Genomic DNA, 230,686 nt, shown 5'->3' on the forward strand with positions numbered 1-230,686 from the left:
CACTCTTCCACCATTAACTTACTACGACCATATGGGTTCGTCGCGCTGGTAGGGAAATCTTCAGTAATTGGCACACTTGCAGGGTCACCATAAACAGTAGCGGAAGATGAAAAGACAATAGACTTGACGCCAACTTCACGCATAGCATCGACAAGTACCAACGTACCATTAACGTTGTTATCGTAATATTCGAGCGGCTTCTCTACTGACTCACCTACAGCTTTCAAACCAGCAAAATGGAGCACAGCGTCGATCTGATGCGCTTTCATTACCGCTACAAGCGCCTGCTTGTCACGAATATCCCCTTCGATGAAGGATGGCGCCACACCTGTGACTTGTTCTACTCTTTTGAGAACACTCTTTTTACTGTTGTATAGGTTGTCGAAAATTACAGATGTCATCCCTGCTTCGATCATTTGTATACATGTGTGGCTGCCTATGTAGCCCATACCGCCTGTAACCAGTACGTTCATATCCCTAACCTTCTGATAAGTTTGGTGCAAATACTAACGAATCTTCATGTTAAAACATAGCTTATTAATGAGAATCAAACCGCTAATTCCGCTCCTAGACGCCTTAAGCGAACCATAAGAACAAGATGCTTACAATAAAAGCAATAAATAGGCTTAGCGTTGGCAAAATAATGAAATAGATCATTGATTGTTTGTTATTTTTATAACATGTTGACTCAATAGATGAATGTTGGAATGGATTCAATGACAAAGCGTTCTATTACACTGAATTGCGATATGGGTGAAAGCTTTGGCTCTTGGCGTATGGGCAACGATGAAGCGGTCATGCCTTGGGTAGACATGGCAAACATTGCTTGCGGGTTTCACGCCTCCGATCCTCAGATTATGTCCAATACGATTAAACTGGCAATTGAGCATGACACTCAAATAGGTGCTCATCCGAGCTACCCAGATTTACAAGGCTTTGGTCGACGTTCCATTCCGATGGTTACAGAAGAAATCACCAACATGCTTATCTACCAGGTAGGCGCGCTTAAATCCTTAGCAGAAAGCCATAACGCGCAAATCGGCTACGTTAAGCCACATGGTGCTCTATACAACGACATGATGCGAGATATTTCAATATTTGATGCTGTTGCAGATGCTGTATCGTGTTTTGATGTACCGCTAATGATGCTGGCCATTAATGATAGCGAAAAACATTTGGATATTGCTGACAAGTATGAACTTCCTGTTCTATTCGAAGCATTTGCCGATCGCGCCTATCTATCAAATGGTTCATTGTCTCCGCGTTCAATGCCTGGTGCCGTATTGCATAAAGAAGAAGACATACTCGATCAAATCAAACAGATTGTGCACTACGGAAAGGTGAGAACCATTGACGGCTTTTTAATCCCTATTGAAGCTGACACGATTTGTGTTCATGGCGACAACGAGCACGCGATTAAAATGATTCAGAAAATACGAAACGTCCTTTAGCCTAAGGAGATCATGAGTGAATATCGAAACATCTGTAGATCCCGTTGCTGAATGTTCAATACTCATCCATTTTGAGGCAGAACCAAGCCACAAGCTATCTCTCTTAATTGGAGAGATAAGTCAGTATCTGAGTAATCAACTTGGGGCCATGATAATGAACGTGACCCCTTCGTTTGATTCAATCCTGATTGACTACCTGCCTCATCGAGTCTCAATATTTGAATTTGTGCCTTATTTGGAAAAACTGGTAACAGAAGCCATTAAAGCGCTTCCTGATGATTCTGACTCACAACACATCGAACTGCCCGTCTATTATCATGACGATGTCGGCCCAGATTTAGCTTATTACTACGATCAAGGGCTAAAGCTCGACGATGTGATTGACCTGCATTGCACTCAGGAATACACGGTAGGAGCCATTGGTTTTGCACCAGGCTTTGCGTTTTTAACTTCGGTAAATGAATCACTCCGCTTACCTAGAAAGTCTTCACCAAGAGTTAAGTTGCCAAAAGGCAGTGTCGGTATCGCCAATTCCAATACAGCTATCTACCCCGCAGAGTCTCCCGGTGGCTGGAATATTATTGGTAACTGTCCAGTAAATCTCTACACACCAGACAGCTCGCCAATATTGCCCTTCTCTATTGGCACCAAAGTTCGTTTTAAACCAATTTCCGGTGATGAGTTTCTTCGTTTAGGCGGGCGTATCGCCAAGGGGTGGCAGTGATGAATAGCAATGCAATTACTGTAATTAAACCCGGTCAGCAAACGCTCATCCAAGATTTTGGTCGATTCGGACTGGCTCACTTTGGTATTACGCAAGGTGGCCCTGTCGATGACTATGCTTACAGCTGGGCGAATCACCTATTGGGCAATACCACCAATTGTCCTTCTCTAGAGATTACTCTTGGTCAGGCCGAATTTCTCATTCATTCAAAATGCGAAATGGCCATCACTGGTGGAGACCTTAATGCCCGCCTTGACGGTGTAGCGATTGAAAACTGGTCTACGTTTGTTGCACGCCAGGGGCAAACTCTGACCTTTTCTTTGCCAAAGAACGGGTTAAGAAGTTATCTCGCCGTAAAAGGCGGTTTTAAGGTTCAAACTCAACTTGGTAGCTGCGCCACCGTCACTAGAGATCAACTCGGGGGCACTCAGTCAGGTCAACCAATACAAGCAGGTGAAATCATTGGTTTCGAGCCTCATGAGGTGAGGGAAAAGTCACTGCAAATGACTTTCCGTTATAAGCCAGACTACAACTTGCCGCTAGAGCTACGCGTTATTGAAGGCTATCAAGTGGGTGATTTTTCACAAGATGCAATAAACTCCCTCTACAAACAGGAATTTACTGTCAGTCAGTTGGTAGACCGGATGGGCTACCGACTATGTGATGCTAAAATCAGCCCGCCTAACAAAGAATACCTCAGCGAAGGCATTGCGCTTGGCGCAATTCAGATCCCACCTAATGGGGAACCCATCATTCTGCTTAATGACAGACAAACGATTGGTGGCTACCCCAAGATTGGTTGCGTTGCGCGCATTGACCTTCCCAGACTCGCTCAAGCCAAGCCAGGACAGAAAGTTCGCTTTGTCAGAGGTGATCTATTGGGGTTGCAAGATGTTTGGTGCCAATGGGCAAGATTCTTTGGCTACTAACCGATATTAGTGAAAAAGCTCCCAATTTCGGGAGCTTTTTCATTATTGACCATAAACTTTGGCAAGTTCTGGCGGATAATCTCGCATTTTTGCCAATTCCTCCGCTTTGGATTCAATCACTTTCGGATCCAATGCCATACTCACAGGATGCATAGACTCAATAGATGCCCCTTGGTAATCAAATAACGCCCATTCTTCAACTAGCTTGGTGGCGGCTTCTAGAGCGGAAGAACCCTTAACTACTTCGATCCTTGCATAGTGTTGTCCTTCGAAGGTGACATCTGCCGCTCGAAGGGTCTCATCTGATCCAGGAATCTGCTGAGCTCCAAACAAGGGAGTACCAAACTCATGAGCGGTCTTGTAGTCCGGTACGAAATTAGCCATGTGTTCAATAGCGCGTCTCGTGCGCTCCAATACAACAGGTTCATCCCAACCTTGTTGAATTTTTCTTCTTAACCTAAGAGGAAGCGTTGGCTGAGAAGATTGCTCACCGGAAGCAACCAAACCGTCATCAAATAAGGTGATGTCTTTCGTCATACCATGTAATTGGAATACACCATTAGGGTACGGCGTTAACTGCGCCATGCCCTTTGGCGTACCTCTCGGGCCATGGAAAATTACTTCTGGCCAGAGTTCGTTACATTCGTCCCAACGAGTGACATAAGCTGCTTTGAACTCGACCAATCGATTTCTCGGTTTTTGTGCTAAATCGTCAATGTTTCCTGTTTCGTATCCACAAGCATTGATCAAGTAGTCAACATCCAAAACAGATTGTTGCCCTTGTGCATTCATACACTCTACACGCCAGCCTGTCTCAGTATTGTCGAGACCGATAACCTGTGTTTCTGTTAACAGCTCGCAGTTGTTGATTGATTCAAGCGCTAACGTCGCGGATGCAGCAATACGAAATACGCTCCAACCATGTTCCTGAACAGCCACAACAGGAAACTTCAAAGATTCCAAGTCCGCTGATTTCGCGAAAGGGATCATCCAGTCATCGACATGTTTGGGGTGTTCAGGTTGAGTACGGCTGGCAAGCTCTTCCAATTCGTCTCTGCCATAGAACTTGTAATAGTCACAAGGTTTTCCCAAGACTTCATTCGATGGATCCGAATCTACCAACTCCTGATAGCATCGTTGTATCGTAATTAATCGTTCATACAACTCTTCAGGGCTACCACCATCACTGTAAGGGACAGCAATGACGGTAGGACGGCGATTAATGGTATGTGGATAAAGGCGAACAGATTCGATGGACTGTTTTAACAGCTCGATGCACTGAGAGGTCGAGATCTCTCTGTACAAATTTCCACCAGCATGTAAATGACAAATTGGTGGGCCACTGATTAAAGTTTTGCCTTTTTCAAGCAACACAACATTTATACCGATTTCTGCCAAGTGCAAGGCTGCGGTCGAACCCGCGATGCCTCCACCGATTACAGCGACAGTAGGCGTATCAACTTTAGTATTATCAGACTGCATTTATGTTGCTAATTTATTCATTCTCAGCACATTTTACTGAGTTTGTGCGCCCAAGAAAATCACATTTTTTGAAGGGGATAAATGTGACAATTTCAAGTAAAAAAAATGAAAAAAAACTCTTGACTCATATCTTGTGAAAAGAAGAAAAATTGCCGCTGTGAATAACAAAAATCCTCTAAACATTATGCTTATTGGCTTCGGAGGAAATAAGGAGTTATCTACAGGCTAAGTTATCCCAAACTTTATCCACTGTTTTTGTGGATAACTGGATAACTTAGCCACTGGTGAGTTAGTTAAACTCTTTATTTATAGGGACTAGCAGCCGTTTTATCAGACTGTTCACAACCAGCGCAAGTGTGCAAAAAGTCACCAAAGGAAGTGCAAACCAGAGTGAAAAATGAAGGTTGGGAGAAAGATCAAATCCAAATGACATAATGCCCCCTACAACAGCTTCTGCGCCAATTGTAGCTATCAACCCAGCCACAAGCGCCATTAATCCATATTCGGCCCAAATGGTTCTGGTTACTCTCTTTTTACTTGCGCCCAATGTGCGGTAGAGCTGAATTTCAGATTGTCGCTGGCCCAAACTCAGGCGTAACAAAGTGAATATCAACAACACACCGGCAATCACGCCTAATGCGGCAAGTACCGTAATCGACCAGACAATTTGCGTGAGCAGTTCCTGTATTTTTGCGCCCATACTGCGTATATCCATCAAACTAACCGTAGGATGACTTCTGGATAGTTCATTCAACACTCCATTGTGCTGGTCTTCTACCCTAAAGCTCACTAAGTATGTCGCAGGGATGCTTTCTAAAACATCAGGTGTGAAGATGAAATAAAAGTTCGGCTTCATATCACGCCATTCAACATGGCGAATGCTATTTACTTTCGCAGTAACAACCTGGCTGTTGATCACGAACTTAAGCTCATCTCCCAGCTTGAGATTAAAGTCTTCAGCGACATCCGATTCAACAGATACACCATTACTCTCAGACCATTCTCCTTGTAGAATAGTGTTATGTTCCGGGTTTTCTGTACCGAAGGTAAAGTTAATCTCTCGTCTCAATACGTCACTGCCCTCTTCTCCTTGGGCCTGTTCTTTCGCATCAATGCCATTAATTTCAGTCAAACGCCCACGAATAATTGGGTAGTCTCTTGAGCGCTCTATCTCATGCTCATCTAACACACTCAAATAAGCGTCTTTTTCATATGGAGCGATATTCAGAGCAAACGCGTTTGGCGCATTTTCAGGAATCGTTTTTTGCCAATCAGACAACAAGTCGGTGCGAACCAGCCACATAACGGCCAACAACATTAACGACAGCGCCAGCGCGCCGAATTGGATGCCTGTAGCAAGCGACGAGCGGTTAATTCGACTTAGTGCAAGTTTGAATGACGTCGACAACGGAAGACGACCCAACATTCTGGTGACAATTAAGCTCACGACTGCAAGCGCAGCAAATAAAGCAATCATGCCCCCTAGAACGATCCAAACCAGCGTGTTTTCTCGATAAACAAACAGCATTGGCACAATCGGCACTAATATCAGCCAGCTTGTTTTACGCCCCTTTTTGGTTGTCGCCTGGGGTTGCATAACATCTACTGCACTGACATTCAAAAGACTTAGCAGAGGAATACCCAATGCAGGGACAGCGATTAGAATACTGGTGATAATAGATAGAAATGCAGGTTGCAACCCATAACTCGGTAGAGGATTGGGTAGCAAATCCACAAGCGGTATGCGAAGCAGGTATTCTAACGCGATACCAATTATGACTCCGATAACAGATGCACTGGTTAGCAAGATCACTACCTGCATACCTAGCCAACGGCTGATCCATCGCTTACTTGCCCCTAGGCTTTTAAGCATTGAGATCGTTTTCCGACGTGTCGCCACATAATGCTGGCAGGTCAAAACTAAAGTAGTTGCTGCCATGATGACAACAATCGCCACCGTCAAGGAAAGGTATTGTTCAGTGCGCTGAAACACTTCGTTGGTTCGACTAGCGCTATTTTGATCACGCCATCGGTCACTAGGAGTCAGTTCAATTGACTGTTTGACCTGCTCAATGTCGGATTCTTCACCATTAATAAATAGGCTAAAACGGACTCGACTTCCTAACTGAACTGCACCGGTCTTGTCTAAATCAGAATTATGGATAAATGCTGAGGGCATCTGCTGGAAAGGATTAAAGCTTAAGCCGGGCTCTTCAATAATACGTCCAGTAACGGTAAAGTCAGCATCACCAACAGTGACACTGTCACCAATGGTAACATCCAATTGAGAGAAAAGTCGTTCATCAAGCCATAACTCTCCAGGCTTAACAGTGTTGAACTCTTGTTGGTCATCTGACAGCACCATCTCACCACGCAACGGATAAGCACTGTCGACGGATTTCACCGTAATCAGTTTCATACTCTGATCGCTAAACGCCATGGTTGCAAAGCGAGTTTGAGTTGAAGTTACGAGCCCTGCGTCATTGGTAGCTTTGTAGAGCGTATCGGGTATTGGATTAGCTGTCGCAAAAACAGTGTCAGCCGTCAATGCCTCCTTTCCCTGTTTAACGACAACCTGCTCCATTCGTTCTGCGAGGGCCGTTAGCGCAAAAATACAGGCGATGATCAAAGTCAAAGCAATAGAAACTGGCCAGAGCTGACCATGTCTAATTTCACTTAGACTCCAAAAAAAGAGTCGTCGATTTAGGGTTGGAGAATTGGTCGTTCCCATCACGATTCCTCCAGATGTCCCGACTGAATATGAACACGGCGATCACACAGTTCCGCGAGCTTCATATCATGGGTGACCAACACTAAAGTCGTCCCGTGCTGTTTATTTAGTTCGAAAAGCAGTTCTACCACTTTGGCTGCTGTTTGCTGATCTAAATTACCGGTTGGTTCGTCGGCGAACAGTACTTTAGGCTGAACCATAAATGCACGGGCAAGAGCCACGCGCTGCTGCTCACCACCAGACAATTGTGATGGCGAATGATGAATTCGATGTTCTAAACCAACCGATGCTAACAAGGCTTTAGCACGCTCAACATCTTCGTTTTCACCTTTCAATAAGCAAGGTAAGGTCACGTTTTCTAATGCACTGAGGCTTGGGATCAACAAAAAGCTCTGAAATACAAAACCAACGGATTCGCTTCGAATAGCTGCGCGCTCTTCATCACTCAATGTATTCAGCGTTTTACCCAGTAAATGCACTTCACCCGAACTTGGGGTATCGAGACCCGCTAACAAGGTCATTAACGTCGATTTACCCGCTCCGGAAGTACCCACAATGGCAATACTCTCGCCTTCCTTGATGTCAAGATTTACATTTTCCAGGATTGTTAATTGTTCCTGATTAGTAGAGACTACTTTGGATAGAGATTCAGCTTTAATTACGGATGCATGCATGTTTCGATTACTTTCCTTTGTATTTGTTCTTTTCTTCTTTAACCCAGCAAGTGCGACCAAGCTCTTGATTTTAGGTGATAGCCTAAGTGCAGGCTATCAGATGCCAATTGAAAAAGCATGGCCTACATTATTACCTGATGTAATGTCCAAGAAAGGTAAAAACCTGACTGTCATTAACGGTAGTATTTCGGGTGACACAACAGGTAACGGCTTAGCACGTTTACCTGAATTGTTAAAAAAGCATCAACCTGATTCGGTACTGATTGAGTTAGGTGCAAACGATGGTTTACGAGGTTTCCCACCCAACCTGATTCAGAGCAACCTGACTCAACTGATCAGTATGGTACGTGACGCTGGCTCAGAGCCATTATTGATGCAGATACACGTGCTACCTAACTACGGGAAACGCTACACTCAGGCGTTTTCTGCACTTTACCCAGAAACAGCAAAGCAGCTTAACGTCCCGTTACTGCCATTTTTCCTCGAAGGTGTCATTACCAAACCTGAGTGGATGATGGACGATGGCCTCCATCCAAAAGCAAGCGCTCAACCTTGGATAGCAGAATTCGTTGCCAGTGAGCTAATTAATCACCTCTAATTGGTCTAGCTCAATAAACTTTACCTAGCTTTACGTTAATGTTGCGAAACTCCGTATTGAAAAGGATGTTTCCATGATCATTGAACCAATCATCGACGGCGTGATTGCTCGCTCTGCCCACCCATTAGGATGCGAGCAATCTGTTCTCCAACAAATTGAATACGCAAGCCAGGCCAAGCCGATCAAAAACGGCCCTAAACGCGTACTCATAATCGGTGGTTCGTCGGGCCTCGGCCTCGCGTCACGTATTGCGTTGACGTTCGGAGGCGCAGAGGCAGATACCATTTCGGTTTCATTTGAACGCGAGCCATCTGAGAAGTCGGTGGGTTCTGCAGGCTATTTCAATAACGCCTTTTTCAAAAAGCACGCACAAAAAGAAGGTCGTTTAGCGATCAATATTCAAGGTGACGCTTTTTCACCACAAACAAAATCGGAAGTTGTAGAAGCCATTGAAACCTATTTTGAAGGCGAAGTGGATTTAGTTATTTATAGTGTTGCAAGCGGCATGAGGCTTAAACCCGATTGCCAAGATGTCTGGCGCTCGACAATTAAACCTATCGGTCAAAGCGTTTCAGGTGCGTCCATTTCCCTCGAACACGACCAATGGATTGAAGCAACACTTACATCTGCTACAGAAGAAGAAGCAGAGTCCACACGAAAAGTGATGGGAGGCGAAGACTGGGAGATGTGGATAGACACTCTCATTAACTCCGAATCGATCGCTCAAGGATGCAAAACCATTGCCTTCTCATATATAGGCCCAAAAGCAACCCACCCTATCTATCTTGATGGCACACTTGGACGAGCCAAAATAGACTTGCATCAGACGAGCCATTCTTTAAACCTCAAAATGGCAAACTTCAGTGGGGGTGCTTATGCGACAGTGTGTAAAGCGCTAGTCACCAAAGCGAGCGTCTTTATTCCGGGATTAACACCCTACATTCTCGCTTTATATCAAGTAATGAAACGAAAAGGCACCCATGAAGGCTGCGTCGAGCAAATGCACCGTTTGTTCAGTGACAAGCTCTACACTCATAATTCAGTACCTCTAGATAGTGAGCGTTTGATCCGAATGGATGACTGGGAGCTTAATCCTGATACCCAGCAACAAGTTATCGACATTCTTGAGCTTATGAATGCTGAAAACTTTAAAGAGTTAGGTGACTATTCAGGCTTTAAATCAGAGTTCTTAAAACTTAACGGATTCGGATTCAGCGAAATTGATTATACCAAACCCGTTGATTTGAGTGAGTTTTAACAACTAGCCGTATACTCTTAAAGAGAGTCTTAATTTTGAAACACTAGTACAACAAGCGCCCTGCCTTACTGACAGGGCGCTTTTTTAAACGTAGCATCTGCCTTTCTTAATAATAAGAACGAAGGTTGTCTCCCAAGCATGCCCCTTCTCCTGCTTCCGACTAAATAGCGACTATTATTAACATAAGGGCTAGGATTGCCCGGTTAGAAGGCGAAGCTGCCAGGGATAAAAAATGTATGTCAAAAATAAATACTTCGAATTTGGTCATTCCAGACGAAATGACCAGTGGTTGGCAAAATATTGTCGACCTGCTTGCTGAGATTGTGTCGGTGCCTGCTGCATTAGTTATGCGTATTTACCCTAAACATATCGAAGTGTACTCATCAAACAACAACGGGCAACACCCATATCGCGTCGGTGACTCAGAAACCTTGGGACAAGGCTTGTATTGTGAAACCGTGGTTAATGAACAGAGCCAACTCATTGTTCCGAACGCCGAAATTGACCCTCAATGGCAAGATAATCCAGATATTAAATTTGGTATGCTGGCTTATTGTGGCGTGCCGATCAACTGGCCGAATGGAGATACGTTCGGCACAATCTGTGTGCTTGATAACAAGGAAAACCATTTTTCCGAAACTTATCAACAGCTGATTGAGAGCTTTCGAGACTCCATAGAATCACAGCTAAAAACTCTATATCAAAATGAAAAGCTCAAACACCTCAATTTAGAGCTCAAATCCAGAGTCCACACTCGCACTCAGGATCTTGTCGATCTCAACTATTCTTTGAACCAAGAAATAGACAAACGGCGTGCCGCTGAACAAAAGATCCGTTATCAGCAGAGGCACGATTTGGGCACTGGATTTTTAAATCGTTCCGCCCTTGAACACGAAGCGGAACACTTCATTAAAGATGTAGGTGTCAGTCCTTCACTACAAGCCGCGGCCATTCATATCGGCTTTACAAATGGTCGAAGGATTCAGTCGAAATATGGCTACAGCTCGTGGGAGACAGTTTTAGTCCAATATAGTAAAAGGCTGGGCAATTTAAGTCAGTATCAACTTCTGACCGCTCGTCCCACTTCCACCGACCTAGTGCTGCTACTTGAATCGTCTCAACTCGAAAGCGACTTAAACTCGATCAGCCACCAATTGGTTGAGGTGAGTCAATCTGAGTTTGATATTGACGGCGACAAACTTCATCTCAATGCGTACATCGGTATCAGCACTACAAACGATACACTCTGCCCCAAAAGCTTACTTAAATACGCTTCTGAAGCGATGCAATCATGCAAAGACTCGGGGCATAAGTTTAGCTATTACTCGCAAGCCATCGCCGACATACAGAAACATATCAATCAGATGGAAAGCTATTTACTTCAAGCGGTTCGTAACGATGACTTGTTGCTCTATTTCCAACCTAAAGTGTCACCAACTACGCATAAATGGACAGGCGCTGAGGCACTCTTGCGTTGGCGCCACCCTATCCTCGGCGATATCTCTAATGAAACGCTCATTCATATGGCTGAACAGAATGGGCTCATTTTTGAAGTTGGTAGCTTTGTTTTACGTGCAGCCATTCAAAAAGCAGCCGAATGGGCCGAGTATGTTGACGATTTTAAAATCGCCGTCAACATATCGGCTATCCAGTTGAAAAACCCTCACTTTATCGAGCAGATTGAAGATTTGCTCAATGCGTATCAATTACCAGCTAAATTTCTGGAACTGGAAGTAACTGAAAGTGGTTTGATTGCTGATGAAGTCACGGCTCGTAATACTCTGATTGCATTAAACAACCTTGGAGTGACATTGTCACTTGATGACTTCGGAACTGGTTATTCTTCGTTCAATTATCTGAAAAAATTTCCCTTTGATGCTATCAAAGTGGACAAAAGCTTTGTCCAACAACTGGATGAAAGTGAAGAAGACAAAGAGATTGTGCGCTCAATCATTCACGTTGCTAAGAAACTAAATTTAATTGTAACTGTTGAAGGTATTGAAAGTGAAACACATGAAGACTTCATTATTAGTGAAGGCTGTGAATATGGTCAGGGCTACTTTTACGGTAAACCGATGCCATGCGATGAATTTGAAACCGGCCTGCTGAGACAAAACTACCCAGGGAATACAAACATTACCTATCAGTAGCTTAATCCTTTACTCTGTGGCGAGCGATTCTTATAATCCTCGCCTTTATTTTATCTCGCTTGTGAATGCCTTATGGATCAGTTAACCGCCACGCTCAAAAAAATCGAAAAACAAAACTATCGCGCTTATCAGCAGATAAAAGGTCAATATGACTTCGGCGATTACACCTTTTTCATCGACTATGTTCAGGCAGACCCTTATGCTTCAGCATCAAGAGTGAGAGCGGTTAGACCATGGTCACTAACCGGTTTACAGTGGCTACGCGAAACATCCGAAGCCTATCAAGTGGCTGCACGTGATTTCATTGCACGTAGTTTTGCTGAATTCGCCAAGCAAGAAAACAGCGTTAGTATTGCTCTCACTGGTCAGACGGTCATGGATAGCACGTCTGTCTTGTTCACAGACGAAGGTATCGAACTTCGATTCCGCGTTAATCTTCCAGCTGAAGGCCGCTCGGTATTAGGTAAAAAGACAAACAACATCCTGACCTTCCACTTACCTAAGTTTATCCGTCGTGCCACATTAGAGCGTGAACTGGATAAAGAAGCACTAGTGCACCACTGTCAAATCGTTGAAGACCAAGAATTCATTCGCAGTAAGTTAGATGAGTATAACTTGCTTGCGTTCGTTGGTAATGGTTCTGTTCTACCTCGAGTGGCTGGTAACTGTGATTTACCCATGAAAGACGCGGTCGCACTGACTGCACCAGAGTCTTTGCAGGTGACTATCGCAACACCAAACCAAGGCGAAATCACTGGTTTAGGCATCCGTAAAGGCATCACTTTGATTGTGGGTGGTGGATTCCACGGTAAGTCTACTCTTCTGAATGCCATAGAACGTTCCATTTACAACCATATTCCAGGTGATGGCCGCGAGCGCATTGTAACGAATCTAAATGCGATGAAGATTCGGGCAGAAGACGGCCGATGTGTACATAGCCTCAACCTTTCTAACTATATCAATCATCTTCCAATGCAACGTGATACCGAAGATTTCACAACGCAAGATGCATCAGGCTCCACCTCTCAGGCGGCTTGGCTACAGGAATCAATTGAGGCAGGCGTTCAAGGTATTCTGATTGACGAAGACACGTCCGCAACAAACTTCATGATCCGAGATGAGCGCATGCAAGCATTGGTTAGTAAGGGCGACGAGCCGATCACGCCTTTAGTTGACCGCATTGGCCAGCTGCGTAACGAACTTGAAGTATCAACGGTTATTGTCATGGGTGGTTCCGGCGACTATCTAGACGTGGCTGATACTGTGATTCAAATGCACGATTATCAAGCCGTCGATGTAACGGAAAAAGCACGACAAATTGTAAAACAACACCCAACAGAACGAAACAACGAGTGTGAAAGCGAGCTCAGCACATTCCGACCAAGATCTTTGAATCGAGCTGCTCTACAAAAAATTCTCGCCGACGGAAAATTCCGCGTTTCAGCGAAGGGCGTCGACTCTTTACGATTTGGTAAAGAATTTACCGACCTGTCTGCGCTGGAACAGCTGGAATCTAGCTCTGAAATTAACGCCATCGGTTGGCTGTGGTTTCAGCTAGCACAATTGCCAGGCTGGTCGAACAACCCAGCGAAGGAAATACAGCAAATGCTTGATGGTGATTGGTCTAAGAACATGCCAAATCAGGGTGACTTGGCCAAACCACGCACCATAGATGCGATGGCAGCATTGAACCGAATGAGAAAATCGCAGTTCAAATCAGCAAATTAACCAAAAAGCGCCTTATTCAATAAGGCGCTTTTTTCAATGTCTTAATACATGCCAAGCTTCACACAGTACGCGGAAGCGATCACTATTTCCGTTTTCTCTATCAGGGTGCCATTTCAGCGCCAGTTTACGCCAAGTCTTGCGGATTTCAGTTGGGCTTGCGTCGTGTGGAAGTTTAAACAGCGACAACGCTTTCGCTCGATCCATGTCACCGCCGTTAGTACTGCCAACAAATTCACGATAACGAGTCCAGAACTCATTCAGCAGCCTCTTAACTTCCCCCTCTTCTGCTTCGTAATTGTGCCAATCGAGATAATAATCACGCAAAGGATCTTCATGATCAACTTCATGTCCAAATACTCTAGATTGAGGCATCAGCACGATATCCATCGCTTGCACCTGTAGCCAGTTGTCTGGGTACAAGGTTTCTTGCAATTGGTACAATGCGTTCATAATAAGAAAATTACGCTTGAAGAGGTCTTTCTCGGGCGAACCGTCTAGCACTGGCAGTAGCTCTAGCTCGCTGAGATGGGAAGATAGTGTATGAACTTTCCATCCTGAAGGCTGTTTTCTGAGAACTTCCATAATAGGCCACAGCAAAGGATTCTCCATATACTGCTGGAACTGGGCCGCGACTTCCTGATGTTCGTTCATATCCACTCTACGACGGGTTTATTTTTAATGAAAATGCAAAATGGCCCATTTGTCGAGAGATTATCTCAGAATTGACGATCATCACCCAAAAAAAGAGCCAGCATTTGCTGGCTCTTTCTTGGAAATTCGTGGTTAGATAACACCTAGCTCACGTAGTCGCTCCATCAGGTAGCTGCCTGCTGTATGGCGCTCTGAAAGAACAACTTCTGGTTTCGGGTGCAGGAACAGTGGCAATGAAATGCGTGATGTTTCCTGACGTTCACCTGTAGGGTTGATAACACGGTGTGTTGTTGATGGGAAATAGCCACCAGATGCTTCTTGAAGCATGTCACCGATGTTGATGATCAAGTTACCAAAGTCACAAGGTACATCAATCCAGTTACCATCTTTACCTTTAACCTGAAGGCCTGGTTCGTTCGCTGCTGGAAGAACCGTTAGAAGGTTAATATCTTCATGAGCAGCTGCACGGATTGCACCTGGCTCCTCATCACCTGTCATTGGTGGGTAATGAAGAATACGAAGTAGCGTTTTGTCACTACCATTGATCATTTCAGATAGAGCAACAGAGAATTTCTCCTGCACATCTTTTGGTGCATAAGCTTCAACCCAGCCTAATAGTTCTTGAGCGAAATTGTTGGCACGATCATAGTAATCCATGATCTGTTCTTTAAGCTCTTCTGGCATTTGACCCCAAGGATATACATGGAAATATTCTTTAATATCCTTAACTGTATGTCCTTTTGCAACTTCAGAAACTGAAGGTGGGAAGTAACCGTCTTGAGTTTCAACATTATAAGTGAACTCGTTCTTGCGCTCAGTCATAAAGAACTGATACCAGTTCTCATAGATAGACTCTACAAGCTCTTTAGGAATAGGGTGGTTTTTCAATACACCGAATCCAGTCTCACGTAGTGAGGTAACAAATTGCTGAGCAGCATCTTCAGCTAGATAATCGACAGTTTCCAGTTTCATGGCTTTACTTTGAGTAGTTATTTAATAGTTGGAGCGGCAATTTTAAGTATGACATATAGGTAAATCAAACTTTGATGAAATGAAACAGACAGTTTGAGCGTTAAATGTGCGATGTTTACGCGTTTCAACATAAATAGTTAATTATTAGTTGACGAAAACGTTCAAATGAACAATTGAACACCGTTTTATTAAATGGCATGATATATAGAAATGTATTCAGGGAACCTTTCAATGAACTCAAACAACAGGTCTTCATTTTCGCTTTTAAGTGGTTTAACGGCTTCTTACGCTCTGGTCTTTTTGTTTTCCGCTTTCGAGCCTTCTTCACGCGCAGTATGGATAGCTGAAATCATTCCAGCGATTGGTATTCTGGTACTTATATGGCTTGTATCGCGTCAGTTTCAGTTTTCTAATACCGCATACTGCCTGATGTTTATCTGGCTTACATTGCACACCATCGGTGCCAAATACACATTTGCCGAAGTACCATTTGACTGGTTTAACAACTTAATCGGTTCAGAAAGAAACAACTTTGATCGTGTAGCGCACTTCTCTATCGGTTTGTACGCCTACCCTATAGCCGAATACTTGATCAAAAAACGGTTAATGAGCACAAAGCTAGCAATCGCTTTTGCTCTATTTGCGATCATGTCTCTGGCTGCAGGCTATGAAATTGTTGAGTGGTGGTACGCTGCCCTCGCGGGAGGAGACGAAGGCATCGCGTTTTTAGGGTCTCAAGGTGATATTTGGGATGCACAAAAAGACATGCTTATGGATACGCTGGGGGCACTTACTGCTCTGAGCTTGCTAGTGTCTCAGCAGCGGGTGTTTTCTTCAATCCAAGCAAGGTAAGGATTAAACCCTTCAGTAAACGGAACTTGAACAACTTGAGGTACTTCATAGTCATGATTGGAAACGATCACTTGTTCAAGTTCCGCATAGCAGGCTTTTTTGGTTTTGATGATCAACAGGGTTTCGTTGTCACAGCACACTTCACCTTCCCAGATATAATGGCTATTGACTGGCATGGTCTGAATGCAGGCCGCCAGTTCTTTCTTCAATACTGAGTTGATGATTTTCTGTGTGATTTCATCATTATTTGTTGTTGTTAGCGTAACGCAGAACTGGCCACTCATACTTAATCCAACTCCCTATTTCTTAACTATTACCGGATAATCTTGTTCAGTCAGCTCTTTGACAAAACTCGAGCCTGAACCTGTATAAGTTATCCAAACTTTTTTCTTCGCTCGCGTCAGAGCAACATAAAACAGTCGGCGTTCTTCAGCATAAGGGAACGTATCTTCAGACTGAGTCAAGGCTCCATCAATATGAAGCGCTTTAACCCGTGCAGGAAACTGCCCTTCATCCACAGACAGAACAATAACAAAATCCGTTTCTTTGCCTTTACTCGCATGACAGGTCATAAATTCAATCGACAACAAAGCGAACTGTTTCTGCCATTCAGAAAGAAGCTCCGGCTTGTGATAATGATTTCTCCCGAGAAGCAATACAGTTTGCGTACTTTTAGCTTTTCGGTTGAGTTCGTCCAATATTTTCTCAACAGTGTTACTCGGTGCCAGCGTTACAGCTTTCGCCTTCTGCTCTTTGTGGCTCTGCAACACTTTTTCGAGCTGTGCTGGGTTCTGCTGAACAAATTGGTTTGCCACTTCCCCAATCTGATTGTTGAAGCGGTAGGTCGTATCAAGATGATGGATCGTAGAATGTGGGAAGCGTTCGGCAAATCCAGTCGTCAAATCAACATCCGCGCCTGCAAATTCATAAATAGACTGCCAGTCGTCCCCCACTGCAAATAGTACACAGTTGCGCTCATCCTTCAGTTGACATAACGCTTCTACCAACGCCAACCGCTGAGGTGAGATGTCCTGATACTCATCTATCATGATGTACTTCCAAGGTGCCTTGAACTTACCTTTCATCACGTGCTGTGTCGCTTTAGTGATCATAATATTGAAATCAATATGGCCTTCCGACTTAAGCATATCCAGCCACGCTTGATAACAAGGCCACACCAACGCAAGCTCACTATTCAGGCGAGTATAATCGTTGTGATCCACCAGCCTTTGTTGAATTTCTTTTTTCGTACAGCCCATCGCCGATAGCTGATTCAATTGTTTATTTAGCCAAGCGATCAGCTTAGGGTTTTCAACGTGACTACCAAGCTCATCATCACCCGCTAAATAGGCTATTGGCCATTTTTGTAGATGTTTTTGCCAACGTTTGAAAGCGGTAGGTGTCATCCAATGCTTTTTAAGCCAATCTACGCACCATGCATTTTTTAGGTTGTCATCCAAGGCAATGGGAGAAATAGTGACTGGATCTTTTTCAACCTGATTTAAAATCTTAAGACCAAGTTGGTGGAATGTGTTTACTGTCACTTGTTCAGCGCTAAGCCCGATTTTGTTTTCGAGACGTTGTTTCATCTCTTCTGCTGCATCGCGGCCAAAAGCTAACATAAGAATGTCTTCAGCTTGCGCCAAGTGACTTTGCAACAAATAGGCGACACGTGCTGTTAAAACACTGGTTTTACCTGATCCTGCCCCTGCCAGTACCAAGTTGTTGTCATCGTTAAGCAAGACAGCTTGTTGTTGAGACAAATTCAATGGCGAAGACTCGATTTGTGAAAAGAGTACTTTCCAGTTTTCTAACTCAGTGACCATCCAACGTTGGTTTCGTGTAGCCATCACCTCATCGGTGTCATCAATCCAAGGTAAAATCTCAGACATACGATCCGGCATTCGCAAAAGCGCATCTTCAAGCGTCATTTCCATGGTTAAAAAGTCGCGATTCATCTTTTCAAGCCATGCATTGACCGTAGAATGGGTTAAAAACGCAGGCTGGCGTTCAAAACCACGCACTTCCATTTCCCATTCAGGTAAAAACTTATTGAGTTGAACACACTGATGGTGGTGCCACTTCTGATAGGAAGCCACCGCTAATCGCGCAAAGTCTCGGCAACGCTCCCATGGTAATCCCTGAATTAACCAGGACTGCTGTTTTCCCTCTTCTGGGTGCGCAAAGAATTGCAGCCCTCCCCAGAAAAGGCCACGCTTAAGTTTAACTTTGCCGTTCCAAACATTAAAAGGAATGCGTTCTTCGCTGCCCCGAGAGCTTAATACGAGAAAATCAGACTCTAGAGAAACCTGATGATATTCATTTTGAATAAGATATTGTGCAGTCTTGTTGGCGATTAGCTGCATTCTTGTTTTGTCCTTGAATTCAATTGCCGACATCATAACTCAACCGGATTGAAGAATGAAAAGATCCTGTCAATATCTACTGCTAAGCTCACGGTGTAGAAAAGGTAATCAAACAGACTTGTTTCTTTATCCGTATCAGAAGTTTACCATTGACTATTAGGTACAATAGTCAGTATCAAGCAACTCTAAGAATCGATAACGTGCAATTTTTCAGTCAGCTCCGCCTTTTTTGGGTAAACAAGACCATTAACTACAGCCTGCTCATTCTGGTGACTCTGTTGGGCGTCGTCATTCCTAGCTGGTACTACCCTATTGATGCCTACATCATCCCGCTTATTTTAGGCGTGATCGCTGCAGCACTTGCTGAAAGCGATGACAATTTCACAGGCCGACTCAAATCTATTGTGTTGACGCTGGCTTGTTTCGCTATTGCATCGTTTTCTATCGAGTTGCTGTTTGAAACTCCCATTCTATTCGCAGCCGGATTATTTGCGTCTACTTTTGGTTTTATCATGCTTGGAGCAATAGGCCCTAGATACGCCAGTATCGCGTTTGGGTCGCTGCTAATCGCCATTTACACGATGTTAGGCGCTCATGAAAGCACCAACATATGGCTACAGCCAATAATGCTACTTTCAGGCGCGGCGTGGTATTTCTTTATGTCGATAGTTTGGTCAGCGTTATGGCCTATGCAGCCCGTTCAACAAAGCCTAGCGACCGTTTTTCTTAAATTAGCTAACTACCTCGAATCTAGAAGCCAGTTATTCCACCCTGTTACCAATCTAGAGCCTCAGCCTTTCCGGATTAAAGAAGCAACACTCAACGCAGCCACGGTTACAGCATTAAACCTGTGTAAAGCCACATTGCTCAGCCGTTCAAAACGAGGTCATGTGGATGGCGCAAGCGACCGATTTCTCAATATTTACTTCCTCGCACAAGATATTCACGAACGAGTCAGTTCCAGCCATTACCGTTATCAGGAGTTGGCTGAGCACTTTGGGCGTTCGGACGTTTTATTCAGGTTTAAACATTTACTGGAAACCCAAGCTCAAGCGTGTCGAAACATTGCTCAGGCCATTCGGTTAGGAAAAGAGTATCAACACAGCGAGGACTCCGTCGTTGCATTAGATGAGTTAATGAGCTCGCTTACTCATCTACAGGAACAAAATAATCCCCAGTGGAAATCCCTTCTTAACCAACTCAATTACCTGTTCAATAACCTTGCGACGGTAGAAAAGCAACTCAGCAACATCAGTAACCCCGATGCAAGTGCGTTGGAAGAGGATGTGCTTGATGATACAGAGGCTCATACACTTAAAGCGATGTGGCTACGTATTACATCCAATCTAAACAAAGATTCGATGTTGTTTCGTCACGCAATCCGCATGTCTATCGCTCTGACCGCTGGCTATGGAATCATTCAGGCTTTCGGTATCGAAAGAGGCTATTGGATCCTACTGACGACCTTGTTCGTCTGTCAGCCTAACTACAGTGCCACACGACAGAAGCTAGTCGCTAGAGTATTAGGCACCATTGCGGGCTTATTGATTGGTGTACCGTTATTAACGTTTTTCCCTTCTCAAGAGAGCCAACTGGTCTTTATTGTCGTATCCGGTGTTGCCTTCTTTGCTTTCCGATTGGCAAATTACGGTTACGCTACAGGCTTTATCACTGTGTTGGTCTTATTCTGCTTCCACCAACTTGGAGAAGGCTATGCCGTCGTTCTACCACGCTTGGCCGATACGATTATTGGCTGCGCTTTGGCAGTAGTTGCCGTCGCTCTAATTTTGCCAGATTGGCAGTCAAAACGGCTCCACACTGTGATGGCAGATACGATTCAAGCAAATCGAAGCTACCTTGCACAGATCATTGGTCAATACCGGATAGGTAAGAAAGACAGCCTTACCTATCGAATCGCGCGGCGAAGTGCCCATAACCATGACGCTAATCTGACTAACGCGATCAGTTCCATGCTCGCTGAGCCAGGTCGGTATCGTTCTGCGGTAGATGAGAGCTTTCGTTTCTTAACCTTAAGCCACGCGCTACTCAGTTACATCTCTGCGTTGGGTGCTCATAGAACGAGAATTAACGACGAGGACACGCATAAGCTCGTACTCGATGCGCATCGGGTTATCCACCACCATTTGGACATTTTGTTTAATCAGTTGAACGACCATTGTGATACCTGCGATACCAGTGACATCGATGATCCAGCAATGGAGGCAAGGTTGGCTGAATGGCGTGAAGAAGATGACAATTCCGTTAAAATGGTCTTACAGCAGTTGTACCTTATATACAGAATGCTACCTGAATTACACTCATTGGCAAGCAAGTTCGCAGTGCGCGTAAATCAATTAGATACTATCGATAAAAAGCACTAATTATAAGGGGCCGCGTTGCGGTCTCCTTCACCTTTCTCTAACACTACCTGACATTATCCGGACAAAACTTCACCTCTATTCCATAAACTGGAGTCAGATAATTCTTACGGGAGTAAGAAGATGAAAGGAAACATCTCTTGCTTTTCGAACCAGAAAACTGGATTGATTCGGAGGCAGCCTAATATGAACCCTAAACAGTTTGAACTGTTCAAAGAACAGATAAAAAATTTAAGCCCTCAGCAATTGCGTGCACTAAAGGGCGAGATAACAGAAACACTAGAAGGCTCACGACCTATTTTGGTAACGGATGAAGAGCAGAAGCTCATCTCTAGCCTGTTTTCTTAGCACAACTTGCTGAAAACGCAAACACACCTTAAGCTTAAGTTATACAGGGGGTGTCCATGTCAGTTTCCTCAGTTCAGCCAGGTTATCAACTGATCGAACAGTCATCAAAAATGGCTGACGAAGCTGCGCGTGAGATCAATCAAGTCCACAAACCCAACCCTATTCAAAAAGACGAATCCTATGAGTTCAATAAAGTTGAATTCAAACAACCAGAACCCTCCGATATCGAGCCCATGATCAAACTGACTCAAGCCGAGCAATACAGCCGCATTGGGACAAATATGCTACAACGTGATCAAGAAATGATTGGTACGTTACTCGACGTACACGTGTAGCTGGAAATTTGTACCAATAGGTAAACAAGATATTGTCTTCCCGTTCAGAGTCGTTAGAATCCACTGATAATTTTAATGTCTGTTTTCGCTATGCCCAAACTAAACTTGTCTCACCATGACAATAATCCAGTCTTCAATCAAGGGCCACAATCCGAACAACTTGAACAACTAATGAGCCCCCATTTTCAGAGGCCCGCTTTGCGGTTAACACCAAGCCCTTATATCTCTGAGAAAAATTTGGCTAAACGTTGGGATAAGCTCAGTCCGTTGACTGATCGTGACGCGCTGCTCGACCCAGTAACCGAGCAACAAGCTGAGCTCTACAATAAGAACATCGAACACTTTATCGGTACAGTGAAACTACCCGTTGGTCTTGCTGGCCCTCTACGAGTCAATGGCTTGCATGCCAATGGCGATTACTTTATCCCACTCGCGACAACCGAAGCTGCTTTGGTCGCCTCCTATAATCGAGGCTCACAATTAATTACTGCAGCGGGAGGCGCTAGCGCAATGCTTTTAAACGAAGGAGTCACCCGAACTCCTGTGTTTGAGTTTCAAAACCTTGCAGACGCTGGTCAGTTCGTAGCGTGGGTTGTCACCCAATATGACCATTTCAAGCAAGTGGCAGAATCGACCACCTCGCATGGTCAGTTGCACGACATTAACATCAATATTGAAGGTAACCATGTCTATCTAATTTTTGAGTTTCATACTGGTGACGCATCTGGCCAGAACATGGTGACAATCGCAACCAATGAAGTCTTCAATTACATATTGGATCACTCCCCTATCTCGCCTCAAGATGCCTTCCTTGATGGCAACCTCTCTGGTGACAAGAAGCCAAATGCGCACACCCTACGTCATGTTCGTGGTAAAAAAGTGACCGCAGAAATTCAACTAACCAGAGAGCTGGTCGAAAAGTACTTGCATACCACACCCGAGCAAATGGTTAAGTTCGGTCAGATGACCACAACAGGCGCCGCTTTGAGTGGTTCTATTGGTGTAAATGCTCATTATGCGAATGCACTTGCTGCACTATATATTGCCTGTGGTCAGGATGCTGCGTGTGTATCTGAGTCGGCAATCGGCATTACTCGCATGGAGTTGAACAAACAAGGTGGGTTATATGCGTGTGTCACTCTTCCAAACTTGATGGTTGGAACCGTGGGTGGAGGAACACATTTGCCTAGCCAAAAAGCCTGTCTGGAGCTGATGGGGCTGTTAGGTACAGGAAAAGCAAAAGCCCTTGCGGAAGTCGCTGCAGTGCTATGTCTCGCAGGTGAACTTTCAATTGTTGGCGCATTTTGCGCCGGACACTTTTCACGAGCTCATCAAAAGCTTGCAAGATAGCACCTAGCTAGCTCTTTCGTTAATTAAGGCCCTCGATAAATCGAGGGCCTTTTTTTGTTCCTTAATTTTCTTTCAATCAAAAAAACACTCGATTAACTTTCGAAATGCACTCATTAGAATGATCAAGATCATATTTAGTGAGGTAAAATCTAACATCTGTGATTATAATGTGGTTATATTGCTCAAAATAAATGCTCGTTCGAACATTAGGAATCAAAAAGATGACCGTTAGTTACTTAAAAGAACAAAAAGAACAAGAATTGCTGGACTTAATAGTTGTCGGAGGTGGCATTAATGGTGCCGGTATCGCAGTGGACGCAGCAGGTCGAGGCTTAAAAGTCGGCCTATATGAAGCACAAGATTTTGCTGGCGCGACCTCTTCTGCTAGTTCAAAATTGATTCATGGTGGACTTCGATATTTAGAACATTATGAATTCCGCTTGGTAGGTGAAGCTTTAGCAGAACGTGAAGTTTTACTCGCTAAAGCACCACACATCGCTTTTCCCATGCGTTTTAGGTTGCCTCACCGACCATTTCTTCGCCCTGCTTGGATGATCAGAGCAGGTTTGTTCCTATATGATCATTTGGGAAAACGAACCTCTCTGCCTAGCAGTAAGAAGATTAAGCTAGATAATGAGAATGTTACCTTACCTGAACTGAACGTTGGCTTTGAATACTCAGATTGTTGGGTCGATGATGCGCGATTGGTTGTCCTTAACGTCATCCAAGCTCAAGAACTAGGTGCCGAGGTCAGTAACTATTGTAAAGTCACTAAGGCCCAGCGTATTGAAGGCATCTGGCACGTAGAGCTATACGATCAACGTACATGTAAAACGTTTTTCAGGAAAGCGAAAGCGCTCGTAAACGCAACGGGTCCATGGGTAAAAGAATTCCTGACCGAGAACACTAAACTGCCTTCCCCTTACGGTATTCGATTGATCAAAGGCTCGCATATCATCGTTCCAAAAATTCATGATGAAGAGCAGGCTTACATCATGCAAAATGAAGATAACCGTATTGTGTTTGTCATTCCTTACCTCGGTAAGTTCTCGATGATCGGAACTACAGATGTCGAATACAAAGGCGACCCTCGTAAAGTCGCGATTAGTGAAGAAGAGAAACAATATCTGATCGATGTGACGAATCAGCACTTCCGCAAACAAATCACGATCGATGATGTTGTTGCTGATTTTAGTGGCGTGAGACCACTTTGTGATGATGAGTCAGATTCACCACAGGCGATTACTCGAGATTACACACTCTCACTGGATCATAAAGATGGAGAAGCACCTTTACTTTCCATCTTTGGCGGTAAATTAACAACTTACAGAAAGCTATCTGAATCTGCGATGCAGCATCTTTCTCCATACTTCAACTTGAAAGAGTCTTGGACAAAGAACGCCCCACTTCCTGGTGGCGAAGACTTCACATGGGAAAAGATGGAAGCTCAATTGGCGAAGCAAGTTCCGTTTATAGATAATGAAACACGCTTACGCTTGCTAAGAGCTTACGGCAGCCGAGTTGAACAGCTTCTAGAAGGTGTGAGCACAGAGCAAGATCTTGGTATCAAGTTCTCTGCAGGAATCTATCAAAAAGAAATCGACTATCTAGTAAAGCATGAGCTTGGCACCAACGCTGAAGATGTCTTAAAGCGCCGAAGCAAACTTCACCTATTATGCGACCAAGAATGCTATCAAGCTATTGAGAGCTACCTTGATGGAACTGAATACAGTATCCACGAACAATGCGCCTAACAAACTGGGGGCTAAGCCCCCATTTTTAGTTTCAGAAGTTACACTTGTTCATGAAGGGAGTATATTTAAAAAGATATCGTTCAAATAATAATAAGATGTTTTGACCATGCCCTCTGTGAATGACGCTGCAACTGAACTTGTTAAATTACTTATTCCCGGAATGCGACTCTCTGCAACCATTGAGTTTGGCCCTGCCGATCAATACCCGTTTAACACCCACTATATTGGCTGTAAAACTAATCAGTTTCTCATCATTGATTTACCTCAGAAAGCAAAAGAATCGCTTGTCATGAGAAAAATAAACAATGCAGGAATTGTGATAAGGGGAATAACGAATACCAAACTCGGTCATATCGTTGCCTTTAAGACCTCTGTCATTTCTCAAATCAGTTCACCCGGACATCTGATTTTCCTTCGTATGCCTCAGCACTTCGCTTCTAAACCTATACGCGAGCATGAAAGGTATGCTTTGGACATTCCTATTGAAGTCAAATCAAACACCATCAGTTATAAAGCTGCTATGGTCGATTTTTCAGTTTCTGGATGCGCATTTTTTATTTCAGGTGAGTGTGAATTAACGAAAAGCAGCAATATAGAGTTGGACACACCGCTAAATGAGCTAATCCCAGAACGCCTTAAATATACTATTGTCGGGATTCAGAAAGAAAAGAAAGGCCATCGCTTTGGCATAAAGTTCAGTGAGGAAATTGAAATGTCTGATGAATTGAAGCAAGAGTTGCTAGAGCAATCTGCGCTATCAACACTCTTCTAGCTTGGTAAGAAATTCTTCTTTGTAATGAATGAATGCCTGATTTAGAGCTAGTTCTTTAATTGGTTTGACAATTACATAGTCGGCGCCAACGCTCAAAAATGCGCGTTTGGTGTCCTGCATTCCGTCAGCAGTACAGGCAAAGATAGGAATATCAAGTTTCAAATCTTCGCGGATGATTTTAGTCGTTTCAATACCACCTAAATTTGGCAGTTGATTATCCATCAAGATTAGATCAACGTTATCCGATTTCTTCAGATGATCGATAGCATTATGCCCATCCTGAACCCAAGCCACCTCCATTCCATATTTTTCACAGAACGCCTTCGCAATAAATGCATTGGTATGATTGTCTTCGACAAGTAAAACATTCAATGTTCTATCAAATAGGTTTTCAGGCTCAATCAGGAATGTACTGGTTTCAACCTGCTCAACGGACTCAGTCAGTTCAATCGGTACAGATAAACTGAATTTAGTCCCACAGCCTATAGAACTTTCAATCTCAATCTGTCCATTTAGCATCTCGACTAAACTGTGGACTATCGCTAAACCAAGTCCACTTCCGCCATATTCGCGTGTTGTCGTCGCTTCGGCTTGCACGAAAGGTTCGAAGATATGAGAAATACGCTCACGTTCAATGCCGATCCCCGTATCTCTAACGCTGATGTTCAAGCGCGATTCTGGACTTTCACCATCACAAAATAGTGACACCGTTACCTCACCTTCGTGAGTAAACTTAATTGCGTTACTGACCAAGTTAAACAAGATTTGATTCAACCTGACCTGATCACTATGAGCGAAAGTGTTATTGCTGACATTAGTTTCCACAACAAATCCAATGCCTTTTTCATCACACAATGGCGTATAGATTTTTTCAACGGCGCTGATCAATTCGACCAAGCGAAAATCGGCAGATTGAATATGGAACTTACCCTGTTCGATCTTAGAAAAATCAAGAATGTCATTCAATACCGCAAGCAGGTGTTCACCGCTGTTACACAGTACGTCTAAATGCTCTATATCGTCTGTATTAGATATTTTCCCTTTAAGCAACTGGGAAACGCCTAAAATTCCGTTAAGTGGCGTCCGCAATTCATGGCTCATCTTAGCTAAGAAATCCGCCCTTACTCTTGCGGACTCTTCAGCTTCTTTTCTTGCCGCTTGGCTTTGAATCTCAGCATCGACAAAGCTAGTCACATCCTGACCTTGCGCCATGATATTGTTTATACCCTTATCGACAAAGATGGGGGAAAGGTTCCAGCGATAAGTTTTCTCTCTAATGGCAATATTAATACCCGTTAGCGTAGCTCCTTTCGCACACATGCGAATATGTGGCCCAAGCTTCTCAACCAAAAGCTGATAATCATTTTGCTCATCACCCATTTCTACACGAAAACTGCGCTCTGCGGCTGGGTTGCTTCTAATCAATTTTCCTTCCACATCCCAAAGAGTAATGGGAGAAAGGGAGAAATTGAACAAATCAGCAAATTGCTTTTCTTGCTCGCTTAATCGTTGGAATGACAGTTCAAATGATTGACCAATTTGATTAAATTCTTCAATCGGAGAGCCAGGAAACTTACTGGCATCTTTAATTTCGACCGTACTTTCGGTATAGCGCATTAAGTTAGCGAGCTCTTTCGATACTCGTTTTCCAAGCCACAAGCGGCTATAAATCGCAATGACAACCAAAAGTAACCCTGCTACTGCCACCCATATGTAGTGGCTTCGCATAAGGATCACGATAGATTGATTATCCTGAATGGTGTAAATCGATAGAAAGGTTGCCACATTGCTAATGGTCAGGTCTGTCTTCGATACCATGTATTTACTGGCGGTGAAATCCAACGCAGACTCTTCAAGCCATTCGATGTGCCGGAAATCTTTGTCTTTGGTGCTCGACGCGATCACTTCTGAGCCAACAGAAAGCAGGATTTGATCTGCGTTACTACCTCTCAATAGAGCATTGATCAACGCAAAGTTATTGTTCATCACAACGCCAATGTGGAGATAACCCAATACTTCGCCAGAAGCCATGTTAATGATAGGCACCCGACGAACCATCAGATAACGCGTACCTAACAAGGAAGGAGTTTGTGACAAGTGCCAACTGCCACCTGTGGTCATATCATCACTTAGATGAGAAAGCTGATCGGGTGAGATACCATAGAACTGGTAATTAGAATCATCCCAGACGACTTCTGTTTCCGCTGTGATAAAACGAAAATCAGGCGCCAACTCTGGGGCAGCTTGGTCAATACCATTAAAAAAGCGATCCAGTCCATTTACATCAGATTCAGCAAAAGCCTCAACCAAAGATTCATTGCGACTGTAACTATCTTGCTGGATTTCGAGGGCTTTAAGTCGGAAATTGAAAATTTGCTGCACTAAGCTTTGCGTTTGCAGCTTTGAGCGAGCCACCTCTTGGGAGACGACCTGGCGATTTACTTGATAGTTCTGGAACACCATCACCAACGATAAAACACCGATAGTGAGGAATATAGAACGGGTAAGTAATGTGGCGAGACGACTTTTGCTGCCTCGCCTCGTTAACAATGCCATTATTGATCCGAGTACCTAAACGCTCTCTGCTTTAATTTCTCAACTTTTGAAGGGCTGTCCGCTTTGGTCACTATTTCAAAGTCACCAGAGTAGACGTGCGGCACATCTTTACCTTCAAGATCCCACTTAATAGCTTCTGCCATAGCAATACCAGTGTCATCATTCATTCTCATGGCTGTAACATCTAGATCGCCTTTAGAAATAGCCTCCAACTCGGCGCTACCACCACCCCAACCATTAATAAGAATATCCTCTCTCTTCATCGATTTGAGCGCTTCTACAGCTCCTAAGGCAACATCTGTAGAGCACGCATATATGAAGGAGATACTTGGATCTTTCTCTACCGCTTTAACGGCAGCATTAAACCCAGATTCTCGAGTTGCTGTGGTGTAATACGATGAAGATAGCTTGTACGAATCATGATGACTCATCTCTTCAATGAACGTGTCACCACGAGCATCACTCACGTAACCTTCAGAAAAGTAAAGCACAGAGTAACGGCTTTCTTTGGGGATGGTGTCTTTGTAGTACTGCTCAAGAATTCGAGCGCCTTTGATGTGATCGAACCCCACATACATGAAGGGTTGCTGATCGTCCCAAGCTCTAACAGGGGTCGTAATATTTTGCAGAATGAGCTTGGTATCGGTTGAACTCAAAACATGTTCAATAAATTTGCGGTGACGAGTCGTGTCAAGCGTGAATATCAAGTAGTCAGCTTTATTTTGAACCGCTTCAAGCAACGAAAGACTTTGTTGTCTGACATCGAGATTCGGCCGAGTAAAAACTTGGTTTATCTTGTAGCTGATTCCTAACTTTTCTAAACGAGTTTCAAAAGCTTTGATATTTCGAACCCAATAATCCGAAATCTGCTGCCCAGGATAAACCACAGCAATAGAAACTGGCTTATCTTGCTTCGCCGAAATCGGAGTTGGGTAATTTCTTACTGTTTCAGACAACGCATCCGTTAACTGCTTCTGTACGGGATGGGAATCGAGATATTCGTCGTATTGCCAGTAACCATTGAGGACTTGTGTAGTGTGTGCCTGACTTGTCGCTGATACAGCGACCGCCAATGATAACAGCGTTGCTTTAAACATTGTTTGCCCTCTTGGATACCTAGCTAACTTTAGTTTTTAATTTATTAAAGGTTACTATTTGATTCCCAACCATGTCGATTATGTGGTTACAAATTAACCTATTAAAAACATCAACTTACATTAATAGGCCAATTATGCATAATTGAGTCTAGAACGTAAAAGACAAATTACCTGAGATGCCATATTGGTTATCACCAGCATAACTTCCCGCCAAGTCTAGGCTAACCAAATCACCTGGGCTAATACCAATGCCTGCTGTAATTGAGTTGTCTAATGTATCTTCCAAATCAATTTCATAACCAGCTCTGAGTTGTGCCCACCCCATAGCATTACCTTCAATACCAAAACGTAAGAATTGGGTATCATCATTTTGGTCAGTAAATCGCTCCTGCTTAGTCAAATCCCAGTCAACCGTCGCGACAAAATAATCCAGCGCATAAGCACCTGACACTGTCACCTGAGTATCAAGCTTATAAGTACTCACGCCGCTTATATCAAGCGTTTGAAGCTCTTGTGAAAACAAGTCTTTAATTGCGATTCCAGCACGGAATTGTTCATAAAACCATACGGCACCAAGGTCCAAGTTAAACGCGTTTTCCTTGGTTTCGCTTTGGTCATAATCACTCAAATCAAAATCTTCCACCGTCAGCGCTTGTTTGTAAGTTCGCATCGTCTGGAATTTTGGTGATATGCCGAATGAAACATCTTGTCCTGCAAGAGTCATACGTTTTGCAACAGCAACACCAAACTCGCTGTATCCGAATGCAATCATGTCTACACGAGAGTTTTCATAGCGTGTTTGGGTATTGGAAGAGCTGGAAATATCTGTTTTTGCGATCACATCCGCATAGCCTCGCAAAAATAAATTTGTTGAAAAAGCGTTCAGAGGTAACGCAACCGAAGCAACAACACCACCATTCACACCAAGTGGCTTGTCGTCTGCGAGTTGGTCTAAGTAACCATTGATAGTGGCTTCAATTCCTGGTGTAGAAGGGTTGCTTTCAAACTGCTTTATTGCATCCTGAAGATCATCAACGGTTTCAAGGGTTTTGTCTGTATCTCGAATTCGAGCTCCAATACCAGGAAGCAGTATCCCAAACGTGTCCGAATCTCGATACACAGCCACCAAAGCGGGGTTGTAGAAAGGCGCTAACACATAATCAGCGGTGGTGACTCCAGTGTTCCCCATCCCATTCCCACGACCATCTGGGACTACTGTTGCTGCGTTAGCGGTTAAAGAAATTAAACCTGTCGCCACTGCTATTGACGTTTTTCTTAATAGTTTCATATCCATATCAACCTTTTTGACGTCTCATAATCAAGGTTAATACAAATTTCAGAAAACGACGGGAATTTAATTGAGTAGATCGATATCGAAAAAATCACTCAGAGTTGAGCTTCCAGAAATCAACCGCTCCTTTTGAGATTTCGTGAGCTTCTTGATGCGGTACTCTATTTGGGAAGCCGCTGAACGATTTTGACCCGCTTTAGCTGACCATTCCAGTGTCAATGGCCCTTTACCCTTTAACGCTTTCGCGCCGGTACCTAGTTGATGTTGAGAGTAGCGTCGCTCAACATCTGTAGTGATACCACAATACAAAGCATTCAAACGCGTCCGGATAAGATAAACGTACCAATCCGAACACGTTGCAGTTTGTTTCGGCTGAGACATTAAGCGGTTAGTTGCTCGACAAGTTGACGGAGTTCTGCCATTTCCGACTTTAGCATCGCCACTTCTTGTTCAAGCGCCTCGACACGATCACTGTTAGCAGCTGGCTGAACTGAAGAAACACTTGTCGCTGCCATAGCTTCTACATCCACCTCACCACTAAACAAGTGCATATAACGTGACTCACGCTTACCGGCTTCACGCGGCAGTTTCACGACCAATGCACCTTCTTCACGTGCAGCCAGCCGTTCCAATATTGCTTCTACTTCTTTAACATCTGAAAATTCGGCCAATCGATTCGTACGCGTTCTCAATTCACCCGGCGTCTGAGCGCCGCGCAGAAGCATGCAGCAAACAATACCTTTCTCTTGCTTGGTCAGTTTCAAATCACCAAATTCAGTGTTGCAAAAACGATGTTGAAACTTGCTGGCACGACTATTAAATCCACTTTCATCGCTAACCAGCCTGCGCCCTATAAGGCTATCGACTGCTTCTTGAACATCCAATTCACTTAAGGCCATAACAGGCTCGCGGTTGCTTTTCTGATTACATGCGCTGGTCAAGCTGTTTAAAGTTAACGGGTAGTAATCAGGTGTAGTGACTTCTTTTTCAATCAGGCAGCCAATAACACGGGCTTCAACAGGATTTAGTTCTATGCTCATTTTTATTTCCTTATTTGAATCTTCCCAAATCAATGTTCAGAAAGGATGGGAACTTTTTTCATGTTTCCGTTTTCATCGATCATCACGATTTTACTACGGTTTAATTCGACTTCCGTCACTTCCTGACGAGTACGCTCTTTTCTGTAAGCTTCGATGATTTTGCTCGAACGCTGGGGCACTTCAGCAGGCTCAACTTTAGGGATAATAATGTCAGAAGTTCGCATAGTGGTGCGGTGTTAGTTGATATCAATAACGAAATCATATCCTGAACTATAGCCCTTGCTCAATCACCTAATAAGTAGATTGGTGATAAAATCGTCAACGCCTTGTAATGATTGATCTTAAGACTGTTATCGGCAGGAATGTTGTGTTTTAATCGAAGACAGTTAAAGGTAAGTAAATATAGGAAAGAAACCTATGAGTGGTGTATTTGAAATTGTAGCTCAGGCCCGTCGTAAGAATAAGCTAAAACGTGAACTGCTTGATAATGAAAAAAAGGTTCGTGACAACCGTAAGCGCGTCGATCTTCTTGAGAACCTGATGGACTACATCAAGCCAGATATGACGCCTGATGAGATCGTCGGCATCATCAAAAACATGAAAGCTGATTATGAAGATCGCGTTGATGACCACATCATTAAGAGCGCAGAAATCTCGAAAGAACGTCGTGATATTAGTCGTCGCATCCGTGAGCTAACGGAAGAAGACAAACAAGTGCTTCAGGGTAAAAAGAAGTAGTTGATATCACTAGTAGCACACCAAGCCCACATTACTAAATGTGGGCTTTTTTAGTAATGACAGTTAGAGCAGCCAACATTTTTAGTTATTACAAATTAGTAAACTACATTAAACGTTTGCGTAATCGCTAACCTTCTACAAACCCAAAACTGGGGCTTTCATCACACATTTAGCCCTGTTATATTTTCTACAGATAATTATTCAGACCATTCGAGGCATGGAGCTTCCTCAGTTATCTCAAGGCGAGAAGAATTGGTACCGACACTGTTCGGCAAACTTTTAGAGGGTCAAATTATGGATATGAATATGGTTGAAATTCTAGGCTACGCTGCATCTATCATGGTAGCAATTTCTCTAACCATGAAAGACATTGTTAAGCTGCGCGTGCTGAACTTCATTGGTTGTGCGCTTTTTACTGCTTACGGTCTTATGATTGATGCTTGGCCAGTCGTTGTGACTAATGGCTTTATTGCATGCGTTAATGTTTACTTCCTTGCGAAGATGCAAAGCGAAAAAAAGAGCACTGAAGCAGAAAGTGCTGCATAGCAAATAATTAGCTGAATGAATCAAAACGCCCCGGCCATGTCCGGGGCGTTTTTGTATCACTCTTCGTCGTGCATGTCTGCCCAAGCCTGAGCACACTTCACGGCACGCTTCCAGCCTTTGTAGCGTCGGTTACGCTTTTCTTCATCGTGATGAGGAACAAATGTCTTGTCGATTTCCGCTTTATCCGCCACTTCATCTAAGCTATCCCAGAAACCAACTGCCAAGCCTGCAAGATAAGCAGCGCCCAACGCCGTAACTTCTGTGACCTTAGGACGAAGTACTTGTGTATCAAGAACATCCGACTGGAACTGCATCAAGAAGTTGTTCGCAACTGCACCGCCATCAACACGAAGTGCTTCAAGCTTAATTCCAGAGTCTGCTTGCATTGCATCAAGGACGTCGCGTGTTTGGTAAGCAATACCTTCTAGTGTCGCACGGATAATGTGGTTGGAGTTTACGCCGCGTGTCAGTCCAACAATGGTACCACGTGCATATGCATCCCAGTACGGAGCACCAAGACCAGTAAAGGCAGGTACTACATAAACGCCATTAGATGTGTCTACTTTAGTCGCAAAATATTCAGAATCTTTTGCGTCTGCTAAAAGCTTCATTTCATCACGCAACCATTGAATCGATGCTCCACCCATAAAGACCGCACCTTCCAATGCATAAGCTGGTTCACCCGCAGGTCCACAAGCAAGCGTAGTTAGAAGCCCATTCTTTGAGGTCACTTTTTCCTGACCGGTATTCATTAGAAGGAAACAACCCGTACCGTAGGTATTTTTCGCCTGACCTGCGTTGACGCACATCTGACCGTACAGTGCTGCTTGTTGGTCACCTGCAATACCAGCGATTGGGATACGCGTGCCCCCTTTACCACCAATGTTCGTTTGACCGTACACTTCTGATGATTTCTTCACCTCAGGCATCATAGACAACGGAATGTCCATTTCCTTAAGCAGTTTCTCATCCCATTGAAGTGTATTGATATTGAACAGCATCGTACGTGACGCGTTAGTGTAGTCTGTTACGTGAACACGACCTTGAGTCATCTTCCATACCAGCCAAGTATCAACCGTACCAAACAGTAGCTTACCAGCCGCAGCATCTTCACGTGCACCTTCAACGTTGTCCAAAATCCATTTGATTTTGGTACCGGAGAAGTAAGGGTCCAAGACTAGGCCCGTATTTTCTTGAATATACTCTTCTAAATTGCGCTGTTTGAGATCCTCACAGATTGCAGCAGTACGACGACATTGCCAAACAATCGCGTTATAAATCGGTTTGCCTGTTTCTTTGTTCCAAACAATGGTTGTTTCACGTTGGTTTGTAATACCAATACCGGCTACTTCGTCGCTACGAATACCTGATTTACCCAATGCTTCCACCAACACTGAGCTTTGTGTTGCATAGATTTCCATTGGATCATGCTCTACCCAACCCGCTTCTGGGTAAATTTGAGTGAACTCACGCTGAGAAACGCTAACAATATTTGCGTCGTGGTCTAGTACAACCGCTCTTGAACTTGTGGTGCCCTGATCTAGCGCGACTATGTATTTTTGCTCAGTCATGATCATTTCCTTTTCGTTTCTATATTTCTATTAGTAATTTTAGTATTAAACATGCGCTTCTTGATTCTCTTCAGTGTCTTCACACTGATTTGGAATCGTGCAACCTGTACCTGTATTCGGTAGGTATTGAGCGATAAATTTCGGGTAAGCCCAGGCGCCAAAACATGCGCCAGCAATCGGACCTAAAATAGGAACAATAAAGTATGGAATGTCTTTAGCACCTGAGAGCGCATAATCCCAACCTGCAAGGTATGCAAACAACTTAGGAGCAAAGTCACGTGCAGGGTTCATTGCGAAACCTGTTAGTGGACCAAGAGAACCACCAATCACAGCAATCAAAACACCGATAAGTAGAGGGTTCATTGCACCGCGTGCAGCACCGTTGTTTTCATCACCGAGTGCCAAAATAGCAAACATCAGAACTGCTGTGATAACAAACTCAACTGCTAGCGCTCCTGCAAATGACAACGACGCATGAGGGTATGTAGAAAAGATTCCTGCCGTGGCCAGTGCATCTTGGCTGCTGCGAGCAAAACCATGTGCAATTTCATAATCGACGAACAAATTGCTGTACAGACTGTATACGAGTGCAGCTGAACAAAAAGCGCCTAACATTTGAGCGATGATGTATGGAACAACCTTTGCTTTATCAAATCCATGAAAAGCAGCCAATGCAATCGTTACAGCCGGGTTAATGTGCGCTCCTGACACACCTGCCGTACAGTAGATAGCAATCGCAACCCCAAAGCCCCAGACAATACTGATTTCCCATTGCCCAAACTGAGCGCCCGCCAGTACTAAAGCGGCTACACAGCCAACGCCAAAGAATATCAACAGTCCAGTACCTATAAACTCAGCGATACATTCACCAAGTAAGGTTGGTTTTCTATTAGTCATAGTAAGAGTCCTTGTTTACATTAATATGTGCAATTTAGTTTTTTTATTGATTGCGCATTGTATTTTGCATACATGAGCGTGAGATTAAACTTTCACTCCCCATTAATGAGCGTTCGAGCACATTTTGTTATTTTTATGTTCTCTATTTTGTTAATTAAATCAATTTTTTGATCTTCACTTTCAGATTCACTATTAACACTATTCTCATATCATCCGAACGCTTACCCGCTAAGACTTATGCCCGCCAGGCCTTTAATAAAAACAGGTGTATTTACTCTAATCACGACCCCGACATATGTTGAGCTATTGTTACGTATACTTTTTGACAGTTTAAACAGTGTACGCCTGCCCGTATTTTGACTAATTGAAAACAAACCTGATTGTTTACTAGTAACACAATAACCATTAAATACTCGTTCGCTCATTTGTGAACAAGATACCGAAAACAAAATGAAATTAATGGCACATTATAATTATGGATATTTCACCAAAGGCCAACTTTACTATGGTTAAACGGTTCGAAACTGATGTAGTCATTATCGGTGGGGGCGCAACAGGTACAGGAATCATGCGAGACTGTGCATTACGGGGAATCAACTGCGTTCTGCTAGAACAAGATGACATTGCGTCAGGAACAACAGGACGTAATCATGGCTTACTTCACTCAGGCGCCCGTTACGCCGTCACAGACAAAGAGTCAGCAAAAGAGTGTATTCAAGAAAACCGCATACTAAAGTCAATCGCGAGTCATTGTGTAGAAGAGACAACAGGACTCTTTATTACTTTGCCTGAAGACGATATTAAATTTCAGGACACCTTTATAAGCGCATGCAGTGAAGCAGGGATCGAAACAAAGCGGTTAACAACAAAACAAACACTTGCTCTTGAGCCCAACACCAACCCTAACCTATTAGGCGCGGTCCAAGTCCCCGATGGCACGTTAGATCCATTTCGTTTATGCGCGTCTAATGTTTTAGATGCCAGTGAGCACGGAGCGCGTCTATTCAATAAAACCAGAGTCACCTCCTTAATACGTCATGAAGACACCGTCCTCGGCGTGAACTGCTACAACACTCTGCGGAACGAACCCTTTCAGATATTTGCCAAGCAAGTCATCAATGCCGCTGGTATATGGGGACAAAACATTTGCGAGTATGCCGATCTCAGCATCAAGATGTTCCCGGCAAAAGGCTCGTTACTCATACTCGATTATCGAATCAACAATCTCGTAATCAATCGCTGCCGAAAACCTTCAGACGCTGATATATTGGTTCCCGGTGACACAATTTCTCTCATTGGTACTACATCAGAGCATATCGATTACGATCAAATCGATGACCTGCATGTTACCGAGCGAGAAGTCGACGTGTTGCTGAGAGAAGGTGCGAAGCTCGCTCCTATTATGGCTAATACTCGAGTACTCCGCGCGTATGCAGGTGTACGACCATTAGTTTCAGTCGATGATGATGGCAGTGGACGCAACATCAGCCGAGGCATCGTATTACTGGATCACGAAAAGCGAGATGGCCTGAATGGCTTCACTACCATTACTGGCGGCAAACTCATGACCTACCGCTTAATGGCTGAATGGGCGACAGATCTGTTAGCCGAGAAGCTCTCAGTTAATGAGCCATGCACCACACACATCAAGCCTCTTCCCGGCTCAAACGAGCCAAAAAACAAGCCGAAGAAAACAGCCAGTATCGTAAAACCTGTCTACGAATCAGCGCATTACCGACATGGTGAACGTGTTACTGACTTTCTGGATGAAAGTGCAGAAAAACAAGCCGTTATTTGCGAATGTGAAATGGTCACAGCAGGAGAAATAGAATACGCGATTAAACAACTCAATGTGCACACTCTGGTCGATTTGCGTCGCCGCACACGTCTTGGAATGGGGCCTTGCCAGGGAGAACTTTGCAGTTATCGCGCTGCAAGTTTGTTTAACCAGTACGCCAACCATAGTGGTAGTCAATGCAGTCAGCTTCTCAATGAATTCTTAGAAGAAAGGTGGAAAGGTATTAAGCCTATCTTCTGGGGCGATGCGCTTAGAGAAGCCGAATTTAGCCATTGGATTTACGAAGGTTTGTTTGGTGCTGGTCAAATACTTCCTCACAACGAAACTAAGGAGGAACCCAGATGAAGTACGATGTTGCTATTATAGGAGGCGGAATAGCTGGTTACTGCTCAGCTTTAAAATGTTTGGAATCTGGGTTGAAAACGGTCTTGATTAATCAAGGCCACAGCTCCCTGCACTTCTCCTCGGGTTCAATTGATGTACTTGGACACCTACCAAATGGCTTGGAAGTGACAGACCCTTTTGAAAGTATTGATGCTCTCAAAAAGCTTTCACCTGAGCACCCTTATAGCAAGCTATCTGTTTCTGAGGTGAAACGTGCAATGTTATGGTTTCAGACTCTACTTAATCAGGCTGGGGTTTCGCTGTCATCAAGCAAAAATGGTCATAATCACCATCGAATAACACCTTTGGGGACACTCAAACCCACATGGTTGTCACAACCATTTGTGCATCAGCACATCCCCCATTCGTCATTCAAGAGGCTCGTTTTAGTCTCTATTGACGGGTTTCGTGATTTTCAACCTCAACTCGCTCTCGATAACTTGAACCAAATTGAAGAGTTCAACAAAGTCGAAAAGAAAATACTGTCGGTTCGTATTCCCGGCTTTGATTCTCTACGACAAAATCCGAATGAACTGCGTTCCATCGATATTGCTCGAATACTCAAACAGCCCAAAGCATTTTCGAGCCTTGTACATCAGTTAAGCGCAGGAGCGACGGTGGATGATCTTGTCATTCTCCCTGCTATCATGGGAAATGGCGACGGCCTTACGCTGATGGAAAGATTACAAAGCGAGACCCAACTTCGTTTCCATGAAGTGCCAACAATGCCACCTTCCTTGTTAGGAGTTAGGCTAGAAGAAGCATTACAAGGCATGTTCACCAAAATGGGTGGAGTGCAACTCAAAGGTGACAAAGTTATTTCCGCACACTGGCACGAGGATAAAAAGGCCATTCGCTCAATACAGACAGCCAACTTAGAAGAGTTTCCGCTCATCACCAAACACTACGTGCTCGCTTCAGGGAGTTACTTTAGCCATGGTCTGGTTGCTGAATCGAATCGGGTTGTCGAACCAATATTCGACTTAGATGTACATTATCATCAAGACAGACGCCAGTGGCGAGATAAAGATTTTTTCAGCCAATCTTCACACCCATTTATGCAATTTGGTGTGGTCACTGATGACCACTTTAACCCGACTCTAAATGGTCAAACGATTCGTAACTTACACTGCTGCGGCTCCGTATTGTCTCATTACGATCCTATACAACAAGGCTGTGGAGGCGGTGTTGCCATCGCAACCGCTTTCCATGTAGCAAGTAATATTGTCCATGCCATAACGTCAGAGGAGGCCTTAGTATGACCACCTATTTTGCTGATCACGCTCCTCAGGTTACCAGTTTTGATCATTGCATTAAGTGCACCGTTTGTACTGTTTACTGCCCAGTAGCCAAAGCAAACCCGCTCTACCCCGGCCCTAAGCAATCTGGGCCAGATGGAGAGCGACTGCGGATTAAAAACGCCGACTATTATGATGAAGCATTAAAGCTATGTACCAACTGCAAACGCTGCGAAACGGCTTGTCCTTCTGGCGTCAACATTGGTGACATTATTGCCGTGGCAAGAGGAAAATACGCGAAGAAAACTTTGAGCCCGAAACTCATTAGAGATTTTGTCCTCAGTCATACCGATCTTTTCGGGAATTTGGCTACCCCTGTTGCCCCCATAATCAATAGAGTAACGGACAACAAGCCTGTCAAAAAAATCATGCATAAAGCAGTGGGTATTCACGATCACAAATCGTTACCCAAATACTCACACGGAACATTTCGTCGCTGGTACAAAAAACAGGTGTCGGATCAAGCAGGCTATCCTCGTCAAATCAGCTACTTTCACGGCTGCTTTGTCAATTACAACCACCCTCAACTTGGAAAGGATCTGATCAAAGTTCTCAACGCACTAGGCATCGGCGTGCAACTATTGGAAAAGGAAAAGTGCTGTGGTGTCCCACTGATTGCGAACGGCTTTCATAGTAAAGCTCGTCGCAATGCAGAACTAAACATTAAAAATATAGAAGAGGCCGTTATTGAGCGGGATCATACAGTGCTTTCAACGTCTTCAACTTGCTCATTTACGCTCAAGCAGGAATACCCGCATGTTTTGGGCGTTGAAAATGATCATGTCAGCCATCGTATTGAATACATCACTAAGTTCCTTTTAAAGGAGTTTATGAATGGTAATACGTTGAATATGAAACCACTCAACAAACGGGTCGTATACCACACACCTTGCCACCTGGAACGAAGTGGTAATGTCATATTCACTTTGGAAGTGCTAAAACAAATACCTGGATTGGAATTGATCGTCCTTGATAGCGAATGCTGCGGACTGGCAGGAACTTACGGCTTTAAAGAAGAAAACTATGATGTTTCCATGAAAATTGGCCATCATCTATTTGAGTCGATCAAATCAGTCAAAGCAGACTTTGCTATTACTGATTGCGAAACCTGCAAATGGCAAATTGAAGAGAACACACAACTTGAGACTATCCATCCAGTCACATTACTGGCAATGGCCATAGCTCATTAGCTAGTCGCACTGAAGGTACGTCAATAATTGAGATGTGCGTTGAGGATAGATTGTAGATTGCCACTCTTTTTGATGACTTTCAGACCTTCATTGAAAGTCATCAAATTCTGTTCGCTTTCAGGATTTTGATTGGGCAGCAACAGGTGCAGTGTATTCACAAAAAGAGGCCTAGGGTGGTAAGCCAGACGCTCTCTTTCCAACTCTAGCCCTTCACTTTTAAGTACATAGTTGACGTGCGTAATGTAAAGTGGTGACACATCAATAGTTCCTGCGAGCAGTTTCTTGATGTTTTCAGCTTCATCATGCACTCGTTCAACGATCAATGTTCCACTTTGCTCCGCTTTTTCAAACGGTTCACCGTAGTAGCCACCAATCAAAGCGCTCACCTTCAAACCTTCTAGATCTTCCACACGATCCCAGTCGAATGTCTTGTCTACTTTGTAGAAGAAATGCGCGTTTATCTTATACACAACATCACTTATCAGAAATGACTCTTGGTACTCCTCATTCAGCTCCCATAGCGCTGTTGCATCAGCCTTCCCCTGCGCTGCGAAATCAAATGCCTCTTTCCAAGTTGGCAAGTGGACATACTTTACTTCTACATTTTGAGTTTTAAATGCAGCAGTAACAATTTGGGCGTTAATACCATAACCAGGCAATTGTTTAGAGTGGTATGGAGGATACTCACCACCAACGGCAATGGTAAGAGTCATCGCAGATACTGACATTGGAGAGACGATAAGAAGTAAGTGGGCAAAAAATACGCCAAGGGGCTTTGATAAAAACTCAGACTGATGGAGCATAAACTCTCCGCTTCACTAAATGGCTAAATACAACCCGATGAAACGACATCAGGTTGTATTTGAAGAGTCTAGCTTTGGCTTTTGAGTTACGCTAATTTTTGGTCAGTTATTAGAAACGATAAACAGGACTTCTACCCGTCTGTTACAGGCTTTACCTGCGCTTGTCATGTTAGAACACGCTGGAACATATTCACCGTAGCCGCGTGTGTAGATAGAGTTCATCGCCACATTATTGCTAACCAGTTGCTTTTTCACAGCTTTGGCGCGTTTCATTGAAAGTGAATCGTTAAAGGTCGGCGCTCCAGTACTGTCTGCGTGCCCATCAATCACAATATCAATGCCTGGCTGCGTTGCTAAGTATCGGCCCATCATGTCCAGCCAATACATGGAGTCCGGTTTCACCATTGACGAACCCGTATTGAATTTGATCGTATCAGTTAACTTAACCATGATGTGATTACCCGGTAGTACCTCGTAGTCCACACCATTTTTTAATAGGAAACTTTGCAAATCACTGTAGCTCGTGGTGCGCATCTGCCCCATTGGTCCTTTCACACCAGACGAAGCCAGTTGAGGCGCGTCACCCCAATTCGGGTATCGTACTTCGAAATCTGTTTTGGGCGCAGTCTCTAGCATGTCATCCGTTAGATAACTCATTTCTTTAGCTAGATTGCCACAACCAGTGAGGAGCAAGAGCAAAGGTAAGGCAAGATATTTCATTGATCCACCATTCGTTTCCGTTTCGATACATCATTTATATCGGCAACTTTGGGAATACTTTAATTATAATTTAACCCTTTGCTTATCGCCTGTTGACGACTTAACGTTCTGAAATGATTTAATAAGCATTTCGCGCGGTTTGCTATTTAGTTACTGGCCGTGAAAGAGTAAAATCCGCCTACCGTGATCTCGCTGAAAACACAGCGTGAACAGCGATAATAAAGAGAACACACTATGAAAAAGATAATGACCTTACTGACCATCGCATTTGCCGCTCTCTTGGCTGGTTGTGCAGATAGCGATGTCCCACAGGAAGGTAAGCACTTCCAAAAACTTCCTGTCAACTTATCGACCTTTCGCTTACCTCAAGTGACTGAAGTTTTCTCACTCAATTGTGGCCACTGTAAAAAGATGGAATCAGTTTTGCCTCAATTGGAAGAGCTCACCAAGCAAAACATTGGCAAGATCCACGTGACGTTTAACGAAAGTGCACAAGTTGGCGCCATGATCTATTACACCGCCGAAATGCAATTGGGCAAAAAGCCAGAACCATCAATGATGGATGAATTGTTTACCGCGGCTCAAATGGGCGACGGCGCAACAATGGCCGAGAAAAAGCAATCCATCGATGATGCCTTCCATTCTCGCGGACTAATTAGCCCTTACGAACTCAAAGAAGATCAGCAAAAACAGTTATTCAGAGCGATGCAAGTTGCTGAAGACATCACTGAAAAAGGTCAAATTAATTCAGTTCCAACCTTTATCGTAAACGGTAAATATATGGTGCTGACATCCGGTCACAAAGATGTTGAAGACATCGCCAAGACCATTAACTATTTAACTCAAAACAACCCTAAGTAAAAACGGAAAGGACTCATGTCTAAAATAATCATCCCAATCGTCGTTTTAGTGCTAGCTGGCTTTATGATTTATCGCACTATGGTTACCAGCAAAGCGGGCGAGCAAAACTTTGCAGCAGGCCAAGCATTTCTTCTTGAGAATGGCGAAAAAGAAGGTGTGGTAACAACGGAAAGCGGCCTGCAATACCTTGTGCTAAACAAAGGCACTGGCACAGTAAATCCAACCGCAAAGAGCAAAGTGAAGGTGCATTATCATGGTACGCTAATCGATGGCACTGTGTTTGATAGCTCTGTTGAGCGTGGTGAACCGATTTCATTCGCTCTCAACCAAGTGATCAAAGGTTGGCAAGAAGGCCTAACCTACATGGTTGAAGGTGACAAGTTCCGCTTGTTCATTCCTAGCCCTCTAGCCTATGGCAAAGGTGGAAGTGGCCCAATTCCACCAGCGTCAACGCTAATATTTGATGTCGAGTTGTTGGAAATCCAATAACCAAAAAGGCCAATCATTCGTGATTGGCCTTTTTTCTATGCAAGCTCTTTTAACTCTCTGCAAAGATGCTTGTTTAAATGTTGCTGAATAAAGTTAACATCAGCCTTATAAAAATCGTGCGTTGGAATCTCATCTGCTGTCATCCAATGGAAGGTTTGCTGCCTTTCTTCAGAATGAGCAACGGGTTGTGCAGATTCACCAGCATGAAGAACAACGTAGTAAATTCTTCCACCATACTCATTAATATCGCTATACGTGGCAACGTGAGATAGTCCACTCAAGTGAGTCTCTTCATACAGTTCTCTGATGGCGGCATCTGTACCAGACTCATTGCTGTCCACTTCACCGCCGGGAAATTCCATGATCATGCCTTGAGTATTTCGGTGGCGCTCCTGAATCAGAACTTTTCCATCTCTGATGACTACTGCCATCGATAAATGCTTCATTGGGGGCTCCTTGGATTAAGCTGAATTCATCGGCGTTTTAGCTCAGACGCTTATGTTTTTAGATTTGAAATGTCTGAAGCCGACTCAAGATTGTAAGAACCCGCGAAGGGTAACCGAATATGCATTTAAGTTCTTGCTCGCCTTCAAAAAACGAAATGTAAAACAATAAAAAACGGCACCTTGTTAAAGGTGCCGCTTTGCTCAATGATTTAATGGCTATTTATGCTTTTTCTGAACAAACTTCTTACTCACATCAACCACCGCGACATCTTTAAAGAAGCTGCGCCCGAGGAGTAATGGAAACTTCAAATGAGTGCGGTCTGCAAGCGTGAATTCTGTTTTCTCTTTCAGATCACCAATTTGAATCCATGATTCGACTACAGCACGACGCTCTGATTTTTCCGCACTGGACTGACGAATCTTAACCCAGCGCTCAACGGGAAGAGCGATCTCCTTACTCTTAACCCCATCATGTTCAATTTTGAACTTAACCCAATCTTTGCCATCACGTTCGAACTCGACCACGTCCGTGGCACTGATCGATGAGGTTGTCGCACCAGTATCAATACGCGCTTTGAAGTTCTCTTCAAGTCCAGGGACGTAAACCCATTCTTGCTCACCCAGGATCAGTTTTCCATCCGATGTTTTTGTCGGTTGCGGTTTTGGCTTAGGTTTTGGTTTTTCTTCTGGTTTCACTTCCGGTTTGGGCTCCGGCTTCGTCTCTTTCTCAACTTCTTTTTCGGGCTGTTCTACTTTAGGCTCTTCAATCTGTGGCTTCTGCTCTGGCTCTACTGGCTGCTGGCCTGTCGTTGAACATGCCATCAAACCACCACTTAGCATAACTGGAATTAGAACCTTCCATGTTTTGTTCATTCGATCACCTAACTCAATAACAAGATACGACCGCTTTAAAAAAGGCCCACATCAGTGTGAGCCTTAAAGCGAAACTTAAGACACTTTAACTATCGCATCGGCTACGTAAGGAATATCTTTTTCAGTCAGACCTGCGATGTTAATTCGACCATCCCCAACACCATAAATACCATATTCTTCACGGAGTTGCGTCATTTGGTCTTGAGTAAAGCCTAGCACAGTAAACATGCCTTTGTGGCTTTCAATGAAATCGAAATGTGAAGTGTTATGGGTATTTCTCAATTCATTACACAAAGTTTGACGAAGATTGAGCAAGCGCTGCTGCATTTCGCTCAGTTCCTGTTTCCAGACGCCTGTCAGCTCTTCGCTTTGCAGGATGGTTTTGACTAATGCCGCACCGTGATCTGGCGGCATTGTGTAAGTAGCACGTGCGAGCGTTAACAGCTTACCTTTTGCATTGCCAACATCCTGTAATGATTTGCCAACCACTATCGCAGCACCCGTACGCTCACGGTAAAGACCAAAGTTCTTTGAACAAGACGTGGTAATCAACATCTCTTCTACGTTATCAGCCATAAAGCGTAAGCCTTTGGCATCTTCTTCCAGTCCGTCGCCAAAACCTTGGTATGCAATATCGACAAATGGAGTAAACCCGTTTTTCTGTGATAACTCCGTCACCGCCTGCCAAGCAGAAAAGTCGATGTCAGCCCCAGTCGGGTTGTGACAACACCCGTGCAGAAGGACCACATCTTTTGGTCCCGCTTGAGACAATTCTTCTAACATTCGCGCTGTATCAACCTGTTTGGTTTCATGGCTAAAGTAGCTGTACAGCTTCACTTTAAGACCCGCAGCTTCCATAACAGGACGATGGTTAACGTAGCTCGGGTTTGAGATCCAAACCGTCGTTTCAGGCTGAGCGACTTTCATCAGGTCGCCTAGCATACGCAGTGCACCACTGGCACCCGGCGTTTGGATGGCTGCAACGCGATCCATGGCTGAAGTACCTGACAGCAGCAAATCAACCATGCTCTGGTTGAACTCTTCACAGCCGGCCAAGCCGACGTAAGATTTCGTTTTTTGCGTTTCAACCACAATATCCTGTGCTTGAGATATTGCTTTCATGACTGGTGTTTCACCAGTACTGTTTTTGTAGACGCCGATACCCAAGTCCACTTTGTCAGGACGAGGATCATTACGGTAAGCGACTGATAAAGAAAGGATAGGATCCAGTGTAGGTGTTGGTAAATGAGAGAACATGAAAGTCATAACCCTTTGAAATTCAAGTAACGGTGTTCAACTTATCACTTAATCCCCTAATTCAGAAATAAAATTTTAGTGCCTAAGAGCAAAACAGGATAAAAACCTTTTGCAGTTAACACATTTGCAACATTAAGAGGCCAGTCAGAATATGACACTAAGAGTTAGAGCTAAATCTTAAATCGGTGAATGATCTGATTGGAGCTACCACGCCACTCTAGGTTGAGATCCTTTTTCTCTTGCTCAAACTTACCGTCAATTAAAACATCAAGTAGTGCAACCACTTCTTGTTGCGCCACCGTCAATTCGGCCAGCGTATAGCCTGTCCACATCCAGATATCTTTATCTGGGCACTCTTTACGTACGCGTTTTACCAACCGAAGAACATCAGCAACATTGGCTGGATGGAGTGGATCACCACCGGACAACGAGAGTCCACGCCTTTTAATACGAGTATCTTTCAAGTCCTGCAGAATCTGGTCTTCCGCTTGTTGAGTAAACAATACCCCTGAGTCGAGTCGCTGTGTCGATTGGTTATAACACCCACGGCACTGATGTATGCAGCCAGAGACAAACAGAGTACAACGCGTACCCGGCCCGTTAACCACATCCACAGGATAGTACTGGTGGTAGTTCATGACGTTTTCCGATGTTGGATATTTGAGAAAATGCTTTCGCTCTGATGATAAAGGGCGAGTGACTCCCCGCCCCCCTTTTCGTCACTGAATCAATTCACGCATTGGCTTTATAGATGCTTAACCCGACGCTTTACTTCTTCTTGCTTACCAAAGTTGAACGGCCTCGCATCAGGACTGCCCAGATAACCACACACTCTACGGGTTACAGAGACTTTAGTAGAGTCGTGATTACCACAACTAGGGCAAGTAAACCCTTTACTCGTACAGTCGAACTCGCCGTTGTAACCACACTCATAACACTCATCGATTGGTGTATTGGTACCGTAGTAAGGAACTCGGCTGTAGCTATAGTCCCAAACGTTTTCCAACGCTTCCACATTGCGCTGCATGTTCGGAAATTCGCCGTAACAAATAAAACCACCACTCGAGACCTGCGGGTAAGGCATTTCAAAGTCAATTTTGTCGTATGGGTTGACCTTCTTCTCTACATCGAGATGGAAACTGTTCGTGTAGTAACCTTTCTCTGTGACACCTTCCAATACGCCGAACTCTTTTGTATCAATGCGGCAGAATCGACTACATAAGTTTTCACTTGGTGTGCCATACAAACTGTAACCATAACCCGATTCTTCGGCCCATTGGTTTACCTTATCTTTAAGGTGTTTGATGATATCGAGCGCTTTCTGACGAAGCTCTGAGTTGTCATAAACATGTGTCTGATTGCCATACAAAGCATTAATGGTTTCATGAACACCTATGTAACCCAAAGAAATAGACGCGCGGCCGTGTTTAAAAATGTTAGCAATAGGTTCATCAGCCTTTAGGCGAACGCCACATGCGCCTTCCATATAGAGAATTGGTGCAACACGTGCTTTCACATTCTCTAACCTAGCAATGCGTGTCTCTAAAGCGCGGCGTGCGAGTTCTAACTTCGTATTCAAAATCTCATAAAACTTACCCTCGTCACCTTTTGCTTCAATCGCAATTCGAGGAAGGTTTAGACTAACAACGCCTAGATTGTTGCGGCCTTCATGGATCAATTCACCATTTTCCTCGTAGGTTCCTAGGAAACTACGACATCCCATTGGCGTTTTGAATGAACCCGTTACCTCAACCACTTTTTCGTAGTTAAGAATGTCTGGATACATACGTTTAGACGCACACTCAAGTGCCAACTTCTTGATGTCATAGTTAGGGTCGCCAGCTTTATGATTCAGACCATCTTTGATCCCGAAGACAAGCTTAGGGAATACGGCCGTTTTACGGTTTTTGCCTAAACCAGCGATGCGATTTTTAAGAATCGACTGTTGGATCAGTCTAGAAGCCCAACTGGTACCAAGGCCAAAACCGAAGGTGACAAAAGGTGTCTGGCCATTGGCGGTATGCAGCGTATTCACTTCGTATTCCAAAGACTGAAAAGCGTCATAGCACTCTTTTTCAGTGCGAGCGCGTGCAAACGCTTCAGGTTCATGAATATCCCATTCCTGAGCAATGTTAAGGTGCTTTTCGTAGCTGGCCATCACATAAGGCTCAAGCACTTCATCAATACGGTTTATCGTCGTGCCGCCGTATATATGGCTCGCAACTTGAGCGATGATTTGTGCGGTAACAGCGGTCGCTGTAGAAATCGATCTTGGTGTATCTATCTCCGCATTGCCCATTTTGAAACCATGGGTCAGCATGCCTTTTAAATCGATTAACATGCAGTTAAACATCGGAAAGAACGGAGCGTAGTCCAAATCGTGATAATGAATATCGCCTTGCTCATGTGCCTGAACAATGTCGCGAGGAAGGATGTGCGTTTTGGCGTAATGTTTAGCAACAATCCCCGCTAATAAATCACGCTGAGTCGGGATAACCTTGCCATCTTTATTCGCGTTTTCGTTGATCAGATCGACATTGCTTTCTTCAATTAACCCTTCGATCTCACGAGTCAAAGTACTTTGCTTCTCTCGTGCAATGTCGCGATCATGGCGGTACTCGATGTACGAGCGTGCGAGTGACTTATAAGGCCCTTGCATTAACTCATTTTCCACCAACGTCTGAACTTCCGTTATATGAACTTCATCGTGATCTTTAAGCTGCAGCTCCACCGCTAGTGCGACATTCAGCGCGTATATAGCGATTTCTTTATCTACATGCTCTGCCGCTGCTTCAACAGCAGCCTGAATGCGATCCCTGCTAAACGGAGCTCTAGAGCCGTCACGCTTGATTACGATTGGTTTCACCTTCTCTCCTTACCCTTTACATATTCACAGACTTATCCACAAATACACTATATAGGGTTGTTTTTTATTCTACCGACACAATATGTTGTGGCGTATTTAACGAGATGAACCAAGCTCGTGTATTGATTTCGATCAATAAAATTAGGCCCTAGATTAAGATCAAATCGATCTTAGTGGCAGTGATCTCAGCTTGAAAGAAATGTATGAAAAAAGTGATTTTCATTGGATTTTAACTTGCTTTTTGTTGAGGACTTATAGAATAAAGGCTGTACCTGAAAACAGAGTTTATAGAGTATGACTAACACTAAATTCAAAGCGATTTTGGCTATCCTGTTGATAACGACGTCAACCGCTTCTTTTGCCTCCTCCTCCCTTACAGTCACAGCATGGAATCTGGAGTGGCTGACATCTCACCCTTCAGACAAATTTTCAGAATCTCAGCGAAGCAAACAAGATTTTCAAGCACTTGCTGGGCACTTTTCGACAATCGATAGTGATGTACTTGCTTTTCAAGAAGTGAACGACCAACAGGCCCTGCGTAAAGTGATTGGAGAGGGTTATCGCGTATATTTCTCAGACCGTGCATCAGACGCCTATATGGAGCAACAGTTTGACGAGATCAACCAATATACGGGATTTGCAGTCAAAGAAGATATTGAGGTGGCGGATAAGCCAGACATTCAACTAGATCAAAGAAAGAACAGTAAACTCCGATTTGGCACTTACATTGTACTCAACCCAAATGGCTCACAGCCCATACATGCCCTGTCCGTCCATCTAAAAGCTCGCTGTAGCGGCGCCTATAAAAACAGCCGGGACTGCAAAATACTCAAATCACAGGGAAAGGCGTTAAACCAGTGGATTAGTGAACGAGAGCGACAAGGAGAGAACTACGCCATACTGGGCGACTTTAACCACAACCTCAGTTACAACGGAGATTGGTTATGGGAAGTAATTTCTCTCTCTTCACAAGCCGTACTGGCGACAAAAGGCACGCCGGCACCATGTAAGGTGCGTTCGCGCAAGAACCCAAATAAGACGCACCAGTTTCGCTCCCTCATCGATCATATTATTGTGAGCCCTGGGTTGACCACCGCTCAAACCAATCAAGATGTTTTTCCGCCTTCATTGGTTCTCCAACAACATTTAAGTGACCACTGCCCTATCAGCACCCAATTAAACTAACAAGGCGCTCTTATGAGCGCCCTATTATCAGTGTTGCGAGATCATTTGGGTGCTCGGCGCAGTCACATACTTAGCCAGTAAGGACCCCGACACCATAGATGCTATGAAGATAAAGATATCAAGATTACCAAACGCTAAACTCGTAATGGCAGGGCCTGGGCATATACCTGCGAGTCCCCAGCCAACTCCAAACAAAGCTGCCCCATAGATGAGCTTACTGTCCAGCTGCACTTTCGTAGGCAGAGACAACACATCGCCGGACAGTGCTTTGGCTTGAGGTTTTATCAAAAAGTGATAGGCCGGAGCAAACACGAGTAACGCGCCCCCCATTACAAAAATTAAGCTTGGATTCCATGCTCCAGTAACATCTAAAAAACCAATCACATTCTCTGGATTTGTCATACCTGACAGCGCCATACCAATACCAAAAAGCAGACCACTTAATAATGCAGAGATTCGAAGAATAGCGTTACCCATAGCGTTTACCTTAGCGAATATAGACAGTCAGAGCCGCAACTACTATAAAAATGGCTGTCGCGACGATTGAACGAAGGGATAGTCGACCAACACCACATATGCCGTGCCCGCTGGTGCAACCGTTGCCTAGTCGAGTCCCAAATCCAACCAGCAAGCCTGCAATTATCAGAATAAGGGTGGGAATAGATTCTGTGCTTGGTATTTCTACGCCAATCACTATGACGCTTAGAGCCCCACCCGCAACCATGCCGATTAGAAACATCAGACGCCAGAAAAGATCATTACGTTTAGGAGATAGTACGCCGTTGATGATGCCACTGATTCCCGCCACTTTACCGTTAATCATCAACAGCATAGTTGCTGATAGCCCCAGAAACACGCCCCCGATCAATGATAGCCAAGGAAAAGACTCAAATGCCATGATTACCTCCGACAAAAGACCGAGTGGAAACACTGAATTAAAGCTTCGATGCGCGAGTCAGCCAGTGAGTAAAACACTTGTTGAGACACCTTACGGGCCTTAATCAAATTGCTTTTACGTAATACCGTCAGATGCTGAGAAAATGCAGACTGACTGAGGAGAGAATTGCTTTGCAGCTCCCCAACGCCAATTTCACCTTGAGTGAGTTGGCAAAGGATCATTAACCGAACCGGATGAGCCATGATCTTAAGAATATCCGATGCTTCCTCTGCACTTTCCCTCATCTCCATGATATCAATTGTGTTTGGATTCATATCGCCTTTACATTAGGTATTACTAAATTACCTCAAATTGTACGCAACTCATTATATTAGTCAACCCTAAATTAGATGGTTCACATTTAGACCATTTTAGTTTAGCATTGGCTAATATTTACTACGTCAAGACCCATTCTTATAGGTATTCACTATGACTAAGATTGTTATCGTAGGTGGCGTTGCCGGAGGAGCTTCAGCGGCCGCTAGGGCGCGCCGCTTAAGTGAAAGCGCAGAAATCATTATGTTTGAACGCGGCGAGTTTGTTTCATTTGCCAATTGCGGTTTGCCTTACCACATCGGTGGCGAGATACAGGATCGTAGCAAGCTTTTACTTCAGACACCCGAGAGCTTCCTTGCTCGTTTTAATGTTGATGTACGTGTCATGAGCGAAGTTATTTCTATCAATCGACAAACTAAAACCGTTAGCGTCAAGAACCTCATTGATAACAAGGATTACAACGAAAGTTATGATTTCTTGCTATTGAGTCCAGGAGCTGCGCCTATCGTCCCTCCAATTCCCGGTATTGAAAATCCACTCACCCACTCTCTTCGAAATATCCCCGACATGGATCGTATTATTCGAACTATCGAGATGAACAAACCTGAGCACGCAACAGTTGTAGGTGGTGGCTTTATCGGATTAGAAATGATGGAAGCCTTTCATCAGCGTGGAATTAAAACAACGCTCATCGAGCAAGCAAATCAAGTCATGACGACTGTGGACAAAGAAATGGCGGGATTTATCCACGAAGAGATTCGAAACCAAGGTATAGATCTGCGCTTAGGCGTTGCTTTGGAATCTGTTCAGCACATTCCAAATGATCACATTTCTACTCTCGAATCTGGAGAAGATGAAGCACACCAGCACTTAAGCGGTGAGCTAGACTTGACGCTCAACAATGGCGACACAATCAGAACTGGCATTTTAGTCATGGCCATTGGCGTGAGGCCAGAGATCAAGCTCGCTCAGCAAGCAGGGCTTCAAATTGGTCAACTCGGCGGTATCTACACCAATGAGATGATGCAGACGAGCGATCCTTCTATATATGCCGTTGGTGACGCAATCGAAGAGAATGACTTTGTCACGGGCACACAAACCTTAGTTCCTTTAGCCGGGCCAGCTAACCGCCAAGGTCGAATGGCGGCTGACAACATGCTAGGACGCAATGAAACTTACCAAGGAACACAGGGCACTGCTATTTGTAAGGTTTTTGACCTGGCCGTAGCGTCTACTGGTCAAAACGAAAAACAACTTCAGCGTGATGGTATGGACTATGAAAAAGTCTATGTACACACTGCAAGCCACGCAAGCTACTACCCTGGAGCCGAAACAGTATCGTTTAAAATGCTGTTTGACCCTAAATCTGGCAAAATTTTCGGCGCACAAGCCGTGGGTAAAGATGGTATCGATAAGCGTATTGACGTAATGGCAGTAGCACAGCGTGCTGGGATGACGGTAGAGCAGCTTCAGCATCTCGAACTGACTTATGCACCGCCTTTTGGCTCGGCAAAAGATGTCATCAACCAAGCTGCATTTGTAGCAAACAACATCATTAAAGGTGACGCAACAGCGATACATTTCGATGAAATTGACAGCCTATCCGAAGACCAAATACTGCTTGACGTACGCAACCCTGCAGAACTTGAGAACAATGGTTTGATCGAGGGAGCGCTTAATATTCCTGTTGACCAACTACGAGCACGCATGAGTGAATTACCGAAAGACAAAGAGATCGTTATTTACTGTCAGGTAGGTCTACGTGGCAACGTAGCTTATCGTCAGTTAGTGAATAATGGTTACAGAGCCAAAAACTTAATTGGTGGGTATCGAACTTACCTGTACTCGAAAAGGTAATTGAACCTACCAACAGCAGGGAGCATTTCGCTCCCTGCATAGTATTCTCATCATTATCGACAATTCACTCAACCGTTATACAACTTAAATATTTCTTTCACATTTCCTCCGTAGTATCAGCGCGTTATTTCACGGAGGAACAATTTTGTTTACTGCTCATAAATTGGCTACTTTGGCCGCTTGCACTGCTATCGCTCTATCGGGCTGCACTTCTCAGCAAAACACTCAACTAGCTCCGGAATGTAAGATCTCCGAAAAGCCAGAAATATTTGAATCTTCCATCACTGGGTTAACATTGTTAGGTACTTACGTTGCTGACAGCCAGTTTGATACTTCAGCAGCTGAAATCGTGGCTTATGATGAATGCAGCGATCAATTGTTTGTGGTTAATGCTCAAGCAAAACGTGTCGACGTGATGGCGTTAGATACACAAAATCACCCCACTAAAACCGCGCACATTGATTTATCCACTGCTGGTAAAATGGCTGGCATTGAGATTGGTGCGGCAAACAGTGTTTCCGTTCACAATGGCTTAGTTGCTGTCGCGATTGAAAATCAAGTGAAACAGAAAAATGGTCTAATTGCTTTGTATAAAGCAGAAACACTTGAGCTTGTTAAGACTTACCCTACAGGCGCACTGCCGGATATGGTGTCTTTCTCTAAAGATGGTCGATACATTGCAACTGCGAATGAAGGTGAACCTAATGCCGATTACACCGTTGACCCAGAAGGCAGTATTACTTTAGTCGATCTTGCTTCGGGTATTGAACAAGCGAAAGTTAACCAAATCTCCTTCAAAGCCTTCAATCAGGGAGAATCTCGACACCATGAGCTCACTGACTCGGTCAGAATATCAGCGCCTGGCGCAACCGTTGCACAAGATTTGGAACCGGAGTATCTCACTTTTTCTGATGACGGCTATTTGTACGTCGCTATGCAAGAAAACAACGCCCTCGCTAAAGTAGATATCGAATCAGCTTCAGTTGCATCTATCTATGGTTTGGGTGGAAAGAGCTGGGAAACTAACACTCTAGACGCCTCGAACAAAGATAAAAAACTCGGTCAGTTCCATTCCTACCCTCAGCTAGAAGGGTTGTACATGCCAGATTCTATCGCCAGTTTCCAAGTCGATGGTCATACGTACATCGCGACAGCCAACGAGGGCGATGGCCGCGAATATGGGTTCGAAACAACACAAAATGTCTGCGATGAACGTGGTTTCGAGTGGGATGAAGATGATTTCTCAGGCACAGAGAAATACTCCAGTGAACAAGGTTTCTGTATCGCCTACAGCGATGAACTGCGTGGTAAAGACCTCGAAGTTGCAGCCTCCCACCCACTTAATCAATCACTCAGTGATGAAAAACAACTGGGTCGCCTAAAAGTGGTCAAGCCAACAGGAGCACTAGAGCAAGAAGATACAGTGTATAGCTTCGGCAGCCGCTCTTTTTCACTATGGAATGAAAACGGTGAGCTGGTGTTTGATAGCGGAGATGAGTTTGCAGACATAGTACACACGTTAGACTCAGAACACCTAAATAGCAGCAATGACAGTAACAATACGGCTGATGATCGCAGCGATGATAAAGGTGTAGAACCGGAAGCGATAGAAGTCGCCTCCATCAATGGTCGCCAGTACGCATTTATCGGATTGGAACGACAAGGAGGGATTATGATTTACGACGTCAGCACTCCCACGGCTCCTATGTTCATTAACTACGTTAATAATCGTGACTTCTCAAAGCCAGTTTGTACTCAAGTGTCTGAAGATGAATGCGCTAACGGTACCTACAATTCTGAAGCTGGAGATTTAGGCCCAGAATCAATTCGCTATTTCACCCGCAGCGGCCAGCACCTACTCGCGGTGGGTAACGAGGTAAGCGGTACAACATCTATTTATCGCATTGAGCTTTAAAACTGAAAAGGCCACATCAAGTGGCCTTTCTCTTTCATGTTCATCTCGGCTTCATTTCAACATACGCTCAGCACTACCTTTAACTGAACACTCTCAAGCGGCTGCACAGAACCAATCTAAATTGCTTATAATTCCGTCACACTTACCCACTTCATTCAATATTTACAGCAATTTATAATGATTTAAGAATTTTCATAAACTACAAATCCAACAATGAGAAGTAGCAAAAACCTAAATAACAATAATAAACAGCATAAACAACCAATGAAAATCAAGTAAACCAACCATCCTGTAAGTTGTATGATTTTTCACACATTTTGTGACATTCCTCTTTTTTACAAGGGATGATAGCGTTCACTTCCTATTTATAAATGTAACAACACATAGGAAGTATCAATGGCAGAACAAACCTTGCAAAGTAAGAAGCCGAACGGCTTTGCAAGCGCAATAGAAAAAGCCGGAAAGAAGATCCCTGACCCTATCATCATTTTTATGTTTCTGTTTGGGTTCAGTCTGGTCGTCACTTGGATTCTGGATGGCACCACTTTTCAAACCGCAGGAAAAGCCGGGGGCTCAGTAGAATTCGCTATCAAAAACATGATGTCTGCGGAAAACTTCCGTTGGATGTTTGAAAACGCTCTACTTCAAAACTGGCTCGCATTTGGTCATGGTGTACTAGGCATTATTTTGATTGTCATGCTGGGTGTCGGTATCGCAGAAAACTCTGGGCTCCTCACCGCTGTCATCAAAAAAGTTGGCTTAAAAATCAGTGATCGCCTGCTTCCGTTATTAATTGTCTTTCTAGGCATTATGAGCTCGTTAGCCGCCGATGCGGGTTACTTAGTTTTGGTGCCGCTGGCTGGCCTGCTTTATGCCGGTTTAGGCAAAAACCCATTAATTGGTATGGCAGCTGCGTTTGCTGGCGTGTCTGCGGGCTTTAGCGCAAACTTGCTTCCTGCGACACCCGTTGACGTCGTCGTTGGTGTTAACGCGAAGATCTTTGCAGAATCGCAAAACATTCCTTTCATAGGTATGACGGGAGAAATGCTTAACCCAGCAACAATGCACTACTTCTTCGTTTTGGTCTCGACATTTGTATTGGCTGCTGTTGGTGCGGTTATTACACAAAAAGTTGTTACGCCTCGACTAGAGAAAATGTCTTACCAGCTTCCTGAAGAGATCAACTTTGACGAGTTCGAAGTGACTAAGGAAGAGCAGAAAGGTCTTCGTAGTGCGGGAATTGGCCTGATTGTTTCACTGCTTGCTATCTACGGCTTAGCGACTGGTCCTCTAGCGACGTACACAAACGAAGCAGGCAAAGAAGTTACACCTTACCTAGATAACATCATTCTGCTTATCTCTATGGTATTTGCGGTAACCGGTTTATGTTTTGGCTATGCCACGGGTAAATTCACCAAGCTACAAGACGTAGTAACAGCCATGGTGAAACAGATGAACACCATGGGCTATGTTCTGGTTCTCACGTTTTTCTGTTACAACTTCCTTGCCCTACTGAGCTATTCAGGCCTAGGTACTTATGTCACTTACCTTGGCGCTTCTACTCTGCAATCTATGGGTCTGCAAGAGTACCCTGCTCTTATGTTGATTGGTTTCATCATTACCACAGCGCTTATCAACTTGTTCGTTGGTGGCTTGACGTCAAAATGGATGCTATTAGGTCCAATTTTTGTTCCGATGCTGTATCAGGTAAACCCAAATATGACACCTGACTTAGTCTCTGCCGCGTACCGTATTGCTGACTCTTCTACCAACATCATCACTCCGATGATGAGCTATGCAGGCGTCGTACTTGCCTTCATGCGCAAGTACAAACCAGAGCTAAGCTTTGGCGATGTGATTGGAATGATGGTGCCTTATTCAGTGGCTTTCCTGACCATTTGGACTGGTGTACTGCTCATTTTCTTTGGTTTTAGCTTACCTCTTGGTTTCTAATATCTACGTTGAGCAGTAAAAAAGCGCCTTATGGCGCTTTTTTTGTATTGAAGCCATACGATAAAATAAATATTTATCCGTCATGCGTGAATTTTTCATTTATCAATGCCTCCAGCCTCATTAGTGATAATTTAATAAAATTAATTATTCACCCAAGATAACTATATAAATGACATTACAATCAATAACAAAAGGTAACCTTGTTTACATATTGTGTTGATACATGAATCCAGATCTTGCCGATCAAAAAATAGCCATTGCATTTAATAACACTTAGTTATATTTTGTTTCGAAACATTAATATTTTATAAAAATAAAATGAAACTTGTCAGTTGTCTGTTAACACTTCTGTCTTCTGCTGTTATTGCAAATCCACTTCCTAACGATGAGAAGCTTCTTGATTCTTTAATCGAACGAGGTGTTATTTGTGATAATCAAACCTTTGAAGAAAAACAGGAATCTTTACAGATTTATCTCGCTAACAGATTCGACAAAAATAAACCTAATAATAAAAACAATAATAAAAATACTCAAAGTAACCCGACTGAAACAAAATGCATCTCAGCAAATAAAAATAAATAAGCTGTAAATTCATTTATCAATCTTCCCTTTGATTAGGGATTTTGTTGTTCACGCAACGTTATACCCACTTTATTAAGTGGGATTTGGCAATCAGAATATAATAAGGAAATAATATGAGTCCTATGAGGAAAACACTGCTGGCGACAGCGGTGATGACCCTTTTTAGTGTCAGTGGTCACGCCAAAACACCTATAGATCTAGGTGTCATGAACGAAGAGAAAATAATCGAGATGCTGGTCCGAAAGGGCCTTCTTGATGAAAACTCTTCCGTTGACGAGCAAAAAACGGCACTTAACAAATACCTCAACGCGAAACTCAACAATGGCTTTAAAGGTGACGCGCAATTCGGTAAGAAAGCACTCGAACAACGCGCTAAGATCCTAAAATCAATAGAAGCAAAGAAAGGTCAACATAGAGCACACATGTTCGCTTTTGATTTATCTCAGAAGCGTACAGACAAGGTGTTAGCTGTGTTGGTTGATTTCCCAGACTTACCATGGAATGACAACCGATTAACGTCTGACCATACCGAAATGCTCTACGATAGCTACAAACCTGAACACTATCAGAATCTGCTTTTCTCGGGCGCTGGTTACCTTGGGCCGAATGGCGAAAACCTCATCTCGATGCGTCAGTACTATGAGAGTGAATCTGGGGAAAGCTATAGCGTTTCTGGTCAAGCTGCAGGCTGGTACCGAGCTTCAAAAGATGCTTCATTCTATGGTGGTAACTCACCAACAACAGACAACGATCTTAATGCTCAGGAACTAGTTCGTGAAGCGCTAAACCAGTTAGCACAAGATCCAAGTATTAACCTCGCCGACTACGACATCGAAGACCGTTATGACTATGACGGCGATGGTAACTTCCGTGAACCGGATGGCGTTATTGACCACTTAATGGTGTTCCACTCTTCCGTAGGTGAAGAAGCCGGCGGTGGTGTATTGGGTGACGATGCTATTTGGTCACACCGCTACAACCTTGGCAAGTACCATGTGCTAGAAGGCACCTCAAGTACTCTACCTGGTCGCTTTGACGGAAAGTACGCGGCATTTGATTACACTATCCAACCTATTGATGCAGCAGCAGGTGTTTGTGCTCACGAATACGGCCACGATTTAGGCCTGCCTGATGAATACGACACTCAGTACACCGGCAAAGGCGAGCCTGTTTCTTACTGGTCAATCATGTCTTCAGGTAGCTGGGCTGGTAAGATTGGTGGTACTCAGCCAACTGCATTCAGTTCATGGGCAAAACAGTTCCTTCAAGAATCGATTGGCGGTAAGTGGATTGCGAACCAAACCATCTCGGTAGACGACCTGACTCCAAAAGGCGAAGAAATCACTCTTCACCAGACTATCGATAACGATAAGCAGAATATGGTCCGCATTGACCTACCTGTAAAACGTACCGAAGGTCATAAGCCTTTCTCAGGTAACTACAGCTTCCATTCAGGTAAAGGCGACGATCTTAAGAACAAGATGTCTCGTCAGCTGACTCTGCCTGAAGGTACTAGTGTCAAACTAGCGTTTAAAGCTTGGTATCAGATTGAAAAAGACTACGATTACGCTCGCGTGCTAATCAATGGCCAACAGATCGCTGGTAACATCACAACGATGGATGATCCATACAATACGGGGCTTGTACCTGCTATTGCAGGTGAATCTGACGGTTGGGTTGATGCAGAGTTTGACCTATCACAATGGGCAGGCCAAACCGTCGAATTGAGCTTCGATTACGTGACGGATGGCGGACTAGCGATGGAAGGTCTGCATATCGATAACATCTCGATTGAAGCTGACGGCAATACGACCTTGATCGACGATGCCGAAGGAAAATCTAGCTTTGCGTTCAATGGATACCGTCTAAACGATGGCTTCAACGAAGCGGCACATTACTACCTACTTCAATGGCGTAGCCATAACGATGTGGACGAAGGTCTGAACAACATTAAACGCTTCGGCAAATTAATGTCATTCGAGCCGGGTCTGATTGTTTGGTATGTCGATGAGTCAATGACCGATAACTGGGTTGGCAAACACCCTGGTGAAGGTTGGCTTGGTGTTGTCGATGCGGACCAAAATGCAATGATTTGGGCTAATTCTGGCACTGCAGCACAAACTCGTTACCAAGTACGTGATGCGGCATTCTCAATGAATGACCAAAAGCCAATGCGTCTTGAGAACAGCGATGGTGATGTACTGGAAGACGTCAGCTTGATTGGCAACGCTTACTTCGCGGACAATCAAGATTACTCAAATCCACAATCGCCTGATGCTGGTCGCCTTCTGGCCGAACACGGTGTTCAAATCGAAGTGATTGAGCAAGCTGCCGACAATACCTATGGCGTAATTAAGGTATCGAAAGCAGAAGAACCTAACCAACTTCCAGTCGCGGCATTTACTTTGTCATTAGATGGTCTGAATGTCACTGCAAGTAACTCTAGCTCAGATAGTGACGGTTCAATCGTTGCGTACAACTGGGACTTTGGTAACGGTGAGTCAAGCTCAGAGCAGTCACCTTCTTGGACTTACTTGAATGACGGCAGCTACACTGTCTCTCTAACTGTGACAGATGATCGTGGTGATCAGCATACTGCGACAGAAACCATCACAGTTGAAGCGAACAATGTACTTCCTACAGCAAGTGCACGTTACATTCATCTAGGTCGTTGGGTCACCATGTGGTCTACCAGCTCGGATCCTGACGGTCGCATCGTTGATACAGAATGGGTTCTACCAAACGGAAAAGTAAAACGTGGACGCGTATTTACCTCTATCTTCCCAAGCTACGGCAAACAGGAAGTTCGTTTAACCGTTATGGATAACAACGGCGATAAAGTATCTAAAATCATTACTGTCGATTTATAAGGATTTCTCCGTTCCTTAACTTCCCTACTCCTCTTATTTGAGTGAGATTTGAGCGCAACTCTGGTTGCGCTCTTTTTTTGCTTAATAATCAGCTATCAATTACTTCTAATACTTCAACATTCACTCAGTAAATTAGCCCGCTGCATATTAATATTCACCCATTAATTTCAATTAGATACTCCTAAAAATATTCAACCCTCTACAAATAAATATATTATTAAAATAATTAAATTTCGTGATTCAAAGTCTTTACTAAAAGACATATTAATAATCCGTTCAATTCAACAAAATGCATAATAGGTTCAAAACTTGCACACATCGATTATTTATTAAACCTAATTATTAACTACTCATTTCTGTATAAAGTTTGATCTTCATTCAATCTCAACTCATTTATCCAATGAATACTTTGACTGCGTCGTGGTAGGTATGCGATCAAAGATGAGTAAATACTCTACAATCAAAACAATAAGTGAATAATTATGAAAAAGACGTTAATTTTGGCTGGTTCCTTGTTGGCAGCACCAGCTTTTGCAGATGACCTACCAATGGCTCCTGAAGCAGTAAGCGCTAGTTACGCTGCTGAAGTACAAGCAAATCAAACATACACCTACGTTCGTTGCTGGTACCGTCCAGCCCAAAATCACGATGACCCTTCTACAGATTGGGAATGGGCGCGTGATGACAATGGTGATTACTACACAATTGACGGCTATTGGTGGTCGTCTGTTTCATTCAAAAACATGTTCTACACCAACGCCACTCAAACTGACATAGAAAACCGCTGTAAAGAAACGTTGGGGGTTAACCATGACACTGCCGATCTTCTTTACTATGCATCTGACAACCGTTTTTCATACAACCACAGCATCTGGACAAACGACAATGCTGTGAACAATAAAATCAATCGCATTGTTGCCTTTGGTGATAGCCTGTCAGACACAGGGAATCTCTACAACGGCTCTCAATGGGTTTTCCCTAACCGAAACTCATGGTTCTTAGGCCACTTTTCTAATGGGCTTGTCTGGACAGAATACTTAGCCCAAGCCAAAGGTGTGCCCCTATATAACTGGGCGGTTGGCGGTGCTGCAGGAACCAATCAATACGTTGCTTTGACGGGGATTTATGATCAAGTCACGTCATACCTGACTTACATGAAAATGGCTAAGAACTATAACCCGCAGAACAGCTTGATTACGCTTGAGTTCGGCCTCAATGATTTCATGAACTATGATCGTGAAGTCGCAGATGTTAAAGCGGACTTAAGTAGCGCAATGATCCGATTAACAGAATCTGGCGCAAACAACATCCTATTGTTTACCCTACCTGATGCCACTAAAGCGCCGCAGTTTAAGTATTCAACACAAGACGAGGTTGATACGGTAAGAGCCAAGATCGTTGAGTTCAATGAGTTTATCAAAGAACAGGCGACACTCTATCAAACGAAAGGGCTTAACGTCGTGCTTTACGATGCACATGATATATTCGATCAAATCACATCAAACCCTAAACAGCATGGCTTTGAAAACTCAACGGATGCATGTTTGAACATCAATCGTAGCTCGTCAGTCGACTACCTCTACAGCCATGAGCTTACCAATGACTGTGCTTACCACAGTTCGGACAAGTATGTTTTCTGGGGGGTTACCCACCCTACAACTGCAACGCATAAGTACATTGCAGACGAAATCATTCAGACAAAGCTAAACCAGTTCAACTTCTAGCTAGGTCGGAAATCAAAAAAGGAGGCAGTATGATTGCCTCCTTTTTCCATTTTAATGCCTAGCTAAGCAGTCACACTTTTAGCCCTGAATACGTTAATGCCGAATAACGCGATAACAGCAAGCACAAACGGTAGCACATAAATATTTAAGTTCTCCCACCCTACCGTTGCTTCCAGCCAACCAGATAACAAAGCAGTAATTGTCACACAGCTAAAGACAAAAAATTCGTTAAAGGCTTGGGCTTTAGATTTGTTGTGCGCGGCATACGATTGACTGAACAGCCCCGTTGCGGCGATAAACATAAAGTTCCAACCAACACCGAGTAAAACCAGAGCGAGCGAAAAATGCCAAATCGACTGACCATGGATATTAATCGCCACGCAAAGCACGAATAAAATACCTCCCGTCAGGATCATTTGTCTCGCGCCAAACTTTTCAATCAATTTACCGGTAAAAAATGCCGGTACGAACATCCCAAGCACGTGCCACTCGATGACGCCTGCAGCTTTCTCGAAGTCGAAGCCACAACCTATCATCGCAAGTGGCGTGGCTGTCATGAGAATGTTCATCACGGCATACGCCACCATGGCAGCAAACACCGCCAACATGAAATTAGGCGCTTTGATGATTTGAAGCAGTGGCTCAGGGTTATCCTTAGCAGTTCCCGTATGATGCGCTGGGAACTGAATGGTCTGAAGTAAACACAATGCAATAATATTTAGCACAATCAATGACATGAAAGCACCTACGTATAGTGAATCACCTGTCATTTGTTGCGAGTATACGGCTAGATTAGGTCCAAGAACCGCAGCCAAAACGCCACCAGCCATAGAGATAGATATCGCACGATGTCGTGCGCTTTCTTCACACACTTCAATTGCTGCAAAACGATACAAGGTACCAAACCCGATACCAATACCCAGCAAGAAGGTCCCGACACAGAACAGATAAAATTGTTCATTGGACAAAGCATAGGTCGCTACTGACGCACCGGTAATACCGACCAAATTACCTAAGCTAAACCCTTTTCGTCGACCAAATTTACCCATGATCAGAGAAGCTGGAATCGTTGCGCTCATCAGCCCAAGGAATTGCAATGCGACGGGCAAGGTGATCATACTTTCACTTGGCGCAATTTCCTTACCCACTAACCCAATCACAGATATGAGCAGGATATTGCCCGTCATCAGTAATGCCTGACAGAGTGACAGAATCCAAACATTCCTATTCACTTTAACGCCTCGCTAACTGCAGAGTTGGCGTGTATTTCAGTGGTATCGAACAATGGAATATCCGTATCTTGCTCTGAAATCAACAAGCCTATTTCGGTACAACCTAGAATCACGCCTTGTGCGCCGTCCGCAGAAAGATCCTCAATAATGGTTTTAAAATCTTGTTTCGATCTGGCGTTTATCTCACCAAGACAAAGCTCATTGTAAATGACATCATGAACAAGCCTTCGCTGAACACCATTTGGCACAATCACTTCTATTCCAAATTTTTCGGTTAGGCGTTGTTTGTAGAATGACTGCTCCATTGTGAAAGCCGTGCCAAGCAAACCAACTTTATTGATTCCTTGCTCTGCCAACTGCCGCCCCGTTGCATCAGCAATGTGGAGTAACGGAATTGAGACGGCTTCTTCGACCTGACTCGCCACTTTGTGCATCGTATTGGTCGCAATTAGAAGAAAGTCAGCCCCAGCCTTTTCAAGTGATTGAGCAGCTTCACTAAGAATAATTGCGGTTTTATCCCATTCACCTTTGTGTTGCAGAGCCTCTATCTCAGCAAAGTCGACGCTGTTCAGGATGAGCTTAGCTGAGTGCAATCCGCCTTTTTCGGCCTTAACTCTCTGATTTATTTGCTTGTAGTAACTTGCTGTTGATTCCCAGCTCATTCCACCAATAATACCGATTGTTTTCATCACGACTCCCTTCACGTAGATATTCCACTAATTAATCAAATGCATAACAAAATTACAAACAAAATAAAATGAATCAGGGTTATTACTCTCCGCCCTCACCCTAAAATTCTCACCCCATAAAAAAACCCTGAGTGGTTCACTCAGGGTTTTTGTCTTTTCAGTAACATCAAGCTAGCTAGTCACTTCTTCTTTTACGGGAAGTACTTGCTTCACATAGTCACCCGGTGCAGGTCCTAGTACAGGGAATTGTTCGTTACCTGTGCTGAACGGCTCAACTTGCTCTTCAGGGCTAAAGCCCAACAACCATTGATGCCAATGTGTCCACCAAGATCCTTCAGTATGAGTGGCATTACTTAGCCATTCATCAGCACTCTCCTCCAAGCTATCGTTGGTCCAAAAGCCGTACTTGTTCTTCGATGGATGGTTAACGATACCAGCAATGTGGCCCGACTCACCCAAAACAAACGTTTTGTTGCCACCGACGTTGAGAGCACCGCGGTAAGTACCTTGCCACAAGGCAATATGGTCTTCTTTGGTCGACACAAAGTAGCTCGGGATCTTTATCTTGTTCAGATCGATCCATACACCACCCACTTTCACGCCTTTGTCTTGTACCAGTTTGTTATTCAGATACAGCTCACGAAGCATAAAGTTGTGACAAGTCGAGCTGACATTGGTGCTGTCGCTGTTCCAGTAAAGCAAATCAAAATCAACTGGGCTTTGGCCTTTTAGGTAATTATCTACATAGTAGTTCCAGTAAAGGCTATTCTCACGTAGTAGGCTGAATGTCACGCTTAATGAACGGCCATCCATGTAACCTTTGGCATTGTTTTGCGCTTCAATCGCGCTAACAATGGTGTCATTGATGTATGCACCAACTTCACCTGGTTGTGAGAAGTCTAACAAGGTCGTGAAGAAGGTCGCACTCTTGATGCGCTTCTTCATTCGCTTAGCGGCATAGTAAGCAATGGTGCTCGCCAGAACCGTACCACCAATACAGTAACCCGCTGCATTGATTTGTTCCTGGCCAGTGATATCTTCTATTGCCGATACCGCTTTCGCTACACCTTCAGTAACATAGTCACCAAACTCTACCTGACTTTGCTCTTTGCCTGGGTTGCGCCAAGACATCATAAATACCGAGTGTCCCTGTTCAAGCAGCCAGCGAACCATTGAGTTCTTCTGACGCAAATCCAGAATGTAGTATTTGTTGATGAATGGAGGCACGATCAACAACGGCGTCGCATGAACTTTTTCCATCATTGGACGGTACTGAATCAGCTCAAACAGTTCATTGCGGTAAACCACTTCACCTGCCGTGTTCGCAACGTCGTCGCCTAAGCGAAATGCATTGTTGTTTGTCATGCGGATCTTGAGGATATCTGCACTCGATTCAACATCTTCTTTCAGCTGCTCCAAACCTGCCAACAGGTTTTCGCCATTTTGCTCTAGAGTCAGCTTCAATAACTCTGGGTTAGTTGCGATGAAGTTGCTTGGAGACATAGCGTTAATTGCTTGACGGGAGAAGAAGCTGATACGCTCTTTCGCTTTCTCGTCAAGGCCTTCAATGCTATCGATTGTTTGTAGGTAAGTTTTGCTGAAGAGTAAGTATGACTGTTTGATGAAGTTATAAAACACATCACTTTGCCATTCTTCGTTGGAGAATCGCTTATCGCCCTTTTCTGCTTCAACAACGGATTCACTGTTTTGAGCGAGCGCGACGTTTTGCCAAATTTGCAGCTGCTGTTGCCACCATTCAGCTTGGATTTGCAGCATTGCAGCTGGTTGGTTTGCAGCACTTTCGAAGAGCTTAGTGGTATCTTCGAAATTCACTTCTTGCATTGCTTTGTTCAGAGGGGAGTTAACGGCTGCCCTGCTTAGTTCTAGATCTTCCCACCACTTTTGATTGGTTTCCTGGAGCTTCACAAGGTAGTCCGAAAAGAAGTGTTGATACATATTGCTACTCCTATGATCGGAAAAAATGCCGCCTTTCGGCGGCACAAACAAGTCAGTGTTATGCGGGAGTCACTGTCTTAAGGTTTTCCGTTGTTAGCTGATCAACGTCATCTTTGAACTCTTTAGCAATAGACTGAAGCTTGTTGCTGTCGTCCATCATTTGCTGAGAAAGCTTAGTTAGAACTGAAAGCTGCTGGCTGTTGAATGCAGTTAGAGAAGTCACGTCTTTGATTTCACTTGCTGCTTTCATTTGAGTCAGACCCATTTCGCTGTATGTGCGAATCGCATTCAGTTGAAGTTCAGTCATGACTTCAACATTCTTAGTCACAAGTTTGTTGAACTTCACGTATGGTTCTAGGCTCTTTTCAGTTTGGTCTGTGAAAGATTTGAAAAAATCAGTGTACATAGTCTTACTCCTGGGTTAATTCCATTTTAATTTAGCGAAAATTCAGGCTCGAATTGAATTTAAGCGATTGATTTAATAACTACTGCAGTTCCCATACCGCCACCAACACATAGTGAAGCGACACCATAAGTACCGTTACTTCTGTTAAGTTCGTGAACAAGGGAAACCAAAATACGGTTACCTGATGCACCTAGAGGGTGACCAAGAGCAATCGCACCGCCATTTACATTGGCTTTATCTAAAATCGAAGAAACGGATACATCGTGTTCTTGTGCTAGTTTATGGATGACACCGAGTGCTTGAGCAGCAAACGCTTCATTCAATTCATAAACATTGACGTCGTCTGTTGTGATTTCTGCTTTGCTCAGTGCTTGAGTCACAGCTTCTACCGGACCCAACCCCATGATTTCAGGGTTTAGTCCAGACTGCGCGTAACTTGCAATCTCAGCAATAGGTTGCAATCCATGCTTCTGAACCGCACTTTCACTCGCAACAATAATCGCGCTCGCACCATCGTTAATACCAGACGCATTACCAGCAGTAACAGTGCCTTCTTTTTCGAAAGCAGGACGTAGCTTCTCTAAACCACTCAACGTTGCATTCGCTTTCGGATATTCATCCGTGTCAAAAACAATCGTTTCTTTGCGTTTTTTCACGTCAACAGCAACGATTTCATCAACAAATTTACCTGCCTCAATCGCCGCAACGGCTTTCATTTGGCTTGCAAGTGCGTATTCATCTTGCTGTTCACGGTTGATCCCTACTTCGCGAGCAACGTTTTCAGCTGTTTTGCCCATGTGGTATTGATTAAAAACATCAGTCAATCCATCGTTGATGAGCAGATCCGTTAGATTCATGTTGCCCATCTTGTGGCCGTCGCGGATGTTGCTAGGCACAATGAAAGGAATCTGGGACATCACTTCAACACCTGCCGCAACCACGACAGAAGCATCACCAGATCGAATGTGACTAACCGCATCCATAACCGTTTTCATACCGCTGCCACACACCATATTGAGTGTGTAAGCAGGTACTGATTCTGGAATACCAGCATAGAGAGCAGCCTGGCGGCCAATACCCATACCTTGTCCGGCACCTACGACGTTACCAACGATAACCTCGTCCACTAGCTCAGGGGCAACTTTACCTTGCTCCAAAGCGGCTTTAATCGCAATTGAGCCTAGATTTCCTGCTGAAATGTCTTTTAATGTTCCGCCAAATGAACCAATTGGCGTGCGCTTAGCTGCAACAATATAAACTTTTTCCATCTCACTCACCCTTAATGCATGTATAAGCCGCCATTTACAGACAGTGTCTCGCCTGTAATGTATGCACCCGCATCGCTCACTAAGAAGGAAACTGACTTAGCAATTTCTTCCGGTGTTGCGAGGCGTTTCATTGGGATTTGAGCTTTGATTGATTCAAGTACCTCTGGCTTCATTTGCTCAACCATAGGAGTACCTGTATATCCAGGAGCAACAACATTGACCGTCACACCGCTTCTCGCACCTTCTGCGGCAAGCGCTTTGGAGAACCCGATCATGCCTGCTTTTGCAGCCGAGTAGTTTGTTTGACCAAACTGACCTTTTAGGCCATTCACTGAAGAGATATTGATAACGCGCCCGTTGCCTTTTTCACACATAGCAGCAAACAGTGGCTGCGTAACGTTGAACAAGCTGTTTAGGTTTGTTTCAATGACTTCTTTCCAAGCCGATGCTGTCATCTTTTTAAACACGCCATCACGAGTGATGCCTGCGTTATTTACAACGACATCGATAGTCCCTTCTTCTTCTAACAAAAGAGCTAAGCGTTCAGCACACTGCTCAGTATTGGTAACATCCAATTCGAACAAGCGAACTTGATCTTCATTGAATTCTTTATCGTTAAACCAATCTAAAGCACACTGATAGTTACCAGTAAAATAGGTAGCAATTACACGATAACCATCGTTAACTAGTTGAGAAGAAATTGCAGAACCAATTCCGCCTTTTGATCCCGTGATCAAAGCGACTTTTTTCATTAAGAGACTCCATTCTTAACAGCAATTAAAATAATTTATTCGCCATTAACCGGTGCCAACAATAAGCACCAACCAACGTTATTAGTAATACTTAAATAAGGAACTTTCCGTCCTCGTTCTGTTAATTAAAACTAATGTCTTAATGTTACAGTTCAAATACTTTTTGAGTTTAGTTGCATAATGTTGAACAAGATCTCATAAGGAATGTAATGTTATATAGTTGTTAATCCCATATATCTCATTGTTTTATAAGGACAAAACTTAAACTCCTCTTTTATCAGCAATAGCTAAAACACTGTTTTAACTTCGTTTTTCGTCGTTTACACCTATTTCATCAATCTTTATCACCTTTTAAAACGTATTTATTTTCGTTACAGATAGGTTTACGTTTACATGACAAAAGAATCATTTCGTTATTAGACTTTGGTTTAACTATGCAATCCATTGCAATTTATAATATGGTTAATTAAACCGATAAGTTCATGTTAATTTTAATATATATATCGATTGACGTTATTTATACTAAAGTCTAGCCAAATCGGCGAATGCTGTGCTTATTTTATAAAATAAAGACATAAAAAAAACCCGGTAAAAATTACCGGGTTGGCCAATATCGAATCGAATTTCTATCCGTGAATTTATCCGGCAGTGGATGGTTTGATTCGGTAGAAAATGGCAAACAAAACTGGTACTACGATCAGTGTTAATACCGTAGCAAATCCCAAACCAGCCATTATTGTTATAGCCATCGAGCCAAAGAAAGCATCGAATACAAGTGGAATCATCCCTAATATCGTTGTCAGTGCGGCCATACTTACCGGGCGTACACGAGATATCGCACTATCAAATACAGCTTGGTAAGGGTCCTTACCCGACTCAAGCTCAATATTAATTTGGTCTAGTAGAACAATGCCATTTTTCAGAATCATGCCACTTAAGCTCAGCAAACCAAGGAAAGCAGTAAAGCTAAACGGCATATCTGTCGCCAATAAGCCTATCGAGACACCGATGATTGACAGTGGAACCGTGAACCAAATAACCAGTGGTTTACGCAGTGAGTTAAATAGGAACATGGTGATAATGAACATCAGCATGTAACCCATCGGCAATGAACCAAACAAGGCTTCTTGTGCATCCTTAGATGACTCATATTCCCCGCCCCAGCTAATGCTGTATCCTTCAGGTAAGCTCATTGCCTGTACTTTAGGCTGAATACGAGCAAATAGACTTGCCGCAGTTTCATTACCTAACACATCATGATCAGCCAATACGGTTAAAGTACGTTTACGATCACGACGCTGAATCAGCGGTTCTTGCCATTGAAGGCTTACCCCATCAATCACTTGATCCACTGGGATATATGTCTGGAGTGATGGGCTCCAAATCTTCACATTGGCCAAGGATTCGAAATCAACGCGTTCTTCTTCTGGCAAACGAGCGATAATCGGCAGCATATGCGTTCCATCACGCAACAAGCCAATTGGAGTTCCACCAAATGCCATTTGCAAAGTGTTGGATACATCTTCTTTTGAGATGCCTAAACGACGGGCTTTTGACTCATTAAACTGAGGCACTAGCTCCTTGGTACGTTCACGCCAGTCGTGACGAACATTTCGTGCTCCAGGATCAGCAAGTAAAATGTCTTCAACCTTAGCCGCAATCGAACGTAGAGTCTGAGGGTCTGGACCAGTGATCCGTGCTTCAATCTTGGACGCTGGTGACGGGCCAAACTCCATCAACTTGAACTGGAATGTGGGCTGATTGAACTGAACTGAAAGTTCTCTATCAAGCTCCTCCAGAAGCGAGAACATCACTTCTCGATCTGTCGTTCGCACTTGAAGCTGAGTATACGCTTCGTAACTTTTCTCAGGCTGATAAGTCAGCGCGAATCGCTGCAAGCCTTGACCTGTTGTGGTGGTTACAAATTCAACATTGTCTTTAGCACGAATGTACTGTTCCACCTTATTCGTTTCTTCAACAGTTTTACGAATGTCCGTCCCTTCTGGCATCCACATATCTACGTAAAACATAGGGGTGTTTGAAGGTGGGAAGAATGACTGCTTGACCATGCCAAAACCAATTACAGCAACCACGAGCAGTCCAACCATGCTGGCGACAGTTAACCAACGGAAACGAAGCGCGAACTTTAAGCAAGCACCAAAAACGGTAAACAAGATTCCTTTGTAAGGATCAACATCTTTAGCGTCAGCATTCGTTTCATTTTCCTTGAGCATTAAATCCGCAAGGAAAGGGGTCAGCGTGAGAGCCGTGATCCAGCTTAGGAATAGTGAGAAACATAACACCCAAAACAGAGAGCCCATAAACTCACCAGTCGCATCCTGAGACAGGCCAATTGGAGCAAATGCAGTAATAGCAATAACTGTGGCACCTAGTAGCGGCCACTGAGTCTGTTTGACAATATCAACAGCTGCTTGAAGTTTAGTCTTGCCCTTCTTAAGTCCGACCAATATCCCTTCAACGACAACAATGGCGTTATCCACCAGCATACCCAAGGCGATTATCAGCGCACCTAGGGAAATACGGTGTAATTCCACATCATACTGCTTCATTAAAATGAACGTACCAAATACGGTCAGTAAAAGCACAGCACCAATGATAAGGCCACTACGTAATCCCATGGCGAAAAGCAAAACGATGATAACGATCGCAACGGCCTGCCCTAGGCTGATAATGAAATCATTGACTGAATTATCGACTTCTGCGGACTGATTGTAGAAATAATTGATTTCTACGCCTGCTGGCTTAATGTTTTCCAATTCCGCCAGTTCCGACTGAATCGCGTTCCCTACCTCGACAACATTGACACCAGATCCAAAAGAGATCGCTAGATTGATTGCTGGTTTACCGTTGTATGTCAATACGTTAGAAGGTTTGTCTTGAATTCCTCGTGACACGGTCGCCACGTCTTTCAAACGAATCAGGTTACCCGTATCACGGCCGTGGATAATGAGGTCTTCCAACTCCTGTTCCGAGCTCATAGTTCCGTTTGGTCGAATCGTTAGTGACTGGCCATTCACCATCACATCACCAGCAGACTGTACACTGTTTTGCTGACTCAGCAGGCCTACCACGGTGTTCATATCCAGATTAAGAGCAGCGAGTCTTTCCAGCGAAACTTCGACGAACAATTGTTCCTGCTGATCACCTGAAATAGTTACCTTGCCGACACCATCAACTAATTCCAGCTCACGGCTCAAATAATCAGCATAACGTTTTAGCTCGATATAATCGTAGCCATCTCCAGTTAGCATCAACATGACGCCATATACATCACCAAAGTCGTCAATGATCTGGATAGAATTCACGCCACTAGGCAACGATGGTTGAAGATCATTGATTTTACGACGCATTTCATCCCAGATTTGTGGTAATTCGTCCGGGCCGTATTCCATTTCCATGCTGACCATAATCTGTGACATGCCATTGGAAGACGTGGATGTGATCTTGTCGATATAAGGCAGCTTTCGAATTTCTTTCTCAAGCGGGTATGTTAATTCTTCCTCGACTTCCTGTGAGGTAGCCCCCGGGTATGTCGAGATGATCATCGCATCTTTAATGGTGAATGCTGGGTCTTCCAAGCGACCAAGATCCATAAATGACGTGTAGCCACCCACCGCCAAAATGACCAGAAATAGCCAACTGATGACTTTGTTTTTTATTGAATACTCCGCAATGCTCACTGCTGCGCTCCTTTAATTTCCATGCCTTCACGCAGCTTGCGTAAGTTAGAGTTAATAATGATGTCACCGGTATCTACGCCTCCTGAAATTAACGCACCAGAGCCGTTAATCTGGCTCACCGAAATGGGATAGCGATGTGCAATATTGTCTTCCAACTTCCATGCAAAAAAGTCCTGTGGATTAACGCCTGTATCAACAGCTGTCATTGGAAGTTGATAACCTTGAATTGTGTTGAGACCAGCCTTAAGCAGATCGACTGAGACTTGCACACTCGTACCCGGCAAAATACGTTGCTCAATTTGAGGCATAGACAGCCAGAACTCATACGTTTGGCTATCTGGGTGCAGTTCACTCGTGTGCTCCAGATAAGACACGGTATAAGCCCGATCATGACCAGCAAAAGTTGCTGTTGGCTGATATCTTTCTGAACTCAACTCTGGTTTGAGCATTGCTAGGACGGTATCTGACACGTTGAGTTTGACGTAAACTTTTTCGTCTTGATAGATGGAGACAACCATTTCACCGGGGCTGGTGTTCTCAAACTTTTGCTTGTCTACGCTAGACACCACACCATCAAACGGTGCTTTTAGACGCGTATAAACCACTCTGAGTTTGGCAGTACCTAAATTCGCTTCTGCTAGTTTGAAACTTGCACTTAACTCATCAAGATCAGCACTTGAGATCATTTTGTTGTGTCTTAATTCCTGACCACGCTTAAACTGCTTTAGTGCCAGCTCGTATTTGGCCTGTGCATCGGTAAGATTTTGTTTTGCTTTCGCATCATCAAGAATCGCGACGACTTGCCCTTTTGTGACATTGTCACCTTCCTGAACCAGAATCGAAGATATCTCGCCGTCAAGTCGGAAAGATAAGGGGGTCAGTTCAGCGGGCATCACCTGACCATTGAAGCTTCTATGTTGACTGGTGAGAGGTGAGCCAACTTCAAATGTATCAACTCGTAGTTCATTTTTTTCTCTGTGTTCCACAGATGGTTTACATGCCACAAGACCTAAAACAGAGAGCGCAATGATTGAGGCTTTAAACATTTTCATATCAGATGCCTCCCTCTTTAATCCAAGCTTTAACCTGCTGACCAGAGGCCAATTTGTCTACGCCAGCTTGTACAATCAGGTCGCCTTTCTCCAACCCGGAGATAACGTCACCATGTTCATCTAGCGTTACTTGAATTTGTTGGATGGTCTGATTTTCAGAATTAAATCGATACAAAAGTCCAGTCGTATCGTGCTTTGAAATCCACGCAGAAGGCGCAATTTTTATCGTCGCTTTCTTCTCATCATTAACCAAGCGAACTTGGCCCGTCATTCCAGGTAATAGGTTTAATTCTTGTGGTCGTTGAATCGTGACGCTGGCGCTGTAACTGTTGGTATCAACGTCAGGTTGCGTGGAAATCTCTTTGAACTCAGAAGGAATATCGACATCGCGATGACTGTCCATAGAGACTGTGAGTGTCGAAGCGCTGAACTTGTCTAATCCATATTGCTCGGTGTAAGTCACAGGTACGGTGAAAACAACATCCATGACACTGTTATCGATAAGGTTTAGGATCGGTTGGTTTGCACCAACTACTTGATGTTCTTTGGCAAAGGTAATGGATACAACACCATCAAAAGGAGCAGTAATACGGGTATAGTTTAGATCTGTGACAGCCTGTTCATAGGCAGCTTTGGCCGCTTTGTACTGGGTCTCTGTCTGGTCAAAATCATCCGTACTGATCAGCTTTTTTGAGTACAATTGATCTGCTCGATTAAAGGCTGTCTTAGCTAAACTGTATTCGGCCTGACGAGCATCCAACGCGAGCTGATAATCATTAGGGTCCAAAATAGCAAGCACATCCCCTTTCTCAACCATACTTCCCATCTTTACGTTAAGGCTCTCAATTTCTCCTGCGACTTGAAAAGAGAGTGCAGCTCGGTCAGTGGCATCGATTTTGGCAATGAAGGAATCGACCTGGCTTAGGGTTACATCCGGCACTTCCATCAACTTCACTGGTGTCACAACGGGTGTTGTCACTTCTGATACGGCTTTATTACAGCCAACCAGCGTCAACCCAATCGCACTTGCGATCAAAAGCTTTGCTGATGGCCTCATTCTGAATGCAGATTTGATCATGTGGTGATCTCATTTTAATTTTATTACACAGCTGTGCAGTATATGGATAATATAAGCGAGATCAATGTTTATTTTCCATGTGTGCAGTATAATTTTTTGGTATGCTTGTTTTATAAGTGACGTATGAGATGAAAAGCGATTCGATTTCTGTTAGAAATACCGCGTCGTAAGCAATTGAACGAGAAAATGACTGAAAGAAAGCAAGGCCGCCGAAGCGCCCAAGATGCAGAAAAGACAAAATGTGAAATCATGAAAGTCGCGACAGAGCTCTTTTGTGAGCTAGGCTATGAACGCGTGTCACTTCGTAACATCAGCGAAAAAGCCGGAGTTTCGCATAGCTTGATCAGGCATCATTTTGGTAGCAAAGAGAAAATCTGGTACGCGATTAGCGATAGCTTGCACTGTTATATGGAGACCTATATCCATACTATCGTTGAGAACATGCCAAAAGACATCACCGCCAACGTTAAGCTTTATCTGTTCTCTGTTCGCCTACTCGCGCACCTGTTGACCTTTAAGCAACCCATCCAGTTGATTGCTGATGCCGTCCGTCAAGAAGATACGCTATTCGACTATTTCATCGATAACTCAGGTGAATTGGAAGATATGGTCAACCGCATCGCTGATGACTATAACGAGGCTTTTCCTCAAACTCCGGTTAAAATCTGGGAAATCAAATGGCAGATGATCATGTTTGCCCATGGTGCGGCCAGCCTCGGACCGTTTATGCGCGAAACGTGGAGCGATGAGACCCGGGACTATCAACAATGCTTGCTCAATCATTGGAGTATGTTTAACCAGATGATGGCATGCCGCTTTCAAGTTCCTCAAGCCTATATTCTTTCACCGGGTAAGGTTGAAGATTTGATCTTTGACGTCCCTTGTGAAGCATCTGAAGACTCCTTAACAACTGAATAAACCATTCAACGACTATGGCCAACATTCGAGATGTAGCAAAAGAAGCAAAACTATCTGTTGCTACTGTATCAAGAGTCATTAATAAGCTTCCTCATACTAGCCAAGCAGCGATTGACGCCGTCCATGCAGCGATGGAGAAGCTAAATTATCGCCCCAATGCCAATGCTCGCGCTTTGGTGAGCAAATCCTCGCCATCCATTGGGGTTTTAGTTGCCGATGTATCAAACCCTTTTTATGGTGCGATGGTACAAGCGATTGATGAAGTCGCCCGTGAATACAAGAAGCATATTCTGATCACCCATGGTTATCACAATGAAGCGTATGAGCGGGAAGCGATTGAGCTCCTGATTAACAATCGTTGTGACTCGCTGGTGATTCACAGCAAAGGATTATCCGATCAGGAGCTAATCAAGTTCTCTCAAGAGATCCCCGGCCTGACCATCATTAACCGTTTCATTCCAGAAATGGCAGAACGATGCGTGGCCTTGGACAACGTCAAAGGCAGCAGTTTAGCCCTCAATCACTTGTTACGTGCTGGCCACGAAAAAATTGGTTATCTTGCTTCTTCACACCAGATTGAGGATTCAGCTGATCGCAAACAAGGCTATAGCTTAGAGCTAGAAAAACATGGCCTATCCTATTCGGGTAGCCTGGTTGCTGCGGGCGAACCTGATGAACTAGGTGGTGCAGAGGCGATGAGAAACCTGCTAGCGAAAAACGTCCCGTTTACCGCCGTCGCAACCTACAACGATCTGATGGCGGCCGGCGCGATAAAGGTACTAACGGAAAACAACATACGCGTACCAGAAGATGTTTCTGTCATAGGGTTCGATGATTCGTCTATTGCCAGTTATTTGTCCCCCACACTCACAACGGTCCGCTACCCGATTCAAATCATGGCCAGTCATGCAGCAAGACTTGCTATCCATCTCGCAGAACAAAGCCCTTACGAGCACAATAAGCACCTGTACGTGCCAACGCTTGTTGTTCGTCATTCAGTCAAAAAGCAATCCTCTACATAAAGAAAAGCCCCGCTAAGTTGTCAAAACATAGCGGGGCTTTTGTGTGTCTAACATCAAAAGGTCAGCTACAAATGTGATCGTAGAACGAGCCGGCACTTGGTATTCATCACTTAGCTTCTTTAACTCGTTATTGGTTCATTCTTTTGCTAATGCCAACCTTGATGATGAAAACAGCACCGCTACACATGCTAAAGTGGCTGTGTTGTCCATTTTCATATTGGACCTTTAGTGCTGGATAGAATTAAGTAGAAGCAATTTCTTTAAGAACCATATTTTGGTAGTCACCATTTAAGCGATAACTTCTTTTATAAATATAAGCGCTGAGCAAAACTAATAATGTTGGTATACCAATCATTAGTGCACGTAAACCTAATATTGTTTCGTCACTCTGCTCTACATTCGGCACGTAACCAATTGCTGTCAGGCCAATACCCACGAAGAATCCTGATAATGCACCGGCGAACTTAACCAACATTGTTTGGATGGAGAAGATGATACTTTCGCTACGATGACCAGTTTTGTATTCGCCATAATCCACCACATCCGCCAACATAACCGTCGACAGCCCATTAGACAGACCGCCGCCAAACTTCAGCGCCGCGCCCGCAATTCCTACCAAGATGCCGTTCTCAGGCGCAAATAGTCCAGTCAGCGCAAGAATGAGACTGCATAGTAAAGGGAATGCACAAGCCACCAGCCACATAAATTTACGATTGATGATGTTACATAGTTTAGGGAAGAGGAATACGCCTGCAATTTCCGCCATACCTGAGACCAAAGCGAACATAGGGAACAGATCTTCACGGCCAATCGCGTAGCTAAAGTAGTATATGGCAAAGCCACCAACCAACTGAATCGCAATGTTAAATGCCAGCACTACGCCAATCAGAGACTTCAATTGATCATTCTTGCTGATGATATCTTTAACATCTTTAAACGAGAATTTTTCCGTCGAAACTTTCTTGTTCTTGATGCGCTCTTTCACATTGAAGAAGGTAATCAACGCACTCGCGATAAACGCAACGATGATCGCCATGCTCAAGTACAAAAAGCCCGAACCTTTATCTTCACCACCGAAAAAGCCAACCACGTATAACCCGTACGTCCCCATAAGGGTCCAAGCACAGCTAGCAAACAAGCGTGGCCATACTACTAACTTTTCGCGTTCTACTCGTAGGGAAGACATGGAAGGAATCATAGACCAGTAAGGAATATCCATAATGGTGTAAGTCACGCCCCAAAGGATGTAAGTGACCGTCGCATAGATGTACACCATGTTGCCATCAATATTGTGAGTATTGAATACCATCAATAAGAAGACGGAGTTAACTAAGGTTCCGATAACAATCCAAGGGCGGAATTTGCCAAAACGACTGCGCGTGTTATCGACAATCATGCCCATGATAGGGTCAGTTACCGCATCAACAAATCGCGCAACAAGAAACAGTGTGCCAACAAACGCTGCGGATATACCGACAACGTCTGTGTAATAGAACATTAGAAAAATATAGATAATGGAGCAGGCAAAATCTTTGCCTAACGCCCCTAGCCCATACGAAAACTTGGTTTGAATCGATATACTACCTTCAGACATATAAGGCTCCTTAGCCTTTGCTATTGGTTTGAATTTGGGTCAGAGAATGGCCCACCCCTCATTGGAGGTGGGCTCAGTTGTTATTTCAGAGTGAACTGCCACTGATACTGTGAGCGAGTCAGACGATATTCTGGACGAACGCTTGGGGTCCACGAGTCATCGCCACCCACGCCCATATGGAAACCGTCAAAGTAAACAAACACGCCGGGTTGCTTTACGAGCTCATGGGTATGTTTCGCTTGCGTCAACTGTTGTTGACCAAATTGGCTGACACTGAAATGGAACCTTCCATTGATTTCAATGCCACCAACCAGCAGCCTCTCGGTTTCGCAGCGCAATCCATTGTCTGAAGGGAAGATATATGGGGTATGCATATCGGTGACAGGCAACTCCCATCGCCCGTGATCTGCGCTCAACTTGCGATCAGGGTAATTTTCATGCGGTCCTAAACCTAGCCAAGCGACCTTGTCAGGAGTCTCAGTTAGTTGCAGGCATGCTCCCACACGAGGCAATGGTGGCAGAGAATCATCAACATCAACACGAACGGAAATGTCGACCTCTCCAGCTTGAGCAAAACAGTATGACCAAATTGAAGTAAGCACGAGTTTGTCATCAGCATAGTAAGCGTGTCTAACAATTACTTCGCCCATGACCGCGTTCACCTCGACGCCTTGGCAGCGGTGCTGCAGGTCAAACAACCCCGCGTTTTGCCAGCGAACCATCCACGCGTTAGGGTCTTGCCTGTCTACTTCACTGACGCCAATATCATTGTCTAACGGCGCGCGGAAAAAATTATCTTGCAACGGTGATAGCAGCATTTCACGGTCAGATTTTTTCCAACTTTCAATAACGCCTGTCGTTGAGTCGATAAACCATTCATTCTCCGCAGCGGTTACTAGCAAACCTTGATTGTGCTGTGTGAACGTTGCAGGCGTGAACGGAACATGTGCTATTGATTCAATGTGTAATCGCTTGCCAATAGCCATCTGTTCTTGGGCGACAATATGGCCTGCGTCTGCCCAGGACGTCGCCTGTTTGTGACGAATTGCAACATTTAGGTGGCAATTAGACGTAGGAAGTTGGAAGCTGGAGTCAAGCTCTAGCACACACGTTTCTTTTGCTTCAAGTGAGAGTTCCAGCTCCCCACTGTGAACAGTTTCGCCACAATCGCCAATAACTACCCAGTCCAAACTGCAATTTGAAGTGGCAGCAAACAATAACTCACTTGTTACTTTCACTGCTAATGGGCATGTTGATACTAACTCAAACGTGTAAGGCTGCTGAGCCCGTTTAGCCTCTAATAATGTTGGATGAGGTGTTCTGTCTGGAAAAACAAGGCCGTTGATACAGAACTGACGATCATTGATGGCATCTCCAAAGTCACCACCGTAAGCCCAATAGTGCGTACCATCATCAGAGTACTTGTCGAGTCCTTGGTCTACCCAATCCCAAATAAAACCGCCTTGTAATCTAGGATGCGTCCTAAACGCTTGCCAATATTCAGCGAATCCGCCCAAACTGTTGCCCATCGCGTGCGCGTATTCACACAAAATGATTGGACGATTTTCATCCCCCATACCAAGCCACTTTTTGAGTGCTAACTTGGGCTCGTCTGTGTGCCCTTGTTGCTGATCAGCATCGGTACGAGCATACATTGGACAAACAATATCCGTCGCGGCAGTATTGGAGCCTCCCCCTTCGTACTGGACGACTCGTGATGGATCAACCCTTTTAGTCCACTGATACATAGCATCGTGATTGGAGCCATAACCAGACTCATTGCCCAATGACCAGATGATGATACTCGGATGGTTAAAATCGCGTGCAACCATACGCGTCATACGCTCTAGAAAAGCGCTTGCCCACATTGGGTCGTCTGCAATGCGTCCCATTGGCGTCATTCCGTGTGTTTCAATGTTGGCTTCATCGACGACATAAAGACCAAGACGATCACAGAGCTTGTAGAAACCTGGCTGATTTGGATAGTGTGAGCAACGCACCGCATTGAAGTTATGCTGCTTCATCAACTTCAGGTCTTGTTCGACACGTTCAAGGCTCTCTGAATGGCCTGTCGCTGGATCATGCTCATGTTTGTTAACACCCCGAATCATTAGAGCTTTACCATTTACGCAAAGTTGGCCATCAATTACCTCGATTTTGCGGAAACCGACATCATACGCCTCACTTTCAATGACGTTGTTGTCATGAGTTAGCAAGCTCACGACCAAGCGGTATAAATGAGGCGCTTCCGCACTCCACTTCTTTGGCTGAGGAACGGGAAGCGAAATGTGGCAGCGATCATCATAGCCGCCCTTTTCGTCAATAGGTCTTGTACCAACAGGAGTGACTTGGGCAACCACTTCATTTTGGTCATCGAACAACACCGCCCTGACTTGTAAACCTTGGCCGCGAGTGGTCTGTACTTCGATTTCCAGCTCGCCCTCTTGATAGCTGTGATCAAGATTTGGGGTCACTCTTACATCTTTAATATGCTCTAAGGGCTTGTTCATCAGTCTTACAGAGCGGAAGATGCCGCTCATCCACCACATATCCTGACCTTCCATGTAGCTTCCGTCACACCAGCGCAATACCATAACGGACAAGGTATTGGTGCCTGTTGTCAAATGAGGGGTTAGGTCAAATTCAGCGGCTAGACGACTGTCCTGAGAATACCCTACCCAAACGCCATTACACCAAACGTAAAAAGCGCTGTTTACGCCTTCAAAGACAACCCGAGTAAACGACGCCTGATCCCAGCTTTGTGGAAGTTCAAAGGATGTCTGATAACAGCCGGTAGGGTTATCTTTTGGCACAAATGGAGGATTACATGGGAACGGGTATTTCACATTCGTATAGATAGGATAATCAAACCCTTGAAGTTGCCAGTTACTTGGAACGGTAATCGTCTCTCCATTTAGGTTTCCTTTTGCCCAGTCAGCGGCCACATGCTCAGGTGAAGGATATAAAGCAAACTGCCAATCTCCATCCAAACTCATAATGGATGAGCTCACACGATCATGGCGCGCGTCACACTCATCTCTCCAACTGAACAGCGGAGTATGCGCCTGTAGGCGATTGTATGAAGTAAATTCTGGTGTTTCCCAATTACGAGGGCTCATTGTGTGCATGTTTCTAACCTAAGCGTTTGTTCAACTGCTTATGATCCTAACGACTGAGTCGTTTCAGCACTGTGACAACTCTCACACCAATGTAAACGTTTCCAGAAATGAACAATTGCAGATAATTAGAATGAAATCCATCTATCACTTTGATGGAATTTTTTGAAAATCTTTAGCGAAACCTTACCAATAGTTTATTTTACAAGTACTTAAATAATGCCCAGTTAAAACCACATGCACATTTAAATTTATTACATATCAAAAAAAGATATCATTAGTGAATCAATTACATGTTCCAAACCACCTTGTTACAGATGGTGTTACATATATAACTGGCAAGTTACATTTATACAGAAAATAATCAAATGTCATTTAATTTCAGAGATTTAGAAGGCGGTCACACTAATTAAACGTAAAAAGCCCAAGTACAGCTGTACTTGGGCTTGAATGAAGCGTGCAACTCAAGGTTTATGTATGAACTTATTGGAAGTTGGCGAGAAGGTTTTGGAAATTAGTATCAATGATAAAATACGTTGCAGCGTACATGATGGAAAATACAATGGCTGAAACACCTAAGGTCACTCGTGGTGGAATCACCCGTTTCAAAGGCTGTTTTAGGTATTTCGCTTTGAGATTGACCAAAGACACCTTTTCATTTTCCGCCAATCTTTCATCTTTTATAAGTCGATAAATTGTATTGGCAATATCCGCCAGCTTTTCCTGTCCACGCTCTTCACGACCATATTTACCTTGAAAGCCAAGCTGAATAAGCAGATAAAGCAACTCGATAACATAACGGTAGCGTCGTGGATCTGCCTTCAAGCGCTCTAAGATTGTGAAAAACTTATCACCACCTGATGTTTCATTGTGAAACTCTGCCAGCAAGCTATTTTGGCTCCAATTACTGTTTGCCCCCCACTCCTGGCGGCATACCGCTTCATCAATAGCAGCACATAAGCAATAGCGAATAACCAGAATAGACGCACGGTCAACTTCCATTTCATTCAACTTACGCTCACCTTTGCGGATCTCTCGAGCGATCTGTTCTCTAAATGGCATAGGGTCTTCTAGCCATGGGATAGAAGACATACAAGATAAGCTCGCAATCAACCAAGAAAACTGATCAACCAGAGGGTTAACCCCCATCTTCTCGATGTTTGGATCTTTAACCGCTATGTTTCTTGAAAGATCAGGCGCGGGCATAACCTCCATCGGTTTGCCCGGCTCAGGCTGAAACAGTACTACGGTTACATCATTATCTATGTAACTCATGCTCTAACCGCCCACAGTTGCAACGATAGGTTTGCGAAGTCACCAGAAACATGAACCGCAATCGCAGAAGCGCTCTCCAATGCCGCCCACTCTTCACTCGCTCGGTCGAGTTCAAAGTATGTATAGCCTGCATGATAAGGCAATGCACGTGGCACTACTGGCATTGGCTTGATACCGATACCTGGCAGCTGAAGATTAATCAGATCACGGATATTATCGATAGAACCAATCTTAGTCTGACTAACAAATTGAGTATGCAGAATATCAAGGGTGACATCCGCTTTAACCGCAAGAATAAAGGTCGCGGATTCAACCACTTTCTTATCTGGGATAACCGCAGTACGAATGCCGAAGTTCTGCTCTTGTAATGTCAGTGGTATTGCGCGTTGTTCAGACATAACACTTAACGTGCGCTTAGCATTGTCCAGAGTACGAGACAAACAACTGGTGAGGTCACCATGATTGTACTCGATAAACTCTGGAGGCCTGCGGGATGCTGAGCAAAGTGTCGACAGCTCGCCTTCGGCTTGAAGCAAAGTACGATAAAGCGACTCGGGGTGCACGCCTTCAACACTAGAGAAGTGCCAGAATAAAGGTTCATAACGGTTGAGCGCTTGTAACAGCATAAAATCAGAGACCGTTGATACACCTTGCTGGTCAACGGTACCGAGGCGTTCGACAATCGATTCCGCGCGGTGCTTTAACATCGAAGCGAATTCATTGGTAAACTTGCTAAGGACTTCCGACGCGTTGATGTCAATACAAGTCGGAATGTAGCGATCATCAAGCACGACACTTCCATCAGGTTTTACTTCTGACACTTTGAGTATTGGAATCGCTGTGTAAGCACTACGATCCTCATCTTCGTACATTAATCGGAACTTAAGTTGACCAACTGAAATATTAGCCGTGTCTTCACTTTCGTAAACCGCATCAACGGCATCTTGCTGACGGACAAGGTAACGAGCACCATCTTTGTCAGAGCCGAACAACTCTTCTCTTTCAGAAGGTAATGGGCAACAAAGGTAAATCACTTTGTCTGTAATCGAAGGATCGACTTCCTTTACGTCTGGTACCTCAGCTAAAAGCGGCAAGTCAAAAGGCGTCTTATCTTGAAGAACACCAATTGCTCGAGTGACCGCGATCTTGCCTTGAGTCAGCAGTTCAGTGTTAATCTCAATGCGATTCACACCCCAATGCAGTGGTGTGCTGCTGGCGTACAGCATGGTGCTTAGCTTTGTCTGAGCACGATCAAATTGCTGAAAATGCTGTGGTTTCATGAACATGCCATCTTGCCACACTACAGGATTATATAATGACATTTCGTTGTCCCTTAAAAGTAAGTTTGCTCGATTCCACGCGTAGAGTTAAACGACAGTTCGCTTCCCTCCAGCTTAAGTTTTAAAAAGTACTCAGACTGCTCTTCAATTAATTCAACTTTTCGCCAAGAGGAACCATTGATATCGCGAAACGCCGCAGAAAAACCTAATGCACGAGTTCCAGGGTCAAGAGTCAGCACCTCATGAATTTTCTCACCCGGCTTCAACTGATATTCATAGCGCTTAATGTACTCATCACCAAGCGAAGCTTTGTCATTCTCAAACAAAGCAAAGAAGTCTAAATTTCGAAACAAGACTGGCGAAGTCAATTCATGAATTCTCAATATCACAGGTGACGGCTGTCCGCCCTCCCGCATGTTAAGCAAAGGAGATGCCTCAATGATCAGCTCGATAGAGGAAGTTTCAGGTGTGATACCACTTGATTCCTTGAACTGGTCCCACATAGAACAACCAGTTAAAGACAGGAATAAGAAAAGAGTGATTAGTTTACGCATATTTTTCTTTTAGAAGTCGATTGTAATTTTCCTGAACGAGTTTCTTTGTGCCTACACCGTGTACACCTTTCAAACTCTCCAAATAATGCAGTTTGTAGGTATCCCACAACTTTTGCTTGGCAAGAAAACCCTTATTCTCGCTTTTCTGCTCAAATATAATCGGGTCATACTGACTAATACTTTGCTGTACATAGCTGTTGAGCGCTTGCTCATACAGTGACTTATGCTCGCTTATCTCATCCAACATTTGTTCAACCAGCTCATTTGGTGAAAGCATACTTTGCTTATTCAAATCAAGCATTAAACTGATCAAATCTGTATCTGCAGCCGTTGGGGACTGCTTCAGTTCCTCAATCTCAACAAGTTCATGCTGCAACTTTGTCATACATAAGCGCAAACACATTCCCATCTGTTCAAACAGTTGTGGATCGCTTTCTAGCAACTCATCATCCGTAACCCCTAATCCCTTTTTAAACGAAGTTAATAAGTCACTGTGGGAAGAGCTGGTGTTAATCTGACTAAATTGAGGCTCTGATGAAGTTTGATGTTCGGCCTTAGGAGCAACCTCTTCCCATTGCGCGCTTGGCGCCTTAATTTCACTCGGTACAGGCGCAACTGTTTGTTTAGGAGAGCCCATGGTAGGCTCCTCCTTCACTGATGCCTGCTGACGTTGTGGAGCAGGTTTAGGCTTTTCAATTTTAGGAGTCGAGCTTTCCTCACCTCCCATCCAGTCTTCAGGGATGAGGCTTGGTGCATCAAATTCGGAATACACGCTCAGACTGTCATCCGCAATCTGGCGAGTTGACTCGTTCGTCACAACAAACTGATCTAACTCTTCATTTTCGGTTCGGATTAGATGATCGTCACTGCTATCCATTGAAAAATCGAGGTGAGTCATTGGATCAGAGGCATCAGACTCTTCAGGCTTTGTCTCTAGAAAAATTTCTTCTAACGGCCTCTGCTGTTCTTGCTCGACATACGCCTCTCCAAGATTGACGAGAGGGTCTGTCGTGTCACGGTCAGGGGTGATATCAAACGCGATGTCCGTCGTATTGGTCGTACGCTCGACACTGACTGACAACTCGTACTGACCTAAAACAATCGTATCCCCTTCGTGAATAGGAATAGGCTGATTCTTCAACAACTTATTCCCATTGACGATGAGCCCATTGGTACTCACATCGCTAATGTAATAAGCATCACCATAAATACTCACCAGACAGTGAGTACTTGATATGTAACGATTGTGGTCGACCAAAGGAACCGAACAACCCGGGTTGCGACCAATAGAGCCACCACTTTCTGGTAGCTCTACAAATTTTGCTCCCGTGTATTCTTCAGGATGCTTTGATATGACTATAACCAAGCGCTCTAACAAAGCTCTAATCCCCTAAAATAGAAGTGACACTGTAAGCTCAACACCGCCAAGGCCATCGTTGTATACAGGCAAAATGTAAGAAGCCTGAGGGATGATCTGTAGGTGCGCATCAGGATTACTGCCAAGCTTGATGACTGTACCAATGGTGGCGACAGCACCTGCTTCAAACTGATCAATATCTTCTAACTGAGAGCCGTATTTAAAGCCATCACTATCAACTACCCAACGGTTTGAATACTGGCTGTAACCTGCAGATAGACCAGCGCCAATGTAAGGGGTGAAAATAGACCAGCTTCCTAGAGCGTATTGCGGAACAATACGAAACTCGTAGTTGGTTACTTCCTGATAGATACCGTTAGCAGGCGCATCGATAGATTCGTTGACGTAATTGAATCCTAACCACCATCTCCAGCGGTTATTATCCTCATCGATTGGTCGGGTATGCACAAAGCCATATCGCATTGTGTCAGCTGTACCGCTCGACCCTTCCTTGTATTCAATGCTGTCTATACTCAGCATACTAATGGAGCCACCATAGCGCTCCCCTTTCGCGTTAGCCGCCGCTGACACAGTACATGCCAATGCTAATAAGCCCAATCGACTTAACTTGCTCATCCTTTTATCCTCAAAAGGTCTAAAGTCAAAAGATAAATTAAAGATTCAGCAAAATAGCAGGCTAACTAACAAATTCAATAGCGAAAAAAATTCTCCGCGTAATTATGTTCTTTCTCCTATTGTTAACTTCCTTTCTCCTACGAAAATGGACATTTCAACTATCGAGCCAAAATTGCGCAGGCGCACACGATAATCCGTGAAAAAACTGATTATCATGTAACGATTAAATAACAATCACACAACTTTATAATATGATGTACATGTAGCCATACTGTAAATATTACACTTTCCACTATTTACTCTTTTCTCAATTAAACTTTAGTAGTAAACGATAGCGGTCACATTTAATAAACTTTAATTAGTTTTAAGTAATATCTTATCTACAAATTACTTTTCTCCTACGTAAAATCCACCACGAGATAATTAAGCATTATTAAATAAGAAACGAATAGAAGTGCGATTACATTTTTATAATTAACGTCATTTGGGTAGGATTTAATGTACTTTTCAGACTTTGCTCGGCGGCCAGTGGACGAGCATACTCCTTGTGGAGTTAACCCAAACAATCTCGAAGAGTTTGAGGAAATAAAACGGCAGATCAATAATATCAATAAGGTTACTGGGCGCGTATCGTGGAAAAAAGTACAGCAGTTATCTAAAGATATTCTTAAGCATAAAAGTAAAGATTTACGTTGCGGGTGCTATTATGCCGTAGCTTCTGCACACAATGACGGCCTAAGCGGATTTGTTGATGGGCTAAACTCTATACTCGATTTATGCGTAGTGTATTGGTCGTCTTCATATCCTGAAGTTTCGAAAGCAAGCGCGCGAATGGGTGCTTTTGAATGGCTGGTCGAACATGCCGAAAGACGTGCAAAGCAATTCAATGTCACTGTTGAAGATAGAGCAATGCTTGAGGCTGGGCACAGAGTATGTCTTCGTATTGAAGAAGAATTACGACTTCACTATGGTCATAAAGCACCTTCTCTAGGCACTATCAGACGATTGTTTAGTCAGTATATCGACGAAATCAAAGAGCTCGAAGATAAGCAAGAAGCTGCTCAGAAAAAAGCCAAAGAGCAGAAAGAATCCCAACAAAAAATGCCTAGCCCTTCCGTACCGGGTGGTATCACAGTTAATGTAAAACCACCTGTAGCAGGGAAACCTTCTCCTGTTGAAACGGAAGCCGAAAAAAGCCGCTCGACAATTTGGACCGTTGCCGCTGTTGTTGGTTTATTTTTGTTCGCGTTGAGTGCCTACTATATCCACAATGATAAGGTTTTAAATAGCTACCAGCAGAAAATTGCATCGAACAATATTCCTGCACTTCTTGAGGTTACAGAAGACTTAAAGCGTGAAAACAAAGACACACTTAATAAGCTTAAAGAACCATTAATTAGAACGGTAGATTCTATTGTTTACGACCTAGATAAGTCCCCAGAAAAAATAGGTCAAATATCAGCCTTGGTTAGCATTACAGATAATTTATCTGAGCTTTATTCAGACTCCTCCTCTGTTAAAGTACTATCCACTGAACTCCAACGAGTCAAGTTACAGCTAGAAAAAGACTTTGACGATATAACTTCACGTTTTTCACGCGCCCGAACAGCAATTGCTAATCTAAATCGTGATTCTAAAGATGTGAATACGAAACTCGCTTATCAGTATAGCAACTCATTATTCCCACTACTTGGACGAATAGAGTACGCAGAAAAAACAAACAGCGCTGAAGAACTCGATCGCTCTCTAATTTTAATCAACGTTTACTTGCATAAAATCGCACAACTTAAGGCGACGCAAGAGAATAAATCATTAAACCAAGTCGTGGCTGAATAACTATGCTAAAAAATATTATACGTCATCCGATATTCATCTCCACTTTGCTTGCGTTAGTTCTCATTGGTGGTTTAACGGCTGCACATTTCTTATACCCAGAAACCGTTTCAACAAACATTTTGTATATTGGAATTGCGGCCATCGCATTAGTGCTTTGTGCTTATCAACTAGTTCTTTTCTTTAAGAAGAGAAAACAAAATCGTGACCAGCAGCTAGAAACAGAAGAAGAGGCCTTGAGCTTAGTTCTTAGACCTCTACTCGTAGGTTCAAAGAAAAAACCAATCTACTTAATGATTGGTAATAAAGCTGCCGGTAAAAAGCAGTTTCTTACTAGTTCCAATGCTATCAAATCAATTGATACATCACGTACCAAGAAAAATGACTTTTTCGAATGGTATGAGTCTGACGAAGCGGTTTACCTAAAACCCGATCAAAGATTGGTGTTCCAAGAAGTTTCCGCGGCTGACTCGCTACTGTGGGATACTATGGTCGCGGAAGTGATTCGCAGCCGTCCACGTAAACCATTTGCAGGTTGTTTATTCTTTACTGACTTAGAATTCTTAATCATCTCTGAAGAAGAGCAGATCGATTATGCTCTGACGGCACTGATTGACAGAATTACGTCCATTTGCGATCAAACAAATACCGCACTTCCAGTCTATATGGTCGTCTCTAAGTTAGATAAGCTTCAGGGCTTCAAAGAATATGTCCAATTGAGCCCTCTTAAGCACAACGTAGAATATTTATCCATCGCACTTAAGGACGCTAAAGGTGTTTTGGTCGACTACTATCGCGATAGTTTCAACAACTTGGTAAAAGTAATTGAAAAAAATGCGTTGGATTCAACATCACAGTCAAATGACACCAAAGAAAAACAAGCGATACTATCTTTCCCGAAACAATTAGAAATTTGTCAGAAGGAAGTTGAGTACGTTGTTCAGCGCCTAAGTGAAGTTAACCGCGGAGCGTACTTCATTGACCTTAGAGAACTGTTTTTCTCATCATGTCTCCAGGGTGGCAGGAAGTACAACCTGTTGGCAAAAAGCTGCAGCACATACTTTAACTTACCGATTATCGCTTCAGAGCACACTCAGCTATCTGAAACGCCTTATTTCACTCGCTTCCTTGTGGAATCTCAGATTCTTCCAGAAGCCGATTTTGCAGGTGAAAACAAAACCTATCTAAAACGAATATTGCGTCAGAGCCGCTTAGCGATGATTGCCTCTATCGTTTTCCTTGCTGGCGGCGCTTATTTGTTGGGTACAACACTCGATAGCAACCTTCGCGTGATCTATCAGCTGCTAAACATTGAAACAGGAGATCAAGCATCAGGCCAAGTACGTTTGCTGGATGACAAGCTAGCACAAGCAATCACACAGATCGAACCTGTCTACGATGCTTGGGTTGAAGGCAGCGAAGCATTAGACGAAGAGATCGTGTCTCTGAATGTGAGCCGCCTTGAGCCTGCGACAAAAATGGCGTATCAAACGCTCCTTCAATCGATTCAGAAGGAACTGATCCCTGTTATTGAGCAAACTTACCGTGTTCAACTAACCAAGTATCAGGATAAGCCAATTCAAGCCTTACCAGTGCTAAAAGGCTACTTGATGCTGAAAGAGCCAAGTAAACGCGATCTGCCGTTTATGACAGCTCAAACGCAATCGACTCTCTCAAAAGTCATTGGTGATTCTGAACAAGTAGCCTCTGCGATGAAGTATCTTAATGCATACTTCAGAACAGACTTCGCGCCTGTGAACATTAACATGGACATCGTGCGTGCTACACGCAGAAACTTGCTTGCACAATCTAATGTCGACCTTGTTTATGCTCAATTGATCAACCAAGCGAACTCTATTGACCTTGGTACTTTAAACATTGAACGCGCGGTTGGTTTTGACTTTAACAATGTATTTAACGACCAAATTGACCAAGAATTGCTAGATATTAGCAAGGTCTACACAGCCACCGGATTTAGTACCTTCTATCGTCCACGCGTCGATTTGATGTCAAAAGACGTGATTACAAACAACTGGGTTCTGGGGCTATCTAAGAATGTCACACCTTCAAAAGAAGAGCATGAAGCGTTCAAAGACCAGATTCGTAAGAAGTATACCGATGACTATATCAGCTACTGGCGTAACGCACTCAGTGAGCTAAAAGTTAAAAAGTACAATTCAATTGGCGAACTGACTAACGCTATCGACCTTGTTTCTGGCCCTTCTTCACCTCTAACGACGGTACTTAAGCAGGTGTATTCCAATACGCACTTCTCTCCAACAGGAGAAAAGGAGCTACTAGCGAATAAACTGCCTACAGCAGCAACCGAAGCGATAGATAAACTAGCAGATTCAGCAGAGGAATTTGTTCAACCAGATTACTTGCTGATGCAACGCGTCGAACAGGCTTTCTTCCAGCTTAACCGCCTGCAAATTAACGAGACACCTAACTCCCCTACTCCATGGGATGAGATTGTGACTGCGTTGAGCCGCCTACGTACCTACATGAAGGACATCGCCGACTCACCAGATCCACAAATGGCCTCGCTACTGGCTGCGCGTTCACGCATGCAAAGTTCAGAAGCAGACCCGATTATCCGACTCAAGCAGATTGCTCAAAAGTCCCCAGAGCCGGTACGCAGTTGGCTGCTTGGTATGGTTCAGCAAAGTTGGTCTGTCATGATCGCAGAGTCAGCAAAAGGCGTTCAAACTCAATGGTATAGTGAGGTTTACACTAAGTATCGTGATTTAGCATTAAACAAGTATCCATTTGATTTAAATGCAGAAGAAGAAATTGCACTAGAAGACTTCGAGCTTCTTTTCTCTACCGGCGGCATCATCGACACCTTCGTTCAAAAGAACTTGGCGTCCTTCTATGACACTAACCTTTGGACACCGAAGCGTGTTGATGGCGAGACAATGCCTTTGACGCCTGAGCTTCTGGTCCAATTGAAAAACTACAATGTGATTCGTGACACGTTGATTAACAAGAGTACCAACCGTGTTTCAATCCCATTTACTACTAAGATTCTCGACCTAGACTCCAGCGCGATTCGTGCAACAGTCAAAGTTGCAGATTCGCAAATGAGCTACTACCACGGTCCAAGTCGCATTAGGGAACTGGAATGGCCACCTAAGAGCGGTGACTTTAACGTGAGTATTACTATCCAAGACGTAACTGATGAGGGCAAACAATACGTACTAAGCGAAAATGGCCAGTGGGCGATCTACAGGCTGTTGGGCCAATCCACACTAACAAATCAACATGATGGAAGTTTTGTTAGTGACATTACCGTTTCAGGTCGTGATCTGAAACTACGAGTGAAGCCACTCTCGCAGAGGAACCCATTTACCCTTGCGGAGCTGTATAACTTCTCTCTACCCGAAACCATCGACCTATAAAAAAGTAAACTTATAAAAACAACGTAAGGCAGGATATATGATGTCAACTACTAACCTTCAGGGCTTAGACAAACTAGATCGGAAAATTCTATCTAACCTTTTGTCTAATGGCCGCGAGTCAATCGCTAACCTATCGCGTAACATTGGCTTGTCACGTACCGCAGTCGCTGAACGCATCAACCGACTGGAAAAAACCGGTATTATTAAAGGCTATACCGCACAGATCAGAGTCGAGCAAGAAGGCAGATCAGCCGCCAGCTACTTGCTGATTTCATGTGAGAAAGGTAAGAAGAATAATGTGACGGAAGCTCTTAAAGAGCTTCCTGAGGTAAGGCTAACGAGTATCGTTGGTGGAACTTATGACATTATTGCTCTAATTGAGGCGCCAGATCTTCAATCGATACATACCCTGTGCAATGAAATTGAATCGTTTAACGGCATTCAGTCTTTAAACAACACAGTAGTATTGCATCAACCTATCCGACGCTAATCTTTCTCAATGTTTGAGTAGGACACATTAAAACAAAACCCGCGATTTCGCGGGTTTTTATTGCCTGTTAGAGTTGGCCTATTTGTTTGATTGACGCATCTTTTGTACCTGGGTCACCTAACCACATCGTCTGTCCTAACAAATTGCCTTCCCCCTGCCCTAATTCATTTTTAGGAATAGTATCAAGCTTAACTTTCATAATGAGGTCCCATGCCAACGGATCTCGCAATATAAACTGCATTAACCCAATCAATGTCTTGTAGTTTGCTCGGCCTGGAAGGAAAGTTTGATAGGTAGAGAAGTCAATATCTTCAATACGTAGATGAAACTTGCCCACTAAATCTGGCAAGGTTTTACCTAAATGCAGATCTTGACCAAGTACGCAATTAACATGATTCAGCTTATTTCGTTGAGATTGATGGATCGCAACACGTCGGTAAATCCACTCATCGACAATAACATTCTGCAAGCTGAAGTAATGAGCCACAATACCCGATATCAATTTAGGAGAGCGTGTACGAGTCGAGAGCTGGCTAACGTACGAGAGTAGCTTTGCTCTGTCTAACTCACTAACTTCTGCTTCCTGCATCACCGACGATAAGCCTAGAAGATGCAGCATACGACCTGAAAATGGGTCCTTAGCTTCACTCTGATATTGAATATGATAGCGGTATTTTTTCCATACTCGATAAACCAATGAGATATGTCGATTATGAAAGAAATCAAAGAACTGCTTAACCGGGTTATCTTCGTCGTCGCGGCCCGCAAGCTTTTCAGTGTATGAGGATGGTAACGGTGAACTCGAGCCATGAAGACCTAAAAAGGTAACTTCAACGCGCGAATAAGGGTTACCGTCCATTTCATAATGAGAAACAAAGTCTATGTCGCTTTTCGGAAACGCTAAACTTGGAGAAACACTGAATCGAATGTGTTCCTGCCAGATATACTTGTTCTGACCAATACCGTTATAACTGTATTCTGTCTGTGATTGATAATGTTTTTCCAGCAATGAGACAGCTTGAAAGAAGCCAAACTCATGGGTTTCTTGCTCAATCTGATTAATCATAAAACAGTCTGCTGCCCCGCTAGACTTGGCCAGTGATAGTTTTCTCCGGTTTTCTCATCAAACACTTCTAGCTCTGTAAATGAGTTCAGGCTGGAATACAATCGAATGAACTCATTTAGTACACTCACCAACAGGAACATATCGCCTTCATTGACAAAGTAAGTCGAGTCTACAGTTAGAGTAAATTGGGTACCTCGAATGGCTGTGCCTCTAAATACCCTGTCTGCTGGTTTCATCTCTGTTTTCTTTATCCCGTCCAAGCGATGGATAGACGCTCGATGCGCTTGACGATCGACGCGGGAATGAAAGTCATAGGTCGATAAAAGCACTTTCAGTACATCTATGTTGGCCAGAGACAGATAGTTCAACGACATGTTTGCGATCAATTGCCACTGCAATTCACCGTTTACCTGAGGGCTCACTGACTGAGTCGGCTTAGTGATATTGGTGAACGTCGCGTATGTAGGGGAATTGTGTGATGTGTAAGTCACATCGCCTACCGACAAACGTTCTGCTAGGTCGCCATTACTACACGTGAGCTTCATAAGCACCGTTTCTGAGCCTAACTCGGCAATATCACTGGTGTGCGTATGGAAAGAGATATAACGTTCTAAGCCACGTCCACTGACTCGCTCAGATACCTTGGTTTTGTAAAACTCACGCTTGTCGCGCTGATTAATCTGATGCTCGAACGATTCAAATTCAATCAGCTTCTTACGGCTACGCTCGTTCTTACTCCAGGTCTCTACATTTTCGATCGAGTACACTTCGTAGTGATCTTGACTACTACTCTGAGGCCTGACTTTGTATTCGCTTCGGCGATGCTCCAGTCGAATCGGGTCACCGTCTTTGCTAAATAGGTTAACTGCTGGTGTACAGTGCAATCGTAAGTGCTTGTCTTTTAATACCACTTCCGAAGGTAATGCGCGTTTAAAGACAAAAGACATCTTAACGGTTGAACGTTGAGGAACGCCACTTAACCACTCTAACCCAGTCACGTCGAAGAACATAAACTTCTCTGGTAGAGAAAAGTATTCCTGAAGCAAGCGATACCCGGCAAAAGAGTTGGTTCCGTATGGCAGAATCGCTTCATCATCACCAAAGCCAACAGGCTTAATACTGCTTGCAGGCAATTTATGTTTGTATCCACCGCCAACATCCAGTTCGATGTAATCTAGGTAACGGAACAACCAAAGATATAAGGTTCGCGTTACATGAACTTCTCCATGAAGATAAAAACGCAGCGAGTCCATTTTTAGCCTAGAAAGTTCCTGACCGTATTCTGCGGCTATTGTGACGTCAACGTTTGAACTCGTGCGACTGTTGGACTGTTCCACATTCGTGATACTGACAGGATAGAGTGCCACATCATAACAGGTACGGAACAAACACTGCGTCCCTTCAACCTGCTCACTTGCCATTTCAGCACCACGTTTGACCACTGTTTTTTCAGTCACACTACCTACATGTGGTGATAGCTCTGAAACACACATAGACGGAACAGAGCGCATGTAGTGAGGCCAAAGCAGAGTCATCAATGACTGCGTTAACTCTGGCAGTTCGTCGTCAATCTTTTCCCGAATTCTTCCTGTTAAGAAAGCAAAACCTTCTAGTAGACGTTCAACATCTGGGTCATAGACACCTTCACCCAGGAAATTCGTCAGTTTAGGATGGTATTTAGCGAACTCGCTTCCCGCTTCGCGAAGATAAGAAAGTTCATCCTGAAAATATTTACTGCTGCTCACGAAGAGTTTCTCCTGACTTTAAACGTTGAACTTACCGTCAACGCCCATGAACACATTGATAGACATTGGAACCTGACCACCATTGTGAGAAACCTCACCAGTGATGCCGAAACTCAGCTGTAAGGGATTATGAAAGTCCTGACGATATGTCACTTCGATATTGCCCAGTCTAGGTTCAAACTTATGAATAGTCGTGCGTATATTCTGCTGAATATGACGTACTAAGTTTGATTGGCTAGCAAGGACATCATTGAAATCAGGAAGACCATAATCATTGTCTATCATTGCATTCCCGGCATGTGTGTTAAGCAAATCTGCGAGATGAATATGTATAGATTCAATAAGATGTTTGTGTGAAACAACTTTTTCGTAGCAATTCTTGGGCTCCCCCAATTCAATGCGTTCGAGTAAGCGATAACCTTTTTCCATACTTACCTCTAAAAAGAACGGCCAGCAAAACTGGCCGTTCGAATCTTAAATTAGCTACTCTGATTACTGATCCAGTTTACCAACTAGAGACAGGTCAAAGCTCGCACCCATGTACTTGAAGTGAGGACGTACAGACATTGATACCTTGTACCAGCCTGGATCGCCTTCAACGTCAGATACTTCAACCTTCGCTGCGCGAAGAGGACGACGACCGCGTACTTCTGCTGGCGGGTTTTCCTGATCAGAAACGTACTGACGGATCCACTTGTTCAGTTCGATTTCAAGGTCAGAGCGCTCCTTCCAAGAACCAATCTGCTCGCGCTGTAGTACTTTGATGTAGTGCGCTAGACGGTTAATGATGAACATGTATGGTAGCTGTGTACCTAGCTTGTAGTTCATTTCCGCGTTTTTGCCTTCTGGCGTATTCGCGTAAACCTTTGGCTTTTGGATAGAGTTTGCTGAGAAGAACGCAGCATTGTCCGAACCTTTACGCATCGTTAGAGCAATGAAACCTTCTTCTGCAAGTTCAAACTCACGACGGTCAGAAACCAAGATCTCTGTAGGGATCTTCGTTTCGATCTGGCCCATTGACTCGTAGTTATAAACTGGCAGATCGAATACCGCACCGCCACTTTGTGGACCAATGATGTTTGGACACCAACGGTACTTAGCGAACGATTCACTGATCTTAGATGCCATAGCGTAAGCAGAGTTACCCCACAAGAAGTTGTTGTGGTCATCTGTTACCAACTCGTCGTAGTCAAACGCCTTGATTGGGTTGTCTTCCACTGAGTAAGGGTTACGTAGCATGAAACGAGAAGTACAAAGACCTAGGTAACGTGAGTCTTCATGTTCACGTAGACCACGCCATTTCGTGTACTGAGGGCCTTCGAATACCGACTTAAGATCTTTCATGTTTGGTAGCTCTTCGTAGCTATCCAAACCAAAGAACTTAGAAGATGCCGATGTGATGAACGGAGCATGTGACATCGCACCAACGTTCGCCATGTATTCCATTAGTTTGATATCTGGGCTTGAAGACGTTAGCTGGTAATCACAGATTACTGCGCCAACTGGCTTACCACCAAACTGACCGTATTCACGCGTATAGATCTGCTTGTATAGACCTGACTTCACAACTTCTGGAGCATCTTCGAAGTCATCCAGCATCTCGTCTTTCTTCGCTGAAATAAGTTCGATAAGGATGTTTTCACGGAAGTCCGTGTGATCAACCAGATACTTAAGACCACGCCACGTAGATTCGATAGCCTGTACTTCTTCGTTGTGAAGAATCGCATCAACCTGCTTTGATAGCTTCTGGTCAATCTCACCAATCATCAAATCAACCAGAGACTGGTCAACTTTCTCGGCAGAGTTGTTACTTAAAAGTTCACCGATGAACGCTTCAACACCGCGCTTTGCAACGTCAAAACCTTCGTCACTTGGCTTCAGGCGTGTTTCGTTAAGAATGCTATCCAGAAGAGAACCAGATTCAGCCAACGCCGCTTCTTGTTCTGGAGCTTGTGCTTCTGCTGTCATAATACCCTCTTATTCAGCCTTTTCAGCATCTTGGTTTTCACCAATGCTGAGTTCTTCTAGTAATTTCTTACGAGCTTCTTCATCCTGAAGAACGGCAGCGATCTTCTTACGGAATGCAGGTACGTTGCCTAGTGGACCTTTTAGCGCAACCAATGCTTCACGAAGCTCTAGCAGGCTGTTTAGTTCCGGAACACTTTTAGCAATCGCCTCAGGTGAGAAGTCCTTCATGTTCGTAAACGTTAGATCAACGCCAAGCTGTGCACCTTCTTCATCAGTCAGACGGTTTTCAACATTAACTTTTAGGTTTGGAGCATAGCCTTCCAAAACTTCGTTAAAATTGTCTTTGTCAATATTGATTGGCGTACGTTCTTCGATTGGTGTCTCATCAGCACGTGCTGTAAAGTCACCAACAACCATCATATTCAACGGCAGTTCAACGTCTTCTTGCGCATCACCAGTCGCTGGAACGTAACGGATATTAATTCGCTCTTTAGGAGCTACCGAGCCATCGCGTGACATAATTAGTTCCTTATCTAATTGTGTTGTTTAGTTATAGATTGACTCCCACTCCTCAAACTTTGCAGGCAACAATTCCTTGTTTGGATACAGCTGCTTCAGAATTTTTTGAGATAATTCATCTAGTTGCAAAGAGAGGTGTGGTTCCCAGCTGCTTAGACTCATTTCGTCTCTGATGACCCATAACTTTTCAAGATAAGGTAAACAGAGCGCGTAAAGACCAACAGCTTGGTAAGCTTTTACGATTTGTAAATGCAACATAAATTGCCCTCGCCCAGAGCTATCAAGCTCAAGGTTTTGTGCAACTTCTGCTACGCGTTCTCCCAAATTTTCGAGAGTAACATCGTCCATTGACACCAAATCGCCTTCTTGCACGACTACGCTAGGCAAAACCTGTTGACCTGCATTGGACGCCGATGAGCTGGCTTTATTCAGCCATTCGATCGTTGCTTCGTTGGCAAATGGAATCGAATTCTTAAATGACAGAGCCTCTATACCCGGTAAGGATTGAGCAAAGGCCTTCACTTCCTCTGAAACGGCTTGAGCTGCTTCTTCCAAGCTCAAGTTTTTCAGCATCTGATAAACGTAGTAATGGCCAGTCAGCCAAAAAGGCGCATCAGTTAATGTGCGCTCTAAACGTTTTATCGTGTCGATATCACTTTCTTGCTTAGCTTTGTCTCGGTATTCGGATTGTTTGTCCTGAGACACCGCAAGAATTAAAGGTGTTTCATTGTTCTGATGGTCTGGCAACTCTTCGATGTCTGACCAAGTCAAATGTCTGTGGATGCGGTAAGACAGCGGCAATTCAGGCTCCGAGGCCAAAATCATTTCTGCAACCTTCTTCAACGTTCGTTTAGAGGCTGTAGGTGAAGAAAAGTCGGTATCGATATCCACTTCTTTTTGCTGTCGACTTGCTGGTTTCGCAACACTTGGTTTAACGACTGCAGGTGTAGATTGTGTCGGCTCTGGTGAAGGTTGACTTTCAGGTTTAGGTTGTGAAAGTTCAACTGGGTCTTGCTGAGCCTCTGGCTCAGAAGGTGCCGTATGTGTCTCGTCAACCCCTGCAGATTGAAGTAGACGATTGAGCTCGCTACGCAATTCAAAAAAATCGGCTTCTGAATCTTGAAACACTTCATCAAAGTGGCGTTGTATCTCTTCTACTGCATCATTACATCGCGACAACGCTTCCCAAGTTAGCTGCTCATTCGGCAGCTTAGGCAGCGCAAGTTTTAGCTGATGGTTCAACCATTCCACTGCTCCGTCGCGGCCACGTTTTCTACGTGGGTATAAATCTGAGCCAAAACGAATTAAGGACTCAGCAAGCAATGCTAGGCCCTGCTCAAGACCAGGTAGCCCTTCACTTTCTACCAAAGCACGCGTCAAGTAACACATCGCTTTAAAGTCTTTGCTGTGCTTAGTGATAACTTCTGTTGCATGGCTTTGTACTACTGCCCAATCAACCGTTTCACCAAATAAAGAACCGAATTTTTTTACTTCAGCTTCCATCATTTCGAAACTGAATTCATAGCGCGCGTCTTCGCCAGCTGGCGAAGCTTCGTTAATTGGCTCAAGAAGTGTATTTATTTCTGCTGTCACTGCTTAGCCCCTCACACTCGGCTGATAATCGCTAATTGCTCGCTGGACGGCTAAAGCACCACGTGCAGGCTTTGATTTTTTGTGGCTCTTGCGAATTGCATCACTCGCCATACTATTGAGTAGTTGAGTGACTTCACTAAACTTCTTAGGAGCATTAACCTCAAGATCGTTTAGTGACGAATTAAGCTTTGCCGTTTCGAAAATCGCCTGCTCTGTCACAGTGCTAAACAGAATGTATTCGCTACGTGCTACTTTTAGAGCTCGAACCTTCGCAATCAGATCTGGGGTATTACCAAAAAACTGCTTTGCCGCCTCTGCTTGTTCAATAGCACGTGAGTAGTAATGCTGCTCGGCATTTGCATCAATGGTCGCATAAACCTTGTTTAGCACGGTATTGGGCAGCACTTGGCTGTAGTAGTAAGACTCAGCTTGGTGATTTGCCCAAGCCGTTTTCATGTAGTCATCAACTGCTTTTGCACGACCGCTTAAAATCAAGCTGACAAGTTCGTTATCCTGCTTACCCATATAATTAGACACTTTCTGTGCCTCAACGGTGAGCTTATTCAGGTTAGACATAACTTCATTAAACGAGCGCTCAGATTTCGCGAAAAGGACGCCGTCGTTATTTAGACTTTGATGCAGTGAAACCAACTGAGAACGAATATCTTTAAGTACAACTGGGAAGTTCTCAGCAACTTGCCTTCTCGCCGCTAAGCTGTCTTCGTTGTGCTGGTAGACATTAAGAAGTTTGGTTTGCTGCACGCGGTAAGCGTCCTGATAAGGTGCCATCATGACAACATCACTAGACATATCGTCTAGCGCGTATTCAATTTTCCATGGAGGCTGAGCTAGAAACGCCGCCGTTTGAGCAGGCTTAATCGTATTGACCAACGCCGTTGAATCACCAAAACCAGATTTCACCGATGGCTTCCACTCTGGCTGTACATAGTCATAAAAATAGGTTCCGGTAACCAATACAACTGACGCCACCAACGCAGCTTCAAGATACTTAAAGCGACCGAGAGCAAATTTGTCAGCCACGCTATGTTGTGTCAGAACGAGATCAGCATTTCTTAGATTAGAGAAGATCGGCGCACTGTTATCTGACTTCAAAGCCTGGGTATCAATTCGAGCCAATGCCTGAGCGAAAGAAATTGCGGTATAACCGTGCGCTCTCGGCTTGTTAAGTACGTTTTTAAGCAGTGACCAAACGTGTTTAGGAATCAATTGGCAGCGCTTGTTCTGACCCAATAGTTGACGCCAAACGTCACCATAGGTAGAGCCAAGGAATAAGTGCCCAGTCAACAGTGCCAGAGAATAAACATCATCTTGAGGTTTAGCGATTCCGCTCTCGACATACATTGGTGAGGCATAATTCATGCTCACTTCTGAAGGCCCTTCCGATTCTTCAGTGTATCGAGCAGCCCCAAAGTCAATGAGCTTAACGCTGTCGTCTTCGCCAACAAGTACATTGGCCGGCTTAATATCCAAATGACACACGCCACGAGTGTGCATGTACTCCAAAGCGCCAGCTAACTGGTAGATAAGCCAGGCGATATGATCATGACGGAAGCCTTTTTTGGCGTGTCTTTCTATCTTTTCAGCTAACGACTCACCATGTATCCACTCATACATGATGTAAGGGCGATCAAATTCATTGCCGATCTTAATGAAATCAGCAACGCTAGGATGTTGAGATATTTCAAGCTTACTCGCTTCACCAATCAACATTGAGTGTTCATGGTTGGAGGTTCCTTCATTTGCGACTTTACAACACACTTGTTTTTCCGGCTCACCTTGTTTAGCGAGGTGGTAAAGTGTTGTATTACCGTTTTTTGAAGGAAATGACTCCAATACATCAAATTGCGAGAATAAAACATATTCCAACTTAGGCTTGTTTCTTTGTGCTTCCTGCTGCTCTAACTGTTTTTTTCTCTCAATCGCTTTATGAACTAATTGATTGATATAGCTGTCGCTTGATCCATTTTGATCAGACACGTTTTACTCTTTGGCCAACTGATAATAATAACTAGGGGGGCATATTAATTATTTTGAATATTGCTTTTCAACTGCGTAAAAATAAAAAGCCCACTATATCTATCAATTTAGTCAGAATGACAGCTCAGCAGATATAACACGTGACTCTTTAACAGCTTAAATATAATTTTATTAATTAATATTAACGCATTGTGGAGCAGTATTGAGTTTGTTACTCGTAGTCACACAAAGAAGCTCTTAATAAGCCACGATCACCGTTCAAACCGTACATGAAGATAGAAGCTGGTTCTGATGAACGATGCATTTGTGTAAAGCTACACAGTATTGCCAATGCGGACGCCTGACCTATCGTTCCCCACAAGTCATTGATTAACGTGGGTTGTTGAGGGTTAGTAAATTTTTCCGCTCGAGCACCCAGTGCAAAACCGTAATCTTCCGTATTATCGCGAGAATTATTCATGTCTGAATAAACCCACCCTAGTTGTTCAAAAGCACTTGCTGCTTTTCGGACTAAGCGCATCATGCCTCTACGATCAGTCGTATTCCACTCAGCGAGGAAATATTCCAGGGTGGCAATCGGCTTCAGCTTAAGTGTCTCAACAATATTCTTCTTAGTTAAAATGACACCTGCCCCCCCTTCACTAGGGATCAAGCCCCACGGGTTTTGATTCCCCATCACTTTCTGGTCTGAAATAAGGCTTTCTAACTCTGAAAATAACGAATCAACTGCAATACAAATAACGGCGTCTTGTTGGTTAAGCATGCCTAACGATTCATTAATAAAGCGAGGACCGCCTGAATTAGAAATCTCAATTTTGGACAACCACTTAGCGTGACCACTTTCTTCTACCCATTTCAACAAGTAGCTATTTTCCACTGACCCGGGTACAGACAGAATGACAGGAACTGGTTTTAGTGTTTTAGGCAGTTTATTCAGCATGGAAGAAAGTAACGTATCCACCATTTCCACTACTCTTTCCTGCTTATCCTCTGCTTTAATATAATCAGCTTTAGCATAAGTGAATTTATCCACGCCATTTTCTGCTTCGTGCTGATTAAAACGCGCTAAGTCAGCTTGAGCAACGGCGAGAGAAATATCCAGATTCATCCCCATTGGGGTCAGGACATCCACATCCAGTACGTATCGACCGTAAACATTACTCATGCGCTTTCTCTCGCTTTTGAAACTGTTGAGGAAACCAGAAGGTGCTCTTTCGCCTGACACGGGAAAGAGGCGGTGTAGCTGATCGTAAGACGTTTTTCTTCTGTATCGATAAACACAGTGTACATTGGCATTGGAGCACTAAGCTTTTCGTCACCGAAATCTGCAATCGCCACAAATTTCTCAGAGGGGATTCGGAAAGAGAACACGTCATCATGAGAAAATCCACTCATCATTAACCGTTCTCCCCCCTCTAAGAAACCATCGCACTGCTGGTCAGCGGGCGCCGATTGATAGAACTTCCTGTCAAAATCTTCAGGCAGCAGTGGACGTCGATGCTCTTCCCAATGCTCATCAAATGTGCCGGCGTATCGCGTTCTTTCCGAAAAAAATGGAGGAATAGGTCCAAGGCCAGCAACTCTCAGAGGCTTGGTGTTCGGCGCCCATTCTTCATTAGGAAAGAAAACCGATGGAACGGGTCTGGCTAATAATTCTTCACTGCTTTTTGCAATACCAGAACCAACACGGTTTCTCTCATCACCACCTAAAGCCCTAGAGTGGTCAATCTCAGCCTCCACATAAGCTTTGGGGTGAGAAACCGTCACACTTCCGCCATGCTGTACCCATTGTCGCTCACCGTGCACGGCAATACTTTTATCAATGTGATTATCGATAAGTATTCTGCACTCATGATAAGTCACCGGGCGTTTGGCATAAGCACGAGCTTTACCGTAAACCAAAACATCAGTGTTTTGTTTGGAGACAGGAAACTCATGGTCAACTTTCATCGCAGATAAACCTGGCTCACCAAGGTAGATCGGGTCATCGTAGATTTCTTCAGCTGGAACCTCGTCCCACACTTTTTCATTAAGATTCCACTGGCGCTTAGCCGTAAGAACCCAGACTTCATGACCGTTTTCATCACGTTGAAAACGACCTTTCACCAGCAGGTCTGTTGCTTGTTCAATATCCCACAGTTGCATTCTGATTCCTTAGGTTAAATCGCTCGATAGCAGCAGGTTGATCTGATACTTTGCTAAACAACCAATCTTGCTGCACCGCTGGCATTGACCATTCCCATGGAATGTAGACGCGGCCATGAATACACAAATGTCTCCATATCCACGTTCGATAATGCTCTAGAATTCGTGCGTTAGTCATTGCACGCATAGTCGATTCAAACGTCAGAGCCTCACCTAATCGCATCGACTTGTTCACGATGTGCTCGTTGGAATCACGCCAATCCTCAAGTGAAGCGATGGCTTCTTCCCATTCATACTCAACACCCAATTCATGAGGATTAAGAGGGAAGCGCTCGCCATAAACAACATCTAGAGCGAACAGCCACTCCTCGCCCTGCTCTTCGTCAAGCGTCATTACATGATCTAAAGCAGCTAAGATCCACTCTGGTTTGCCAGTCAGCACCATCTGAATCGGAGCCATATCTTTACTAGGGTCAAACTGGTTGAACTCAACCAATTCCAAAAGCTTCGCAAAGGTTATGACGTACTCACTTGGTAAATCTTCTTCTTGAACACCAAAACGTTTTCTAAACCAAGTACCACGGTCATGCTTACAAAGTAGCAACTCAAACAGGTATTTTTCGTCGTTTTGGATTTCATTGATCCACTCAACGCTGTCTTCAACATCGAACTTAGCCAGAACAGGATGTACATCTTGCTCTTTCAGTGCTTCTTCTTTCATCCAATGCTTGGCAAGACCAATACTTAATGTCTGACGTAACCTCATTAAGTCAAAACATAACTGGCTGGCAGACACCTTCCCTTCAATAAGTCGAGCTAAGGTAATGTCAAGGTGCGCTAACTTGGAGTGTAGGATTAGCAATGTCGCGTCTTTAGAATCGATAGTTTCAGCAGTTTTGATTGCTGCAAGCAGGTGGTGACGCTCCTGCTCAAACTCAGGTTCAAGCATCAGCCAAATGAAAAGCTCTGGTGCAGAGTCTTTTAGTTCATACACCAACCCGGGACTTAATCGGTAGAATGCAATATAAACTTGCTTCACATCTCGCATCTGACGTTCAACCAAACGCAGGTAATCTTGTGAAATCGAAGGGTAACCTTTTCGATGTAACCTCACCCATTGCCTGAAAAGAAAAGACAGTGATTCAATGGCGATTGCGGATTTTTCGCGACAGAATTCGAGCCACGTTGGATTTAGCTCGACCAGCTGGGCAATTTCTGCGTCTAATGTTTCTATCGCTTCAGCAAGATCTTCGTTGGTTAACGCAGAGCTAAGCTGTTCTTTGGTAATTCGTTGTCTCATAGTTTATCTGCATGTTCGATCAGTTGATGGCAATCGTTCCACCTTGAATCTTCTGTGCTTTTTCGGCTTGAGAGGTCACGTACTTAGCTTGTGTAGTTATTCGCCCATCTCTGCCGCTGTAGCGAGTTTGAGTCTCGCCACTTTTCACAATCAACTCTTGAGACGTTTCTATCGTCATTTTCTCTGCGCGAATAACAAGTTCGTTACCATCGTCGAGCATTGAGAAGAAAACATCAGTGACTACAGGTAAGCTGATGTCCTGATTAATGAATTCAATACGACAATTCAACTTATTATCTATCGCTAACTGAAGCTCAGATTTTCTAAAGCCACGTCCCAGTCTTGCTGACAGAGGTTGTCCGAATGGGTTGCCTTCAAAGTCGACTCTGACACTGTCTTGGGTTTCGTTAAAATCTACTATGGTGCCAAAACGGGAAAAGCAAGCCGATTGCTCGGCTTGCTGGGTTTGTTGTTCAAATTGTTCTAGGTGTTTGTGTTGTTTCATTAGTTAATCGCTACGTTGCCACCTTTAATCACAACTTTGTCGCTGCCTTCAACTGTAATAGAAGAACCGGAAAGCTTGATACTTCCATCACTGTTCATAACCAAAGAAGAGCCACCTGTTTTCAGCACGATTTTGTCACCACTGATCACCTGTGTTGCAGCGTCCGCTTTGTATGACGTGTTTCCTTTCACAGAGACTGTAAGGTTGCCACCGACTGTTAGGTTGTCATCAGCACCAATATCAGCGGAGCGAGAAGCACCGACAGTCAGGTTGCTGTTTTCACCAACATCTAGATCGTCGTTTTTCCCGATCTTAGTTGAGCGGTTGTCACCTATTTCAAGTGTCGAGTTATTCTTAACCGATTGAGTTTCGTTTGCGTTGTAAGTTACCGTGACATCTTGTTCAACGGTCTCAGTAAACGTACTGTTCACCTGAGTCGTTTTATGTCCGTCGATGGTTTCCTTGTGATCACCATGCACTTCGTTTGTCTGATGGCGCCCTACTTTAAGAAACTCATCCTGGCCAATATCACGGTAACGGTTATTCAGCACCTTGGTAGACATATCTTTCTGAGCATGGAAGTAGATTTCTTCCTGATTTGCTTCGTCTTCGAAGCTCATCTCGTTGTAACCCGTTCCCTTATGGGTCTGAGTTCGGAATGTCGTACGCGTTTTATTCTCAGGCAATGAGTAAGGAGGGTAATGTAGACCGTTGTACACCGCGCCTGTTACTAGTGGACGATCTGGGTCTCCCTCGAGGAAGGTAACCACAACTTCGTGCCCAATACGCGGCAGATAAACGGCACCCCAAGTTGGGGCTGCCATTGATTGGCTGACACGAATCCAGCAGCTAGCATGCTCATCATTGTTACCGTATCTGTCCCAATGAAATTGAACCTTGATTCGGCCAAGTTTATCCGTGTAGATTTCTTCGCCCGCAGGGCCAACAACAACCGCAGTCTGAGGACCATCAACCATAGGTGCTGGCAGTTTAGGTGCTTTGAAAATCACATCACGTGGGATACAGATAAACTGGTTCTGATAAGTAGTTGGCAAGCCGCTGTTTTCGTCCTCATGCACCTGAGGATCATGACCACTATGAATAACTGACAACATAGTGTAATCACGGTTAATCGCGCTACGTGGGTGCTCACCAATATTAAAGCTGTAACCCGGCACCATTCTCATGATGTTAGACGCCGCTTCAATCTGCTGATTTTCTACCTGATGATCAGCAATCCACTCTGACGCACGGACTTGTCCCATTGCAGGGTCAACATAACGACCAGGGTAGTCAAACTGCTTAAGATCCTGATCTAAAGGACCATCACTAGACATTTCCTGCGGGATCTTAGGTTGTTCATAGTTGTAGTCGGTATATGTTGTACTACCGGTTCTAACTCGGTTGATCGCTGCAAGGTCAAAGATATGTTCACGGTCAGCCACACCGCCGGCATCCGAGTGATACACCACCGGACCTAGGTAGGATGCGTTCAGCGGTGTACTTAACAGCTCTGGAATAGCGTCATTGCTATCAACAATGACCATTGTGTGGTTGCCTTCTGTATGCTCGAAGTAGTACCACATACCATGTTCAGCAAGCATACGTTGGACAAAGTTACTGTCGCTTTCACGGTACTGAAGCACATATTCCTTGGGAGGATAAACACCAGAAAGGTCAAGACGATAATCGGTGACAGAGGCGTCGTCTAGCACCTGAGAAATGATGTCTGGTGCGGCTAAGTTCTGGAAAATTCGACAATCTTGGCGTTGAGTCATGAACCACATCTGTGGAACAAGAATAATCTGGTAGCGCGAGAATCTGCGGCCAGAGCCAAGGAATCGTACCTCATTTACTACGCCGTGGAACAAACGAGCAGAACCAACACCCTGACCAAACAATGTCAGTAATGCTGGTTTGCGGATAAGTTCGTCGAACGTAATATCAGCATCAAGTGAAAGTAATGAGAGGCTGACTTGAAATGGTTTCGACAGTTCTTCAGTCACTTGAAAACTTTCAACACGAAATTCATGGCCACTACCCTGAACTTCAAATTTAAATTCTACGTCAATCGTCATACCTTTTACCTGATACAAATAATAAGATCAGGGCCAACATAGGTTGGCCCTTAGCGTTCGGTAAGAAAATCTTACGCTTCGCGTGGAGCACGCCAGTCGTCGTTACCGCCTTTACCCATTACTTCGTGAGTAACTTCGATTGCACGGTAAGTGAAGCTCAATACTTCTTCAGTTACACGGTCAGAAGTAGCAGCATCTTGACAGTGAGCCATACGAGTTTGCATATCAACTAGAAGAGCATCAATTAGTTTGATTGTGTAGTAGTGCTCTTGCTTACCTTGTACTGAAGTACGGTAGAACTTGATGTTACACTCAGGTAGTTTTTCACCAGAAACTAGTGCGTTGAATAGAAGTGGTGAACAGCAGTCTTGTGCCTTAGTTACGATTACAGGCTTGTGAACACGTTGACCTGTTGGCTGACCACTTTGTGGATCACGTGGAATAGTTAGTACGTGATCAAGTTCTTGAACTAGAAACTCATCAACGTGTGCTTCTTGCCATGAGTTACCAACTGAGTCAGCTGAGTAAGCATCTTTTGTGATATCGCCTTGAGTTTCGCCCGTGATAGACATATACGCAGGAGTTGGCATCTTATATTCCTTCTAAAAAATTTCTATTTATTTAAATTCACCAAATCGCTTATTACCGCGACCCGATTAGCTTAATACAAACACCGTGCCAACTTTTAAATCGTTATTTTTCAACAACTTATGATTTCAATATTGTAATTAGCGCAATTTATCAATTCAATAAATTGTAAAATTAAACAAGTTATTGTCGATCGAAAACAATTAATTGTTACTTATAAATCTTGATAAAACAACGGATGACAAAAGACTGAAAAAAGCGTTATTAACGGGCATTTAAGACATAATAACTAAAACAATAATCATACTGACCGCCACATATAAACAATAGGGTTTTAATCTATTCAATATCGGATAACAAACAACCATAAAAAGCCTGTCAAAATAGCTAGGCAAAAAAAATGACTTTTATTATTTAGTATAATTCGAGCCAATTTTAAACAAACCATAAGCTCGATAAAGACAATGATAAATATTAATCTATCTTCATTAATTCAACGTCTGCACCCTATCGCAAAAGTCGCGCTAGAAGACGCCGCAGCTTTGGCTGTATCAGAAAAGGCCAACGAAGTTCAAATTGAACACTTCCTTTTAAGTCTACTAGAAAGACCAAACAGCGATTTTGATGTTCTACTTGCACACTTTGACTGTTCGGAAAACATTTTACGCCAATCTATTCGCTCTACTTTAGATACAAGCCCAACAGGTAACGGTGGCAAACCTGTATTTTCTGCTTTATTGATCGAATGGTTACAAGAAAGCTGGCTAGTATCTTCACTAGACTTATCTCAAACACAGATCCGTTCAGGCGCGCTGCTACTTACTTTAGTGAGTAACCCTCTACGCTATGGTCAGCACGGATACGCTGCAATTCTTGAAAGCGTCAATCCAGACAGCCTAAAACGCAATTTCGGTGAACTGACCAGCCAATCTCTTGAAGCGCAGGTTGCGACTTCTGAAAAGACACAAGCACGTGAAGACGGCTCTGCACTGAGTAAATTCACAACAGACTTTACTGGCAAAGCACGTAAAGGTGAGATCGATCCTGTATTCTGTCGAGATCAGGAAATTCGCCAAATCGTCGATATCCTTGCTCGTCGTCGTAAAAACAACCCTATCGCAGTCGGTGAACCAGGTGTTGGTAAAACTGCTGTCGTTGAAGGACTAGCACTTAAAATCGTCCAAGGCGAAGTGCCTGATAACCTGAAAGGCGTTGAGCTTTACGGTTTAGATATGGGCCTACTTCAGGCTGGTGCGAGCGTAAAAGGCGAATTCGAGAAGCGTTTGAATGCCGTTCTAGACGAAGTGAAAAACTCACCAACACCAATCATTCTCTTCATTGATGAAGCACATACTCTTGTTGGTGGTGGTAACCAAGCAGGCGGCAGTGACGCGGCAAACCTACTAAAACCAGCTCTTGCCCGCGGTGAAGTAAAAACAATCGCAGCGACAACTTGGTCTGAATATAAGAAATACTTCGAGAAAGATCCTGCCCTAGCTCGACGCTTCCAACTGGTTAAACTGGATGAGCCATCACCTGAGCAAGCAGCTCTGATTATTCGTGGCCTACGCCCTGCTTATGAAAAATCTCATAACGTTTACGTTCGTGATGATGCCATCACTGCCGCCGCCGCACTTTCTGCTCGTTACATTTCAGGTCGCCAACTACCGGACAAAGCCATCGATGTTCTGGATACAGCTTGTGCACGCGTAAACATCAGTTTAAATGCGGTACCAGCTTCAGTTGAAACATTGCAGCAAGAGCTTGCAGCTCAAACTCGCGAACTGGAAGCCCTTGAACGTGACCAGCTTCAGCAAACTGGCGACAAGCACAGCCTAGCGTCTATCCCAGATCTGAAAGTGGCGATGGAGAAAACACAAGCAGAGCTAGAAGTCCAAGAAGCGCAATGGAAAAACGAGAAAGAGCAAATCGAAGAGATGATCGCTTTGCGTACTCGCCTACATGAGCTTGTTTCTGGGGAAGAAATTGAAGTTGCAGAACCAGAGGAAGAAGGTGAAGAAACAGAAACGTCACCTTATGCAGAAATGGACGAAGAAGCGGTACGAATCGCTATTGCAGCTTGTCAGGAGCAACTTGATGCCATTCGCGGCAGCAACCCACTTGTACACTTCGAAGTTGGCCCAGATGAAGTAAGTCATGTAATTTCTGATTGGACTGGCATCCCTATGGGTAAAATGCTTCAAGACGAAGCAGAAACAACTCTGAAACTGAAAGACAGCTTAACCAGCAACATCAAAGGCCAGGAGTATGCGATCGACGCTCTGGCAGAAGGCATTCAAACGGCGAAAGCTGGTCTAGGCAACCCTGACGCTCCAACTGGTGTGTTCTTGCTTGTCGGCCCAAGTGGTGTCGGTAAAACAGAAACGGCACGCGCTATTGCAGATCAGCTGTTCGGCGGTGAGCGCTTTATGACCACCATCAACATGTCTGAATTCCAAGAGAAACACACAGTGTCACGTCTGATTGGTTCTCCTCCAGGCTATGTTGGTTACGGCGAAGGCGGCATGCTAACTGAAGCAGTACGTCAACGTCCATACTCTGTTGTTCTGTTGGATGAAGTTGAAAAAGCAGACCCAGAAGTACTTAACCTATTCTATCAAGTATTTGATAAAGGCACACTGAACGACGGTGAAGGCCGCTCTATCGACTTCAAGAACACCTTAATCATCATGACAAGTAACCTTGCGACTCATGAGATTGAGTCACTGGTACAGCAGTCGAAAGACATCAATGCTGGTGTGATTGCAGAGGCTATTCGTCCGACGCTGAACCAACACTTCAAACCAGCACTACTCGCTCGTATGTCTGTGTTGCCGTTTGTTCCTCTATCTGACGAAGCGATGACAGACATCATCCACCACAAATTGGGTAAAGTATCTGAGCGTCTTCAAAGCCATCACAAACTGTCGTTGAACTACGACGATACCTTGGTTGAATTCGTACTTGGCAACTGTCGTCTAGCGGAAACAGGGGCTCGTAACATCGATGCGGTAATCAACCGTCAGTTACTCCCTCAGCTATCGACACAACTGTTAGTGCACGACAAGGATGAGTCGCACAGTCAGATCACTGTATCTGTCGATGAGCAAGGAACGCTATCTTATGCGTTCAGCTAATCAGAACGATCTGAGTAACGCACTTTTAGCGATCAGCCAGTCTCTGGCTGATCGTACTCAGCTTGCACAAACTTTGGACGCGGTGCTTACAGCAGCGCGTCAGATGACGTTTTCCAAACATGGCATCATCTACGTTCTTGATCAGACGGGTCAGGCCTTGATTCCAAGCATTGTTCATCATAACGAACAGGCTCTCACCTCTCACCCATGGCAACCTTTATCGTTTGAGCAAGCCAGCCAAACGGATCCTTTCAACTACGCGATACAAAATGGCGAAGTTGTCTTGATTAATGAGCTGTATCAGTACAACGGTTACGATTGTGAAGCTGTGTATGAGACGGAGCTAGCGCTTGGCATTAAAAGCGCCAACCTACTCGCTTGGCCACTCGTCGACGACAGCGGTAAAACTATTGGTCTATTAGCTCTGTTCGACTTGAGCGTAATAGATAATGAGTCGGCTCTAACGGCATTTTGCAATATGGCAGCAAACAGTATTCGGCAAGCAGTCTGGCTTGAAGAATACGGCCATATGATTAAAAGCCTCAGCGCCGATAACGCTGCTCTAGTACGCGAAAACCAACATCTCAAACAACGCAAACAAAGCCACTACAAAGGCCCGATTGCGGAAAGTGAACAGATGCTGGAAGTGCTACGTCGTTTAGAGAAGGTACTGACTCTTCCTGTAGACGTTCTACTACGAGGTGAAACAGGCGCAGGTAAAGAGGTTATCGCGAAGTATATTCACGAAAACTCAAACCGCGCGGATCAACCACTTATCGTCCAGAACTGTGCTGCCATACCGGAACAGCTACTTGAATCTGAACTGTTTGGTCATAAAAAAGGATCATTTACTGGTGCAGACAAGGACAAAATAGGTTTGTTTGAAGCCGCTCATGGCGGAACTTTATTCCTCGATGAGATTGGCGACATGCCATTGTTGCTTCAAGCTAAGCTTCTACGTGTTTTGCAGGAACGTAAAGTGCGTCCGGTGGGTGCCAGCAAAGAAGTCGAAGTGGATGTTCGCGTTGTTGCCGCTACGCATTGTCATTTGATGGATAAAATCAAGAATGGCGAATTCCGTGCGGACTTGTTCTATCGCCTGAATGTATTCCCGATAACGCTCCCTCCGTTAAGAGAGCGCGAAGCTGACATTTTGCCGCTAGCCGAACACTTCGTGAAGCAAAGCGCATCTAACTTAGGCCTGTCACAGGCTCCTGGGTTTAGTGCAAACGTGCAAAAACAGCTTCAGGAGTACTCATACCCTGGTAACGTTCGTGAGCTAAAAAACATCGTCGAGCGAGCCCTGTTGCTTTCTGACTTCGAAACCATAAGCCAGATAGAGTTTGGAGAAGCAGCAGCACTTGCTGAAGCTCATCAGACGACACCTGCTATGGTTGAAGTGATACAACAGCCTGTCGTTGAGAGCATGCAGCAAGATGCTGCGGAACAAGCAGACTATTCTAAAGGCCTTAAAGAGGCTGTAGGAGAATATGAGAAGACCGTCATCCTTGATTGTCTGAACGCATCAAACTGGCAAATTAAACGCGCCGCAGAGCAACTCTCACTGCCCGTCAGCACGTTAAGCCACAAGATGAAGAAGTACGATATTTCTGCAGCGGGTTAACGAACTGCTTTTAGTATTTAAGCCATAAAAAACCGCCATTTCTGGCGGTTTTTTTTACTTTTTGAAATCGTAATATAACCAATCTCTCAACATACTTTCACGCTCCTCCGAAAGCGAAAGATCCTCAGCTTTCACGTAACTCAGTAATTCAGGTTTTGCTTTAATCCAATTATTGAGTTTGGAAGATTTGTGTTTTATCTGTTTATCTTTTGATGACTTAACATTCTCATCGTAGTTGTCAGTAGTGCCCGCAGTATATGCTCGCACATTGTTAAACTCTTGCTTGTCCATTTCATACCATTGTTCTTTGAAATGAATTTTTCGCGAATTTAATAGTGTTGGTGCTGTCGTGCTAACTCCAACTACAGGCACTTTTTGGGATGATGCACTTAAACCCAATCCGTCTTTACCTTCAATATCAACCCAAATGTATGATTGCTCACCACTACGTGAAACAAACGGACGCATGCCAGGGGTTTTCTTGCTCGTTACATTCAGGTATTCCAAAGATACTTCCATTACGTATAAATCCGTATCTATTGGCTTAGGTTTCCAGTCAGTAATACTGCTTTCTTTTATGGCAAGATCCTTGATAAGACTCGCTGCATGTTTTTCTACATGCTGCGACAGTACAAACAAGTTGTCTGGCACAGGCTTACTAACAAAACCATTTCGCCCTTTGCCAGAATCAATAGTCAGTGTACCCAGTGGATGTAAGCTACCAGTTAGTGAAAGCTTGTAATCCCCTTTGATATCATTCGCTCTTAACCATGTGTCGACTAAGATAGTTTCTGTATCGAACCCTCCATTTTTAAGAAGCGTTTGCGCGTTCTCTACGGACTTGGTGCTTACCACTATCAAAATCTTCGTAGCTTGCGTTGAAATATCATTTAATGGTTGTGCTTTTGTCCATCCCAACTCTTCCATTTTATCTGTATGCTTATCGCCTGGAATGAGTGATTTCACATTTATATCGTTGACGTAAAGGCTCACTTTAGTGTCTGAAAATAGCTCTGGGTATTGGCGCTTTTTCTGGTTAGTCCTTGCTAAGAATGTTTTCTCATATAGGAACTCGTGCTCTTTGGACATAGCAAGGTTAAATATTGATGAATTATCTGTAGCGACCTCAAATTTCTTACCTTGGCTATTGGTAAAATGCAGACGTCTTGTAAACGTCAAATTCTTTTCTGTACTTGTGTTGTTGGGTACACCCACTTCCAGCACATATCGCATAATGTAAGAAGACAGCTCTTGTTTTTCAGCCGAACCAAACACTGACTCCCAATCCTTACTGCCATAATCGTCAGCTATAGGCTTAATACCATTGATGACATTTATTCCCAAGTAATAAGTCGGCGTAATACAAACGCCAAACAACGGGGTGTTATTGGCTAATAAGCCTTGCTCAGACAAATGATTCCGCTCTAGGTCCGTAAACAACTCAGGGGACAATTCACGAACATATTCTGTTGTATACGCTCCAACATCATCAATAAACCTGTTCTGTTTAACTGGTCTAACTCCTATTGGAACCAGACCTAGAGTGCCATCCTCTTTAAATTTTGCCAGATTCTTATCCTTCATGTTCAGAACCACGAGAACTCTGACTGGATCTAATGGAGAAATTTTTTCGCCTGCATTTACGAGAAACTCAATCGGCTTCCACACCCCATCTCTTTGTATAGATATACAGTGCGCCGCATAAATATCATCACCTAACTTGCTAAGATCTGGTGTTTTCAAAAGTTTTTTAATTTGACTTAACGATGGATCTGCCAGCGTATGAATCGGGCAATACTTTTGGTAAGTCTGAGCTTGCTCAAGTGCGATTTCACCTTCGTTAGATTGCTTTATTTTGTAGACAAAATAGCTTGTAGCCGCAACGTAACTTTTTACGCTTTCAGCTGCACTACTATAGTTACCCTTTGTTTCCAACCACGCCTCATCTAAATGAAATGAAGGTACCCAGCTGCCGCCAAGATCCCAATCATCACTGAGAATATAGGTTTGAATATAACCTTTGATATCCAGATCTTGACTACTTCCATAGATATGGGCATGAGCTGCATTTCTTGGATCGCTACTAGCAATACCCTTACTAGAGCCTTTAGGGCCTGATGCTTCCAACAAAAGTAAGCGTAACAAACCATTAAGAGCAATAGCGCGCTTAATATACGCCTTACCTAATACACTCAACTCGTTAAACGCCAAATCATCTTTATGCAATAATGCTTGACTGATCACATCTAACTCAGAATAACGTCGTTGAGCTTCCTTGTATTTAGCTAACTCCTTTTCAAGAATCTTTTCTGCACCACCCAATGCCGAAACTATCATGTCTCCTGACCAATAAATACCGTATGCCAGAGCTGCGGACGGCCCAAGAACGGGGGCGGCAAAACCAAGAGCTATATCAAATGCTTGACCAGCAAAGTTCCACAATTCATCTTGTATCTTCATTTCTGCAGATACCGAGACCTGTCGATTTTTCTCCAGAGCTAACAACCAACTACGACAAGCAGGATAGTCAAATGCAGAATTCAGGAAAAAGCGCATTTCTGCTCGCCTGCTTGCCTCACGCTTGTTCTTGTCGTTATTGGGGGCAACACCTTTGCCAACGACAAGTAAACGATGTTGCCATTTTACCGCATCACTGCCTAAGTAGCTTAAAATAGAGGATTTAAGTGCTGAGGCACGCTTTTCAGAAAGAACTAAGTTGTATTCCAAAGTTCCGATATCACAAGTAAAGCCATCTATCTTTAGCACCATTTCAGACGTTGTGTTTCGCAGATAATCGGCAACCTTGCTCACTAATTTAGTGTCCGATACAGATAAACTATCTTCTGCACTGTCGAACTCAAAAAGTAAAGTTAAGTAGCTCGCCTCACCAGGCTTCGCTGCTTGCTTTGAGGCGATTGGCTTGCCATTGAGTAGGACTTTATCTTGGCTATTACTGTCAGAAAACGCGTTCAAAAGTGCCTTTTTGTGCTCCTCTTCAGTATCCAGCAAAGCTTTCTTTTCGGCTTCTTCACTCAAAGCAATAGTTGAAACTACAGACTGTGTATTCTGACTATACTCGATAGATTTTCCAATATAGGCCTCAAACGCCTTTTCAGCATCTTTCTTACCGGTATAGATATTTAGGCCTGATGAGACGAGCTGAGCATAACCAAATGGTTTATCTAGCCCAAACTCAATGGCTTTAGCCAAAGGTTTTAATGGTGTCAGTATCCTGTCATCTACCTTATGCCAAAAATGCCTCAAAGCCGGAGGAATCGTAAACACTGTAGGTAAATTAGCACCTACACCCGCGCTCCAGTTCAATGCGTTTGCAAGGCCAGTAACAGGTGTAAGAGAACCTTGTGCAGGTGGACTCAGTGTTTGCGCAAAATCTAAAAAACTCTTAGCTTTTGCATCTATACCAACGGCCAACTTTACTGTTTCCAACAGCTCACCAGCTTGAACTTGATTCAAACCTGCACTAAACGCCTTGTGAACCGTAGTTATACTAAATGGATCCATTAGACCTGACGCCGACGCCTCAATGAGCCCCTTATAAGTGCCAAGTGTATTAAGAATATTAAGTGACGGTTGAGAGGCTGACGCTACCTTATTATCACTGGTATGTGGTTGATTTTTGCTCCAATCTACCCACTCTCTAAAAGTGCTCGGCGCATGCTGGAAGAGAGCTTCTTCTACAGAGATTGGGTCGCCCGATACCAATACACTACGTCCAGCAATCGAATGTATCGGGAGATGTAATACTTGTTCTGAAATGGAGTATTGGTTGTCAGGAATATTTAGTTTGCTAATGGAATTTAACGCGTTGCTAGCCGACTTCTGATCGTCTCCCCAATAATCTTCGATACTATCTAAATTAATATCAAAACGTAGAAGTTGCTTAATTTGTTCATCGTTATCTAAGTAACCACCAGTAATCCAAAAAGTAGCTACATATTGCGTCACCTCTTCAGCTTCATCAGTATCTTCGTTTTGATTTGCAATATCATAGTACGTTACTGACCGAACTCTGCTGACAATTCTTTTTTTTCCATCAGCAACGTCACCTTTGATAACTAAATTGTCCGGAAGCCCTGATAAAGTAACTTCTGCACCTTCAAAGTAATCCGCAGAAAAGAAAAGATTTATCGTCCATATCTGAGGTATACGCAAGCAATAGAAATCATGTGAGTAGTTTCCACTGTACAAATGATTGTACAAACGCTTATAAGCCCCCTCTATCAGTCCTAATTCCTTCTCAGAGTTTTCAGCTGTTTTCACGAAGAACTCAGCTTTTTCAGGAGACATAAACGATCGCTCATTTTGTGAGAGATCCAATTCCTGGCTAAATACATTAGATCTTACTCTCGTTGCTTGTAGCTTTGTCTTGCTTGTGTCGGCTATATCTTTTGCAATTTTGCATAATTCTTCAGCCCAAGAAGTACTATCAGATATTACAGCAGCAGGAAGAAGATAGGGAGGAATAAACACAGCCTTCATAGAAGAAGAAGTGTTAGTCACCTGCAACGGAGAAGCAGCTAGATTAGTATCAGTCAAGTTCTCTAGTGAATGAATCTGACTGTTCCATCCTTGTAGGCGCCCGGCAGAGTCACTAAAATAGAGTGGAGCCTTATTCTGACTAGCACTTTCATCATTAACATTACCGACAGTTTGTTCAGGTAAACTAATAACATAACCGGGTAATGGAAAAAGACCATTGCCATCAACCGTTTCGCCATCCGGACCGACTAGCTGACCCATTAGATACAGAGATTTCTGTTCGATCTTAGTTTTAGCCATTCTTTCGTTCCTCCAAAACTAATTTTGCTTTATCTATATCTCTGTAGTTAGGCAACGGGAACAACGAATCACTCCATATGTTTGTGTCTTTATTCTCGATAACATAGCGGCTAAAGCCAAAGCCAAAGCCAGACATCTCGACTCGATTTCCATCCTTCAAACCACGAAACGTATAGAACATTTGTCGTGTAGGGCTACTTTCATTCGGCTGATTTAGCACTCGTGAGATATTTCTCTGTTTTTCGGAAGTGAACCACATATCACCGCCGTTAAGGGCTAACATGAAGCCTCGCGTATGGTATTGAGCAACTTTCTGTGAAGGTTTACCTGACTTATACACACCTCCACCATGACCTAAACAATAGAAGCCATCAGCAAACTTACTCCCCCTAACATTGCAGTTCCCATTACGTGGTGTGTAATCACCACGATCTATCACCTTAAGAGTATTTGCATCAACTACTAGAGTATTTCCACATTTGTTCAGTTTATCGCCAAAAGACTCTTGGTACTCTTTCAAATCGCTTTCGTCAGCACAATATAGCCAACCACCTCCATCTTCATTTTCAAGGTGCAAGAAAACATCATCATGGTTTTGGTCCATATAAGCTTTGCTAAAGGTTAATACTACATTAGCCAAAGGACCATTCACGTCAGTAAACTGAGTAATTTCTTTACTTGGTAGCATTACCTTAGTTAACTCATTTTTGCGTTTTACAACCACTTGAGAACTATCCATGCTCCACATAACATCATGTACCGATGTAGAAACCTCACCCAATTTTGTAGCTTCTCCATCCTCTAAGTCATATAACACAGTACCTGTTTGTTGAGGTACAATAAGATAACGGCCATTAGGTGAACGGGACATGTATATTCCATAGTCGACAGTGCCATATTGAGGAGGTGGCGGTAAAACACCTTCAGAGATAAGTAGCTGAAGGTTAGTTCCGTCAATATTTAAAGCCCAATAGCTAACCTTTGATTCATCTTCTGGGTTAGCGACCGTAAACAAAACCTGGGGTAGTGTTACATTCTCTATATTCCAGTCTGCCACCTTCGGGTTATCTGGAATATCAAAATCGTAACGGTAACGCCAATGTACCCCGCCACCAAATCGAGTTTTGTTACGGGATTCTAATTGGTCGGCCAGCATTTCTATCCGAGCTTTTTCTTCAAAATAAGGCTTAGTGGTGAAGTAACTTACTCCGGCTACAATAGCTGTCGCTAAACCTACTCCAAGTAGTAATTTCTTGTTCATTTTTGTTCCACTTTTAATTGAGTTACAGCGACCAATCCAACATCAACGATTCAAAACGCTGCTTTTCCTCATTGCTAGCCATCTTAGGCTGGTCATTGACGTGCTTTGCAGGCTCCGGCTCTTTAAAGCCTTCCGGTTCAGCAAACAAATCTTGATAAACCACTTGATCAAACAAGATATGCCGACTGTCTTGGTCTTGGTCGCATACAAGCGATATTGTAAAAATGCCTTCTGGAGGTAAGCCGCTTAAAAGAGCTTGCTGCCAATCATGATCTTCCCCATGAAACAATTCCAAATCGAAAACATCTTTATATTCACTGTTGTGATCCACGATGTAGAGAGAGTTAAGCGCAGTAATGCCTGATGTCCCTACGTCAACTCTGAACAATAAGCCGTTGTTCTTACCATCAACATACGCAATAACAGTATTACTCTGATCGTAACTACGAACCAAGACTTGTTGGTCGCTCAACCATGGCATATCGTCTTCATTAATGGCATGAACTTTCGCACTCGCGACGTCTGAAGTAAATTCCTGCGTAGAGAATGCTTGTTCAGAACTGTAATGACTAAGCTCATCGAGTGGCGTGCTCGATTTTTCTAGTAATGCAGTATCGGATTCTAATGACTCTATCTGGTTGAATCGCTTTTGTTTTGGAGAAAATATGACTTTAAGTCCATTTTCTCCCTCTTGAACCTCACCAAGGACTTTGTAAGGAACCCAAAACTGAGGCATTGCAACCCCTTCCGCTTCACGTTGAATAGCTTTAGGTTGCTCTTTCGTTTGTTCTTCTTGATAGAGGCTGCGGTAATACTCGACATCTACATCCTGATAGTAGCCTTTGTCTGTAATTGCCATTTCACGCCACAACTTACCTTTCCAGAATACGTAAAGATAACCACCACGTAACTCTGAAGCCTTATCTTTACTTTTACTACCATCTAGATAGGCTAGTGGTCGAACTGGCACCAACACATTATCCCACTCGTCCATTTCGTCGCTGGAATCCACTGGCTCGACATTTTCTGCAAGCAGAAGTTTAAGAGGCGTTGCCGAACCACTTAGGGGGATTGCTAGGTAAAGGTTTCTTGGCTCTTCTTCTAAACTTTTAAATACCGAGACACTGCGGTGATTTTTGCTGGAGTCTTTGCGTGGTTTAGCGATTTTTTCTTTTTGAGTGCCAGTCTCCGACAACATGAGGTAGGCAGCGTTGTTCGGCCACTGGCCCGCAAACTCGACCACAATTTTTTTATCCGGAGAAGGTTCTACGGGAGTGAAACTAAGGTTGCGTGCCAAAGGTACATCGTCAGTGACTGTATCATAGTTCGCTTTGACGACTTTTTTTGGTTGCTCGGAGGCAAACTCATCGACGCGCATTTTTAACGCAGGGTAAGCCTGAAGCTGTGCATCTGAAAGCGGGGTTCGACGTGCAAAAGAGGATAACGCGACCCACTCTACACGAACAAGGCGCTGTTTGATGTTAGATAGTAGGCTGTGGATGTCTTTTTTAGCCGACTGGGGGATAGTATCAGACAAAGGCTTTGGTAGCTGTCTGAGCACATCCTGAAGATTGCGCGTACGCGAGAGCTGCCCGATGCATTCATCTGGCGACAGTATGTAGTCTAACACGTCCCTAGAAACTGCGTTTCCTGGAACAAATTTGCAAACTAATTGCATTTTAGTTCTCCACAACCATTGATGTCCTTTGATTGCGGTAACAAGTAAACCCCTAAGGGTTTATATAACGATTTGGCGAAAGGCCATTCTACGTATAAATCTAATAATTGCAACCCATACAAAAGACACATTATTTACATAAAGCTCAATTAAATTTCACTACATCTGTTTTTTAAATAAAAAAAAGACGCGATTGATAATCACGTCATTGTATCAAACATTATTTTAAGATACGAAACAGATAGTATGTACCACCTGTGCAGGATAGCACCCTCTGGGTGCTGCGCTACTATACAAAGTCTTTAAGACAATGCAACGTGGCAATATTCAGGTCATATATTTCAATTTAACAGCAATAATCGATTTCGATGATAGTTAAATAAAACGACAAATGAAAAAAAAGAACGTTTCAATATTCATTCTGCTCATTTCTACATCATATTTAATTTAAATTACTTTCTTTTTTTTACGAAAACTTCAAAAACCTTCCCATTTTAGACGTTAGAGCAACCCAAATGATCCTTTCTAGTCACAAAAACAACTAGATAGAAAGCAACAACCATGACTGGCCAACCAAGCGAGACAAAGGCAAGGCTTGACTACTCACATATCCAATACTGACTTCTCATTTTCTGCAAAATGCATTTAACCTTTAACTTAAATTAAGCGGCAGATAGAAAGGCGATACAGTCAAAACAACTACCGCATCTTTCTTAATTACCTTCTCCTCCTTAAATAACCATTGGAATAGGTAATTAAGTCCTGTTATTTTTTATTGTAAATACTATTTATCGAAAAAATTTATCTAGATTTTGTCTGGTAAAACTCTATCATTGAACCAAAATCTCAAATAACTATTAAAATGCATTCAACGTCTATTCCCCAAAAAAGTTATCGAGACTATTTGTCTTTTTGGTATCTAGCCCTTATTCCATTGAGTTTGTGTGCACTAGTTGAAATATCACCCTTTAACGACACATCTACTAGATATTCAAACGAAACAAACATAAACAAAGTTAATAACACCGAAAACAAAAGAAAATTTTCGCCAAAAACACCAATAACAAAAGACAAATTTATTAGCAGTGACGTGGGGTATTCATTCTATGGCACGGCGCTGAGTTTAGGCATTGCCCCAGATACGATTCAAGACCTTGCGTCCCTTTCAGCAGGTAAGTTTGATTTCATCAACTCAGTATCTGGTTCAGGGCAATTTGCATTCAAGCTCAACGAGAAAGATCAGCTGGTTGCATTCTTGTATCGCGATAAGTTACATACGTATTATGTCTATAGTACAAAGGCAGGCACACTATTCAGTACTGACGGAGAGCGCTTCTACAAAGATAAGCTGCTCCTTTCTCCCGTATCGCGTCGCTTCAGAATCAGCTCGCAGTTTAGTCACTCTCGATTACACCCAGTGACTCGCACAATGGCCCCTCACCTTGGAACAGATTACGCCGTGCCGGTTGGTACGCCTGTCGTTAGTATTTCTTCAGGTGAAGTTATTGCCTCTCGATACCACCCGATAGCTGGAAACTACCTTGTTATTCAACACCCAGGCGGATTGAAAACACGCTACCTTCACCTTTCTAAACGTTATGTGAGAAAAGGAGACATTGTCTTACAAGGCGAGACAGTCGGTGCAAGTGGTAATACAGGGCGAACAACAGGCCCACACCTTCATTTTGAACTGTGGAAAAACGGTCGGCCAATTGACTTTGAGAAGAAGCGCGCATTTGCCGAAAAAGTAGCGGTTCAGCTCGTGTCATCTCAATCTCAGGAAGCTCAAAAAGCTTACTTACAGCTAAGTCAGCAGATAAACTAACGACATCTCGGTTAACGTACGTAAGAAAAATTACGTGCGTTAGCTTCTAAGATAGCTAATTAGCAATGTTTGCTGCTGAAAGTTTAAGAGGGAGTTTTTTACAAGAAGAGTTGGAGCGTGCAGCGGGAATCGAACCCGCATCATCAGCTTGGAAGGCTGAGGTAATAGCCATTATACGATGCACGCATCATCGTGAAGACCCATTCAATATGCCACATCAGCCTGAAAAGAAAAGTCTTTTTTTAGTTTTCAGGTTTAAGTGCTGACTTTATGTTCAAACTTATTCATAGTTGACGGCTTTTTGTTCGCTAAGTTCTTCTAGTGTGATTTGTTGAATGACCGCCCTATCTTTTCCGAGTGATTTTGCTTGATACATTAAGTGGTCAGCATCCGACAACGTAATGTTGAATGACGTTAATGGGTAATAAGCGCAGCCTAAGCTGACCGAGATCGCCTTATCTTCAATGACAACGCTCCTCACTGAGTGACAAACCTTATGAGCTATCGTTGTCACCTGGCCTAACGAATGCCCACTGACAACAAGAGCAAATTCTTCACCGCCGATACGGCCAAACAAATGATCTTTCTTAATCACGGTTCTTACCGCATCAGCTACCTGACGAATCACTGTATCCCCAACTTCATGACCAAAGTTGTCGTTAATCACCTTGAAGTCGTCTATATCAAAAATCATAACGGCAATCGATTCTGGCGCTACAAGCCTTTGCTGGAACTCTTCGACAAAATGGCGGCGATTGCTTAGCTCTGTTAAAGGATCGGTCTCAGAGAGGACTCTCAACTCTTGATTCGCTTTCGCCAGCTCCCGAGTTTTCGCGTTAACAGAAAAGCGCAGGATAAAGATGTAAGCAACACCAGCCAGCAAAATCATTAGTATGGCCAACGGCAATAGGTAGTCTGGATAGACAGTATTGATATACATCCAACGACCGAGAATTCTTTGTTTATCTTCATTGCTGATCAGTTTAAGGCCATGAGACAAGTGATTTTGAAGCGCAAGGTTGCCTTCAGAGACCGCAGGCCGCAAGTTTCCTGAGTAGAGGTGTCTTATCCCGATAAACTTATTCAGTCCCTTAGTGGTATGAAGGTAGAAGTTTGCAACTTGCAAGTCAACTACAAATGCGTCGATTTCGCCCGCAAAAGCTGCGTCGATCATACGTTCATTATTACGAAAAGAAATGATATTGAGATTAGGAAAATGGAGACGAGTAAATTCTTCTTCGTAGGCACCCTTCACTACACCAACGAGATGATCATGCTCCCCGCGTAGAAATAGACTCACATCAGAGCCCATCAACCGGCTGCTGATATAGAGTTGCGTATCAATGGACATAATAGGCGCATTGTAGTCTAAGAAGGACTCACGCGTTTCGGACCAAAGCAAGCCTGAGTGCACGTCAGCCCTTCCTGAACGAACAGCCTCTAAAGAGTCGTTCCAATCTAGCAATAAGAATTCAATGTTCTGGTTATTTTTGAGGCCGTATTCATTCCAATAATCCACCAGAATACCCGCAGGTTCTCCCTCTTCGTTGATATAAGAGAAAGGTTTCCATGCCTTAGAGTTAGTGACAATCAGGGTCTGTTTATTGGAAGCACTGGCAAAACTCGTCAAGAAGAGCAACATACACATTGTTGCAAATACACGTAACACAACTAACCTCAAAGAATAAAACGAGCTCAAACAACGGAGGTTGCTTGAGCTCAATTGCTATACACTTTATTGCATTGAGATTATGTATAGAATACCTGTCTCACATCTGCTTATTTTATAAAATTATATTTGAAGCAGATCTCATATATTTAGTTTTCTATCATTAAATCAGTGTTAAGCATGCTTACTCTGTTCGGAAATGCCTCATCTCTTCGTTCAATTCTTCAACCTGATGGCGCACCTGCTCAGAGATCTGTGATGACGAACTAGAGATATCAGCAACCTCCTCTACTCGGCTAGTGACATCAGACATTAAACTGTGTATTTCCTGAGTTGCCAGAGATTGGCTCTCTGCAGAGTGAAGTAGATCTTTCATTTGAGAATCTAGGCTCTCGATTTGATCTGTTGTGGCGCTTAGTGTTCCGTGCGCCTGCTTGGTATGTGTAGCTCCTTCTTCTGCTAACACTTTACTCTTGTCGATTTCAGATACCACAGCTGCCGTCGAAGATTGTATCGCATTCACAATATTGTTGATCTCTGTAGTGGATTCAGTAGTTCTTGTCGCAAGTAGGCGTACTTCATCAGCCACCACAGCAAAGCCTCGACCATATTCTCCTGCCCTTGCCGCTTCAATCGCTGCATTGAGTGCAAGCAAGTTAGTTTGTTCGGCTAAACCTTCGATCACTTCCGTAACACGGCCTATCGCTTCACTCTCTTTACTCAGCTCAGTAACCTGCTGGCTCGCACTTTCAATCGTGTTGTGTAGAGAGGTCACGGTCTGCATGTTCTGCTCAAGAGCTTGAGAACCGATTTCGATTTGGCTCTTTGATTCAGCAAGATTGCTAGCAGACAATTTCGCTTGGTTAGCGGTTTCATCGGCAGACAAGCTAACCTCAGAAAGCTGTTGACCGACAAGTGTCATCGTCGACATTTGACTATCGACTTTATTCGATGTGTTGTTATTTGCATCGAGAAGTGACGTCATACTGTCCCCAACAGTACGTGCTTTCGAACTAACGCCACGCACAATATCTAACAGCGCGACATTCATCTTGTTGATTGAGTTAGTCAGGCTAGCTAGCTCGTCACTACCTTCTACGCTGAGCGCTGGTTGAGACACATCGCCTGCAGCAATCAATTGGGCACGTTTTGACACCACTTTTATGCGTCGGCCAATGTTCCTACCCATATAAGTTGAGATGGTTAAGGACGCTAATAGGAAAATAATTGAGGAGACAACAAGCAAAGATACGACACTGCTTAACGAGCTAAAGATTCCCTGACCACTGATGTCAGCTTGTTGCTGCTGTTTGCGGATCAGGTTTTCCAAACTGGTATTGAGCGTATCTACCGCAGGTATCAGCTCCTTAGCCATTTTCTCGTTTACCAGATTCCAACTACTCGCTGTTCTTAGTGCAACGACCTGATCAGCAAGCGGAAAATAAAGCTGCTGCATTTCTTTAAATAGATCCCACAAGCCTTGATCGCTATCGCTCATCAGGCTGACTTTAGAGTCGATCTCAGCAACGTACTTGCCGTGGGATTTTAGAAAGTCCTGATACTTACTGAGGTGCTCCTCTTTACCATATAGAAGAAAGTCACGCATTGAAGAGAGTGCATTAGCAAGAGAGGTGTAACTGTCTGCATATAGGCGGAATAAGCGCTTTCTCTCGCCCCCCTCTTTATTACCCGCTTCGTCATTGATGAGGCCTTGGAGCTGATCCAATGCCACCTCTGCAATTGGGGCGGCTTCATTGATAAATAAGGAGTGGGCCGGAAGGTTCTCATCTGAATGACTGGTTTCAGAGATTTCGTTAACCAACCCTTTGACGGATTCCCATTGACCTAGGACTTGTTGGTAAGAAGATTCATCCAATAGGGTTTCTAATTTGGGTAACGCTTCATCGGTCGAAGTGATAACGCTATTCAACTGCTCCAACTGCGTGGCGCCAATGGCTTCATCACCACCTAAAAGCATATAAGCTCTGAGGGTAGAAACGGTCGCCTGGAGCGACTGTTGTAATGAACGGCCCGTATCTACAGTTGGCAGATCGGACTCTAATAGAGATTTTGTATGCTCTTCTACAGTATTGACACTGCGGAATATAAATAGAGCGGCAACGATAAAAAGTACTGCAAGCGACAGAAAACTCAGCTGTAACTTCCCTGATATCGTGAGTTTCATCCTAATAACTCCTGTTTAAATAACCTCCTAACTATAGCGTTTTGCTTATTATTGTTAAATATAAGTTAACTACTTTTATAAACTTTTGATTGATAGCTCAGTTAAACAGCCCCCGATAACTTAGGGGCAACGCTCACTTCTGCTAAGCTGTTTTAGATATTTGCCGACGCAATGTAATCCGTCAGCTCTTGATTCGATACCGTGGTGATGTATTGGTCATCCAAGTAGAAAGCCACATCATTTTGCTCTTTCTTACCACTTAAAACCTGTTTAGTGCCATCAAGATAGGTTATTTCCATTTGTAGCGTCGTTTCGTCAAGCTGTTCCATAGTTGCACTTTCAATCTCGGTGTTGTTGCTCAATGGTACATCTTTTAGAGAGCTGTCTAGCTTGTCGTTGACCTTGATGTAGTTCTTTGTTGGCGTATCAACAACAGCTGGAGACTTACCTGTAATTGGGTTTGTCCCCGTCCAAAACTCAACTGCATTGAAGATAAACAAGTCCGCAATACCAGCAATACCGTAGACAGGAGACAGTAAGACAAACATACCTTCGCGGGCATAACGGTTATCGACTGTCTCTAGGTTGAACTTCGTCACCATTCCTGTAGTCGCCATCTGCCCCATACAACCAGTTAAAGAGGTCAGGCCAAGGCCAGCAATTATTGCCAGTTTTAATGTATTTTTTCTCATTTTTTCCACCACTCAAATTAAGACGACGCGCATGCTACTCCCGCTATATACCCTTGCCTAGAGTCAAAATTTTGAATTGACGAAATACTGACTAAGTCATTTTTTAAGCAAAGCCTAATAATGCATTAAATTGAGCAGAATCCTCGGTTTACGGCATCAGTATTTTCCGGCTTTGCAGCGTGTCAATATCAGACTTTGCTTATTTTCTTAAACCCCAAAACAAGACACATAAAAACAACAATAAAAACATCAAATTAACAAACACAATTAATTTTAAAATACCCCTAAAAAGAGATTCCAATCACATATAGATTGGTTATAATTCGCGCCCATTACGCTTTGTGTTGATAAACGCAAACTTAATTTGAAGAAATAGACTGTTAACCAGACCTCTTTTATCAGAGGTGAACTTGAGAAGAAAAATGAGCAAGATTGATAAAGCTACACGTATCCTGCTGGCGGGATTCTGTATCAACCTTTGTCTTGGCATCCTGTATGCTTGGAGCGTGTTTAACAAAGCACTTGTGACTGAATCTGGCTGGAGTGCAGCAGAAGCTTCTTCACCATACGCAATCGCAACAATCACCTTCTCTGTTTGTCTTCTTGTTGCTGGTATCCTTCAGGATCGTATGGGCCCACGTAAAATTCTGATTCTGGGCACAATGCTGACTGGCTTAGGTATGATTGCCTCAGGTTTCGCAACCACTCCACTAATGCTGAACATTACATTTGGTGTGATTACAGGTGCCGGCATCGGTTTTGGATATGCTTGTCTTTCTCCTTCTGCAATGAAGTGGTTCCATTCTTCCAAGAAAGGCATGGTCAACGGTCTTATTGCAGCTGGTTTTGGTCTAGCCGCTATTTACCTTGCACCAGTGACTTCCGCTCTGATTGACAGCATGGGTATTCAAACCAGCTTTATGGTTCTTGGTGCTGGCGTATTGGCCATTGCCGTGCCTCTTGCAGCAACTATTAACAACCCACCAGCGGGTTACACTCCTGCTGAACCAGCAGTAAAAGCAGGTCAAGCACCGAAAGCCGCTAAGAAAACAGAAGATCTGACGTGGAAATCAATGCTTAAAACGCCTCAGTTCTACTCACTATGGATCATGTACGCATTCGCTGCGTCGGTTGGCCTTATGATCATTGGCAACATCACTACAATTGCCAGCGTTCAGGCTAATCTACCTAATGCTGTTTACCTAGCGTCTATCCTAGCGATATTCAACTCTGGTGGTCGTGTGGCTGCAGGTATGCTAGCTGATAAGATTGGCGGCGTACGTACACTGCTATTAGCCTTTGTCCTGCAAGGCATCAACATGGTTCTGTTCGCTACGTTTAAAACCGAATTTACACTGATAATCGGTACGGCTATCGCAGCTATCGGTTACGGTACTTTGCTTGCTGTGTTCCCAACCCTAACCGCAGAGTTCTACGGCTTGAAGAACTACGGCACTAACTATGGCGTTCTCTATACGTCATGGGGTATTGGTGGCGCAATTGGTGCTGCAGTTGTTGGATTCTCAATGACAAACGGTGAAGGCTACAGTCTCGCTTACACTATTTCAGCCGTAATGATGGCGGTGTGTATCGTTCTTGCCTTCATTACCAAACCAATTAGCGAAGCAAAAGTGGCTCAGCTTAAAAACGCTTAACGCTTTGAAAACCTCTTCGAAAGGCTTAACCTTGTGGTTAGGCCTTTTTTGTATCTATTAACCATGTCTGAACCTGTCGTCTTACCCTCAGATTACTACCTGAGCAACTTCTTGAAACTGACACGTCATGCTCAAGAAATGTATCCAGATCTGTTGTCTGAATTGGAGCACAAGTGGCTGCAACATTTCTCTCAGTTATCTACTCCGGCAAAGTGCTTGTTAGTGAGATTGCTTTCTCGCAAAGGGGAATGGTTTCGAAGCGATAAGCTGAACTATGAAGAGATCCCTGAAAAAGATGTCGCATTAGATGAGCTCAATGCGCTGAGCTTCATCTCGCTCAACCCTGAAATCTCCAACCCAGATTTAGCCGCCAAGCTTCTGACAAAACCGGAAATGGTTAACCTCTTTAGAGTAACCAACAAACAGGCGAAAAAGGACACAATTGTAAGTCAGCTAGAAGAGAGCCCATTCTCACAATACGGCACTTTGCCCTTCACCATCGTTAAGCTTGAATCACCGCAAGTGATCGATGTTTTGCTGACACTCTTCTTTGCTAATACTCATCAGGATTTAAGCCAGTTTGTATTAGACGATCTTGGCTTGCATCAATTTGAGAACTATCAACTCAGCGAACAATGCCGTTTCTTTTCTTCACGTGATGAGCTAGATCAACTGCTTTCATTATCATTATTGCAGCAAAGTTATCATGACGCTGATCGAAAATGCGTAAATACAATACTCCTCCACCTTGAACAACTTACCCATCCTATTGACCACAACTACATACAGCGTAAACGCCAACATCTGATCAATGACATGGCGCGTGACTTAGAAAGATTGCAAGAGTTCGAACTCTCGACTTTCTGGTTCGAACAAACAGTATTACCACCTTCACGAGAACGCCGAGCTCGCATGTATGACAAACAAAGCGATATAAATGCCATGAGTGACATTGTCACTTCAATATTAAGTTCCCCATATGATACGTCAGAACAAGAAGTGGGTGTGAAATTGCAACAACGCTTGGATCGTCTCAAAGGTATAAAAGTCCCGAGAGTAAAGAAACCTAATATAGAGGAACACCACCTTACACTTGATTTGCAACAGCAACGCGTCGAGTTGGTGGTCAAAGATTATTTTGAGCAACAAGGTTATGACGTCTATTACTCAGAAAATATTCTGCTAAATGGATTGTTTGGCTTAGCATTTTGGGAAGTCATTTTCAGCCCTGTAGAAGGCGCTTTTATCAACCGATATCAATATCGCCCTTTGGATCTTTATCATCACGACTTTGCTTCCAAACGTCAGTCAATGATAGATGATGTTTTCACTCGACTAGAAGAAAACGGTAGCCATTATCTGAAGCAAATTTATCTGGAAAAAGTAGGGCTCAGTAATCCATTTGTTGTCTGGAATGCTTTCACTCCAGAACTTTTGGACAAGGCGATCCACAGTATCTCTTCTGAGTTACTGTGCCAGTTGTTTAAGGTCATGTTACAAGACCTCAAATTATTCCGTAGTGGTATGCCTGATCTGGTTCTCTTTAAAGACGACCTCTTCGAATGGGTTGAAGTTAAAGGCCCCGGAGATCGTTTGCAGGATAACCAATGGCGCTGGTTCTATGAGTTCATCAAACTGAAAGTGCCGTTTTCGGTTTGCTATGTAGCCAACTCATAACTAAATACGATTGATAATGCCCAAACCAATAAGCTCACCCATTTATTGGCATTGAAAGTTCAACCTCTTTTATTGATAATAACAATTATTATCAATAAAAGAGGTGTGTTCCATGTTTGAAGGTGGAGGAAGATTATCATTTAACGATCATAAATCTTATGGCCAAATACTGTCAGGCAATGAGCCATCAATACTATTGGTTGAAGACGATAGACATCTGAATCAGCAACTCACCTCTCTTCTTCAAGACAGTCGATACCAGGTTACCAATCTGGATTGTGGTGCCGAAGCATTGAATTGCCTAAAGCAATCCAACTTTGACCTAATCATTCTTGACATTAACCTGCCAGAGGTCGACGGCTTTGGTTTGTTGAACTTTATCCGCTTTCATTCAAATACACCGGTCATCATGCTGACCGCATACGGCGCAGAAGAACACCGCATACGTGGGCTGCGTTATGGCGCGGATGACTACATCAGCAAACCATGTAACTTTACTGAGGTGAGTTTACGGATCGAAGCGATTTTGCGCCGAACTGGTCACAATCAAGCATCGAGCTCTAACCGTTATCAAGAATATAAAGAACTCAAGCTTGATAAGAACGAACTGACTGTAACCGTCAACGAGTCCGCTCCCATCACCCTCACACCAATTCAGTTTAAATTGCTCTGGACACTTGTAGCCAACCACGGCGCAGTACAAAGCAAACCGTTTTTGTACCAGGTTGTACTAGAACGCGACTTTAGCTCATACGACAGAAGCTTAGACATGCATTTAAGTCGAGTGAGAAAAAGCTTAGTCGCTTTGGGTATGAGCTCAGAACGAATTCAGACCGTTCACGGCAAAGGTTATTTATTACGATGAAAAAGTTACTTTTCTGGCGACTGTTTGTCGTACTCTCATTGGGAGGAGTGATCTTTTTCTCCCTACTCCATAGCGTCGCTCTACTCTCCAATGAAAAAATGAGTTACATCGATAAAAACCATCAGCAAGAAATTCTCGCTTGGGGTGAGCACGTTCAGTCGCTGCTCGGGCAAGGGAAATATGATGAAATGAATCAGTGGGTAAATCAGCTAGCGTTGCGAGAGGAAACGTGGGCAACGGTGGTACGTTCCAATGTCTCCGTTGTCAGCGGTAACCCTCTCAATAAGCGATTTTGGGATGGTTATGGCATAGGTAGAAACGTCGAGTGGAAGATTCACCTTTATTTTCCTGAGAACCCTATAATGGAAGTCGCTCTTACTCCTTCTGATTATCACTTCTTGGTTAAATTGCCTGCTCGTATGCGCCCCGGAACCTACATGTCGCACGCATTCTGGACTTTCCGAGTCGTCATTCCGTTCTTAGCTCTATTGGCGCTAACTATCTACCTTTATCGCTACGTCATGACACCATTACAGCACTTTCACCGTACAGCCAAAGAATTTAGCCAAGGTAACTATAGCGCTCGAGTCTCACATCACATGACACTGGGTAATGACGAGTTAAGCCAGATTGCTCGAACGTTTGACATGATGGCCGAGCGCACAGCTAGTGTGATTAACCATAATCGCAATCTGATAGCAGATATGTCTCATGAAATTCGAACACCGCTCGCTAGAGTTGAAATGGCGACGGATTGCGTCGAAAAGCAGATAGATACTGAAGAAATGGTCAGTCGAATTAGATCTGAAGTTCAGGCTATCCGAGTTATGGCAGAAGATACGCTGACACTCGCGTGGCTAGAGAACGAACGACCAGACTTAAGAGACGAAGCCTTTGATCTGACTGAGCTGGTGGAAGCCATCGTTGAAGATGCGCAATTTGAGTATCCCGATCGTCAGATTGCCATAGATCTCCCTTCGCAGCTTCCGCTCTCCCACTCTAATCAAAGGGCCCTATCTCAAGCAATAGAGAACATCGTCCGAAACGGGCTGAGATATACGCCGCAGGGAGAAACCCTCACCATTAAAGCTTCATTTGATGAAGACAATGTCACGCTGACCATATCCGATGCTGGTCCGGGTATAGACGCTTCTTTAACTAAACGAATATTCCAGCCCTTCTTTAAAGCTGATAACCAGGTTGGTTCACGTAAAGGGTTTGGCGTTGGCCTTGCGTTGGCCAAAAGACACATACAAGCCGTAAACGGTTCAATAAGTGCAAAAAATCGCAGAGAAAGAGGGCTTGATATGGTAATCAACCTACCTACTTAAATATCTCATACAGGAGGCGACATGCATTCCGTTGCCTTTTGTTTTCTCTAGATATCACCTCAAGATGTAACAGTTGTAAAAGTCATTTACTCACCCTATACGAGACGACAAAATCCACTCGATAATAATTCTCATTAACAGTGGAGGTTACGGTCAAATGCATACCGTATTCAAGTTAAGCCCAATTGCCCTCGCCCTTGCTTCAGGGTTGGTTTTCGCTAATCAAGAAACCGCAGAAATCGTTGAAGTCATTGGTAACCCACTTCAAGGGGTTGATACCATCATCACCGCTGAAGACTTATCCAAACAGCAGGCTCAAGATCTCAATGATGTATTTCGTAAAGATGCGGAAGTCACCGTTGGCGGCTCGGCAGGCATCACTCAAAAGATCTATGTCCGTGGATTAGAAGATACTATGATGAACATTTCTATCGACGGAGCTGAGCAGTCAGGCAACCTTTTCCACCATCAAGGCAGACTTTCAGTTGAACCGGAGCTTCTTAAGCAAGTTGATGTTTCAGCGGGTGCGGGTCGAGCCACTAACGGTCCGGGCGCTTTAGGCGGTGCGATCCAGTTTAAAACCAAAGATGCGCATGACCTTTTGCAACATGAAGAGCAGTTTGGTGCGCAGGCGAAAGCGGGTTACTACACCAACAACAACGGCTACAAGGTTTCAACCAGCTTGTATGGTGAAGTCACCGAGCGGCTAGGGTTGCTGGCTTCATTTGGCTATGTTGAAGGAGACAACATTGAAGATGGTCGCGGTACCGAGCAAGAGTACACAGCAATCGAACAGCAAGTTGCGCTTCTTAAACTTTCAGGCCAACTTAACGAGCAGCACTATCTGTCTCTGAGCTACGACTATCGTAACGATGATGATACTCGACTGAATCGACCTCACTTTCAACCAAGTGTAAAGAATGTTCCACTGGATCAGGAAGCGGATCGCCATACCTTTACGGCCAATCACAATTTCCGATACAGCGACCTGCTCAACTTAGATACCACCCTTTACAGCACTGCTAATCGTATTGCTCAGAAAGATCACCCGCAATGGAACACCAGCGATGGTACTATCAACACCATAGGCGGGAAAGTGTTCAACACTGCTCGCCTAGCTCAGCATACTCTGATTACGGGTGCAGATTACAAACGGGACAAATCTGAGTTCGAAACTAACTATTCAGGCCAGCAAAACCACGAAGAGAAAGGCACAGTATACGGGCTATTCGTGCAGGATGACTGGAACATTAATGATGCGATTTTACTTTCTGCTGGTGCCCGTTACGACTGGTATGAACTAACCGACAATATTAATCAGGAATTCGACTCCAGCGGCTTCAGCCCCAACATTTCCTTAACTTACCAATTGCTTGATGGTCTTGAACTGTTTGCGGGCTATGCTGAAGCGTTTCGCGGCCAGCAGATCAAAGAACTGTTTGTCATCGACTATCGCAACAATGCCGCGGATCGTGCTCCAGAACGTGCAAAAAACAAGGAAATCGGTGCCAGCTATCGCAAAAACAATCTCATTGCGGGCTTCACCTTTTTCGATAGCAAAATCGAAGATGTTGTTACAACCAGCAATAACGTCTACACCAATGTCGGAGAGCTAACGACAACAGGTTTTAGCGCCTACGTTGGCTATACATTGGAGCAAGTATCAGCCCGATTGAGCTACAACCAGTCTAATCCTGAGCTTAATGGCGTACCACTCAGTGATGGTGACTCTACACTAGGAACGTCAATTGGCGACACTTGGGTCTTAGATGTTAACTATGCAGCCAATGACGAGCTTGAGTTTGGCTGGAATGCGCGCTTTGTGGAACGTTTGACGGACGTAGCGGATTCAAGCGCATACCCAGAAAAGCCGGGGTATGGTGTCCATGATGTCTATGCTCAATGGTTACCACTAGCTGAGCAAGACCTGACGCTCACGCTTTCTGTGAAAAACGTGTTCGATAAATACTATTTTGACCATGGTTCATACATGGCTTACATCGGCAGTAGCGTCGCTCAAGGCTACGCTAGCGCGGGTCGCGATATTCGAATGAACGTTAGCTACGCATTTTAACTAAGGAAAGACAATGCTGATTAAATCATGGGTTGCGCTCTGCCTTATGTTAGCAGCGAGCTTGGTTCATGCCGGGATGATAACAGTGACGCATCCGCTGGGTGAGACCACGCTAGAATCCAAACCTGCGCGAGTTATTGTTCTTGGGATGGATACGCTAGACGTACTCGACAATTTAGGCATTGAGCCCGTGGCCATCGTAAAATCACCGATGCCACACTATCTGAGCAAATATCAGGATGATAGCTATGTTTCGGCAGGTTCACTCTTCGAGCCTGATTTTGAAACGATATTTGCTCTCAAACCTGACTTAATCATAGCCAGTAATCGCAGCTCTGAGTCCTATCCTGAACTGAGCAAAATTGCCCCTACTATCGTTTTTATGGCAGATGCCCGACGTTATTGGCAAACCACTCAGGCGGCTTGGAGAATGATGGGGAAAGTTTTTGAACGTGAGGAGGACATTGAACGCAAGATCAATCAGGCTCAGGCACGAATCGATCAGATAAGGCAACAGACAAAAATCACTAAGCCAAAAGCCCTAGTGGTGATGACAAACGGCGGCAAGCTCACGACGTTTGGACAAGATTCTCGCTACGGAGCCATATTTACTCTGTTCGGCTTCGAACCTGCTGATTCAAATAATGCGAATAAGGTTCATGGCGACCTAATCAGTTATGAATATATTGCCCAGTCAGACCCTGAGCACTTGCTGATACTGGACAGAGACCAAGCCATCGGAAGGGATTCTGGTGAAGCGTTTAAGAAACTCGATAATCCTTTAATGTCGCAAACTCAGGCGGCGAAAAACAACCGGATTCATTTTTTGAACCCTCATGCTTGGTATATTTCTGCCAGTGGCATTCAAGCAACTCAAATGATGATTGATGATATGAGTCAAGCGGTTAAGTAGCTTTGCTTCTTTCATTAGAAATGATAAGAGGTGCAGTAATGCGCCTCTTCTTTGCTCCTTACCAGTCTGAATGATCAGAAAAGAACACCACTTGATTCCTACCCAGCTCTTTGGCTTTGAACAATGCCGCATCTGCTTCATCAAACAACACCGTATGTGGCAAGTTTATTCGCATATCCCACACAGCTCCTCCAATGCTAACCGTGACAAAATCACATTCCGAATGAACATGGGGGATCTCAAGCATCTCGACTTCTTTTCGTAATAACTCCGCGATTCGTCTAGCGTCATGCAGATTAGTATCGCGTAATATAAACGCAAACTCCTCTCCACCTATTCTTGCCAATATATCGTGCTGACGCCGCGTCACACTGCTCAGTGCCTGACACACATTTTGCAGGCAATAATCACCCAGTTGATGACCATAGTGGTCATTGTATTGCTTGAAGTAATCGAGATCCAAAATAAGCAAAGCAAAGTCTTTGTTATCTTCATGACTTTTCTTGACTGTATTCTCTATCGCCTGTTCATACACTCTGCGGTTAGGAACTCCTGTAAGAGGATCCAAGCTCGCCATCTTCAATAATTCCCTTTCCTTTTCCCTAAAATGACGATTAGTGCTGTCCAGCAGATAATTGTATGTCATTGAAAGATTGGAATAATCAGAACCGTGATCAACCTTTAGATGGGATTCCATATCATGTGCTTTGACTATCCGGTCGAACTGGTCCATCAAGTCAACTAACTCATCTTTCATACCATGTTCGCCGAAATTAAGGCCGATGGTCTCCGTTTGTGCTGAAACTCTTAGCGGATGGAAATGATTAACAATCTTCAACAAAGGGTATCCGAGGCCAACGACCCAAGCTGCGGTTGCAACAACTCCACTCATTTGAATATAGAGTTGCTCTAGACGACTACCAGAAGCCAAAAAATCCGTTGGGGCTAACAAAGCAACAGCCAATGTTCCCCATATTCCCCCGCCAAGATGAACTGGAACCGCAGATACGACATCATCAAGCTTTGATTTTTCTAGCACTGATACCAAAACTACGCTGATACAACCACTAGTGGCACCAATAATCACAGCGCCACTTAAATCGACGACGTTAGCACTGGCTGAAATAGCCACCAGACCAGCAAGTAATCCATTGAGAAGGTAGCGGATCCCACGCATAGAGTGGATGTTCCACGACAGCATCAATGCACTAAAGCCACCAGCACAGGCCGACATGGCAGTATTAGAAAAGATTTTCGCCAAGTCGGCAGTAGGATCAATAATGCTACCGCCATTGAAGCCAAACCATCCAATGAACAACAGAAAAGTCCCTAACGCCGAAAGCGGTAAGTTTTGGCTGTACATTTCTCGCGTTTTTCCATCATCCGAAAATCTGCCTAGCCGCGGTCCAACAATCATAATGGCAATCAAGGCAACCCAGCCACCAACGGAATGCACGACCGTTGCCCCTGCGAAGTCTATGAAACCCATCTTGGCTAGCCAGCCTGTATCACCAACGGACAAATGTGTTCCGTTCCACACCCAGTGACCAATGATTGGAAAAAGCAGTGTCGCGGTAATAAATGAGCAGATTAGATAGCCTGAGAAGCGCATCCGTTCTGCAACTGCGCCTGACATTATTGTTGCGGCGGTTCCGCAAAACATCATCTGAAAAAGAAAGAAAGCTAACACTATTGGCGGATGCTGGTGGCCAATAGCAAATAGGTCTAAGCCAATTAACCCTTTCCAGCTGTCACCATACATAAACGCAAAGCCGATCAACCAAAAACAGACACCACTAACACAAAAATCAGCCACGTTTTTGAGCGCGACATTAATATTATTCTTATTCCTGACCAACCCACTTTCAAAACAAGTAAAGCCCGGCTGCATCAGCAGAACTAGCGCAGTACAGAGTAAAATCCACGTAATAGCGATGGTGTCGTTATCCGTAACTATAATATCCAAAGTCGCCACTTTTTATGCAATCGGTTTATCTGGAGCATAGTTAAGTAGCCGTGTTTTCTCCACTTTTCATCAATTTCTCATATTTTGAATAGTGTTTTATTTGCCAATTCATTATCCTTCTGCTGCAATTATCAAACCTCGGCAATACAGTTATTATCCAAATGAATTTACGTACCTTTTTCACTCTCTTTTTGGTCACAACCTTTGCTGGCTGTGCAACCTTTGCTGGCCTTAATTATGACCAGCTATTTGGTGAAGCTCAGGTAAGAGACAGGCAGGTATCTCTCACCACAGAGCACAGCGACTTCTTTCTTAGCGAAGTAAAACCTATTATTGATAATCGCTGCGTCGTCTGCCATGCCTGCTACGACGCCCCTTGCCAATTGAAAATGTCTTCCGTTGCTGGGATTGACCGAGGAGCGAGTAAAGAACTGGTTTACCAAGGCACGCGCTTAACTGCAGCTACCCCTAGCCGATTATTTGAAGATGCTCAGACCACGGAACAATGGCGCTCAATGGGCTTTCATCCGGTGCTGAATGAGCGTGACCAAACGCGCACAGCGAACATCGAAGCTGGCCTTGTCGCAAAAATGTTGATGCAAAAAGAGGCACACCCTTTACCGAATCAGACTCAGCTTGAGGGGTTCGATTTCTCTATTGATCGCTCGCAGGTGTGTCCAACCATTGAAGAATACGACAGCTACGCCCAAGAACACCCCACTTGGGGCATGCCTTATGGGATGCCAAATCTCTCATCTAACGAATATTCGACTCTAATGAGTTGGCTACAGAACGGCGCCATAATGAATGCGTCAATCCCACTAACACTTGAACAACAAGCGCTGGTAGAGGAATACGAACAGTTTCTCAACAACGGCTCTCGTAAAGCTCAGCTCACCGCTCGCTACATCTACGAGCACTTATTCTTGTCGCACCTGTATTTCTCGGAGCTAAACGAGACCACGCCACGATTCTTCACCTTAGTTCGTTCTGAAACACCACCAGGTCAACCCGTTAAACGTATTGCGACTCGCAGGCCCTACGATGACCCAAACGTAAACCGTGTTTATTATCGCTTTGTTCCTGAGCAAGCAACTATCGTGGACAAAACCCACATGCCGTTCGCTCTGAACTCGCAGCGCATAAACAACTGGAAAGCGTGGTTCATCGACACCACTTATGACGTCGCCCAGTTACCAGGATACGAGCCTGAAGTCGCCGCCAACCCAATGACGGCGTTCATTGAGTTACCAGTCAAATCTCGCTTCAAATTCATGTTGGACAACGCACAAAACACCATCAACACCTTTATCAAAGGCCCTGTATGCCGTGGGCAGTTAGCGTTAAATGTCATCAATGATCGCTTTTGGGTTTTCTTTCTCGACCCCGATAAATCGGACATACCAGAAGTTAACGAGTTTTATCACTCACAAGCTGACAACTTAAAACTCCCAGGCGAGTTGGAGAGCAACACCTTACCTGTCGCAAACTGGGTATCTTACTCCCGTCAGCAAGCACGATACCTGACAGCAAAGTCCGATTTCATCAACAGCTGGTTCAAAGATGGAAAGCATTTGACTACGGATGTCATCTGGACGGGCAATGGCACCAATTCAAATGCAGCTTTGACCGTATTTCGCCATTTTGACAGCGCTTCTGTTGTCCAAGGTTTAGTAGGTAAACCACCGAAGACTGCTTGGGTTCTCGATTATGCTCTGATTGAACGAATCCACTACTTACTCGTCGCTGGGTTTGATGTCTACGGAAACTTTGGCCACCAACTGATGACTAGAATGTTTATGGACTTTTTGAGACTCGAAGGTGAGAGTAATTTTGTCGCACTTCTTCCAAGAGATATTCGACATGTTGAACAATCCAGTTGGTACCAAAATCAAAGTACACAGCTGAGTGATTTCTTACAGCGCAACGTTAAGCCGTTCGATCAACCGACTCAGGTACCCTATCAGACCGATAACCCCAAGCAAGAGCTGTATGACATCTTGAAAACCCAACTTAGCCCCGTTCTGAAAAACCGTTACGCGATAGAACAGACCGGGTTTAGCACCTCCAACGAGGCTCGCTTGAGAACATTGGACGACATTAAAGGAAAAGGGCTGTTATACATCCCTCAGATAGTCATGCTATTGATAGAGTCCGAGTCAGGTCAAGAGCAACTGTTCACCTTACTGCACAACAATGCTCACACGAATATATCAAGCCTGTTCGATGAAGAAGGAAACCGCGACTACGAAAACGACGATTTAACGTTAGTTAGAGGGGTGATCGGAAGTTACCCAGCAACGTATCTGTCATTACATGAAAATGAGATTTCCCAACTCATCGACATGCTAAAAAATATCCATTCAGAAGAGGATTACGTTAAGTTATTGGATCGATTCGCAATCCGCAGAAGCTCAGATAGATTCTGGCCTTTCAGTGACAAAGTACACGCTTGGTACAAGGAAAATCAGCCTGTCGAATTCGGTCTGCTTGACTATAATCGTTTTGAGAATAGGTAGAACTGTTCAACCGAGCGTTTATTAACGCGGGAGGTGGGCATGAGTATTAGAGATAGTATTCGCGCTATCGAGCAACAAATCTACGTTGCTTGCTCAGAGGGTGATTACGACACTGTCCAAATGCTTGAGCATCAGCTCGAAAGCCTGCGCGGTAAGACCGAGCACCCTTTCGATGATGATCCCTATGCACCAGAGGGCAAAATAATCCCCGAAGACGATTGGTATTAACGATGAACGCCCCGCTATGCGGGGCTTTCTTTTGCCTTCCATCCAAAATAACACGTATAATCCTTTCCACTATTTAGTGGCCTACATTTAGTGTTTGCCTACACACCTAACGCTTAAAGGCGCTTACCTCTCTTTAAACTCTTATCAGTGGAGGGTTTTATGCTGTCGGACATCGAAATCTGTCGTTCCCAAACTTTGCACCCCATCGACCGTATCGCCGAAAATGCGGGGTTACTTCCAGCGGAATACCAGAGTCAGGGAAAATACAAAGCCAAAGTATCGCTTAATGCATTAAATAGGCTCGGAAACAATAACACCGGAAAACTGGTCCTCGTTACCGCAATCACCCCTACGCCTCTGGGCGAAGGTAAAACCGTGACGACCATTGGACTGGCTCAGGGCTTAGCCAAAATCAATCAATCGGTCATGGCCTGTATTCGTCAACCTTCCATGGGCCCTGTTTTCGGCGTTAAAGGCGGGGCTGCTGGAGGTGGTTATTCTCAAGTTGCGCCAATGGAAGAGCTTAATTTGCACCTAACTGGTGATATTCACGCCGTGACTGCAGCACATAACCTTGCAGCTGCCGCTATCGACGCGAGAATCTATCACGAGCAGCGAAACGGCTACCAAGACTTTGAGCAACGTTCCGGCTTAAAAGCGCTGCGCATCGACCCAGAACGCGTAGTCTGGAAACGTGTGATGGACCACAATGATCGTGCTCTGCGTATGGTCACCATCGGGCAAAATGAAGACGGGAAACAGACCAACGGTATTGAACGTGAAGATGGCTTTGATATATCCGCGGCGTCTGAGCTTATGGCTGTGCTAGCCTTATCCAGTGATTTAAAAGATTTGCGTCAACGGGTAGGGCGTATTGTGCTGGCATACAATATTGAAGGCCAACCTGTCACAACAGAAGACCTCGAAGTCGCTGGGGCCATGACCGTATGCATGAAAGATGCTATTGAGCCAACATTGATGCAAACACTCGAAGGAGTTCCTACTCTGGTTCACGCTGGTCCTTTCGCGAATATCGCGCACGGAAATTCTTCCATCATTGCGGATAACATCGCGACTAAACTGTGCGACTACACAGTCACAGAAGGCGGATTCGGTTCAGATATGGGGTTTGAGAAAGCCTGTAATATCAAAGCGCAAGTGGCTGGCAAAGCGCCTGACTGCGCCGTGGTTGTGGCGACATTGCGAGGTTTAAAAGCCAACTCAGGGCTTTACAACTTTAAACCGGGCCAAGCTCTGCCTGAATCATTGTTTGAGCAAGATGATTCCGCCTTAGTTGCCGGGTTCGAAAACCTTAAATGGCACATTAACAATGTGAATAAATACGGTACCCCTGCTGTGGTTGCCATCAACCGATTCCCACAAGATAGTGAACAAGAGCTCCAGCAACTGGCTGAGATGCTCCGAAATCTACCCAACAACGTTGAAGTTGCCATCAGCGAAGGTTTCGCACAAGGTGGCGAAGGTGCCGTTGAACTCGCACAAAAAGTGGTTAAGCAATGTCAGCAAGGTTCTCAGTTTAGCCCTCTCTACCGCTTTGAACAGACAACAGAAGAGAAGCTGATGGCTGTCGCTGAATCGGGTTATGGTGCAGCGAGTATCACCTTGAGTGAGAAAGCTAAGCAGCAGTTAGCAGAACTCAAACAGCAGGGTTTCGATCATCTTGCGGTCTGTCTGGCTAAAACGCCTCTTTCCATTTCCACAGACAGCTCTGTTAAAGGCGCGCCTACGCATTTTGATGTTCCTGTCCGAGAACTGAAGCTTTGTGCCGGAGCTGGGTTCGTTTACGCCCTTTGTGGCAATGTCATGACAATGCCGGGCTTACCGGAAAAGCCAGCATTTATGAACCTCGATTTGGATGATGATGGAAACATCATTGGTCTGAGTTAACACAGTTCATTGCGCGCTATCGCATGATTTACATGTGATAGCGCCAAATCACTTAATAATACGTACACATCCGCTTGCCATTCACTTCAATAATGTTGAATGGCGTTTCGTAAATACTTTCCAGTATGTCTGATTGAATCACCTCACTCACCGGGCCCTGAGCGACTACCCTACCTTTTTTGAGCGCGATAATTCGATCTGAATAACAGGCCGCGAAGTTGATATCGTGAATCACCACCACCACGGCTTTGTTCATTTCATGAGCCAACCGACCTACGTTACGCATGATTTGCAATGAATGTTTGATATCCAGATTATTCAAAGGCTCGTCTAAGAACACGTAATCCGTATCTTGCGCCATCACCATTGCAATGAATGCCAGCTGGCGCTGACCTCCACTCAACTCGTCGAGGTACTTGTTCTGGATATCGGATAAATCCAAATAAGATATGGACTTATCGATTACTTGTTGGTCTTCATCGGTCAATTTACCTTGTGAGTATGGAAAACGCCCAAAAGACACCATTTCTCTTACTGTAAAACGCATAGTGATGTTGTTTGCTTGGCGAAGTACTGCCAATCTCTTTGCCAACTCTTTTGTGTCCCATTCAGACAAAGAGCGGCAATCAATGAACACTTGCCCACCGTCTTTATCAATCAATCGGCTCGCCATGGATAGCAAAGTACTCTTACCTGCGCCGTTGGGGCCAATGATAGAGGTTACTTTGCCCTTCTCGAATTCCGCACTCGCGTCATCAACCACTTTGGATTGACCAAACAACTTGGTTAGATTCTGTAATTTAATCATAAAGCCTCTAGACGACTCGGTTACGCAGTAACATAGTCAAAAAATAAATTCCGCCAACAAAGTTGATGACAACACTTAGCGTGGTAGAAAATCCAAACACCTTTTCTACCAGCCACTGACCACTTAGTAAGGCCGCCACTGAAAGCAGTGATACTCCGATCAGCAATACTCGGTGCTGGTAACTCTTAAAAAACTCACGAGTCAAGTTGGTCACCAGAAGCCCGAAAAACATAATTGGCCCAATCAGTGCCGTTGAAATGGCAATAAGCGCCGCTGACAGCACCAACACCCAAAGCGTAACGCGTTTTACGTTAACCCCTAAGCTGGTGGCGTTGTCTTTGTCCAACCAAAACACATCCAGCAAACGATTCAGGCGATACAGCAACGCGCTGATCAATAGCAATAGTGGCGTACATAAGTAAACAAGCTCAACGCTGACGTTATTGAAGCTGGCAAACATATTCGCTTGGACAGAAGCAAAATCACTCGGGTCCATCAACATAATGAAAAACGAGGAGATGCTGCCAAACAACTGACCGAGTATCACGCCCAGCAGCAATAACACCATCAAGTTTTGTCGCTCGCCTCTGAAGTAAAAGCTGAATAGCAGCAGTGAGAACGCCAGCATAACAACAACAGAGACGCTGAAGTTAAAGTAGGCGTTCATCGCGATACTGCTCAGCCCGCCAAACATCACAACCACCAGCACCTGAGTAAACATGTACAGAGAATCAAAGCCCATGATACTTGGTGTCAGAATGCGGTTATGAGTAATGGTCTGAAAAGCCAGTGACGACTGACCTATCGCGATGCCTGCCACAATCATGGCAAGCACTTTGGGAACTCGCCGTGAAAGGAAGTACTGGTAATTATCAACATTTAAGCCAATGCCAATAAACAGAAAACCAAACAACAATACGATGACAGTCAGTCCAATGATCTTCACCCTATCCTGCATTTTTCTGCCCCTTTAAGATGAAGAAAATAAATACGCTACCACCTAAAATGCTGATAATGGTCGAGATTGGAATCTCGTATGGGAAGATAATCAATCGACTTGCCAAATCACAGCAAAGGACAATCAGGGCACCCATTATCGCGGTAATTGGAATATTGCGGCGAAGATTATCTCCATAGAACCGACTGACCAGATTAGGGACAATCAGCCCAAGGAACGGCAACATCCCCACGATCATCACAACGGAAGCAGACATCACAGAGACTAACAGCACACCAATGATCAGCACTTGCTGGTAGTTCAGCCCCAAGTTGACGGCAAAATCCTTACCTAAACCGACAGCGGAAATTCTCGCTGCATACAGGTAACTGAAGATGGCAAAGGGAATGGCGATGTAAAGCAGCTCATAATCGCCCTGTAGCAAATTCGCAAAGTTAGCGACCGTCCAACTAGAAAGGTTTTGTAGCGCATCGTACTTATACGCAACAAATGTCGCGAGCGAATCAACAACATTGCCGAAAATAATCCCAATCAATGGAACAAATACCGCGTTCTTAAACTGAATACGATTGATGAACTGCACAAACAGCAACGTACCTAGCATAGACACCGAGAAAATAAGCCACAGTTGCTGACCATTACCAAATAATACTAAGCTCAGTACGTAACCGAGCATGGCACACTCAATCGTTCCTGACGTGGAAGGTGAAGCAAATCGATTCTGACTGATCTGCTGCATAATCAAACCAGCAATACTCAGCCCAGCCCCCGCCAGCAGTACCGCCACCAAACGTGGAATTCGACTAGCAAACAGCAAATGCCAACTGGCTGTATCTCCGGCGATCAGAGAAGCAACATTTAGTTTTCCAACGCCTACAAAAATCGACGCTGCACTCAGTACCAACAGAACAAATAACAACTTTTTCAATGTAAAACCCTTACAACGCAAAAAACCTCAAGCCAATTCAGCTTGAGGTTGCGTAATCATGTTCAGACTATCAGTTCAAACTAGACGCCGTCTTCACATCTTCAATCATCTGTTCCGTTGCACGCATCCCTGAAATCGACAGGTACCAAGCATTAATGTCTAGATAAGCCATTTTTTTGTTCTGGTAAGCTTGGGTCGCTTTGACCAGATCATTTTCGAAATCACGTTTTACAGTGCTGCCTTTGCCTTTATTGATCAAGATGTCTTTATCTATAACAAGTAATGCGGATGGGTTTGTTTCACGAATGAATTCATAGGAAACCAAATCGCCGTGGCGGCTTTCTTTGATTCCTTCCACGGATTCCTTAAAACCAAAATCTTTGTAGATAGCGGAGAATCGAGACTGAGCGCCGAACGTGGTAATGTTTCCGCCCGCACTCATCACAGTCAGTGCATCCAGTTCGTTTTGCTTATTCGATTCCTGAATCGCTTTGAACTCACTGTCTAGTTGTTCAATCTTACTCTCTACGAAATCTTGTTTTTCAAATACTTGAGCGAGATTGCGCCATTGCTCCTTGGTACTTTCCCAATAGCCTTTATTCGCGTCTGAAGCATAGACAATGGTCGGCGCAATTTCGGACAGCTCTTTGTATTTCGCCGCTGCACGGGTGCCAATGATGATCAGATCTGGCTTTTGCATGTAGATGGTTTCAAAGTCAGGTTCGTGAAGGCTGCCAGCGGAGACAAAATCGTAGCTACGGTATTCCGATAAGTAGTCCGGGAACATACTGACTGTAGAAACGGCGACAGGTTTGACATCAAAAGCTTTAACAGTATCTAACGCGCCCAAGCCAATAACGACAACTCGTTCTGGGTTTGTTTCTAACTTGGTCACACCTTGCGCGTGCTCAATCACTACCATCTCAGCATTGACGTTAAATGCCAATAAACCTGCCGTTAACGCGGCTGCAGACAATCTCATTATTCGGACTCCATATTTACAAATGAAATCCATTATCATTTACATGTATAGAGATGTCATCAATGCTTTACGTTTTTTACATTTGTTATAGAAAGGAAAAAGTAATTGATTTCTGATACTTAAAATAATGAAGCGCACCCTAGATGCAGGTGCGCGGTGAGGTTTTACTGTTATAGAAAGTCTATGTTAGAGCGGCCAATCTCGTTTTTCTTGCTTTCCTTTTTCTTCTGCCCAGCGTCTTTCTTTGCCTTGTTTTGTTTCTTTGATTTGTTTTTCTTTTCTGGCTTTGATTCAGGCTTCATGACTGAGGGCTCTTCAGGCTCAGTGACTGGCGCATCGCAAATCACGACGTAATATTCCTGATTGAATTCAAAAAAATCGCCATCGTACATCTTACGACGCTTACGCGTCTCCAGCTCACCATTAACAGCAACGTAGCCTTCCGCAATTAGGTGTTTCGCTTCGCCACCACCACCGACTAGGTTGGCAATTTTGAATACCTTGTAAAGCTCAATTGGTTGTGTTGAAACTTCTATTCCGATTGCTTCAATTTCAATCTCTTGCTCGTTTTCGTAGTCGTCTGTCATGTTTTGCTTCAAATGCATGTGTAAAAAAACTGAGTCTAATCCCTATCCTTTAATAAATAAACTAAAGTTAATCATAGAATGGGCACTTTAAAGGTACTGATTTTGCTCAAATGGACACTAATCCTGCTTCTTATCTCGTCGCAGGCAATGGCATACCATCCACCAGTCAAAGTACTGGTATATGGTGACGACTCTTACCCTCCCTACAGTTATGGTGAAGAAGGTGTTGCAAAAGGAATCTACAGCGACATTCTTCGTCGAGTTTTTGAAGAAATGCCTGGCTATGAAGTTAAACTTGTCCCTATCCCATGGAAGCGTGGCCTAAAAATGCTCAAAGTCGGTCAGGGACTAGCTTTATATCCACCGTATTATTATCCAGATAAGCGCCTGTATATTTCCCCTTATTCAAAACCTATATTAGATGAAGAGGTTGTTGTCTTCTGCCACCCTGATAGCGTCAAAGATCGCTCACTGCAACGATGGCCAGAGGACTACCTAGGCTTAACCGTTGGTGTCAATGAGGCCTTTGCTCTTGGAGGCACTCAGTTCTGGGATGCCGTAAAAGTCGGCAAAATCACGTTATTGGAGGCCAAAGGCAACCGTCCAAATCTAATTAACCTTCATGACAAGAAAATAGATTGTTACATGAACGACCGGTTATCTATTCTTTGGGAAATGAAAAGAATGGCCAAAGAAGGACTGTTGCCTGAAGATTGGAAGCTAACCCTTGGCGCGGTAGTAAGCGCCGAAAAAGGCTACTTAGGATTCACCAACCGTGAGCCAGATAAATATCCCTTCAAAGAGGATTTCGTTAAGAACTTTAATGATACGCTGATGAAACTTCAGCAACGAGGCGAAATCGACAAAATAATCAAAGCTTACTTCGATAACGGTATGTAACCCGCCAACGTACTCAGCATGTGACTTTCCATTTTGGAAAGTCCGGTTTTCCACTCTTTCCTTCAATTTTGACTTACATTGTTCCTATTCGAAACAGTGATAAGTGCATCCCAATAATGATGCGACGTTACCAAGAAGTTTATCATCATGCCATCCTATAAAGTTCTCGTTCTCGACAACCAACCTTTAATGCGAGATTCCATTGAACGTCTCGTCGTCAGCGTCATCAGTAACGCTCAAGTCTTTCAGTCGGACTCCACAACTTCCGCTCTGACAATACTTCGCGATAACGAGATTAATTTGATCATCCTAGAAATAAACTTGGAGGTTTCAGACGGATTCGAGTTTATCAGACGCGTGAAAGCTCATGGCTATAGCGGCAAGGTTTTATTTTTCTCTGGAAGTAAACACACTATGTTTTCGCAAGCCGCTTTTAAATTAGGAGCAGATGGGTATTTGTCCAAACTAGAGTCTTCAAAGATCATCAAAGAAGCCATACTGGCTATAATCCAAGACGGCTCGGCGTTCAGATACAATGCTCAGAGTAAACCAATAGTCTGCCTTTCAAGCCGTGAAACAACTGTGCTCAACTATTTACTTCAAGGCTATAGTAACAAGAGAATTTCAGAATTACTGTCTCTTAGCGCAAAAACGATCAGTACGTACAAATCACGCATATTGAGCAAATATGAAGTTGATACCATGTTTGATCTAATACAGATGAAAGAGCATCAACTCCTCAGTCAAAAAGGTAGTATTTGAGCTTTCTGATGAGTAGCTCGTGAAGCGGGTTACCTTGGTTAGAAAGTTTATGGTAGGCGACTATGGCAGGTGGCTGAGTCATTTGAAGCTCATCAGGTAATACACACATCGTATAGCCTGGGCGATTGAGGTGCTTAATTGCAGGCAATAAGGTCGCGCAATTGAGCTCTTTCATAAGTTCGAATAAGCATAGGACGTTGTCTACTGTGGCTATCTTATTGACATAAACTCCACTCTCTTCGAGCGCCATTTTGATCACCGTCTTCTTCTCCTGCCATCCTTTCATCTGCATAAACACGAAAGGCAGAGCCAGTTTTTCTTCTAACGAGAGTAAGGCGTGCTTTTCGGTTGTGACAATCGCTCCCTTGTATCGACCTAATTGATGTTGATATATCGCCTTACTCATCTCCGGATTGAAATACTGAACACCAATATCCAACTGATTATCCATAATTTGTTCAACGGACGTATCAGACCAGCTGGTCAGCGTGATTTTAGCGTTAGGAAAGGTTTTAATTAGATCGACCAGAAGTGACTTGCCAACCAGATATTGCGCCAAATTTGGGATAGCCACGGAGATTTCTTTATCGTAGGTTAGCGGGTCAAATGTGTCACCGACAATGGCATCTTCAATAACTCTCAGCCCCGCTGTCACTTTTGGAAGCAAAGCAACCGTGTACTCTGTTGGTTCAAATTCATGAACACCACGCACAAATAGTGGGTCATCTAACTGTTCTCGCAGCTTAGCTAGATGCTTGCTGACTGCGCTCTCCGTTTTGCCCAATTCTTTGGCAACTGGTTTAAGGTGGCGGTGCTTATGGATCAGTACAAGAACTTTCAATAAGTTAAGATCAAGTGGAGGTCTCATTCGTCCACCCTACACCGCTGTTAACGCACGATTAAAGTTGAGTTTGACCAAGTTTAGTTTTTTCTGCGCTTCTATTCGTTCGGTTTTTCTGAGACTGGATGTACAAGTAATCGCCGCCTCACAATCGAATATAACCTTTCTAATTTCAGCGGGATTGATGGCGCGGGGAATTTCACGATTCAGAAGCGATAGCATTTTATTCGCCACCAACACGCACTGCTTACGGGATTTGAATATTTCCAAGCCAAGCGCGACAGCTTTTTCCACCGATTGAAGCGAGTATTCATCCACTTGCGCTAGCAATCTGACTAACGCAGATTTTCGTCTCATTCCGTGCTCTATCTGATGTTCTAATTGCATCTGCATAGAACACGCCGACAATGATACTTTGCTGTAGTCAGTATGGGAGCGAGCAAAACCAGCGACTTGATCGAACCAGTGATAGTTGTCCGTTACAAAAAGAAGGTACAAAAGGTAGTGCAATTGGGGCAATTGCAACTGCTGATAGTTTTTCAGCAAATTGGCCAATTTGATACGCGCAACTTTATAATTTTCGTCGTGCAGTTCGATATGAACGTCCACAAGCGTCAGTGCCAATATTTCACTTTCTGCTAAATCGGATTTCATCAGATTGTGTAGCTCTTTATGCGCTACCATGGAAATCGACTTGCCTTGAGCAGACGCCGCAACTAGTTTTAGTCGCATCAAGTGAATAGCGTTCGCGACGGTATTGCGGTGAGTATTGGCAATTTGATGACGATAAATAGCCAACCCACTTAAAGCGCCATCATAATTCTCTTCTATCTCACAGAGTCGAATATAGGCAAGTAAACGAGGTGCACTACCTTTCGAAAATTTAATAGCGTCAGTCAATGCGTTCTTAGCGCTCGTGCTATTCCTTTGCACTAGGCTGGTTAACGCTAACATGTCAGAGACACTTGACGGGACTCTACCCGACTCCTCAATCCAGTGCTCTAACAATGAATGAGCTTGCTTCACCTCACCCATTTCGAGTAAAGCCGATGCCTTACCCACAATAGCCCAATGGCTTTTACGCAGAGTCGAACATGAATCGTAATGCTCAATCGCTTGAGTATGAAATTGCCGTTCTAAATACGTGACTCCCTGAAGACGCTGTATATGAGCGGTATATTCTGGGTATGCCTTTAGAGCCGCTTTAAATGATTCCGCGATATCTTGATAACTTGCATTCTTTGGTTGTTTCAGCAGCGCGGACAGAGTTTGCTTGCGTCTGTATACGCGTAAAACCCGCTTTTTAAACTCATACAACGAATACGGCTTAAGAACGTACTCATCTGGTTCTGCTTCCAATATTGAACGTACAACTTCACCAGTCGTTTCACTGGTCAACATAATAACAGCGCATTGTGGGCGAATAAGGCCGTAATGACGGCACTCTTCTAAGATCTGTTTTCCATTCAGTTCCTTACCAAACCTATAATCGCAAATGAACAGATCAATCGAAATTTCTCGCAGATTTTTGTATACCGAACGAATATCTTTGGCCGTAAATATTAGACGATCACTGAAGCCAGACTCTCTTAGTAAAATTTTTAGGTTAGCAACCACCAAAGGAGAATCGTCTGCGATCAGCACACCCGCCTGACTGACATTTTGAATTTGGCCGAGCATTATTCCAACTGCGCTATTTTGGATAAATTGGTCGCTAGAGTATAGAAAGAGAAAGCGGATGAAAACGCCTGATATATCAGAGTTTTGTCAAAATTAGCCGCTATTAAAACATTGATAAATATATAAGAAAGTGACATTTAACACTCAAATAGGTTGTGCGGTACTCCGCACAAGGAATATGCCACCTATTGAGCATAATTAAGACGAGCTACCAGCCCCCAAATAATTCAGAAATTAAATAACTCAGTGGATTTTTATTCACCCCAATAAAGAGGAAGATCTCATTTCTCTCATCTAGTGAGAGTAAAAAGGATATTTCAGTTCAAAATATGAACACACGTCAATAAAAGCTCACATTTACTGTCTCATACTTGGCTCACTGCTGGAGCTTAATAAATATTTCATGTTACAAATATAGGTTACACGGAAGATATTTATAAATTCAAAAAATAAAGCTCATGGAAGGCTTACCGCGTGTTGGATTAGGTACGTCGAATCAAATGTCACAGATAATCAAGAATATACCGCCGCAATCGAACGCTTCGTCGGTCTCGAAATGTCGCTATGCAGGTGAAGAATCACAGGGAAATAGCTCCATCGCACTAAGTGGCGCGGAGCTAGATGAGCTTATGGATAACCATTTTAAGCACATGTTTGATGTGTTTAACGATGGTATTTTCTATATGACAGACGATGATCGCATCTTCTTTTACAACCCTACGTTTTACGAGAACTACAGTATTGCCTCTGGCCAATGTCATTTGGATGCATGGCTATCTTTGGTCCACCCTCTGGATAAAGCGATGCTCAAAGGTGAAGTAGATGCACACATTCAGAAAGACGAACAAAAGATCTCTACTCAGTACCGAGTAAGAAACAAGACCGGCCAATATGTCTGGATTGAAGGGACTGCAGTGACGAAAACTATCAATGGTACCCGCTTTATGATTGGGTGCCATCGCGATATATCCGATCGCAAGTTGATGGAAACCTATGTCCAGCAAGCCGCATTTAGAGATAACGCTTCTGGCTTATCGAATGGCCAGAAACTGATTATCGATATCGATGCTTTAGTCGACCAACTCCCTGGCCAGCATTCTCTGATCTACATTCAGATTGGTGATATTCGCTCCTACCTAAGCGCATACGGACCCCATATCTTACGTGACGTGATGTCACACCTTATCACAGCGTTAAACTCCTTTAACGATGACTTTATTGATATATACCGTGTGCGCTCTGATGACTTTGCTATTCTCGTCAGAGGCCATTATACAGCCGAAGAGTTAATGACGCTTGGCGAGCGTATATCTCAAACTTATCAAGAATCGGTTCAGGCAAATGGCTACATGTATGGAACAGATATCAGTATTGGTATATTCCCTAGTTTCGATATTGGTCTTGCCGCTGAAGAAGTAATTAAAGTCGCAGCACGCACTTGTCAGTTCGCTGGTGAAAAACGGCACAATAGAGTCGGCGTTTACAGCAAAGAAACCAAAAGCAAAGTTGATCGGCATTTTTACATCGAACGCGAATTAGCTAACGCGATCCACAACGAGACCTTGACCGTTAAGTTTCAGCCAATCATCTGTGCCAAGAAAAATCGAGTCGCTAGTTTCGAAGCACTGGTACGCTGGCGCAGTGAAGAAATCGGCGAGATCTATCCTGACGAATTCATTGAGGTGGCCGAGAAAAAGGGATTGATCGTTGAACTCGGCTATTTAGTTTTCTCAAAGGCTTGTCAGTTCATAAAACGATACCTAGAGACTCATGGCACGAATATCAGGGTAAACGTTAATGTTTCCGTACTTCAGTTGTTAAACCACCAGTTTCCAGACCGACTAAAACGGTTAGCTGACCGTCTGGGCATTGATACTAAAAACATTGTATTGGAGTTAACCGAAACCATTATTCTCGATGGTAACAAAAGTGCCATTTCCCAGTTAAGTCGACTAAGCGACTACGGTTTTCTACTTTCGTTGGATGATTTTGGTTCTGGTTATAGTTCATTAAACAGCTTTTTTGATTTGCCTCTTAACCAAATTAAGGTGGACAAATCGATGGCGTGGCGATGTTTGGACAACCCTGCAACCTTGGAATACCTTTCTTTCATCACTCGCCTTTGCCAAGCTCACAATGTGGATGTTGTTGTAGAAGGTATTGAAAGTGCTGAAATGCAAAAGCGTTTCACAGACATGGGGGCCTCCTTCCTTCAAGGCTACTGGTTCTCTAAACCGCTCTCTATCGCCAGCGCCAGCCAGTACACTCTCGTTTGATTCAGCTCGCTTAGTGGTGTGTTGTCACAAAAGTTTCATCCGTCTTAATAGACTTTTGTGACAATGCTCCATAACATTTGAGTCCTTGATGAATATATAAACAAGATAAACATAGGAAATGTTTTTACATTACAGCAGGCCTCTCAGCTCGTCTGCCAACATAGAACTGCGTTGTCTGGCACTCATGCTTTTCGCTGTTTTCATTGTAAACACGCCTCTAAGCTTCATCAAAGATGCTAAGAAGAAAGACATTTCGTTCCAGCTAAAAGCGATTGACGAAACCCTGAATTTGCGTAAACAGCAAATCAGCAGCTATGCCGCGCTCAGCAAAACCCAGATTGCTCAGCAGTACTTCACACACCCCGATTTGTTTTATGATCTTACTCAGCATTTACTGGAGAATCAGAACTTAATTACCAGTATTGAGATAGTCAGCAGAACCCCTTCTCGTCATTATCGATACAAGCATCTGATTGATTCTTATAACTCTTTTTACGCTAGTAGCCTTAACCAAGAAGCGCACCAAATACTCTATCAACCTGACTTAGGTTTATTTACTGAGATTGCACCTGTGTATCAAGGGCTCCAACATCTTGGTTACCTTGTTCTAGATGTTGATATGAGCGAATTTAATAACACGAGCCGTGATAACATTCTACTACTGGATGACGATGGCTTTATTTACTCAAGCTCATACCCAGCCATCAACAGTTATCAGTATTTACCCGATGCTTACTCAAAAGTCTGGAATGATTTAAATCGCAGTCAGCGCTCGGAAGGTATACTCGAACAAGGCGACAATTATTTTGTTTATAGAGATATTGGCTTTTTTAGTGGTAAACTATATTTCCTTCTAAAAGTGCTACCTAAAGACGAGTTTATTCCAAAATATCTGTATTTGATCTTGGCACTTTTGTGCATCAGTGTTGGAGCGTCCTACTATCTTTATAAACTCAGGCAAGAGCGTCGTGAGTTAAATAAGATCACCTACACAGACCAACTTTCTGGTTTACATAACCGCCATTATTTGCAGAAAGTAGAGCAACAGAGCTTAGCCAGTAAAGGCTACTTTATCGGAATATTCGACATTGACCATTTCAAAGCCGTGAATGACAAATACGGTCACGATGTCGGCGACCAAGTCATCAAACGTGTTGCAGCTATCATTAAATCTCGCATTCGCGTTGCTGATTACGCGTTTCGTATAGGTGGAGAGGAATTTGTCGTCCTAATCAATACAACTTCAGTCCAAGATGCCAAGCAGGTGATGAATAGAATTCGTATTGATGTATCACAATTCACTCAGGCTCCGAACGTAACAATATCGGGCGGTATACATCCGGTCGTCGGTACTATCCCTCAATCCTTAAAGAAGGCTGATGCTCTTCTGTACAAAGCCAAAGAAAGCGGACGCAACGTTATCTATTGCCAGTAGTCCGACTGCTGGGCTGTTTCAATAACGAGACAAAAACTACTCAAAATCGAATACAGTTTGACTAATAGCGTGAATTTGTACAAAATCCCGCCACATTTTATAAATGAATATGTTCTGCTCTGGTTGTAACAAGCCAGCAATGCGAAGAAAGGCCATCCTTTCTCAATCACGGATACGATTTTCGCTCAATACCGCCTCTAAATAGCTATATGCAGGTCGATTGATGAACAGGGAAACACTTAAGGTCTTCTTCAGGAGTTTGCTGTGTCTATCTATAACCGCGCTTTAACAATAACGTTGACAGCACTTTTTACTGCTATCGCTGCGTTACCTGTAACCGCAAAACCAACCTCTCCTCTTTGGTTCGAACATACCGATATTACGATGCCTCGTAATATTCAGACATCGGTTCTTGAAAATGGTATTCGCTTGGTTTTAGTTGCTACGCCTAACAAACAACAAGCATTAGAGTTGCGCCTTCGAGTTGGAGCAGGTGTTGCTCAGGAGCCTTCGTACCTTCCAGTCTCTCGTGTTCTCGCGAATCAAATAATTGGCGATTCAAAGTGGTCAGCAACGACGGATTACCAGCAAACTGTTTACAGCCTGAGCACAACAAACGACAACCAACAGTCATTAGAAGGCGCTTTGGACTTCATAGAGACAAGCTTCTCGCAGCAGAGTTTTGTGCAACAAGCTTGGAAACAGTCAGCAAATTTGACCGATTACCCAACTGTCGTCAGTCAGAACCAACTTGACTCTCTTGAGCTTGGGAAAAGTACTTCACCAGTAACCGAAACATCAGCCAGTCGAGTGCAGTTGGAAGATCTAGAGCACTACTTTTCTCAGTACTATGTACCAACAAACATGACTTTGGTTATCGTGGGAGATTTCAAAGCTCGTACGCTGCAAAACAAGGTGCAAAAGGCATTCTCTCAATGGCATAACCCAACACCTCTGACAAAAACTCAGCAGCCTGCTCTAAGTATGGGTAACAACGGAATTTCAGGTACTCAAGGAAAGCATAGTGTTTCACTCAGTGCACTAGCTCATGTGTCGGACGACGTCGATAGCAAACTGATGCGAAAAGACCTATTGCTCGCCACTATTACCAATCAGATCCTAGAGCACCGAATTGAATCTGCGCTCGCTGATGGCCATTCTTCGGCGACCGTTTCCGTTAAGAATGAAATTTTGTTTAACCAGAAACTGTTATCTCAAGTACTGGTTTCAAAGATTCATGATGGTGAGCAGCAAGCCACAAAACAGATCGTTGAGCAAGAAATCAAAACAGCGTTAGCGGTAGGCTTTACACATTCTGAATATGAGGCGGCAGTCAGTGAGATTCGCTTGAATAAACAAGCAGAATTAGTTGTATTTAGACAAGCTGGACCAGCCGCTATTGCAGATCGCATGATCAACGCGATTGATAATGGTTCGGTCTACACCACACCATCCTTTGAGCTAGAACTTATCGACTTTCACGTGGCACATTTAAGTGAAATCGACATTAACAAAGAGTTTGAAAAGATCTGGGCTCACAAACTAAAAAGCATATAAAAAATCAAAGGCTGCTGTTTGCAGCCTTTGTCTTTCTCAGCGTCTAAAAACTCGAAAGCTCGACCAACTCTTTGGTATACGACTGTTCTGGTTGCTGAAATAACAACGCTGTCTCGCCCTGCTCAACAATCTCGCCTTGCTTCATGACAATGGTGTAGTGGCATAACGATTTGACGACATTCAAGTCATGGCTGATAAACAGATATGTAAGCTGATACTTTTCCTGTAGCGATTTCAGCAAATCCAAGACTTGAGCCTGAACTGTACGATCCAATGACGATGTTGGCTCATCCAGTAGAATAAACTCAGGCTTAAGAATTAACGCTCTGGCTATCGCAATACGTTGACGCTGCCCGCCAGAGAATTCATTTGGATAACGGTGGCGAGTTTCAGGGTCGAGATCCACTTCCTCCATAACCTCACAGATCATCTTGTCTACAGTGGTATCGTCATATTCATGATGAACACGCAGCCCTTCTCCAATTACCTGTGCGACAGACATCCGCGGGTTAAGCGCGGAAAACGGATCTTGAAACACCACCTGCATCTTACTTCGATACGGCAGCATACGCTTTCGATCCAAGCCTTGCAGTTCCTGCTGTTGGTAAAAGATTGAACCCTCGGAGTGAACAAGACGTAAGATGGCCATACCCGTGGTCGACTTACCGGAACCGCTTTCGCCGACCAGCCCTATCGAATGCCCTCGCTTTAGGTCAAATTTCATATCCGTAACGGCTTTAATATGAGAAACGACACGCTTAAACAGCCCCCCAGTAATCGGGAACCAGACTCTAAGGTTATCGACTGACAACAAGCTGCTAGAATCAACCGGAGTTTCGACTGGCAAGCCTCTAGGATCAGAGTTAATGAGTTTTTGCGTGTATGGGTGCTTAGGCTCCGAGAAGAGAGATCGACAATCCGCTTCTTCGACTAACTCTCCATTCTGCATCACTGCGACTCGGTCAGCGATACGGCGTACAATACTAAGGTCATGGGTAATAAACAGCATCGCCATACCCAGTTCTTGTTGAAGGTCCTTCAAGAGATCCAAAATTTGCGCCTGTACAGACACATCCAATGCTGTAGTTGGCTCATCAGCAATCAGAAGCTCAGGCTCATTAATCAAGGCCATGGCTATCATCACTCGCTGCCTTTCACCGCCCGACAACTCATGAGGGTACGCATTAATCTTCACATCCGGGTTACGGATCCCAACTTTACCTAGCCATTCAATCGCTATGGTCTCCGCTTTTTTCTGTCGCACACCACGATGAATGGACAGCGTTTCAACCAACTGCTTTCCAACTTTGTGCAAAGGGTTAAGGGAAACCATCGGCTCTTGAAAGATCATTCCGATTCGGCCACCGCGAATACCCCGTAGTTGCCTCTCCGAACAGCTCAGCATGTCGATGCCATCAAAATTAATGCTACCCTCCAAATAATGGGACGAGCCCTTAGGAAGTAACTTCAGCACTGAATTAGCGGTGACAGACTTGCCCGAGCCGCTCTCTCCAACCAGTGCAAGCGTTTCGCCTTTGTTGATAGACAGCGAAACCTGATGAGTCACTTGTTCGACATCTTTTCCGCGGCCAAACCCTACTGATAGATCGTCAATTGTTAATACTGGTTTGGTCATGATTATCTCCCCTGATGGTGAGGGTCAAAGGCGTCACGAACGGCTTCGCCAACAAACACGAGCAGAGTCAACATTACCGACAATACAAAGAAGGCTGAAAAACCTAGCCATGGTGCTTGTAAATTAGCTTTCCCCTGGGCCAATAATTCACCTAATGAAGGTGAACCAGCCGGTAAACCAAAGCCCAGAAAATCAAGAGAAGTCAATGTGGTTACGGAGCCAGAAAGAATGAAAGGCATCATAGTCAAAGAGGCGACCATCGCATTTGGTAACATATGGCGTCTCATAATACGGCTATCATTTACGCCCATTGCCTGCGCCGCTCTCACATAATCGAAGTTACGGCAACGCAGAAACTCTGCCCTGACGACCCCAACTAAGCTCATCCAGCTAAACAAAACCATAATACCGAGTAACCACCAGAAATTGGGTTCGACGAAACTGGACAGAATAATCAACAAGAAAAGCGTCGGCATTCCTGACCAGACTTCGATAAAGCGCTGGCCTAACAAATCAAGCCAGCCACCGTAGTAGCCTTGTGAAGCCCCAACAATCACTCCAATCACGCTGGAAATAATGGTCAGCACAAAACCAAACAAAACAGAGATCCTGAAACCATAGATGATTCGTGCCAGTACATCCCGTCCTTTGTCATCGGTACCAAGTAGGTTAACGTTGTCGGGCGCAGAGGGCACCGAACCAGAGATGTTGTAATTGATCGTGTCGTAGCTAAAACGAATCAGAGGCCAGATGATGTATCCTTTCTCTTCAATCAGCTCAATGACATACGGATCGGTGTAATCCGCTTCGGTCTCAAATTCCCCACCAAACTCAGTTTCCGCATATTGAGTCGTGATCGGGTAATACCACGCACCTTCGTACTCCACTAGCAATGGCTTATCGTTGGCTATCAGTTCTGCAAACAAGCTAAACACGAACAGCGTCATGAAAATCCACAGTGACCAGTAACCACGTTTGTTTGCTCGAAACCTCAGCCAGCGCGCTTCATTTAACGGATTACGTCTTCTTTTCGTCAGCATTAACGCGCCTCAAAATCAATTCTTGGGTCAACCCAGGTGTATGTTAAATCAGAAATTATGCTCAGAATTAGGCCAAGCAAGGTCATAATGTAAAGGGAACTAAATACGACTGGATAATCTCGTTGTATGGTTGACTCAAACCCCAGTAAGCCAATCCCTTCGAGTGAGAACATTACTTCAATCAGCATGGAGCCAGTGAAAAAGATACTGATGAACGCCGCAGGGAAACCAGCAATGATGATCAACATCGCATTGCGAAACACGTGTTTATAAAGAATACTTCTTTCATCCAGACCTTTCGCTCGTGCCGTTACAACGTATTGTTTATTGATCTCATCGAGAAAAGAGTTCTTCGTCAGCATACTCAGTGTTGCAAACCCACCAATCACCATTGCCAGTATCGGTAATGTCAGATGCCAGAAATAATCGATGATTTGCTCATACCAAACGAGCTGCTCAAAGTTGCTGGATACCAGCCCCCGAAGCGGAAACCAACTAAAGTAATTGCCACTCGCAAATAAGATAATCAAGATGATGGCGAACAGGAAACCGGGGATCGCATACCCAACAATCACTACAGCGCTTGACCAAACATCAAATCGGGAGCCATGGTGGATAGCCTTCATGATGCCCAAAGGAATGGAAATCAAATAAATGATCAGCGTGCTCCACAAACCCAATGAAATAGAGACAGGTAAGCGCTCGATAATCAAATCAATCACATTACCGCCTTTAAACAGGCTTTCACCAAAGTTGAATGTGGCGTAGTTTTTGAGCATCTCGAAGTAACGCACATGCAGAGGCTTATCAAAACCAAACTGCTTTTTAATCTCTTCAACTACTTCCGGGTCTAGACCCCGTGAACCTTTATAGCCAGTCGAGTTAGCATCGCTTCCTACATCGAGGTCAACTTCACTGCCGCCCCCAGCAAAACGTTCCATAATGCCAGAGCTATGCCCTTCTAGCTGCGCAATAGCCTGCTCAACCGGCCCTCCCGGTGCTACCTGAATAATGAAGAAATTGATGGTGATGATCGCCCACAGCGTGGGGATCACCAAGAGTAAGCGACGAAATATATAGGCTGCCATCTATCCCTCTGTTAACGTCGTTTTTCAGGCAACTTGGCGGCTTTATCCTTTGATATCCACCAAGTATCAATACCTAAGTCATATCTAGGCATATTTTCCGGACGCTCAAATTTGTCCCACATCGCCACACGATATTCGCTCACGTGCCATTGTGGAATGATGTAAAAGTTCCACTGCAACACGCGGTCGAGAGCACGTCCTAAAGAAAGTAATGCATCTGGGTCTTGCTGTTTCTTGGAGATTTCCATCGTCAGGCTATCAACGACTGGATCAATAACACCCGCCGTGTTGTAGGTCGAGTCAATGTAGTTGGAGTTCCAGACAATCATTAAATTCGGGCTTGGATATGGGTTCGCGGAGTAGGCTGAAGAGACCATGTCGAAGTCGCGATCACGAAGTCGCTTAATGTACTGTGTGGTGTCAACTGAACGGATCTTCATATCGATACCCATACGCTTCATGTTTTTCTGTACTGGAATCGCAATACGCTCCGCAGTTGGGCTATAGATTAGCAGTTCAAAGCTAAACGGTTCGCCCGTTTTGGTATTGGTGAGTACTTTGTTCCTCAGCTCCCAACCCGCTTCTTTAAGCAGTTTAAACGCTGTGCGCATCTGAGCACGAATACGCCCTGAACCATCGGTAACCGGAGGTTGGAACTCTTCAGTAAACACACGAGGTGGAATCTCGTCCTTAAACGGCTCCAAAACTTTCAACTCTTGAGCACTCGGTACGCCCTTCGCTTCATAGTCGGTATTCTGGAAGTAACTACGTGTTCGAGTGTACTGACCGTAGAACATATTCTTGTTCATCCACTCAAAGTCCATCGCATAGGTCAACGCCTCACGGACTCTGGCATCTTTAAATACATCACTTTGCGTATTGAATACAAAAGCTTGTGTGTTTTCTGGTTTTTGATGAGGGATTTCCTGTTTGGTGATGTAACCTTTATCAAAGTTCACACCCGTGTACGAATTTGCCCAGAACTTCGCCGAGGTTTCCAAACGAAAATCAAATTCACCTGCTTTGAAAGCTTCCAACATTACAGTGTCATCCCGATAGTAGTCGTATTGCACTTCCTTGAAATTATTACGACCGACGTTTACCGGCAGATCTTTCGCCCAGTAGTCGTCTACTAGCGAATAAGTGACACTCTGGCCAGATTTATAATCGGCAATTTTGTACGCTGAGCTGCCAATAGGAGGAGTTGAAAGAGGCTCTGAAAATTTCTTGTCTTTCCAAAAATGTTCCGGCAACACTCGGGTAGATTGAGCAAAGCTGAACATCTTTTCACGATTAGGCGTTGCCATTTCAATACGGACCGTCAGATCGTCCTTGGCCGTTACCGACTTAATGTCTTTATAGTAAACGCGATACTGCGGTACACCTTCAGTCATGAATTTATCGAACGTGAAAGCCACGTCATGCGCAGTAATTGGCTCTCCATCGTGAAAACGTGCCTTAGGATTGATGTCTATTTCAAGCCAGGTGTAGTCATCCGAATATCTCACTCTCTCTGCGATCAGAGGGTAATAGGCATCGATTTCATCACTAGGGGAAAACATGAGCGTGTCATACAACTCCCCTGTTGCGGCAGCGGCGACACCTCTGGAGGCAAATCGGTTAAAGTTATCGTACGTCCCGACTCGGCCATAAGTAATTTTGCCAAATTTGGGGGCGTCAGGGTTTACGTAATCAAAGTGAGTAAAGTTGTTTGGGTATTTAGCCTCACCAAAACCGACTAAACTGGTCGTTTCGATAACTTTGGCGTAACCGATCGAGCTAATGCTCGCGATCATGGCACCTAATAGAACGTTGCGCATTTTGGTCATTCCCTGTGTCCTCAGCTGAATTCGCTATTCTTTTATTACTATACTATTAATTAACATTAATAATTCAAATACTTGAATAAGTATAGGTGTTCGCTAAAAACCTATCGAAGAGTTCACGTCAAGGATGCGCTATGCCACAGATTAGTGACCTGTTTAAGTTTGGACCGTTTGAACTACACCAGCGCTTGGACGCGCTTTCCTTGTCATATGGCGATAGTCAGGCATGGCAAAGTTCACTCACCACAGAAAGCCGAGAAGAGATTAAAACGGCGGTCTACACTCAGCTCCTTCAGCATTTTGAACACTCTGACGTGGTTAGCCAAATACTTGGCCACTTCCATATTCACCAGTCCTTAGATGCTTATCTCGATACGCTGCTGACTCAAGAATTAGAAGAGGGGTATATTGAAGGGCTCGCTCAACACATTCTTGGCATTGCCAAATATGAAGAGGTGCATGAGTACTACTCAATTGTGAGCCACGTATTGCATCGATGTATCATCGACAATTTAGCGAGCCACTGCCGTTTCCTAGAGAACTCCAACTCGCTTGAGCGCCGTTTGCAGCTGGATTTATCTATTTTACTTCAGTTTTTACACATCAAATCGATAGAAGACTCTCGTCGTTACACCTCACTAATGGAAGTAAGAGATCCTCTAACCGATCTCTACAATCACAACACCTTTCCCAACGAACTAGAAAAAATGCTCGCGCGCTGTAAGCGACACAAAACCAGTGCGCTGGTGTTAGACATTCATTTGGAAGGCTTAGGCGCGATAAACCGTCGTTTGGGCTACGAAGCTGGTGATACTTTATTGCAGAGCTTCGCATTCACTGCACAAGAACTCATTCGTCAATCTGATTTGATTGCCAGAGGTTCGCGCGGCAACTTCTATTTCGTATTAGAAGACACCACGAACAAGGATGGGAAAGCAATCTGTGAACGCCTCATTTCCGCCGTAGACGGCTCGTCAGAATTACCGATTACGTTACAAATTGGCGGAGCGAGTTATTCATCAGATAGTGACATTGACGGTGATGAGTTGTTAGGTCTAGCTCATGAGCACATGGAACTGGCGAGAGCACGTTCACTCATCAACCATCGCCATGAATACAGCGTCCATTTTGATAGCAAAGATAATTTGATCCAATTGATAAAAGGATAAAGCCCGTAAGGTACGGGCTTTATTTTAGAGCATTTCTTTAGCGATCATATGTAGCAAAAACGTCTCGCGTTCAATACTCATGCCTTTCTTCGGGCTCTCTGCAATAGTCTTTTCATTGTGGGCAATCGCTTGATGGATGTTCATCCATACGGCTTTCATGCCGTTTTTGATTTCATAATCTTCGTACGCGGTTTCACCTAACTCACGATCGACTTTACAGGTGTAGCAATAAGAGTGCATGTGCATGACATCAGCGTCGTCTTTGTACCAAGGGCGAAACTCTTCGTAGATACCATATGGCTTGATATTGTGAATGTTTTGCGCACCTGTTTCTTCCTGAAGCTCCCGTACCATACCTGCGATAATGTCCTCGCCATCATCAATACCACCACCGGGGATGGTGTAATCATGATAACGCTCGGTGTATAACAAAAGGATGTCTTCACCATCTACAACAATGGCTCTTGCAGCATTACGTTGGAAGACCGTTTTGTCATCAAGATGGCAAATATCAGGGTGAATAGCAGTTTTTAGGTGTCGCATTCAGTGCTCACGATTAAAAAATTTGCCGCGATTCTACCATATCACCCTGAGGCCTCAAGCTAAGCCAGTTTGAAGCGATTAATCATTGCCATTAGGTCATCTGAAACTCGGCCAAGCTCCTTACTAGAACTGGCCATCTGGGTAGACTCTCCAGACACGGTAGATGCCATATCACTCAGGCTCACCACATTGCGGTTAATATCATTCACCGTCACGGTTTGCTCTTCCGCAGCAGTAGCGATGTGCTGGTTCATTTCCTCAATGGTGTGTACTTCTTTGTTAATCTTGTTCAAAGCCTCACCGGCCTGACTTGATAGCTCTGATGCATTAGTCGCTTTGGCTGTGCCTTGGTCCATGACTTTCACCACGTTTTCAGCGCCAACCTGAAGTTTCTCAACAATGTTCTGAATCTCTAAAGTAGACTCGTGAGTACGAAGAGAGAGGCTTCTTACTTCATCCGCAACTACCGCAAAGCCGCGTCCTTGTTCACCTGCCCTTGCCGCTTCAATTGCTGCATTTAGAGCGAGTAGATTGGTCTGTTCGGCAACGCCGCGGATAACTTCAAGAACCGTGTCAACGTTACGAGCATCTGATGCGAGCTTCTGAACAACCTGACTAGCAGACTGTATTTGCTCCGCAAGTTCATTGGCTTCTTGAACGTTTTTGTCAATGATCTTGTGGCTGTGGTTGGCTTCCTGAGCAGCTAAACGACTAGCGTCATTTGCTTCGACAGTGCGTGCGGCTACTTCTTCAACTGTTGCTAGCATTTCGGTCATTGCCGTCGCGAGCATATCCACATCGCTTTGCTGTTGGTTAAGGCTGTCGTCGATATGATGAACAGAATTAGAAAGCTGATTAGCAGCACTAGAGACTTGGCTACCCGCATCGCTGATGCTGAGCATGATTCCTTGCACAGAAGCAACAAATTGGTTGAAGTAACGAGAGAGAAGCACGAGTTCTTTACTGCCCTCTTCTGGAAGCCTTTGGGTCAGATCACCTTCACCTTTAGATAAGGTTTGCATAGCTCGCACGGTACGCTTAATAGGAGATGTGATTGTTTTGATGAAAAAACCGATCGTGATAGAAAGAACAGCAAGAATACCAATGGCGTAACCCGCAGATGCAACCTCAGAGCGGTGCATATCAGCCTGAAGCGCGACCATATTCATGCCAGAGCCAATCATCCAACCCCAAGGCTGAAACATTAACGCATAACTGGTTTTAGGATCCAATTTCTCACTATCTGGGTTCTTCCAGCTGTAGTCGACAAAGCCACCACCATTTCTGGCCACCTGATAAAGTTCCTGAACAAAAAACTTACCTTCGCTGTCTTTCAAACCAAGGATATTTTTTCCAAGTAAAGACAACACACCACTGGCTAACTGCACACCATCAGAATCACCGACAAATATATAGTTGTCACCATCAAATCGCATTGCGGAAATGGTTTGTAGCGCTCTACTTTGAGCTTCGCTTTCTGAGATTTGACCCGATTGATAGAGCTGGTAGTAGTGTTTCGCAACACCTGATGCAGATTCGACCAGAGTTGACACACCTCGCTCATAGTTTTCACGCATGTGCTCGCGGGACTGGGCAATGTTGAGGAGAGTATTCGCAAATAAACCAATAGCAAACAAGCCTAATATAGACCACGCTCGTGCTGCTATGGACACTTCAGAAAGCTTTTGTTTAATCATATCCATATTTCCTAGCCAGAGAACAAAATTCCATCTGCCCTTAGCCTCACCTCCACTTAAGTCGATGATTAATAAGCTAAGAGCTATTTAATTTATAAATACCACTTTAGCAGTAAAAAAGTGATCTTGAGATGAAAATTGAGCTAATTTTGCGAGGCACTTTATTAATAATAAAAACATCACTGTAAACAATTGAGGAATATAAGTGTTTAATTTTCCATAGCAAATTTGTGGTTTAATTTTTTCTTGAATCACGGTTCAATAGAGCCCGTTCTATTTCCTCCCGTAATATTTTGAGAGAGGCCTACCATGTTAGATGTCGCTGTGTTTAGTGCTAAGTCTTATGACGAAGCGTCCTTCGCTAAAGTAAATAAAGAGTATGGATTTGAACTGCATTTCCATGAATTCCAGTTAACCAAAAAGACCGCCAAAATGGCCCATGACTGCCAGGTGGTTTGTGCGTTTGTTAATGACGACTTATCTGCACCCGTGCTAGAAGCACTTGCAGAACAAGGCGTAAGACTGATTGCAATGCGTTGTGCTGGTTTTGATCGCGTTGATTTAGACGCGGCTAAGCGCCTTGGTCTTCAGGTGGTTCGTGTTCCCGCTTACTCACCAGAATCCGTCGCAGAGCACACTGTTGGCTTAATGATGAGCCTAAACCGCCGTTTTCATAAAGCTTATCAGCGTACCAGAGATGCAAACTTCTCGTTAGACGGTTTAGTTGGCTTTAACTTTCACGGTAAAACAGTGGGTGTAATCGGCACAGGTAAAATTGGTATCGCTACTATGCGTATTCTCAAAGGCCTAGGCATGAACATCCTTTGCTTTGATCCATTTGAGAACCCTCTAGCCATCGAGCTGGGAGCAATCTACTGCTCAAAAGAAGAGTTGTTTGAGAAAAGTGACATCATCACGCTGCACTGTCCGATGTCTGAAGAAAACTACCACCTCCTAGATGAAAAAGCCTTCAGTAAGATGAAAGATGGCGTAATGCTCATCAACACAAGCCGTGGCGGATTGTTGGATGCTGCCGCTGCGATTGAAGCCTTAAAAACTGGGCGAATCGGTGCCCTTGGGCTAGATGTCTATGAAAATGAGAAAGAACTCTTTTTCCGTGATAAGTCTAATGACGTCATTGTCGATGATGTATTCCGTCGCTTGTCCGCCTGCCACAATGTTCTCTTCACTGGTCACCAAGCTTTCCTAACCGATGAAGCACTTGGCAACATAGCTGACACTACCCTAGGCAATATTGACGCTTTTGGGAAAAGCCAAACATCTGGTAATGAACTGGTAGAACTATAAAATTAAAAAGGGCTTTCATCTGAAAGCCCTTTTTGGTTATTTTCTTAATGCATTTAGCTTAGCTTGAGCAATTCCAAATACCGTATCGATTGGGTAACTACCCTCATCACTTGGTTCACCCGCAGGTTTACCCATGAACAACTCGATGGCTTCAGTCACATGGTCAATAGCCCAGATTTGAAACTCGCCACGTTCAACCGCCTTCACAACATCAGGACGTAACATGAGGTTGTGCATGTTGGCTCTTGGTATGATCACGCCTTGATTTTCACTGCGACCTTTAATCGTACACACATCGAAGAAGCCTTCAATTTTCTCGTTAACACCACCGATAGGTTGGGCTTCACCAAATTGGTTCATCGAGCCTGTAATTGCGATATCTTGACGGTTAGCTTGCTTAGAAAAGGCCGACACCACCGCACAAAACTCCGCCATACTTGCACTATCACCGTCGACACCACCGTAGGACTGCTCAAAAGTGATTGTCGTTGTTAAAGGTACTTTGGCCGTTTTACCAAATACTGAAGAGAGGTAAGCGGTTAATATCATGACACCTTTTGAGTGAATGCTACCACCTAAGTCAACACTACGCTCGATGTCGATCACTTCACCGCCACCATAACAAGTCGTCGCTGTAATACGGTTTGGTGCACCAAACATGTACTCGCTGGTACTCAAAACAGATAACGCGTTGACCTGACCGATGGCTTCCCCTTCGGTTTGGATTAGGGTGGTTCCGTTGATGAAACCTTCCATCACACTATCTTTAAGGCGACTGACTCGCATCTCCTGATTAGCTAATGCCTCTTCAACATGGCTAGAGCGAATCATGTTCGAGTTTGCCTGACGAGCAACGTAATTTGACTCGCGGATCAGGTTAGCGATGTTAGCTGAGTGCAACGAAAGCTTGGTCTGATCGCCTGACAATCGAGAGCTATGCTCGATAATCCGAGCGATGGCCTTCTTATCACAATGGAGCATATTGTTGTCGTTGACGACACTGGAAATAAAACGCGCATATTGCAGTTCAGACTGCGGACTACGTGTCATTTCATCTTCGAAGTCAGCCGTTACGCGGAACAGTTCACTAAACTCCGGATCGTAATGTTGAAGTAGTTGATAGGTGCGGTAATCACCAAATAGGATAATCTTAACATCCAGTGGAATCGCTTCAGGGTCAAGCGATACAGCACCTGTTAACGTGACTTCTTTCTCCAGCGAGGTAAAGCTTAGTTTGCGAGCTCGCAGTGCACGCTTCAATCCATCCCAGACATAAGGCTGTTCCAGTACTTTTTGAGCGTCCATCAATAGTACGCCGCCATTAGCTTTATGCAGACTACCAGGGCGAATCAATGAGAAGTCCGTAAACACAGTACCTTTAAAGGTGGCTGTTTCAATATAACCAAACAAGCTGTGATAGTTCGGGTTCTCTTCGACCACAATAGGAAACTCATCGTCCTTACGGCTTACAAGAACGTTAACTTTGTAACGACGTGGCAGCTTCTTATCTAAAGATGCTGTGGCGACCTCTCCTTGCTCTGCACTTTGCTCTAAAAAGATGTCAGCGTTTTCAACAATATCTTGCTGAAGTTCTGTCAGATAAGCTTTAATTTCTGCGTAGCCGGAGTAGTCCTTTTTCAGCTGTTTGATAAAGTGAGTGATGACATCCAATGTTACATCGTCATTCAGTTTCTTAATTTTTTCACTGTACGCTTCTTCCCACTCCGTCAACTGACGAACCATATCTCTCAACTTGATTTCAAGTTCATCAATGGTAGAGCCAAAATACTCTTGCTCTTTCTTAGTCAGCTCCTCAAAAGACTCTTCAGTGTGCATCTCCTCACCATTCATTGCGACAAACTGGTAGTCACCCTGAGTAGTAATAGTAAGACTGATGCCTTTGGTTTTTGCTTCTTTGGTGATGACGGCTAACTCTGCTTCCTGCTTTTGCGCCAGTTGATTTTTAAGCTTATCGGCTCGGCTGTAGTAGAGCTCATTGTCGAACGCCAGAGGAATGGCGTTGACCAGTTTTGACATCAATTTCTCGATGTCTTGTTTAAGTTGGCTACCGATTCCACATGGGAGTGCCAGTACCTTCGGTGTCCTGATATCTTCAAAATTTGCGACATAACACCAGTCATAAAGTGCTTTCGCATCGTGCTGGTGACGGTTGAGATAACGCAAAATCATTGTTCGCTTACCAAGGCCATTCTGACCAATAGCATAGATGTTGTAGCCCTTCTCCTTAATGGACATAGCGAACTCTACTGCCTTTTGAGCACGTTCTTGACCGACGATTTCGTCAATGGGTGCCAGCTCTTTTGTAGACTTACTCGGTAGCATTTCCAGCTCCGCAGCATGATACAGCTGGCTCATTTTTAGCCGTTGAATTGCCATCTTTCTTTCCTTATTGTTATTTTCCATCAACTCTATAACGACCTAGTGTAGGCCAGTTTTGTTTATATTTTAGTGACTTAGGCATTATTCGGGTTCAACTGCCTAAATATTCACCAATTATGCTGTCAAATATCATTTAAATGATAATTATTTGCAATGGTTAATGAATTGCATTTAAATATGCCTTGTTACGATTTTGGTGGAGTAATTGAACATGGATCTACAACAGTGCTGGACACATTACCTAAAAGCTGAGCAGTTATTAGAACAAGGTCATTGGCCAGAGGCACACTACTTGTACGATCAAGTTCTGCATCATTTACCGACGCATATCCAAAGCGCGCTAAGTGATGACCAAACCAAACCTTGCCAATTCAGCTGCTTATTAACTGGCTTACGTGATGCTGCTGTCTCTCAATCAGAGATCCTCAACAAGATGGGTCAGCATCAAAGTGCCTTCGACTTGCTCAACCAAAGCTATGCTTTGCTTCAGTTTATGTCGATTGAATCGGCAGAATTGGTTCAGGCTACTCACCACATTCTTGATAAAAACTGTGAGGATCTTTTGCGCCATATGGGCGCGTTTTGTAGTGCTCAACGTAATGCTCAGTGGATGCTAGAGTTTGAACAAGTTCAAAAAGCTCATCACCACTTCTCAGCATTGAAGAGCTATGGCAATGCAACGGAAAGCTCGCATCAAATAAATTAAAACAAGGAATGCAAATGTCACAGATGCCAATTTTAGAGGTTAAAAACCTTTCGGTCAGCTTTACAACAAACGACGGTATTGTAGACGCGGTAAAGGATGTTAACTTCGAACTCTTTCAGGGTGAAACGCTCGCTATCGTAGGAGAGTCCGGTAGTGGTAAGTCCGTTTCGACTAACGCTCTGATGCAGTTACTACCAAATAATGCCATTGTTCACTCCCAGTCCAGCATCATCTTTGAGGGTGAGCAACTGGTCGATAAACCTGAAAAAGATATGCAGTCCATTCGTGGCGACCGCATTGGTATGATTTTTCAGGAACCGATGACTTCTCTCAACCCATTTATGCGAGTCGGCATTCAGGTGGCAGAAGCCATCATGTGTCATCGCCCAGTATCGCGTTCTCAAGCGAAACAAAAAGTGCTTGAGCTGTTTAATCTGGTTCATCTTCCAAACCCGGAGCAAGCGTACACCAAGTACCCACACGAATTCTCAGGCGGTCAGTTGCAACGTATTATGATTGCGATGGCACTGATCAACGAACCTGACATTCTTATTGCTGACGAACCGACTACTGCACTTGATGTAACAGTACAAGCAGAAGTACTGAATCTGATCAAAGAGATTCAGGCTAAAATGGGCATGGCCATTCTGTTCATTACGCACGACTTAGGGGTCGTAAAACACCTTGCTGATCGCGTTATTGTTATGTGTAAAGGCGATGTAGTTGAGGAAGGCCAGTGTCAGGCATTGTTTAGAAACCCTCAGCATGATTACACAAAAATGCTGATCAACTCGATTCCGAAAGGCAGTAAAGATCCGGTAGAGGATGGCGCTCCGCCATTACTTAAAGCTGATAATATTCGAGTCAAGTTCCTGATAAAGTCTCATTTTATTCAGAGTAAAAATGAGTACTTTGAAGCGGTTAAAGGCATTTCACTTGAGCTTAAACAAGGCGAGACCTTAGGTATTGTCGGTGAGTCTGGCTCAGGAAAATCGACGCTCGGCCGTGCGCTTATCGGCCTACTGCCTTGTTCGGGTGGGATTGAGTTCAAAGGTCAGGATGTGAAGGCGCTAAGTGAGAAAGAACGCTTTGGGCTTAAAAAAGACATTCAGATGGTTTTCCAAGACCCTTATGGTTCTCTCTCCCCGCGTATGACAGTCGGTGACATCATTACTGAAGGTCTAACAGTGCATCAGCCTCAGATGGGCCGTGCTGAACGTATGCAGCGCGCTCGCAAAGCATTGGAAGAAGTGAGACTGGATCCTCACTCAATCAACCGTTACCCACATGAGTTCTCTGGTGGTCAACGTCAGCGTATCGCAATTGCTCGCGCTTTGATTCTAGAACCTTCATTTATTCTGCTGGATGAACCTACGTCTGCACTCGACCGCTCTGTACAGTTGACCGTTATCGACCTGCTAAAAGATATTCAGAAAAAGCACAACATCGGCTTCCTGTTCATCAGTCATGACTTGAGCGTAGTGAAAGCACTTTCTGATCGCGTATTAGTGATGCAAAAAGGCGAAGTAATGGAAGAAGGTACGGCCGATGAAATCTTCCACTCGCCGAAGAACGACTATACTAAGATGCTTATTGATGCGTCTTTCGATTTAGACGAAGAGATCGTCGCAGCTTAATAAGTATAAACACATTGGTTTGGCCGCCAATCAAAGCCGATGCAAGGATGCATCGGCTTTTTTATTTTGAATATTTAGAAGTTGTAACTCGCGGATGCATAAAAACTACCGACAGTTTGGTTATACGTCTTACCGGCAGCTTTTAGAGCAAAGAGATCAGCCTCATATGCAGCGCGAATGGAAAGCCCTGCTAGCTGAGGTACAAAATATTCGATACCAGCTCCGATTCGAATCGCCACGCCTGCTTCTGAACCACTTTCACCCAAATCAATACTACCCAAACCTGCAGTAGTGAATGGTCTCAAGCCGTTGTCAAATGTGTAACCCAAATTCGTATTAAGCGTGAATGAAGATAAGTCAAGTTCATGGGTTAGCGCGGACTGTGGAGTCTTGAACTTAATAGGAGCATATTTAGTATATTGGGCTTCTAGACCGACGATTCGATTATACATATAACCAGCAATCAGCTTGTAGGTCTGACCATCCGTGTCATTACTTGTAGTTATTGAGGAGTTACCAGGTGTATCAGACAAGTATTTCTGCATATCTTCTGTGTAACCATCGTCCGAAAAGCTAGTCGAACCGACACCTGCTCCAAAATAAAACCCTTTAAAATCCTGAGCAAGAACACCTTGAGCAGAAGTGAAAGAGGAGAAGATAATTGTTGCTAAAATTAGTTTTTTCATAGTTTTCTTTTCATGTGTTGACAAGAGGCTCCTACTGTAAGCAAGCAAAAAACATAAAAATAAATAGCGACCAAAGATTTTCCTCATAACTGCTCACACCATAAATATGATTTAATTCACATGTTTTTTATGTAATTGTTTTTGTTGCAAATATTTTTGTGTAATTATTTTTATAAATACAAGCATTGATTTTATAAGTTCAATTTATAAACTGATCCGCTTTTGGTAAGAATCACTCGCCGTGTAGAGTCAATGCTTAAGTTGTAGAAATGAACATAGTCACAATATCCAATTTGCAATTGGACACTTCGTCACGGACGCTCAGTAATCAAAATGGTCAATCTATTGAACTGCGCCCTTTAACATTCAGCGTTTTTAACCTGCTAATTGAAAACCATGGAACACCGGTCAAAAGAGAGAAGATTTACGAAGAGTGTTGGTCTGGCCGTATCGTCACCGATCAAGCGCTTACAAACGTAATCTCGGAATTAAGAAGGGTCTTGATTTCACTAAAAGCGACAAACATAGAGGTCAAAACAGTGAGCAAGGTAGGCTATTATTTGAGCTTACCAGAATCTAACGCGCCGGCTTTTTACGAACCTCCCACTTATCCGCTGGAGACCGAGGTGTTTGAACTGCCTAGTGTTACCAAAGGCAGTTCACCTCAGAGGAACCTATTTGAGATTTTTAGATCCGCAAATCACTTCAAGGTGATTCTATTTGCCATTATTTCTACTGTGCTTTTTATAACTATCTTTAACACATTCCAATCATCTCAAAAGCCGAATTTTATCAATAAAAACAACTACTCTAAATTCGAGATTAGCCACCTAAGCCTCTACTTTAGTGATGTCAGCGGAGAGAATTTTGATATCAGCAAAGTGATAAAGAATTTAGATACTCGCAACTTTGGGAACGTTAAACAATGTAGTATCAGCATTTACATAAGAGTTTATCGCTCGTTATATGATGAAAGCCGACTTGCTTCAAAAATGTTTGTGTTTACAAAAGCTCCAAAAGAGAGCCAAACCTATCACCATTTGAACGCAACTGCAGACTCTATAGCCGAGGTTTTAAACAGTATAACGATTAGTAGGAAAAACCAATGCAACTTGTTGTCATATCAATAGTCTTGATTGCTTCACTCGCAATCTCGGTACTGATCAAAACACAGCAAGCTGATAGCGTTTTCAATAGTACACGTTGGATATGTACAGAACGAAAAAGCCATTTTTTACGCGGTTCGTTTCGTCAATACTCCGAGATTGATGAGACACATACTTTATTATTTACCTCCGATGATATGATGACCCAATATCACTCAGGTCAAATACATATCCATGGAGAAAAACCTCGCTCTTTCGAGGTCAATTATACAACTCACTACAGCCTATCTGGTAATAGACTCAGGATGCTGTACGACAAAATCATGTGGGCTAATAAACCAAGCGGCGTAGACGTTTTTGTGAACAGCATAAACAGGTTAGAGGGGATGTCCATAGACATTAATTACTATATTGAGGGCAGCTATCTTTATCTTTTCAATAACACACAAAGTGAAGACAGCAACTTTGTGTGTCATGCTGCTTAAGCTGATCAAGTGGTTAGAAATAGTGTGAAATAGCCAGATAACGCGCCCGAATGTGTTCGATCAGTAGTTTAACTTTATTGGGTGGTTGACGAGTAAACGGGTACACCGCGTAAATCCCTAACCTTTTACCGACCAATTCAGGAAACAGATCCACCAGCTGACCATTACGAATATCGTGGTAAACCAAGCATCGCGGTACATACGCAATCCCATGTCCCCCCAATGCCGCTTTCCTCAATGCCGTCGCATTGTCGGTCGAGAACGAGCCAGAGACCTTCACAATATAGTTGCCCGATTTTGACTTAAACTCCCACTCAGAGGCACCTGTTGTTTGATAGGCGTATTGCAGGCAGTTGTGAGTGACAAGGTCTTCAGGTTTAATCGGTTTTCCGTTGCGTGCGATGTAAGAAGGTGATGCACAGACCACCCACTGAGAATCAAGAATATGACGAGCAATCAGGCTTGAATCTTCAAGATACCCCGTGCGAATCACTAAGTCATAACCGCCCTCGACTAAGTCGACAAAGCGATTATCGAGGGACATGTCAACCGTTAAGCCTGGATGTAAGTTGCAAAACTCCGCCACTGCATCAGCCAAAATTAGGTCACCAGAGATTGAAGGAACCGACATTTTGATGTGGCCGCTGATATTCTCACCGAACCCGGATACCGCATCCATTGCTTCCTGAGCGGCTTGCTTCACATTTTTCGCGCCGTGGGTCAGCGCCTTGCCAGCCTCAGTTAACGTCAATTTACGCGTAGTTCGATATAATAGTTGAACGCCAATTTCTTCTTCTAATCGAGCAATTCTTTTGCTAACTACCGAATTTGTAAGGTCATTTATCTCTGCCACCTTACTAAAACTACCCAGTTCTACGACCTGAGAAAACAAGATTATATCGTCCGCACGCATACCATTATGTCATTTTTGGAATTAATTATTTTCATTATTTCCCTATATCAATAAAAAAGAAAGGGGTAAATTCACCTCGAATTAACACAAATATCACAATTATAAAATCCAAGAGATTCTAGAGAATCCTGATTTGTAAAAGTAAAAGCCTGTACGAGGATGTACCAATGAGTGAAACTTTACTGGCCTTAGTGGCCTTTTCGCCGATAGTTGTTGCGGCTATATTATTAGTCGGTCTCAACTGGCCAGCTAAACGCGCAATGCCTGTCGCTTTCGGATTGACGGTTGTTATTGCCCTATTCTTCTGGGATATGTCTACTACCCGAGTTCTTGCCTCTATTTTCCAAGGATTAGGCATCACTGTCTCTGTTCTATGGATTGTTTTCGGCGCCATTTTCCTGCTCAACACGCTGAAGCATACTGGTGCGATCTCAACCATCCGCAATGGATTTACCAATATCTCGCCAGACCGTCGAGTTCAGGCGATCATCATCGCTTGGTGTTTTGGCTCATTCATTGAAGGCGCCTCTGGTTTCGGTACCCCAGCTGCCATTGCTGCTCCGCTTCTGGTCGCGATTGGCTTCCCTGCTCTTGCTGCCGTTCTAATGGGCATGATGATTCAGTCTACACCCGTGTCTTTCGGTGCTGTAGGAACCCCGATCATTGTCGGCGTGAACAAAGGCTTAGACACACACAACATTACTGAAGCGCTTGTGGCTAACGGTTCAAACTGGGACGCATACCTTCAGCAGATAACGTCCAGCGTTGCGCTAATCCACGCTTCTGTGGGTACTCTGATTCCTGTACTGATGGCGATGATGCTAACGCGCTTCTTTGGCAAGAACAGAAGCTGGACAGAAGGCCTAGACATTCTTCCATTTGCCATTTTCGCAGGCCTTGCTTTTACTATTCCGTACGCATTAACGGGTGTGTTCTTGGGCGCAGAATTCCCATCACTTATCGGTGGTCTGGCTGGCTTAGCGATCGTGGTTTCTGCTGCTAAGCGTGGCTTCCTTGTTCCTAAATCAACGTGGGATTTTGAAGACGAGAAGAAATGGCCTGCTGAATGGTTAGGCTCTCTTAAGATTGATCTGGCGGATTCTAAAGACAAGCCGATGAGCATGGTTATGGCGTGGCTGCCATACGTGCTTCTAGCTGTCGTCCTAGTAGCAAGTCGCGTCAGCGCTGAGTTCAAAGCCATGCTGCGTAGTGTAAGTTTGTCGTTTGGCAACATTCTTGGTGAAGCTGGTATCAGTACTGCTATCCAACCTTTATATCTGCCTGGTGGCATCTTAGTGTTTGTCGCTTTGATTGCAGTACTTCTTCAAGCACGCAGTGCTACCCCATTGACGAAAGCGTTTGGTGAATCGAGTAAGACACTGATTGGTGCAGGCTTCGTACTTGTGTTTACCATCCCAATGGTACGTATCTTTATCAACTCTGGAATCAACGGTGCTGATTTAGCAAGTATGCCTGTTACTACCGCAAACTTCGCTGCAGGTTTAGTGGGTGAAGCGTTCCCAGCACTCAGTGCCACAGTTGGGGCTTTGGGTGCATTCATCGCGGGCTCAAACACCGTCTCTAACATGATGTTTAGCCAGTTCCAGTTTGAAGTTGCTCAGACGCTATCTATTTCAAGTGCAGTCGTCGTCGCTCTTCAAGCCGTTGGTGCGGCAGCAGGTAACATGATTGCGATTCATAACGTTGTAGCGGCTTCAGCAACCGTCGGCCTTCTGGGTCGTGAAGGTGCGACGCTGCGCAAGACCGTTATCCCAACGTTCTACTATCTTGTAGTGACTGGCGTTATTGGTCTGGTTGCCATTTATGGTATCCAAATTACCGATGCTCTAATGAAGTAAACCTTTTCGCGTTAATACCTGTCCATGACAAGACTGGACACTAGTGTCGAATAATTGCGGGTATTAACGCCTTTTTAATCTAATAAAGATGTCGTTCCAGCCTTATCTAGGCCCCCAATATGTAAATGTAGGACTGAATTTATGATCATCTCAGCTTCAACAGACTACCGCAAAGCGGCTAAATCTAAACTTCCGCCGTTCTTATTCCACTATATTGATGGTGGTTCTTATGGAGAGCACACGTTAAGACGCAATACCGAAGATCTCGCAGATATTGCCCTCAAACAACGTGTTCTCAAAAACATGTCTGATCTGAATCTGGAAACCGAAATCTTTGGTGAAAAATTCGCTCTACCTATTGCTCTGTCTCCAGTTGGTCTAACTGGCATGTACGCGAGACGTGGTGAAGTGCAGGCCGCCATTGCTGCAGAAAACAAAGGCATCCCATTTACGATGTCGACAGTGTCCGTCTGCCCTATTGAAGAAGTCACACCAGAGCTCGCAAGACCCATGTGGTTTCAGCTCTACGTTTTGAAAGACCGCGGGTTCATGAAAAACGTACTTGAACGCGCGAAAGCAGCCGGAGTCACAACGCTCGTTTTTACGGTTGATATGCCAGTGCCGGGGGCTCGCTATCGTGACATGCATTCTGGTATGAGCGGACCAAATGCCGCAATGCGCCGAGTCTTTCAAGCAATGCGTCATCCTTCTTGGGCATTTGATGTCGGTCTGTTTGGTAAGCCGCACGATCTAGGCAACATTTCAACCTACCGCGGTGAGCCAACAAAACTCGAAGACTACATTGGCTGGTTAGGTGAAAACTTTGACCCTTCCATCTCATGGAAAGACCTAGAGTGGATTCGTGACTTCTGGGACGGTCCCATGGTCATCAAAGGAATTCTAGATGAGCAGGACGCAAAAGATGCCGTTAAATTTGGCGCTGATGGCATTGTAGTTTCCAACCATGGCGGTCGCCAGTTAGATGGAGTTATGTCATCTGCTAAAGCATTGCCAAGTATTGCTGATGCCGTAAAAGGTGATCTGAAGATCTTTGTTGATTCTGGTATTCGCACTGGCCTTGATGTAGTCCGAATGCTCGCCTTGGGTGCAGATTGCGCCATGCTAGGCCGTTCTTACATCTATGCACTCGCAGCACAAGGGCAAGCAGGTGTAGAAAACCTTCTCGATCTGTACGAAAAGGAGATGCGTGTTGCCATGACACTCACTGGCGCGAAAAATATTCAAGAACTGACTAGGGAATCTCTGGTTAACTTCAAATAACAACTTGGGCAGCACATTCATCATGCTGTGCTGCCTAACTTTCTCCCTTCCTAATTCTTACGTCCATCCCAGTTCCTATTAACAGCATGTAACAAAAGTATTATCCTTTGCGAAGACACTCCCACTCACGGTGTGTAAACCATTACAAATGATCATTCATGGGAATATAGTTTAAATAATACATACATAAAAATGATTGGAGAGAAGTATGGAACTGGAGATGTTCACCTGCGATGCATTTACAACTCAACGCTTTAAAGGGAATTCCGCGGCAGTAGTTCCTCTAGCTGATTGGCTCAGCGATGAAATAATGCAAAACATTGCAGCAGAAAATAATCTTTCTGAAACTGCTTTTGTTAAACCCACAGGTGCTAACCGGTATGAGATTCGCTGGTTTTCTCCCGTCGCAGAGGTCGACTTTTGTGGCCACGCGACACTCGCCACCTCGTATGTGCTTTATCAATTTTTCGCTCTGAATGGAAAAATCGAGTTTGAAACAAGACATGTAGGCTCACTAGAAGTTGAAAAAGACCTGTCTGGGCGAATATTAATGACATTCCCAAATCGGAAGCCATTCGAATCTGAAGTACCGCCGGAAGTGATGGAAGCACTTTCTATTCAACCAAGCCAAGTACTAAAAAGCCCACAGGCCTATTTCGCTTTCTATGAGAGTGAGCAAGATATCATTGAGGTTCAGGTTCGCCGTGAATATTTAGAAAAGCTGGCACCTTATGACTTGGTGATTTCAGCCAAAAGCCAACAGTATGATTTTATCTCTCGCTACTTTTGGCCCGATGTTGGTGATTGTGAAGATCCCGTCACGGGTTCCATTCATGCCGGACTGGCTCCCTACTGGGCTGAGCAACTTGGCAAATCCAATCTCGTGGCCTATCAAGCTTCAAAACGAGGTGGAACACTCTATTGCCATGTACAAGACGAGTCTGTAATTGTGTCCGGCGACGCCGTCCTTTACTCGAAAAGCAAAATCTATATTTAATCCAAGTACTTTCAGGGTAGGCAACTATTGCCTACCCTACTAAAGCTTACTTCCTGCATGTAAAAGAAACATCTCGACACACAATAGAACACTGTTCATAACCGTTCTCTGACATTTCGTAGATAGTCTGTCTTAATCATTTTGAACGATGTTTTTTAAGGCAAATATTATGAATACATTTTTGAAGACCTCACTGGCTGCGGCAATTTCTCTACCTCTTTTAGCTGGTTGTGTCACCCCGGGCGAAGATGATCCAAACGCGCTCACAAAACAAGGAGCTGCTGGCGGTGCGCTTCTTGGTTTAACACTTGGGGCTTTAACTGGTGACGCTGAACTCGCAATGAAAGGCGCGGTGGCCGGAGGGGTCGCCGGTGGCGTTACTGGTGCATCAGCCGACATTCAAAACAACCGCGAAGGGATTCGTTCAGAAAGCAGGGATCAAGCCATTGCTAATATAGCCAACGGGAACAACGACAGCAGCAAAACACAAAATTGGGAGCAGTTGGATAACTTTGTTGGAAACTGGAATGTAAACATCCAAAACCATCATCAGGAGCTTTCTGGTCTAGAGCCAATTAATGCAGAGGGAAAACTCGCAAGAACCACTCAAGCCGATGTGACCTTAGTTAATGAACAAGGCATCAACTTTACCGCGGAGTTCTCTTTCAATCCGGAATCAGGCTACCAGTTAAACCTAGTTAACAACGCAAAATCCGTCGCGGTCAATTTTGCGGGAGAGTTTCAACCACAAGCAAACCGTTACAACTTCTATCCGACCAATGTAAATGACGTTATTTACGAGGGGATGAATTCGGCAGACATTCATGTTGAGCTTGGCTTCGCCGGAAACAATATCTGGACTATCGACAGCTACGCATTCATCGATGGTCAGCAAACCAAATTACAGACTTTCCGTTTCACTCGCACTTAATCAGGCGATCTAATCATTTGCCGCTAAACACCACGTTGTCGATTTAGCGGCTTATCACTGAGTACTCTCTCTAAATCACTGCACGATTATTGTCAGCTGAGCATCATATATCCAATCTGTCGCTGGCTTACATTGAGCAGAGTTGGCAAAATAAAACATAGATTTTGTAGTGAGGAATCCGATGAAAATAATCATTCTTCATGGTCTGTACATGCACGGAATCGCGATGCAGCCACTTAGCCAAAAGCTGCGTTCTTATGGCTATAACACTCAAACCATTAGCTACAACAGTGTGTCTATTGATGAGCATAAAGTTTTCAGCACCATAGACTCAGCACTCTCTCACACCGAGCCTAACGTTTTGGTCGGCCATAGCCTTGGTGGCCTGATAATCAAACATTACCTTGCCTCTCGGCGACCAGACGAAAAACAAATTTCACACGTTGTTGCCGTTGGCTCACCTTTGCGGGGTGCATCGATTGTTAGTCGTATTCAAGATTTAGGGATCGGGGCCGTCTTGGGTAACGCAGCAGACTTTGGACTGGAAGAACACGACGACGTCTGGCGCTTCCCACAAAAGCTGGGCAGCATTGCTGGTACTATGGCCGTAGGAGCCAGAGCCTTGTTAATGATGGGGAATCAGACATTATCGGATGGAACGGTGACGGTTGAAGAAACCACGATAGACGGCATGACCGATCATATTGAAGTTCATAGTGCTCACACGAGTATGATCTACACCTCTTTCGTGCCAAAACAAATTGATCAGTTTATTCGCACGGATCTGTTCAGCCACTGAGGTTTAGCTCTAATGGCTAAGCTCAGATAACTTAGCCATTATTTATTCGTTTGAGTGTTCGCTGAACGGTACAGTTAACTAAGAGAAGAGCGGTAAGTTCATCACCGTGATTTGTGCGTTGTTCACCTACTTTTCTCTACTGCACCGTTACGCTGCTTGTGGCTTATAATGCTTTCCCAACAAGCCTGCGTAAAAATCGCTGTCGTCTAGCACGCCAATTAGCTCACCATTCTCAACTAACAAAATTGGCTGACCACTTCGCTGTTTTAATTTGATCGCCTCGCGCATACCGATGTCTGGGCTAGCGATCACCACAGATTCTTTATCGATGTCGCTCAGTTCTATCTCATCATCGCGCCAATCAACCAATTTAAGGTCGGCTTTGTTGTCTAGATGCAGTTGGTTATTACGTTCTTCAACCCAGACTTTCTTCATCGGACAGATCTGCCATCTCGCGTCTTCCTGTTCTAACTCACTCGCGGGTTGCATCAGAGAACGACCTTTTAGCACGTTAAGCGGGTTCGTGTGAGAGACAAAGTCTTTAACATAGTCGTTTTCTGGAGATAGCACGATTTGCTCGGGCTTACCGTGCTGAATCAGTTTTCCCGATTCCATAATGGCAATGTTGTTGCCAATTTTAAGTGCTTCGTCGAGATCATGGCTGACAAACAGAATCGTCTTATTGAGCTTTTTCTGCAACTGGATAAGCTCATCTTGCAATTGCGCACGAATCAATGGGTCTAGCGCTGAAAACGGCTCGTCCATTAAGAGAATATCGGTGTCCATGGCGAACGCTCTTGCTAAGCCAACACGCTGCTGCATACCACCAGATAACTCATGCGGATACTTGTGCTCCCAGTCTGAAAGCTCGACCATTTCCAGCTGCTCACGTGCTTTCGCTCGTCGTTCAGCTTTTGGCATTCCTTGCATTTCAAGACCAAATGCAACGTTGTCGAGCACGGTCAGCCATGGCATTAAGGCAAACTTCTGGAATACCATAGATACTCTATGAGTGCGCAGGTGTCTTAACGTTTCTTCATTGCAAGAAGAGAGCTCGACCTGATTATCGCCATCCTTGATTTGTAACGAGCCGCGGCTGATAGAGTTCAAGCCATTCACCGCCCTAAGTAGGCTTGATTTACCTGAACCAGATAAACCCATTAACACACAGATTTCGCCTTCTTTAACGCTCATGGTGACGTTATCGACACCCACGACTTGCCCTGTTTGATCGATAATTTCCTGACGTGCTTTTCCTTCATCCAGTAGAGATAAGGCCTTCTGCGGCTGATCACCAAATACAACATCAAGGTTCTGAATCTTAATCGCATCCATGATTACACTTCCTTCTGATTTGGAGATTTACACAAGCGATCTAGGATGATCGCAACCAGCACAATAGCGAGACCGGCTTCAAAGCCCTGAGAAATATTCACTGTATTCAAAGCACGAACAACGGGTTTACCCAGACCATCTGCCCCGACTAGAGCAGCAATCACCACCATAGAAAGCGACAACATAATACATTGGGTGATACCCGCCATAATACTTGGTAGCGCCGCAGGTAGTTCCACCTTGAATAACAGTTTCATTTTGCTGGCACCAAATGCCTGCCCTGCTTCGATCAACTCTTCCGGCACTTTGGTAATCCCCAGATAAGTCAGGCGGATAGGCGCAGCGATCGCAAAAATGATGGTCGAAATTAGCCCAGGAACGATGCCCAAACCAAACAACACCAAAGTAGGTATCAGGTACACAAAAGTAGGAACGGTTTGCATCAAGTCCAATATTGGCCTCAATAAGGTATATAACCACGGACGATGTGCTGCCATTACGCCAACTGGAACGCCAATTAATACGGAAATCGTTGTCGCAGCAAATACTAAGACAAAGGTTTCCAGCATTTCTTGCCAGTAGCCAAGGTTCAGAATCGTTAAAAGTGCACCGATAATAAACAGCACTAAAGGAATGCTGCGATGTAGATACCAAGCAATAGCCGCGGTAAGAAGAATAGGCAACGCCGGTGGCATCCATTTAAAAATATCGACAACAAAAAGAATGATGGTTTCCAGAAAATAAGAAACAGAGTCGAAAAAGCCTGCTGCATTCATTGTCAGCCAGTCGACGCCCGTTTCCATCCATTCACCCACAGGGATTTTGTTGTTGGTAATAAAATTCACAATAAAACCTTACGTTGTTAGGTGGGCGAAAACGCCCACCTAGTCACTTTATGCATTTGATTTGACGTAGTTGTTTACAGCTTCAACTGCATCACTACCAGAAAGAGTCTTCACACCCTTAAGCCAAGATTTCACTTGCTCTGGGTTCGCTTGCAGCCACTTTAGAGCCGCTTTTGATGGTTTGACGTTTTGGTTAAGGATCGCTTCCATCAACTCGTTCTCCATCTCTAGGCTAAATTCTAGATTCTGAAGCAGCTGACCCACGTTTTGACATTCATTTAGATAGTTAGAACGTACGTTGGTGTATACATTCGCACCACCGTAGTTCGGGCCGAAGAAGTCATCGCCACCGTCTAGGTATTCCATATCAACATTGCTGTTCATTGGGTGTGGGGCCCAACCGAGATAAACAATCCACTGGTTGCGACGAGCCGCTCGTGATACCTGCGAAACCATACCCGCCTCACTAGACTCAACGAGGCTGAAATCTTTAAGGCCAAACGCATCACTATCAATCATTGACTGAATCAGGCGGTTGCCATCATTACCAGGTTCAATGCCGTAAATACGATCTTTAAATTTGTCGGCATTTTTTGCTATGTCAGCAAAGCTTTTTACGCCCGCGTCATAAACATATTTAGGTACGGCTAACGTGTATTTCGCACCTTCAAGGTTTGCTCGAACTGTCTCTACTGTTCCTGCTTCACGGTATTTAGCGATATCTCCCTCCATGGTTGGCATCCAGTTGCCAAGGAAGATATCGATATCACCGTTTGCCATTGATGAGTAAGTGACGGGTACAGACAACAAATCTGTTTTCGTTTTGTAACCCATGCCTTTAAGTAGTTCGCTGGTTACTGCTGTTGTAGCGGTAATATCAGTCCAGCCTACGTCCGCAAATCGAACGGTTTCACACTGGTTGGCATATGCCGCTGTTGCCATCGTACTAAGAGCGATAGTCGACAGCGTTTTTGTCATCATAGACATAATAATTTCCTTATAATATTTGCTGACTTTACGAGATAGACGACACGTCTCTTTTCGGTGTCTTGGTTCTCTGTTTTTTTTCCCAGTCCGGAGCAATCCATACTGGTAATTCTTTCCCTTCAATCAGAGGCTTACCCAATATCAAATCAGCAGCACGTTCCGCGACCATGATGGTCGGTGCGTTGAGGTTGCCATTTGGAATCGTTGGGAAGATAGAAGAGTCCACAACTCGCAGTCCTTCGATACCACGGACTCGACATTGCTCATCCAATACCGACATCGGGTCATCTTCTGCTCCCATCTTACAACTGCATGATGGGTGGTAGGCACTTTCCACATTTTGTTTCACCCACTCATCAATCGCCTCATCAGAAACTATGGTTTCACCCGGCTGGATTTCATTACCGCGATAGGCGTCCATGGCAGGTTGAGAAAGGATTTCACGGGTCAGACGAATACAGTCACGCCAGTCCTGGCGGTCTTGCTCCGTTGAAATGTAGTTAAACTCGATCTTTGGTTTGTCACTTGGATTAGCAGAGGTGATAGCTACACTTCCGCGGCTCTGTGGTTTGTTCGGACCTACATGAACCTGAAAGCCATGACCATCAAACGCCGCCTGACCATCGTAGCGCATCGCCGCTGGCAGGAAGTGATATTGAATGTTCGGCCACTTCAGTCCTTTGCGAGAACGGATAAATGCGCATGACTCAAAATGGTTAGTTGCGCCTAAGCCTTTACGGGTCAGGATCCACTCTGCACCGATCATCCCCTTGCTTACGAGACCTAGTTTACTGTTGAGCGTAATCGGTTTTTCACAGTGGTACTGGAAGTACACCTCAAGGTGATCTTGAAGATTCTCACCTACTCCCGGTAAATCATGCTTTACTTCGACACCGGCATTTTTGAGCACTGATTCAGGTCCAATGCCAGACAATTGCAACAGTTGAACTGAGCCGATTGAGCCTGCACTCGATACCACCTCCTTATTGGCATAACTCTTGACGACTTTTCCAGAGCGTTCGAACTCTACGCCAATCGCTTTTTTGCCATCCAGTAACACCTTGTGGGCGACAACACCTTTAATCAGTGTCAGGTTAGAACGTTTCAGTGCGCGCCTTAAGTAGGCGTTAGAGGTGGAAGCACGGACACCTTTATCCACCGTCATGTGCATAGCGCCAAAACCTTCCTGCTGATAACCATTGTAATCCGCAGTTTCCGGATAACCCGCTTCTTTACCCGCTTCAATAAAGGCTTGGTACAGTGGATTTAGCTTCATGTCGTTACCATTACAGGTTCCGACCGGACCGTTTCCTCCACGATACTCATCTTCACCACCATTCCATGATTCAGCGCGTCGGAAATAAGGTAAGCAAGACTGGTAGTTCCAACCTTTTGCTCCTTGTTCTTCCCACTCGTCAAAATCACAGGCATGTCCACGGACATAAACCATTCCGTTGATCGAAGAGCTGCCACCCAGCACTTTACCTCGAGGGCAATGTAGCTTGCGCCCATCCAAGCCCTCTTCAGCGATGGTCTCAAATTGCCACGCGTACTTTTCTGTATTCATCGGGTAAGACAGTGCGGTCGGCATTTGGATGAAAATACTTTTGTCCGTGCCACCAGCTTCAAGCAGAAGCACTTGATACTCGCCACTTTCAGACAACCGGTCAGCCAGCACACAACCAGCCGAACCTGCACCAACGATGATATAATCGTAGCGTTGCTCCATTTTCTATCTCCGTTGCTGCTTAAGCGTAAGGGCTGGCGTAATCGCCAAGTTCAATTAGGACACTCTTTGTCTGAGTGTAATGGCGAAGCGTTTCCGGTCCATTTTCACGGCCGATACCGGAATGCTTATAGCCACCTACCGGCATTTCAGCTGGAGAGTCACCCCAAGTGTTAACCCAGCAAATACCCGCTTGCAATTGGTGAATCACTCGGTGCGCGCGAGACAGGTCTTGTGTAAATACACCGGCAGCTAAGCCATAAGAGGTATCGTTAGCTCGCTCAATCACATCCGATTCCTCTGAGAATTTCAGAACAGACATAACGGGGCCAAAAATTTCATTTTGAACGTGTGACATGTCATCGGTGCAATCAGTGAATACCGTCGGAATAACAAAGTTGCCATTCTCCAACCCATTGTCTTTGACTTGATAACCGCCCGTCAGTAGCGTCGCGCCGCTTTGTTTAGCTTCTTCAATAGCCCCTAAGACTTTGCCCAGATGCTTTTTGGAGATCAGGGCACCAATTTGGGTGTCCATATCCATTGGGTTACCCACAATAAGCTTTTCAGTTCGTTCTTTTAACTGACTAACGAACGCATCGTAAATCGCTTCATGAACGTAAACACGTGTGCCATGGGTGCACACTTCACCTTGGGTATAGAAGTTTGCAACCATCGCAGCAGAAACCGCATTGTCGAGCTTGGCATCATCAAAGATCACCATTGGAGATTTGCCGCCGAGCTCCATCGTGACTTGTTTCAGTGTCTTGGCACTATCCGACATAACCAGTTTGCCTGTGCCCGATTCGCCCGTGAATGAGACTTTTGCAATCTCTGGGTGCGCCGTTAGCATTTGTCCGACACGGTGATCTCCCTGCACAACGTTAAACACACCATCAGGTAGACCTGCTTCAGAGAAAATTTCCGCTAGTTTTAAAGCAGTCAGCGGTGTTTCTTCCGACGGTTTAAAGATCATGGCATTACCTGCTGCCAAAGCTGGCGCCGATTTCCACATTGCAATCTGGATTGGGTAGTTCCATGCACCGATGCCAGCACAAATGCCTAGTGGCTCACGGCGTGTATAGAAAAACTGATTCTCACTCAGCGGTTGCTGCTCACCCTGCATTCCAGGTACCAGACCAGCAAAGTATTCGATAACATCGGCACCTGTAACGATATCCACTTCAATCGCTTCCTGAAGCGGCTTACCTGTATCAGCCACTTCCAAGGCAGCCAACTCATCATTGCGCTCACGCAAGATTGCAACAGCTTTAAGCAGAATGCGGCTTCGCTCCATTGGAGTCATTGCAGACCAAACTTTAAAGCCTTGCTTGGCTGATTCGATCGCACGCTCTAAGTCTTGAGGGCTCGCCTGACCAATAGTAGCCAGCGGCTCGCCATTGGCAGGGTTGTAAGTTGTAAAGCTTTCACCCGATGTTGCGTTACATGCGCTGCCATCGATGTATAGTGATTTCATATCCATTTGATAATTCTGACTTTTTGTTATTTTTGAGAATAGAAAGTAAGTTGTTTGTCCAGATAATCATTGATGATCAATCTGGCTTTATCGGCATCTATGCCATCTGGGTTCATTGTCCCGCGAAGCCATATCCCATCGATCAAGGCAGCGATACCATGAGCAATAATTTCCGCCTGATCCTTTTCAAACAGCGCTTTCAACTCAATTCTCAAGTGAGAGAGAAGTCGCTTTTCATTGACGCGTTGAAGGCGTTTGAGCTCAGGTTCGTGAACAGAATAGGACCAGAATGCTAGCCATGTTTTGGCCACTTTGTTTTCAGCTTGATAGCCAACAAAGTTGCCATCAATGATGGCGTTAATACGCTGTTGATGGGCATGTTTTGGTAGCTTACTTAAACGCTCAGTCACGGTAGTGGAAAGCTGGCGAAGTACCTCTCTCATGGTTTCATGAAGTAAACCCTGCTTTCCGCCAAAGTAGTGATTAACAATGCCCGTCGATACACCTGCTTCTTTGCTAATTAGCGAAATACTCGCAGCATGCAAGCCGACTTTGTCGATCACTGCCATGGTGGCTTGAACCAGTTGAGGCTTCCTGATATCTGGCATCCCTACCTTAGGCATTACCGTATTTCCTTTTTTAATTGAACGTTCAATTAAATATAAAATGCCTGAAAATTAATTAGTACTCAAACTATTTTTCACAAAACCGATACATTAAACCTAAATTTTAGAGAATTTTGATTAATAATTCGATCAATCAATTTAGTCAAAACCAATCAATCCACAAAGCAGAAAATACATCCGACCCGCAGAGCAGTCCACAATTAAAGTAATAAATATCAATTAGATAAGATACAACCAAATGCTTAAACACTTAAGCACAAGGCTTTATATAAACGCACAAACATCACTCACCCAACGCTATGGCTTTTGCTATTCTCCAATTTATTATTTAGAGCACTAAAGATAAGAATTCTTTCGTTCTGTAAAAATCAAGCTGGTGAAATAGGCATCAACTTGAAACTAGTCAATCAACGCTTTATTGACTATTTTAAGAACAGTTTACTCATTACGTGGGGCTGAAAAGGTATGAGGTTGTTTTTACTGGCTTTTGTTCCATTTCTTGCACAGGGTTCCTTAATCACCGTAAAAGGGACACAAGACGTATGGCCACCTTACTTTCAAGAAGCGCCAGACACAGGAAAGGCGCAGCTAATTCTGATTGATATTTTTGAACATTCAGGTTTTCAACTCGACATTAAGCTGCAACCTTGGAATCGAGCTTTGAAGAGCGAGCGAACAATGGAGAACGACGTCATTTTGGGCGCGTGGAGAACAAGAGAAAGAGAGCGCTTTCTTTATTTCAGCCAACCTTACTACTGGAATGAAATAGTGGTACTGAGTCGACATGAAAGCCCACTGCAGTATAGCAGTCATAAAAGTTTAACTGAGCTCACCATTGGTGTTCAGAGAGGCTACCGATACAGTGACGATTTTGAACAACTTACCAATTTCAAAAAGTATGAAGTCAGCAGTGCAGAAGAAGGCATCGAAAAGCTGATAAAGCAACGCGTTGACGCCATATTAGTCGACAAAAACGTGCTGACCTACACATTAGAAAAGGCTCGGGTAAACCGCGACCTTTTCCATATCAGCACGATTCATTTCAGTTGTATTCCTTTACATGTTGCGACAAGCAAAGAAAATAGCGCAGCCAAAAAGCACATAGATAAAATCAACATCACGCTATCAGAAAGACAGGTGACAAGCCCCTGTATACAAGCGAATCGTTGACTCAGCGCAAGCGGCTTAATCTGACACTAAACTTCGTTGAATGTGAGAAGGCAATCTTCCAGAGTTATAGCGCCAATGGATCGCACCTAGTACAGAGACATCATAATATCTAGCGACCCAAGCTTTCCCTTTGATACTGTGTAGGAACGAGGTTGGTAACACTTCGACGTATGAGCCAGGGTTGTAATTTACAATCCCGGCCTTTTGGGCAATGGCCATAGACTCGTGAAAACTGTGCATCCCGCCTCCAATTAGATAGCCAACAATCGCCAGCATGTATTGTTTACATAGTTCAGTATTCCAAGTGTGCAAACCACCAAACGCGCACGCTGCTTGAAGCAATGTACCTGTTGTTCCCGAAATACCTGCCCCAAATAAGAGGTTACGAACATCAACATCATCATAGAAGCTATCCGCGGTAGCATGGGCTTCTCTATTAGGGTCTCGCTCAAACATATCGACACCTCGGTTGCGGCTCTGGGTAACGGTTCCGACAATATCCTGACTCGACGCAGGAACAATTCCCCCTACTGTGCTTGCTGGTGCTGCTGATCCAGGTTTTTTACGACGGCCACGATAGCGGCTGTCATCAAACCAAGCTTCTCGAACTTTGTTAGCTAACACCGCGTATTTGACTTCTTCAGGCCCTTTGAGTTTTGGCAGAATTTTACGCCCAACCGCATCATGAATCGCGAGCTTTTGCTCCAGCGTTCCACTATCTAGTGCTAGGATCAGTTTTTCCCAAATAACCGAGGCAGAAATATCTTTGGCTTTTTCCTCACTGATTCGGCCAAATCCCATTCTTCCACCAGTAAAGAAATAATGACCAATCTGTGCTTTGACCATTTCAGTGACACCCTCAGAATCATTACGTTTATGAGCCTGAAGATACTGCTTAATACCAGTTGAAACCTTATTCACCGCTTCTTCTGTATACTCTGCAACATTGAGCGCCATTACACCAAGAACCGACTGTGCTTCTGCACGGCGTGCCTGACTTATATTCGTGTCATAAGGTTTTAATCGGAATTTTCCCTTACCCGCGTTGAAGCCGGTGTGTTCACCTGTTTTGGCATAAACGACTTTAGAGTCTAATGTTACTCCCCACGGTACATAAGATTCCTCTCGACTGCGTGGAAGCCGACCGTCCAGAGTCGTCTTTTTTATGTATCCACCTTCGCTATCGAAGTCTCGTACTAAAAATTCATACATGCTTTTTATTACTCCACTCTGGCATATCAATTTACCAATATACGAGTAGACCTTGCCGACTGCCAAATGATTTCAGTCTTAAATCAATGATGAGAGATGCATTCAATAATTGGTTGAATTATTCGTGCTACTTACAGAGGCAACTATAGCTATGAGCTTACACCCACCCTGAAAACCATAATAAAATTATAAAGTTAATAATTATCACTCGGTATTTTGGGTATAGACTCACACCTCCTCTCTTCTTGACATCACTCTGTCAAAACTTCAGCGCAGGCCGATAGGAAACTTGGCAACATTGCATATGGAACTCCATACCCAAAAACAATTGTTGTATAAGGACATAAAATGATAAAACACACTGCGTTGTTCGCAGCTATGTTGGTCGCAGGCTATGTTGCGCCAACTCATGCAGAAACCGCACAAGTTGAAGCGTTGGCACCCCAATCTTGGGTCGTGACTGGATTTGTTTTCAAAAATGATGCATCTGAAAATGACATTCAGAACGTTGAATCAAAATTGAATCACCAAGCTACTGTCTTGAATCATTTAAAAGGTTTTAAAAATTATACTGACCATGCTCTTCTCTATACCCGCTACCAAGCGGCGGGCTACACATTTTTGGTGGGTCCGTTTCCTTCTGATTTTTCTTACATTAAGAGCTTCCAAAAACAAAATGCTAGCCTAGGACTTATTGAACCGATAAAAGCAGGTGAGGAAGAGCTCGATATTAATGTGGAATCAGTCCTATTGTCTCGTTCAGAAACACAACCCGGCGATGCCTATATCAACAGCTTCTGGGAGCACGGAATTACTGGTACTGGTTACACTGCGGCTGTGCTCGACAGTGGCACCGATCTTGAGCACCCTGCATTTGTTGATAAAAATGTGTTGGTGATGGGGAGTGAAGGAATTAACGGAGAAGATTATAACTGGCCAATGAAAAGAGAATGGCTGAAAACAGCAGGCAGTCGACATCTAAGGAGTACGCACGGCACAGCTGTAGCTGGCGCAATGGCAGGGAATTCTTCAATCAGCCCTCATGACGGTATCGCCAAAGACGCTGATGTTATTAGTGGCTATGCGGGTTCAGCCTCAGATACCCTCTTGCCAGGTGGGGATGGCGAGTTCGCACAAATACTTAGGGAGCTAAAATCCGCTAATCTGACCATGTCGAGTTTATCCTACTTGGCAAACTACGATGCTGTATCACTTAATTACAGCTTTGGTAATGGACGGATACTCACTCCTGTAGAACAAAGCTCACTAAACCAATGGCAAACGTGGTCTTTCTGGGCAAGATACTTCGATGCGGTCAGTTACGAAAATGATTTTCTACTTTCAAAATCTGCCGGTAATGATGGTTCAAAGTACCCCGATGGTAGTAGTGCTGAAGAGCCACAACCTTATTCCATTAGTAAACCCGGAGATAACTATAACGGCTTAACAGTAGCTAACGTAGACACCACCCTAATAGATGGCCCAACTGAAAAGACGACAGATAGAAACCAACATTCAATACGTGCAACAAGCAGCCGAGGGCCAACTACTGATGGTAGGCGTAAACCAGATATCGCCGCTCCGGGTCATGACACTCGAACCGCAGCGCCAGATCCCAACGCATACACTTATGAAGGGCCTTACAAAGACCGATTTGTAGAGGACGAATACAAAGAATATGACGAAGATACAATTACACGACTTGCTACAGGAACAAGTCTCGCGTCTCCGCACGTTGCTGGCGCCGCGGTACTTGTAAGACAAGCACTAGAAGAGTCAAACAACCACCAATACCAAAAACTCTCTCCTTTGGTAAAAGCCGTGCTGATCAACAGTGCAGATAACAACTCACGCAATGTGTTATCTGAAGATTTCCCTCAGTACTGTGATTCTAATGGCAACTGGTGCCCTTCTCGCGGCTGGGGTTACATGGATTTGACTCAAGCATACAGCGAGTACGAGAACACCAAACAATTTGAGCTGCGCCCGTGGTCTAGATCGAAGTCGTATCGAGTAGCCAGCAATGACAAGAACTTTAAGGCAACTCTGGTCTGGGAACACAAAAATTTCGATGATGCCAGTAAGTTGCTCTCTGTCGATATGACTCTATATAAGGACAACAGCAGATATGAGATACAGTCAGACCGCAGCGAAGGGATTCACAATGTCTTACAGGTCCAAACGAAGCGCCGAACAGATCTCTGCATCCAAATTGAAGCTAGCGAAAGTGGAACATTCACTCCCTACACAATGTCATTAGCATCAAATACAAGGTTGATACCTGTCCGGTCATGTGACTAGATCTCGTGGGTTATTTAAAACAGACAAAATGCCGAGCGTAAAGCTCGGTATTTTTCTTTATAACTAGCTACTCACCTGATACGCGGATAGCACTATTCTGATGTTCTCCATATATCAAGTACAGAAACAAGCCAGAAGGGTGTTTAATTGATGTATGGCAAACAGATTTCAGGAATGATTGGTTCAGCAGGCTCACCAATGATGTAGTAATGCATGCCAGATGTTTCTCCTTCCAGCAATGGCGCACCGTATCCAGTCCAAAAAACACCGTTGCCATTGCCGTATACAACTGGATGAACCGTCTGAGAAGTCGGAGCCCCCGTCACTTGAGATATACTAGGTTGAATCATTTTATTGTTAACACGATCGAAATACACTACCTGGTAGTTAGAGTTACTTCCAACAGATAGGTAATCATCATTTCTAGTGGTGAAAGCTATGCTTTCTGCATCATTAGAAATAGAAGGAGTGGCGATATTTTGAATTAGCTTTCCGTTAACATCCGTTACATATTCATAGGTTTGAGCACTAATGTTATACACCACAAGGTAACTGGTGAATTCCTCATAGTGACTGTACTCTGGCTCACTTGGACGTCGTGCAGTGTAGATAACGTGTTTGCCATCTGCACTTATGCTAAATGCATATTGGTTGCTGCCAGCAAATGCATGGTTTTCTTTTCTAGAGTGAGATATCTTCGTGTGTTTATCTTTGACACTATCGTAGATGTAAAGAGCGGTCTCTTTCGATGGGTCTTCGCTGATATTCTCAGCATCCATTTGATCTCGACTAGTTTTATATACGACATAGCGACCATCATCACTAAAGGGGCGTAGATAGCTAAGCCAATTTGTAGCCTCATTGCCATGTATATCTATATTCATTATTTTGGTTGTTTTATCTGTCAGATCAGTAATAGAAAATTTGCCCATATAATCCGATAATATAACTAATCTATCGTTAATCTGATAAGGGGTTCTTGGAGCTGTATTTGCTGTTTCAATTGGTTGATGATTCTCGTCATATTCTGCCGCTTTCATCTCACCCGTTAGACGGTCCCACACGACACTGCGCCACACTGAGCTAACATAATATGTAAAGCCGATGTACCGCCCATTTGGCGATATCGTCGCTTTATTCATATGAACTTTTGGATCAAGAGAAGAAGGCCTACCGATTTTTTCTAGTTCGTAAGTCTCAGTGTTTTTAATAAACCACTCCCTTTCAACCCCATCAGAAACTAGTTCATTTCTATTGGCCTCAAAAATTATGTATTTACTATCACGAGTCATTGCAGCCGAGCGAGGGCGTGAAGCACTAACCAAGCTACTTGTAGCAGGTTTAGAGTTTGAATCGGACATAATCGGATATGGACCATATTCCGGCTCTTCACCTATAGAGTTTAAGTTTGGATCAAACTCAACGGCATGAACCGAGAGCGTAAAAGACGCAAGAAAGGCAAAACATAATATTCGCATAGTACTGGCTCTTTGTTATTGTTTAAGAACTAATATATGCGACCACTCGTAACCAAAATTAAATAACACCTTCGTAATATTGAAATGTTTTCAGGCAATAAAAGAGCCGCGAAATGCGGCTCTTAATATTTCAAATTTTCCGAAGTGTTGAATTACTTCTCTTTACCGAAAACGTTGTTCTCTTGCTCTTGTACGCGGATGAAAGTCGTACGCTTAGTTAGCTCTTTAAGCTTTGCTGCGCCTACGTATGTACAGGTTGAACGCACGCCACCAAGGATGTCTGAGATAGTGCCGTGAACACTGCCACGGAATGGCAATAGTACGGTTTTTCCTTCAGCTGCGCGGTACTTCGCAACACCACCTGAGTGCTTGTCCATAGCAGACTGAGAAGACATGCCGTAGAACTTCATGAATGTCTCGCCATCTTTTTCGATAATTTCACCGCCTGACTCTTCGTGACCAGCCAGCATACCGCCAAGCATAACGAAATCCGCACCGCCACCAAAAGCTTTAGCGACATCACCAGCACAAGAACAGCCACCGTCACCGATAATCATACCGCCTAAACCGTGCGCAGCATCGCCACATTCAATAATTGCTGAAAGCTGAGGGTAACCAACACCAGTTTTAACGCGGGTAGTACACACAGAACCTGGGCCGATACCTACTTTAACGATGTCTGCGCCAGCGAGGATAAGTTCTTCACACATGTCGCCAGTCACAACGTTACCTGCAGAAATTACCTTGTCAGGGAATGCAGCACGTACTTTTTCTACGTACTCGACTAAGTGCTCTGAGTAACCGTTGGCGATATCAATACAGATAAAGATAAGGTCATCACTCAGATCCATGATGTCCTTTGTTTTTTGGAAATCAGCTTCTGAAGTGCCCGTTGAAACAAACACATTGTTCAGTGTGTTCTTGTCTGCTGATTTTACGAATTCAGCCCATTGCTCTACTGTGTAATGTTTATGGATAGCCGTCATTACACCATGTTCAGCTAGCGCTTTCGCCATTGCGAAACTACCTACAGAATCCATGTTTGCTGCAATCACTGGGGTACCAGACCATTGACGACCGCTATGCTTAAATGTAAACTCGCGGGTTAATTCAACTTGAGAACGACTTTTAAGAGTAGAACGCTTCGGGCGAAATAGTACATCTTTAAAGCCTAACTTAAGTTCTTGTTCGATACGCATGATAAATTTTCCTGTAAGCAAATTTACGTGTCGTGCGTTTTCGGTAAACGTTGGCAGACGCTTTACTGAGTTTCGGACACAAAAAAACCGGAGCGTTGGCAGACGCTCCGGTTTTCAGCATTATAGGTCGTGATTTATTTCTCGCAAGACTGATAATTGCATTTTTTTTGTGATACCATTTTGAAATCTTGCAAACCTAATTCCCCACCAAACGCACCAAACTTCAAACAGTTCATAGTAAACAAAGACTTAACTACAATAGCCTCGTTTATCAAAACTAGAAAGCAATCGTTTACCGAAACCGTTAACGTCGTATTTTTTTGTAAAACGTCTCTTAAAGGCATCTTAATATCTATTTTCCGTTAACCAAATGACGAATATGAGGAAGCAAATCACTTGCACAAAGTCCACGTTCGCCGTTTTTTTCTACATCTATGTCGGCTGCCAGACTATGAACCATAACCCCTTTCACTGCCGAACTGGTTAAGCTTTCACCTTGAGCTAACAAACCAAGGATGACACCAGTGAGCACATCCCCCATTCCTCCGGTCGCCATTCCCGGATTTCCAGCATTGCAAACATACGTTTGTTGACCATCGCAGATTAGCGTACCTGCTCCTTTTAGCACGGTTACACCATCGAATTTCTGCTGCAATCTTTTTACTGCGAGGAATCGTTCAGATTCAATTTCACTGACTGAACAGTTAAGTAACCTCGCAGCTTCCCCCGGATGAGGCGTTAAAATTCGCTGCGCATCTTTGTGGACATGGTTGGCGAGTAGATTCAGTGCGTCAGCATCATACACCTTGGGGAGTTGTTGTTGAGATACCGAATGAAACATCTTCTGCACGCTAGAATCAGTGCCAAGACCGGGACCAATAGCGATGCAATCGCACCAGTGTGCTAGCCTTTGCTCATTCACTAAACCCTCTTCCCATGACGACGCCATCACTTCGGGGCATACTACTAGAGACGCCAGCGTATTTTCTGGATGTGTGAGCAATGCTGTAAGACCGGAACCACTCCTCAAGCATGCTTGAGCGGAAAGCAAAGCTGCACCGCCCATTCCTCTATTACCGCCAATGATTACGACTTTACCGTGTATGCCTTTATGTGAGGTTTTTAAACGCGGTACAAAAGGCTCACAATCGGATAAATTATTGAGAAGCAAAGCAGAAGGCGTATTTTGCTGATCAAAGATGTCCTCTACGCCTAACCCGTTGAAGTGAATGACTCCGGTATAGTCGCGAGCTTGTCCAGTAAACAAGCCTTGTTTAAGCCCAATGAACGACACCGTGTGGTCGGCTTTTACGCACGCCCCCAATACCTGACCACTATTACTTGATAAACCAGAGGGTAGATCAACGGCAACAATTGGTGCGTTAACCCGATTTAACCTGTTAATGAGGTGGATTCCATCCTGTCTGACGGAACCACTCAACCCAGTTCCGAAAAGTGCATCGACAATGCAGTCATAATCGATCTCAGACGATAAGTCCGGTTCATTAGTATCGCCACCAGCAGCACAATAATCTTGATAAGCCGTTAAGGCATCACCTTTTAATTTTGTTTCCTCAACGACCTGCCAAAGTGTTACTTGCAGTCCAGCTTCCAACGCAAGTTTGCCGACAACATAGCCATCACCACCATTATTCCCACCACCACATACAATCAATACTTTTTGGCATTCCGTATACTGATGCATCATGACATCAAATACCGCCTGACCAGCACGAGTCATCAGCTCATACATGGGGATCGATTTGGCTCTCGCCGCATCAACCTCACCATTTTTGACTTGTTCTGCTGTATAAAGAGGGGTTGGTGAAGGCATTGATTCTCCTAAGATAAAAATAAAGCCAGATAATTTCTGGCTTTATTGCTGAAGATTGACGTCGAACTATTTGTGCTGATTGATTGATACCAATGCTTCCGCAGTAGCATCTTGAATCGATAGAAACAGTGAGCGAATTTCGCCTGTCGGCGTTCTCATTGGATTAAGTGTAATATTTTGGTACATGAATTCCGCCTGCTGAGTCACAGGTCGTACGTTTCGACACTTAAAAAGATATGGGCGCTGTTGCCACGTAATAAAGCTTCGACAACCTAAGTCATACACAGGTTTGGTTTTCAGTTTAAACCAATCTTCTGGAATCTCCGGAAACAGTTCAAATAGTGACTTATCTATCGCATCGTGAGCCTGAACTCCACTATGGTGAGTCATAAAGCCATTCCATACCTGAACCTTGTATTCACGATCCACAACGATCAATCCTAGGTCAACATTTTGCACCATATCCACCATCCAGTGGAATTGCTCAAACTCTGCAGGAAGATTTATCATTAAAAGTCCTCCATCAAATAAGACAACTTGTTGTCGAGCAAAGGAAGGGACTCATCAACAAACATAAACAATAAATCGCATCGGATTGAAGTGCCATCGATGTTGTAGCTGACCTCAAATGTCATAGTCTTTTTAAACGACCCCGTTGTGGACTGAATCACGGAGTCAATTGAAATATGCTGGCCTAAGAGCACGGGGGAACTCTGGAAAAAACGGACTTCCGCTTGCTTACCTAAACCATTCAAAAATGAACCGACAAGAATATTTGAGACATCCATTAGAAGTTCCAGTTCTTCCAGCTCCTCACTGTCTGCCGGAACCTTCATGAGTTTTTTAAGGTCGCAAACACTCGAGTCACTTAGCAGCACTAAGGCTTCACCAGCAATACCTTCACCACTAAACCCCTGACACACCCCAGAGACCTGATCATTTTCCGCTAGGTCACGCAGTGCCATGTGCAGCTCACTCACTTCAAAGATATTGACGTTCGGCAACGGCAGATGAACAAATACATCAAAATGGCGAGCCAGAGCGTCGGCCGCACGGCCGATGGAAACGTTCGCCACCTCCATATAAATATCGCGTCTGCGAAGTATGGGTAAATCGACAGTGACGGGCGTCACTATTTGCGGTTGGCTTGGTTTTTCAACCAGTTCTTTCAGCACCGCGTTCAGAGCATCTTTATCAATCGGCTTTTGGATAAACGCTTTTGCACCGAGCGTCATCACTCGCTCTTTCGCTTTGGGTTGGATGTCACCAGACACTACGACAACTTGGATATCGATACCACGCGTGCCTATTTCTTCGAGGGTTCCAAAACCATCCAATTCTGGCATGGTTAAATCAAGGAACATTAATTTGAAATCATTTTGCTCTAACTGCTCTAAGGCATCCAAACCATGAACAGCAAAAGTAATATCTGCATTCAATGAAGCAGGTAATGAACGCGCCATTTGCTTTCGAGCTAACGCGGAGTCGTCACAAATAAGGACAGGAAAAGACATGCATATACCTACTGCTATTCGTGTTGCTAATAATTTCAGTGTAACAGATAGTTAGCTCATCAGGCATGAATCTAAAGAGATTAAACGTATCTATTTTGAGAACTCCGAGCAGACACACTAATGCTGCCAAAAGACGCTGAACCTACTACCAACAAGTTAAACAAAACAACAACCAATAAAGCCTGAAATTATTCTTCTCCACTAGCTTTCAACTGAAACGAATCTTCATCAAAACCTTCATCTTTGTACTTAGAAGCAATCTCTTTGAAGGTACTTTCTATACTAAGAAAAACATCGACAATCACTGGCTCAAAATGCGTTCCAGAGCCCTCTGCAATAATTTCCACTGCCTTATCATGAGGAAATGCAGGCTTATAAACCCGCTCAGAAATCAATGCATCGTACACGTCTGCCAGCGCCATCAACCTCGCACTCAATGGGATATCTAACCCAGAAATACCCTCCGGATAACCGCTGCCATCCCATTTTTCCTGATGGCTATATGCGATTTCTTTGGCGATAGTTAGAAAGTCACATTTGAAATCGATTGAGTCTTCAACGGTCATTAATACGGCCCGACCTAGCGTTGTGTGGTACTTCATTAAATCAAATTCTTCATCAGTCAAGCGAGCTGGCTTGAGCAATACGCTGTCAGGGATGCCTACTTTGCCAATATCATGAAGTGGTGCCGATTTGTACAACAGGTCAATCGCTTCTGGCGTCAAAGACTCCGTGTAATGACCAGTTCTTACTAACTCTTCCGCCAACGCTCTAACGTAGTGTTGTGTACGTCGAATATGATTTCCTGTTTCGTTATCACGCGTTTCGGCCAACGATGCCATTGCACCAATCGTCGCATCTTGAAGCATTTCTAGCTCTCGAGTTCGCTTTCTAACTCGCTCTTCAAGCTCTTCATTTTGTTCTGCTAGGGCATCCATAGCTCCTCTCAGTCTCAAATGAGTATTGATACGAGAGATAAGAATCGGTGGACTGATAGGCTTGAGAATGTAGTCAACGGCTCCGGCAGCAAAACCACGTTGTTCATCCTCTATTTGCGACTTAGCTGTCAAAAAAATCACCGGAATATCATGAGTTTCTGGGTCCGAAGTTAATCGCTCACAGACTTCATAGCCGTCCATTTCAGGCATCATGACATCCAGCAGAACAATATCAGGTTTCTTCTGCTTACAAATATTTATCGCTTGAACGCCCCCCGTCGCGACCAATACGCGATGGTGAGGTTTAAGTAAGCCACTGAGTAACACTCGGTTCTCAGCATTATCATCGACAACTAAGACGCTGGTTAGGTGGTCATCCATTGTTCCCCCCAAACACTTTATCCATATCTAACGGATAAATGCTGGCTGCTTTTCTCAAGGCGACACTAGCAGACAAAAAATCACAATCGTGAATACACTTGCAGCAAGTGTCGAACTCCTCCGACCCTAGTAAAGTATTGAGGTACAAATAATGCTCGTCAAGGTAATCGATGGCGCGAGCGTCAAGCTCCTGAAGAAGCAAGTCTAATTGATGGATAACTTTTACACTGTCATTGTCGAGCTTGTCCTTGGTATTCAATGGTTGTGGGCGATTGAGTGCATCACAAATAGCGTTGAAAAACGGCATGAGATAGTCGGACATCTCACTCTTGAGTTGCTCCAGTGACTCTGTGCGTTCACCTCGGCCTAGCTCTTGCTCTAACCTTGACGCAATGTCGGACAAGCGAATTGCCCCAAGATTGGCGGCAGTCCCTTTAAGCGTATGGGTGATCAATGTTGCGTATTCAAAGTCTCCTTTGTCTAAAGCGACATCAAGCCGGTTATCATAATCGTACTCTTTGTCTACTAGCTGTGAGAGTAAACGATGATAGAGTGCTTCATTACTGGCAACCCGCAATAACCCATTTTTAGTATCAAGTGATTCAATCTCTTGGAGGCTTGAAGAGACCGATTTAGCGCCTTCTTCAACCAGTGTTTCCTCCGTTCGCTCCGTACTTTCAATACTGATTGGAGTAAAATTTTGCGTGAAGTCATTTTGGCAACAACGCTTGATAGTAGAAAACAGATGTTCAGGGTCGATGGGTTTAGATACATGATCATTCATGCCTATATTCAAACAGCGCTCTCGCTCTTCAACCATTGCATGGGCAGTCATCGCGATCAGTGGGATATCATCATAACGAGCATCACTGCGAATGCGCGTGCTGGCTTCATAACCATCCATCACTGGCATTTGCAGATCCATAAAGATGATTTCAAACATCTCTGAAGTGCCAATCTTTTTTTCCAGAGTCTCTATCGCTTCGGCACCGTTATTTGCAACGATAACCGTAATACCCTTCTCTTCCATTAGCTCAACAGCGATTTGCTGATTGATCTCATTATCTTCAACGAGCAACACTCTAAGCCCGTCCAGCTCTTTATCTCGTTTATGTCTACGGGATTGCACACCAGGCGTTGAGTGGTTGTTGGTTGGCCCAAACAAATCCATAATCAAGTCAAATAGGTAAGACTGCCCAACTGGTTTTGAGAGAAAGCCCGCGATGTCCAGCTCTTCTACTTCGCTTGAAATATCGTCTTTATCATAGGCTGTCACGATCACGATTTTGGGCTGATGCTCTCTGATGACTTGCTGACGAATTTGTTGACTGGCCTCAATGCCACTCATAGTGGGCATCTTCCAGTCCATAAAGACCAGATCGTATGGCTGTCCCGCATCGGACGCTTTCTTAAGCTCTTCTAATGCACGCTCGCCACTACTGACAAACGTCGGCTTGCACAGGAAGATATCGAGCAAGTCTTCCATAATTAAGAGCGCGTGTTCATTGTCATCAACAACCAACGCATGAACATGATTGAGCAAATCTGGAACAACGACTGGGGTGTAGCCACTGTCCATCACTGCGCCAACCAAGATGTTGAAGCGAAAAGTACTGCCCACATCGAGTTCGCTATCTACGGAAATCTCGCCGCCCATCAATTCAACTAATCGGCGACAGATCGATAATCCGAGCCCCGTACCACCGTATTTTCGCGTTGTACTTCCATCCGCTTGCGTGAATGCATTGAACAGCTTACTCGACTGTTCTTCACTCATACCAATGCCGGTGTCTTTAACCGAAAAACCTAACTCGATTTTGTCGTCTAGCGATCGGATCACTTTGACTGAAACCGAGATTTCGCCCTGCTCAGTAAACTTCACGGCATTGTTCACTAGGTTGATAATGATTTGCCCCAACCTTAGTGGATCGCCATACAGGGTTTTAGGCACATCTCTTGGTATGTCAAACAGTAGCTCCAGCCCCTTCTCAAATGCCTTTTGTCCGGTCACCATGGAGACATTATGGAGAACGTCATCAAGGTAAAACTCAATCTCTTCAATGGAGAGTTTACCGGCCTCAATTTTGCTGAAATCAAGAATGTCATTAATGATTCCCAGCAATAGAGAAGCTGAGTTGTGGATTTTAGAGATGTAGTCGTGCTGCTTGGGCGTTAAATCGGTCTTTAATGCCAGATGTGACATACCAATAATGGCGTTCATCGGTGTGCGAATTTCATGGCTCATGTTGGCAAGAAACATAGACTTAATCTCAACCGCTTCTTCTGCTTTTGCTCGAGCTTCGTTGAGTTCATCTTCGACCTGCTTTCTTGATGTGACGTCTCGAAGAAACATAGCAATCCGACACTCGTCATCGAAGAGAAACACTGTCATACCAAGATCTATTGGAATCGGTTTATCTTCACGAGTGTAAGTCTGCACCTCAAAGAAAGCCCCGCTGACCTTGTCTTGGTCTTCAATCGTGATGTCTTGAGAAAGTAGCTCAGATAGCTCCAATGGAAGCTCTGCTCTTAATAGGTCAAACAAGTTCTGACCTGTCGCCTCTTCAACACTATAACCGTATGTTTCTATCGCCGTTTTATTCCACAAGACTATCTTTTTATGTGTATCTAAAATGGCAACGCTAGAAGGTGCACCTTCAATGATAGTACGTGATAACGCTTCGCTAGCTTGCAGGTCCCTTGTCCGACGCTCAATCTCCTCCTCTAAACCTTCTTGATGAATCGCCAGCTCTCGGTTCTTAATTTGTAACTCATGCATAAGATCATCGCGTGTTTTCTCAGACAGCACATTTTTAATATTGAGGAAATCATTCTCGCTGAGCTGCTTGTTTGCATTTAACGTCCAGATAAGCTCATCTTCTGACTGAGAAATTGACAGTAAAGGGATCGAAACACGTGGCAGGCACTCGCTACCCTCAGCGGACGACCACAAGGTCTGTATGCCGTTGTCGTGTATTTTCACTTTGAGCTCAATGGAGTCCAGTACAGAAAACAACTGAAACAGTATTTCACCACAGAGAAACACCACTTGGTCGCGGTAATGCCTGTCGTAGCCCATGATATCGAGTACTGAGATCAGCTTTCTCCGTAACGCAATGCGAGACTCGTCATCATTCGTAAAACGGAACGCGTGCGGGCTATTCATCTGTATACCTCACAGCAATCGCCGTCGCATCATCATAAGGCTTACTGAACGACTCAATGAACTTTGACGATAGATACTCGACCGTTTCATTACTAGCATTGGATAAAAGCTCAGAGTTGATATTTTCTTTGACTCCATCGGTTGTGAACATGAACACATCACCGTCGCCGAAGGCAAACTGGAAGGGATGAAGCGTAGGCAATAGCTCTCCGACTATGCCCGGTTGAGCAGGGAACGAACGTTTTTCGTTGGCAATCTGGCGAACCAACGTGTTACCTATTCCAACGCCAAAAGCTGACTTTTTAGCAGCGTCGAAGAAAACAATTGTGATTGCTGCGCCTATTGAACCAAGAAACGATCTGTGAATCTCAGTAATAAGCCATTCCACATCTTCACATCCATGCCCTTCAAGAAAACCTTCTATACCGCGTGCTAACTTCGCTGCTTTGCTTCCATGCCCGAGAGCATCAATGATGACGACAAGTAAATCATCGCTGAATTCCTGTATAAAAAAACCATCTCCAGTTTCTATTTCCCCGAAATACGGCACAGTTCGAGAGCTGTAAGCAAATCCCATCTTACTCTCTCCATTTCACTACTTGAATTCGGGTTCCTTTCCCAACGGCAGTTTCTATATCAAATTCATCCACCATTCTCTTTACGCCTGGTAAACCAAGACCTAGCGAGCGGCCAGTCGAATAGTTTTCTTCAAGTGCTTTAGCAATATCCTCAATCCCTGGACCGTTATCCTGTGCAATCACTTTGATGCCGAGTTCATCCTCGCCTTCTAACTTCCAAACAGATATCACCCCAGACTGCGCATATCGAATTATGTTAGTCCCCAGTTCAGAGACGACTGTGGAAACCTCGCTGACAGAAGGCGTACTAAACCCAAATTGTTTTGCCAATGTATAGACTGCAATCACCGAGCTCATTACATCGGATTCCGAACGCACCTCATAAGTTTCGATAATATCTTCAACTATATTAAAAGCCGTCATTTCCTAGCGCTCCAAAACTGCTAAACCATCATCAATATTGTTTACACAATTCAATTGCTCTGTTTTATATGAAATATTGACCAACGCCATCGCAATACCCGGTCGTATTCCAACGAACAGACAGATACGTCCCATCACCTCAACAGCACTGACAATCTCCATCAACGAATCCATGTCTTGCCTGTCGAGCGTTTTTACACCGGACAGATCAATCAAAACACCTTTCACCGTACTCGACATAACGATCGTATCAAGCAGCTCTTGTCGAAATTCATCCAATACCTTTTTACTCAGGTCCACTTGAATGGTAGCAATGAGCGCGTGCTTCAATCGGTTTATCGAAATCGACTTATGCATAGTTAGGCCTGTTAATTACTCGTCTGAGAACTTCTTCAGACCTTCGACATTGAGGCCCACTATTTTGAATGCATTTTCAAGTGCATCACGCAAGGTAGCATTCGTTTTGACTTCGCCGACATTAATGCCTAGTTGAACCATGGTTTGCGCAATTGAAGGAGACACCCCTGACACAAGACAATCACACCCCATTAACTTGGTCGCCTTTGTGATTTTAATGAAGTGATTCGCCACTGCTGTATCAACAACAGCGACACCTGAAATATCCATGATGAATATCTTGGCTCTGTGTTCGGAAATCTTATTGAGCACAGCCGTCATGATGTCCTGAGCTCGTTTGGAATCGATAATACCGACAATAGGTAACATCAGAATATCGCGCCAAATCATGGTAACAGGCGTCGACATGGCGAGGAGTGCTTCACTTTGTTCGGCGATGCGTTTATTGATCAGCCGAGAATAGGTATCGACTACAATCGTGGTATCAAGGTGAAGCAGCTTGGTGAAGGCAGTCACTAGGGAGCTGTATTCATCACTGTATAAACTGCCGTCATACATACGTTTAGTAAAAATCACCATCGAGATATTCATGCCTGCGAAATACGTCGGCAGAGGCAACCCGACTCTCGCATGCACTTCACCTACATCACGACGCTGCTTGACATATACATCGTCCACTTTAGCTTCAAAAAATGCGGTCCAATAATGCACCTGTGAATCTTGCACACGCTTGAGCTTCTTCTCATCGCCAAAAAACTGTACGTATTCGGGCTGTTTATCAAGCCAGTCGTAGAAATGGCGTACATAATCGTCCAACTTGGGCACCATCATGCTGCCAAATTTTCTAATCAATGCCAGATCCGCCTCATTGAGATCATGAAGTTTGAGTAAGCTTTGTGCGCTGGTATAACTCCCTACCGAAGAACTAAGCGACATTCCCGCCTCCTTGCGTTTAAGTACTTTTGTTCGAGAATGAGCCAAAACCACTAACCCAACCTATTAGTATTAGGGTAGTCAATAAAATCAACTTGTGAGCTACAAGTTGAATAAGAACGCAAATTAATAACAATTCAATCAATAAATGATTGGGTAATTCTCTCAAGTTTTAAAAATTGTACTTATACTGATTGAGAAGTAACGAGCCATTATCATTATCTTGTCGATGCGAGGTTAACTCGATGCGCGTAAATGAACCAGTGACCCAGAGAGAAGTCACCTACCCGCCGGAATACAATTTATTGTCCGTCACCAAGACCAGCAGCCATATCACCTATGCCAGTAAAGAATTCTGTGACGTAGCTGGATATACCTTGGATGAACTTGTTGGACAACCACACAATATCGTTCGCCACCCTGACATGCCTCCTGAGGCATTCAAGGACATGTGGGATTTTCTCAAGTCAGGAAAATCTTGGATGGGAGTGGTTAAGAACCGTTGTAAAAATGGCGATCATTACTGGGTTGATGCGTTCGCCTCTCCCATCAAAGAAAATGGCAAAATCGTCGAATATCAGTCAGTGCGTCTTAGCCCGAACCGTCAGCATGTTAAGAATGCAGAAAAGATCTACGCTCAGTTAAAAGCAGGAACAACACCCTTTCAGCTAAAAATGCCGCGCACCCGCCTATGGCAACGCCTAGGCGGAGCCTTTTTAGGCTCTGCGATTATTTCGTCAATCATTGGGGCATTTGCACCCGGTGCTGCTGTTTGGGCATTGTTTTTATTGGCCACCTTGTCTGGCTATGTTCTCACTCGGCGCTTAGAAGATTTATCAGAACAAGCGCGTAAAGTGTTTGATAACCCATTGATGGAGCTGGTTTATAATCAGAGAGTCGATGATATTTCTGAGATTTCGCTAGCTTTGAAAATGCGCCAATCAGAGATAAACGCTGTTGTCGGCCGGATTCAGGACTCCAACGAGCAAATCGCAACCGCAGCTCAGTCTTCTGCTAATAATTGTGAAACCACAGCAGAGAACCTTGTGGGGCAAACCTCTGAAACAGAGCAAGTGGCGGCTGCAATCAATGAAATGCACTCAACCGCAAACGAAATTGCGCAAAATGCTCAGAGCGCCTCGGATGCGACTGAACGAGCTAACTCAGCCGTTGTGGAAGGCAAATCCTCAGTTGAACAAACAGTTTCATCCATGAACGAGCTTTCTCAGCAATTAGGTGTGGCTTCGGATGTTGTTCAGCAATTGTCAGAACATGGCCGAACCATAGGTGAAGTACTGGTGGTCATTCAAGGCGTAGCGGAGCAAACAAATCTGCTGGCACTGAATGCGGCGATAGAAGCAGCACGGGCCGGTGACCAAGGGCGAGGCTTTGCGGTAGTGGCTGACGAAGTTCGCAAGCTGGCTCAGCGAAGTCACGAATCAACAGAAGAAATTCAGAACATTATTAATCTCATTCAAACCAGCACCGATAAAGCGGTTCAAGCCATGGAAGAAGGAAACAAGTTGTCTGACATCTGTGTTGACTGCGCAAATACATCTGGTGATAAGCTGGACGCACTATTTGGCCAAGTCACAGATATTTCAGATAGAAATAGTCAAATAGCTACAGCGATTGAAGAAATGGCCAGGGTAACCGAAGACATGAACTCAAGCGTTCAATCTATCAGTGAAGTATGCTCCGCCACCAACATCCTAGCGAGTGACACACGTGATGAATGCGAAGGGTTAGTAAACAATCTCGACTCCCAAGGTAAGCTGGTCAATCAATTCCGGAAACTCTAAACGCAAAAAGCCTTCCAATTGGAAGGCTTTTTTAACACTGCAACGATATATTCGTTTACTTCGCCATGCGAACCAGTGACTTACCAATTAACCATTCTAGCTCTTTGGCACTGTCTGCACCGAATTGCGCTTCAGTCGTTTTGTAAAGACGCTCAATCCCGTTCATTGCAAACTCGTGTGTGCTTTGAGATGTCACAATATGGTGGAATAGCAGACGTAGAATCGCTAGAAATTCAGCGTTGTCTAACGCTTTTACCCAGCTGTCTGAGAAATCTTGCAGACTATTGTCAAAATTCAGATGTTCTACAAACATCTTAAAGATTCGACCATCTAACGCTGCCGTGAAATCTGTCTTTTTTGGAAAGTGGTGGCTGATACCTGTTCGCGATACACCTGTCTGTTGACTTAGGGTTGTGTATGACATCTTGTCATAACCCAGACGCAAAAGTTGATCCACTACTGCGTCCATAATCTTCTGAATCGTGATTTCAGTATCTTCTTTACTACGCTTTGGCATGTTCAGGCTCTTCTCTCTGTAAATCCATCTAACTCAAACGAGTCAATAATGACGCCTATTAGATATCTTACATGACACCTGCTTTGGCCTCAGAGGATCCCTATGGGAACCTAATGAAACCATCGTACCATATAATACGAACGGCGTCTTAGATGGAGCACACAATGTCGTGTAAGATAACTTTTCATAAATCACAACATCAGCTCGATTTATAAAAGCAATAAGCATTATCTTTCATTTATATAATTTGGCTCACGATAATCATACAAATCGAACTTGCTTACAACTAACTGCACACCATCCTGACTCGATAATGACATGATATTTCGCAACAACATGACTAACGTCACATTATTTGACAGGTTTATCAATTCTCACCTATTTGTTTAACGCTCTTATAACATAGCATCTTGTTCAGAGCCCATTTTGGGAGCTGATGTATTTTTATGGATCACCTTCAAATAACCCGATAAAATATCCATAATTTTTGTAAGAGGATTGTCGTAATGAGCACAGAACGAGAACAAGCTGACGTATGTGAAGCATGTGGTTGCGCTGGCGAAATGGGCTTTATTATCAAAGAAGGGGACGATGTCGCAGAAGTGACGATTTTTGCCCAAGGTAAAGCCCTTCTCGAAGCAGAGCTGAATAAGTACATCGATTTGGCAAAACAGGTCTGCGAAGGCGTAGAGTATGAAATGTCTTCTATTGAAGAAGACTCGAGTGAACTAACAGCTCGATTCAAATTCGAAGTCAGCGCGGAAAAACTGATTTTTGAACTAAAGACTCGCTCCCTAGCTCGCTAAGCTATTAAAAAGCGGACATTCAGTCCGCTTTTTTGTTCACTCCATCATCTCTTTATTGACCCTAACCAAACTCCTCATTAATACTTAGAACAAATCATTGTCTGGATTGTCCTATGAAGCACTGGCTTCTGCCTTCTCTCGTTGTACTGCTGTCTGCACCTGCTCTCAGTGAGCCGATTGATCATTATCGTATTCTCAATCATCTGGATAACTACGGGAATCTAGACCTGCGTAATAAACCTTATAAAGAGCTGCCATCGGGTTTGGTTGTAAAAGGTAACCTCAATATTGCCAAAACCAGCATTAAAGAGATTCCTCAAGGAGTGGATATTCAAGGCAGTCTAGACGCTTCAAACAGTCAGCTAAAAAAGATAGCAAAAGGCGTCAATATTAAAGGCTATGCCAACTTACTTGCGTCACAAATCGTTCGATGGCCAGCAGGGATCAAAGTCGGTGGATACGTAAACCTTACAGATACCCCCTTAACCAAACTACCTCCTCGCTTTAAAGTGAAAGGGGATTTAAGTGTGATTAGAACACCATTGGAATCCTTACCGGAGGGTTTAACAGTCGAGGGAGATCTCTATATTGGCGGGTCAAAAATCACTGAGTTTCCGGACAAGATGACAGTCAAAGGCAACATATTCTTAGGTGGAAACCGAATAACCAAGTGGCCTTCTCAACTCGACCTTGGTGGTGCGGTGGCACCTTAACCAATAGTAAAAAGGACGCTAATCGCGTCCTTTCTAATCTATTTAACTTTGGTTTTTAACCGGATTGGCGTAGCTTGCGACCAAATAAGACTGAGCGCCTTCCGGAAGCTGGTTAAGTTTACCTGCCAAAATGTCTTTAACCTGCTGTTCGACTTGCTCATCACCTGCCGCCAATTCATTAATTGGGAACAGCTTGTAGTTATCGTGTATCTGACGATCAATTTCTTCTGCCAGAGCTTCCGGTGATTCGAACTCATCACCAATCACGTCACCAAATGCGACATGGATACGGCCTTTGTCACCTACGATTCCCTGAATAATACTCTCAATATCTTCAAATTCGCCTTTTTCATACGTACCGCTTGTAGCTTTCTCAAAAAGCTCACGCGCTTTAGCAATATCACAAGGGTCATTCTCATAAGAGATAGCAACAGGGACAATTCTTAGCGACTTGATGTACTCTGCGAACTCTAACTTCTGCTTACGACCTTCAACGTGGAACATTTTTAGGATCGCCGGATCAGTAAAGTCATTGCCATCTTTAGCACGACCTTCTTTCTGCGCAATCCAGATAGAGTTCCCCGTATCCAACGAATGTTTGATGTAGCCCGACAAAGTACCTAGCGCCTTCATCATTTCACGAGGGCCTTTTGCAGAGCGTTTAACAATAAAGCTCTTGTTTAGCTTCATCAACTCAGTCGCACAAGGTTTTTTCAGTAGGTTGTCTCCAATAGCGATACGCACTGTTTTATGATCACTCTGGTGTAGACCGTAGTTGACCAACGCTGGGTCCATGGCGATATCACGGTGGTTGGAGACAAATAGATAAGACGTCTGCTTATCCAGCTTATCTAAACCTGAGTACGTTACGCCCTTAGTTGTTGAATTCAATGTCTGCTCAAGGTACTTCTTCACTTCCATCTGAATCGCTTCAACGGAGTTCAGTTTAGACCACTTCATCTTGAGGTAGACTTTAACGATTGGTGACATCAACGCTTTAAACCAACCTGCATGGTTTGCAAATCTATGTTGTAGAATCGCACTGATGAATTCTTCATCGTTAATCAGGCGGTCAATCGCCGCTGGAATTTCTTCGTCATTGTATGGACGAATTTCAACAAAAGGGTCGTTTTTAGAAGTCATTTCTTATTACATCTGATAAAAAGCTGGCCTATTCTACGCGGAGATGGGGGGATTAACAGCTATACTTCTCTCATAATCAAAAAGGTCAGACCAGCATAAAATCACCGTTTCTGTAGAAAGTCGGAGTTAAGTTGGCTTTTTCTGCAAGAAACGTTAACCTTAGCGCCCCTTGAGCATACAAGAATATGAGCAATTTCATGCACTACGCAATCTCGCATAACAAGAGTGACTTTCAGTATCTAACCATGACTCCACGAAAAAAGAGTATCAAGCACATGTTACTCAAGGTGGAACAAGGTTTAGCACTAATGAAACTTGGAAAGTCTGAGTATGCGATTGAAGCAGGTCAGACAGTTTGGATTCCGTTTGACGTTTTGTGCGCATTGACCTTCTTCCCTCAAACTCAAGTTCAGCAAGTAGAAGTCTCTTGTCGCGTCACAACGTCTCTGCCAAAACAAGGTGGATTCGTTACCCTTAATGAGTTGACTAACGCTTTGTTAAATAGACTGAAGGTGATGGACGAAACTCATGTTGCCCAACGAGATATTCTGACTGTATTACAGGCCGAGCTGTCCGCCTTAAAGCCTCAGTTAAAAGAGAGCAGGCTAACTCGATTAATTAGCCAGTGGTCACCGAATACCGACAGCAAACTATTGGCAGAGCAACAGCTCGTTTTGACGGTTCGTGAAGCCTATAAGAGAATGAAGTCTGGTAAGAAGCAAGAGCAGATCATTTCAGACCTGTTCGACAACAATGAGGCGATGTACTCACAAATTGAACATGCAATTCTGGGTAAATAGCAGAAAACTTAACTAAGTTACTGGCTGATTGTCGATTTCGTAACTATAAATCTATAAATATCCTCTATATTTGTAGATAAAATAGGAAGGCGAATATGAAATTCAGCCATAAGATTGTGGCAGCATCCTCTCTTCTCTTACTGGCCACAGTAACGTTGCTCACCCTACAGCAGTACTACACCGTTCAATCCGAAATTAAATCTCAGGTTACATCGAGCGTAACGGAAATCGTTGATGGCGTTCGAGACACCACAGCCGCTGAAATTGATGGCCGAAAAGCCATCGCCAATTACGCGACTAGTATGCTGGAAGCCAACCTGTCTCCCGATGCGATTTCTACCGTCATCACTCGTCCTATAGTAAAGGACACATTCCTTTTGGTCGGTTTGGGATTCGAAAAGGATGGCTCTAATATAAACAATGACCCTTCTTGGAATCCCGGCTCCAGCTGGGACCCCCGAGCTCGACCTTGGTATATCGACGCCAAAAACGCAGGCAAACTCATTATCACTGCCCCTTATGCCGACTCTGCGACTGGCGAAATTCTGGTATCCATTGCCACTCCAGTGAACGACAACGGTAAGTTCATCGGCGCAATCTTCTACGATGTTAGCCTTGCGGGTTTGGCTGATGTTGTAAACAAGGTACAGCTCTTCGATGCAGGGTACGTATTTATCGTTGCAGGTGATGGCACAACCATCGCACACCCACAAACCGACTTAAACGGTAAGCCGATGAAGGATTTCTTGGGTGACGCCGGTATTCAGGATGACCCGCAGCAGGTCTCTATTGATGGCAAAGACTACACGCTAGATTTCTCTAAAGTCCCAGGAGAAGACTGGTATATAGGCGTCGTTCTCGATGAGGAGATTGCGTACCAATCCTTAGCCGACTTACGCAACAGTTCAATTATTTATACCGTCGTTGCGTTAGCCATTAGTATCGTCATTCTTCTAGTATTGATGGCTGCGCTAATGCGTCCACTTGGTACACTAAATACCGCGATTCAAGATGTTGCATCTGGTGAAGGGGATCTAACTCAACGCTTAGATACGAGTACAGACCAAGAGTTTTCTTCACTCGCAGAAAATTTCAATACTTTCACCAGCACACTTCAACAGCAAATCACTCAGTCAAAAGCCATTGGTGAAGAGATCTTACGTGGCTCCGAAATGACATCCATGGGTCTACAAGAATCTGCTGCGGCAATGCAAGATCAATTGAGAGAGCTCGAACAACTTGCAACCGCGATGCATGAGATGGCAACAACCTCAGGTGATGTTGCCAATAACGCTCAGGGGGCAGCCTCTGCTGCAAAAGATGCTGACGAGGCCACAGAAGTGGGTACACGCGTGGTAGGTGACACGACAACTTCAATTACTGAGCTGTCACAGCGCATTGATGAAGCAGTAGAAGAAGTGAAAACTCTGGAATCGGCGACAGACAACATCGAAACCATCTTGAAAGTAATCAATGACATAGCCGACCAAACCAATCTATTGGCCCTTAACGCAGCCATTGAGGCAGCACGTGCTGGTGAGTCTGGCCGAGGCTTCGCTGTAGTCGCTGATGAAGTTCGAACACTGGCTCAGAGAACTCAAGAATCTACGACAGAAATCCGCAATATGATTGAACAACTGCAGTCTGGTGCAACTGCAGTGGCAAATGCGATGAACATGAGTAAGGAAACAGCCAGCGGTGCCGTACTTCGTGCAGAAGAAGCCAACACCGCTCTAAACAGCATCCGCGATGCAATCCAGAGCATTAGCGATATGAACATTCAAATCGCTTCGGCCGCGGAAGAACAAAGCTTAGTCGCCGAGGAAATAAACAACAATACGGTCAAAATCAAAGACCTGTCTGTTCAGGTTGCCGATGCAGCAGAGAACGCTAACATTGCCATGCAGGCGCAAACTGAAAACATTCGCGAACAGGACGCCATTCTCAACAAGTTTAAAGTGTAAACGCTCTCGCCCTCCCAAATGGGAGGGCTTTTTTATTCCGCCACCAGCATCAAACTTTCTTCTCCGGGCACTGTGAGGTTTAGCGTCCCCTTCTCAGCTTGATGTTTCTCACAGGAAAGCAAATCTAACCATTCACCACTTACTGCTATTTCTACTTTCTGCGAACGTTTCGATTTATTAATCACCACGATACCTTCCTTTCCTCGCGCGAATACCAGTAAGTCTTCCGATGCCTCTATAACCTGCATAGTTTTACCATGCATTAAGTTATAAAAACGGATACGAGCAATCATTCGCTCATCGTTCCAAGCATCTACCCAGCGCGGCTTTCCATCCACTCCAGTCAAACCACTAGTATCAAGATCGGTATAAACCAATGGAACGCCACCATCTCTACCTAAGATGTAGCTGTACGCTAACCATTCTGTTTTGTCTGGCATCACTAAATTAGCAAACACATCGTTGTTAGGTATGTCGTGAGTGATTGCAAAAGTAATGGCTCGATTCTCAGAAAGTGCTTGGCCGAAACAATAAGGGTTGACCAAGCTCTTGAGACTTCCTTTGGCTTCAAATGCATCAAACATAGTCTGAAATAGAGGAAAATCATACGCGCCCAAACGTGTTTCAGCCAAAAACGGTTCAAGAAAAATGTCATACTCGGGCTTGGTAACTCCACCGTCTGTGATGATTTCACCAAAGATATGAATACCTTCACAGATATCTTTGCTCCAAACCTTCTGCAAATGCTCTAGTGTCATGTGCTTGGCCGCATCGATTCGAAACCCTTTCACACCCAGTGCTTTCAGCGCCTTCAGGTAATGCTGTTGTTGTTCAACGACGCGTTTATGCACTCGCAGAGTTGGCAATCCCGGATCCGTTGGACCACCGGTAATGCGACCGTTTTGCACCTGCCACTTGTCTTGCCAATCTTCAATACCAAACGCTTCAACAAAATCATCCTCAATAAATAGAGGTTTGCTGAGATCGCCGAATAGTTTTATCTCTTCGTAGTAATCAGAGTCGCTTTGGTAGGATTCCAAAACGTCTTTCGCTGGATATTGAAGATCCAACCGTTGATGAGATTCGTTCGCCATGTGGTTAAACACCACATCCGCATACACATAGATAGAACGCTGATTCAGAACGTCGACCATGCGTGTAAAGTCTTGTGTGTTGCCCAACTGGTTATCAATTACACGATAATCTTGTGGCTGATAACGCTGCCACCACTTTGTATCTTGTGCTTGTTTTAAAGACTTCATTGGAGGAGAAACCAGCACAGATTTATAACCCGCCGCAACGATCTCATCAGCGCGTTGAGCAACTAATGCATACGGCCAGTCGAAGGCATGAAGAATGACGTTGGCTGTCTTAAAAACGGTCATGTCATGTTCCTTAAATTCAATTTCCATAATCATCTGTTCATCCACAGATGAAGAGTTGAAACAATTATAATCACCCAAGACTTTTTTTCTTCACCCCTAGAAAGCGGAATGGGTGTAGTAGTTCTAAGGCGTAGAATTTGAACTATTTATAAATTTAATTATCCTCACTCGCTATAATGAAATATGAAGCAAGAAAAAGGCGTCAATCATGAAGAGTGTCCGCATAGACATAGTGTCAGATGTAGTTTGCCCGTGGTGTATCATAGGATACAAACGACTGGAGCAAGCTTTGATGACGCTATCAGACAGCATTGAGGCTGAAATACATTGGCATCCATTCGAATTAAACCCCGCAATGAAGCCAGAAGGCCAGAACCTGCGTGAACACTTAGCGGAGAAATACGGCACGTCACTAGAAGCTAGTATATCGGCTCGTCAAACTATCGCCTCACTAGGTGAAGAACTCGGTTTTGAATTTAATTTCACCGATGAAATGCGCATCTACAACACACGTAAAGCCCACCAGCTTCTATTGTGGTCACAATCGCAGGATTTGCAGCTTGATCTCGAAATAGCCATGTTCCATGCATATTTTACCGATGGTAAAGACGTCAGTGACGAAAATGTGTTACTCGATATAGCGGAGTCATTTGGACTAGATCGAGAAACCTGTCAGGCCGTTCTGGAAGACAGCAGTTGGGAAGAGACGGTCGCCTCCACGGAACAACAGTGGCTAGAAGCTGGGATCAATGCGGTGCCTGCTATCATTATTGACCGCAAGCACCTGATTTCTGGCGCTCAGAATAGTGATATTTTGGTTGAAGCGCTAAGAGAAATCACTCATCAAAAGAGCGATATAGACTAAAAACTAGCTGTGTTGGCGAATCTTACCGATAACGCCCCAAGCCAGTACAATCAACACACCAGCTACAACGCCAATTAGACCGTTTAGTATCGATGGAAACAAGGCTTTCGCCAGCGTCAGGTTGGGTAGGTTTAGTAAAACCGGCTCAATCCAGTGGTGGATCGCTGGAACATTGTGTACCACTATGCCACCACCGACTAAAAACATGGCCGCTGTACCGACGACCGCGAGAAACTTCATTAACTTTGGTGCGAACACAATTAAACCTTTACCGATTGACGCCCTGATACCCTGTCCTTTTGAAATACGATTGAGATAAAAACCGAGATCATCCAGCTTAACAATGGCAGCAACTAAGCCATAAACACCGATTGTCATTAAGACTGCAATCAGGCTGACAACAATAATTTGCGTCAACATGGAGTGACCTTGAACGGTGCCGAGTGCAATCACAATGATTTCAGCGGATAAGATAAAGTCGGTGCGAATCGCACCAGCAACTTTCCTCTTCTCATAATCCTCAATGGAGCCTGTCGGTTCCTCCTCTTCGACTTCTATTTCTTCACCTGAATGGAACAACTTCTCCACTAGCTTTTCAGCACCTTCAAAACACAGAAACAATCCACCGAGTAGCAACAAAGGCATAATCAACCACGGCGCGAGTGAGCTCATTAATAATGCCGCAGGTACCAAAATTAATTTGTTGCGAAAAGAGCCTTTAGCAACGCTCCAAACGATAGGGATTTCGCGCTCCGCCGCCACACCAGAGACCTGCTGCGCATTAAGCGCTAAATCGTCACCCAGCACACCAGCGGTTTTCTTTGCAGCCACTTTGGACATCAAAGCAACATCATCCAACACCGTAGCGATGTCATCTAACAGGGTTAACAGACTCGCACCCGCCATTTGTTTTCTCTTAGAAATAAGACATGTAACCAAATGTAACATTGACCACATCGAACTTAAACCGAATTCTTGTCAGTAATCCGTCAATAACAACACTCTGGTTATTGGTTGAACTTATATTGATTGCTTCCCCAAAATGGGCGTTTTATGCTGTCGCCCACATCCCATAACAAACATAGGCAAAGTAATGCACAGCTCTTACTCTTACCCTATCGGAACACCTGGTCAAAAATGGCAAGACGCCGAGCGAATAGCCTGGCGCGAACAAACCACCATCAAACGTGAATACCAACAAGAAGTGGTTCCAAAGATTCAAGCCCTACAAGAAAGGTTCGATATCGAACAGTATGGTGCGCTCTCCTACGACCCAAGCCGCTACCCACTTTTTTGCATTAAAAATAAGAATTGGGACAGTGCAAAACCCGTTGTTCTGGTGACAGGCGGTGTTCATGGCTACGAGACCAGCGGCGTTCATGGTGCACTCAAATTTGCTGACACTCAGATGGAAAAATACGCTGAGCACTTCAACATCATCGTCGCACCATGTGTCAGCCCATGGGGTTACGAGACGATCAATCGCTGGAACCCACTGGCGATTGACCCGAACCGCTCTTTCTATGAGAACAGCCCAGCAGAAGAATCCGCCAATCTAAGAGCACTTGTGGCATCAATAGGACAAGAAGTACTGGTTCATATTGATTTGCATGAAACTACAGACACAGATGAAACTGAGTTCAGACCTGCTCTGGCTGCGCGTGATGGCATTGAGTATATCGAAGGTATGATTCCTGATGGCTTCTACACGGTAGGTGATACTGAAAACCCTCAACCTGAGTTTCAGGCAGCGGTGATTGAGTCAGTTAGAAAAGTGACTCATATTGCTCCCGCTGATGAAAAAGGCGAAATCATTGGTTCAGCCGTTGTACAGGATGGCGTCATCAATTACCCGATGGTAAAACTTGGCCTGTGTGGCGGTGTAACCAACTGCACTTACGGCACCACTACTGAAGTCTACCCTGATAGTCCTAAAGTAACCGACGAAGAGTGTAACGATGCTCAAGTTGCGGCCATCGTAGGCGGATTGGATTTCGTAATCAAAAAGCTATAACAACTTACTCTTATACTGCTCCGGGGTCTGCCCGGAGTATTTCTTGAACATCGCGATAAACGGACTGGCTTGGTTGTAGCCTAACGTCAAAGCGACCTCTTTCACCGAATGACCCTTTCTCAGTAAATCCATTGAGTATAAATAGCGTACTCTCAGCCTCCACTCAGTAAAGCTCATCCCCAACTCTGACTGACAGTGCCTTGCCAAGGTGCGCTCTGTGGTATGTACCTTCTCAGCCCACTCGGACAGGCTGGTATTATCAATCGGGTTTTCTTCTACTTCGGCCAATATTCTTGCTAGATATTTATTATCTGAAGATGGCAGAAAATGATGCTGAGTATCTCGTGTCGCCAGTTGATCCAGTAAAACCTGCACTAAGCGTTTATCTTGCTCTGTTTGCGCCACATTGATCCCTCGCTGGCGAAAATCATCGATGATTGAGGACACGATAGGCGTAATTTTGATCAAACTGGTACAGTCGGGAAAGTGTGTGGTCAGATCTTGTGCTACGTTCAGTGAACAATACGACAGTGGTTTGCGATTGTAGCTGGTATGCATAACACCTGCGGGCACCCAGATAGCAAGATGCGGTGGTGCAAGAAATCGAGTACCTTCCGCCTCCATTTCCAGGATACCACCACTAATGAGCTGAACTTGGCCCCACGGATGACTATGCATTCTCGTTTCCGTGTTCGACAGGAACGCTTCAAAATTCATAAACACATCTGATGGTGCCTTATCGATTGATAAGGAAGGATGGAGGTGTTTGACCGATTTTCTCAAATTTGTCTTCCTATCGCGCTCGATGTCTTTCAAGAGATATCTACAATCATACAGACCTGTCAAACTCACTTCCACTGTTCACTTTGAGATTGAGATCACATGATCTACTTACTTCCACTTTTTACTGTCTTTATCTGGGGAGGCAATGCCATCATCAACAAAATGGCCGCTTCAGTAATTGAACCCAGTGCAATGAGCTTCTTTCGCTGGTTTTTTGCCATGTTGGTACTCACCCCTTTCTGCTTACCTCAGGTCATCATACAGTGGACTGTAATCAAGCCTCGCTTGAACAAACTAGCCTTCCTCGCTTTACTTGGCATGGTATTAAATCAATCTCTGGGGTACTACGCGGGCGTAACCACCACGGCTTCCAACATGGCGTTAATCACCTCACTGGTTCCACTCCTTAGTGTATTTATGAGCGTACCGCTCCTTGGAAAAAGCATCTCACCGCTCAGTATTATCGGTGGCATTATCTCTCTGGCTGGTCTCTCTTTCATGCTAGGACAAGGAGATATGGTTTTCTTCCTCCACCAAAGTGTCACTGAAGGCGACGCCCTGATGGTGTTGGCAGCCATTTGCTACGCCACATATTGTGTGCTTATAAAGCGATGGAGAATGCCTTTGTCTAACTGGATACTCATCTATATGCAAGGGCTGTTCGCCGTACTCATACTGACTCCACTTTGGCTATCGAGTGAGCATTTAGCCCCAACGCCAGGTTCTGTTTCTCTGATTGCTTATGCATCCTTGGCAGGCTCTCTCCTCGCGCCTTGGATGTGGGTCAAAGCGATTGATGCTATAGGTGCGGACTCGAGTGCGATGTTCATGAACCTGCTTCCTGTTGTAGCGGTGGCTCTGGCAGCAACTTTACTGGGAGAGAACATTGAGAGTTACCACGTCATGGGCGGAATTATGGTGATCTCTGGAGTCATACTCTCACAAATAAAACGTGTGCGAAGAACGGATGAAAGTCTGCAAAATGTTAAGCAGGTATAGGTGGAGTCCGGCAAAAGAGTATATGTTTATATTAAACAACATCAATAAGACGTCAGAATAAGGCTAGACCTCACACTACAGGGAGGTCTTATGATCGAATTGGAGCATATCGAAGAGATATACGAAGATAATAAGTTTGCACTGCATGAAGAAGTACTCAATGAAATCGGCTCTTACGTCTTCGTTAAGAATCGCAAAGGAGAGTACCTCTATGCTAATCAACTCACTCTAGAACTGTTTAAAACCGATCTTGAGTCACTAAAAGGCAAAACTGACTACGACTACTTTCAGCCCGATCTTCTTAAAGATATTCTCCACACCGACCAATCTGTGTTCGAAACTGGTGAAACGGTGATCAATGAAGAACACGCTCGAGCTATTCCAGATGGCAAGTTAAGAGTTTACAGAGCGATTAAAAAGCCGATCATCAGCTCTGTAACTAACGAAGTTATTGGCTTGATCGGTGTTTCAACAGATATTACTGACATTGTTGAAATGCGTGAAAAGTTGGCTGAGCTAGCCAATACCGACGATCTTACTAAGTTGTACAATCGCCGGAAGTTGTGGCGCCAATTCTCTGAAGAGTTTGCTCATGCTCAAACCCACGATCTATCTCTTTCTTGCATCGTTATTGATATCGACCATTTCAAGCATATTAACGATACCTTCGGCCATGACCATGGTGACGAGGTCATCGTACAGTTGGCAGATATTGCTCGCTCTCATATACGTTCAACCGATTCCTGTGGGCGAATCGGCGGGGAAGAGTTCCTCATCGTTCTGCATCAAACGAACGCAGAGCAAGCACTCCAGATCGCCGAACGCCTGCGTTGTGACTTTTATTCTTTTCCCTTTTTTACTGACAACAACAATTTCAGCATCAGTTGCGGAGTCACCGAATTAACAGAAAAAGATAAGGATTTTTTTGATTTGTACCGTCGTGCTGATAAAGCGCTCTATGTATCGAAAAACAAAGGACGCAATCGCAGCCAGAAGCTCTAACCCTAATGATTAATGCTCGTTTATGTGAACATTTTCTTAAAACGAACTTTAACCAGCCAGTTTCGCTCACAAATCATTGCTTTGCCTCACGCAAACCGTAGAATTACTCCATTCCAACAGACAAGGACATTGTTAGTGAAAGCCATTAAGCGTCATCAGGAAATTATTGAACTGGTGCAAACTCAAGGTTTTGTCAGTACTGACGAATTGGTTGAACGATTTAACGTGAGCCCACAGACGATTCGTCGTGACCTCAATGAGCTAGCTGATGACAACAAGATTCGCCGCAACCACGGTGGAGCGACTATCACATCTAGTGCAGAGAACTCCTCGTATCAGACTCGCCAGATTTCCTATCAAAAGGAAAAAGGCCAGATCGCGCTGGAATTGGTCAAGCACATTCCAGATGGCGCGACTTTGTTCATTGATATCGGAACATCTCCAGAAGCCGTCGCAAGAGCACTACTAGGCAAACATCAGAATCTGCGTATCGTAACCAACAACATTAATGTCGCGACTATTTTGATGTCGAAGCCCGACTTCAAAGTGATCTTGGCAGGTGGAGAGGTTCGTGGCAAAGATGGCGGCGTCACTGGTGAAGCGACATTAGATTTTATTTCTCAATTCCGTCTCGATTTCGGCATTCTGGGTATTTCAGGGATCGATTATGACGGCTCACTGCTCGACTTTGACTATCATGAAGTTCGCGTCAAACGCGCCATCATAGAAAACAGTCGCTCCGTCTTCCTCGGTGTTGACCACAGTAAATTTGGTCGCAATGCTATGGTAAAACTTGGCACTATCGCTGACGTCGATCTAATTATTACTGATAGAAAACCACCTAAAGAAATTGAATCTTACGCAAAAGAAAATGACACCGTTCTTCAGGTGGTAAAATAGGAAAAGGCGCCATTGGGCGCCTTTTTCTATTTCGACTTATCAGTATGTTCAAAAATCCTTCAATCTCACTTTTAACGTGAGAAAAATATTACATAACCCGATTGTAATTTGTTATAAGTAATAAAAAGTCGCGTTTATGGCACTCAATGAAAGAAATTTTACGTCTGATAGATGACTACCAAACCATTGATTCTATTGAATCAATGGGAAGGTTGCTTGAGCAGTTAAACCATATAGTTAACAGTGAGTATTTTGTACTTGGTGTATCGTTTGACCCGCATATTAAAAATGGTCGTTTTATCGTCGTAGACAACTTCCCCGCCGATTGCCGAGAAGATTCATGTAATTTGGGGCTGATGTACGTAGATCCTATTTGCAAGTTTGGCGCATCAAACTGTATGCCCAGTGTCTGGGAATCTTCCAAACAAATAGACATCCACAGTCAGGAGCTTTTTTCTTTATCCCATATCCAGGGGATTGAACAAGGAATCAGCATTCCAATCCATGGATTAAATGGTGAAGTGGGTATGCTCAGTTTCGCGACATCAGATGTTATTGCCTACCCTACCCACACCGACGTATTGCTATTTGCTCAACTGATTGTTCCTCTTATTGTGCAAAACCTTTCGCGTTTATCTCACGCATCGCAGACCGAACATTCGCAAGCCATGCTGACTAACAGAGAGATTCAGTGCCTAACTTGGGCCGCCGATGGAAAGAGCGCTTCTGAGATAGCTGATATTGTCGACTGCACTGAAAGAACCGTAAAATTCCATCTCAGTAATGCCTGTAAGAAGCTCGGAGCAACCAATCGCTGCCAAGCAGTGACGAGAGCGCTATTAGGTGGACATATTAAACCGTACCAGTAACAGAAAATAGTATTTCTCAATTTCAACACAAATAATCGAAGTTAATTTGATTAGTTATGTCTATATTTTCTGCTTTAATCTACCAAATCGTATCAATTTTAACACAAAACCTGTCCGATCGGACAGTTACACTATCCTATTGTTTTTAATATCATTATGCGACTGAGTTACGACACGTCAGTTGGCTCAGACTGATGAATACGTCCTAAATACAAATTAAACAAAGTATTCACACTAAAAAAAGCCCCAGGCCTTTGGTCTGGGGCTTTTACCTTTCAGATGACTTGTCCTAAGTTGTGTTTAATTCACCACTTCGATATCAGTTTCAGGGACACAACAACAAGCTAGAGCAATACCCATGTTCATTTCATGATCTTGTAATCCTGGCACATCTGGTTGGTGAACTTTTCCTGATTCAACCGTCACCTTACATGCACCACACAAACCAGCACGGCAACTGTGCGCAATCGGAATACCTGCGTCCTCAGCTTGTTCCAACAGTGGCTTTTGGTTATTACCGACAAACAGTTGGCCGTTAACACTGATCTGTACTTCTTTAAAAGGTTGTGTACTGGTTTGCGAAACACCAAATGCTTCTTGGTGGTAACACTCTTCTGGCAGACCTTTCTTCAACAGAAGATTCTTAGCTTTCTGCATAAAACCATCAGGCCCACATACGAACACCTGACGCTGTTCAAGATTTTCTATCTGTTTTAGGTGTTCGGTCGTTAAACGCCCTTTTAAACCAAACCAGTCGATAGGTGGCTGAGACAACGAAATCAGCACTCTCAAGCCAGGGTGTTTACGTTTGTAGGTATCTAACTCTTCTTTACAAGGTATATCTTCTACACTGCGGCACTGATGGTAAAAGATAACATCATCCGCTTGATCGTAATCAGATAAGTATCTCAGCATCGACAGCATTGGTGTCACGCCACTTCCCGCAGACAAAAGTAAAATGGGTTGGTCGTGTTTATCTCCAAGATGGAAACTGCCATCAGGGTTTTCGCAAGCTAACGTATCACCGACTTTCAGATTGTCGTTGAGCCAGTTAGATACTCGCCCGCCGTCAATACGTTTGACAGAAATAGCCAACCGCCCAGGCCTTGAGGGACTAGAAGAAAGCGTATAACGACGCGCGACTTTTTCACCATCAATATCCAATGAAATCGGTAAGTGCTGACCAGGTAGATAGACAGGAGCGGTGCCGTGTTCTGGTTCTAACCAAAATGTCACAAAGTCACGAGCAATCTCTTCACGTTCAACACACGTCATCACCAATTGTGCCGGAGTGTTGTCTGGATAAAATTCTTTCTCTTTGTATTCGAGAACTTCAACAACGTCTCCCTGACGAACCATGCCTTCGTTCTTAGCGACTAGATTTTGACCGAAGAAAACGCCACCTCGCTCATTCGCGCGAAACTGAGACAGTGTGTTGAGTGGCTCTTTGCTTGGTCTGAATTCGCCTTTATCGACATTAACCGTTGTCAGGATGCAGCGTTCACACGCTTTAACCGCTTCAAACTCCACTTCCCCAATACGGATTCGCTTCCAGCTATCTTCCTCAAACGCCTCAGTCGTAGAAACAATCAGGTTGGCACGGAATTGGTCCATAGAGTGGTGTTCAGGGCTGCGGCGGTTTAGCTCATCCAAAGAGCCCTGACCAATCACGAGCATTGGGTAACCATCGGCAAAGCTGACGTTGTGTCCGACTTTCTCCCGTACTCGGTTCGATTGCTCGCCTGAAAACAGCAACTCTACCCTCTGTTGTAATACGTCGCTGAACCAGTCATCCGCTTCGTCCGTTGTGGTATACGCGGTGAAATTATCTTTCCATACCTGAGCAGGGGCTTCCTGCATTTTGAAATCTGAGTACTTTAAGCGAAGTGGCGGCTTGCCCTCTGCAACAAAAATTAAACCGTCTGGCGTCAAGCTCGACTGAACTTTAACCATATGCGGGTACTTACGCGCCGTCACCATGGAACCATCAGACAAAGCAAGCATAAAACGACGGTCAAACATCAGGCCTTGCTTTTCTACCCAAGCAGAAGATTGGCAGATACCACCTAAGGATTTAACTGGGAAAACGTTGATTTGAGAAAGAGTTGGAGCTGACATTGCTAATCCTGAGCTTTGTTATTTGCTGCGATTATACCCGACTCTCTAACGAGATGTTTCATGAAGATGTCAGTTCCAATCATAAAATTCACTTCAAACTTTGTGAATCCGATAATTAACTCGAAACCTCATCATAAAGCGTATCGAAATATGTCTTTGTCTTGAAAACTGTTAACACCCCCACTCCCTTATGTAAGAATCCATTAAATTAACTTGTTCTAATGTACCACCTCGCTAGTATGGATTTACCGCATTATCCCAGGTGCGGTACTCCAAACATTGTTGTGTTGTATAACGGATTATGAAAATCCGATATTTCAGGGTTAACGGATTAGCCCTTTTCTTTCATCCAACCCACTTCAAAAGTAAAAAACAGATGCATTAAAAGGCACTTTGCACTATCATCCTGTCGCCTAAGCGTAAGCGTTTGCCTTCACAGTTTTCGTTGATGCTTAGGCTCCAATCAGACAACTTATTATTATGGTGGGAGCAATAATGACAACACTTACGATCACTCGTCCTGACGACTGGCATGTTCACTTACGCGATGGTGATGTGCTAACAGATACCGTCCGCGACATCAGCCGCTACAATGGTCGAGCGCTAATCATGCCAAACACAGTCCCACCAGTTACCGACACTGAAATGGCACTCGCTTATCGTGAGCGCATCATGGCAGAAAAACCAAGCGAACAATTTGAGCCCTTGATGGCGTTGTATCTGACGGATAACACTTCACCCGATGAAATTCGCAAAGCGAAAGCTTCAGGCAAAGTGGTGGCAGCCAAGCTCTACCCTGCTGGCGCAACAACCAACTCTGACTCTGGTGTGACTTCTGCTAAAAACATCTACCATGTGCTTGAAGCAATGCAGGAAGTCGGCATGCTGCTTCTGGTCCACGGCGAAGTGACGACTCATGATGTCGATATTTTTGACCGTGAAAAAGAGTTTCTAGATACGGTTTTGGCGCCCATCGTCAATGATTTCCCAGAATTGAAGATCGTACTTGAGCACATCACAACGGCGGATGCGGCAACTTTTGTTAAAAACGCTAACGATAATGTTGCAGCAACCATCACAGCTCACCACCTGCTATACAACCGCAATCACATGTTGGTTGGTGGAATTAAACCTCACTTCTATTGCCTGCCGATTCTTAAGCGCAACACCCACCAAAAGGCGCTGATTGAAGCAGCTACGAGCGGTAGCAAGAAGTTTTTCCTAGGTACAGATTCCGCTCCGCATGCAAAAGGGATGAAGGAAGCAGCGTGTGGCTGCGCTGGTTCATATACCGCTCACGCAGCGCTAGAGCTTTATGCAGAAGTGTTTGAGCTAGAGGATAAGCTAGAGAACCTTGAAGCATTTGCGAGCCACAATGGCCCCGACTTCTATGGTCTACCGCGTAACTCAGATACCGTGACGCTCACTAAAGAAGAATGGGCAGTTGCAGAATCAATGCCATTTGGTCAGGACATTGTCGTGCCAATTCGCGCTGGTGAGACCATCGACTGGTCAGTAAAATAACCGAGCCATACGTGAATCAGGCCACCAATAGGTGGCCTTTTTTGTTGTTGTACTAGGCTGCTGACGTTTCCATTTTCTGCCGGAAAACAAACCAATCAATCACACCAAAGAGCACGATAGTCACCGCTGCTAGCGGGAAAAAGACTGCAACCATAGAGAGTGTAATTGCACCCACCTTCCAGATACCATCACTTTCAAAGCGAGGCGGAATACCGACTCGAGTCTTGCCTGACGGCCTTCTGATCCACCACATCACAATACCAGTAATGGAAATAACGATGAACGCCACACAAAACAAAACATTGAGTATCTTGTTAACCACGCTGACATCCCCTTGGTGCAAAGACACTCCTGCTGCCATAAATTTAGCGAACAAACTGTAGTCTTCCCATGTCACATCCACCAACACTTCACCTGTGTACTGGTCTATGTGAGTGGTTTTGTCTTTTCTTGGATCGTTAATATCGCCCGCCATAGAATTCGCTGCTAGCGTATACACACCCGTTTCAGACTGAGGCAAAAAGAGCTTAAACTGAGTAAAACCAAGGCGCTGTGCTTGCTCGACTATCGAATCGATACCAACACTCTGACTGATATCATACGAGCTATGTTCATGATGAGTATGATCATCGCTGCCATGAACATGCCCCTTAGATTCAGGTAACGGAGCTTGTTCTAAGTTCCATGGCATTTCTTCCTCACTACCGTGGTTGAGGTCAGCGTGAGTCAGCAGTGACTCTGGCTTATCGCCCCAAGTGTAGTAAGTAGGAAACGTATTCCACGCCTGAACCAGCTTGCTGCCCCAAACGCCAGCCCAAGCCAAGCCTGAGATGACAAAAAACAGCAACACAACAGACAACACACCACCCAAGTTAGCGTGCAGATCTCGCATCAAGATCCGTGTACCCGATGTAAAGCGCAGTTTCAGAAATCCCGCTTTACTTGCATTGTCCCGTGGTAACCATAAATAGATGCCCGTTACCAACAGTAAAATGCTCAAGCTTGCAGAAACCTCGATTAAGTAATCACCCCATTGGCCAATCAACAAGGTTCCATGGATTTCATTCGCAAGCTGATACCAGCTGTCACTGCGATCTATTTCACCTAATACCTGACCACTATAGGGGTTCACGGTGGCAAACACCGAGGTACCATCTTCCAGACGCACACTGAACTTATTGACCAAGTTTGCTTCAGCGGCAGGGATATACTGAGTAACCTGCCCAGTTGGGTAACTAGCTTGAACGCTTTCTAGCTGCTGCAAAACCGGAACTTTTGAAGATTCAGGCATAACAACCAACTCATCCTGATATCGAGCTTGTTCGATTTCATCACCAAACAGCATGACAAGCCCTGTCAGGCTGAGCATAAGCATAAATGGGATAACATAAAGGCCTGCATAAAAGTGCCAGCGCCATGTCATGAAGTAGCGTGATTTGGTTCGAGCCTTCTCTGAAGATAGGCGTGAAGATTCCTTAGGTGAAGTCTGAGTTTGACTACCCAACATTACAATTTCCTTTTTATTGCGCGCAGCAAAACCCTTCGGATTCAATCCGAATTGATCATTCAATAGTGTTTGCTGAACGTAGACTTTACAGTGAGGCGCTATGCCTTATTTAATAATTTTATTTTTATATCAAGCAATAGACAGGGGTGGCGCACGTGGGAGTGCAAGCTGATAGCGAACGCTTAGAGCCAAAAAAGCATACGCTTCATCACTCACATACGACTGTCGTGTAAAGTAAGGTGGTGTTGGAAGTGAATCCTGATGGAAAGAGGAAAAGTGACTGAATGGACAAGGTTTACCGTGCTGAGTTTCTGGCTTGCCTTCTTCGACTTGGACCAGCTCGAAACCATTGATGGTACATAACGTTGCCCAAACTCCAGCGTTTGAGCCGTGCGCATTTATGACCGGCATCAGGGAAACGAGCAGCCAACTCAGGGCACTCGCCAATAACATCGTCCGGTTAAAATTCGTTGCGCGTAACATGATCACTCTCGATTTGTTAGCTGTAACTATATAATGTGAAGTTAACAAACTCAGCCAGTTGTGCTGCAAAACATAAGCTTAGTCATAACTTTTCTACAAAAAGAACAATAACTAACCGAAACGAGTCCAATCAATCATGTGACACTATTCACGAAACACTCACTAACCAACTCGATCTAGGAAATTTTCCTAATCAGCCTAGGAGCATCTCTCAAGCCACAACGCACCGCGATGAATACACTTAGCGCCATCGATTTACTCCTGACTGCCTGTCAGCTAAATCAACCGAATTTTTTATTTGCTTTGCCCAACGGGCTAAGCCGGGCTCTAAGGATTCACTATGTTGAAATTTCTAGAACAAGTGCGCAAACCAACACTGGACCTGCCAGTCGAAGTTCGCCGAAAAATGTGGTTCAAACCCTTCCTGCAATCTTACTTGGTTGTATTCATCGGCTATATGACCATGTACCTGATCCGTAAGAACTTCAATATCGCTCAGAACGATATGATTTCCACTTACGGCCTATCAATGACTGAACTAGGTATGATCGGCCTTGGCTTTTCGATTACTTACGGCATTGGTAAAACTGTGGTGTCTTATTATGCCGACGGCAAAAACACCAAGCAGTTTCTGCCATTCATGTTGATCCTTTCAGGCCTTGCCATGCTGGGTTTCAGTATGAGCATGGGAGGCGGTAGCATCAGCCTATTCCTCATGATTGCGTTTTATGCGTTAAGTGGTTTCTTCCAGAGTACGGGCGGCCCTTCTAGCTACTCAACCATCACCAAATGGACACCACGTAACAAGCGCGGTTCATACCTTGGTCTGTGGAACATGTCGCACAACGTTGGTGGTGCGGGTGCTGCAGGTGTAGCTCTATTTGGCGCGAATTACCTATTCGATGGTCACGTGATTGGTATGTTCATCTTCCCATCTATCATCGCTTTGATTGTAGGTTTTATCGGGATGCGTTTTGGTAGCGACTCTCCAGAGGCCTACGGCTTGGGTAAAGTGGAAGAGCTGTTCGATGAAGCTGTCAGTGAAGAAGACAATGCCGCGGAAGAGCAGCAAATGTCTAAGCGAGAAATCTTTGTTGAATATGTACTGAAAAACAAAGTGATCTGGCTACTGTGTTTCGCCAACATTTTCCTTTATATCGTGCGTATTGGTATCGACCAATGGTCAACGGTTTATGCCTACCAAGAGCTTGGTCTATCTAAAGAAGCGGCAATTTCTGGTTTCACCTTATTCGAAGTAGGTGCACTGGTCGGTACATTAATGTGGGGCTACTTGTCAGACTTAGCTAACGGTCGCCGTGCGCTTGTTGCTTGTGTATCACTTGGCTTGATTATTGTGTCACTCGAGTTCTACCAACATGCCACCAGCGAGTTCATGTACCTAGCGTCACTGTTCGTACTAGGTTTCCTGGTCTTTGGTCCTCAACTGTTGATTGGCGTTGCAGCCGTTGGCTTTGTACCTAAGAAAGCCATCAGTGTTGCTGACGGTGTGAAAGGCACATTTGCGTACCTGATCGGTGACAGCTTTGCAAAACTTGGTCTAGGTATGATTGCAGACGGCACGCCTATTTTTGGCCTAACGGGTTGGCAAGGTACTTTTGCTGCACTCGATACTTCTGCGGCTATCTGTATCGGCTTACTTGCGTTCGTCGCTATTGCTGAAGAGAAGAAGATTCGTAAAGCTAAGAAAAAACTCGCTCAAGTAAACGCTTAATACCCCCAGTTAGCGCTATCTAATACTCGCTGTTCTGCCTGGATCAGAGAGATATAGATAGCGCTTTTTTTAGTTCCAAACGCTATTTGCCTATTGGTAAACTTAACGGTAACTTACCCCGCACTCTGCCTTGCTTTGGATAATTGCCATGATTAATGTTGCTCTCGTTGATGATCACGTCATCGTCCGATCCGGTTTCGCCCAGCTTCTAAGCTTGGAAAGTGACATTAACGTTGTTGGTGAATTCAACTCTGTGTCCGATGCAAAACAAGGCTTGCCCGGTAGCGGCGCCAATGTGTGCATTACCGATATATCGATGCCTGATGAAAGTGGCCTCACTCTACTTGAGTCGCTACCCTCTGGCATCGCCTGCGTTATGCTGAGTGTCCATGACTCTCCCGCGATGGTAGAAAAAGCGCTTGAAGCTGGGGCTCTTGGATATTTGACTAAACGATGTAGCCCGGAAGAGCTGGTTCAAGCGGTACGAACCGCGTCTACTGGAGGCTGCTATTTAACCCCAGAAATCGCCTTGAAGTTAGCCTCTCCTAAAAAAGCGACCGCTTCATTAAGTCAGCTAACTAAGCGGGAGAAACAAGTCTGTGAACTGCTTGCGACAGGCATGGATGTTAAGTTAGTGGCTAACCAGCTCGGCCTGAGCCATAAGACGGTTCACGTACATCGCGCTAATGCGATGGACAAACTCGCGGTCAAAAACAACGTTGAGCTGGCTAAGCTGTTCAGTCAGGAAATCCCGCTCTAATGCGCAACTACCTGGTCACTTCTGCCTGTGCTTGGTTCATTACCCTGTGCAGCTGGTTTTGCTTATGGGTCATTTCTTATTATTTCGTTAATGACGCTGAGTTGGCTATTCTCTTTTTCCCCTTCGCTTTGCGACTGGGGGTCACCCTGCATACAGCCAAGAAACATTGGCCTGCAATTTATGCGGCCGAATGGCTGCTAACGATTTCTCTAGCGCTATTATTAGACCAACCTCAATGGCTTACCGTTTTAGCAGCCAGTGCCGCCAGTATTCCAGTTACTGCTATGGCGGTACGATTCAACTACGGGGCGCAATCTCAGCGATTATTGGTTCAAGCAGCTGCAATTATAGTATCGTCGCTGATCAATGTTGCCGCCGTAAGTAGTCACGTTGAGTCACCTAGCTTGGTTTGGCTGGTTAGCGTCACTGGTGGGCTCATGCTGGTCCCAACCTGTTATCTGGTCTGGAATTACCTATTTCAAAGCACTTGGCTGCCATTGACATCCAATTTGATCAGCCAGCCTATTCAGTTCAATGTCAAACCGATTATTCTGTTCGTGATCGTGTTTTCTGTCAGCATCGCGCTGCAAATTGGGCTTCCCGATGAACTACGTCGTTTTGCCCCCTTCTGCCTTGCTATTCCTATCATCCTGCTCGCTTTCCGCTACGGCTGGCAAGGTGCCATGCTTGGCACACTGCTTAATAGTATTGCGTTAATCGCAGCACGCAGTGGCGTGTCACAAATTGAAGTCACCGACCTTCTATTGTCGATTACTGCACAGACCTTAACAGGGATATTGCTAGGCATGGCAGTCCAGCGCCAACGAGATTTGAACCAAAAATTGCGCCACGAGTTAAGTCGCAACCAAAACTTGTCACGCCAACTGGTGAAGGCTGAGGAATCCGTGCGTCAGGAAGTCGCACGTGAACTGCACGACGAAATTGGCCAGAATATTACTGCTATTCGTACCCAAGCCAGCATCATTAAGCGCGTCGAAAACCCGGAGATGAGCGCCAATTGCGCCACAACAATCGAATCCCTGTCACTGAATGTGTATGACACCACCAAAGGGCTGTTAACTAGACTCAGACCCAAAGCGCTGGATGACCTTGATCTGGTCGAAGCTCTGCAGCAGTTGGTTCGTGAAATGGAGTTTGAGCAGCAAGGCGTTAACGTCTCATTCAAACTGGAAGGCGGGCATGTATCTACGCTAAGCGATGCGACCAGTGCGACCTTGTATCGAATATGTCAGGAAGCCCTTAACAATGCACAAAAGTACGCTCAGGCGAGCCGTTTAGAGATTGATATCAAACTGGGAGACGAAGTCGAACTCAAGATCCAAGACAACGGCATTGGATTCAAACTACAGGACAGCCAAAAAGGCTTTGGCTTAAAAGGCATGCAAGAGCGAGTGCAAGCCCTCGGCGGGCGATTTAATATTCGCAGCTATAGCCAGCATGAATCAGAGCAGCATGGTACTTCTATTCGTGTCGAATTACCGGGAATTTGAGGTGTAACTTATGTCAGATTCTATCGCTCAACCTAATCACACAACCCATGAGATGAAATCGACTTACCAGTACTGGCGGCTGCATATCATGGTCGGTATGTATCTCGGCTATGCCGGCTTTTACTTCACCCGCAAGACTTTTAACTATGCGACACCTGCTTTGATCGCAGACTTAGGTTTAGATAAAAGTGACATAGGTTTGATGGGCACGTTCTTCTACTTGACCTACGGCTTGTCTAAGTTCATTTCCGGCATCGTTTCCGATCGCTCTAATCCGCGCTACTTCATGGGGCTTGGATTAATTGCGACAGGCATCATTAACATTCTGTTTGGCTTATCCAGCTCACTCTATGCGCTGTTCACGCTTTGGGTACTCAATGCCTGGTTTCAGGGCTGGGGTTGGCCTTCCTGTTCAAAACTCCTGACGACATGGTACTCACGCTCTGAACGCGGTTTCTTCTGGGCTATCTGGAATACCGCTCATAACGTTGGCGGAGCCTTAATCCCTCTTGTCGTCGGTTACATGGTACTACATTACAGCTGGCGAGAAGGCTTTGTTATTCCGGGGATTATCGGTGTAATCATCGGGCTTTTCCTTTGCTGGAGGCTAAGAGATAAACCGATCACCATGGGGCTACCCACCATTGGCCGATGGAAAAACGACAAGCTTGAGCTGGCACAAGAGAACGACGGTATAGGACTGAAACCCCACCAAATTCTGCGTACTTATGTCCTAAACAACAAATATATTTGGTTGTTGGCGTTTAGCTACGTGTTGGTGTACATCGTTAGAACAGCGGTCAATGACTGGGGTAATCTATACCTTACCGAACAGCACGGTTTCGACTTGATCAACGCAAATGCCGCTTTATCCTTGTTTGAAATCGGTGGCTTCATCGGTTCTTTGGTTGCGGGTTGGGGGTCAGATAAATTGTTCGGTGGAAATCGTGGTCCAATGAACCTGATTTTTGCGATGGGAGTTTTCTTGTCAGTGGCCGCTTTATGGCTAATGCCAGTCACGAATTTCGCTTTTCAGGCAGCTGGATTTTTTGCCATTGGATTCTTTGTGTTTGGACCACAAATGCTGATTGGGATGGCCGCTGCAGAATGTTCGCACAAAGACTCAGCGGGTGCGGCGACGGGCTTTGTCGGGCTATTTGCGTATATGGGAGCGGCGCTGGCAGGCTACCCTATGGCTATCATTATGGAGCATTTCCACTGGACTGGATTTTTCGTCACAATTTCGATCTGCTCAGCGGTTATTGGACTGTTACTCCTGCCCTTCTTGCAAGCTCAGTTCAGCAACAGCCCAAATCAAACATCAATCTAGCCGAATAGCTTGCTCCAGATGCTCGGGTTACGTTTGTCGTGATATTCAATGCGAAGTTCATCGACCTGACGCAAAGACTCTTTTGCCGACGCCATATCGCCAGCGTCCAATTGCGCTTCTACTTTATCCAACGCACCCGATAGCTTATTGAAACCTTCAAAGTAGATATCAAACTTTTCTGGTGGGTAGTCGCCACGCTTTGACTGCTCTACC

The 230,686-nt window shown here is 44.3% G+C and carries 184 protein-coding genes and 1 tRNA gene (2 of these 185 only partly in view); 79 read left to right on the forward strand and 106 right to left on the reverse strand.

The window, feature by feature from the left end; translation table 11 throughout:
* Nucleotides 1-473, reverse strand: the 5' portion of a protein-coding gene (gene galE / locus QMA41_RS06875) for a UDP-glucose 4-epimerase GalE (protein WP_281629216.1). Its footprint begins 544 nt before the window's first position; only the first 473 of its 1,017 coding nucleotides appear in the window; the start codon lies at nt 471-473; its stop codon lies off the left edge, out of view.
* 243 nt (nt 474-716) lie between these two features.
* On the opposite strand from galE, the gene QMA41_RS06880 reads away from it, so the two are divergent.
* The 3 genes from QMA41_RS06880 to QMA41_RS06890 are packed head-to-tail and all read left to right on the forward strand — an operon-like array spanning nt 717 to nt 3,104.
* Complete coding sequence (locus QMA41_RS06880) at nt 717-1,451, forward strand: 5-oxoprolinase subunit PxpA (protein WP_281629217.1); 735 nt, start codon at nt 717-719, stop codon at nt 1,449-1,451.
* 16 nt (nt 1,452-1,467) lie between these two features.
* Nucleotides 1,468-2,175, forward strand: coding sequence for a carboxyltransferase domain-containing protein (locus QMA41_RS06885; RefSeq protein WP_281629218.1), 708 nt, complete (start codon nt 1,468-1,470; stop codon nt 2,173-2,175).
* Nucleotides 2,175-3,104, forward strand: a complete 930-nt coding sequence (locus QMA41_RS06890) for a biotin-dependent carboxyltransferase family protein (RefSeq protein WP_198562190.1) — start codon at nt 2,175-2,177, stop codon at nt 3,102-3,104. The genes QMA41_RS06885 and QMA41_RS06890 overlap by 1 nt, the downstream gene beginning before the upstream one ends.
* 42 nt (nt 3,105-3,146) lie before the next feature.
* Here the strand turns inward: QMA41_RS06890 and QMA41_RS06895 are convergent, their stop codons facing one another.
* The 3 genes from QMA41_RS06895 to QMA41_RS06905 all read right to left on the reverse strand — a co-directional run bounded on the left by QMA41_RS06895 (nt 3,147) and on the right by QMA41_RS06905 (nt 7,991).
* The gene (locus QMA41_RS06895) at nt 3,147-4,586 is read right to left on the reverse strand and encodes an FAD-dependent oxidoreductase (protein ID WP_281629219.1); all 1,440 of its coding nucleotides are present in this window, start codon (nt 4,584-4,586) and stop codon (nt 3,147-3,149) included.
* Nucleotides 4,587-4,875: 289 nt separating this feature from the next.
* The gene (locus QMA41_RS06900) at nt 4,876-7,317 is read right to left on the reverse strand and encodes an ABC transporter permease (RefSeq protein WP_281629220.1); all 2,442 of its coding nucleotides are present in this window, start codon (nt 7,315-7,317) and stop codon (nt 4,876-4,878) included.
* Nucleotides 7,317-7,991, reverse strand: coding sequence for an ABC transporter ATP-binding protein (locus tag QMA41_RS06905; RefSeq protein ID WP_172846549.1), 675 nt, complete (start codon nt 7,989-7,991; stop codon nt 7,317-7,319). Before QMA41_RS06905 ends, QMA41_RS06900 begins: the two co-directional genes overlap by 1 nt.
* On the opposite strand from QMA41_RS06905, the gene tesA reads away from it, so the two are divergent.
* The 4 genes from tesA (at nt 7,990) to QMA41_RS06925 (ending at nt 13,725) form a co-directional block, all read left to right on the forward strand.
* Nucleotides 7,990-8,589 carry a multifunctional acyl-CoA thioesterase I/protease I/lysophospholipase L1 gene (gene tesA / locus QMA41_RS06910; protein ID WP_281629221.1) on the forward strand — a complete coding sequence of 200 codons (600 nt, stop codon included), beginning with the start codon at nt 7,990-7,992 and terminating at the stop codon, nt 8,587-8,589. The two genes, QMA41_RS06905 and tesA, sit on opposite strands and share 2 nt — an antisense overlap.
* 73 nt (nt 8,590-8,662) lie before the next feature.
* Nucleotides 8,663-9,847 carry an enoyl-ACP reductase FabV gene (gene fabV / locus QMA41_RS06915; protein WP_281629222.1) on the forward strand — a complete coding sequence of 395 codons (1,185 nt, stop codon included), beginning with the start codon at nt 8,663-8,665 and terminating at the stop codon, nt 9,845-9,847.
* 236 nt (nt 9,848-10,083) lie between these two features.
* Entirely contained in the window at nt 10,084-11,997 is a 1,914-nt protein-coding gene (locus QMA41_RS06920) for an EAL domain-containing protein (RefSeq protein WP_171347848.1), read from the forward strand.
* Between the two features lie 72 nt (nt 11,998-12,069).
* Nucleotides 12,070-13,725: an ABC-ATPase domain-containing protein gene (locus QMA41_RS06925; protein ID WP_281629223.1), complete on the forward strand. Its 1,656-nt coding sequence runs from the start codon at nt 12,070-12,072 to the stop codon at nt 13,723-13,725.
* Between the two features lie 33 nt (nt 13,726-13,758).
* Here the strand turns inward: QMA41_RS06925 and QMA41_RS06930 are convergent, their stop codons facing one another.
* A complete protein-coding gene (locus tag QMA41_RS06930; RefSeq protein WP_019276866.1) occupies nt 13,759-14,376 on the reverse strand; it encodes a DNA-J related domain-containing protein in 618 nt (205 codons plus the stop codon).
* A gap of 132 nt (nt 14,377-14,508) precedes the next feature.
* Nucleotides 14,509-15,348 (reverse strand): 2OG-Fe(II) oxygenase family protein, encoded by an 840-nt coding sequence (locus QMA41_RS06935; protein ID WP_281629224.1) that lies wholly within the window; start codon nt 15,346-15,348, stop codon nt 14,509-14,511.
* Between the two features lie 231 nt (nt 15,349-15,579).
* On the opposite strand from QMA41_RS06935, the gene QMA41_RS06940 reads away from it, so the two are divergent.
* The gene (locus QMA41_RS06940) at nt 15,580-16,200 is read left to right on the forward strand and encodes a DUF2238 domain-containing protein (RefSeq protein WP_019275939.1); all 621 of its coding nucleotides are present in this window, start codon (nt 15,580-15,582) and stop codon (nt 16,198-16,200) included.
* Here the strand turns inward: QMA41_RS06940 and cutA are convergent.
* Both cutA and helD read right to left on the reverse strand, forming a co-directional pair.
* Nucleotides 16,164-16,484 (reverse strand): divalent-cation tolerance protein CutA, encoded by a 321-nt coding sequence (cutA, locus tag QMA41_RS06945; protein WP_045987300.1) that lies wholly within the window; start codon nt 16,482-16,484, stop codon nt 16,164-16,166. The genes QMA41_RS06940 and cutA overlap by 37 nt on opposite strands.
* A gap of 15 nt (nt 16,485-16,499) precedes the next feature.
* Nucleotides 16,500-18,566, reverse strand: coding sequence for a DNA helicase IV (helD, locus tag QMA41_RS06950; protein WP_281629225.1), 2,067 nt, complete (start codon nt 18,564-18,566; stop codon nt 16,500-16,502).
* Between the two features lie 200 nt (nt 18,567-18,766).
* Between helD and yccS the strand changes: the two genes are divergently transcribed.
* The 6 genes from yccS to QMA41_RS06980 all read left to right on the forward strand — a co-directional run bounded on the left by yccS (nt 18,767) and on the right by QMA41_RS06980 (nt 25,503).
* Complete coding sequence (gene yccS, locus QMA41_RS06955; protein ID WP_281629226.1) at nt 18,767-20,947, forward strand: YccS family putative transporter; 2,181 nt, start codon at nt 18,767-18,769, stop codon at nt 20,945-20,947.
* A gap of 183 nt (nt 20,948-21,130) precedes the next feature.
* Nucleotides 21,131-21,292, forward strand: coding sequence for a hypothetical protein (locus tag QMA41_RS06960; RefSeq protein WP_281629227.1), 162 nt, complete (start codon nt 21,131-21,133; stop codon nt 21,290-21,292).
* A 56-nt stretch (nt 21,293-21,348) separates the two neighbouring features.
* Nucleotides 21,349-21,627 (forward strand): hypothetical protein, encoded by a 279-nt coding sequence (locus QMA41_RS06965; protein ID WP_006961074.1) that lies wholly within the window; start codon nt 21,349-21,351, stop codon nt 21,625-21,627.
* 90 nt (nt 21,628-21,717) lie between these two features.
* The gene (locus tag QMA41_RS06970) at nt 21,718-22,977 is read left to right on the forward strand and encodes a hydroxymethylglutaryl-CoA reductase (protein ID WP_029236119.1); all 1,260 of its coding nucleotides are present in this window, start codon (nt 21,718-21,720) and stop codon (nt 22,975-22,977) included.
* A 221-nt stretch (nt 22,978-23,198) separates the two neighbouring features.
* Nucleotides 23,199-24,731, forward strand: a complete 1,533-nt coding sequence (gene glpD, locus QMA41_RS06975; protein WP_171339374.1) for a glycerol-3-phosphate dehydrogenase — start codon at nt 23,199-23,201, stop codon at nt 24,729-24,731.
* 106 nt (nt 24,732-24,837) lie between these two features.
* Entirely contained in the window at nt 24,838-25,503 is a 666-nt protein-coding gene (locus QMA41_RS06980; RefSeq protein ID WP_040121665.1) for a PilZ domain-containing protein, read from the forward strand.
* Here the strand turns inward: QMA41_RS06980 and luxQ are convergent.
* The 6 genes from luxQ to QMA41_RS07010 all read right to left on the reverse strand — a co-directional run bounded on the left by luxQ (nt 25,489) and on the right by QMA41_RS07010 (nt 31,711).
* Nucleotides 25,489-28,059 (reverse strand): quorum-sensing autoinducer 2 sensor kinase/phosphatase LuxQ, encoded by a 2,571-nt coding sequence (gene luxQ / locus QMA41_RS06985; RefSeq protein ID WP_281629228.1) that lies wholly within the window; start codon nt 28,057-28,059, stop codon nt 25,489-25,491. The genes QMA41_RS06980 and luxQ overlap by 15 nt on opposite strands.
* A complete protein-coding gene (locus tag QMA41_RS06990) occupies nt 28,059-29,156 on the reverse strand; it encodes an autoinducer 2-binding periplasmic protein LuxP (RefSeq protein ID WP_040121667.1) in 1,098 nt (365 codons plus the stop codon). Before QMA41_RS06990 ends, luxQ begins: the two co-directional genes overlap by 1 nt.
* A gap of 148 nt (nt 29,157-29,304) precedes the next feature.
* Nucleotides 29,305-30,444, reverse strand: a complete 1,140-nt coding sequence (gene traF / locus QMA41_RS06995) for a conjugal transfer protein TraF (RefSeq protein ID WP_281629229.1) — start codon at nt 30,442-30,444, stop codon at nt 29,305-29,307.
* 66 nt (nt 30,445-30,510) lie between these two features.
* Complete coding sequence (locus tag QMA41_RS07000; RefSeq protein ID WP_019275432.1) at nt 30,511-30,828, reverse strand: GIY-YIG nuclease family protein; 318 nt, start codon at nt 30,826-30,828, stop codon at nt 30,511-30,513.
* Nucleotides 30,828-31,487: a YceH family protein gene (locus tag QMA41_RS07005; RefSeq protein WP_082315334.1), complete on the reverse strand. Its 660-nt coding sequence runs from the start codon at nt 31,485-31,487 to the stop codon at nt 30,828-30,830. The genes QMA41_RS07000 and QMA41_RS07005 overlap by 1 nt, the downstream gene beginning before the upstream one ends.
* Before the next feature lie 29 nt (nt 31,488-31,516).
* Complete coding sequence (locus tag QMA41_RS07010; protein ID WP_064486358.1) at nt 31,517-31,711, reverse strand: hypothetical protein; 195 nt, start codon at nt 31,709-31,711, stop codon at nt 31,517-31,519.
* A gap of 193 nt (nt 31,712-31,904) precedes the next feature.
* Between QMA41_RS07010 and QMA41_RS07015 the strand changes: the two genes are divergently transcribed.
* A complete protein-coding gene (locus tag QMA41_RS07015; protein ID WP_006961083.1) occupies nt 31,905-32,225 on the forward strand; it encodes a DUF496 family protein in 321 nt (106 codons plus the stop codon).
* A gap of 294 nt (nt 32,226-32,519) precedes the next feature.
* A complete protein-coding gene (locus tag QMA41_RS07020) occupies nt 32,520-32,771 on the forward strand; it encodes a YgjV family protein (RefSeq protein ID WP_029236068.1) in 252 nt (83 codons plus the stop codon).
* Between the two features lie 56 nt (nt 32,772-32,827).
* Here QMA41_RS07020 and glpK read toward each other — a convergent pair whose 3' ends face one another.
* Nucleotides 32,828-34,342 carry a glycerol kinase GlpK gene (glpK, locus tag QMA41_RS07025; protein WP_021458028.1) on the reverse strand — a complete coding sequence of 505 codons (1,515 nt, stop codon included), beginning with the start codon at nt 34,340-34,342 and terminating at the stop codon, nt 32,828-32,830.
* A 45-nt stretch (nt 34,343-34,387) separates the two neighbouring features.
* Entirely contained in the window at nt 34,388-35,239 is an 852-nt protein-coding gene (locus QMA41_RS07030) for an MIP/aquaporin family protein (RefSeq protein ID WP_006961086.1), read from the reverse strand.
* 505 nt (nt 35,240-35,744) lie between these two features.
* On the opposite strand from QMA41_RS07030, the gene glpA reads away from it, so the two are divergent.
* The 3 genes from glpA to glpC are packed head-to-tail and all read left to right on the forward strand — an operon-like array spanning nt 35,745 to nt 39,909.
* Entirely contained in the window at nt 35,745-37,382 is a 1,638-nt protein-coding gene (gene glpA / locus QMA41_RS07035; RefSeq protein ID WP_281629230.1) for an anaerobic glycerol-3-phosphate dehydrogenase subunit A, read from the forward strand.
* Entirely contained in the window at nt 37,379-38,683 is a 1,305-nt protein-coding gene (gene glpB, locus QMA41_RS07040) for a glycerol-3-phosphate dehydrogenase subunit GlpB (RefSeq protein WP_281629231.1), read from the forward strand. The genes glpA and glpB overlap by 4 nt, the downstream gene beginning before the upstream one ends.
* On the forward strand, nt 38,680-39,909 hold the full coding sequence (gene glpC, locus QMA41_RS07045) for an anaerobic glycerol-3-phosphate dehydrogenase subunit GlpC (RefSeq protein ID WP_281629232.1): 1,230 nt from the start codon (nt 38,680-38,682) through the stop codon (nt 39,907-39,909). Before glpB ends, glpC begins: the two co-directional genes overlap by 4 nt.
* A gap of 20 nt (nt 39,910-39,929) precedes the next feature.
* On the opposite strand, the gene QMA41_RS07050 is transcribed toward glpC, so the two are convergent.
* Together QMA41_RS07050 and QMA41_RS07055 are read right to left on the reverse strand one after the other, a co-directional pair.
* On the reverse strand, nt 39,930-40,712 hold the full coding sequence (locus tag QMA41_RS07050) for a transporter substrate-binding domain-containing protein (protein ID WP_281629233.1): 783 nt from the start codon (nt 40,710-40,712) through the stop codon (nt 39,930-39,932).
* 102 nt (nt 40,713-40,814) lie between these two features.
* A complete protein-coding gene (locus QMA41_RS07055; RefSeq protein WP_064486363.1) occupies nt 40,815-41,432 on the reverse strand; it encodes an OmpA family protein in 618 nt (205 codons plus the stop codon).
* Between the two features lie 234 nt (nt 41,433-41,666).
* On the opposite strand from QMA41_RS07055, the gene QMA41_RS07060 reads away from it, so the two are divergent.
* Together QMA41_RS07060 and QMA41_RS07065 are read left to right on the forward strand one after the other, a co-directional pair.
* Entirely contained in the window at nt 41,667-42,293 is a 627-nt protein-coding gene (locus QMA41_RS07060; protein WP_281629234.1) for a thiol:disulfide interchange protein DsbA/DsbL, read from the forward strand.
* A 15-nt stretch (nt 42,294-42,308) separates the two neighbouring features.
* Nucleotides 42,309-42,782, forward strand: coding sequence for an FKBP-type peptidyl-prolyl cis-trans isomerase (locus QMA41_RS07065; protein ID WP_019275886.1), 474 nt, complete (start codon nt 42,309-42,311; stop codon nt 42,780-42,782).
* Between the two features lie 35 nt (nt 42,783-42,817).
* On the opposite strand, the gene QMA41_RS07070 is transcribed toward QMA41_RS07065, so the two are convergent.
* From QMA41_RS07070 to nrdD, 5 genes are all read right to left on the reverse strand, one after another.
* On the reverse strand, nt 42,818-43,228 hold the full coding sequence (locus QMA41_RS07070; RefSeq protein WP_021457582.1) for an NUDIX hydrolase: 411 nt from the start codon (nt 43,226-43,228) through the stop codon (nt 42,818-42,820).
* Between the two features lie 216 nt (nt 43,229-43,444).
* On the reverse strand, nt 43,445-44,101 hold the full coding sequence (locus tag QMA41_RS07075; protein ID WP_281629235.1) for an ATP-dependent zinc protease: 657 nt from the start codon (nt 44,099-44,101) through the stop codon (nt 43,445-43,447).
* A gap of 75 nt (nt 44,102-44,176) precedes the next feature.
* A complete protein-coding gene (locus QMA41_RS07080) occupies nt 44,177-45,358 on the reverse strand; it encodes an amino acid aminotransferase (protein WP_171351994.1) in 1,182 nt (393 codons plus the stop codon).
* Between the two features lie 170 nt (nt 45,359-45,528).
* The gene (gene nrdG, locus QMA41_RS07085) at nt 45,529-45,996 is read right to left on the reverse strand and encodes an anaerobic ribonucleoside-triphosphate reductase-activating protein (protein ID WP_171351993.1); all 468 of its coding nucleotides are present in this window, start codon (nt 45,994-45,996) and stop codon (nt 45,529-45,531) included.
* Between the two features lie 107 nt (nt 45,997-46,103).
* Nucleotides 46,104-48,224 carry an anaerobic ribonucleoside-triphosphate reductase gene (nrdD, locus tag QMA41_RS07090; RefSeq protein ID WP_281629236.1) on the reverse strand — a complete coding sequence of 707 codons (2,121 nt, stop codon included), beginning with the start codon at nt 48,222-48,224 and terminating at the stop codon, nt 46,104-46,106.
* Between the two features lie 294 nt (nt 48,225-48,518).
* On the opposite strand from nrdD, the gene QMA41_RS07095 reads away from it, so the two are divergent.
* A complete protein-coding gene (locus tag QMA41_RS07095; protein WP_281629237.1) occupies nt 48,519-49,409 on the forward strand; it encodes an endonuclease/exonuclease/phosphatase family protein in 891 nt (296 codons plus the stop codon).
* A gap of 27 nt (nt 49,410-49,436) precedes the next feature.
* Here QMA41_RS07095 and QMA41_RS07100 read toward each other — a convergent pair whose 3' ends face one another.
* The 3 genes from QMA41_RS07100 to QMA41_RS07110 are packed head-to-tail and all read right to left on the reverse strand — an operon-like array spanning nt 49,437 to nt 50,621.
* Nucleotides 49,437-49,886: a YeeE/YedE family protein gene (locus QMA41_RS07100; RefSeq protein ID WP_281629238.1), complete on the reverse strand. Its 450-nt coding sequence runs from the start codon at nt 49,884-49,886 to the stop codon at nt 49,437-49,439.
* A gap of 10 nt (nt 49,887-49,896) precedes the next feature.
* Nucleotides 49,897-50,307: a YeeE/YedE family protein gene (locus QMA41_RS07105; protein ID WP_281629239.1), complete on the reverse strand. Its 411-nt coding sequence runs from the start codon at nt 50,305-50,307 to the stop codon at nt 49,897-49,899.
* 2 nt (nt 50,308-50,309) lie between these two features.
* Nucleotides 50,310-50,621, reverse strand: coding sequence for a metalloregulator ArsR/SmtB family transcription factor (locus tag QMA41_RS07110; RefSeq protein ID WP_095663766.1), 312 nt, complete (start codon nt 50,619-50,621; stop codon nt 50,310-50,312).
* 154 nt (nt 50,622-50,775) lie between these two features.
* Here QMA41_RS07110 and QMA41_RS07115 point away from each other — a divergent pair, with 154 nt between their 5' ends.
* The 6 genes from QMA41_RS07115 (at nt 50,776) to QMA41_RS07140 (ending at nt 61,523) form a co-directional block, all read left to right on the forward strand.
* Nucleotides 50,776-52,479 carry an FAD-dependent oxidoreductase gene (locus QMA41_RS07115; RefSeq protein ID WP_281629240.1) on the forward strand — a complete coding sequence of 568 codons (1,704 nt, stop codon included), beginning with the start codon at nt 50,776-50,778 and terminating at the stop codon, nt 52,477-52,479.
* Nucleotides 52,480-52,669: 190 nt separating this feature from the next.
* The gene (locus QMA41_RS07120; RefSeq protein ID WP_281629722.1) at nt 52,670-54,394 is read left to right on the forward strand and encodes a choice-of-anchor I family protein; all 1,725 of its coding nucleotides are present in this window, start codon (nt 52,670-52,672) and stop codon (nt 54,392-54,394) included.
* 396 nt (nt 54,395-54,790) lie between these two features.
* The gene (locus QMA41_RS07125) at nt 54,791-56,347 is read left to right on the forward strand and encodes an AbgT family transporter (protein WP_064486373.1); all 1,557 of its coding nucleotides are present in this window, start codon (nt 54,791-54,793) and stop codon (nt 56,345-56,347) included.
* A gap of 318 nt (nt 56,348-56,665) precedes the next feature.
* Nucleotides 56,666-56,929 carry a hypothetical protein gene (locus tag QMA41_RS07130; protein WP_045985184.1) on the forward strand — a complete coding sequence of 88 codons (264 nt, stop codon included), beginning with the start codon at nt 56,666-56,668 and terminating at the stop codon, nt 56,927-56,929.
* A gap of 113 nt (nt 56,930-57,042) precedes the next feature.
* Complete coding sequence (locus tag QMA41_RS07135) at nt 57,043-59,799, forward strand: immune inhibitor A domain-containing protein (protein ID WP_281629241.1); 2,757 nt, start codon at nt 57,043-57,045, stop codon at nt 59,797-59,799.
* Nucleotides 59,800-60,281: 482 nt separating this feature from the next.
* Entirely contained in the window at nt 60,282-61,523 is a 1,242-nt protein-coding gene (locus QMA41_RS07140) for an SGNH/GDSL hydrolase family protein (RefSeq protein WP_099608297.1), read from the forward strand.
* A 62-nt stretch (nt 61,524-61,585) separates the two neighbouring features.
* On the opposite strand, the gene QMA41_RS07145 is transcribed toward QMA41_RS07140, so the two are convergent.
* The 9 genes from QMA41_RS07145 to QMA41_RS07185 all read right to left on the reverse strand — a co-directional run bounded on the left by QMA41_RS07145 (nt 61,586) and on the right by QMA41_RS07185 (nt 73,657).
* Complete coding sequence (locus QMA41_RS07145) at nt 61,586-62,755, reverse strand: MFS transporter (RefSeq protein ID WP_031343086.1); 1,170 nt, start codon at nt 62,753-62,755, stop codon at nt 61,586-61,588.
* Nucleotides 62,752-63,444 carry an aspartate/glutamate racemase family protein gene (locus tag QMA41_RS07150; RefSeq protein WP_281629242.1) on the reverse strand — a complete coding sequence of 231 codons (693 nt, stop codon included), beginning with the start codon at nt 63,442-63,444 and terminating at the stop codon, nt 62,752-62,754. The genes QMA41_RS07145 and QMA41_RS07150 overlap by 4 nt, the downstream gene beginning before the upstream one ends.
* Before the next feature lie 171 nt (nt 63,445-63,615).
* Entirely contained in the window at nt 63,616-65,400 is a 1,785-nt protein-coding gene (gene phaC / locus QMA41_RS07155; protein WP_281629243.1) for a class I poly(R)-hydroxyalkanoic acid synthase, read from the reverse strand.
* A 58-nt stretch (nt 65,401-65,458) separates the two neighbouring features.
* Complete coding sequence (locus QMA41_RS07160) at nt 65,459-65,806, reverse strand: phasin family protein (protein ID WP_006961111.1); 348 nt, start codon at nt 65,804-65,806, stop codon at nt 65,459-65,461.
* A gap of 59 nt (nt 65,807-65,865) precedes the next feature.
* Nucleotides 65,866-67,074 (reverse strand): acetyl-CoA C-acetyltransferase, encoded by a 1,209-nt coding sequence (locus tag QMA41_RS07165; RefSeq protein ID WP_045985178.1) that lies wholly within the window; start codon nt 67,072-67,074, stop codon nt 65,866-65,868.
* Between the two features lie 11 nt (nt 67,075-67,085).
* Nucleotides 67,086-67,826 (reverse strand): SDR family oxidoreductase, encoded by a 741-nt coding sequence (locus tag QMA41_RS07170; protein ID WP_006961113.1) that lies wholly within the window; start codon nt 67,824-67,826, stop codon nt 67,086-67,088.
* A gap of 638 nt (nt 67,827-68,464) precedes the next feature.
* Entirely contained in the window at nt 68,465-71,527 is a 3,063-nt protein-coding gene (locus QMA41_RS07175; protein WP_281629244.1) for an efflux RND transporter permease subunit, read from the reverse strand.
* Nucleotides 71,524-72,579, reverse strand: a complete 1,056-nt coding sequence (locus tag QMA41_RS07180; RefSeq protein ID WP_165579911.1) for an efflux RND transporter periplasmic adaptor subunit — start codon at nt 72,577-72,579, stop codon at nt 71,524-71,526. The genes QMA41_RS07175 and QMA41_RS07180 overlap by 4 nt, the downstream gene beginning before the upstream one ends.
* A gap of 1 nt (nt 72,580) precedes the next feature.
* Nucleotides 72,581-73,657, reverse strand: a complete 1,077-nt coding sequence (locus QMA41_RS07185; RefSeq protein ID WP_281629245.1) for an efflux RND transporter periplasmic adaptor subunit — start codon at nt 73,655-73,657, stop codon at nt 72,581-72,583.
* 186 nt (nt 73,658-73,843) lie between these two features.
* Here QMA41_RS07185 and QMA41_RS07190 point away from each other — a divergent pair, with 186 nt between their 5' ends.
* Nucleotides 73,844-74,575, forward strand: a complete 732-nt coding sequence (locus QMA41_RS07190; RefSeq protein ID WP_021457355.1) for a TetR/AcrR family transcriptional regulator — start codon at nt 73,844-73,846, stop codon at nt 74,573-74,575.
* Between the two features lie 14 nt (nt 74,576-74,589).
* Nucleotides 74,590-75,597 carry a substrate-binding domain-containing protein gene (locus tag QMA41_RS07195; protein ID WP_281629246.1) on the forward strand — a complete coding sequence of 336 codons (1,008 nt, stop codon included), beginning with the start codon at nt 74,590-74,592 and terminating at the stop codon, nt 75,595-75,597.
* 241 nt (nt 75,598-75,838) lie between these two features.
* Here QMA41_RS07195 and melB read toward each other — a convergent pair whose 3' ends face one another.
* From melB to QMA41_RS07230, 7 genes are all read right to left on the reverse strand, one after another.
* The gene (melB, locus tag QMA41_RS07200) at nt 75,839-77,191 is read right to left on the reverse strand and encodes a melibiose:sodium transporter MelB (RefSeq protein WP_172849609.1); all 1,353 of its coding nucleotides are present in this window, start codon (nt 77,189-77,191) and stop codon (nt 75,839-75,841) included.
* An 80-nt stretch (nt 77,192-77,271) separates the two neighbouring features.
* On the reverse strand, nt 77,272-80,319 hold the full coding sequence (locus QMA41_RS07205) for a beta-galactosidase (protein WP_281629247.1): 3,048 nt from the start codon (nt 80,317-80,319) through the stop codon (nt 77,272-77,274).
* A gap of 471 nt (nt 80,320-80,790) precedes the next feature.
* Nucleotides 80,791-81,582 carry a type IVB secretion system protein IcmH/DotU gene (icmH, locus tag QMA41_RS07210; protein WP_006961128.1) on the reverse strand — a complete coding sequence of 264 codons (792 nt, stop codon included), beginning with the start codon at nt 81,580-81,582 and terminating at the stop codon, nt 80,791-80,793.
* Nucleotides 81,579-82,904 (reverse strand): type VI secretion system baseplate subunit TssK, encoded by a 1,326-nt coding sequence (tssK, locus tag QMA41_RS07215; RefSeq protein WP_039952110.1) that lies wholly within the window; start codon nt 82,902-82,904, stop codon nt 81,579-81,581. The genes icmH and tssK overlap by 4 nt, the downstream gene beginning before the upstream one ends.
* An 11-nt stretch (nt 82,905-82,915) precedes the next feature.
* On the reverse strand, nt 82,916-83,416 hold the full coding sequence (tssJ, locus tag QMA41_RS07220; RefSeq protein WP_019277701.1) for a type VI secretion system lipoprotein TssJ: 501 nt from the start codon (nt 83,414-83,416) through the stop codon (nt 82,916-82,918).
* Nucleotides 83,409-84,794 carry a type VI secretion system-associated FHA domain protein TagH gene (gene tagH / locus QMA41_RS07225; RefSeq protein WP_281629248.1) on the reverse strand — a complete coding sequence of 462 codons (1,386 nt, stop codon included), beginning with the start codon at nt 84,792-84,794 and terminating at the stop codon, nt 83,409-83,411. Before tagH ends, tssJ begins: the two co-directional genes overlap by 8 nt.
* A 12-nt stretch (nt 84,795-84,806) precedes the next feature.
* On the reverse strand, nt 84,807-85,409 hold the full coding sequence (locus tag QMA41_RS07230) for a hypothetical protein (protein WP_038161519.1): 603 nt from the start codon (nt 85,407-85,409) through the stop codon (nt 84,807-84,809).
* Between the two features lie 528 nt (nt 85,410-85,937).
* On the opposite strand from QMA41_RS07230, the gene QMA41_RS07235 reads away from it, so the two are divergent.
* The 3 genes from QMA41_RS07235 to QMA41_RS07245 are packed head-to-tail and all read left to right on the forward strand — an operon-like array spanning nt 85,938 to nt 91,133.
* Nucleotides 85,938-87,245 carry a type VI secretion system ImpA family N-terminal domain-containing protein gene (locus QMA41_RS07235; RefSeq protein ID WP_171375629.1) on the forward strand — a complete coding sequence of 436 codons (1,308 nt, stop codon included), beginning with the start codon at nt 85,938-85,940 and terminating at the stop codon, nt 87,243-87,245.
* A 2-nt stretch (nt 87,246-87,247) separates the two neighbouring features.
* Nucleotides 87,248-90,643, forward strand: a complete 3,396-nt coding sequence (gene tssM / locus QMA41_RS07240; protein ID WP_019277703.1) for a type VI secretion system membrane subunit TssM — start codon at nt 87,248-87,250, stop codon at nt 90,641-90,643.
* 37 nt (nt 90,644-90,680) lie between these two features.
* Nucleotides 90,681-91,133, forward strand: coding sequence for an Lrp/AsnC family transcriptional regulator (locus QMA41_RS07245; protein WP_019277704.1), 453 nt, complete (start codon nt 90,681-90,683; stop codon nt 91,131-91,133).
* Nucleotides 91,134-91,200: 67 nt separating this feature from the next.
* Here the strand turns inward: QMA41_RS07245 and tssG are convergent, their stop codons facing one another.
* The 13 genes from tssG to QMA41_RS07310 form a co-directional block, all read right to left on the reverse strand.
* Entirely contained in the window at nt 91,201-92,199 is a 999-nt protein-coding gene (gene tssG / locus QMA41_RS07250) for a type VI secretion system baseplate subunit TssG (RefSeq protein ID WP_006961140.1), read from the reverse strand.
* A complete protein-coding gene (tssF, locus tag QMA41_RS07255) occupies nt 92,196-93,944 on the reverse strand; it encodes a type VI secretion system baseplate subunit TssF (RefSeq protein WP_006961141.1) in 1,749 nt (582 codons plus the stop codon). Before tssF ends, tssG begins: the two co-directional genes overlap by 4 nt.
* A gap of 18 nt (nt 93,945-93,962) precedes the next feature.
* The gene (gene tssE, locus QMA41_RS07260) at nt 93,963-94,373 is read right to left on the reverse strand and encodes a type VI secretion system baseplate subunit TssE (RefSeq protein ID WP_019277706.1); all 411 of its coding nucleotides are present in this window, start codon (nt 94,371-94,373) and stop codon (nt 93,963-93,965) included.
* A gap of 63 nt (nt 94,374-94,436) precedes the next feature.
* Nucleotides 94,437-95,912 carry a type VI secretion system contractile sheath large subunit gene (tssC, locus tag QMA41_RS07265; protein WP_006961143.1) on the reverse strand — a complete coding sequence of 492 codons (1,476 nt, stop codon included), beginning with the start codon at nt 95,910-95,912 and terminating at the stop codon, nt 94,437-94,439.
* A gap of 9 nt (nt 95,913-95,921) precedes the next feature.
* On the reverse strand, nt 95,922-96,431 hold the full coding sequence (gene tssB / locus QMA41_RS07270; RefSeq protein ID WP_006961144.1) for a type VI secretion system contractile sheath small subunit: 510 nt from the start codon (nt 96,429-96,431) through the stop codon (nt 95,922-95,924).
* A gap of 27 nt (nt 96,432-96,458) precedes the next feature.
* Nucleotides 96,459-98,024: a type VI secretion system protein TssA gene (gene tssA / locus QMA41_RS07275; RefSeq protein WP_281629249.1), complete on the reverse strand. Its 1,566-nt coding sequence runs from the start codon at nt 98,022-98,024 to the stop codon at nt 96,459-96,461.
* 3 nt (nt 98,025-98,027) lie between these two features.
* Complete coding sequence (locus QMA41_RS07280; RefSeq protein WP_082315316.1) at nt 98,028-100,022, reverse strand: protein kinase; 1,995 nt, start codon at nt 100,020-100,022, stop codon at nt 98,028-98,030.
* A gap of 211 nt (nt 100,023-100,233) precedes the next feature.
* Entirely contained in the window at nt 100,234-101,187 is a 954-nt protein-coding gene (locus QMA41_RS07285; protein WP_019277709.1) for a hypothetical protein, read from the reverse strand.
* Complete coding sequence (locus tag QMA41_RS07290) at nt 101,184-102,167, reverse strand: DUF2169 domain-containing protein (protein WP_198562146.1); 984 nt, start codon at nt 102,165-102,167, stop codon at nt 101,184-101,186. Before QMA41_RS07290 ends, QMA41_RS07285 begins: the two co-directional genes overlap by 4 nt.
* The gene (locus QMA41_RS07295) at nt 102,148-103,467 is read right to left on the reverse strand and encodes a hypothetical protein (RefSeq protein ID WP_281629250.1); all 1,320 of its coding nucleotides are present in this window, start codon (nt 103,465-103,467) and stop codon (nt 102,148-102,150) included. Before QMA41_RS07295 ends, QMA41_RS07290 begins: the two co-directional genes overlap by 20 nt.
* Nucleotides 103,468-103,486: 19 nt before the next feature.
* Nucleotides 103,487-103,972, reverse strand: coding sequence for a hypothetical protein (locus tag QMA41_RS07300; RefSeq protein WP_006961150.1), 486 nt, complete (start codon nt 103,970-103,972; stop codon nt 103,487-103,489).
* A complete protein-coding gene (gene tssI, locus QMA41_RS07305) occupies nt 103,972-106,050 on the reverse strand; it encodes a type VI secretion system tip protein VgrG (RefSeq protein ID WP_019277713.1) in 2,079 nt (692 codons plus the stop codon). The genes QMA41_RS07300 and tssI overlap by 1 nt, the downstream gene beginning before the upstream one ends.
* A gap of 71 nt (nt 106,051-106,121) precedes the next feature.
* A complete protein-coding gene (locus tag QMA41_RS07310; protein ID WP_006961152.1) occupies nt 106,122-106,640 on the reverse strand; it encodes an Hcp family type VI secretion system effector in 519 nt (172 codons plus the stop codon).
* 462 nt (nt 106,641-107,102) lie between these two features.
* On the opposite strand from QMA41_RS07310, the gene tssH reads away from it, so the two are divergent.
* Together tssH and QMA41_RS07320 are read left to right on the forward strand one after the other, a co-directional pair.
* Nucleotides 107,103-109,775 carry a type VI secretion system ATPase TssH gene (gene tssH / locus QMA41_RS07315; protein WP_281629251.1) on the forward strand — a complete coding sequence of 891 codons (2,673 nt, stop codon included), beginning with the start codon at nt 107,103-107,105 and terminating at the stop codon, nt 109,773-109,775.
* Nucleotides 109,762-111,399, forward strand: coding sequence for a sigma-54-dependent Fis family transcriptional regulator (locus QMA41_RS07320; RefSeq protein WP_281629252.1), 1,638 nt, complete (start codon nt 109,762-109,764; stop codon nt 111,397-111,399). Before tssH ends, QMA41_RS07320 begins: the two co-directional genes overlap by 14 nt.
* A gap of 54 nt (nt 111,400-111,453) precedes the next feature.
* On the opposite strand, the gene QMA41_RS07325 is transcribed toward QMA41_RS07320, so the two are convergent.
* Genes QMA41_RS07325 through QMA41_RS07335 form a run of 3 tightly spaced genes read right to left on the reverse strand, consistent with a single transcriptional unit; the run spans nt 111,454 to nt 119,138 of the window.
* The gene (locus QMA41_RS07325) at nt 111,454-116,199 is read right to left on the reverse strand and encodes an OmpA family protein (RefSeq protein WP_281629253.1); all 4,746 of its coding nucleotides are present in this window, start codon (nt 116,197-116,199) and stop codon (nt 111,454-111,456) included.
* Nucleotides 116,192-117,460 carry a hypothetical protein gene (locus QMA41_RS07330; protein ID WP_281629254.1) on the reverse strand — a complete coding sequence of 423 codons (1,269 nt, stop codon included), beginning with the start codon at nt 117,458-117,460 and terminating at the stop codon, nt 116,192-116,194. Before QMA41_RS07330 ends, QMA41_RS07325 begins: the two co-directional genes overlap by 8 nt.
* A 22-nt stretch (nt 117,461-117,482) precedes the next feature.
* Nucleotides 117,483-119,138, reverse strand: coding sequence for a hypothetical protein (locus tag QMA41_RS07335; protein ID WP_281629255.1), 1,656 nt, complete (start codon nt 119,136-119,138; stop codon nt 117,483-117,485).
* Between the two features lie 1,090 nt (nt 119,139-120,228).
* Between QMA41_RS07335 and QMA41_RS07340 the strand changes: the two genes are divergently transcribed.
* The gene (locus tag QMA41_RS07340) at nt 120,229-120,963 is read left to right on the forward strand and encodes a peptidoglycan DD-metalloendopeptidase family protein (protein ID WP_281629256.1); all 735 of its coding nucleotides are present in this window, start codon (nt 120,229-120,231) and stop codon (nt 120,961-120,963) included.
* A gap of 111 nt (nt 120,964-121,074) precedes the next feature.
* Here the strand turns inward: QMA41_RS07340 and QMA41_RS07345 are convergent.
* The 4 genes from QMA41_RS07345 to QMA41_RS07360 all read right to left on the reverse strand — a co-directional run bounded on the left by QMA41_RS07345 (nt 121,075) and on the right by QMA41_RS07360 (nt 125,509).
* Nucleotides 121,075-121,149 (reverse strand) — tRNA-Gly (locus tag QMA41_RS07345).
* A 94-nt stretch (nt 121,150-121,243) separates the two neighbouring features.
* Nucleotides 121,244-122,632 (reverse strand): sensor domain-containing diguanylate cyclase, encoded by a 1,389-nt coding sequence (locus QMA41_RS07350; RefSeq protein ID WP_348650162.1) that lies wholly within the window; start codon nt 122,630-122,632, stop codon nt 121,244-121,246.
* A 184-nt stretch (nt 122,633-122,816) separates the two neighbouring features.
* Nucleotides 122,817-124,817, reverse strand: coding sequence for a methyl-accepting chemotaxis protein (locus QMA41_RS07355; protein ID WP_281629257.1), 2,001 nt, complete (start codon nt 124,815-124,817; stop codon nt 122,817-122,819).
* A gap of 152 nt (nt 124,818-124,969) precedes the next feature.
* A complete protein-coding gene (locus QMA41_RS07360; protein ID WP_019277721.1) occupies nt 124,970-125,509 on the reverse strand; it encodes a DUF3332 domain-containing protein in 540 nt (179 codons plus the stop codon).
* Nucleotides 125,510-125,931: 422 nt separating this feature from the next.
* Here QMA41_RS07360 and QMA41_RS07365 point away from each other — a divergent pair, with 422 nt between their 5' ends.
* The 6 genes from QMA41_RS07365 (at nt 125,932) to QMA41_RS07390 (ending at nt 134,024) form a co-directional block, all read left to right on the forward strand.
* Nucleotides 125,932-127,164 carry an OFA family MFS transporter gene (locus QMA41_RS07365; RefSeq protein WP_006961163.1) on the forward strand — a complete coding sequence of 411 codons (1,233 nt, stop codon included), beginning with the start codon at nt 125,932-125,934 and terminating at the stop codon, nt 127,162-127,164.
* Nucleotides 127,165-127,227: 63 nt separating this feature from the next.
* Complete coding sequence (locus QMA41_RS07370) at nt 127,228-128,841, forward strand: VRR-NUC domain-containing protein (protein WP_281629724.1); 1,614 nt, start codon at nt 127,228-127,230, stop codon at nt 128,839-128,841.
* Between the two features lie 112 nt (nt 128,842-128,953).
* A complete protein-coding gene (locus tag QMA41_RS07375; protein WP_006961165.1) occupies nt 128,954-129,706 on the forward strand; it encodes a response regulator transcription factor in 753 nt (250 codons plus the stop codon).
* Entirely contained in the window at nt 129,703-131,037 is a 1,335-nt protein-coding gene (locus tag QMA41_RS07380; protein WP_064486403.1) for a sensor histidine kinase, read from the forward strand. The genes QMA41_RS07375 and QMA41_RS07380 overlap by 4 nt, the downstream gene beginning before the upstream one ends.
* 157 nt (nt 131,038-131,194) lie before the next feature.
* Complete coding sequence (locus tag QMA41_RS07385) at nt 131,195-133,111, forward strand: TonB-dependent receptor (RefSeq protein WP_281629258.1); 1,917 nt, start codon at nt 131,195-131,197, stop codon at nt 133,109-133,111.
* Between the two features lie 13 nt (nt 133,112-133,124).
* Complete coding sequence (locus QMA41_RS07390; RefSeq protein ID WP_040121715.1) at nt 133,125-134,024, forward strand: siderophore ABC transporter substrate-binding protein; 900 nt, start codon at nt 133,125-133,127, stop codon at nt 134,022-134,024.
* A 58-nt stretch (nt 134,025-134,082) separates the two neighbouring features.
* Here the strand turns inward: QMA41_RS07390 and amt are convergent, their stop codons facing one another.
* A complete protein-coding gene (gene amt / locus QMA41_RS07395) occupies nt 134,083-135,990 on the reverse strand; it encodes an ammonium transporter (protein ID WP_198562133.1) in 1,908 nt (635 codons plus the stop codon).
* A 161-nt stretch (nt 135,991-136,151) separates the two neighbouring features.
* Between amt and QMA41_RS07400 the strand changes: the two genes are divergently transcribed.
* From QMA41_RS07400 to QMA41_RS07410, 3 genes are all read left to right on the forward strand, one after another.
* Entirely contained in the window at nt 136,152-138,509 is a 2,358-nt protein-coding gene (locus tag QMA41_RS07400) for a fatty acid cis/trans isomerase (RefSeq protein ID WP_281629259.1), read from the forward strand.
* A gap of 39 nt (nt 138,510-138,548) precedes the next feature.
* Complete coding sequence (locus QMA41_RS07405; RefSeq protein ID WP_006961171.1) at nt 138,549-138,737, forward strand: hypothetical protein; 189 nt, start codon at nt 138,549-138,551, stop codon at nt 138,735-138,737.
* Between the two features lie 159 nt (nt 138,738-138,896).
* Complete coding sequence (locus tag QMA41_RS07410) at nt 138,897-140,645, forward strand: formate--tetrahydrofolate ligase (RefSeq protein ID WP_281629260.1); 1,749 nt, start codon at nt 138,897-138,899, stop codon at nt 140,643-140,645.
* Between the two features lie 52 nt (nt 140,646-140,697).
* On the opposite strand, the gene vctC is transcribed toward QMA41_RS07410, so the two are convergent.
* From vctC to QMA41_RS07435, 5 genes are all read right to left on the reverse strand, one after another.
* The gene (gene vctC, locus QMA41_RS07415) at nt 140,698-141,453 is read right to left on the reverse strand and encodes an iron chelate ABC transporter ATP-binding protein VctC (RefSeq protein WP_171748010.1); all 756 of its coding nucleotides are present in this window, start codon (nt 141,451-141,453) and stop codon (nt 140,698-140,700) included.
* A 7-nt stretch (nt 141,454-141,460) separates the two neighbouring features.
* Nucleotides 141,461-142,411: an iron chelate uptake ABC transporter permease subunit VctG gene (gene vctG / locus QMA41_RS07420; protein WP_281629261.1), complete on the reverse strand. Its 951-nt coding sequence runs from the start codon at nt 142,409-142,411 to the stop codon at nt 141,461-141,463.
* Complete coding sequence (gene vctD, locus QMA41_RS07425) at nt 142,401-143,339, reverse strand: iron chelate uptake ABC transporter permease subunit VctD (RefSeq protein WP_040121719.1); 939 nt, start codon at nt 143,337-143,339, stop codon at nt 142,401-142,403. The genes vctG and vctD overlap by 11 nt, the downstream gene beginning before the upstream one ends.
* 70 nt (nt 143,340-143,409) lie before the next feature.
* Complete coding sequence (locus tag QMA41_RS07430; protein WP_281629262.1) at nt 143,410-144,321, reverse strand: siderophore ABC transporter substrate-binding protein; 912 nt, start codon at nt 144,319-144,321, stop codon at nt 143,410-143,412.
* A 170-nt stretch (nt 144,322-144,491) separates the two neighbouring features.
* On the reverse strand, nt 144,492-144,908 hold the full coding sequence (locus QMA41_RS07435; RefSeq protein ID WP_038161984.1) for an RNA-binding S4 domain-containing protein: 417 nt from the start codon (nt 144,906-144,908) through the stop codon (nt 144,492-144,494).
* Between the two features lie 78 nt (nt 144,909-144,986).
* Between QMA41_RS07435 and QMA41_RS07440 the strand changes: the two genes are divergently transcribed.
* Nucleotides 144,987-145,808, forward strand: coding sequence for an ABC transporter substrate-binding protein (locus QMA41_RS07440; protein WP_281629263.1), 822 nt, complete (start codon nt 144,987-144,989; stop codon nt 145,806-145,808).
* Between the two features lie 147 nt (nt 145,809-145,955).
* A complete protein-coding gene (locus tag QMA41_RS07445) occupies nt 145,956-146,570 on the forward strand; it encodes a response regulator transcription factor (RefSeq protein ID WP_172849587.1) in 615 nt (204 codons plus the stop codon).
* On the opposite strand, the gene QMA41_RS07450 is transcribed toward QMA41_RS07445, so the two are convergent.
* Together QMA41_RS07450 and QMA41_RS07455 are read right to left on the reverse strand one after the other, a co-directional pair.
* On the reverse strand, nt 146,548-147,438 hold the full coding sequence (locus QMA41_RS07450) for a LysR family transcriptional regulator (RefSeq protein ID WP_281629264.1): 891 nt from the start codon (nt 147,436-147,438) through the stop codon (nt 146,548-146,550). The genes QMA41_RS07445 and QMA41_RS07450 overlap by 23 nt on opposite strands.
* 9 nt (nt 147,439-147,447) lie before the next feature.
* Complete coding sequence (locus QMA41_RS07455; protein ID WP_281629265.1) at nt 147,448-149,091, reverse strand: response regulator; 1,644 nt, start codon at nt 149,089-149,091, stop codon at nt 147,448-147,450.
* Between the two features lie 500 nt (nt 149,092-149,591).
* Between QMA41_RS07455 and QMA41_RS07460 the strand changes: the two genes are divergently transcribed.
* The 3 genes from QMA41_RS07460 to QMA41_RS07470 all read left to right on the forward strand — a co-directional run bounded on the left by QMA41_RS07460 (nt 149,592) and on the right by QMA41_RS07470 (nt 154,359).
* On the forward strand, nt 149,592-151,367 hold the full coding sequence (locus tag QMA41_RS07460) for an EAL domain-containing protein (RefSeq protein ID WP_281629266.1): 1,776 nt from the start codon (nt 149,592-149,594) through the stop codon (nt 151,365-151,367).
* Nucleotides 151,368-151,485: 118 nt separating this feature from the next.
* A complete protein-coding gene (locus QMA41_RS07465; protein ID WP_281629267.1) occupies nt 151,486-152,802 on the forward strand; it encodes a GGDEF domain-containing protein in 1,317 nt (438 codons plus the stop codon).
* Nucleotides 152,803-153,066: 264 nt separating this feature from the next.
* A complete protein-coding gene (locus QMA41_RS07470) occupies nt 153,067-154,359 on the forward strand; it encodes an insulinase family protein (protein WP_281629268.1) in 1,293 nt (430 codons plus the stop codon).
* 43 nt (nt 154,360-154,402) lie between these two features.
* Here QMA41_RS07470 and QMA41_RS07475 read toward each other — a convergent pair whose 3' ends face one another.
* The 4 genes from QMA41_RS07475 to QMA41_RS07490 are packed head-to-tail and all read right to left on the reverse strand — an operon-like array spanning nt 154,403 to nt 159,952.
* Nucleotides 154,403-155,995, reverse strand: a complete 1,593-nt coding sequence (locus QMA41_RS07475) for an ABC transporter ATP-binding protein (protein ID WP_281629269.1) — start codon at nt 155,993-155,995, stop codon at nt 154,403-154,405.
* Between the two features lie 2 nt (nt 155,996-155,997).
* Nucleotides 155,998-157,035: an ABC transporter permease gene (locus QMA41_RS07480; protein ID WP_039952125.1), complete on the reverse strand. Its 1,038-nt coding sequence runs from the start codon at nt 157,033-157,035 to the stop codon at nt 155,998-156,000.
* The gene (locus QMA41_RS07485; RefSeq protein WP_043010177.1) at nt 157,035-158,123 is read right to left on the reverse strand and encodes a microcin C ABC transporter permease YejB; all 1,089 of its coding nucleotides are present in this window, start codon (nt 158,121-158,123) and stop codon (nt 157,035-157,037) included. Before QMA41_RS07485 ends, QMA41_RS07480 begins: the two co-directional genes overlap by 1 nt.
* 11 nt (nt 158,124-158,134) lie before the next feature.
* Complete coding sequence (locus QMA41_RS07490) at nt 158,135-159,952, reverse strand: extracellular solute-binding protein (protein ID WP_281629270.1); 1,818 nt, start codon at nt 159,950-159,952, stop codon at nt 158,135-158,137.
* Between the two features lie 131 nt (nt 159,953-160,083).
* On the opposite strand from QMA41_RS07490, the gene QMA41_RS07495 reads away from it, so the two are divergent.
* Complete coding sequence (locus tag QMA41_RS07495) at nt 160,084-161,118, forward strand: GGDEF domain-containing protein (RefSeq protein WP_281629271.1); 1,035 nt, start codon at nt 160,084-160,086, stop codon at nt 161,116-161,118.
* A gap of 24 nt (nt 161,119-161,142) precedes the next feature.
* Here the strand turns inward: QMA41_RS07495 and QMA41_RS07500 are convergent, their stop codons facing one another.
* Nucleotides 161,143-161,661, reverse strand: a complete 519-nt coding sequence (locus tag QMA41_RS07500; RefSeq protein ID WP_281629272.1) for an NUDIX hydrolase — start codon at nt 161,659-161,661, stop codon at nt 161,143-161,145.
* Between the two features lie 59 nt (nt 161,662-161,720).
* A complete protein-coding gene (locus tag QMA41_RS07505) occupies nt 161,721-163,358 on the reverse strand; it encodes a methyl-accepting chemotaxis protein (protein WP_281629273.1) in 1,638 nt (545 codons plus the stop codon).
* Nucleotides 163,359-163,667: 309 nt separating this feature from the next.
* Here QMA41_RS07505 and QMA41_RS07510 point away from each other — a divergent pair, with 309 nt between their 5' ends.
* Entirely contained in the window at nt 163,668-164,666 is a 999-nt protein-coding gene (locus tag QMA41_RS07510; protein WP_006961194.1) for a 2-hydroxyacid dehydrogenase, read from the forward strand.
* 36 nt (nt 164,667-164,702) lie between these two features.
* On the opposite strand, the gene QMA41_RS07515 is transcribed toward QMA41_RS07510, so the two are convergent.
* Nucleotides 164,703-167,063: an ATP-binding protein gene (locus tag QMA41_RS07515; RefSeq protein ID WP_281629274.1), complete on the reverse strand. Its 2,361-nt coding sequence runs from the start codon at nt 167,061-167,063 to the stop codon at nt 164,703-164,705.
* A 214-nt stretch (nt 167,064-167,277) separates the two neighbouring features.
* On the opposite strand from QMA41_RS07515, the gene QMA41_RS07520 reads away from it, so the two are divergent.
* Complete coding sequence (locus QMA41_RS07520; protein ID WP_006961196.1) at nt 167,278-167,772, forward strand: hypothetical protein; 495 nt, start codon at nt 167,278-167,280, stop codon at nt 167,770-167,772.
* A 14-nt stretch (nt 167,773-167,786) separates the two neighbouring features.
* Nucleotides 167,787-169,409: an ABC transporter ATP-binding protein gene (locus QMA41_RS07525; RefSeq protein ID WP_043010172.1), complete on the forward strand. Its 1,623-nt coding sequence runs from the start codon at nt 167,787-167,789 to the stop codon at nt 169,407-169,409.
* 74 nt (nt 169,410-169,483) lie between these two features.
* Here QMA41_RS07525 and QMA41_RS07530 read toward each other — a convergent pair whose 3' ends face one another.
* Nucleotides 169,484-170,095, reverse strand: coding sequence for an outer membrane beta-barrel protein (locus QMA41_RS07530; RefSeq protein ID WP_281629275.1), 612 nt, complete (start codon nt 170,093-170,095; stop codon nt 169,484-169,486).
* Nucleotides 170,096-170,364: 269 nt separating this feature from the next.
* Between QMA41_RS07530 and QMA41_RS07535 the strand changes: the two genes are divergently transcribed.
* On the forward strand, nt 170,365-171,225 hold the full coding sequence (locus QMA41_RS07535; protein ID WP_281629276.1) for a winged helix-turn-helix domain-containing protein: 861 nt from the start codon (nt 170,365-170,367) through the stop codon (nt 171,223-171,225).
* Nucleotides 171,201-171,686, forward strand: a complete 486-nt coding sequence (locus QMA41_RS07540; protein ID WP_281629277.1) for a hypothetical protein — start codon at nt 171,201-171,203, stop codon at nt 171,684-171,686. The genes QMA41_RS07535 and QMA41_RS07540 overlap by 25 nt, the downstream gene beginning before the upstream one ends.
* A gap of 13 nt (nt 171,687-171,699) precedes the next feature.
* Here the strand turns inward: QMA41_RS07540 and QMA41_RS07545 are convergent, their stop codons facing one another.
* A complete protein-coding gene (locus QMA41_RS07545; protein ID WP_281629278.1) occupies nt 171,700-172,599 on the reverse strand; it encodes a LysR family transcriptional regulator in 900 nt (299 codons plus the stop codon).
* 167 nt (nt 172,600-172,766) lie between these two features.
* Here QMA41_RS07545 and QMA41_RS07550 point away from each other — a divergent pair, with 167 nt between their 5' ends.
* The 5 genes from QMA41_RS07550 (at nt 172,767) to QMA41_RS07570 (ending at nt 178,466) form a co-directional block, all read left to right on the forward strand.
* The gene (locus QMA41_RS07550; RefSeq protein WP_281629279.1) at nt 172,767-174,458 is read left to right on the forward strand and encodes an L-lactate permease; all 1,692 of its coding nucleotides are present in this window, start codon (nt 172,767-172,769) and stop codon (nt 174,456-174,458) included.
* Nucleotides 174,459-174,599: 141 nt separating this feature from the next.
* Nucleotides 174,600-175,739: an FMN-dependent L-lactate dehydrogenase LldD gene (gene lldD / locus QMA41_RS07555; RefSeq protein ID WP_064486423.1), complete on the forward strand. Its 1,140-nt coding sequence runs from the start codon at nt 174,600-174,602 to the stop codon at nt 175,737-175,739.
* A gap of 208 nt (nt 175,740-175,947) precedes the next feature.
* Complete coding sequence (locus QMA41_RS07560) at nt 175,948-176,736, forward strand: PhzF family phenazine biosynthesis protein (RefSeq protein WP_281629280.1); 789 nt, start codon at nt 175,948-175,950, stop codon at nt 176,734-176,736.
* A gap of 169 nt (nt 176,737-176,905) precedes the next feature.
* A complete protein-coding gene (locus tag QMA41_RS07565) occupies nt 176,906-177,667 on the forward strand; it encodes a hypothetical protein (protein WP_281629281.1) in 762 nt (253 codons plus the stop codon).
* 181 nt (nt 177,668-177,848) lie between these two features.
* A complete protein-coding gene (locus QMA41_RS07570; RefSeq protein ID WP_281629282.1) occupies nt 177,849-178,466 on the forward strand; it encodes a triacylglycerol lipase in 618 nt (205 codons plus the stop codon).
* Between the two features lie 147 nt (nt 178,467-178,613).
* On the opposite strand, the gene choV is transcribed toward QMA41_RS07570, so the two are convergent.
* Genes choV through betI form a run of 6 tightly spaced genes read right to left on the reverse strand, consistent with a single transcriptional unit; the run spans nt 178,614 to nt 185,459 of the window.
* Nucleotides 178,614-179,801, reverse strand: coding sequence for a choline ABC transporter ATP-binding protein (choV, locus tag QMA41_RS07575; RefSeq protein ID WP_281629283.1), 1,188 nt, complete (start codon nt 179,799-179,801; stop codon nt 178,614-178,616).
* A 2-nt stretch (nt 179,802-179,803) separates the two neighbouring features.
* Nucleotides 179,804-180,646 carry a choline ABC transporter permease subunit gene (gene choW, locus QMA41_RS07580; RefSeq protein ID WP_006961210.1) on the reverse strand — a complete coding sequence of 281 codons (843 nt, stop codon included), beginning with the start codon at nt 180,644-180,646 and terminating at the stop codon, nt 179,804-179,806.
* Between the two features lie 48 nt (nt 180,647-180,694).
* Nucleotides 180,695-181,633, reverse strand: a complete 939-nt coding sequence (locus QMA41_RS07585) for a choline ABC transporter substrate-binding protein (protein WP_019274370.1) — start codon at nt 181,631-181,633, stop codon at nt 180,695-180,697.
* 28 nt (nt 181,634-181,661) lie between these two features.
* On the reverse strand, nt 181,662-183,362 hold the full coding sequence (gene betA, locus QMA41_RS07590; RefSeq protein WP_281629284.1) for a choline dehydrogenase: 1,701 nt from the start codon (nt 183,360-183,362) through the stop codon (nt 181,662-181,664).
* A gap of 19 nt (nt 183,363-183,381) precedes the next feature.
* On the reverse strand, nt 183,382-184,842 hold the full coding sequence (betB, locus tag QMA41_RS07595) for a betaine-aldehyde dehydrogenase (protein WP_281629285.1): 1,461 nt from the start codon (nt 184,840-184,842) through the stop codon (nt 183,382-183,384).
* 20 nt (nt 184,843-184,862) lie between these two features.
* A complete protein-coding gene (betI, locus tag QMA41_RS07600) occupies nt 184,863-185,459 on the reverse strand; it encodes a transcriptional regulator BetI (RefSeq protein WP_006961215.1) in 597 nt (198 codons plus the stop codon).
* Nucleotides 185,460-185,927: 468 nt separating this feature from the next.
* Here betI and QMA41_RS07605 point away from each other — a divergent pair, with 468 nt between their 5' ends.
* A complete protein-coding gene (locus QMA41_RS07605) occupies nt 185,928-186,632 on the forward strand; it encodes a transporter substrate-binding domain-containing protein (protein WP_281629286.1) in 705 nt (234 codons plus the stop codon).
* 15 nt (nt 186,633-186,647) lie between these two features.
* On the opposite strand, the gene QMA41_RS07610 is transcribed toward QMA41_RS07605, so the two are convergent.
* Nucleotides 186,648-187,844: a hypothetical protein gene (locus QMA41_RS07610; RefSeq protein ID WP_040121739.1), complete on the reverse strand. Its 1,197-nt coding sequence runs from the start codon at nt 187,842-187,844 to the stop codon at nt 186,648-186,650.
* Nucleotides 187,845-188,192: 348 nt separating this feature from the next.
* On the opposite strand from QMA41_RS07610, the gene QMA41_RS07615 reads away from it, so the two are divergent.
* The gene (locus tag QMA41_RS07615; protein WP_281629287.1) at nt 188,193-190,145 is read left to right on the forward strand and encodes a S8 family serine peptidase; all 1,953 of its coding nucleotides are present in this window, start codon (nt 188,193-188,195) and stop codon (nt 190,143-190,145) included.
* A gap of 143 nt (nt 190,146-190,288) precedes the next feature.
* Here QMA41_RS07615 and QMA41_RS07620 read toward each other — a convergent pair whose 3' ends face one another.
* The 11 genes from QMA41_RS07620 to QMA41_RS07670 all read right to left on the reverse strand — a co-directional run bounded on the left by QMA41_RS07620 (nt 190,289) and on the right by QMA41_RS07670 (nt 202,949).
* A complete protein-coding gene (locus tag QMA41_RS07620) occupies nt 190,289-191,623 on the reverse strand; it encodes a hypothetical protein (RefSeq protein WP_281629288.1) in 1,335 nt (444 codons plus the stop codon).
* Between the two features lie 152 nt (nt 191,624-191,775).
* Nucleotides 191,776-192,822, reverse strand: a complete 1,047-nt coding sequence (locus QMA41_RS07625) for a GMP reductase (RefSeq protein WP_040121740.1) — start codon at nt 192,820-192,822, stop codon at nt 191,776-191,778.
* A gap of 352 nt (nt 192,823-193,174) precedes the next feature.
* A complete protein-coding gene (locus tag QMA41_RS07630; RefSeq protein ID WP_281629289.1) occupies nt 193,175-194,656 on the reverse strand; it encodes an NAD(P)H-hydrate dehydratase in 1,482 nt (493 codons plus the stop codon).
* A 66-nt stretch (nt 194,657-194,722) separates the two neighbouring features.
* Nucleotides 194,723-195,166 carry a PAS domain-containing protein gene (locus QMA41_RS07635; RefSeq protein WP_019275301.1) on the reverse strand — a complete coding sequence of 148 codons (444 nt, stop codon included), beginning with the start codon at nt 195,164-195,166 and terminating at the stop codon, nt 194,723-194,725.
* Nucleotides 195,166-196,170, reverse strand: a complete 1,005-nt coding sequence (locus tag QMA41_RS07640) for a response regulator (RefSeq protein ID WP_006961232.1) — start codon at nt 196,168-196,170, stop codon at nt 195,166-195,168. The genes QMA41_RS07635 and QMA41_RS07640 overlap by 1 nt, the downstream gene beginning before the upstream one ends.
* A gap of 188 nt (nt 196,171-196,358) precedes the next feature.
* Nucleotides 196,359-197,489 carry a two-component system response regulator gene (locus QMA41_RS07645; RefSeq protein ID WP_021455712.1) on the reverse strand — a complete coding sequence of 377 codons (1,131 nt, stop codon included), beginning with the start codon at nt 197,487-197,489 and terminating at the stop codon, nt 196,359-196,361.
* Nucleotides 197,482-200,655: a response regulator gene (locus tag QMA41_RS07650; protein ID WP_281629290.1), complete on the reverse strand. Its 3,174-nt coding sequence runs from the start codon at nt 200,653-200,655 to the stop codon at nt 197,482-197,484. The genes QMA41_RS07645 and QMA41_RS07650 overlap by 8 nt, the downstream gene beginning before the upstream one ends.
* The gene (locus QMA41_RS07655; RefSeq protein ID WP_281629291.1) at nt 200,648-201,232 is read right to left on the reverse strand and encodes a SpoIIE family protein phosphatase; all 585 of its coding nucleotides are present in this window, start codon (nt 201,230-201,232) and stop codon (nt 200,648-200,650) included. Before QMA41_RS07655 ends, QMA41_RS07650 begins: the two co-directional genes overlap by 8 nt.
* Before the next feature lies 1 nt (nt 201,233).
* Nucleotides 201,234-201,656, reverse strand: coding sequence for an ATP-binding protein (locus QMA41_RS07660; RefSeq protein ID WP_021455714.1), 423 nt, complete (start codon nt 201,654-201,656; stop codon nt 201,234-201,236).
* Between the two features lie 3 nt (nt 201,657-201,659).
* On the reverse strand, nt 201,660-202,013 hold the full coding sequence (locus tag QMA41_RS07665; RefSeq protein WP_006961241.1) for an STAS domain-containing protein: 354 nt from the start codon (nt 202,011-202,013) through the stop codon (nt 201,660-201,662).
* 15 nt (nt 202,014-202,028) lie between these two features.
* On the reverse strand, nt 202,029-202,949 hold the full coding sequence (locus tag QMA41_RS07670; protein WP_040121745.1) for a protoglobin domain-containing protein: 921 nt from the start codon (nt 202,947-202,949) through the stop codon (nt 202,029-202,031).
* Nucleotides 202,950-203,191: 242 nt separating this feature from the next.
* On the opposite strand from QMA41_RS07670, the gene QMA41_RS07675 reads away from it, so the two are divergent.
* Nucleotides 203,192-204,748 (forward strand): PAS domain-containing methyl-accepting chemotaxis protein, encoded by a 1,557-nt coding sequence (locus QMA41_RS07675; RefSeq protein ID WP_281629292.1) that lies wholly within the window; start codon nt 203,192-203,194, stop codon nt 204,746-204,748.
* A gap of 55 nt (nt 204,749-204,803) precedes the next feature.
* Here QMA41_RS07675 and QMA41_RS07680 read toward each other — a convergent pair whose 3' ends face one another.
* Nucleotides 204,804-205,265: a TetR/AcrR family transcriptional regulator gene (locus QMA41_RS07680; RefSeq protein WP_006961245.1), complete on the reverse strand. Its 462-nt coding sequence runs from the start codon at nt 205,263-205,265 to the stop codon at nt 204,804-204,806.
* A gap of 506 nt (nt 205,266-205,771) precedes the next feature.
* Here QMA41_RS07680 and QMA41_RS07685 point away from each other — a divergent pair.
* Nucleotides 205,772-206,071 (forward strand): YfcZ/YiiS family protein, encoded by a 300-nt coding sequence (locus tag QMA41_RS07685; protein WP_019275827.1) that lies wholly within the window; start codon nt 205,772-205,774, stop codon nt 206,069-206,071.
* 113 nt (nt 206,072-206,184) lie between these two features.
* On the forward strand, nt 206,185-206,784 hold the full coding sequence (locus tag QMA41_RS07690) for a hypothetical protein (protein WP_006961247.1): 600 nt from the start codon (nt 206,185-206,187) through the stop codon (nt 206,782-206,784).
* A 42-nt stretch (nt 206,785-206,826) separates the two neighbouring features.
* On the opposite strand, the gene QMA41_RS07695 is transcribed toward QMA41_RS07690, so the two are convergent.
* A complete protein-coding gene (locus tag QMA41_RS07695) occupies nt 206,827-207,927 on the reverse strand; it encodes a 1-acyl-sn-glycerol-3-phosphate acyltransferase (protein WP_021455718.1) in 1,101 nt (366 codons plus the stop codon).
* A gap of 197 nt (nt 207,928-208,124) precedes the next feature.
* On the opposite strand from QMA41_RS07695, the gene QMA41_RS07700 reads away from it, so the two are divergent.
* Nucleotides 208,125-208,727, forward strand: a complete 603-nt coding sequence (locus QMA41_RS07700) for an AraC family transcriptional regulator (RefSeq protein WP_281629293.1) — start codon at nt 208,125-208,127, stop codon at nt 208,725-208,727.
* 95 nt (nt 208,728-208,822) lie between these two features.
* Nucleotides 208,823-210,691, forward strand: coding sequence for a methyl-accepting chemotaxis protein (locus QMA41_RS07705; protein WP_281629294.1), 1,869 nt, complete (start codon nt 208,823-208,825; stop codon nt 210,689-210,691).
* Between the two features lie 32 nt (nt 210,692-210,723).
* Here the strand turns inward: QMA41_RS07705 and QMA41_RS07710 are convergent, their stop codons facing one another.
* On the reverse strand, nt 210,724-212,076 hold the full coding sequence (locus tag QMA41_RS07710) for an alpha-amylase family protein (protein ID WP_281629295.1): 1,353 nt from the start codon (nt 212,074-212,076) through the stop codon (nt 210,724-210,726).
* A gap of 208 nt (nt 212,077-212,284) precedes the next feature.
* On the opposite strand from QMA41_RS07710, the gene QMA41_RS07715 reads away from it, so the two are divergent.
* Nucleotides 212,285-212,941: a DsbA family oxidoreductase gene (locus QMA41_RS07715; RefSeq protein WP_082315217.1), complete on the forward strand. Its 657-nt coding sequence runs from the start codon at nt 212,285-212,287 to the stop codon at nt 212,939-212,941.
* 3 nt (nt 212,942-212,944) lie between these two features.
* On the opposite strand, the gene QMA41_RS07720 is transcribed toward QMA41_RS07715, so the two are convergent.
* Nucleotides 212,945-213,847 carry a DUF808 domain-containing protein gene (locus QMA41_RS07720; protein ID WP_006961254.1) on the reverse strand — a complete coding sequence of 301 codons (903 nt, stop codon included), beginning with the start codon at nt 213,845-213,847 and terminating at the stop codon, nt 212,945-212,947.
* Nucleotides 213,848-214,034: 187 nt separating this feature from the next.
* On the opposite strand from QMA41_RS07720, the gene QMA41_RS07725 reads away from it, so the two are divergent.
* A complete protein-coding gene (locus QMA41_RS07725) occupies nt 214,035-214,955 on the forward strand; it encodes a M14 family metallocarboxypeptidase (protein WP_281629296.1) in 921 nt (306 codons plus the stop codon).
* On the opposite strand, the gene QMA41_RS07730 is transcribed toward QMA41_RS07725, so the two are convergent.
* Nucleotides 214,950-215,738 carry a helix-turn-helix transcriptional regulator gene (locus tag QMA41_RS07730; protein WP_039952136.1) on the reverse strand — a complete coding sequence of 263 codons (789 nt, stop codon included), beginning with the start codon at nt 215,736-215,738 and terminating at the stop codon, nt 214,950-214,952. The two genes, QMA41_RS07725 and QMA41_RS07730, sit on opposite strands and share 6 nt — an antisense overlap.
* 99 nt (nt 215,739-215,837) lie before the next feature.
* Here QMA41_RS07730 and QMA41_RS07735 point away from each other — a divergent pair, with 99 nt between their 5' ends.
* The 4 genes from QMA41_RS07735 (at nt 215,838) to QMA41_RS07750 (ending at nt 219,508) form a co-directional block, all read left to right on the forward strand.
* The gene (locus QMA41_RS07735; RefSeq protein ID WP_281629297.1) at nt 215,838-216,737 is read left to right on the forward strand and encodes a DMT family transporter; all 900 of its coding nucleotides are present in this window, start codon (nt 215,838-215,840) and stop codon (nt 216,735-216,737) included.
* A gap of 90 nt (nt 216,738-216,827) precedes the next feature.
* Nucleotides 216,828-217,739 (forward strand): GGDEF domain-containing protein, encoded by a 912-nt coding sequence (locus tag QMA41_RS07740; protein ID WP_006961258.1) that lies wholly within the window; start codon nt 216,828-216,830, stop codon nt 217,737-217,739.
* Nucleotides 217,740-217,874: 135 nt separating this feature from the next.
* Nucleotides 217,875-218,639 carry a DeoR/GlpR family transcriptional regulator gene (locus QMA41_RS07745; RefSeq protein WP_006961259.1) on the forward strand — a complete coding sequence of 255 codons (765 nt, stop codon included), beginning with the start codon at nt 217,875-217,877 and terminating at the stop codon, nt 218,637-218,639.
* Nucleotides 218,640-218,785: 146 nt separating this feature from the next.
* On the forward strand, nt 218,786-219,508 hold the full coding sequence (locus QMA41_RS07750) for a LuxR family transcriptional regulator (protein ID WP_006961260.1): 723 nt from the start codon (nt 218,786-218,788) through the stop codon (nt 219,506-219,508).
* A gap of 300 nt (nt 219,509-219,808) precedes the next feature.
* On the opposite strand, the gene QMA41_RS07755 is transcribed toward QMA41_RS07750, so the two are convergent.
* Complete coding sequence (locus tag QMA41_RS07755) at nt 219,809-221,626, reverse strand: hybrid-cluster NAD(P)-dependent oxidoreductase (RefSeq protein ID WP_281629298.1); 1,818 nt, start codon at nt 221,624-221,626, stop codon at nt 219,809-219,811.
* 495 nt (nt 221,627-222,121) lie between these two features.
* Here QMA41_RS07755 and pyrC point away from each other — a divergent pair, with 495 nt between their 5' ends.
* Nucleotides 222,122-223,150 carry a dihydroorotase gene (gene pyrC / locus QMA41_RS07760; protein ID WP_171351928.1) on the forward strand — a complete coding sequence of 343 codons (1,029 nt, stop codon included), beginning with the start codon at nt 222,122-222,124 and terminating at the stop codon, nt 223,148-223,150.
* Nucleotides 223,151-223,202: 52 nt separating this feature from the next.
* On the opposite strand, the gene QMA41_RS07765 is transcribed toward pyrC, so the two are convergent.
* Together QMA41_RS07765 and QMA41_RS07770 are read right to left on the reverse strand one after the other, a co-directional pair.
* Entirely contained in the window at nt 223,203-224,657 is a 1,455-nt protein-coding gene (locus QMA41_RS07765; RefSeq protein WP_281629299.1) for a PepSY domain-containing protein, read from the reverse strand.
* A 129-nt stretch (nt 224,658-224,786) separates the two neighbouring features.
* Nucleotides 224,787-225,140, reverse strand: a complete 354-nt coding sequence (locus tag QMA41_RS07770; RefSeq protein ID WP_021456747.1) for a hypothetical protein — start codon at nt 225,138-225,140, stop codon at nt 224,787-224,789.
* 340 nt (nt 225,141-225,480) lie between these two features.
* Here QMA41_RS07770 and uhpT point away from each other — a divergent pair, with 340 nt between their 5' ends.
* The 4 genes from uhpT (at nt 225,481) to QMA41_RS07790 (ending at nt 230,473) form a co-directional block, all read left to right on the forward strand.
* Nucleotides 225,481-226,872 carry a hexose-6-phosphate:phosphate antiporter gene (uhpT, locus tag QMA41_RS07775; protein WP_019275811.1) on the forward strand — a complete coding sequence of 464 codons (1,392 nt, stop codon included), beginning with the start codon at nt 225,481-225,483 and terminating at the stop codon, nt 226,870-226,872.
* 148 nt (nt 226,873-227,020) lie between these two features.
* On the forward strand, nt 227,021-227,632 hold the full coding sequence (gene uhpA, locus QMA41_RS07780) for a transcriptional regulator UhpA (protein WP_045985080.1): 612 nt from the start codon (nt 227,021-227,023) through the stop codon (nt 227,630-227,632).
* Nucleotides 227,632-229,143 carry a signal transduction histidine-protein kinase/phosphatase UhpB gene (gene uhpB / locus QMA41_RS07785; RefSeq protein WP_281629300.1) on the forward strand — a complete coding sequence of 504 codons (1,512 nt, stop codon included), beginning with the start codon at nt 227,632-227,634 and terminating at the stop codon, nt 229,141-229,143. Before uhpA ends, uhpB begins: the two co-directional genes overlap by 1 nt.
* 10 nt (nt 229,144-229,153) lie before the next feature.
* Nucleotides 229,154-230,473, forward strand: coding sequence for an MFS transporter (locus QMA41_RS07790; protein ID WP_019275808.1), 1,320 nt, complete (start codon nt 229,154-229,156; stop codon nt 230,471-230,473).
* Here the strand turns inward: QMA41_RS07790 and QMA41_RS07795 are convergent.
* A protein-coding gene (locus QMA41_RS07795; protein WP_021456742.1) for a cytochrome b562 crosses the window boundary here: on the reverse strand, nt 230,470-230,686 show its 3' portion. It continues 167 nt past the right edge of the window; 217 of the gene's 384 nt are visible here — the last part of the coding sequence; its start codon lies beyond the right edge, outside the window — the gene reads right to left on this strand; it ends in the stop codon at nt 230,470-230,472. The two genes, QMA41_RS07790 and QMA41_RS07795, sit on opposite strands and share 4 nt — an antisense overlap.

It is taken from the genome of Vibrio sp. St2 (assembly GCF_947311885.1).
Lineage (GTDB): Bacteria > Pseudomonadota > Gammaproteobacteria > Enterobacterales > Vibrionaceae > Vibrio > Vibrio coralliilyticus.

What these genes read in the sequence shown, in the direction of transcription:
- QMA41_RS06880 (WP_281629217.1), top strand. Translation starts at nt 717, where the DNA reads ATGACAAAGCGTTCTATTACACTGAATTGCGATATGGGTGAAAGCTTT.
- QMA41_RS06890 (WP_198562190.1), top strand. Translation starts at nt 2,175, where the DNA reads ATGAATAGCAATGCAATTACTGTAATTAAACCCGGTCAGCAAACGCTC.
- QMA41_RS06895 (WP_281629219.1), bottom strand. Translation starts at nt 4,586, where the DNA reads ATGCAGTCTGATAATACTAAAGTTGATACGCCTACTGTCGCTGTAATC.
- QMA41_RS06900 (WP_281629220.1), bottom strand. Translation starts at nt 7,317, where the DNA reads ATGGGAACGACCAATTCTCCAACCCTAAATCGACGACTCTTTTTTTGG.
- tesA (WP_281629221.1), top strand. Translation starts at nt 7,990, where the DNA reads ATGTTTCGATTACTTTCCTTTGTATTTGTTCTTTTCTTCTTTAACCCA.
- QMA41_RS06905 (WP_172846549.1), bottom strand. Translation starts at nt 7,991, where the DNA reads ATGCATGCATCCGTAATTAAAGCTGAATCTCTATCCAAAGTAGTCTCT.
- fabV (WP_281629222.1), top strand. Translation starts at nt 8,663, where the DNA reads ATGATCATTGAACCAATCATCGACGGCGTGATTGCTCGCTCTGCCCAC.
- QMA41_RS06920 (WP_171347848.1), top strand. Translation starts at nt 10,084, where the DNA reads ATGTCAAAAATAAATACTTCGAATTTGGTCATTCCAGACGAAATGACC.
- QMA41_RS06925 (WP_281629223.1), top strand. Translation starts at nt 12,070, where the DNA reads ATGGATCAGTTAACCGCCACGCTCAAAAAAATCGAAAAACAAAACTAT.
- QMA41_RS06930 (WP_019276866.1), bottom strand. Translation starts at nt 14,376, where the DNA reads ATGAACGAACATCAGGAAGTCGCGGCCCAGTTCCAGCAGTATATGGAG.
- QMA41_RS06935 (WP_281629224.1), bottom strand. Translation starts at nt 15,348, where the DNA reads ATGAAACTGGAAACTGTCGATTATCTAGCTGAAGATGCTGCTCAGCAA.
- QMA41_RS06940 (WP_019275939.1), top strand. Translation starts at nt 15,580, where the DNA reads ATGAACTCAAACAACAGGTCTTCATTTTCGCTTTTAAGTGGTTTAACG.
- cutA (WP_045987300.1), bottom strand. Translation starts at nt 16,484, where the DNA reads ATGAGTGGCCAGTTCTGCGTTACGCTAACAACAACAAATAATGATGAA.
- helD (WP_281629225.1), bottom strand. Translation starts at nt 18,566, where the DNA reads ATGCAGCTAATCGCCAACAAGACTGCACAATATCTTATTCAAAATGAA.
- QMA41_RS06960 (WP_281629227.1), top strand. Translation starts at nt 21,131, where the DNA reads ATGAACCCTAAACAGTTTGAACTGTTCAAAGAACAGATAAAAAATTTA.
- QMA41_RS06965 (WP_006961074.1), top strand. Translation starts at nt 21,349, where the DNA reads ATGTCAGTTTCCTCAGTTCAGCCAGGTTATCAACTGATCGAACAGTCA.
- QMA41_RS06970 (WP_029236119.1), top strand. Translation starts at nt 21,718, where the DNA reads ATGCCCAAACTAAACTTGTCTCACCATGACAATAATCCAGTCTTCAAT.
- glpD (WP_171339374.1), top strand. Translation starts at nt 23,199, where the DNA reads ATGACCGTTAGTTACTTAAAAGAACAAAAAGAACAAGAATTGCTGGAC.
- QMA41_RS06980 (WP_040121665.1), top strand. Translation starts at nt 24,838, where the DNA reads ATGCCCTCTGTGAATGACGCTGCAACTGAACTTGTTAAATTACTTATT.
- luxQ (WP_281629228.1), bottom strand. Translation starts at nt 28,059, where the DNA reads ATGGCATTGTTAACGAGGCGAGGCAGCAAAAGTCGTCTCGCCACATTA.
- QMA41_RS06990 (WP_040121667.1), bottom strand. Translation starts at nt 29,156, where the DNA reads ATGTTTAAAGCAACGCTGTTATCATTGGCGGTCGCTGTATCAGCGACA.
- traF (WP_281629229.1), bottom strand. Translation starts at nt 30,444, where the DNA reads ATGAAACTATTAAGAAAAACGTCAATAGCAGTGGCGACAGGTTTAATT.
- QMA41_RS07000 (WP_019275432.1), bottom strand. Translation starts at nt 30,828, where the DNA reads ATGTCTCAGCCGAAACAAACTGCAACGTGTTCGGATTGGTACGTTTAT.
- QMA41_RS07005 (WP_082315334.1), bottom strand. Translation starts at nt 31,487, where the DNA reads ATGAGCATAGAACTAAATCCTGTTGAAGCCCGTGTTATTGGCTGCCTG.
- QMA41_RS07010 (WP_064486358.1), bottom strand. Translation starts at nt 31,711, where the DNA reads ATGCGAACTTCTGACATTATTATCCCTAAAGTTGAGCCTGCTGAAGTG.
- QMA41_RS07015 (WP_006961083.1), top strand. Translation starts at nt 31,905, where the DNA reads ATGAGTGGTGTATTTGAAATTGTAGCTCAGGCCCGTCGTAAGAATAAG.
- QMA41_RS07020 (WP_029236068.1), top strand. Translation starts at nt 32,520, where the DNA reads ATGGATATGAATATGGTTGAAATTCTAGGCTACGCTGCATCTATCATG.
- glpK (WP_021458028.1), bottom strand. Translation starts at nt 34,342, where the DNA reads ATGACTGAGCAAAAATACATAGTCGCGCTAGATCAGGGCACCACAAGT.
- QMA41_RS07030 (WP_006961086.1), bottom strand. Translation starts at nt 35,239, where the DNA reads ATGACTAATAGAAAACCAACCTTACTTGGTGAATGTATCGCTGAGTTT.
- glpA (WP_281629230.1), top strand. Translation starts at nt 35,745, where the DNA reads ATGGTTAAACGGTTCGAAACTGATGTAGTCATTATCGGTGGGGGCGCA.
- glpB (WP_281629231.1), top strand. Translation starts at nt 37,379, where the DNA reads ATGAAGTACGATGTTGCTATTATAGGAGGCGGAATAGCTGGTTACTGC.
- glpC (WP_281629232.1), top strand. Translation starts at nt 38,680, where the DNA reads ATGACCACCTATTTTGCTGATCACGCTCCTCAGGTTACCAGTTTTGAT.
- QMA41_RS07050 (WP_281629233.1), bottom strand. Translation starts at nt 40,712, where the DNA reads ATGCTCCATCAGTCTGAGTTTTTATCAAAGCCCCTTGGCGTATTTTTT.
- QMA41_RS07055 (WP_064486363.1), bottom strand. Translation starts at nt 41,432, where the DNA reads ATGAAATATCTTGCCTTACCTTTGCTCTTGCTCCTCACTGGTTGTGGC.
- QMA41_RS07060 (WP_281629234.1), top strand. Translation starts at nt 41,667, where the DNA reads ATGAAAAAGATAATGACCTTACTGACCATCGCATTTGCCGCTCTCTTG.
- QMA41_RS07065 (WP_019275886.1), top strand. Translation starts at nt 42,309, where the DNA reads ATGTCTAAAATAATCATCCCAATCGTCGTTTTAGTGCTAGCTGGCTTT.
- QMA41_RS07070 (WP_021457582.1), bottom strand. Translation starts at nt 43,228, where the DNA reads ATGAAGCATTTATCGATGGCAGTAGTCATCAGAGATGGAAAAGTTCTG.
- QMA41_RS07075 (WP_281629235.1), bottom strand. Translation starts at nt 44,101, where the DNA reads ATGAACAAAACATGGAAGGTTCTAATTCCAGTTATGCTAAGTGGTGGT.
- QMA41_RS07080 (WP_171351994.1), bottom strand. Translation starts at nt 45,358, where the DNA reads ATGTTCTCTCATTTACCAACACCTACACTGGATCCTATCCTTTCTTTA.
- nrdG (WP_171351993.1), bottom strand. Translation starts at nt 45,996, where the DNA reads ATGAACTACCACCAGTACTATCCTGTGGATGTGGTTAACGGGCCGGGT.
- QMA41_RS07095 (WP_281629237.1), top strand. Translation starts at nt 48,519, where the DNA reads ATGACTAACACTAAATTCAAAGCGATTTTGGCTATCCTGTTGATAACG.
- QMA41_RS07100 (WP_281629238.1), bottom strand. Translation starts at nt 49,886, where the DNA reads ATGGGTAACGCTATTCTTCGAATCTCTGCATTATTAAGTGGTCTGCTT.
- QMA41_RS07105 (WP_281629239.1), bottom strand. Translation starts at nt 50,307, where the DNA reads ATGGCATTTGAGTCTTTTCCTTGGCTATCATTGATCGGGGGCGTGTTT.
- QMA41_RS07110 (WP_095663766.1), bottom strand. Translation starts at nt 50,621, where the DNA reads ATGAATCCAAACACAATTGATATCATGGAGATGAGGGAAAGTGCAGAG.
- QMA41_RS07115 (WP_281629240.1), top strand. Translation starts at nt 50,776, where the DNA reads ATGACTAAGATTGTTATCGTAGGTGGCGTTGCCGGAGGAGCTTCAGCG.
- QMA41_RS07125 (WP_064486373.1), top strand. Translation starts at nt 54,791, where the DNA reads ATGGCAGAACAAACCTTGCAAAGTAAGAAGCCGAACGGCTTTGCAAGC.
- QMA41_RS07130 (WP_045985184.1), top strand. Translation starts at nt 56,666, where the DNA reads ATGAAACTTGTCAGTTGTCTGTTAACACTTCTGTCTTCTGCTGTTATT.
- QMA41_RS07135 (WP_281629241.1), top strand. Translation starts at nt 57,043, where the DNA reads ATGAGTCCTATGAGGAAAACACTGCTGGCGACAGCGGTGATGACCCTT.
- QMA41_RS07140 (WP_099608297.1), top strand. Translation starts at nt 60,282, where the DNA reads ATGAAAAAGACGTTAATTTTGGCTGGTTCCTTGTTGGCAGCACCAGCT.
- QMA41_RS07150 (WP_281629242.1), bottom strand. Translation starts at nt 63,444, where the DNA reads ATGAAAACAATCGGTATTATTGGTGGAATGAGCTGGGAATCAACAGCA.
- phaC (WP_281629243.1), bottom strand. Translation starts at nt 65,400, where the DNA reads ATGTATCAACACTTCTTTTCGGACTACCTTGTGAAGCTCCAGGAAACC.
- QMA41_RS07160 (WP_006961111.1), bottom strand. Translation starts at nt 65,806, where the DNA reads ATGTACACTGATTTTTTCAAATCTTTCACAGACCAAACTGAAAAGAGC.
- QMA41_RS07165 (WP_045985178.1), bottom strand. Translation starts at nt 67,074, where the DNA reads ATGGAAAAAGTTTATATTGTTGCAGCTAAGCGCACGCCAATTGGTTCA.
- QMA41_RS07170 (WP_006961113.1), bottom strand. Translation starts at nt 67,826, where the DNA reads ATGAAAAAAGTCGCTTTGATCACGGGATCAAAAGGCGGAATTGGTTCT.
- QMA41_RS07180 (WP_165579911.1), bottom strand. Translation starts at nt 72,579, where the DNA reads ATGAAAATGTTTAAAGCCTCAATCATTGCGCTCTCTGTTTTAGGTCTT.
- QMA41_RS07185 (WP_281629245.1), bottom strand. Translation starts at nt 73,657, where the DNA reads ATGATCAAATCTGCATTCAGAATGAGGCCATCAGCAAAGCTTTTGATC.
- QMA41_RS07190 (WP_021457355.1), top strand. Translation starts at nt 73,844, where the DNA reads ATGACTGAAAGAAAGCAAGGCCGCCGAAGCGCCCAAGATGCAGAAAAG.
- QMA41_RS07195 (WP_281629246.1), top strand. Translation starts at nt 74,590, where the DNA reads ATGGCCAACATTCGAGATGTAGCAAAAGAAGCAAAACTATCTGTTGCT.
- melB (WP_172849609.1), bottom strand. Translation starts at nt 77,191, where the DNA reads ATGTCTGAAGGTAGTATATCGATTCAAACCAAGTTTTCGTATGGGCTA.
- QMA41_RS07205 (WP_281629247.1), bottom strand. Translation starts at nt 80,319, where the DNA reads ATGCACACAATGAGCCCTCGTAATTGGGAAACACCAGAATTTACTTCA.
- icmH (WP_006961128.1), bottom strand. Translation starts at nt 81,582, where the DNA reads ATGAGTTACATAGATAATGATGTAACCGTAGTACTGTTTCAGCCTGAG.
- tssK (WP_039952110.1), bottom strand. Translation starts at nt 82,904, where the DNA reads ATGTCATTATATAATCCTGTAGTGTGGCAAGATGGCATGTTCATGAAA.
- tssJ (WP_019277701.1), bottom strand. Translation starts at nt 83,416, where the DNA reads ATGCGTAAACTAATCACTCTTTTCTTATTCCTGTCTTTAACTGGTTGT.
- QMA41_RS07230 (WP_038161519.1), bottom strand. Translation starts at nt 85,409, where the DNA reads ATGAGCAAGTTAAGTCGATTGGGCTTATTAGCATTGGCATGTACTGTG.
- tssM (WP_019277703.1), top strand. Translation starts at nt 87,248, where the DNA reads ATGCTAAAAAATATTATACGTCATCCGATATTCATCTCCACTTTGCTT.
- QMA41_RS07245 (WP_019277704.1), top strand. Translation starts at nt 90,681, where the DNA reads ATGATGTCAACTACTAACCTTCAGGGCTTAGACAAACTAGATCGGAAA.
- tssG (WP_006961140.1), bottom strand. Translation starts at nt 92,199, where the DNA reads ATGATTAATCAGATTGAGCAAGAAACCCATGAGTTTGGCTTCTTTCAA.
- tssE (WP_019277706.1), bottom strand. Translation starts at nt 94,373, where the DNA reads ATGGAAAAAGGTTATCGCTTACTCGAACGCATTGAATTGGGGGAGCCC.
- tssC (WP_006961143.1), bottom strand. Translation starts at nt 95,912, where the DNA reads ATGACAGCAGAAGCACAAGCTCCAGAACAAGAAGCGGCGTTGGCTGAA.
- tssB (WP_006961144.1), bottom strand. Translation starts at nt 96,431, where the DNA reads ATGTCACGCGATGGCTCGGTAGCTCCTAAAGAGCGAATTAATATCCGT.
- QMA41_RS07285 (WP_019277709.1), bottom strand. Translation starts at nt 101,187, where the DNA reads ATGAGTAATGTTTACGGTCGATACGTACTGGATGTGGATGTCCTGACC.
- QMA41_RS07290 (WP_198562146.1), bottom strand. Translation starts at nt 102,167, where the DNA reads ATGCAACTGTGGGATATTGAACAAGCAACAGACCTGCTGGTGAAAGGT.
- QMA41_RS07295 (WP_281629250.1), bottom strand. Translation starts at nt 103,467, where the DNA reads ATGAGACAACGAATTACCAAAGAACAGCTTAGCTCTGCGTTAACCAAC.
- QMA41_RS07300 (WP_006961150.1), bottom strand. Translation starts at nt 103,972, where the DNA reads ATGAAACAACACAAACACCTAGAACAATTTGAACAACAAACCCAGCAA.
- tssI (WP_019277713.1), bottom strand. Translation starts at nt 106,050, where the DNA reads ATGACGATTGACGTAGAATTTAAATTTGAAGTTCAGGGTAGTGGCCAT.
- QMA41_RS07310 (WP_006961152.1), bottom strand. Translation starts at nt 106,640, where the DNA reads ATGCCAACTCCTGCGTATATGTCTATCACGGGCGAAACTCAAGGCGAT.
- tssH (WP_281629251.1), top strand. Translation starts at nt 107,103, where the DNA reads ATGATAAATATTAATCTATCTTCATTAATTCAACGTCTGCACCCTATC.
- QMA41_RS07320 (WP_281629252.1), top strand. Translation starts at nt 109,762, where the DNA reads ATGCGTTCAGCTAATCAGAACGATCTGAGTAACGCACTTTTAGCGATC.
- QMA41_RS07325 (WP_281629253.1), bottom strand. Translation starts at nt 116,199, where the DNA reads ATGGCTAAAACTAAGATCGAACAGAAATCTCTGTATCTAATGGGTCAG.
- QMA41_RS07330 (WP_281629254.1), bottom strand. Translation starts at nt 117,460, where the DNA reads ATGAACAAGAAATTACTACTTGGAGTAGGTTTAGCGACAGCTATTGTA.
- QMA41_RS07335 (WP_281629255.1), bottom strand. Translation starts at nt 119,138, where the DNA reads ATGCAATTAGTTTGCAAATTTGTTCCAGGAAACGCAGTTTCTAGGGAC.
- QMA41_RS07355 (WP_281629257.1), bottom strand. Translation starts at nt 124,817, where the DNA reads ATGAAACTCACGATATCAGGGAAGTTACAGCTGAGTTTTCTGTCGCTT.
- QMA41_RS07360 (WP_019277721.1), bottom strand. Translation starts at nt 125,509, where the DNA reads ATGAGAAAAAATACATTAAAACTGGCAATAATTGCTGGCCTTGGCCTG.
- QMA41_RS07365 (WP_006961163.1), top strand. Translation starts at nt 125,932, where the DNA reads ATGAGCAAGATTGATAAAGCTACACGTATCCTGCTGGCGGGATTCTGT.
- QMA41_RS07370 (WP_281629724.1), top strand. Translation starts at nt 127,228, where the DNA reads ATGTCTGAACCTGTCGTCTTACCCTCAGATTACTACCTGAGCAACTTC.
- QMA41_RS07375 (WP_006961165.1), top strand. Translation starts at nt 128,954, where the DNA reads ATGTTTGAAGGTGGAGGAAGATTATCATTTAACGATCATAAATCTTAT.
- QMA41_RS07380 (WP_064486403.1), top strand. Translation starts at nt 129,703, where the DNA reads ATGAAAAAGTTACTTTTCTGGCGACTGTTTGTCGTACTCTCATTGGGA.
- QMA41_RS07385 (WP_281629258.1), top strand. Translation starts at nt 131,195, where the DNA reads ATGCATACCGTATTCAAGTTAAGCCCAATTGCCCTCGCCCTTGCTTCA.
- QMA41_RS07390 (WP_040121715.1), top strand. Translation starts at nt 133,125, where the DNA reads ATGCTGATTAAATCATGGGTTGCGCTCTGCCTTATGTTAGCAGCGAGC.
- QMA41_RS07400 (WP_281629259.1), top strand. Translation starts at nt 136,152, where the DNA reads ATGAATTTACGTACCTTTTTCACTCTCTTTTTGGTCACAACCTTTGCT.
- QMA41_RS07405 (WP_006961171.1), top strand. Translation starts at nt 138,549, where the DNA reads ATGAGTATTAGAGATAGTATTCGCGCTATCGAGCAACAAATCTACGTT.
- QMA41_RS07410 (WP_281629260.1), top strand. Translation starts at nt 138,897, where the DNA reads ATGCTGTCGGACATCGAAATCTGTCGTTCCCAAACTTTGCACCCCATC.
- vctC (WP_171748010.1), bottom strand. Translation starts at nt 141,453, where the DNA reads ATGATTAAATTACAGAATCTAACCAAGTTGTTTGGTCAATCCAAAGTG.
- vctG (WP_281629261.1), bottom strand. Translation starts at nt 142,411, where the DNA reads ATGCAGGATAGGGTGAAGATCATTGGACTGACTGTCATCGTATTGTTG.
- QMA41_RS07430 (WP_281629262.1), bottom strand. Translation starts at nt 144,321, where the DNA reads ATGAGATTGTCTGCAGCCGCGTTAACGGCAGGTTTATTGGCATTTAAC.
- QMA41_RS07435 (WP_038161984.1), bottom strand. Translation starts at nt 144,908, where the DNA reads ATGACAGACGACTACGAAAACGAGCAAGAGATTGAAATTGAAGCAATC.
- QMA41_RS07440 (WP_281629263.1), top strand. Translation starts at nt 144,987, where the DNA reads ATGGGCACTTTAAAGGTACTGATTTTGCTCAAATGGACACTAATCCTG.
- QMA41_RS07445 (WP_172849587.1), top strand. Translation starts at nt 145,956, where the DNA reads ATGCCATCCTATAAAGTTCTCGTTCTCGACAACCAACCTTTAATGCGA.
- QMA41_RS07450 (WP_281629264.1), bottom strand. Translation starts at nt 147,438, where the DNA reads ATGAGACCTCCACTTGATCTTAACTTATTGAAAGTTCTTGTACTGATC.
- QMA41_RS07455 (WP_281629265.1), bottom strand. Translation starts at nt 149,091, where the DNA reads ATGCTCGGCCAAATTCAAAATGTCAGTCAGGCGGGTGTGCTGATCGCA.
- QMA41_RS07460 (WP_281629266.1), top strand. Translation starts at nt 149,592, where the DNA reads ATGTCACAGATAATCAAGAATATACCGCCGCAATCGAACGCTTCGTCG.
- QMA41_RS07465 (WP_281629267.1), top strand. Translation starts at nt 151,486, where the DNA reads ATGTTTTTACATTACAGCAGGCCTCTCAGCTCGTCTGCCAACATAGAA.
- QMA41_RS07475 (WP_281629269.1), bottom strand. Translation starts at nt 155,995, where the DNA reads ATGACCAAACCAGTATTAACAATTGACGATCTATCAGTAGGGTTTGGC.
- QMA41_RS07480 (WP_039952125.1), bottom strand. Translation starts at nt 157,035, where the DNA reads ATGCTGACGAAAAGAAGACGTAATCCGTTAAATGAAGCGCGCTGGCTG.
- QMA41_RS07485 (WP_043010177.1), bottom strand. Translation starts at nt 158,123, where the DNA reads ATGGCAGCCTATATATTTCGTCGCTTACTCTTGGTGATCCCCACGCTG.
- QMA41_RS07490 (WP_281629270.1), bottom strand. Translation starts at nt 159,952, where the DNA reads ATGACCAAAATGCGCAACGTTCTATTAGGTGCCATGATCGCGAGCATT.
- QMA41_RS07495 (WP_281629271.1), top strand. Translation starts at nt 160,084, where the DNA reads ATGCCACAGATTAGTGACCTGTTTAAGTTTGGACCGTTTGAACTACAC.
- QMA41_RS07500 (WP_281629272.1), bottom strand. Translation starts at nt 161,661, where the DNA reads ATGCGACACCTAAAAACTGCTATTCACCCTGATATTTGCCATCTTGAT.
- QMA41_RS07505 (WP_281629273.1), bottom strand. Translation starts at nt 163,358, where the DNA reads ATGATTAAACAAAAGCTTTCTGAAGTGTCCATAGCAGCACGAGCGTGG.
- QMA41_RS07510 (WP_006961194.1), top strand. Translation starts at nt 163,668, where the DNA reads ATGTTAGATGTCGCTGTGTTTAGTGCTAAGTCTTATGACGAAGCGTCC.
- QMA41_RS07515 (WP_281629274.1), bottom strand. Translation starts at nt 167,063, where the DNA reads ATGGCAATTCAACGGCTAAAAATGAGCCAGCTGTATCATGCTGCGGAG.
- QMA41_RS07520 (WP_006961196.1), top strand. Translation starts at nt 167,278, where the DNA reads ATGGATCTACAACAGTGCTGGACACATTACCTAAAAGCTGAGCAGTTA.
- QMA41_RS07525 (WP_043010172.1), top strand. Translation starts at nt 167,787, where the DNA reads ATGTCACAGATGCCAATTTTAGAGGTTAAAAACCTTTCGGTCAGCTTT.
- QMA41_RS07530 (WP_281629275.1), bottom strand. Translation starts at nt 170,095, where the DNA reads ATGAAAAAACTAATTTTAGCAACAATTATCTTCTCCTCTTTCACTTCT.
- QMA41_RS07535 (WP_281629276.1), top strand. Translation starts at nt 170,365, where the DNA reads ATGAACATAGTCACAATATCCAATTTGCAATTGGACACTTCGTCACGG.
- QMA41_RS07540 (WP_281629277.1), top strand. Translation starts at nt 171,201, where the DNA reads ATGCAACTTGTTGTCATATCAATAGTCTTGATTGCTTCACTCGCAATC.
- QMA41_RS07545 (WP_281629278.1), bottom strand. Translation starts at nt 172,599, where the DNA reads ATGCGTGCGGACGATATAATCTTGTTTTCTCAGGTCGTAGAACTGGGT.
- QMA41_RS07550 (WP_281629279.1), top strand. Translation starts at nt 172,767, where the DNA reads ATGAGTGAAACTTTACTGGCCTTAGTGGCCTTTTCGCCGATAGTTGTT.
- lldD (WP_064486423.1), top strand. Translation starts at nt 174,600, where the DNA reads ATGATCATCTCAGCTTCAACAGACTACCGCAAAGCGGCTAAATCTAAA.
- QMA41_RS07560 (WP_281629280.1), top strand. Translation starts at nt 175,948, where the DNA reads ATGGAACTGGAGATGTTCACCTGCGATGCATTTACAACTCAACGCTTT.
- QMA41_RS07565 (WP_281629281.1), top strand. Translation starts at nt 176,906, where the DNA reads ATGAATACATTTTTGAAGACCTCACTGGCTGCGGCAATTTCTCTACCT.
- QMA41_RS07570 (WP_281629282.1), top strand. Translation starts at nt 177,849, where the DNA reads ATGAAAATAATCATTCTTCATGGTCTGTACATGCACGGAATCGCGATG.
- choV (WP_281629283.1), bottom strand. Translation starts at nt 179,801, where the DNA reads ATGGATGCGATTAAGATTCAGAACCTTGATGTTGTATTTGGTGATCAG.
- QMA41_RS07585 (WP_019274370.1), bottom strand. Translation starts at nt 181,633, where the DNA reads ATGTCTATGATGACAAAAACGCTGTCGACTATCGCTCTTAGTACGATG.
- betA (WP_281629284.1), bottom strand. Translation starts at nt 183,362, where the DNA reads ATGGAGCAACGCTACGATTATATCATCGTTGGTGCAGGTTCGGCTGGT.
- betB (WP_281629285.1), bottom strand. Translation starts at nt 184,842, where the DNA reads ATGGATATGAAATCACTATACATCGATGGCAGCGCATGTAACGCAACA.
- betI (WP_006961215.1), bottom strand. Translation starts at nt 185,459, where the DNA reads ATGCCTAAGGTAGGGATGCCAGATATCAGGAAGCCTCAACTGGTTCAA.
- QMA41_RS07605 (WP_281629286.1), top strand. Translation starts at nt 185,928, where the DNA reads ATGAGGTTGTTTTTACTGGCTTTTGTTCCATTTCTTGCACAGGGTTCC.
- QMA41_RS07610 (WP_040121739.1), bottom strand. Translation starts at nt 187,844, where the DNA reads ATGTATGAATTTTTAGTACGAGACTTCGATAGCGAAGGTGGATACATA.
- QMA41_RS07615 (WP_281629287.1), top strand. Translation starts at nt 188,193, where the DNA reads ATGATAAAACACACTGCGTTGTTCGCAGCTATGTTGGTCGCAGGCTAT.
- QMA41_RS07620 (WP_281629288.1), bottom strand. Translation starts at nt 191,623, where the DNA reads ATGCGAATATTATGTTTTGCCTTTCTTGCGTCTTTTACGCTCTCGGTT.
- QMA41_RS07625 (WP_040121740.1), bottom strand. Translation starts at nt 192,822, where the DNA reads ATGCGTATCGAACAAGAACTTAAGTTAGGCTTTAAAGATGTACTATTT.
- QMA41_RS07630 (WP_281629289.1), bottom strand. Translation starts at nt 194,656, where the DNA reads ATGCCTTCACCAACCCCTCTTTATACAGCAGAACAAGTCAAAAATGGT.
- QMA41_RS07635 (WP_019275301.1), bottom strand. Translation starts at nt 195,166, where the DNA reads ATGATAAATCTTCCTGCAGAGTTTGAGCAATTCCACTGGATGGTGGAT.
- QMA41_RS07640 (WP_006961232.1), bottom strand. Translation starts at nt 196,170, where the DNA reads ATGTCTTTTCCTGTCCTTATTTGTGACGACTCCGCGTTAGCTCGAAAG.
- QMA41_RS07645 (WP_021455712.1), bottom strand. Translation starts at nt 197,489, where the DNA reads ATGGATGACCACCTAACCAGCGTCTTAGTTGTCGATGATAATGCTGAG.
- QMA41_RS07650 (WP_281629290.1), bottom strand. Translation starts at nt 200,655, where the DNA reads ATGAATAGCCCGCACGCGTTCCGTTTTACGAATGATGACGAGTCTCGC.
- QMA41_RS07655 (WP_281629291.1), bottom strand. Translation starts at nt 201,232, where the DNA reads ATGGGATTTGCTTACAGCTCTCGAACTGTGCCGTATTTCGGGGAAATA.
- QMA41_RS07660 (WP_021455714.1), bottom strand. Translation starts at nt 201,656, where the DNA reads ATGACGGCTTTTAATATAGTTGAAGATATTATCGAAACTTATGAGGTG.
- QMA41_RS07665 (WP_006961241.1), bottom strand. Translation starts at nt 202,013, where the DNA reads ATGCATAAGTCGATTTCGATAAACCGATTGAAGCACGCGCTCATTGCT.
- QMA41_RS07670 (WP_040121745.1), bottom strand. Translation starts at nt 202,949, where the DNA reads ATGTCGCTTAGTTCTTCGGTAGGGAGTTATACCAGCGCACAAAGCTTA.
- QMA41_RS07675 (WP_281629292.1), top strand. Translation starts at nt 203,192, where the DNA reads ATGCGCGTAAATGAACCAGTGACCCAGAGAGAAGTCACCTACCCGCCG.
- QMA41_RS07680 (WP_006961245.1), bottom strand. Translation starts at nt 205,265, where the DNA reads ATGCCAAAGCGTAGTAAAGAAGATACTGAAATCACGATTCAGAAGATT.
- QMA41_RS07685 (WP_019275827.1), top strand. Translation starts at nt 205,772, where the DNA reads ATGAGCACAGAACGAGAACAAGCTGACGTATGTGAAGCATGTGGTTGC.
- QMA41_RS07690 (WP_006961247.1), top strand. Translation starts at nt 206,185, where the DNA reads ATGAAGCACTGGCTTCTGCCTTCTCTCGTTGTACTGCTGTCTGCACCT.
- QMA41_RS07695 (WP_021455718.1), bottom strand. Translation starts at nt 207,927, where the DNA reads ATGACTTCTAAAAACGACCCTTTTGTTGAAATTCGTCCATACAATGAC.
- QMA41_RS07700 (WP_281629293.1), top strand. Translation starts at nt 208,125, where the DNA reads ATGCACTACGCAATCTCGCATAACAAGAGTGACTTTCAGTATCTAACC.
- QMA41_RS07705 (WP_281629294.1), top strand. Translation starts at nt 208,823, where the DNA reads ATGAAATTCAGCCATAAGATTGTGGCAGCATCCTCTCTTCTCTTACTG.
- QMA41_RS07710 (WP_281629295.1), bottom strand. Translation starts at nt 212,076, where the DNA reads ATGACCGTTTTTAAGACAGCCAACGTCATTCTTCATGCCTTCGACTGG.
- QMA41_RS07715 (WP_082315217.1), top strand. Translation starts at nt 212,285, where the DNA reads ATGAAGAGTGTCCGCATAGACATAGTGTCAGATGTAGTTTGCCCGTGG.
- QMA41_RS07720 (WP_006961254.1), bottom strand. Translation starts at nt 213,847, where the DNA reads ATGGCGGGTGCGAGTCTGTTAACCCTGTTAGATGACATCGCTACGGTG.
- QMA41_RS07725 (WP_281629296.1), top strand. Translation starts at nt 214,035, where the DNA reads ATGCACAGCTCTTACTCTTACCCTATCGGAACACCTGGTCAAAAATGG.
- QMA41_RS07735 (WP_281629297.1), top strand. Translation starts at nt 215,838, where the DNA reads ATGATCTACTTACTTCCACTTTTTACTGTCTTTATCTGGGGAGGCAAT.
- QMA41_RS07740 (WP_006961258.1), top strand. Translation starts at nt 216,828, where the DNA reads ATGATCGAATTGGAGCATATCGAAGAGATATACGAAGATAATAAGTTT.
- QMA41_RS07750 (WP_006961260.1), top strand. Translation starts at nt 218,786, where the DNA reads ATGAAAGAAATTTTACGTCTGATAGATGACTACCAAACCATTGATTCT.
- QMA41_RS07755 (WP_281629298.1), bottom strand. Translation starts at nt 221,626, where the DNA reads ATGTCAGCTCCAACTCTTTCTCAAATCAACGTTTTCCCAGTTAAATCC.
- pyrC (WP_171351928.1), top strand. Translation starts at nt 222,122, where the DNA reads ATGACAACACTTACGATCACTCGTCCTGACGACTGGCATGTTCACTTA.
- QMA41_RS07765 (WP_281629299.1), bottom strand. Translation starts at nt 224,657, where the DNA reads ATGTTGGGTAGTCAAACTCAGACTTCACCTAAGGAATCTTCACGCCTA.
- QMA41_RS07770 (WP_021456747.1), bottom strand. Translation starts at nt 225,140, where the DNA reads ATGTTACGCGCAACGAATTTTAACCGGACGATGTTATTGGCGAGTGCC.
- uhpT (WP_019275811.1), top strand. Translation starts at nt 225,481, where the DNA reads ATGTTGAAATTTCTAGAACAAGTGCGCAAACCAACACTGGACCTGCCA.
- uhpA (WP_045985080.1), top strand. Translation starts at nt 227,021, where the DNA reads ATGATTAATGTTGCTCTCGTTGATGATCACGTCATCGTCCGATCCGGT.
- uhpB (WP_281629300.1), top strand. Translation starts at nt 227,632, where the DNA reads ATGCGCAACTACCTGGTCACTTCTGCCTGTGCTTGGTTCATTACCCTG.
- QMA41_RS07790 (WP_019275808.1), top strand. Translation starts at nt 229,154, where the DNA reads ATGTCAGATTCTATCGCTCAACCTAATCACACAACCCATGAGATGAAA.